Annotated in this window: 219 protein-coding genes, 4 tRNA genes, 1 other RNA gene and 6 pseudogenes (2 of these 230 cut by a window edge); 108 read left to right on the forward strand and 122 right to left on the reverse strand. The window is 67.1% G+C overall.

What is annotated here, in order from left to right; translation table 11 throughout:
- Positions 1–44 carry the 3' end of a hypothetical protein gene (locus RYH79_RS12905; RefSeq protein ID WP_370899763.1) on the forward strand. The gene continues 517 nt to the left of window position 1, outside the view, so the window shows 44 of its 561 coding nt (coding positions 518–561); the start codon falls outside the window, past its left edge; its stop codon occupies positions 42–44.
- Positions 45–81: 37 nt separating this feature from the next.
- Here the strand turns inward: RYH79_RS12905 and RYH79_RS12910 are convergent, their stop codons facing one another.
- The 4 genes and pseudogenes from RYH79_RS12910 to pyrB all read right to left on the reverse strand — a co-directional run bounded on the left by RYH79_RS12910 (position 82) and on the right by pyrB (position 3,832).
- Positions 82–1,089, reverse strand: a complete 1,008-nt coding sequence (locus RYH79_RS12910) for an NADP-dependent oxidoreductase (protein ID WP_370899765.1) — start codon at positions 1,087–1,089, stop codon at positions 82–84.
- A 243-nt stretch (positions 1,090–1,332) separates the two neighbouring features.
- Positions 1,333–2,220 (reverse strand): annotated as a pseudogene (locus tag RYH79_RS12915) (hypothetical protein); the annotation flags it as partial.
- A 227-nt stretch (positions 2,221–2,447) separates the two neighbouring features.
- Positions 2,448–2,912: an aspartate carbamoyltransferase regulatory subunit gene (pyrI, locus tag RYH79_RS12920; RefSeq protein WP_370899767.1), complete on the reverse strand. Its 465-nt coding sequence runs from the start codon at positions 2,910–2,912 to the stop codon at positions 2,448–2,450.
- Positions 2,909–3,832: an aspartate carbamoyltransferase gene (gene pyrB, locus RYH79_RS12925; RefSeq protein ID WP_370899769.1), complete on the reverse strand. Its 924-nt coding sequence runs from the start codon at positions 3,830–3,832 to the stop codon at positions 2,909–2,911. Before pyrB ends, pyrI begins: the two co-directional genes overlap by 4 nt.
- 96 nt (positions 3,833–3,928) lie before the next feature.
- Between pyrB and RYH79_RS12930 the strand changes: the two genes are divergently transcribed.
- The gene (locus RYH79_RS12930) at positions 3,929–4,216 is read left to right on the forward strand and encodes an acylphosphatase (protein ID WP_370899771.1); all 288 of its coding nucleotides are present in this window, start codon (positions 3,929–3,931) and stop codon (positions 4,214–4,216) included.
- Positions 4,217–4,241: 25 nt separating this feature from the next.
- Here the strand turns inward: RYH79_RS12930 and RYH79_RS12935 are convergent, their stop codons facing one another.
- A complete protein-coding gene (locus tag RYH79_RS12935) occupies positions 4,242–4,958 on the reverse strand; it encodes a DICT sensory domain-containing protein (protein WP_370899773.1) in 717 nt (238 codons plus the stop codon).
- Positions 4,959–5,076: 118 nt separating this feature from the next.
- Between RYH79_RS12935 and RYH79_RS12940 the strand changes: the two genes are divergently transcribed.
- A tRNA-Gly gene (locus RYH79_RS12940) sits at positions 5,077–5,147 on the forward strand.
- Positions 5,148–5,241: 94 nt separating this feature from the next.
- On the opposite strand, the pseudogene RYH79_RS12945 reads toward RYH79_RS12940, so the two are convergent.
- Positions 5,242–5,898 (reverse strand): annotated as a pseudogene (locus tag RYH79_RS12945) (DUF5615 family PIN-like protein); the annotation flags it as partial.
- Between the two features lie 106 nt (positions 5,899–6,004).
- Between RYH79_RS12945 and RYH79_RS12950 the strand changes: the two are divergent.
- Positions 6,005–8,092, forward strand: a complete 2,088-nt coding sequence (locus RYH79_RS12950; RefSeq protein ID WP_370900888.1) for a helix-hairpin-helix domain-containing protein — start codon at positions 6,005–6,007, stop codon at positions 8,090–8,092.
- 80 nt (positions 8,093–8,172) lie between these two features.
- Here RYH79_RS12950 and RYH79_RS12955 read toward each other — a convergent pair whose 3' ends face one another.
- Positions 8,173–9,144 carry a PQQ-dependent sugar dehydrogenase family protein gene (locus RYH79_RS12955; RefSeq protein ID WP_370899775.1) on the reverse strand — a complete coding sequence of 324 codons (972 nt, stop codon included), beginning with the start codon at positions 9,142–9,144 and terminating at the stop codon, positions 8,173–8,175.
- 111 nt (positions 9,145–9,255) lie between these two features.
- Here RYH79_RS12955 and RYH79_RS12960 point away from each other — a divergent pair, with 111 nt between their 5' ends.
- Both RYH79_RS12960 and RYH79_RS12965 read left to right on the forward strand, forming a co-directional pair.
- Positions 9,256–10,461 (forward strand): MFS transporter, encoded by a 1,206-nt coding sequence (locus tag RYH79_RS12960; protein WP_370899777.1) that lies wholly within the window; start codon positions 9,256–9,258, stop codon positions 10,459–10,461.
- Between the two features lie 160 nt (positions 10,462–10,621).
- Positions 10,622–11,767 carry an ORC1-type DNA replication protein gene (locus RYH79_RS12965; RefSeq protein WP_370899779.1) on the forward strand — a complete coding sequence of 382 codons (1,146 nt, stop codon included), beginning with the start codon at positions 10,622–10,624 and terminating at the stop codon, positions 11,765–11,767.
- Here RYH79_RS12965 and RYH79_RS12970 read toward each other — a convergent pair whose 3' ends face one another.
- The 3 genes from RYH79_RS12970 to RYH79_RS12980 form a co-directional block, all read right to left on the reverse strand.
- Entirely contained in the window at positions 11,768–12,868 is a 1,101-nt protein-coding gene (locus tag RYH79_RS12970) for an aminopeptidase (RefSeq protein ID WP_370899780.1), read from the reverse strand. It lies immediately after the preceding gene.
- 102 nt (positions 12,869–12,970) lie between these two features.
- Entirely contained in the window at positions 12,971–13,564 is a 594-nt protein-coding gene (locus tag RYH79_RS12975; protein WP_370899782.1) for a DUF7411 family protein, read from the reverse strand.
- A gap of 3 nt (positions 13,565–13,567) precedes the next feature.
- Positions 13,568–13,921 (reverse strand): DNA-binding protein, encoded by a 354-nt coding sequence (locus RYH79_RS12980; protein WP_370899784.1) that lies wholly within the window; start codon positions 13,919–13,921, stop codon positions 13,568–13,570.
- Between the two features lie 84 nt (positions 13,922–14,005).
- Here RYH79_RS12980 and RYH79_RS12985 point away from each other — a divergent pair, with 84 nt between their 5' ends.
- From RYH79_RS12985 to RYH79_RS13000, 4 genes are all read left to right on the forward strand, one after another.
- Positions 14,006–14,746: a RuvC family protein gene (locus tag RYH79_RS12985; RefSeq protein WP_370899786.1), complete on the forward strand. Its 741-nt coding sequence runs from the start codon at positions 14,006–14,008 to the stop codon at positions 14,744–14,746.
- A gap of 50 nt (positions 14,747–14,796) precedes the next feature.
- Positions 14,797–16,167 (forward strand): cytochrome P450, encoded by a 1,371-nt coding sequence (locus RYH79_RS12990; protein ID WP_370899788.1) that lies wholly within the window; start codon positions 14,797–14,799, stop codon positions 16,165–16,167.
- Between the two features lie 37 nt (positions 16,168–16,204).
- The gene (locus tag RYH79_RS12995) at positions 16,205–16,411 is read left to right on the forward strand and encodes a hypothetical protein (protein WP_370899790.1); all 207 of its coding nucleotides are present in this window, start codon (positions 16,205–16,207) and stop codon (positions 16,409–16,411) included.
- A gap of 70 nt (positions 16,412–16,481) precedes the next feature.
- Complete coding sequence (locus RYH79_RS13000) at positions 16,482–16,766, forward strand: translation initiation factor eIF-1A (RefSeq protein ID WP_370899792.1); 285 nt, start codon at positions 16,482–16,484, stop codon at positions 16,764–16,766.
- A 10-nt stretch (positions 16,767–16,776) separates the two neighbouring features.
- On the opposite strand, the gene RYH79_RS13005 is transcribed toward RYH79_RS13000, so the two are convergent.
- The gene (locus RYH79_RS13005; protein WP_370899794.1) at positions 16,777–17,235 is read right to left on the reverse strand and encodes a DUF4112 domain-containing protein; all 459 of its coding nucleotides are present in this window, start codon (positions 17,233–17,235) and stop codon (positions 16,777–16,779) included.
- A 116-nt stretch (positions 17,236–17,351) separates the two neighbouring features.
- Between RYH79_RS13005 and RYH79_RS13010 the strand changes: the two genes are divergently transcribed.
- Positions 17,352–17,531, forward strand: coding sequence for a DUF5786 family protein (locus RYH79_RS13010; RefSeq protein ID WP_370899796.1), 180 nt, complete (start codon positions 17,352–17,354; stop codon positions 17,529–17,531).
- Positions 17,532–17,536: 5 nt separating this feature from the next.
- Here RYH79_RS13010 and RYH79_RS13015 read toward each other — a convergent pair whose 3' ends face one another.
- The 6 genes from RYH79_RS13015 to RYH79_RS13040 form a co-directional block, all read right to left on the reverse strand.
- Positions 17,537–17,902: a DUF7268 family protein gene (locus tag RYH79_RS13015; protein ID WP_370899798.1), complete on the reverse strand. Its 366-nt coding sequence runs from the start codon at positions 17,900–17,902 to the stop codon at positions 17,537–17,539.
- Positions 17,903–17,905: 3 nt separating this feature from the next.
- Positions 17,906–18,847, reverse strand: a complete 942-nt coding sequence (locus RYH79_RS13020) for an ABC transporter permease (protein WP_370899800.1) — start codon at positions 18,845–18,847, stop codon at positions 17,906–17,908.
- On the reverse strand, positions 18,844–19,887 hold the full coding sequence (locus RYH79_RS13025; RefSeq protein ID WP_370899802.1) for an ABC transporter permease: 1,044 nt from the start codon (positions 19,885–19,887) through the stop codon (positions 18,844–18,846). The genes RYH79_RS13020 and RYH79_RS13025 overlap by 4 nt, the downstream gene beginning before the upstream one ends.
- Before the next feature lie 92 nt (positions 19,888–19,979).
- Complete coding sequence (locus RYH79_RS13030) at positions 19,980–21,668, reverse strand: ABC transporter substrate-binding protein (protein WP_370899804.1); 1,689 nt, start codon at positions 21,666–21,668, stop codon at positions 19,980–19,982.
- A 124-nt stretch (positions 21,669–21,792) separates the two neighbouring features.
- On the reverse strand, positions 21,793–24,558 hold the full coding sequence (locus RYH79_RS13035; protein ID WP_370899806.1) for an ABC transporter ATP-binding protein: 2,766 nt from the start codon (positions 24,556–24,558) through the stop codon (positions 21,793–21,795).
- A 322-nt stretch (positions 24,559–24,880) separates the two neighbouring features.
- Positions 24,881–26,014 carry a thiolase family protein gene (locus tag RYH79_RS13040; protein ID WP_370899808.1) on the reverse strand — a complete coding sequence of 378 codons (1,134 nt, stop codon included), beginning with the start codon at positions 26,012–26,014 and terminating at the stop codon, positions 24,881–24,883.
- A 251-nt stretch (positions 26,015–26,265) separates the two neighbouring features.
- Here RYH79_RS13040 and RYH79_RS13045 point away from each other — a divergent pair, with 251 nt between their 5' ends.
- Complete coding sequence (locus RYH79_RS13045) at positions 26,266–27,279, forward strand: hypothetical protein (protein WP_370899810.1); 1,014 nt, start codon at positions 26,266–26,268, stop codon at positions 27,277–27,279.
- Between the two features lie 387 nt (positions 27,280–27,666).
- Positions 27,667–28,005: a hypothetical protein gene (locus tag RYH79_RS13050; protein WP_370899812.1), complete on the forward strand. Its 339-nt coding sequence runs from the start codon at positions 27,667–27,669 to the stop codon at positions 28,003–28,005.
- A gap of 15 nt (positions 28,006–28,020) precedes the next feature.
- Here RYH79_RS13050 and RYH79_RS13055 read toward each other — a convergent pair whose 3' ends face one another.
- Positions 28,021–28,677 carry a hypothetical protein gene (locus tag RYH79_RS13055; RefSeq protein ID WP_370899814.1) on the reverse strand — a complete coding sequence of 219 codons (657 nt, stop codon included), beginning with the start codon at positions 28,675–28,677 and terminating at the stop codon, positions 28,021–28,023.
- A gap of 134 nt (positions 28,678–28,811) precedes the next feature.
- Between RYH79_RS13055 and RYH79_RS13060 the strand changes: the two genes are divergently transcribed.
- The 4 genes from RYH79_RS13060 to RYH79_RS13075 all read left to right on the forward strand — a co-directional run bounded on the left by RYH79_RS13060 (position 28,812) and on the right by RYH79_RS13075 (position 32,975).
- Positions 28,812–30,158: an ATP-binding protein gene (locus RYH79_RS13060; RefSeq protein ID WP_370899816.1), complete on the forward strand. Its 1,347-nt coding sequence runs from the start codon at positions 28,812–28,814 to the stop codon at positions 30,156–30,158.
- Positions 30,159–30,249: 91 nt separating this feature from the next.
- A complete protein-coding gene (locus RYH79_RS13065; RefSeq protein ID WP_370899818.1) occupies positions 30,250–31,545 on the forward strand; it encodes a M48 family metallopeptidase in 1,296 nt (431 codons plus the stop codon).
- Positions 31,546–31,631: 86 nt separating this feature from the next.
- The gene (locus tag RYH79_RS13070; RefSeq protein WP_370899819.1) at positions 31,632–32,504 is read left to right on the forward strand and encodes a hypothetical protein; all 873 of its coding nucleotides are present in this window, start codon (positions 31,632–31,634) and stop codon (positions 32,502–32,504) included.
- 276 nt (positions 32,505–32,780) lie between these two features.
- Positions 32,781–32,975, forward strand: a complete 195-nt coding sequence (locus RYH79_RS13075; protein WP_370899821.1) for a hypothetical protein — start codon at positions 32,781–32,783, stop codon at positions 32,973–32,975.
- Positions 32,976–33,506: 531 nt separating this feature from the next.
- Here RYH79_RS13075 and RYH79_RS13080 read toward each other — a convergent pair.
- Positions 33,507–33,611, reverse strand: a tRNA-Arg gene (locus tag RYH79_RS13080).
- 94 nt (positions 33,612–33,705) lie between these two features.
- On the opposite strand from RYH79_RS13080, the gene RYH79_RS13085 reads away from it, so the two are divergent.
- Together RYH79_RS13085 and RYH79_RS13090 are read left to right on the forward strand one after the other, a co-directional pair.
- Positions 33,706–34,269, forward strand: a complete 564-nt coding sequence (locus RYH79_RS13085) for an AAA family ATPase (RefSeq protein WP_370899823.1) — start codon at positions 33,706–33,708, stop codon at positions 34,267–34,269.
- Positions 34,266–34,688, forward strand: a complete 423-nt coding sequence (locus tag RYH79_RS13090; RefSeq protein WP_370899825.1) for an RNA-binding domain-containing protein — start codon at positions 34,266–34,268, stop codon at positions 34,686–34,688. The genes RYH79_RS13085 and RYH79_RS13090 overlap by 4 nt, the downstream gene beginning before the upstream one ends.
- Here RYH79_RS13090 and RYH79_RS13095 read toward each other — a convergent pair whose 3' ends face one another.
- Positions 34,689–35,162 (reverse strand): SRPBCC family protein, encoded by a 474-nt coding sequence (locus RYH79_RS13095; protein WP_370899827.1) that lies wholly within the window; start codon positions 35,160–35,162, stop codon positions 34,689–34,691.
- 85 nt (positions 35,163–35,247) lie between these two features.
- Here RYH79_RS13095 and RYH79_RS13100 point away from each other — a divergent pair, with 85 nt between their 5' ends.
- Positions 35,248–35,577: a 4Fe-4S dicluster domain-containing protein gene (locus RYH79_RS13100; RefSeq protein WP_370899829.1), complete on the forward strand. Its 330-nt coding sequence runs from the start codon at positions 35,248–35,250 to the stop codon at positions 35,575–35,577.
- A gap of 11 nt (positions 35,578–35,588) precedes the next feature.
- Here RYH79_RS13100 and RYH79_RS13105 read toward each other — a convergent pair whose 3' ends face one another.
- Positions 35,589–36,944 (reverse strand): aminotransferase class III-fold pyridoxal phosphate-dependent enzyme, encoded by a 1,356-nt coding sequence (locus RYH79_RS13105; protein ID WP_370899831.1) that lies wholly within the window; start codon positions 36,942–36,944, stop codon positions 35,589–35,591.
- An 80-nt stretch (positions 36,945–37,024) separates the two neighbouring features.
- The gene (locus RYH79_RS13110; protein WP_370899833.1) at positions 37,025–38,416 is read right to left on the reverse strand and encodes an NAD(P)/FAD-dependent oxidoreductase; all 1,392 of its coding nucleotides are present in this window, start codon (positions 38,414–38,416) and stop codon (positions 37,025–37,027) included.
- Positions 38,417–38,551: 135 nt separating this feature from the next.
- On the opposite strand from RYH79_RS13110, the gene RYH79_RS13115 reads away from it, so the two are divergent.
- Positions 38,552–39,517, forward strand: coding sequence for a zinc-dependent metalloprotease (locus RYH79_RS13115; protein WP_370899835.1), 966 nt, complete (start codon positions 38,552–38,554; stop codon positions 39,515–39,517).
- Positions 39,518–40,058: 541 nt separating this feature from the next.
- Here RYH79_RS13115 and RYH79_RS13120 read toward each other — a convergent pair.
- The gene (locus RYH79_RS13120) at positions 40,059–41,204 is read right to left on the reverse strand and encodes a M20 family metallopeptidase (RefSeq protein ID WP_370899837.1); all 1,146 of its coding nucleotides are present in this window, start codon (positions 41,202–41,204) and stop codon (positions 40,059–40,061) included.
- A gap of 131 nt (positions 41,205–41,335) precedes the next feature.
- On the opposite strand from RYH79_RS13120, the gene RYH79_RS13125 reads away from it, so the two are divergent.
- The gene (locus RYH79_RS13125) at positions 41,336–41,647 is read left to right on the forward strand and encodes a DUF8081 domain-containing protein (protein WP_370899839.1); all 312 of its coding nucleotides are present in this window, start codon (positions 41,336–41,338) and stop codon (positions 41,645–41,647) included.
- Between the two features lie 15 nt (positions 41,648–41,662).
- On the opposite strand, the gene RYH79_RS13130 is transcribed toward RYH79_RS13125, so the two are convergent.
- Positions 41,663–43,339, reverse strand: a complete 1,677-nt coding sequence (locus tag RYH79_RS13130) for a molybdopterin-dependent oxidoreductase (protein WP_370899841.1) — start codon at positions 43,337–43,339, stop codon at positions 41,663–41,665.
- Positions 43,340–43,751: 412 nt separating this feature from the next.
- Here RYH79_RS13130 and dapA point away from each other — a divergent pair, with 412 nt between their 5' ends.
- Genes dapA through lysA form a run of 4 tightly spaced genes read left to right on the forward strand, consistent with a single transcriptional unit; the run spans position 43,752 to position 47,618 of the window.
- The gene (gene dapA, locus RYH79_RS13135) at positions 43,752–44,708 is read left to right on the forward strand and encodes a 4-hydroxy-tetrahydrodipicolinate synthase (RefSeq protein WP_370899843.1); all 957 of its coding nucleotides are present in this window, start codon (positions 43,752–43,754) and stop codon (positions 44,706–44,708) included.
- On the forward strand, positions 44,705–45,523 hold the full coding sequence (gene dapB, locus RYH79_RS13140; protein WP_370899845.1) for a 4-hydroxy-tetrahydrodipicolinate reductase: 819 nt from the start codon (positions 44,705–44,707) through the stop codon (positions 45,521–45,523). Before dapA ends, dapB begins: the two co-directional genes overlap by 4 nt.
- The gene (locus RYH79_RS13145) at positions 45,520–46,362 is read left to right on the forward strand and encodes a 2,3,4,5-tetrahydropyridine-2,6-dicarboxylate N-succinyltransferase (protein WP_370899847.1); all 843 of its coding nucleotides are present in this window, start codon (positions 45,520–45,522) and stop codon (positions 46,360–46,362) included. Before dapB ends, RYH79_RS13145 begins: the two co-directional genes overlap by 4 nt.
- Complete coding sequence (gene lysA, locus RYH79_RS13150) at positions 46,359–47,618, forward strand: diaminopimelate decarboxylase (RefSeq protein WP_370899849.1); 1,260 nt, start codon at positions 46,359–46,361, stop codon at positions 47,616–47,618. Before RYH79_RS13145 ends, lysA begins: the two co-directional genes overlap by 4 nt.
- Before the next feature lie 10 nt (positions 47,619–47,628).
- Here lysA and RYH79_RS13155 read toward each other — a convergent pair whose 3' ends face one another.
- Positions 47,629–47,907 carry a DUF8015 family protein gene (locus RYH79_RS13155; protein ID WP_370899851.1) on the reverse strand — a complete coding sequence of 93 codons (279 nt, stop codon included), beginning with the start codon at positions 47,905–47,907 and terminating at the stop codon, positions 47,629–47,631.
- Between the two features lie 291 nt (positions 47,908–48,198).
- Positions 48,199–49,533 (reverse strand): MFS transporter, encoded by a 1,335-nt coding sequence (locus RYH79_RS13160; protein ID WP_370899853.1) that lies wholly within the window; start codon positions 49,531–49,533, stop codon positions 48,199–48,201.
- Positions 49,534–49,625: 92 nt separating this feature from the next.
- Here RYH79_RS13160 and RYH79_RS13165 point away from each other — a divergent pair, with 92 nt between their 5' ends.
- The 4 genes from RYH79_RS13165 to dph5 all read left to right on the forward strand — a co-directional run bounded on the left by RYH79_RS13165 (position 49,626) and on the right by dph5 (position 52,053).
- Positions 49,626–50,033 (forward strand): DUF7548 family protein, encoded by a 408-nt coding sequence (locus RYH79_RS13165; protein WP_370899855.1) that lies wholly within the window; start codon positions 49,626–49,628, stop codon positions 50,031–50,033.
- A 79-nt stretch (positions 50,034–50,112) separates the two neighbouring features.
- An RNA gene (gene ffs / locus RYH79_RS13170) (signal recognition particle sRNA) lies at positions 50,113–50,426 on the forward strand.
- Positions 50,427–50,484: 58 nt separating this feature from the next.
- Positions 50,485–50,766 carry a DUF7111 family protein gene (locus tag RYH79_RS13175; protein WP_370899857.1) on the forward strand — a complete coding sequence of 94 codons (282 nt, stop codon included), beginning with the start codon at positions 50,485–50,487 and terminating at the stop codon, positions 50,764–50,766.
- A 480-nt stretch (positions 50,767–51,246) separates the two neighbouring features.
- Positions 51,247–52,053, forward strand: a complete 807-nt coding sequence (dph5, locus tag RYH79_RS13180) for a diphthine synthase (protein WP_370899859.1) — start codon at positions 51,247–51,249, stop codon at positions 52,051–52,053.
- Between the two features lie 18 nt (positions 52,054–52,071).
- Here the strand turns inward: dph5 and artA are convergent, their stop codons facing one another.
- Positions 52,072–53,040, reverse strand: coding sequence for an archaeosortase A (artA, locus tag RYH79_RS13185; RefSeq protein ID WP_370899861.1), 969 nt, complete (start codon positions 53,038–53,040; stop codon positions 52,072–52,074).
- 134 nt (positions 53,041–53,174) lie between these two features.
- The gene (locus RYH79_RS13190; RefSeq protein WP_370899863.1) at positions 53,175–55,676 is read right to left on the reverse strand and encodes a DUF7827 domain-containing protein; all 2,502 of its coding nucleotides are present in this window, start codon (positions 55,674–55,676) and stop codon (positions 53,175–53,177) included.
- A 307-nt stretch (positions 55,677–55,983) separates the two neighbouring features.
- Between RYH79_RS13190 and RYH79_RS13195 the strand changes: the two genes are divergently transcribed.
- The 3 genes from RYH79_RS13195 to RYH79_RS13205 all read left to right on the forward strand — a co-directional run bounded on the left by RYH79_RS13195 (position 55,984) and on the right by RYH79_RS13205 (position 58,662).
- The gene (locus RYH79_RS13195) at positions 55,984–56,904 is read left to right on the forward strand and encodes a hypothetical protein (RefSeq protein ID WP_370899865.1); all 921 of its coding nucleotides are present in this window, start codon (positions 55,984–55,986) and stop codon (positions 56,902–56,904) included.
- A 75-nt stretch (positions 56,905–56,979) separates the two neighbouring features.
- Positions 56,980–57,561, forward strand: a complete 582-nt coding sequence (locus tag RYH79_RS13200) for a glycosyltransferase family 2 protein (RefSeq protein WP_370899867.1) — start codon at positions 56,980–56,982, stop codon at positions 57,559–57,561.
- Between the two features lie 57 nt (positions 57,562–57,618).
- Positions 57,619–58,662, forward strand: coding sequence for a glycosyltransferase family 4 protein (locus RYH79_RS13205; RefSeq protein ID WP_370899869.1), 1,044 nt, complete (start codon positions 57,619–57,621; stop codon positions 58,660–58,662).
- On the opposite strand, the gene RYH79_RS13210 is transcribed toward RYH79_RS13205, so the two are convergent.
- From RYH79_RS13210 to RYH79_RS13220, 3 genes are read right to left on the reverse strand one after another with little or no spacing between them, the layout of a single operon-like run.
- Positions 58,604–59,476, reverse strand: coding sequence for an NHL repeat-containing protein (locus RYH79_RS13210; RefSeq protein ID WP_370899871.1), 873 nt, complete (start codon positions 59,474–59,476; stop codon positions 58,604–58,606). The two genes, RYH79_RS13205 and RYH79_RS13210, sit on opposite strands and share 59 nt — an antisense overlap.
- Before the next feature lie 53 nt (positions 59,477–59,529).
- Positions 59,530–59,997: a hypothetical protein gene (locus tag RYH79_RS13215; protein ID WP_370899873.1), complete on the reverse strand. Its 468-nt coding sequence runs from the start codon at positions 59,995–59,997 to the stop codon at positions 59,530–59,532.
- 45 nt (positions 59,998–60,042) lie between these two features.
- Entirely contained in the window at positions 60,043–61,488 is a 1,446-nt protein-coding gene (locus RYH79_RS13220; RefSeq protein WP_370899875.1) for a sulfatase, read from the reverse strand.
- 154 nt (positions 61,489–61,642) lie between these two features.
- Between RYH79_RS13220 and RYH79_RS13225 the strand changes: the two genes are divergently transcribed.
- The 5 genes from RYH79_RS13225 to RYH79_RS13245 all read left to right on the forward strand — a co-directional run bounded on the left by RYH79_RS13225 (position 61,643) and on the right by RYH79_RS13245 (position 66,978).
- Positions 61,643–62,563, forward strand: coding sequence for an alkaline phosphatase family protein (locus RYH79_RS13225; protein ID WP_370899877.1), 921 nt, complete (start codon positions 61,643–61,645; stop codon positions 62,561–62,563).
- The gene (locus tag RYH79_RS13230) at positions 62,563–63,999 is read left to right on the forward strand and encodes an oligosaccharide flippase family protein (protein ID WP_370899879.1); all 1,437 of its coding nucleotides are present in this window, start codon (positions 62,563–62,565) and stop codon (positions 63,997–63,999) included. Before RYH79_RS13225 ends, RYH79_RS13230 begins: the two co-directional genes overlap by 1 nt.
- A 68-nt stretch (positions 64,000–64,067) precedes the next feature.
- Entirely contained in the window at positions 64,068–65,423 is a 1,356-nt protein-coding gene (gene glmM, locus RYH79_RS13235; RefSeq protein ID WP_370899881.1) for a phosphoglucosamine mutase, read from the forward strand.
- A 64-nt stretch (positions 65,424–65,487) separates the two neighbouring features.
- Complete coding sequence (locus RYH79_RS13240; RefSeq protein WP_370899883.1) at positions 65,488–66,294, forward strand: undecaprenyl-diphosphate phosphatase; 807 nt, start codon at positions 65,488–65,490, stop codon at positions 66,292–66,294.
- A gap of 240 nt (positions 66,295–66,534) precedes the next feature.
- Positions 66,535–66,978 carry a hypothetical protein gene (locus RYH79_RS13245; protein WP_370899885.1) on the forward strand — a complete coding sequence of 148 codons (444 nt, stop codon included), beginning with the start codon at positions 66,535–66,537 and terminating at the stop codon, positions 66,976–66,978.
- Here RYH79_RS13245 and RYH79_RS13250 read toward each other — a convergent pair.
- Positions 66,961–68,568 carry a hypothetical protein gene (locus tag RYH79_RS13250; RefSeq protein WP_370899887.1) on the reverse strand — a complete coding sequence of 536 codons (1,608 nt, stop codon included), beginning with the start codon at positions 68,566–68,568 and terminating at the stop codon, positions 66,961–66,963. The genes RYH79_RS13245 and RYH79_RS13250 overlap by 18 nt on opposite strands.
- 113 nt (positions 68,569–68,681) lie before the next feature.
- On the opposite strand from RYH79_RS13250, the gene RYH79_RS13255 reads away from it, so the two are divergent.
- Positions 68,682–70,082 carry a sulfatase-like hydrolase/transferase gene (locus RYH79_RS13255; protein ID WP_370899889.1) on the forward strand — a complete coding sequence of 467 codons (1,401 nt, stop codon included), beginning with the start codon at positions 68,682–68,684 and terminating at the stop codon, positions 70,080–70,082.
- Positions 70,083–70,129: 47 nt separating this feature from the next.
- Here RYH79_RS13255 and RYH79_RS13260 read toward each other — a convergent pair whose 3' ends face one another.
- From RYH79_RS13260 to RYH79_RS13275, 4 genes are all read right to left on the reverse strand, one after another.
- Complete coding sequence (locus RYH79_RS13260; RefSeq protein WP_370899891.1) at positions 70,130–71,281, reverse strand: hypothetical protein; 1,152 nt, start codon at positions 71,279–71,281, stop codon at positions 70,130–70,132.
- 533 nt (positions 71,282–71,814) lie between these two features.
- Positions 71,815–72,681, reverse strand: coding sequence for a DUF2206 domain-containing protein (locus RYH79_RS13265; RefSeq protein ID WP_370900890.1), 867 nt, complete (start codon positions 72,679–72,681; stop codon positions 71,815–71,817).
- On the reverse strand, positions 72,612–73,025 hold the full coding sequence (locus RYH79_RS13270) for a histone H1-like repetitive region-containing protein (RefSeq protein WP_370900892.1): 414 nt from the start codon (positions 73,023–73,025) through the stop codon (positions 72,612–72,614). The genes RYH79_RS13265 and RYH79_RS13270 overlap by 70 nt, the downstream gene beginning before the upstream one ends.
- Before the next feature lie 1,301 nt (positions 73,026–74,326).
- Positions 74,327–74,788 (reverse strand): DUF1616 domain-containing protein, encoded by a 462-nt coding sequence (locus RYH79_RS13275; RefSeq protein ID WP_370899893.1) that lies wholly within the window; start codon positions 74,786–74,788, stop codon positions 74,327–74,329.
- Between the two features lie 151 nt (positions 74,789–74,939).
- On the opposite strand from RYH79_RS13275, the gene RYH79_RS13280 reads away from it, so the two are divergent.
- The 4 genes from RYH79_RS13280 to RYH79_RS13295 all read left to right on the forward strand — a co-directional run bounded on the left by RYH79_RS13280 (position 74,940) and on the right by RYH79_RS13295 (position 81,388).
- The gene (locus RYH79_RS13280; RefSeq protein ID WP_370899895.1) at positions 74,940–77,474 is read left to right on the forward strand and encodes an STT3 domain-containing protein; all 2,535 of its coding nucleotides are present in this window, start codon (positions 74,940–74,942) and stop codon (positions 77,472–77,474) included.
- Positions 77,471–78,661, forward strand: coding sequence for a glycosyltransferase family 4 protein (locus tag RYH79_RS13285; RefSeq protein WP_370899897.1), 1,191 nt, complete (start codon positions 77,471–77,473; stop codon positions 78,659–78,661). The genes RYH79_RS13280 and RYH79_RS13285 overlap by 4 nt, the downstream gene beginning before the upstream one ends.
- 168 nt (positions 78,662–78,829) lie before the next feature.
- Complete coding sequence (locus tag RYH79_RS13290; protein ID WP_370899899.1) at positions 78,830–80,272, forward strand: oligosaccharide flippase family protein; 1,443 nt, start codon at positions 78,830–78,832, stop codon at positions 80,270–80,272.
- A gap of 3 nt (positions 80,273–80,275) precedes the next feature.
- The gene (locus tag RYH79_RS13295) at positions 80,276–81,388 is read left to right on the forward strand and encodes a glycosyltransferase family 4 protein (RefSeq protein WP_370899901.1); all 1,113 of its coding nucleotides are present in this window, start codon (positions 80,276–80,278) and stop codon (positions 81,386–81,388) included.
- A gap of 5 nt (positions 81,389–81,393) precedes the next feature.
- Here the strand turns inward: RYH79_RS13295 and RYH79_RS13300 are convergent, their stop codons facing one another.
- A complete protein-coding gene (locus RYH79_RS13300; protein WP_370899903.1) occupies positions 81,394–82,611 on the reverse strand; it encodes a glycosyltransferase family 2 protein in 1,218 nt (405 codons plus the stop codon).
- Positions 82,612–82,860: 249 nt separating this feature from the next.
- Between RYH79_RS13300 and RYH79_RS13305 the strand changes: the two genes are divergently transcribed.
- Both RYH79_RS13305 and RYH79_RS13310 read left to right on the forward strand, forming a co-directional pair.
- Positions 82,861–83,781: an NAD-dependent epimerase/dehydratase family protein gene (locus RYH79_RS13305; protein WP_370899905.1), complete on the forward strand. Its 921-nt coding sequence runs from the start codon at positions 82,861–82,863 to the stop codon at positions 83,779–83,781.
- A 106-nt stretch (positions 83,782–83,887) separates the two neighbouring features.
- Positions 83,888–84,514, forward strand: coding sequence for a DUF4352 domain-containing protein (locus RYH79_RS13310; RefSeq protein WP_370899907.1), 627 nt, complete (start codon positions 83,888–83,890; stop codon positions 84,512–84,514).
- 1,902 nt (positions 84,515–86,416) lie between these two features.
- On the opposite strand, the gene RYH79_RS13315 is transcribed toward RYH79_RS13310, so the two are convergent.
- Entirely contained in the window at positions 86,417–86,980 is a 564-nt protein-coding gene (locus RYH79_RS13315; protein WP_370899909.1) for a CARDB domain-containing protein, read from the reverse strand.
- Between the two features lie 254 nt (positions 86,981–87,234).
- Here RYH79_RS13315 and RYH79_RS13320 point away from each other — a divergent pair, with 254 nt between their 5' ends.
- From RYH79_RS13320 to rnz, 7 genes are all read left to right on the forward strand, one after another.
- Entirely contained in the window at positions 87,235–87,855 is a 621-nt protein-coding gene (locus RYH79_RS13320; RefSeq protein WP_370899911.1) for an archaellin/type IV pilin N-terminal domain-containing protein, read from the forward strand.
- Between the two features lie 873 nt (positions 87,856–88,728).
- Positions 88,729–90,480, forward strand: a complete 1,752-nt coding sequence (locus tag RYH79_RS13325; protein ID WP_370900894.1) for a cbb3-type cytochrome c oxidase subunit I — start codon at positions 88,729–88,731, stop codon at positions 90,478–90,480.
- A 538-nt stretch (positions 90,481–91,018) separates the two neighbouring features.
- The gene (locus RYH79_RS13330) at positions 91,019–91,294 is read left to right on the forward strand and encodes a DUF7520 family protein (RefSeq protein WP_370899913.1); all 276 of its coding nucleotides are present in this window, start codon (positions 91,019–91,021) and stop codon (positions 91,292–91,294) included.
- 153 nt (positions 91,295–91,447) lie between these two features.
- A complete protein-coding gene (locus tag RYH79_RS13335; protein ID WP_370899915.1) occupies positions 91,448–91,732 on the forward strand; it encodes a DUF5789 family protein in 285 nt (94 codons plus the stop codon).
- Between the two features lie 99 nt (positions 91,733–91,831).
- Entirely contained in the window at positions 91,832–92,353 is a 522-nt protein-coding gene (gene hjc, locus RYH79_RS13340) for a Holliday junction resolvase Hjc (RefSeq protein ID WP_370899917.1), read from the forward strand.
- Positions 92,354–92,404: 51 nt separating this feature from the next.
- A complete protein-coding gene (locus tag RYH79_RS13345; RefSeq protein ID WP_370899919.1) occupies positions 92,405–92,638 on the forward strand; it encodes a DUF7472 family protein in 234 nt (77 codons plus the stop codon).
- A 170-nt stretch (positions 92,639–92,808) separates the two neighbouring features.
- The gene (rnz, locus tag RYH79_RS13350; protein ID WP_370899921.1) at positions 92,809–93,732 is read left to right on the forward strand and encodes a ribonuclease Z; all 924 of its coding nucleotides are present in this window, start codon (positions 92,809–92,811) and stop codon (positions 93,730–93,732) included.
- Here rnz and RYH79_RS13355 read toward each other — a convergent pair whose 3' ends face one another.
- The gene (locus RYH79_RS13355) at positions 93,733–94,533 is read right to left on the reverse strand and encodes a PHP domain-containing protein (RefSeq protein WP_370899923.1); all 801 of its coding nucleotides are present in this window, start codon (positions 94,531–94,533) and stop codon (positions 93,733–93,735) included. It abuts the gene before it with no gap.
- Positions 94,534–94,707: 174 nt separating this feature from the next.
- On the opposite strand from RYH79_RS13355, the gene RYH79_RS13360 reads away from it, so the two are divergent.
- Positions 94,708–96,054: a P-loop NTPase gene (locus tag RYH79_RS13360; protein WP_370899925.1), complete on the forward strand. Its 1,347-nt coding sequence runs from the start codon at positions 94,708–94,710 to the stop codon at positions 96,052–96,054.
- Positions 96,055–96,103: 49 nt separating this feature from the next.
- Positions 96,104–96,241, forward strand: a complete 138-nt coding sequence (locus tag RYH79_RS13365; RefSeq protein WP_370899927.1) for a hypothetical protein — start codon at positions 96,104–96,106, stop codon at positions 96,239–96,241.
- A gap of 9 nt (positions 96,242–96,250) precedes the next feature.
- Here RYH79_RS13365 and argS read toward each other — a convergent pair whose 3' ends face one another.
- Positions 96,251–98,035, reverse strand: coding sequence for an arginine--tRNA ligase (gene argS, locus RYH79_RS13370; protein ID WP_370899929.1), 1,785 nt, complete (start codon positions 98,033–98,035; stop codon positions 96,251–96,253).
- Positions 98,036–98,177: 142 nt separating this feature from the next.
- On the opposite strand from argS, the gene RYH79_RS13375 reads away from it, so the two are divergent.
- Both RYH79_RS13375 and RYH79_RS13380 read left to right on the forward strand, forming a co-directional pair.
- Entirely contained in the window at positions 98,178–98,903 is a 726-nt protein-coding gene (locus tag RYH79_RS13375) for a lycopene cyclase domain-containing protein (RefSeq protein WP_370899931.1), read from the forward strand.
- A 52-nt stretch (positions 98,904–98,955) separates the two neighbouring features.
- Entirely contained in the window at positions 98,956–100,044 is a 1,089-nt protein-coding gene (locus tag RYH79_RS13380) for a Brp/Blh family beta-carotene 15,15'-dioxygenase (protein ID WP_370899933.1), read from the forward strand.
- A gap of 34 nt (positions 100,045–100,078) precedes the next feature.
- On the opposite strand, the gene lanM is transcribed toward RYH79_RS13380, so the two are convergent.
- Positions 100,079–103,003 (reverse strand): type 2 lanthipeptide synthetase LanM, encoded by a 2,925-nt coding sequence (lanM, locus tag RYH79_RS13385; RefSeq protein ID WP_370899935.1) that lies wholly within the window; start codon positions 103,001–103,003, stop codon positions 100,079–100,081.
- 472 nt (positions 103,004–103,475) lie between these two features.
- Here lanM and RYH79_RS13390 point away from each other — a divergent pair, with 472 nt between their 5' ends.
- The 6 genes from RYH79_RS13390 to RYH79_RS13415 all read left to right on the forward strand — a co-directional run bounded on the left by RYH79_RS13390 (position 103,476) and on the right by RYH79_RS13415 (position 110,783).
- Positions 103,476–104,723, forward strand: coding sequence for an MFS transporter (locus tag RYH79_RS13390; protein ID WP_370899937.1), 1,248 nt, complete (start codon positions 103,476–103,478; stop codon positions 104,721–104,723).
- A gap of 161 nt (positions 104,724–104,884) precedes the next feature.
- Complete coding sequence (locus tag RYH79_RS13395; protein ID WP_370899938.1) at positions 104,885–105,019, forward strand: hypothetical protein; 135 nt, start codon at positions 104,885–104,887, stop codon at positions 105,017–105,019.
- Between the two features lie 118 nt (positions 105,020–105,137).
- A complete protein-coding gene (locus tag RYH79_RS13400; protein ID WP_370899940.1) occupies positions 105,138–107,696 on the forward strand; it encodes a DEAD/DEAH box helicase in 2,559 nt (852 codons plus the stop codon).
- A 37-nt stretch (positions 107,697–107,733) separates the two neighbouring features.
- Positions 107,734–108,012, forward strand: coding sequence for a 4a-hydroxytetrahydrobiopterin dehydratase (locus RYH79_RS13405; protein WP_370899941.1), 279 nt, complete (start codon positions 107,734–107,736; stop codon positions 108,010–108,012).
- A 340-nt stretch (positions 108,013–108,352) separates the two neighbouring features.
- The gene (locus RYH79_RS13410; protein WP_370899943.1) at positions 108,353–109,114 is read left to right on the forward strand and encodes a hypothetical protein; all 762 of its coding nucleotides are present in this window, start codon (positions 108,353–108,355) and stop codon (positions 109,112–109,114) included.
- Positions 109,115–109,457: 343 nt separating this feature from the next.
- Positions 109,458–110,783, forward strand: a complete 1,326-nt coding sequence (locus RYH79_RS13415) for a hypothetical protein (RefSeq protein WP_370899945.1) — start codon at positions 109,458–109,460, stop codon at positions 110,781–110,783.
- 1 nt (position 110,784) lies between these two features.
- Here RYH79_RS13415 and RYH79_RS13420 read toward each other — a convergent pair whose 3' ends face one another.
- Entirely contained in the window at positions 110,785–111,276 is a 492-nt protein-coding gene (locus RYH79_RS13420; protein ID WP_370899947.1) for a DUF302 domain-containing protein, read from the reverse strand.
- 245 nt (positions 111,277–111,521) lie between these two features.
- Between RYH79_RS13420 and RYH79_RS13425 the strand changes: the two genes are divergently transcribed.
- Positions 111,522–112,640: a tRNA (guanine(26)-N(2))-dimethyltransferase gene (locus RYH79_RS13425; RefSeq protein WP_370899949.1), complete on the forward strand. Its 1,119-nt coding sequence runs from the start codon at positions 111,522–111,524 to the stop codon at positions 112,638–112,640.
- 14 nt (positions 112,641–112,654) lie between these two features.
- Here RYH79_RS13425 and RYH79_RS13430 read toward each other — a convergent pair whose 3' ends face one another.
- Positions 112,655–113,065, reverse strand: coding sequence for a VanZ family protein (locus RYH79_RS13430; RefSeq protein ID WP_370899951.1), 411 nt, complete (start codon positions 113,063–113,065; stop codon positions 112,655–112,657).
- Positions 113,066–113,185: 120 nt separating this feature from the next.
- Here RYH79_RS13430 and RYH79_RS13435 point away from each other — a divergent pair, with 120 nt between their 5' ends.
- Positions 113,186–114,610 (forward strand): right-handed parallel beta-helix repeat-containing protein, encoded by a 1,425-nt coding sequence (locus RYH79_RS13435; RefSeq protein WP_370899953.1) that lies wholly within the window; start codon positions 113,186–113,188, stop codon positions 114,608–114,610.
- Here RYH79_RS13435 and RYH79_RS13440 read toward each other — a convergent pair.
- From RYH79_RS13440 to RYH79_RS13450, 3 genes are read right to left on the reverse strand one after another with little or no spacing between them, the layout of a single operon-like run.
- A complete protein-coding gene (locus tag RYH79_RS13440) occupies positions 114,607–115,404 on the reverse strand; it encodes a DUF5803 family protein (protein ID WP_370899955.1) in 798 nt (265 codons plus the stop codon). The genes RYH79_RS13435 and RYH79_RS13440 overlap by 4 nt on opposite strands.
- 20 nt (positions 115,405–115,424) lie before the next feature.
- Entirely contained in the window at positions 115,425–116,096 is a 672-nt protein-coding gene (locus RYH79_RS13445) for a DUF2110 family protein (RefSeq protein ID WP_370899957.1), read from the reverse strand.
- 3 nt (positions 116,097–116,099) lie between these two features.
- Complete coding sequence (locus RYH79_RS13450) at positions 116,100–116,639, reverse strand: transcription factor (RefSeq protein WP_370899959.1); 540 nt, start codon at positions 116,637–116,639, stop codon at positions 116,100–116,102.
- 109 nt (positions 116,640–116,748) lie between these two features.
- Here RYH79_RS13450 and RYH79_RS13455 point away from each other — a divergent pair, with 109 nt between their 5' ends.
- The gene (locus RYH79_RS13455; RefSeq protein ID WP_370899961.1) at positions 116,749–117,069 is read left to right on the forward strand and encodes a hypothetical protein; all 321 of its coding nucleotides are present in this window, start codon (positions 116,749–116,751) and stop codon (positions 117,067–117,069) included.
- 44 nt (positions 117,070–117,113) lie between these two features.
- On the forward strand, positions 117,114–117,614 hold the full coding sequence (locus RYH79_RS13460) for a universal stress protein (protein ID WP_370899963.1): 501 nt from the start codon (positions 117,114–117,116) through the stop codon (positions 117,612–117,614).
- On the opposite strand, the gene RYH79_RS13465 is transcribed toward RYH79_RS13460, so the two are convergent.
- From RYH79_RS13465 to RYH79_RS13480, 4 genes are read right to left on the reverse strand one after another with little or no spacing between them, the layout of a single operon-like run.
- A complete protein-coding gene (locus RYH79_RS13465; protein ID WP_370899964.1) occupies positions 117,611–118,363 on the reverse strand; it encodes a VOC family protein in 753 nt (250 codons plus the stop codon). The two genes, RYH79_RS13460 and RYH79_RS13465, sit on opposite strands and share 4 nt — an antisense overlap.
- Positions 118,364–118,423: 60 nt before the next feature.
- Positions 118,424–118,774, reverse strand: a complete 351-nt coding sequence (locus tag RYH79_RS13470) for a fluoride efflux transporter FluC (RefSeq protein ID WP_370899966.1) — start codon at positions 118,772–118,774, stop codon at positions 118,424–118,426.
- Positions 118,771–119,106 (reverse strand): fluoride efflux transporter FluC, encoded by a 336-nt coding sequence (locus RYH79_RS13475; protein WP_370899968.1) that lies wholly within the window; start codon positions 119,104–119,106, stop codon positions 118,771–118,773. The genes RYH79_RS13470 and RYH79_RS13475 overlap by 4 nt, the downstream gene beginning before the upstream one ends.
- A 20-nt stretch (positions 119,107–119,126) precedes the next feature.
- Complete coding sequence (locus RYH79_RS13480) at positions 119,127–120,173, reverse strand: ATP-binding protein (RefSeq protein ID WP_370899970.1); 1,047 nt, start codon at positions 120,171–120,173, stop codon at positions 119,127–119,129.
- Between the two features lie 75 nt (positions 120,174–120,248).
- On the opposite strand from RYH79_RS13480, the gene RYH79_RS13485 reads away from it, so the two are divergent.
- Entirely contained in the window at positions 120,249–120,731 is a 483-nt protein-coding gene (locus RYH79_RS13485) for a DUF7382 domain-containing protein (RefSeq protein ID WP_370899972.1), read from the forward strand.
- A 5-nt stretch (positions 120,732–120,736) separates the two neighbouring features.
- Here RYH79_RS13485 and RYH79_RS13490 read toward each other — a convergent pair whose 3' ends face one another.
- The gene (locus RYH79_RS13490) at positions 120,737–121,693 is read right to left on the reverse strand and encodes a DUF3179 domain-containing (seleno)protein (RefSeq protein WP_370899974.1); all 957 of its coding nucleotides are present in this window, start codon (positions 121,691–121,693) and stop codon (positions 120,737–120,739) included.
- Positions 121,690–122,412: an alanyl-tRNA editing protein gene (locus tag RYH79_RS13495; RefSeq protein ID WP_370899976.1), complete on the reverse strand. Its 723-nt coding sequence runs from the start codon at positions 122,410–122,412 to the stop codon at positions 121,690–121,692. The genes RYH79_RS13490 and RYH79_RS13495 overlap by 4 nt, the downstream gene beginning before the upstream one ends.
- 168 nt (positions 122,413–122,580) lie before the next feature.
- On the opposite strand from RYH79_RS13495, the gene RYH79_RS13500 reads away from it, so the two are divergent.
- On the forward strand, positions 122,581–123,279 hold the full coding sequence (locus RYH79_RS13500; RefSeq protein ID WP_370899978.1) for an HD domain-containing protein: 699 nt from the start codon (positions 122,581–122,583) through the stop codon (positions 123,277–123,279).
- Positions 123,280–123,887: 608 nt separating this feature from the next.
- Positions 123,888–124,934, forward strand: a complete 1,047-nt coding sequence (locus RYH79_RS13505; protein WP_370899980.1) for an NAD(P)-dependent glycerol-1-phosphate dehydrogenase — start codon at positions 123,888–123,890, stop codon at positions 124,932–124,934.
- A gap of 72 nt (positions 124,935–125,006) precedes the next feature.
- On the opposite strand, the gene RYH79_RS13510 is transcribed toward RYH79_RS13505, so the two are convergent.
- From RYH79_RS13510 to RYH79_RS13520, 3 genes are all read right to left on the reverse strand, one after another.
- Positions 125,007–125,666 (reverse strand): M48 family metallopeptidase, encoded by a 660-nt coding sequence (locus tag RYH79_RS13510; RefSeq protein ID WP_370899982.1) that lies wholly within the window; start codon positions 125,664–125,666, stop codon positions 125,007–125,009.
- Positions 125,667–125,706: 40 nt separating this feature from the next.
- Positions 125,707–126,273, reverse strand: coding sequence for an NUDIX domain-containing protein (locus tag RYH79_RS13515; protein ID WP_370899984.1), 567 nt, complete (start codon positions 126,271–126,273; stop codon positions 125,707–125,709).
- Positions 126,274–126,497: 224 nt separating this feature from the next.
- Positions 126,498–127,184 carry a DUF3800 domain-containing protein gene (locus RYH79_RS13520; RefSeq protein ID WP_370899986.1) on the reverse strand — a complete coding sequence of 229 codons (687 nt, stop codon included), beginning with the start codon at positions 127,182–127,184 and terminating at the stop codon, positions 126,498–126,500.
- 111 nt (positions 127,185–127,295) lie between these two features.
- Here RYH79_RS13520 and RYH79_RS13525 point away from each other — a divergent pair, with 111 nt between their 5' ends.
- Together RYH79_RS13525 and RYH79_RS13530 are read left to right on the forward strand one after the other, a co-directional pair.
- The gene (locus tag RYH79_RS13525; RefSeq protein ID WP_370899988.1) at positions 127,296–127,931 is read left to right on the forward strand and encodes a DUF420 domain-containing protein; all 636 of its coding nucleotides are present in this window, start codon (positions 127,296–127,298) and stop codon (positions 127,929–127,931) included.
- Between the two features lie 1,068 nt (positions 127,932–128,999).
- Positions 129,000–130,292 (forward strand): M28 family peptidase, encoded by a 1,293-nt coding sequence (locus tag RYH79_RS13530; protein WP_370900896.1) that lies wholly within the window; start codon positions 129,000–129,002, stop codon positions 130,290–130,292.
- Positions 130,293–130,848: 556 nt separating this feature from the next.
- Here RYH79_RS13530 and purQ read toward each other — a convergent pair.
- Positions 130,849–131,547, reverse strand: a complete 699-nt coding sequence (purQ, locus tag RYH79_RS13535; RefSeq protein WP_370899989.1) for a phosphoribosylformylglycinamidine synthase I — start codon at positions 131,545–131,547, stop codon at positions 130,849–130,851.
- A complete protein-coding gene (gene purS, locus RYH79_RS13540; RefSeq protein WP_370899990.1) occupies positions 131,544–131,849 on the reverse strand; it encodes a phosphoribosylformylglycinamidine synthase subunit PurS in 306 nt (101 codons plus the stop codon). Before purS ends, purQ begins: the two co-directional genes overlap by 4 nt.
- A gap of 222 nt (positions 131,850–132,071) precedes the next feature.
- Between purS and RYH79_RS13545 the strand changes: the two genes are divergently transcribed.
- Positions 132,072–133,325 (forward strand): digeranylgeranylglycerophospholipid reductase, encoded by a 1,254-nt coding sequence (locus tag RYH79_RS13545; RefSeq protein ID WP_370899992.1) that lies wholly within the window; start codon positions 132,072–132,074, stop codon positions 133,323–133,325.
- Positions 133,326–133,404: 79 nt separating this feature from the next.
- Complete coding sequence (locus tag RYH79_RS13550; protein WP_370899994.1) at positions 133,405–133,947, forward strand: CDP-2,3-bis-(O-geranylgeranyl)-sn-glycerol synthase; 543 nt, start codon at positions 133,405–133,407, stop codon at positions 133,945–133,947.
- Here RYH79_RS13550 and RYH79_RS13555 read toward each other — a convergent pair whose 3' ends face one another.
- Positions 133,948–135,417 (reverse strand): BGTF surface domain-containing protein, encoded by a 1,470-nt coding sequence (locus RYH79_RS13555; RefSeq protein ID WP_370899996.1) that lies wholly within the window; start codon positions 135,415–135,417, stop codon positions 133,948–133,950. It lies immediately after the preceding gene.
- A 164-nt stretch (positions 135,418–135,581) separates the two neighbouring features.
- On the opposite strand from RYH79_RS13555, the gene RYH79_RS13560 reads away from it, so the two are divergent.
- Positions 135,582–136,115 carry a hypothetical protein gene (locus RYH79_RS13560; RefSeq protein WP_370899998.1) on the forward strand — a complete coding sequence of 178 codons (534 nt, stop codon included), beginning with the start codon at positions 135,582–135,584 and terminating at the stop codon, positions 136,113–136,115.
- A 47-nt stretch (positions 136,116–136,162) separates the two neighbouring features.
- Positions 136,163–136,681 (forward strand): orotate phosphoribosyltransferase, encoded by a 519-nt coding sequence (gene pyrE, locus RYH79_RS13565; RefSeq protein WP_370900000.1) that lies wholly within the window; start codon positions 136,163–136,165, stop codon positions 136,679–136,681.
- A 6-nt stretch (positions 136,682–136,687) separates the two neighbouring features.
- Here pyrE and citZ read toward each other — a convergent pair whose 3' ends face one another.
- From citZ to RYH79_RS13580, 3 genes are all read right to left on the reverse strand, one after another.
- On the reverse strand, positions 136,688–137,824 hold the full coding sequence (gene citZ, locus RYH79_RS13570) for a citrate synthase (RefSeq protein ID WP_370900002.1): 1,137 nt from the start codon (positions 137,822–137,824) through the stop codon (positions 136,688–136,690).
- Positions 137,825–138,003: 179 nt separating this feature from the next.
- Positions 138,004–138,177: a hypothetical protein gene (locus RYH79_RS13575; RefSeq protein WP_370900004.1), complete on the reverse strand. Its 174-nt coding sequence runs from the start codon at positions 138,175–138,177 to the stop codon at positions 138,004–138,006.
- 149 nt (positions 138,178–138,326) lie between these two features.
- The gene (locus RYH79_RS13580; RefSeq protein WP_370900006.1) at positions 138,327–139,445 is read right to left on the reverse strand and encodes a transcription initiation factor IIB; all 1,119 of its coding nucleotides are present in this window, start codon (positions 139,443–139,445) and stop codon (positions 138,327–138,329) included.
- Between the two features lie 429 nt (positions 139,446–139,874).
- On the opposite strand from RYH79_RS13580, the gene RYH79_RS13585 reads away from it, so the two are divergent.
- The 3 genes from RYH79_RS13585 (at position 139,875) to RYH79_RS13595 (ending at position 142,172) form a co-directional block, all read left to right on the forward strand.
- Positions 139,875–140,975 (forward strand): hypothetical protein, encoded by a 1,101-nt coding sequence (locus RYH79_RS13585; RefSeq protein WP_370900008.1) that lies wholly within the window; start codon positions 139,875–139,877, stop codon positions 140,973–140,975.
- Positions 140,976–141,052: 77 nt separating this feature from the next.
- Positions 141,053–141,580: a hypothetical protein gene (locus RYH79_RS13590; RefSeq protein WP_370900010.1), complete on the forward strand. Its 528-nt coding sequence runs from the start codon at positions 141,053–141,055 to the stop codon at positions 141,578–141,580.
- Positions 141,581–141,641: 61 nt separating this feature from the next.
- Positions 141,642–142,172: a hypothetical protein gene (locus tag RYH79_RS13595; RefSeq protein WP_370900012.1), complete on the forward strand. Its 531-nt coding sequence runs from the start codon at positions 141,642–141,644 to the stop codon at positions 142,170–142,172.
- A gap of 3 nt (positions 142,173–142,175) precedes the next feature.
- Here RYH79_RS13595 and RYH79_RS13600 read toward each other — a convergent pair whose 3' ends face one another.
- The 3 genes from RYH79_RS13600 to RYH79_RS13610 all read right to left on the reverse strand — a co-directional run bounded on the left by RYH79_RS13600 (position 142,176) and on the right by RYH79_RS13610 (position 144,991).
- Positions 142,176–143,447, reverse strand: a complete 1,272-nt coding sequence (locus tag RYH79_RS13600) for a cytochrome P450 (protein ID WP_370900014.1) — start codon at positions 143,445–143,447, stop codon at positions 142,176–142,178.
- An 89-nt stretch (positions 143,448–143,536) separates the two neighbouring features.
- A complete protein-coding gene (ubaA, locus tag RYH79_RS13605; protein ID WP_370900016.1) occupies positions 143,537–144,355 on the reverse strand; it encodes an SAMP-activating enzyme E1 in 819 nt (272 codons plus the stop codon).
- A gap of 120 nt (positions 144,356–144,475) precedes the next feature.
- The gene (locus RYH79_RS13610) at positions 144,476–144,991 is read right to left on the reverse strand and encodes a nicotinamide-nucleotide adenylyltransferase (RefSeq protein WP_370900018.1); all 516 of its coding nucleotides are present in this window, start codon (positions 144,989–144,991) and stop codon (positions 144,476–144,478) included.
- Positions 144,992–145,159: 168 nt separating this feature from the next.
- On the opposite strand from RYH79_RS13610, the gene lonB reads away from it, so the two are divergent.
- On the forward strand, positions 145,160–147,235 hold the full coding sequence (gene lonB / locus RYH79_RS13615) for an ATP-dependent protease LonB (RefSeq protein ID WP_370900020.1): 2,076 nt from the start codon (positions 145,160–145,162) through the stop codon (positions 147,233–147,235).
- A gap of 32 nt (positions 147,236–147,267) precedes the next feature.
- Positions 147,268–148,596 carry a CPBP family glutamic-type intramembrane protease gene (locus tag RYH79_RS13620; protein WP_370900022.1) on the forward strand — a complete coding sequence of 443 codons (1,329 nt, stop codon included), beginning with the start codon at positions 147,268–147,270 and terminating at the stop codon, positions 148,594–148,596.
- 49 nt (positions 148,597–148,645) lie between these two features.
- On the opposite strand, the gene RYH79_RS13625 is transcribed toward RYH79_RS13620, so the two are convergent.
- Complete coding sequence (locus RYH79_RS13625) at positions 148,646–150,871, reverse strand: M3 family metallopeptidase (protein WP_370900024.1); 2,226 nt, start codon at positions 150,869–150,871, stop codon at positions 148,646–148,648.
- 290 nt (positions 150,872–151,161) lie between these two features.
- Here RYH79_RS13625 and RYH79_RS13630 point away from each other — a divergent pair, with 290 nt between their 5' ends.
- A complete protein-coding gene (locus RYH79_RS13630; protein WP_370900026.1) occupies positions 151,162–151,419 on the forward strand; it encodes a glutathione S-transferase N-terminal domain-containing protein in 258 nt (85 codons plus the stop codon).
- A gap of 71 nt (positions 151,420–151,490) precedes the next feature.
- Positions 151,491–153,512, forward strand: coding sequence for an ATP-dependent nuclease (locus RYH79_RS13635; protein WP_370900028.1), 2,022 nt, complete (start codon positions 151,491–151,493; stop codon positions 153,510–153,512).
- 9 nt (positions 153,513–153,521) lie between these two features.
- Here RYH79_RS13635 and RYH79_RS13640 read toward each other — a convergent pair whose 3' ends face one another.
- The 7 genes and pseudogenes from RYH79_RS13640 to RYH79_RS13670 form a co-directional block, all read right to left on the reverse strand.
- Positions 153,522–155,555, reverse strand: coding sequence for an ABC transporter ATP-binding protein (locus tag RYH79_RS13640; protein WP_370900030.1), 2,034 nt, complete (start codon positions 155,553–155,555; stop codon positions 153,522–153,524).
- A gap of 482 nt (positions 155,556–156,037) precedes the next feature.
- A pseudogene (gene pheT, locus RYH79_RS13645) lies at positions 156,038–157,333 on the reverse strand (phenylalanine--tRNA ligase subunit beta); the annotation flags it as partial.
- A 153-nt stretch (positions 157,334–157,486) separates the two neighbouring features.
- Positions 157,487–157,936, reverse strand: a pseudogene (locus RYH79_RS13650) (phenylalanine--tRNA ligase subunit beta); the annotation flags it as partial.
- Between the two features lie 64 nt (positions 157,937–158,000).
- The gene (gene pheS, locus RYH79_RS13655; protein ID WP_370900032.1) at positions 158,001–159,521 is read right to left on the reverse strand and encodes a phenylalanine--tRNA ligase subunit alpha; all 1,521 of its coding nucleotides are present in this window, start codon (positions 159,519–159,521) and stop codon (positions 158,001–158,003) included.
- A gap of 25 nt (positions 159,522–159,546) precedes the next feature.
- Entirely contained in the window at positions 159,547–160,071 is a 525-nt protein-coding gene (locus RYH79_RS13660) for a phenylalanine--tRNA ligase subunit alpha (protein ID WP_370900034.1), read from the reverse strand.
- A gap of 261 nt (positions 160,072–160,332) precedes the next feature.
- Positions 160,333–160,695, reverse strand: coding sequence for an STAS/SEC14 domain-containing protein (locus RYH79_RS13665; RefSeq protein WP_370900036.1), 363 nt, complete (start codon positions 160,693–160,695; stop codon positions 160,333–160,335).
- Between the two features lie 577 nt (positions 160,696–161,272).
- On the reverse strand, positions 161,273–161,677 hold the full coding sequence (locus tag RYH79_RS13670) for a helix-turn-helix domain-containing protein (protein ID WP_370900038.1): 405 nt from the start codon (positions 161,675–161,677) through the stop codon (positions 161,273–161,275).
- A gap of 304 nt (positions 161,678–161,981) precedes the next feature.
- Here RYH79_RS13670 and RYH79_RS13675 point away from each other — a divergent pair, with 304 nt between their 5' ends.
- Positions 161,982–162,551 carry a DUF8170 family protein gene (locus RYH79_RS13675; RefSeq protein ID WP_370900040.1) on the forward strand — a complete coding sequence of 190 codons (570 nt, stop codon included), beginning with the start codon at positions 161,982–161,984 and terminating at the stop codon, positions 162,549–162,551.
- A gap of 21 nt (positions 162,552–162,572) precedes the next feature.
- Here the strand turns inward: RYH79_RS13675 and RYH79_RS13680 are convergent, their stop codons facing one another.
- Positions 162,573–163,478, reverse strand: a complete 906-nt coding sequence (locus tag RYH79_RS13680) for a serine/threonine-protein kinase RIO2 (protein WP_370900042.1) — start codon at positions 163,476–163,478, stop codon at positions 162,573–162,575.
- A gap of 101 nt (positions 163,479–163,579) precedes the next feature.
- On the opposite strand from RYH79_RS13680, the gene RYH79_RS13685 reads away from it, so the two are divergent.
- The 4 genes from RYH79_RS13685 to RYH79_RS13700 all read left to right on the forward strand — a co-directional run bounded on the left by RYH79_RS13685 (position 163,580) and on the right by RYH79_RS13700 (position 167,009).
- Entirely contained in the window at positions 163,580–165,235 is a 1,656-nt protein-coding gene (locus RYH79_RS13685) for a histidine kinase N-terminal 7TM domain-containing protein (RefSeq protein ID WP_370900044.1), read from the forward strand.
- Positions 165,236–165,449: 214 nt separating this feature from the next.
- Entirely contained in the window at positions 165,450–165,833 is a 384-nt protein-coding gene (locus tag RYH79_RS13690; RefSeq protein WP_370900046.1) for a hypothetical protein, read from the forward strand.
- A gap of 27 nt (positions 165,834–165,860) precedes the next feature.
- Positions 165,861–166,721 (forward strand): lipoate--protein ligase family protein, encoded by an 861-nt coding sequence (locus RYH79_RS13695; RefSeq protein ID WP_370900048.1) that lies wholly within the window; start codon positions 165,861–165,863, stop codon positions 166,719–166,721.
- Positions 166,722–166,826: 105 nt separating this feature from the next.
- Positions 166,827–167,009 carry a hypothetical protein gene (locus RYH79_RS13700; protein WP_370900050.1) on the forward strand — a complete coding sequence of 61 codons (183 nt, stop codon included), beginning with the start codon at positions 166,827–166,829 and terminating at the stop codon, positions 167,007–167,009.
- Positions 167,010–167,084: 75 nt separating this feature from the next.
- Here the strand turns inward: RYH79_RS13700 and RYH79_RS13705 are convergent, their stop codons facing one another.
- Complete coding sequence (locus RYH79_RS13705; RefSeq protein ID WP_370900052.1) at positions 167,085–167,357, reverse strand: amphi-Trp domain-containing protein; 273 nt, start codon at positions 167,355–167,357, stop codon at positions 167,085–167,087.
- A 190-nt stretch (positions 167,358–167,547) separates the two neighbouring features.
- Here RYH79_RS13705 and RYH79_RS13710 point away from each other — a divergent pair, with 190 nt between their 5' ends.
- A complete protein-coding gene (locus RYH79_RS13710; protein WP_370900054.1) occupies positions 167,548–168,381 on the forward strand; it encodes a deoxyribonuclease IV in 834 nt (277 codons plus the stop codon).
- A gap of 40 nt (positions 168,382–168,421) precedes the next feature.
- Positions 168,422–169,141, forward strand: a complete 720-nt coding sequence (locus tag RYH79_RS13715; protein WP_370900056.1) for a CPBP family intramembrane glutamic endopeptidase — start codon at positions 168,422–168,424, stop codon at positions 169,139–169,141.
- On the opposite strand, the gene RYH79_RS13720 is transcribed toward RYH79_RS13715, so the two are convergent.
- The 7 genes from RYH79_RS13720 to RYH79_RS13750 are packed head-to-tail and all read right to left on the reverse strand — an operon-like array spanning position 169,119 to position 176,204.
- Complete coding sequence (locus RYH79_RS13720) at positions 169,119–169,688, reverse strand: DUF7261 family protein (RefSeq protein WP_370900058.1); 570 nt, start codon at positions 169,686–169,688, stop codon at positions 169,119–169,121. The genes RYH79_RS13715 and RYH79_RS13720 overlap by 23 nt on opposite strands.
- Positions 169,676–170,083 (reverse strand): DUF7262 family protein, encoded by a 408-nt coding sequence (locus tag RYH79_RS13725; protein ID WP_370900060.1) that lies wholly within the window; start codon positions 170,081–170,083, stop codon positions 169,676–169,678. Before RYH79_RS13725 ends, RYH79_RS13720 begins: the two co-directional genes overlap by 13 nt.
- Positions 170,076–170,729, reverse strand: coding sequence for a DUF7263 family protein (locus RYH79_RS13730; protein WP_370900062.1), 654 nt, complete (start codon positions 170,727–170,729; stop codon positions 170,076–170,078). The genes RYH79_RS13725 and RYH79_RS13730 overlap by 8 nt, the downstream gene beginning before the upstream one ends.
- The gene (locus tag RYH79_RS13735; RefSeq protein WP_370900064.1) at positions 170,726–171,193 is read right to left on the reverse strand and encodes a DUF7266 family protein; all 468 of its coding nucleotides are present in this window, start codon (positions 171,191–171,193) and stop codon (positions 170,726–170,728) included. The genes RYH79_RS13730 and RYH79_RS13735 overlap by 4 nt, the downstream gene beginning before the upstream one ends.
- Complete coding sequence (locus RYH79_RS13740; protein WP_370900066.1) at positions 171,186–171,986, reverse strand: DUF7289 family protein; 801 nt, start codon at positions 171,984–171,986, stop codon at positions 171,186–171,188. The genes RYH79_RS13735 and RYH79_RS13740 overlap by 8 nt, the downstream gene beginning before the upstream one ends.
- Positions 171,983–173,824: a type II secretion system F family protein gene (locus RYH79_RS13745; protein ID WP_370900068.1), complete on the reverse strand. Its 1,842-nt coding sequence runs from the start codon at positions 173,822–173,824 to the stop codon at positions 171,983–171,985. The genes RYH79_RS13740 and RYH79_RS13745 overlap by 4 nt, the downstream gene beginning before the upstream one ends.
- On the reverse strand, positions 173,817–176,204 hold the full coding sequence (locus RYH79_RS13750) for a type II/IV secretion system ATPase subunit (RefSeq protein WP_370900070.1): 2,388 nt from the start codon (positions 176,202–176,204) through the stop codon (positions 173,817–173,819). Before RYH79_RS13750 ends, RYH79_RS13745 begins: the two co-directional genes overlap by 8 nt.
- A gap of 676 nt (positions 176,205–176,880) precedes the next feature.
- Between RYH79_RS13750 and thiD the strand changes: the two genes are divergently transcribed.
- Positions 176,881–178,083 carry a bifunctional hydroxymethylpyrimidine kinase/phosphomethylpyrimidine kinase gene (thiD, locus tag RYH79_RS13755; protein WP_370900071.1) on the forward strand — a complete coding sequence of 401 codons (1,203 nt, stop codon included), beginning with the start codon at positions 176,881–176,883 and terminating at the stop codon, positions 178,081–178,083.
- Here the strand turns inward: thiD and RYH79_RS13760 are convergent.
- The 11 genes and pseudogenes from RYH79_RS13760 to RYH79_RS13810 all read right to left on the reverse strand — a co-directional run bounded on the left by RYH79_RS13760 (position 178,080) and on the right by RYH79_RS13810 (position 188,502).
- Positions 178,080–178,622 (reverse strand): CBS domain-containing protein, encoded by a 543-nt coding sequence (locus tag RYH79_RS13760; RefSeq protein ID WP_370900073.1) that lies wholly within the window; start codon positions 178,620–178,622, stop codon positions 178,080–178,082. The genes thiD and RYH79_RS13760 overlap by 4 nt on opposite strands.
- Before the next feature lie 79 nt (positions 178,623–178,701).
- Positions 178,702–179,727 carry a DUF5784 family protein gene (locus RYH79_RS13765; protein WP_370900075.1) on the reverse strand — a complete coding sequence of 342 codons (1,026 nt, stop codon included), beginning with the start codon at positions 179,725–179,727 and terminating at the stop codon, positions 178,702–178,704.
- 422 nt (positions 179,728–180,149) lie between these two features.
- The gene (locus tag RYH79_RS13770) at positions 180,150–180,863 is read right to left on the reverse strand and encodes an endonuclease V (RefSeq protein ID WP_370900898.1); all 714 of its coding nucleotides are present in this window, start codon (positions 180,861–180,863) and stop codon (positions 180,150–180,152) included.
- A gap of 58 nt (positions 180,864–180,921) precedes the next feature.
- Complete coding sequence (locus RYH79_RS13775) at positions 180,922–181,887, reverse strand: rhomboid family intramembrane serine protease (protein ID WP_370900077.1); 966 nt, start codon at positions 181,885–181,887, stop codon at positions 180,922–180,924.
- A gap of 288 nt (positions 181,888–182,175) precedes the next feature.
- Positions 182,176–182,709, reverse strand: coding sequence for an inorganic diphosphatase (locus RYH79_RS13780; RefSeq protein WP_370900079.1), 534 nt, complete (start codon positions 182,707–182,709; stop codon positions 182,176–182,178).
- A 38-nt stretch (positions 182,710–182,747) separates the two neighbouring features.
- The gene (locus RYH79_RS13785) at positions 182,748–183,815 is read right to left on the reverse strand and encodes a hypothetical protein (protein WP_370900081.1); all 1,068 of its coding nucleotides are present in this window, start codon (positions 183,813–183,815) and stop codon (positions 182,748–182,750) included.
- A 26-nt stretch (positions 183,816–183,841) separates the two neighbouring features.
- On the reverse strand, positions 183,842–184,726 hold the full coding sequence (locus tag RYH79_RS13790; protein WP_489753354.1) for a DUF7530 family protein: 885 nt from the start codon (positions 184,724–184,726) through the stop codon (positions 183,842–183,844).
- Entirely contained in the window at positions 184,723–185,715 is a 993-nt protein-coding gene (locus tag RYH79_RS13795) for an NAD(P)H-binding protein (protein WP_370900083.1), read from the reverse strand. The genes RYH79_RS13790 and RYH79_RS13795 overlap by 4 nt, the downstream gene beginning before the upstream one ends.
- Before the next feature lie 181 nt (positions 185,716–185,896).
- Positions 185,897–186,028: a hypothetical protein gene (locus RYH79_RS13800; RefSeq protein WP_370900925.1), complete on the reverse strand. Its 132-nt coding sequence runs from the start codon at positions 186,026–186,028 to the stop codon at positions 185,897–185,899.
- Positions 186,029–186,105: 77 nt separating this feature from the next.
- Positions 186,106–186,996 (reverse strand): annotated as a pseudogene (locus RYH79_RS13805) (outer membrane protein assembly factor BamB family protein); the annotation flags it as partial.
- Positions 186,997–187,734: 738 nt separating this feature from the next.
- Positions 187,735–188,502, reverse strand: a complete 768-nt coding sequence (locus tag RYH79_RS13810) for a sulfurtransferase (RefSeq protein ID WP_370900085.1) — start codon at positions 188,500–188,502, stop codon at positions 187,735–187,737.
- A 278-nt stretch (positions 188,503–188,780) separates the two neighbouring features.
- Between RYH79_RS13810 and RYH79_RS13815 the strand changes: the two genes are divergently transcribed.
- Positions 188,781–189,644, forward strand: a complete 864-nt coding sequence (locus RYH79_RS13815) for a sulfurtransferase (protein ID WP_370900087.1) — start codon at positions 188,781–188,783, stop codon at positions 189,642–189,644.
- A gap of 64 nt (positions 189,645–189,708) precedes the next feature.
- On the opposite strand, the gene RYH79_RS13820 is transcribed toward RYH79_RS13815, so the two are convergent.
- Positions 189,709–190,758, reverse strand: a complete 1,050-nt coding sequence (locus RYH79_RS13820; protein ID WP_370900089.1) for an AI-2E family transporter — start codon at positions 190,756–190,758, stop codon at positions 189,709–189,711.
- Positions 190,759–190,853: 95 nt separating this feature from the next.
- Between RYH79_RS13820 and RYH79_RS13825 the strand changes: the two genes are divergently transcribed.
- The 3 genes from RYH79_RS13825 to RYH79_RS13835 are packed head-to-tail and all read left to right on the forward strand — an operon-like array spanning position 190,854 to position 193,554.
- Complete coding sequence (locus RYH79_RS13825) at positions 190,854–191,294, forward strand: DUF5788 family protein (RefSeq protein ID WP_370900091.1); 441 nt, start codon at positions 190,854–190,856, stop codon at positions 191,292–191,294.
- A 2-nt stretch (positions 191,295–191,296) separates the two neighbouring features.
- Positions 191,297–193,057 carry a DNA polymerase/3'-5' exonuclease PolX gene (gene polX, locus RYH79_RS13830; protein ID WP_370900093.1) on the forward strand — a complete coding sequence of 587 codons (1,761 nt, stop codon included), beginning with the start codon at positions 191,297–191,299 and terminating at the stop codon, positions 193,055–193,057.
- A 2-nt stretch (positions 193,058–193,059) separates the two neighbouring features.
- Complete coding sequence (locus RYH79_RS13835; protein WP_370900095.1) at positions 193,060–193,554, forward strand: Mut7-C RNAse domain-containing protein; 495 nt, start codon at positions 193,060–193,062, stop codon at positions 193,552–193,554.
- Here RYH79_RS13835 and RYH79_RS13840 read toward each other — a convergent pair.
- Positions 193,529–193,741, reverse strand: a complete 213-nt coding sequence (locus RYH79_RS13840; RefSeq protein ID WP_370900097.1) for a ribbon-helix-helix domain-containing protein — start codon at positions 193,739–193,741, stop codon at positions 193,529–193,531. The two genes, RYH79_RS13835 and RYH79_RS13840, sit on opposite strands and share 26 nt — an antisense overlap.
- A gap of 98 nt (positions 193,742–193,839) precedes the next feature.
- Here RYH79_RS13840 and RYH79_RS13845 point away from each other — a divergent pair, with 98 nt between their 5' ends.
- Entirely contained in the window at positions 193,840–194,166 is a 327-nt protein-coding gene (locus RYH79_RS13845; protein WP_370900099.1) for a DUF5789 family protein, read from the forward strand.
- Here RYH79_RS13845 and aglJ read toward each other — a convergent pair.
- The 3 genes from aglJ to RYH79_RS13860 all read right to left on the reverse strand — a co-directional run bounded on the left by aglJ (position 194,163) and on the right by RYH79_RS13860 (position 198,502).
- Positions 194,163–195,116, reverse strand: coding sequence for an S-layer glycoprotein N-glycosyltransferase AglJ (gene aglJ, locus RYH79_RS13850; protein ID WP_370900101.1), 954 nt, complete (start codon positions 195,114–195,116; stop codon positions 194,163–194,165). The genes RYH79_RS13845 and aglJ overlap by 4 nt on opposite strands.
- A gap of 229 nt (positions 195,117–195,345) precedes the next feature.
- Positions 195,346–196,542 (reverse strand): M24 family metallopeptidase, encoded by a 1,197-nt coding sequence (locus RYH79_RS13855; protein ID WP_489753361.1) that lies wholly within the window; start codon positions 196,540–196,542, stop codon positions 195,346–195,348.
- Positions 196,543–196,648: 106 nt separating this feature from the next.
- Positions 196,649–198,502 carry a UvrD-helicase domain-containing protein gene (locus RYH79_RS13860; protein WP_370900105.1) on the reverse strand — a complete coding sequence of 618 codons (1,854 nt, stop codon included), beginning with the start codon at positions 198,500–198,502 and terminating at the stop codon, positions 196,649–196,651.
- Positions 198,503–198,792: 290 nt separating this feature from the next.
- Here RYH79_RS13860 and RYH79_RS13865 point away from each other — a divergent pair, with 290 nt between their 5' ends.
- A complete protein-coding gene (locus RYH79_RS13865) occupies positions 198,793–199,383 on the forward strand; it encodes a 50S ribosomal protein L15e (RefSeq protein ID WP_370900107.1) in 591 nt (196 codons plus the stop codon).
- A 293-nt stretch (positions 199,384–199,676) separates the two neighbouring features.
- On the opposite strand, the gene RYH79_RS13870 is transcribed toward RYH79_RS13865, so the two are convergent.
- The 9 genes from RYH79_RS13870 to RYH79_RS13910 form a co-directional block, all read right to left on the reverse strand.
- Positions 199,677–200,276 (reverse strand): hypothetical protein, encoded by a 600-nt coding sequence (locus tag RYH79_RS13870; protein ID WP_370900109.1) that lies wholly within the window; start codon positions 200,274–200,276, stop codon positions 199,677–199,679.
- A 104-nt stretch (positions 200,277–200,380) separates the two neighbouring features.
- Positions 200,381–200,722, reverse strand: coding sequence for a hypothetical protein (locus tag RYH79_RS13875; RefSeq protein ID WP_370900111.1), 342 nt, complete (start codon positions 200,720–200,722; stop codon positions 200,381–200,383).
- Between the two features lie 103 nt (positions 200,723–200,825).
- Positions 200,826–200,907: transfer RNA gene (locus RYH79_RS13880), tRNA-Ser, on the reverse strand.
- A gap of 29 nt (positions 200,908–200,936) precedes the next feature.
- Complete coding sequence (locus RYH79_RS13885) at positions 200,937–201,143, reverse strand: DUF7981 family protein (protein WP_370900113.1); 207 nt, start codon at positions 201,141–201,143, stop codon at positions 200,937–200,939.
- Entirely contained in the window at positions 201,140–201,520 is a 381-nt protein-coding gene (locus RYH79_RS13890; protein WP_370900115.1) for a Rid family detoxifying hydrolase, read from the reverse strand. Before RYH79_RS13890 ends, RYH79_RS13885 begins: the two co-directional genes overlap by 4 nt.
- A gap of 89 nt (positions 201,521–201,609) precedes the next feature.
- Complete coding sequence (gene ilvA, locus RYH79_RS13895) at positions 201,610–202,821, reverse strand: threonine ammonia-lyase (RefSeq protein WP_370900117.1); 1,212 nt, start codon at positions 202,819–202,821, stop codon at positions 201,610–201,612.
- Positions 202,822–203,344: 523 nt separating this feature from the next.
- A complete protein-coding gene (locus RYH79_RS13900; protein WP_370900119.1) occupies positions 203,345–203,743 on the reverse strand; it encodes a gamma-glutamylcyclotransferase family protein in 399 nt (132 codons plus the stop codon).
- Between the two features lie 3 nt (positions 203,744–203,746).
- The gene (locus RYH79_RS13905; RefSeq protein ID WP_370900121.1) at positions 203,747–204,172 is read right to left on the reverse strand and encodes a universal stress protein; all 426 of its coding nucleotides are present in this window, start codon (positions 204,170–204,172) and stop codon (positions 203,747–203,749) included.
- A 78-nt stretch (positions 204,173–204,250) separates the two neighbouring features.
- Entirely contained in the window at positions 204,251–204,862 is a 612-nt protein-coding gene (locus tag RYH79_RS13910) for a metal-dependent hydrolase (protein ID WP_370900123.1), read from the reverse strand.
- Between the two features lie 113 nt (positions 204,863–204,975).
- Between RYH79_RS13910 and RYH79_RS13915 the strand changes: the two genes are divergently transcribed.
- Positions 204,976–205,046, forward strand: a tRNA-Pro gene (locus tag RYH79_RS13915).
- Between the two features lie 180 nt (positions 205,047–205,226).
- Here the strand turns inward: RYH79_RS13915 and RYH79_RS13920 are convergent.
- From RYH79_RS13920 to RYH79_RS13935, 4 genes are all read right to left on the reverse strand, one after another.
- Positions 205,227–206,354, reverse strand: coding sequence for a hypothetical protein (locus RYH79_RS13920; RefSeq protein WP_370900125.1), 1,128 nt, complete (start codon positions 206,352–206,354; stop codon positions 205,227–205,229).
- Positions 206,354–207,454: a hypothetical protein gene (locus RYH79_RS13925; protein WP_370900127.1), complete on the reverse strand. Its 1,101-nt coding sequence runs from the start codon at positions 207,452–207,454 to the stop codon at positions 206,354–206,356. Before RYH79_RS13925 ends, RYH79_RS13920 begins: the two co-directional genes overlap by 1 nt.
- Before the next feature lie 33 nt (positions 207,455–207,487).
- The gene (locus tag RYH79_RS13930) at positions 207,488–208,009 is read right to left on the reverse strand and encodes a hypothetical protein (protein WP_370900129.1); all 522 of its coding nucleotides are present in this window, start codon (positions 208,007–208,009) and stop codon (positions 207,488–207,490) included.
- A gap of 301 nt (positions 208,010–208,310) precedes the next feature.
- Complete coding sequence (locus tag RYH79_RS13935) at positions 208,311–208,583, reverse strand: antitoxin VapB family protein (protein ID WP_370900131.1); 273 nt, start codon at positions 208,581–208,583, stop codon at positions 208,311–208,313.
- 128 nt (positions 208,584–208,711) lie between these two features.
- Here RYH79_RS13935 and RYH79_RS13940 point away from each other — a divergent pair, with 128 nt between their 5' ends.
- From RYH79_RS13940 to RYH79_RS13950, 3 genes are read left to right on the forward strand one after another with little or no spacing between them, the layout of a single operon-like run.
- The gene (locus RYH79_RS13940; protein ID WP_370900133.1) at positions 208,712–212,395 is read left to right on the forward strand and encodes an LAGLIDADG family homing endonuclease; all 3,684 of its coding nucleotides are present in this window, start codon (positions 208,712–208,714) and stop codon (positions 212,393–212,395) included.
- Positions 212,396–212,443: 48 nt separating this feature from the next.
- Positions 212,444–213,334 (forward strand): DUF7857 domain-containing protein, encoded by an 891-nt coding sequence (locus RYH79_RS13945; protein WP_370900135.1) that lies wholly within the window; start codon positions 212,444–212,446, stop codon positions 213,332–213,334.
- Positions 213,331–214,011, forward strand: coding sequence for a MinD/ParA family ATP-binding protein (locus RYH79_RS13950; RefSeq protein ID WP_370900137.1), 681 nt, complete (start codon positions 213,331–213,333; stop codon positions 214,009–214,011). Before RYH79_RS13945 ends, RYH79_RS13950 begins: the two co-directional genes overlap by 4 nt.
- A gap of 10 nt (positions 214,012–214,021) precedes the next feature.
- Here the strand turns inward: RYH79_RS13950 and RYH79_RS13955 are convergent, their stop codons facing one another.
- From RYH79_RS13955 to RYH79_RS13965, 3 genes are all read right to left on the reverse strand, one after another.
- Entirely contained in the window at positions 214,022–214,876 is an 855-nt protein-coding gene (locus RYH79_RS13955) for a transcription initiation factor IIB (protein ID WP_370900139.1), read from the reverse strand.
- A 97-nt stretch (positions 214,877–214,973) separates the two neighbouring features.
- The gene (locus RYH79_RS13960; RefSeq protein ID WP_370900141.1) at positions 214,974–215,717 is read right to left on the reverse strand and encodes an AAA family ATPase; all 744 of its coding nucleotides are present in this window, start codon (positions 215,715–215,717) and stop codon (positions 214,974–214,976) included.
- Between the two features lie 92 nt (positions 215,718–215,809).
- Positions 215,810–216,241, reverse strand: a complete 432-nt coding sequence (locus tag RYH79_RS13965; RefSeq protein WP_370900143.1) for an HIT family protein — start codon at positions 216,239–216,241, stop codon at positions 215,810–215,812.
- A gap of 249 nt (positions 216,242–216,490) precedes the next feature.
- Here RYH79_RS13965 and RYH79_RS13970 point away from each other — a divergent pair, with 249 nt between their 5' ends.
- Together RYH79_RS13970 and RYH79_RS13975 are read left to right on the forward strand one after the other, a co-directional pair.
- Positions 216,491–216,994 (forward strand): hypothetical protein, encoded by a 504-nt coding sequence (locus RYH79_RS13970; protein WP_370900145.1) that lies wholly within the window; start codon positions 216,491–216,493, stop codon positions 216,992–216,994.
- A gap of 89 nt (positions 216,995–217,083) precedes the next feature.
- Positions 217,084–218,052, forward strand: coding sequence for a hypothetical protein (locus RYH79_RS13975; protein ID WP_370900147.1), 969 nt, complete (start codon positions 217,084–217,086; stop codon positions 218,050–218,052).
- Here RYH79_RS13975 and prs read toward each other — a convergent pair.
- The gene (prs, locus tag RYH79_RS13980; RefSeq protein WP_370900149.1) at positions 218,041–218,907 is read right to left on the reverse strand and encodes a ribose-phosphate diphosphokinase; all 867 of its coding nucleotides are present in this window, start codon (positions 218,905–218,907) and stop codon (positions 218,041–218,043) included. The two genes, RYH79_RS13975 and prs, sit on opposite strands and share 12 nt — an antisense overlap.
- Before the next feature lie 36 nt (positions 218,908–218,943).
- On the reverse strand, positions 218,944–219,735 hold the full coding sequence (locus tag RYH79_RS13985; RefSeq protein ID WP_370900151.1) for an HVO_0234 family beta-propeller protein: 792 nt from the start codon (positions 219,733–219,735) through the stop codon (positions 218,944–218,946).
- Between the two features lie 169 nt (positions 219,736–219,904).
- On the opposite strand from RYH79_RS13985, the gene RYH79_RS13990 reads away from it, so the two are divergent.
- Positions 219,905–220,333, forward strand: a complete 429-nt coding sequence (locus RYH79_RS13990; protein WP_370900153.1) for a hypothetical protein — start codon at positions 219,905–219,907, stop codon at positions 220,331–220,333.
- 135 nt (positions 220,334–220,468) lie between these two features.
- Positions 220,469–220,798: a hypothetical protein gene (locus RYH79_RS13995; RefSeq protein ID WP_370900155.1), complete on the forward strand. Its 330-nt coding sequence runs from the start codon at positions 220,469–220,471 to the stop codon at positions 220,796–220,798.
- Between the two features lie 53 nt (positions 220,799–220,851).
- On the opposite strand, the gene RYH79_RS14000 is transcribed toward RYH79_RS13995, so the two are convergent.
- Entirely contained in the window at positions 220,852–222,249 is a 1,398-nt protein-coding gene (locus RYH79_RS14000; RefSeq protein WP_370900157.1) for an ATP-grasp domain-containing protein, read from the reverse strand.
- A gap of 160 nt (positions 222,250–222,409) precedes the next feature.
- Between RYH79_RS14000 and RYH79_RS14005 the strand changes: the two genes are divergently transcribed.
- The gene (locus tag RYH79_RS14005) at positions 222,410–222,895 is read left to right on the forward strand and encodes a DUF456 domain-containing protein (RefSeq protein WP_370900159.1); all 486 of its coding nucleotides are present in this window, start codon (positions 222,410–222,412) and stop codon (positions 222,893–222,895) included.
- Here RYH79_RS14005 and RYH79_RS14010 read toward each other — a convergent pair.
- Positions 222,890–223,621 (reverse strand): GNAT family N-acetyltransferase, encoded by a 732-nt coding sequence (locus tag RYH79_RS14010; protein WP_370900902.1) that lies wholly within the window; start codon positions 223,619–223,621, stop codon positions 222,890–222,892. The two genes, RYH79_RS14005 and RYH79_RS14010, sit on opposite strands and share 6 nt — an antisense overlap.
- Before the next feature lie 88 nt (positions 223,622–223,709).
- On the opposite strand from RYH79_RS14010, the gene RYH79_RS14015 reads away from it, so the two are divergent.
- Entirely contained in the window at positions 223,710–223,880 is a 171-nt protein-coding gene (locus RYH79_RS14015) for a hypothetical protein (protein WP_370900161.1), read from the forward strand.
- An 11-nt stretch (positions 223,881–223,891) separates the two neighbouring features.
- Here RYH79_RS14015 and RYH79_RS14020 read toward each other — a convergent pair whose 3' ends face one another.
- Positions 223,892–224,095 (reverse strand): DUF7569 family protein, encoded by a 204-nt coding sequence (locus tag RYH79_RS14020; RefSeq protein WP_370900163.1) that lies wholly within the window; start codon positions 224,093–224,095, stop codon positions 223,892–223,894.
- 89 nt (positions 224,096–224,184) lie between these two features.
- On the opposite strand from RYH79_RS14020, the gene RYH79_RS14025 reads away from it, so the two are divergent.
- On the forward strand, positions 224,185–224,778 hold the full coding sequence (locus RYH79_RS14025; protein WP_370900165.1) for an IMP cyclohydrolase: 594 nt from the start codon (positions 224,185–224,187) through the stop codon (positions 224,776–224,778).
- A gap of 6 nt (positions 224,779–224,784) precedes the next feature.
- On the opposite strand, the gene RYH79_RS14030 is transcribed toward RYH79_RS14025, so the two are convergent.
- The gene (locus tag RYH79_RS14030; protein WP_370900167.1) at positions 224,785–225,672 is read right to left on the reverse strand and encodes a DUF7351 domain-containing protein; all 888 of its coding nucleotides are present in this window, start codon (positions 225,670–225,672) and stop codon (positions 224,785–224,787) included.
- Between the two features lie 173 nt (positions 225,673–225,845).
- Between RYH79_RS14030 and RYH79_RS14035 the strand changes: the two genes are divergently transcribed.
- The gene (locus RYH79_RS14035) at positions 225,846–226,151 is read left to right on the forward strand and encodes a helix-turn-helix transcriptional regulator (RefSeq protein WP_370900904.1); all 306 of its coding nucleotides are present in this window, start codon (positions 225,846–225,848) and stop codon (positions 226,149–226,151) included.
- Here RYH79_RS14035 and RYH79_RS14040 read toward each other — a convergent pair.
- The 3 genes and pseudogenes from RYH79_RS14040 to RYH79_RS14050 all read right to left on the reverse strand — a co-directional run.
- Positions 226,148–227,275 (reverse strand): DUF7118 family protein, encoded by a 1,128-nt coding sequence (locus RYH79_RS14040; RefSeq protein ID WP_370900169.1) that lies wholly within the window; start codon positions 227,273–227,275, stop codon positions 226,148–226,150. The genes RYH79_RS14035 and RYH79_RS14040 overlap by 4 nt on opposite strands.
- A gap of 110 nt (positions 227,276–227,385) precedes the next feature.
- A pseudogene (gene hisI, locus RYH79_RS14045) lies at positions 227,386–227,754 on the reverse strand (phosphoribosyl-AMP cyclohydrolase); the annotation flags it as partial.
- A gap of 724 nt (positions 227,755–228,478) precedes the next feature.
- Positions 228,479–229,116, reverse strand: partial view of an ABC transporter substrate-binding protein gene (locus tag RYH79_RS14050; RefSeq protein ID WP_370900171.1) — the final stretch only. 724 nt of this gene lie beyond the right edge of the window; only the last 638 of its 1,362 coding nucleotides appear in the window; its start codon lies beyond the right edge, outside the window; the stop codon is at positions 228,479–228,481.

The raw sequence follows: 229,116 nt of genomic DNA on the forward strand, positions 1-229,116 counted from the left end.
CCGTCGAGATCAGGCGCGGTCAGGTCACCGAAGTGGGCGAGTGATCGCCGCCGGCGGTGCGGCGACGTTCCCGCCGCCCTGTCACTCCTCGCCGACCTTCACCAACTGCTTGCCGATGTTGTCGCCGTCGAACAGCCCGAGGAAGGCGTCGGGGGCGTTCGCCAGCCCCTCCGTGATCGTCTCGCGGTACTGGAGGTCGCCGGCGGCGACGAGTTCCGCGAGGTGTTCTGTCGCCTCGCGGAACCGTGGCGCGAAGTCGCGGACGAGGAACCCCTCCACGGTCGCGCGGCTCTCGATCAACGACGGGAGCTTCCGGGGGCCGGTCGGGACCGCCTCGTCGTTGTACAGTGCGATCTGGCCGCAGACGGCGACCCGGGCGTCGACGTTCAGTCGGGCGAACACGGCGTCCGTGATCGGGCCGCCGACGTTGTCGAAGTAGACGTCGATCCCGTCGGGCGCGAGTTCGTCCAACCGCTCCGGCACGGTCTCGTGTTCGTAGTCGATCGCGCCGTCGAAGCCGAGGTCGTCGGTGAGCCAGTTCGTCTTCTCCTGGCTGCCGGCGACACCGATCACGTCGGCACCCTGGAGCGCGGCCAGTTGGCCGACGACGGAGCCGACGGCCCCGGCCGCGCCGGAGACGACGACCGTGTCGCCGGCGCGGGGCTGTGCCACCTCGCGGGTACCGAAGTACGCCGTCCGGCCGGGCATTCCGAGCACGGACAGCGCAGCCGAGGTCGGCAGCCCGCCGGTGTCAACCGGGGTGAGATCGTCGCCGGCGGCGACGGCGTACTCCGCCCACGGGAGGTTGCCGACGACGGTCTGGCCCGGCTCCACGCCGGCACCGCCGGCGACCACCTCGCCGACGACACCGCCGCGCAGCGGGTCGCCCACGTCCCACGGCTCCGAGTACGACTCGCCGGCACGCATCCGGTCGCGCATGTACGGGTCGACGGAGAGGTACTGTGTACGGACGAGCGCCTCGCCCGGGTCGGGCTCTACTTCGACGGTACGGAGCTCGAAGGCGTCGTGATCCGGTCGCCCCTCGGGTCTGTGTTCGAGGTGGAACCGGCGTGTCTCGGTCGGTGACACGCTCGAACGGTGGGCACACGGTCCGATAAGTTCTCTACAACGAGACGGAACCCGTCTGCAGTTGCGTCAGTTCGGGCTCTCGACGGAGTCGCCAGGATCGCTGGAGTCGTCGGGATCGCTGGGATCGTCGGGATCACTGGAGTCGTCGGGATCGCTGGGATCGTCGGGATCACTGGAGTCGCCGAGCTCGCTGGGATCGTCGGGATCACTGGAGTCGCCGAGCTCGCTGGGATCGTCGGGATCACTGGAGTCGTCGGGGTCGCCGTGTTCTACCCCCTCGCGGCGGTCCGCGCGCTTCCGGCGGATCGCGGCGGCGCCGACGCTGGCGTCGTAGCCGAAGAACACCTCGCGGGCCGACGCCTCCGCCACCTCCGTCGCGTGGATCAGGTCGTCCACGTCGACGTTCACGGCGTACAGCTCCACGGAGAAGTCGACGGGCAGTTGTGCGAGTCGGTCCGCGAACCCGCGGGCGATGGTCTCCAGCCAGTAGGTCGTCCCGTAGGCGGTGTCGTACAACGGGACGACGAACTCGTCGACGTACTCCGACAGCGCTTCCAGGTCCAGCCCCGCCCGTTCGTGGAGGTGACCCGAGTACGGGTCCGGGTACAGGGTGAGGTACACTCGGCCGGGGATCCGGTCCGTCGCCTCGCGCACGAACTTCGTGATCACGGACGCTCGCCAGTCGTACCACGCCGCTCCGCCCGGCTCCGGCGACTCCTCTTCGGTCTCCGTGGCCGCCCACTCGCGGAACTGCTCGGTACACCGGTCACAGTAGCAGTACTCCGGGCGTGGGAACCCGACATCGTCCAGCCGCACGTCCGGGGAGACGGCGGCAGCGTCCTCCACCATCTCCAGAACCCCGGCGCGGTAGTCCTCGCGGGTGGGACAGACGTACGCCCAGTCGAAGTACGTCCGGTCGCGGGTCGCCCGCTCGCCCTCGTCGGAGACGGGCGCGAGATCCGGGCTGTCTGCGACGGCCGCGTTGTCGCCGAAACAGGAGATCATGTTGACCGCGTCCGCGAGCGGCTCCGCCGCACGGCCGGTCACGTCTTTCACCTCGTAGAACGCGCGGTCGAAGGCGTCCCACTCCGTCTCCTCCTCGTTGCGCGTGACGACGCCGTAGTCGGTCATACCGCTCGTTGGCCACGGCTGGGCGTAAGTCGTTCGACGGAGAGCGAGCCGCGGGAGCTACTCTTCGGTGTCGACCTCGACCTCGACGGAGTCGTCACCGGAGGTGAGGACGACGTACAGCAGTACGATGATGCCGAACAGGAGGACGAGCTTCGATTTTCCGGACATGCCTCTGCGTTCGCGGGGTGGCTACAAATCGTTTCCGGGACACCGACGGGCGACGGGGCTCACCGCGACAGCTGCTCCCCGAACCCCTCCCGCAGGATCGTGTCACAGTACTCACACCGGACGCCCTCCTCGACGACGGCGAAGCTGGCGTCGACTGGCTCGTCGGCGTTCGTGATGCAGTTGCGATTCGGACACTCCAGGACCCCGGTCACGCGCTCGGGCCGAGAGACCCGGTTCTTCTCGACCACGTCGAACTCGCGGACGATGTTGACGGTCGCGGCGGGCGCGAACAACGACAACACGTCCACCTCCGACTGGCTGAGTTCCCGTCCCTCGACTTTCACGACGTCCTTCTGGCCGAGTCGGTCCGACGGGACGTTCATGACGACGGAGACCCCGAGCCCCTCGGAGCCGTCGATCTCCAGGAGCGAGAGCACGTTCAGCGCCTGGCCGGCCGCGACGTGGTCGATGACGGTGCCGTCGCGGATCTTCGACACCCGGAGCTTCTGGTCGTCGTCTGTCACGCCGACTCACCTCCGTCGCCGAGGAGAGCGTCCAGCAACGCCATCCGCACGGGGACACCGTTGTGTGCCTGCTCGAAGTACTTCGCGTGGCTCGTCTCGTCGATCTCCGGTGCGATCTCGTCGACGCGGGGCAACGGGTGCATGATCGTCAGGTCGTCGCGTGCAGCGTCGAGTGTCGTCTCGTCGACCCGGTACTCCCCGGCGACGGCGCGGTACTCGTCTTCGTCCGGGAACCGCTCGCGCTGGATCCGAGTGACGTACAACACGTCCAGTTCGGGGATCACGTCGTCTAAGCGCTCGTGTTCCCGGAGCCTGGCGCCGGCGTCGTGGAGGTCGTACTGGACGCTTCGTGGGAGTTGGAGCGACGGCGGGGAGACGAAGTGCATCCGAGCGTCGAACTCCGTCAGCGCCGCCGCCAGCGAGTGGACCGTCCGGCCGTACTTCAGGTCGCCGACGATCCCCACCGTGAGGTCGTCCAGCCCGGCCGCCTCCCGCATCGTGTACAGGTCCAGGAGGGTCTGGCTCGGGTGTTGGCCGGCACCGTCGCCGGCGTTGAGCACCGGCACGGAGACGTGTTCCGAGGCGAGCCGCGCGGCCCCCTCGCTGGGGTGTCTGAGCACGATCCCGTCCGCGTACCCCTCGATCACCCGGACGGTGTCGGCGAGCGACTCACCCTTCGTCACCGAGGACGTGTCGACGGAGCCCATGTCGAGCACGTCCCCACCGAGGCGTTTCGCCGCCGCCTCGAACGACAGCTTCGTCCGGGTGCTCGGCTCGAAGAAACACAGAGCCAACAGACTGTCGGCGAGCCGGTCGCGGACTGCAGACGGGTCCGCGGCGATCCGCGCCGCCCGGTCCAACAGCCCCTCGATGTCGGCACGGTCCAGTTGCCCGGCCGACAGCAGGTGGTCGTGTCGCATCGTCTCCCTCGGAGTGTGGCTGGCTCTTGAAACCACCGAGACCGGGACGCCGGGGTAGCCACGCGAGTTTTCACCGCCGAGGTCGTACGGCGTGGTGTGCCAGACGACAGCGACCGGGTCCGGGCGCACGTCTTCGTGAGCGGCCGGGTCCAAGGGGTGTACTTCCGGGCGACGACACGCGACACCGCCCGCGAGCACGGCGTCGACGGCTGGGTACGGAACTTGGACGACGGTCGCGTCGAGGCCGTCTTCGAGGGGTCACGCGACACGGTCGAGTCGCTCGTCGCGTTCTGTGAGGAGGGGAGTCCCGCGGCGTCCGTCGAAGACGTGACAGTCGACTACGAGACGCCACGCGGTGCCGACGGGTTCCGGGTGCGACGGTAGCCGGGAGTCACTCCGGGGGTGACGGCTACACCGTGGCGGCGTACCGGTGTTTCAGGTGGCCGAGAATGTCGTTGACGATCTCCGGGTCGTACGTCCAGAACCCGTAGAACAGTCGCTCGTCCGTGTCGCCACGCTCCTCGGCCAGGAGCGCACAGGCGTCCAACGGGTCGCCGGCGCCGTCGAACACGACGAACCAGGACTCGGCGATCTCCTGGCTGTCCTCCTGGTGGAGGGTGACGCCCTCGATCTCCGGCACCCCCGGCGCCGGGGTGCTGTAGGCGTGAATGTCGAGGTTCTTCCCCGCCAGGTCGGCGTACACGTCCGCCTGCTGGCGGATGGCGGCCGTGCGTTGGAACCCGGTGTGGAGCGTCCCCTCGCCTTTGCGCCAGGCGCGGTCCTCGACCTCGCGTGTCGCCGCCATCATCTGCTGGAGGTCGTAGGACGTGAACGTCGCGTCGTCGAGGTGCTCGATGATCGGCGCGAACGGCGAGGTCTCCCGTTCGTCCGTCGGGTCACCGAGGTGTCGGAGGTCGACCGCGGCCAACACCTCGTCTTCGGCGTCGCTGTCCGAGAGAACGGCGTAGCCGGACAGTTGGCTGTCCGTCGTGCCGACCTCGATCCGGACGGTCTGTGACTCGAAGTACTCTCGGAGCTGCCTGACGATATCCCGTGAGGGAGGGTCGAACACGGTCAGCCGCTTCTCGCGGCTCTCGACCCTCTCGATTATCTCCCGGAGTGACATCTGGTCGCGCCAGCTATGCACTACACGAATTTAAAGCTGTGTCTCACCCGGAGACGGGCGACGGCGGGGCTCTGGGAAGCGCTACGGTTAAGTGGCGCGACCCGGAATTCCAGGGTGAGCGCCAGTGGTCCAGTGGTAGGACAGTGGCTTCCCAAGCCACTAGCCCGGGTTCAATTCCCGGCTGGCGCAGTTCTCGGGCCCAGTCGGAGACGTAAGCGACGAACCCGCCGGCCGGGGAGACGGACACAACCCGCTGGACGGCCGTGACGACGGCTTCCCCCGACGGATCCTGTCGGTCGCTGACGACGATCACGCCAGCGTGGTCCGTCGGAGGTGGGTCGGTGAAGTCGGCGTTGTCTGCTGTGAGCAACGGTCGGCCGTGCCTCGCCGCGTACGCCAGAACCGCCTCGTCGTCTGTCCCCTCTCCGAGTTCGTCCACTGCCTTCACCCGGAGCACGTCGTGGCCCGCGTCTTCGAGTGCAGTTCGCCACTGCGGCTCGACACACTCGTCGGTCGGGACGGGGACGGGCGTCACTCCGGCGTGACGACCTGCTCTGCTCCCCGTCTCGTCTGCTCCAGTCGGTCCGCGATGGCCTCCATCTGGTCGCGGTCGGCTTTCGCGTACGCCAGTGCCGAGTGGACCTCCGCGACCGCGAGTTCGTAGCTGTCGGCCAGGTCTCCACCGTCCGGTCGTGATCCTCGTGCCGACGGTAGAGGCGGTGGAGGCCCACCCGACGGCCCTCGATCCGTGGCTGGCCGCCGAGCACGTCGTCCGTCTGGACGATCCGTGGGGTGGGGTCGTCTTTCGTCCGTGGCTCGCCGCTGCTCGTCGTTCGTCCGTTCGTGCTCCAGTCGTATCACTCCGGCAGCGCTGCGGCTGTCGGTCGGTCGACGCCACTCGCTCGCCGTCGGTGACTCGGTGTGCTGTTCGCGCCCACATCTACGACTATCTAGTTACCCCTCAGTTGTGGTTCGGCGAATCGAACGTCCGCCCGACGGTCGGTCACGAGGAATTATTACACGCGCCGGCGAACGCCGGGACACGGATGGACCTCACGGAGATTCCGGGTGTCGGCGAGAAGACCGCCGACGCGCTCGCCGAGTTGGACGACCCCGAGGCGGCGCTCCGGGAGGGTGACGTGGCGACCATCGCGGGCGTATCCGGGGTGTCCGAGGGTCGAGCGGTCGTGATCGCTCGTGGCGCGATCAGACACCGTCACGACGACCCTGGGGGGTGGGCGGCGACGGACCGAGCCAAAGAGGTACACGACCAGGTGTTGTCGTTGCTGCGAGACCGGGCCGTGACGGAGTACGCCCGCAAGCGGCTGGCGACGCTGTACCCCAGCACCGTCCCGGAGCGGATCGCGGAGGTGCGGGCGTGGGCCGCCGACGCCGTCCAGCGAGAGCCGGATCCGGACGTGTTGTCGGCGCTGGAGGGGGTGGCACCGCCGACGGAGCCGTCGGATCTCCGAGTGCGAGAGCGGGCGCTGGCGACCGCCGACGCCGAGCGGTACGCCGAAGTGGAGGCGGCGTTCCCGGAGCTCCCCGTAGAAGTCGTGGAGGGGCCGGAGGACTTGGCGGAGCTGGGACGGTCGTACGCCACCGTGTTCGTGTTGGACGAGACGTTCGCGGGCGTGGACGTGGACGGCGACGTGCGGGTCCTCCCAGAGCCGGAGACGGAGCCGGAGACGGTCGTCCCCGAGCGACTGTTGGCGTTCGTCGCCGACAACCGCGACAGTCTGTCTGCGGCCGCGACCGTCCACGAGCGCGCCGGGCTGGAGCCGGCGTGTGATCTCGGGACGCTCCGCGACGTGCTCGCCCGCGTCGACGACGACGGCGGGATCGTCGGTGACGAGGAGTTGGACCGACTGGCCGACGCCGTCGACGACGTGGGCGCCGCCGCGAGCACGGCCGCGAGCGCCGCCAACGACCACCTCCGGAGCGTGATCCAGGAACGCGACGTGACCATCGAGGGCCAGGACTTCCTCTCGCTCGTCGAGCAGGGTGCCCGCGTCGACTCGTTGCTGGCCCGCGAGCTCGCAGACGAGTACGACGAGGCGATCCGGAAGGCCCGCGAACGGTTCGCCGACGCGCTCCGCCTGGAGCCCGGCGAAGAGGAGATGGCAGAACGGGTGTTCGGCGGCGAGCCGACGTTCCCGGTCGAACACAACGAAGAGCCGCTGGCACGGCTCCGGACGGAGCTGAAGACCGCCCGGGACCGCCGGGCTGCCCGGCTGAAGGCGGACTTAGCCGAGGAGATCGCGGCGCTGCGGCCGGACGCCGAGCAGTTGCTCGCCGACGCGCTGGAGTTCGACGTGGAGCTTGCGGTGGCCCGCTTCGCGGCGGACTTCGACTGTGTGATGCCGACGTTCGTCGGCGACGAGATTCCGGACGATCCAGCGGGGCGCGCGCTCGCGGCCGACGGCGACGGCGGGACGGAGACGGAAGCCGGAGGCGTCACTCGACTCCCCTCCGGCGACGCCGGCGCCGAGATCGAGATCGAAGGCGGGCGGTCGCCGATCCTGGACGAGGCGTTCACGGACGTGGAGCCGGTGGACTACGGCGTCTCCGGGGTGACGATCCTCTCCGGTGTCAACTCCGGCGGGAAGACGTCGACGTTGGATCTGGTCGCGCTGATCGCCACGCTGGCACACGTCGGGCTCCCCGTGCCGGCGGCGGCGGTGCGGCTCCGCCGCGTCTCCGGGCTCCACTACTACGCCAAGTCACAGGGGACGCTCGACGCCGGGGCGTTCGAGTCGACGCTCCGGGAGTTCGGCGACCTGGCGACCGGGGCCGACGGTCGACTCGTCCTGGTGGACGAACTGGAGTCGATCACGGAGCCGGGGGCGTCCGCGAAGATCATCGCCGGCATCCTCGAACGGCTCCACGACCAGGGAGCGACGGCGGTGTTCGTCTCACACATGGCCCGGGAGATCCGCGAGACCGCCGGCTTCGACGTGGCCGTCGACGGAATCGAGGCGCTGGGGTTGGAAGACGGGGAGTTGGTCGTCGACCGCTCGCCCAAGAAGAACCACCTCGCGCGGTCGACACCGGAGCTGATCGTCGAGAAGCTGTCGGACGCCACCCCCGGCGAGGAGGGGTCGTTCTACGAGTCGTTGCTGGAGAAGTTCTGAATCAGAGGCGGACCAGTACGGGCGAGCACACACCAAAAAAGCGAGGCTTGAGCACGATACGTCAGAGATGGACCCCGCTGTTACGGACGGAAGTTCTCGATCTTGTAGACGACGCCTTCTCCGCGTCCGCAGACGAACATTGCGTCGTTGTCCGGCCCACATCGGACGCAGGTGGGCAGCGTAAACCCGTTAGCGACCCGTGGTGTGAACCGATACTGTTGGCTGTCGTGTGGATCGATCGCTGCGACGCTTCCCTTGAACGGCTCTGCGACGTAGACGAGTCCATCCTTCCGGTTGTAGACGGAGCCACCGACTCGCCCAAGCCCTTCTGCTACGAGCCTGTCGTCGTTGACGTGATCGATATGTGTCACCGTCTCCGACTCCGGGTCCATGTCGGCACGAGCGACGTGCCCCAGCGGACCGACGCTGTACAGCAGCGCCTCCCCGGCAGGCGTGACCCACTCGCCACAGTCGATCTGGTACGGTTCCCAGTTGTCCGGCCAAGCGCGCCGAGGAGTCATGCCGGGGAACTTGTCGCGTACTGGGATCTGATCGACAATTGTCGGGTGGTCATCTGCGTCGTCTCCGCTAGTCACGTCGATGACGCGGCTACTCCGGCCTTCGCCGGGGTTCACTGTAGTGTACACCGCGTCCGTGGCGTCGTGGTAGACGATACTGTAGGGACCGGCGAGTTCAGATGCGAACACCGTCTCGTTGTCCACTGAGGAGAACTCGCCGCCGCCGGTGATGTCGCGGATTCGTCCTTCCCAGCACTCGTTGGCGAGGATCCGACCGTCGGGCAGCATCGCCATGCTGGACGGTCCTTCGAGTCCAGAGGCGAACACCCGCTCGTCGTCCGCAGTGAGGCCGCCGAAGTCTCCCCCGTCGGTCACATCAACGATGCGACCATTCGTGCGTTCGGTTGCCAGGAGGCGCCCGTCATGTGTCCACTCCATGTGCGAGGGATTGCTCAGATTGGTAGCATGGAGTGTCACGTCAACCTCTCGTTGCTTGGTCTGCACCATCTCGTCTGTTGCTGTCCCAGTTGACATAGCGCAACCAACTTTTGTTCAGCTATAAAAATAAGTTTCTAAATATCCCCTACACTACTCTGGGCGTACAATACATCAGAGGTAACATTGCTCTCGCTGATAAAGGCAAGTATGTTGCCGAAGGACAGTCTGCCACCGCGGCCAATTTTCAAGTATTACATATACGTCGCAACCGCGTGGGGCGGCTTCCACGTCCCAGTAAACGTGCTCATGTTCCGATCCCGGGGCTTGAGCTTCACCGAAATTGGGCTCGTAGTGGCCGCTGGAAGCGCCGTGACCCTCCTCGCGGAGATTCCAAGCGGTTACGCCGCCGACAGGCTCGGACGGCGAAACAGTCTTTTGTTGTCGGCGGGACTAATGACATCTGGATCACTCGTCTTTGCTCTCGCTGGAACGTTTCCAGCGTTCGTTCTCGCACAGGCGACATTCGTCCTCGGAATCTCGTTTCGGTCGGGAACGTCCGGCGCGTGGTTGTACGACACGCTCTCGGAGATGGATCGTGAAGACGACTACGCACACGTCTCTGGTCGAGGGCAGACGGCACTCCTGGTGGTGATGGGCGTGACTTCCGTCGCCGGCGGCTATCTTGGTCAAATCGACTACGGACTCGCCTACCTTGCAACTGCTGCAACGACAGCGATTAGCTTCCTCGCCGCGCTGACGTTCCGCGAACCGTCACCGACGGATGACGACAACGACAACCTCGACATAGAGACGATTCGATCGGTCATTACCGAAGAGCTAACCCAGCCACGCCTCCGTGACGCGGTGATCGGGTTGGCACTGTTCTTCGGAGTTGCAACGACAGCGAACAGCGTGCTGGTACAGCCACTGAGTGTCGGTGCTGGCGTTCCGGAGGCACAGATTGGGTGGCTGTACGCGACGTTCACCGGTGTCGGTGCAGCAGTTAGCTACGTGACTGGCTGGGTTGAGGAGCAGCTTGGGACAGAACACACGCTGGTCGTGGCACCGTTCCTCGTCGCGGTCGCGTTGGGTGCCGGCGGCGTAGTCACGCTGGCCGTCGTCCCGGGGTTCGTGGTCATGCGTGGTCTCCAACGGCTGGTGAAGCCGCTGTCTGGACAGTTGATCAACGACGAACTCTCGTCGGTCGGGCGGGCGACCGCGCTGAGCGTCATCGCATTAGTGTACTCGGTCGTCGGAATCCCACTCCGCGTTGCAGTTGGACGAGCGACCGACGTGTTCGCGTCCGAGACCATTCTGTTCGGTCTGGCTGGACTCCTGATTGTTGCTGGCGCGTATCTCGGTGTCAGAATGTCGACTACACGGGGCGATCCACAAGCACAACCGTCCGACTGACTCTCTCTGTCCGACAGCCGCCTGTTGCCATTCGTAAGATATATTTTCATCCATACAGGGACGAGAGTATTTTGGGGAGACGGCTGTCTCGAAATGTCAGATTCTACTCCTACCACACTGTCGCCGAACGATTAAGTGGTGGGGCGCGTAGACTCCGGCAATGCCCGGGGACCCCGAGGAGGGGATGTTGGCGTGGGACGAGTCCGTGTTCAGGGACGAACACGTCTTCGAGATCGACTACGTCCCGGAGACGTTCCGCCACCGCGAGAGCCAGGTAGACTCGCTGAAGTACGCCCTGCGGCCGGCCGTCCGGGGGTCGCGCCCGCTCAACAGCGTCGTGCGCGGGCCGCCCGGCACCGGCAAGACCACCGCCGTCCAGAAGCTGTTCGGCGAACTCGGCGGGGAGACAGACGTGTGGACCGTTCGGGTGAACTGTCAGGTGGACGCCACCCGGTACGCAGTCTTCTCGCGGATCTTCGAGGGCGTGTTCGACTACGAGCCCCCCTCCTCGGGCGTCTCCTTCAAGAAGCTGTTCGGCCAGATCACCGACCGACTCGCCGACGAGGGGGCAGTGTTGGTGGTCGCCTTGGACGACGTGAACTACCTCTTCTACGAGAACGAGGCGTCGGACACGCTGTACTCGCTCCTGCGCGCCCACGAGGCGGACGGTCACGCGGAGGCGAGCGCGAAGATCGGCGTCATCTGCGTCTCCTCGGACCTCTCTCTGGGCGTGATCGACGAACTGGACACCCGAGTCCAGTCCGTGTTCCGGCCGGAGGAGGTGTACTTCCCCGTGTACGACGCCGACGAGATCGTCGACATCCTGCGCGAACGCGCCGACCGCGGGTTCCACGACGGGGTCTTGGGTGCGCCGGAGCTGGACCGCGTGGCCGAACTGACCGCGGAGTCGGGCGACCTCCGTGTCGGGATCGATCTCCTGCGGCGGGCGGGGCTCAACGCCGAGATGCGAGCCTCCCGCACCGTCTCCGTCGACGACGTGGAGGAGGCGTACGAGAAGTCGAAGTTCGTCCACCTCTCCCGGAGTCTCCGGGGGCTCTCGGAGTCGGAACGCGCGCTCGTGGCCGTCCTCGCCGACCACGGCGGCGACCAGGCCGGCAACGTGTACGAAGTGTTCCACGACCGCACCGACCTGGGGTACACTCGGTACTCGGAGATCGTGAAGAAGCTGGAACAGTTGGGGCTCGTCGAGACGGAGTACGCCGACGTGGAGGGCCGCGGCCGGTCGCGGGAGATCGAACTGGCGTACGACCCCGACGCGGTTGCGGAGCGGTTGGAGCGGGAGTAGCTACGCCGACTCGAACCCTTCCTCCCACCGGAACTTCCCGTTCTGCTGGATCACTTCCCCGTCCACGAGAATTCGGGAGTCCTCGCTCACGTCACAGATCAGGTCGGTGTGGACGGCCGACTCGTTGCCGGTCTCCCCGTCGGGCAGACAGGCGCCGTACGACCGACCGACCGCGAGGTGGACCGTGTCGCCCATCTTCTCGTCGAACAGGATGTTGTCGGTGACGCGGTCGATGCCACGATTCATGCCGATCCCGAGTTCGCCGAGTCGGCGGGCGCCCGGGTCCGTGTCGAGTACGTCTCGGAGGGCCTGCTCGCCTTGTGCCGCGGAGACGTCCACGACCTCGCCGTCCTCGAAGGTGAGCGTGGCGTCGCGGACGCGCCGGGAGTTGACCGTCATCGGCACGTCGAAGGTGATCTCCCCCTCCGTCGCGTACGGCGCCGTGAACACCTCGCCGCTGGGGAGGTTGTGGGAGTCGTACGCCACGCTGGCGGCGGAGTTGACGGCCGTCCGGCCGTCGATCCGCATCTCGACGGCCTGCTCGCCGGTCTCGATCCGGACCTCGCTGCCCTCGTCCAGCAGTTCCTTCGTCTTCGCCATCTCGTCGGCCAACGACTCCCAGTCCCGGAGGACGGCGTCGTAGACGAACTCGCGGTAGGCCTCGACCGACATCCCGGCCTGTTGGGCCAACGACCGCGTCGGGTGGACGGTCGACACCCAGTCCGTGTCCATCCGCGCCTCGCGGATCCCCGTCCGGGCCGTGCGGTGAGCCTGTCGTGTCTCGCCGGCCACGTCCGCCTGGGCGGCGGTGTTGCGACCGCGGCCGAGCCGGAGCACGGCGTCGGCTTCCTCGTACAGCGACAGTTCGAACCCGGGGTCCTCGTCGAACTCGCCGTCGTGTGCCCGGCGGTACGCCCGCTCGATCTCGTCGCTGTCGTAGACGGCGACGTAGTTGGCGCCCCGTTCCCCGAGCGCCTCGCAGACGGCGACCGCGAGGTCGTGGCTCCCCTCCGACACCGCCACGACCACGTCGTCGCCGGCGTCGATCCGTGCGCTCCAGTCGACGAGCACGTCGGCGTGCTCACGAACGCGCTGGTCCATACACACGACACGGGAGCGACGGGCAAAACGACGGTGGTCTTCGCGCTGTGAGCCCGGTGGTGGGCGATACCGCGGGACGGCGACGCCGTCGGCCGGGCTTCGCTACTCTGTCGGCCCGCGGACGTACGTCTGTTCGTGGTCCGGGAACACCTCGCCGACGGCCTCGGGACCGTGGTCGTCTGCGAGGATGGCCCGGAGCTCCCCCTCGTAGTCGGCTCGAGTGATCTCCTCGCTGGGGCCCGTCTCCACCTCTAGGCTCTCGGCGACCAGCCGGTCGACGGCGCTGCGGCCGAACCCCGCGAGCGGAGAGAGGTAGTCGACGTCGTGGCGGTCCTCCAGCGACTGGGCGAACGCCCGAGAGACGCTGGGTACTCGGTCGTCGCGTCTGGAGCCGTCCGCGACGGCGTCGACGTCTCGCTCGGCGACGGACTCCAGGGCGTGTTCGTGGACGCGTTGGATCCCGTTTCGGGGGTAGCCGTCCGCTCGCATCCGTTCGACCGCCTCGTCGGCCACCGCGCGGTCCAACGCGTGGGTGTCGAACGGGAACCCCAGCGCGTCCGCCGCCCGAGCGGCGTGCTCCCAGTCGTCCGTCACGCCGAACGTGGCCGTCACCAGCTCCACGTCGTAGAAGCGGTCCAACACGAGTGCCGCCAGCGAGGAGTCTTTCCCGCCGCTGTAGAGGAGCGCGAGCTCCACGGCCTACCGACGCCGGACGTTGAAGCCGGAGTCGTCGGGCTTCAGCTCCTTCAACAGGCTCTTCATCTGGTCTTCGTCGATCCGACCGTCGATCCGGCCCGACTGAGCGACCGCGAGGACCTGTTTCTTCGCCTGCTCGGCGAACTGCGGCTTGCTCATCTCGACGGCGTTGAGCCGTTGGCGAGCGCCGTCCGTGAGGTACTGCTTGAGCATCGCCTCCTGTTGGGCCTCCGCCTGTTCCTGTGCGGCCTGGCGTGCCTCCTCGTCGCCACCCTGGTCGCTCTGCTGGCGGAGCTGTTCACGCTTCTTCTCTCGGAGTTCCTGCAGCCGCTCGTCGTCCTCCGGGTTCTGGCTCATACCGTCGGATTCGGTCGTGAGACGCAAAACGATTTCGGAGGGTGTTCCCACAGAGATTTGACGCCGCGACACGGACCTCCGGGTGTGATCGTCGTTGCCACCGACGACTTCGCGCTGTACCACGCCGCAGTCGACGAACTGCGGGAGCGGGCGGCCACGTTCACCACGGTCGAGCCCGGAGCCGAACTCCCGGAGCGGGCGGACGTGGTGCTGTCTGCCGCCGAAGACGGGGTGTCGTACCCCGACGCCGGCGTCGGCCACGTCACGACGACCGCCGAGGACGCCCGCGGGGGGGTCGACGAGGCGCTCGGACTGCTCCGCGGGACGGACGGCCGGACCGTGGTCGGTGTCGACCCGGGCGAGCGCCCGGGGGTCGCCGTCCTCTCCGGAGAGACGGTGGTCACGGCCTACCACGTCCCGGCGTCGGCAGCCGTCGAGACCGTGCGGTCGGCGGTGGCAGACGAGCCGGACCCGCTCGTCCGTGTCGGTGACGGCGCCCGTCTCCACGGCGCCCGGCTCGTAGAGGAGCTAGACGAGGTGGCCGTCGAGCTCGTCGACGAGAGCGGGACCACCCCGTCGCTGGGGCGTGGGGCGAGCGGGCGGGCGCTGGCGGACGTGCTCGCGGCGGTCAACATCGCCCGGATGGAGGGTGAGCCGGTCGAGACCCGGGACGTGGAGCCGACGCCGGGGGAGATCCAACGGGTGAAGAACCGGTCGCGGGAGCGGTCGGACGGCGACCGGACGCTGGACACGGAGCTTGCCAGACGTGTCGCGTTGGGTGAACTGTCGCTGTCGGAGGCGTTGAGGCGTCACCGCGAGCGGTGAGGACGGGGCGGGTCGGCGACTTTTTCATCGTCGCGCCCCAGTAATCCTCTATGAGTACGACCCCACCGGGGCCGAAAGGTGTCCCCGTGTTCGGCAACGGGCGACAGTACGCCCGCGACCCGTTCCAGTTCATCACTGCCTGTACCGAGGCGTACGGCGACGTGGTGCGGCTGGATCTCGGGCCACGGGAGACGTACATGCTGACGAACCCCCGGGACGTGGAGCGGGTGCTCGTCTCCGAGTGTGCGAAGTTCCGCAAGCCCGACTTGGACGCCGGTATCGACGACTTACTCGGTGACGGACTCCTGCTGTCGGAGGGTGACACCTGGGAGAAACAACGCGACCTCGCCAACCCGGCGTTTCACGCCCGCCGGGTCGGGGCCTTGGACGACGTGATGGTCGACCACGCCGAGGAGACGGTCGCCGACTGGGCCGTCGGCGACCGCGTGGACCTCCAACTGGAGATGGCCCGGTTGACGGTGAAGATCATCGTCTCGGCCATGTTCGGGACGAACGTGAGCGAGGCGAAGATCCGGCGGGTCCAGGAGAACTTGGAGCCGCTGGGGCAACGGTTCGAGCCGAGCCCGATGCGCGCCATCGTCCCCGACTGGGCGCCGACGGCGGAGAATCGGAAGTTCGACGCCGCCGTCGCCGCCTTAGAGGAGGTTCTGGACGACATCCTCGCGGAGCGGCGCGGGACCCAGGAGACGGCTCCGGACCCCGCGGGCGACGCCACCGGCCGCGGCGTGCCGATGGACCTGCTGTCGATCCTGCTGCGGGCCCGCGACCGTGGGGAACAGTCCGACCGCCAGCTCCGCGACGAGCTGATGACGATGCTCTTGGCGGGCCACGACACGACGGCGCTGACGCTCACCTACACCTACTACCTCCTGTCGGAGCACCCGGAGGTGCGCGACCGCGTCCACGCGGAGATCGACGAGATCGACGGCACACCGACCGCGAGCGACGTGCGGAACCTGGAGTACGTCGACCGCGTGCTCTCGGAGGCGATGCGGCTGTACCCCCCGGTGTACACGGTGTTCCGGGAGCCGAAGACGGACGTACGGATCGCCGGCTACCGGATTCCGCAGGGGTCGATCGTCATGATCCCCCAGTGGGGAGTCCACCGCTCGGACCGGTGGTACGACGACCCGCTGACGTTCGACCCGGACCGGTGGGCGCCCGAGCGCCGCGCCGACCGGCCGCGGTTCTCCTACTTCCCGTTCGGCGGCGGCCCGCGCCACTGTATCGGCAAGCAGCTGTCGCTGTTGGAGGCGAAGCTGATCCTCGCCACGGTGGGCAGCGAGTACACCCTCGACTACGAGGGGCCGGACCTGGATCTCCGCGGGTCGCTGACGATGCACCCGGACCACCCGATGCCGATGCGGATTCGGCCGCGGTCGGAGTCCCCCGAGCGGTGAACTGAACTGTCCGGGCGACCGTCGCCCTGTCGACCGGATGCTCGAACGACGAGGCAGACTGGAAGCCCCCTCGATCCGACAGAGCCTCGTCGCCGTGCTGTTCTGTGCGGGGTGTTCGCTCGTGGTGTCGTTCCTCGCGATCGAACTGTACGGCGTCGACTGGCACCCGTTGTGGCTTCCTGTCGGCAACACGACTGGCGTCGTAATCGCCCTGGCCGTCGCACAGATCTGGGGGAGACAGTAGCGGCCACTACCACGCCCCACGTTATCACGCCTTTCGCGGGGCTTATCCCACCCCAGCGCCTCTATCCGATATGAGTGGTGAAAGTGGGCGCAAGAACCTCCGGATGCCGAGCGGCGACGAGCAGTTCGCCGTCGTCACGCGGCACGACGGGGGGAACCACGTCCAACTCCGGTGTCAGGACGGCACGGAACGACTCGGCCGGATCCCCGGTCGCATGAAGTACCGCGTCTGGATCGAAGAGGGCGACGTGGTCCTCGCCGACCCGTGGGACTGGCAAGACGAGAAGGCGGACATCGAGTGGCGGTACTCCGACCAGGACGCAGACCAGCTGCGCGAAGAAGGCCACATCGAGTAGTCTCCTCTCTTCACTCTCTCGGCGCGACCTCGATAGCGACGGCGTCGGAGTCGGGCTCGTCGGCCCCCCCGTCCGACCCCGACTCCGACTCTTCGACCGCCAGATCGTCCAGCAACAGCTCCACGTTCCGCCGGTTCGTCTTCCAGAGGGCGTCGAACAGGACTCCGACGACGGGGACGGCGCCGCCGGCGGTGTCGACGGCGACGTTGCCGAGCATTCGGACGACCGTCGTGTACGACACGCCGAGGTAGGCGGCCTCCAACACCACGTACAGCGACAGCCCGGTCGTCAGGGCGTCGCCGACGACCGGTACGGACCCGAGCAACGGGTCGAGCCCGACAGAGAACCCGCCCGGCAGTCGCACACACTCGTCTAAGAGGTGTGCCACCGTCGACAGTCGGTCGACGGCCGCCTCGTCGACGCTGTCGGGCAGTTCCGTCGTCTCGAACCGGTCTGCGAGCTCCGTCATCGTCTCTCCACACGCCCCGCTGGGACAAAAACACGGCGGCGGTCGCGGCGCGTGAGTCTCGCACCCGTGGTAACCGTCGACAGGGTTATGACTCCCGATTGCCAAGACGAGGTGCCATGTCGATGGGAGCTTACGACGAGGCGGAACACGAGCGCCGCGAGCGGAAGGCGCGCGTCGACGCCGACTTCGACGACGAGCGTCCCGAGTACAGCGGTGAGGTGACGTTCGACGGCGAGGAGGACACGGAGGCGATGCTCGAACAGTTCCACGCCCTCGCGGACGACGACGGGAGGTAGGACGGCTACACGACGGGCTCCAGCAGGCTCGCCGCGACCATCGCGCCGAGCCCGACGCCGACGATCCGCGTCATCGCCCGGCGGCTGTCGGCCTCCGTCCAGTCACCGCCGACCGCGAGGTGGTCGCGTGCCGCCTCGATCCCCGGGCCGGCGAGGATCGACCCGCTCCACCCCAACACGCCGAACCCCAACGCGACAGTGCCGAGCGCGAACCCCGCCGCGACCGCGTCCGGCGGGGTCCGCCCGGTCGCCACCGACAGCGCGACGGACGCCGGACCGGCCGGCAGTCCGACGGCGACACCACTGGCTAGCAGTCGGAGCCGTCGAGCGACCGCCGTCTGGATCGGCGGCAGCTCCCCACCGTCGGACACGGCTCAGTCGACCGCGTCCCGCATCCGCGGGTCAAGGGCGTCGCGCATCCCGTCGCCCAACAGGTTGAATCCGAGCACCGTCAGCGCCAGCAACAGCCCCGGGAAGAACGACATCCACCACTTCCCGGTGAGCAGACCGTTGTCGACGCCCTGCGACAGCATCAGCCCCCAGGAGGGAGCGGCACCGCTCGCGCCGAACCCCAGGAACGACAGCGCCGCCAGGTCGATGATGGCGAGTCCGAAGTTCAGCGTCGACTGGACGGTGATCGGCGCCAGCGTGTTCGGCAGGACGTGCCGGACGAGCACTCGTGGGTCCGAGGCCCCCAGCGCCTGTGTCGCCTCGATGTACTCGTCTTCCAACACGGTCAGCGCCGCCCCGCGGACGACACGCGCGAACCGGGGGGTGTACACCATGATGAGCGCGATCGTCGCCTTCCACAGCCCGGTGCCGAAGACGGCGACGATCGCCAGCGCCAGCAGTAACGACGGGAACGCCAACAACACGTCCATCGTCCGCATCACGACGTTGTCGGCCACGTCGCCGTAGTAGGCCGCGAGCACGCCCAAGGTGACGCCCGCGACCGTCGACACTCCGACGGCGACGGTACCGAACTTCATCGCCAGCCACGCCCCGTAGGCGGAGCGTCTGAAGATGTCCCGGGCGCTGGCGTCCGTCCCGAACAGGTACTGATCCGCTGGCGCGGGGCCGACCCAGCCCGGCGGCGCGCGGTCCGGGATCGTCGTCCCGAGCCGTGAGGCGGTGAGCGCGTCGTAGCTCAGCGTCGTCCGGGCGACGACGGCGAGGACGACGATCCCGAAGATGATCGTCAACCCGGTCAACGCGAGACGGTTCGACAGCAGTTCGGAGACTAACGGGGACGCACGCAGTCGGGCGACGGGCCCCCGTGTTCGCGTCTCCGTCTCGGTGGTGTCGTCGGTGCTCACTGTTCGATCCGTGGGTCGAGGTAGCTGTACGTCACGTCGACGCCGAGGTTCACCAGCGTGAACAGTAACGCGAACGTGAGAACGGTGCCCTGCACGAGCGGGTAGTCCGTCGCGCCGATGGCCGACACGAGCATCGTGCCGATGCCGGCGATCCCGAACACGGTCTCCGTCAGCACGGCACCGCCCAGCAACGAGCCGAACTGAATGCCGACGACCGTGACGACCGGGATCAGCGCGTTCCGGAGCCCGTGTTTGAGGACGGTGATCTTCGCCCCTTGGCCCTTCGCCCGGGCGGTCCGCATGTAGTCCTGTCTCACCACCTCCAGCATCGACGACCGCATCATCCGGGAGATCAGCGCCATCGAGTAGATACCGATCACGAGCGACGGCAACAACAGGTGTCGCACGGCGGAGACGAACGCGTCGAGGTTCCCCAGCAACAACGTGTCGACCGTGACGAGTCCCGTCAGCGGGAGTTCCGTCCCGAGCAGTCGCCAGGACTCGTCCAAGAAGATCGTCGAGCCGATCCGGCCACTGGCCGGGAACAGCCCGAGCTGCGTCGACAGGAACAGGATCAACAACGGCCCAGACCAGTAGATCGGGACGGAGATTCCCGTCAGCGCCCCGATTCGAGTGGCGTGATCCGTCAGCGTGTCCTGTTTCACCGCCGACAACACCCCGAGAGGGATACCCAGACCGATGCCGAAGAACTGGCCGTACAAGGCGAGTTCGATCGTCACCGGGAGGGTGTTGGCGACGACCTCGCGCACGGGCGTCCCCTTGGAGATCTGGTAGGACTCGCCGAACTGGAACGTCGCCGCGTCGCCCAGGAACCGGAGGTACTGAACCCACAACGGGTCGTTCAGGCCGAGCTCGGCTCGGACCCGTTGTATCTGTTCGGCGCTGGCCCGTTGGCCCACGATGATCCGAGCCGGGTCGCCCGGCGCGAAGTGGAGGATGCCGAACACGAACGTCGCCACCCCGAACAACACCGGAACGAGCAAGAGGAGTCGTTTCGCCAGGAAGCGTTTCGAGACCATACTATGGTGTGTCGTCGTGTCGTCTGATTGTAGCTGCCGATCACTTCAACGTCGCGCTCGCGGCACGAACGAGCGGGGAGCGCCCCCCGTCGTCACTCGATCTCGACGGACTCCAGGTACGGGCCGCCGACGGACGACACCGTGTAGCTGTCCTGGTTCACACTGCTGTGGATCCCGCGCAGCGTCTGGGCGTAGTCGAGGAACACCCACGGCGCCTCCTCGTGGGCGATCTCGCTCGCCTGCTTGTACAGTTCTCTCCGTTTCGCGGTGTCGTACGTCTGTTGTCCCTCGCGGATCGTCTCGACGAACTCCCTGTTGGCCCACGCGGCGGCGTTCAGCGTGTTGAACCCCTCGGTGTCGTAGCCGACCCAGTCTTGCCCGTCCGGGATCTCGTCTACCGGGACCCCAGGGTCGAGGAGGAACGACATGAAGTTGTCCGGGTCGGCGTTGTCCGTGTACCAGCCTAGGAAACAGGCGTCGTGTTTCCCCTGGTCCGTGTAGTCCAGGAACGACGAGAACGTCGAGAACTGGTTGACCTCTACGGTGAAGCCGATCTCCTCCAAGTCGGACTTCACCTGGTTGGCCGTCTGGACCGGGCTCGGGTTGTACCCCCGCGGGTTCGAGAACGTCGCCAGTTCGAACTCGAACGGCTCGACGCCCGCCTCCTCCAGCAGTGACTGTGCCTCCTCTTTGTCCGTCTCGTACGGACTCAGGTCCTCGTTGTGACCGATCACGTCCGGCGGGAGCGGTTGGTCGGCCTCGGCGGCGAACCCCTGGTAGATCTGGTCGACGATGGCCTGTGTGTCGACGGCGTAGCTGACGGCCTGGCGCACGGCCTTCTCCCGGAACTCCTCCTTGCGGGCCATGTTGAACGCCATGTAACCGACGTTGATCCCGTTCTTCGAGAGGAGACTCGCGGAGTCGGCGTTCTGGAGCTGTTTGAACGACTGTGAGTCCAGGTTGTCCGTGATGTGGGAGTCGCCGTTGATGACGTCCGCCGCCCGCGTGGAGTTCTCCGTGATCTCCTTGAACACGACCTCGGCGACCTTCGGGCCGTCACCCCAGTAGTCCGTGTTCGCCTCCATCCGGACGCGGTTGTTCTCGTTGTCCAACTCCGCGAACTCGAACGGACCGGTGCCGACCGGTTCCTCGCCGAGCGCGACCTGTGGGTCGCCGCCGCTCTCGTACCCTTCGATCTGCGTCTTCGAGAGGATCACGGCCGCGAACATCGCCAGGTTCCGCAGGAACGGGGCGTACTGCTGTTCGAGTTCGATGGTCAGCTCGTAGTCCCCGTCCGTCTCGATGGTCTTCACCCAGTCGCCGAAGGTGAACGGGCCGTACCCCGACCGGTTCGCGTCCCCGAGGTAGTACTCGTACTCCGCGTCACTGAACCGGTCGACGGTCGCCTTCACGTCGGCGGCGGTGAACTCCTCGCCGTTGTGGAACGTCACGCCCTCGCGGAGCGTGAGCGAGGCTGTCGTCCCCTCCAGCGAGTAGTCCGTCGCCAGCCCGGCGCCGAGTTCGCCGCCCGTCCCGGGCTCGAACTTCACCAGCGGGTCGAACACCTGGTTCGACACCTTCGCCACCTCGCCGTTCGTGGTCTGTTGTGGATCGTAGTTGCCCGGGTGGTCGCCGCGTGCGTACACCAGCGTCCCGCTCACCTCGCTGCCGCCGCCGGTAGTGCCGCCCGTGCAGCCCGCCGTCGCCGCCAGCGCTCCCGTCGCAGCCGCCCCGCCGACGGCCGTCAGGAAGCTGCGTCTGCTCGTCTCGTCCTGTGACATACGTTCTCACTGGCGAGCATCGGGGCATAAAAATTCCGGAATATATCGTGTGCCTGTAAGAGACAGTTCGATTGAAGCTTCCTACGAACTTGGGAACCAACTCGGGTTGGAGAGGAACCGCCGCTCACTCGGTGCGGTGACACGCAGACGGGTGGTCACCCTCACCCAACGACGGGTCGTCGCGTTCACAGACGGACTCGAAGACGGACAGCGCCTCGGTGGCGCCGGCGAAGTCGCCGTCCGCGAGCCGGGCGACGCTGTCGGTCACTGCCTCGTCGGCCCGCGGCGGGAGGTCGTCGATTCCGAACCGTTCGCGGACGGCCCACTCCAGTTCGACGGTGCCGCCGTCGGTGGCGACCTCGGCTGCCGCGGCCGCCTCCTCTCGGATCCCCGCCGGGTCGATCGCCTCGCGTTCCACCCGTTGGCGGTAGTCCGTCACCGCGCGGAACTGCGACTGGTCGATCTCCATCCCCTCCGGTGGGATCACCTGCGGACACCGCGTCCGGAAGTGACACCCAGACGGCGGGTTGACCGGCGACGGTACGTCTCCCTCCAGAATCACTCGGTCGTCCGTGTCGGCCGTCGGGTCCGGGACGGGGATCGCCGACAGCAACGCCTGCGTGTACGGGTGTCTGGGGTCGTTGAACAACGCCGTCGTCTCGGCCACCTCCACCACCTCGCCGAGGTACATGACGGCGACCCGGTCGCAGATGTGTCGCACCACGCCCAGGTCGTGGGCGATGAACAGGTACGTCAGCCCGAACTCCTCCTGGAGATCCTCCATCAGGTTGAGGATCTGCGCCTGGACGGAGACGTCCAGCGCCGACACCGGCTCGTCGGCGACGACGAAGTCCGGATCCACCGCCAGCGCCCGGGCGATTCCGATCCGCTGGCGCTGGCCGCCCGACAGTTCGTGCGGGTACCGACCGCGCTGACTGGGGTCGAGCCCGACCGCCTCCAGCAGTTCGTCTACCCGGCGGCGACGTTGTTCGCGGCGACTCACGTCCGCGGGCGGTTCCTCGGCTGGGAGGTCGTGGATCTGGAGCGGCTCGGCGACGATCTGACCGACGGTCATCCGCGGGTCCAGGCTGGACATCGGGTCCTGGAAGATCATCTGGAGGTCCGTCCGGCGGGCCCGCATCTCCGAGTCGGACAGCGTCGTCAGGTCCTCGCCCGCGAACACGACGGTGCCGTCCGTCGGCTCCAGGAGTCGGAGCAACGACCGCCCGGTCGTCGACTTCCCGCAGCCGGACTCACCGACGAGCCCCAGCGTCTCCTCCTCGTGGACGCTCAGGTCCACGCCGTCGACCGCCTTCACGCTCTCCACCTCCGAGGACAGCAGTCGGTCCAGGTAGCCGTCCGCCCGCGAGAAGTGCTTCTGGAGCCCGTCGAGGGACAACAGCTCCTCGCCGACCGCCGTCTCCGTGCCGCCGAGGTCGCCCGTGGCACCGTACGCCGACTCGTCGAAGTCGTCCAACACACACTTGGCTCGGTGGGTCGTCTCCGCGTCGCCGTGCTCCCGGAACGGAATCGCCGCCCCCGTACACTCCGGCTGCTCCCACGGACACCGGTCGGCGAAGTGACACCCCTCCGGCATGTCGATCAGGTCCGGGACGTTCCCCTCGATCGGGGTGAGTCGGTCGGCGTCTTCCGTCGGGATCGACTCCAACAGCGTGTACGTGTACGGGTGTGCGGGGTCGTGGAAGATCTCCTCCACCGGCCCCTCCTCGACGATCTCGCCGGCGTACATCACGGCGACCCGGTCGCAGGTCTCCGCGATCACGCCCAGGTCGTGGGTGATCATGAGCACGGACATCCCCAGCTCCGCCTGGAGATCGTTGACGAGATCCAGAATCTGCGCCTGGATCGTCACGTCCAGTGCAGTCGTCGGCTCGTCGGCGATCAGCAGCTGTGGGCGACACGCCAGCGCGATAGCGATCAACACCCGTTGACGCATCCCGCCGGAGAACTCGTGTGGGTAGTCGTCGATCCGCTCGGTGGGCTCCGGGATACCAACCTCCGACAGCACCTCCACCGTGCGGTCGATCACCTCGTCGTCGGCGTCGTCGAGGCCGAGCGACGGCAGCACCTCCCGGATCGCGTTGCGCCAGGAGTCCTCCCGTCGGCCGTCGAACTGGTGGAGACGGAGGCTCTCGGCCACCTGTTCGCCGACGGTGAGCGCCGGGTTCAGCGAGGTCATCGGGTCCTGGAAGATCATGCTGGCGGCACCGCCCCGCACGTCCCGCATCGCCTCCTCGGGTGCGGCCGTCAGGTCGATCACCGCGTCTTCGATCGTCACCTCGTCGATCCGGTCGGGCGACGAGCGTAGCACCGTCCGTGGGTCTGTCTCCGGCTCTCCGTCGACACTCCCCGACTCCAGGAAGACGAACCCGTCGCGACTGCGTTCGGCGAGCGCGTCCAGGTCGTCGGCGACGGCCCGCGCGTCGCCGCCGTCGCCGATTCGCGCCGCCAGCGCCGACAGTTCGTCGGCCAGCCCCGCGGGGTCGTCCAACGCCGCACAGTCCGCCGCCATCCCCTCGAGTTCTGCCGCGACGCCGCCGAGGTCGCCCGCCCGGCAGTCGTCCGCGAGCACCCGTGTCGCCTCGCTCAGCGCGTTCGGGTAGCTCGCAACTCCGTCGGCGTGGCGTGGTAGCATCGCCGGCACCGTCTCCGGGCTCCGGAACGTCACTCGCCCGCCGACGATCTCGCCCGGGTCGTCGACGAGGTCCAGCGCCGACAACGCCGTCACCGACTTGCCGGACCCGGACTCACCGACGAGCCCGACCGTCTCCCCCTCGCGGATCGTCAGGTCGACCCCGTCGACAGCCCTCACGTCGCCCCTTTCCGTCGCAAACTGCGTCTGGAGATTCGACACGGAGAGGAGATCCATGTCACCCGGTGACGCCCCGGGGAAGGTGTAGTTTTCGATGCGGGCGCCAACGTTCAACGACGAGGGAAGTCGGTCGTACGTCCACGTCGATCGGTTCCGAAGTTCCACAGTCGGATCGAGCGTAGGTGTTCCAACGCCGTTGGCGGCCCGTGGGGGTCTAAGTCACCGCCAGCCGTGGCTCGGGTGTGAAACTGACGTGTCCCGTCTGTGGCGTGACGTTCGGCCCGGAAGACGGCGTGTGGCAGTGTCCAGACTGCGGGCACGCGCCGCCACACGGTGCCGACTGAGCTCGCGCGAAGACGCGACCCACGCGAAGACGCGGCTACCGCAGGAACTCGATCGCCGCCCCCTGCCCGAAGCCGACGCACAGTGTCGCCAGCCCGCGGTCGTCGCCCCGCTTCTCCAGCTCGTGGAGCAGCGTCACCGGCAGGCGTGCCCCGGAGGCACCCAGCGGGTGGCCCAGCGCGATGGCGCCGCCGTTGACGTTGTACTGCGCTTCCGGAATCCCGAGTTCGCGGCGGGCGTACACACACTGTGAGGCGAACGCCTCGTTCAACTCGACGAGATCGTAGTCGTCGATCTCCGTGCCGGCCCGCTCCAACAGGCCGCGGGTCGCCGGCACCGGACCGATCCCCATCACCGTCGGGTCGACGCCGGCGACCGCGTTCGTCCCGACCTCCGCGATCACGTCCAGGCCGTGGTCCTCCGCGAACGACCGGCTCGTGACGAGAGTGCTCGCCGCGCCGTCCGTCAGCTGCGAGGAGTTGCCGGCGGTGACCGTGCCGTCGCCGGTGAACGCCGGCGACAGCTCCGACAGCGTCTCCACGTCCGTGTCCGGGCGGATCCCCTCGTCTTCCGTGACGACGCCGTCGTCCGTCTCCACCGGGACGATCTCGTCGTCGAACCGGCCCGACTCCGCCGCCTCGGCGGCGCGGTGGTGGCTCCGGACGGCGTACTCGTCTTGCGCCTCGCGGGTCACGTCGTACTCGCTGGCCACTTTCTCGGCGGTCATCCCCATCTGGAGCTGGAACACGTTGTACTGTTCGGACAGCTCCGGGTGGAGGTGTTGGTACGTGTCCTCCCCCATCGGCACGCGGGACATGTTCTCGACGCCGCCCGCGAGGATACACTCGCGGTTGCCGGCCGCGACGGCGTCGGCCGCCGAGATGATCGCCTGCATCGAGGAGGCACACCAGCGGTTGATCGTCGTCGCCGGCGTCCCCTCGCCCAGTTCCGACAGCAGCGCGATCACGCGGGCGACGTTGTTGTCCTGCTCCTCGCGCTGCTGGGCGACCCCCCACATCAGGTCGTCGACGTGGTCGCTCGTCAGCCCCGTCTCCGAGAGGGTGTGGTCGATCAGCGTGCGCGAGAGATCCTCGCTCCGCGTGTCGGCGAAGACGCCGTCTGCCTTGCCGAAGGGAGTCCGGTGCGCGGCCGCGATGACGGGTGTTGCCATGTGTGCGCCTGTGTGACGGACCGGTATAAAACCGCGAGAACGGACCGCGGGTTTCGGGGTGTTTCACCTGTGGTCTGGAATCGATCGTCCTCACAGAATATAATCAGTAGAGATGAATTTTCAGTATGCTATAATTCTTATATGTATATATAATTTGAGTGTCACTTCTAATTCATTCAGAAAGAAATTTATTTGTTAGCTTCTGCTATTGGGGTATGAGCGGTCAAACGTCGTCTGCGAACAGGCGAAGCGTGCTGAGAGCAGTCGGTGCAACCGGTGTCGGTCTCACCACCATCGGGGAAGCAACGGCAACTGACGATGGAGTTCGAATTGATACTATCAAACACCGTGGTGAGACACTCAAATCGAAACTCGTGCCGAAGGAGTGGTACCAGCACGAGACACGCGTTGACGCAGTCGCTGGGGCCCTCAGACAACAGTACGAAGACATCAAGACTGTCGACGGTGTCGGGCTGACGGGGACGGATCGAACAGTCGCAGGCAAACGGGTCACTCGGCCTATAATCTACACCTCCGAATCTGCGAGTGCTGTGTCTGTGCCTTCCAAGCGAGACGGAATCTCCATCGAACAACGTGAGACACCGGATCTACGGCTGGATACGTGCTACGATCAAGATTACGACAACGTCCCCGGTGGTGTTCAGGTGGAGACCGGTGTTCCGTTCTCTGTCGCCTGTCGTGTTATCAACTCCGACGGTGAGCCCCGGCTTATGACCTGTGCGCACGGGTTCAAGCAGTGCGAGGGAAGTATCAAAGGCGATGAACTCACGCAGAGTGATCGCCTCATCGGGGGAGTCGAAGACTGGTCAGTCGGACAAGACTGGGCGACGGTCTCTCTCAGTGCATCGTCACCCATCAACGGGTTTGACCCAGGAGTTGTCGATACACAGAGAGATGTTTTGGGCTACGTAACGGAAAACGGAATTAAAGATCTGATCTCAACTGGAGAGACTGTCTACCACCGGGGAAGAAAGACCTGTGCGCAGAGTGGACAGGTCAAGGAAACCGGATTCGTATTTTCAAATTGTGAAGGAACTCCCCAAGAAGATTACGGTAAGTACATACGTATGTCTACATACACAGAAAGTGGCGACTCCGGAGGGATTCACTATAAAAGATATAAAGTAGATGGTAAAGAGTACGCCAGTGTCATTGCTCCACATCATGGTAGTAGTAATTACGGTTCATACGGCTGTCCAGCATACCGAATCCACAATAACCACGGGTTCGACTTTGGACAATAGACCGTGACTCGCCTCTCCCGACGAAGACTGCTGACAACAGCTGCAGTCGCTCTCAGCACGGGCTGTCTGGGCCGTCTGTCTGGCGACTCCACGGCAGTGCAGCAGACCAGTTCGAGCGAACCGACAGCGACGGAGACCACGTCGGCGGACAGACCGACGAGCGAGACAGCATCACCGACACCGACACACGAGTCGACGGCTCGGACGACGCCACCCAGTGGGTCCGCGACCGAGACACCACCGACTCCCTCGGGCGAGTCGCCCACACGGACGATCGAGCGGTGTGGAGAGCTGTACGAGGCCTCGGTTCCGGTCACGGTCACCACCTCGGAGATCTTCGAACTGTCGACCACCACAGAGGTCGTACCGTACGGCGGTCAGCTGACCGTGACGTTGGAAAACACCACAGAGACCGACCAACTTAGTGGGACGAAGAGTAGGTGCGACATTCAGAAGAGAGAGAAAGGGTCGTGGGATTCGGTTCTCTACACGGACGAGTACCCGGTCTGGAGAGATATTCCGGTACGACACGCCCCCGGCGAGGGGTTCGAGTGGAACGTCGACATCGGGCCGGGAATCGACTTCGCCGACCGGATCGACCCGTCGTTTCAGGAGTGCGAGCGCATCGAGCCGGGAACGTACCGCTTCGTCTACTGGGGGATCACCCGCCAACCACAGGGAACTAATTACGCGCTCGCCGTCCAGTTCCGTCTCGGAGAGCGCTGATCCGTTCGTCGCCGCTCACTCACACGAGGCCGCGCTCGACGCGACCGTCTCCCGCGACAACACGGGCGAGCAGACGAGCAGCGCCCGGGCGTCGTCGTCGGTCCCTGGGTGTGGTGTGCCGGACATCCACGGCGCGAAGTCCGGCGTCTGCCGCTTCTGTTTCGTCCCCGAGCTGGCGGCGACGACGAACTCCCGGACGGCGACCGCGACACTCCACCGGCCGACACAGTGCCAGTTCCTGGCAATCTGTGCCGGGCTGGTCCGGTCGGCCCGCATCACGACCACCTGGAACGCGACGCCGTCGGGACTCGTGTAGTAGCCCCTGATCCCGTCCGTGCCGCCGAGGTACCGCCAGTCAGCCCCGTCCGTCCGGTCGCGCGTCCAGCCGTCTCCCGGCGGCGAGAGGATCGTCTCCGGAGTCAGTTCTGCCGTCTGTGTCGCGGTGTCGGACGGTGTCGCCGGCGTCGTGGTCGTCGTCGCCGCCGACGCTGTCGTCGTCGCCCCCGCCGTCTCGTTTGGTGCCGCTGCCGCCGCCGTCTCGCTCGGTGCCGCTGCCGCCGCCGTCTCGCTCGGTGCCGTCGCCCCCGCCGTCTCTCGCCTCGGGCGATCGGACAGACAGCCGGGGACAGCCAGCGACAGGATCGAACCGGAGAGGAACGCCCGTCGTTGCATCGCGTTCGTGTCCGACGGCTCTCCCGGTGAGTCTTGTGGCGAATCGAGCTGGCGCGCATGACTGATCTGTATCGGCCGGGCCCGTCTCTGTCGCTCCGACGGGCTTAACAGAATCCCGCCCCAAGGCGTTGTAGATGAACGACCCGGCAGTCGACGTTGTCGAACTCCTGGTGACGGCGAGTCGGTTCAACGACGACCGGTCGCTGGACGCCGACGACCTCCCGCCGCGGTACCGTCGCGTGTTCTGGACGGAGCACGACGACGACGGCGACGAGCCGGGCGGCGTCCAACGGCCGCTGACCGTGACGGAGTCGACGGCGAAGACGGCGACCGGGATCGAACGCCCCTGGGAGGCTGTCTCCGACGAGCTGTTCACCGACCGAGACGACTTCGACGGCACGCTGTCGCTCACGGAGTCGTCGATGGGGGTCTCCTGGCTGTTAGACCGCGTTGAAGACGACCGCCTCCTGTCGAACCCGGTGTTGGCGAAGATCGCCGAGGAGGCGACGGACGACCCTCCCGTCACCTACGAGGCGGCCCGCGACGAGACGCGGCCGATCCAGGCGGACCGTGTCTGGATCGACGCGCTGTTGGAGGAGTACTTCGACGAGGAGGAGGACGCGGAGATGCTGGACCTCGTCACCGTCCGTGCCCCCGAGGAGATCGAGACCACGCTGGACGATCTCGTGCTCACGGGCGACCAGGAGGGTGAGATCCAGAAGCTCGTCACCGCGATCGAACACCGCGACTACCTCGCCGAGATCGGTCTCCGCGAGATCGGGAAGCTCCTGTTCGTCGGCCCGCCGGGCACTGGGAAGACCAGCGTCGCCCGCGGGATCGCCCACGACCTGGGGCTCCCGGTCGTCGAGGTGAAGCTGTCGATGGTGACGAGCCAGTACCTCGGCGAGACCGCCAAGAACGTCGAGAAGACGTTCGAGGTGGCGAAGCGACTGGCGCCGTGTATCCTCTTCATCGACGAGTTCGACTCCGTCGCCAAGACCCGTCGGAGCGACGAACACGCCGCGCTCAAACGCGCCGTCAACACCCTGCTGAAGTCCATCGACGACATCTCGCTCATCAACGACGAGGTGTTGCTCGTGTCGGCGACGAACCACCCGGACCAGCTGGACGCCGCCGCCTGGCGCCGCTTCGACGAGATCGTCAACTTCCCGAAGCCGGACCGGCAGATGCGCGCGGACATCCTCCGGGTGATCACCAGAGAGATGGAGATCGGCGACTTCGACCCGGAGATCGTCGCCGACAAGACGGAGGGGCTCACCGGGAGCGACCTCCGGATGGTGTTGCGGGAGGCCGTCTTGGAGGCGCTGACGGACGACCGTCGGACGATCACCCAGGCGGACGTGATGGACGCCGTGGAAGACTTCGAGGAACGGGACAACCTCAAGACGATGGACATGATCGACGGCGAGGGCGCGACCGTCGCCGGCGACGGTGGGCACGACCACACACACGACCACTGAGCGGTCGAACGACAGAGCGGGCGTCCAGAGTCGACTCCCTGCCGGAGACCTGTCGGTACTTTTTACACTGACAGCCGATATCACACTACACATGGACTCCACAGTCGTCGCTGCCGGGATCGTGGTGTTGCTCGTCGGCACGGAGGCGTTCTTCACGGTGTTGGACGTGCTCAACCTGCGACACCAGGAGGCGACCGTGGCCGAGGAACGAGCGTGGGTCGTCTCGGAGCTCGGAATCGACGATCCGGAGGAGGCGCTGGCGTACGATCGGGTGAAGACCGGCGTCGGCGCGTTGCGGTCGTGGATGGGACTCGTGGCCGTGCTCGGGGTGTTGTTCTCGGGGTTGTTCGCGGACGCCGTCGCCCTCGTGGACGGGCTGGGCGTGTCTACGCTGGTGGAGGGGATCGTGTTCGTCGCCGGCGGCGTGCTCGCCTTGCAGGTGTGGTCTGCCCCGTTCGATCTCGTCGAGACGTTCGTCGTGGAGGAGGTGTTCGGCTTCAACAACCAGACGCTCCGGCTGTGGCTCCGTGACACCGTCGTCGGGACCGTGGTGTCGCTCCTCCTGACCGTCCCGCTGGCGGCGGTGTTGTTGTGGGCCGTCGAGAGCATCGGCCTGTGGCCCGTCGCCGGCTGGCTGTTGGCCGTCGGGTTCGTCGTCGGCTTCACCGTCGTGAAGCCACGCCTGATCGATCCGTTGTTCAACGAGTTCACCCCGATCGAGGGGGGTGATCTCCGGGCGGCCGTCGACGACGTGTTCGAGCGAGCCGGCTACCGCACGGACGAGGTGTACGAGATGGACGCCAGCCGGCGCTCGTCACACTCGAACGCCTACTTCACCGGGTTCGGTCCGGCGAAGCGTGTCGTCCTGTTCGACACTCTCGTCGAAGGGATGGAGCCGGAGGAGGTCCAGAGCGTCCTCGCGCACGAACTCGCTCACTGGCGCGAGGGGCACATCTGGAAGTTCGTCGGGCTCGCGGCCGTCCAGTTCGCCGTGATCTTCGCCCTCCTGGGGGTGATCGTCGAGGCACCGGCGTTGTACGCCGCCGTCGGCACACCACAGACCCCGTACGTCGGGCTCGCCGTCGGCCTGCTCGTCGTCGGGCCGGTGACCCGGCTGACCAGTCCGCTCCAGAACTACTTCTCGCTCGCGTACGAACGAGAGGCGGACGCCTACGCCGTCGAGATCGTCGGCGGCGAGGCGATGGCGGGTGCGCTCGCACAGCTGACGGCCGACAACCTCTCGACCCCGTTCCCGCACCCGTGGTACGAGACGTTCCACTACGACCACCCGCCGGTGCCGGAGCGGATCCGTCGCGTCCGGGAGTTGGACGCCGAGGCGGACGCCGAACGGGCCGCCGACGAGCGACGGCCGGGCGCCGCCGACTGACCGCTCCAGTTCGTCGAGTTCACTCGGACGAGCCGACCGGAGGGTGAAACGTAACCTACAAACGGGGCCACACCCGACTCGCGGGTATGCAACGACGCGCAGCGGCGTTGTACGCCGTTCTCCTCCTCGTGGTCGGCGTGAGTGCGTTCTCGCTCATCACAGTCGCCACACCGCCGGAGCTCGCCTTCGACAGCCCCGAGCACGAACTCGGGGAGACGGAGGAGTTCCAGGTCGGAGACACGACGTACACCGTCGACGCCATCGACGCAGAGATGCAGGGTGGCGGCGGCGGTGGCCACGGTGGGGGCGGCGGCCCCGAACTCGTCCGTTCGGGCACGCTCGTGTACACCAATGAGTCCGCCCTCGACACTGCGACGTGGGGTAACGGCTCCGACGTGACGTTCCGCAACGAGACGTACACCGTCCTCGTCGACGGACCGAACGCGACGAGTGTCACGTTGGAGGGGACGATCAACCGCACCGCGATCCTCCAGAACGACACCACCGTCCAGAACGACGTCCAGACCGTCGACGGCACGGAGTACGTCGTCCGCGAGGGAGCCGACGGCAACCGGACGCTGCTCCCCGCAGCCGACTACTTCCCCGAGCCCGAGCGGCTGACAGTGGAGCAGGGCCAGGCGGTCCAGTTCGACGGCAACGAGTACACCGTCGCCGCAGTCGGCGGTGACGGCGCCCGGCTCTCCCGGCCGATCACCGAGGAGATCGAGGTGTCCGTCTCCAACCACGCGAACGTCACCGTCGGGGACCAGACGTACTTCGCCCACTTCCCCGACAACGAGACGCTCGTGTTGACGACGAACTACGAGCAGTACCAGGCCCACCAGGATCGGATGGATCAGTTCACGGAACACGAGAACGGGCTGTGGGGTGTCAGCATCGTGACCGGGATCGGCGCGGTGTTCCTGATCGCGCTGGCGTACCTGCCGAGTCGGTACTGAACCGCGGGACCGGGCACCCACCGAACCCACCGTAGCCGCCGTCGTCGACCTCTGTCGCACGCTTCGTCTGGTCACGGTCGGCTCCACACCTGGAGTTACCCGTGACACCCCGTTCGATGTGCTTCGGGCGAGCCTGTTCGCCGAACTGAACCCTCCGCCTACAGACGGGCCGGTCTGGGGCTCTAACTGACGTTCGGGAGGCGTGCGAAAGGTCTACCATCACTGGACAGCAGCCCGAAGTGTGGACAGCGCACCGTACTCGGAGAGGGGTGGATCGTGAACGGGGGCTCTCTACTGAATCAGATCACGACCGGCGTCGTGGTCACGGTGTTCGTCGTCGCGGTCGCCGCCGCCAGCGACTGGCTCGCCGGGCGGCCGTTGCTGTTCGAGCCGGTCGTCGCTGTCGCCGTCGGGTTCGTGTTCGCCGCCGTCGGTCCGCCCCTGCGAACTGTCGTCCGTCGTCGAAGCTGATCGCCCAGGCCACTGTCGGCTGGCGGCGTTCGCCGTTGTGCGGTTCAGCTCTCTCGATCTCTCCGCTGACGACTCCCTCCCCAGACCACGGTCACTCCGTTCCCGGACCACGGTCACTCCGCTCCCTGCTCCGGTCACTCCGTTCCCGGACCACGGTCACTCCGCTCCCTGCTCCGGTCACTCCGCTCCCGGACCACGGTCACTCCGCTCCCGGACCACGGTCACTCCGCTCCCGGACCACGGTCACTCCGCTCCCTGCTCCGGTCACTCCGCTCCCGGACCACGGTCACTCCGCTCCCGGACCACGGTCACTCCGCTCCCGGACCACGGTCACTCCGCTCCCGGACCACGGTCACTCCGCTCCCGGACCACGGTCACACGCTAGACTCGATCCCCTACCCCGTGGTCGGCACTACGATGCAGTACGCGAGCGAGGGAGCGAAGCGACCGAGCGAGCGCTTTTTGATCGAGCTTTTTTCCTTGGGTGCGCGCCTGCGGCGCGCACCCAAGGAGTGAAAAAGGTCGGTGTACCGAGCGCGGTGGGATTCGAACCCACGGCCATCGGATGTCTCCCCCCACCGGCGGAGCCGGCGGAGTTAGAAGTCCGACGCTCTATCCTGGCTGAGCTACGCGCCCTCACTCCATACGACAGAACGAACGACAAAAAGCGCCCCGGTCCGGACGGGCGGACCCGCAGCGCTTAACAGCGCCAGCGGAGTAGTAGGCGCCGATGCGAATTTTCGGGACCGTCGGACTGCCCGGCAGCGGGAAAGGCGAGGCCGCGACCGTCGCCGAGTCCGCGGGGATTCCGGTCGTGACGATGGGCGACGTGATCCGGGACGCCTGCCGCCGACGGGGGCTGGACCCGGCGGAGAACCACGGGACCGTCGCCGAGCGACTCCGCGAGGAGGACGGCCCGGCCGCAGTCGCCGACCGCACCGTCGACCGACTGCGGCGCGTCGACGACGACGTAGTCTTAGTCGACGGGCTCCGCGCCCCGGCCGAGCTCGACCGGTTCCGCGAGGCGTTCGGCGACGACTTCCGACTCGTGGCCGTCGAGGCCCCGTTCGAGGTGCGGGCGGAACGCGCCGCCGACCGCGGCCGCGACGACTCCGACGGCGACACGACCGCATTCCGCGAACGGGAGGAGCGTGAACGCGCGTTCGGTCTGGTCGACGTGATGGAGCGTGCAGACGTGACGGTCGACAACACTGGATCGGTGGCGACGTTCCACGACCGTATCGCCGACCTGCTGGGCGTCGAGACGCCGGAGGCGGCGGGAGGTGGCGCGTGACGACGATCTACAGCGTCGACGCCCGGATCGAGACCCCCGTGAACGACACGGAGGTGACCGACCGCGTGATCGACGCCGTCGAGGCGTTGTTCCCGGACGTCGACGTGCGCTCGGAGCCCGGTCGGGTCGTCGCCGAGACCCACTCGTTGGAGGGGTTCTCCGACCGGCTCCACGATCAGGAGATTCTCGACACCGCCCGCCGGGAGTTCTTCGACAGCGCCGACGAGGAGGGGTTCTCCTTCGCGTTGAAGAAACAGGCCGCCTACGAGGGGGTGATCAACTTCGCCGTCGGCGAGCCGGACGAACTCGGCGACATCGAGGTGGACGTGGCCGTCCGGGACCCGTCCGTCGAGGAGTACATCGACCACGTCGCTCCGCCGACGGAGGGCGGCACGCCGGTCGACCCCGACGGACAGTAGCTACGCCGGCGGCTGCGCCAGTTCGGCCCGTCGTCGTTCGCCGTCCGACTCGACCAGTCGACGAGTCGTCTCTACGGTCTCGCGCAGCTCTCGTCGGTTGAACCACCGGACGAACGGGCGGGCGAGCCAGGCGAACGGGAGCTGCGAGAGGTCGTACGTCGCGGCGTAGGTGAACCGCGTCCGGTCGCCGTCCACCGCCTCGAACGTCCACCGGATCTCCCCGTCCAGGTCGCCGGTCATCTCGAAGACGACCCGGTCGGGCGGGTCGTACGTGGTCGTCTCCAGGGCACCCGTGAACACGAGCCCGAACACGCGGTAGCCGTACAGCATCCGGCGCCCACCGTCGGGCTGCTGCTGTACGTCCGCGATTCCGGTGATCGCGGGCGTCACGCGGGCCTGGGCGTTCGGGTCGTCGACGAACGCGACGACCGTCTCTCGGGGGGCGTCGATCACGGTGGCGGCGGCGACGTCCATGCCCGGACAGAGGTACCCCACGGTCAAGGCCGTGCCGTTCGCCGTCGAAGCTTTGACACCCGCCGCGCCCCGAGATATCTCACGAATGGCAATCGACCCGGAGTTCGAACGGACGCGCGAACGGGCGGACGACCACGACGGCCACGCGGTGTGGGGCCCGGTCGACGAACCGGAGCAGCTCGGCATTCACGGCGCCCACGTCGCCGTCGACTTCGACATCTGTATCGGCGACGGAGCGTGTCTGGAAGACTGTCCCGTCGACGTGTTCGACTGGGTCGACACGCCCGACCACCCCGAGAGCGAGAAGAAGGCCGACCCCGTGCGCGAAGGGCAGTGTATCGACTGTATGCTGTGTGTCGACGTCTGTCCGGTCGACGCCGTCGACGTCGACCCCGGCCGAGAGAACCGGATCTGACCGAGTTCGAGTCAGCGACCGGCGACGGCCCGGACGGTGTCGACGAACATACTCGCACCCATCTCGATCTCTCGTTCCGTCACGTCAAGGGGCGGCAACACCCGGATCACGTCGTCTCCACACGAGAGGGTGAGCAGTCCCCGTCGCATCGCCGCCTCGTTCACCTCGTTTCGTAGGTCGCTCGACGCGAACTCGACGGCCAGCATCAGCCCCTTGCCACGTACGTCCGTGACACCCTCTAAGTCGGCGTCGTGGAGGAGCTCTTGGAACTGTCGGCCCCGTTCGACCGCGTTCGACAACAGGTCGTAGTCCCGGATCGCCCGGAGCGTGAACACGCCCTGCATCGCCGAGACGATGTCGCCGGCACCCCACGTCGAGGAGAGCCGGAGCCGTTCGTCCGGGAACGTCTCCTCGCTCCCGATCGTGGCGCCCACCCGGAGCGCCTTCGCCGACGTGATCACGTCCGGCTCGTACGGGTAGTGGTTCGACGCCCACATCTCGCCGGTGCGGCCGACGCCCGACTGGATCTCGTCGGCGACGAGGTTGATGTCGTGTTCCTCCGTCAGGAAGGCGAGTTCGTCCACGAAGGCGTCCGACGGGAACCGGTAGCCACCCTCGCCTTGGATCGGCTCGACGACGACGTACGACACCTCGTCGGGGTCGACCCACCCCGTCTTCGGGTCCAACGCCTCTCGGAGCACACTCGTGTCGCCGCCGTTGGTGAAGAAGCCACAGGAACACGTCTCCGGCGTACACGTCCGGTCGTCACAGTACGGCGCGTCGTGGACGCCGGAGATCTCCGGGAACTCCCGGCGGTAGACGGACTTCGAGCGGTTGAGCGACAGCGCACCCAGCGTCCGGCCGTGGAACGCCCCGTGGAAGGTGACCCCGTAGCGACCGCCGTTCGTGTCGTCGTAACAGATCTTGATCGCGTTCTCCACCGCTTCCGCACCGGAGTTCGACAGGAACACCGTGTCGAGCCCGTACTGTTCGGTCGTGTCCGTCAGCTCGTCCATCAGCTCCGTCGGGCCGGGGAGGTTCGAGTCGCCCGGCGTCGACCCGTCCGAGAGGTAGAAGTCCTGGCCGGCGATTTTCGACGGATCCGGGAGGTCGAACTCGCTCATCGGCTCCGTCAGCTTCGGGTTGTTGTAACCCAACGGCGCCGCCGCGACGTGGGAAGTGAAGTCCAAGAGAACGTTGCCGTCCACGTCGGTGACGAACGGGCCCTCTGCCTCGTCGGTGATGTCCCAGACGAAGTCGTAGACGTAGGTGCTCGTCGCCGCCTGCTCGCGGTGGTACGACGCCCACTCGCGGGCTCGCTCACCGGGCATCTCCGTCACCTGCGGTTCCGCACGGTGTCGGTCCATACCACCGGGACGAGAGCCCCGATCATAAATCCGGTGAGAATCTTTCGACAGACGCGAAAGTTACCTGTCAGGTCGGGGGTTCAGTACACGTACTCGTCGGCGGTCAACTGGAGGTAGTCCCCGTCGCCGAGTCGCCACTTCCGGAGCTTGTACCCCAGGTACAGCCGAGCGGCGTCCAGCCCGCCCGTCAGCTTCCGTTCGAACAGCTCGTAGGCGCCGGAGTCGCCGTCCGACAGCATCTTGCGGGCGGTCCGGAAGTCCGCGTCCCAGTCGTCCGGGTCGTAGTCGCGAACCATCTCCGCCATCGTCACGCTGCGGGTCACCTCGTCGCCGATGGCCGTCCGCCACTTCCGGTTGTACTCCGTCAGGTCACCCTCTGCCGCGAGTCTGCCCGCGATGGCGCCCGTCCGGACCGCGGTGTGGTCGCCGCCCTCGTGGAACGCCGAGGTGGCACCCATCGCCCCGCCGGCGACGGCGACGTCCGCCTGCACGGGCGACTCGATCGGTCGGGTCGACGAGATCGGGTACGTCTCCGTTCCGGTGGACTTGCCGGCCTCCTCCACGACCGGGAAGTCCGTCTCCACGTCGTACTCGTCGCCGTACTCTCGCTCCAAGAGCCGCCGGACGTACTCTCGTCCGGTCGGCACCCGTTCGTCGTCCGGCTCCAACAACGCGTACCGATCACGGTTCGGCACCTCGTCTAAGTCGAGGTCGATCGGCATCGTCAGCCCGACGCGACACACCTGGTCGCTGTTCGGGAACACCCAGGGGTAGGCGGTGTGGCCCGGCATCAGCCCCCACCAGAACCGGATCGCGCCAGCAACGTCCTCGTAGGCCGCCTCCGGGAATCGGCGGTACTCCTGGTAGGCGATGTGGTTCACCTCCGGCGCCGCGAGCCGTTGGCTGGCCGCCCGTTCCTCGGGGAGGAACTCGTCTAACACCCCGTTGGTGACGGTCCGTTGTGGTCCGTCTGCCAGGATCAGGTGGTCGGTTCCGACCTGTTCTCCGTCCGCGACGTGGAGGACGTGTCGCGGACGGTCCCGGCGCGACTGGTGTGTGTCGACCGACTTCACTGCCGTCCCGGTCCGGTAGGCTGCGCCGGCGGACTCCGCCCGCTCGCGCAGGAAGTCGTCGAAGCGGGCCCGGTGCATCGTGAACCCGAACTGGTCGTACGACGACTCGATCCCGGTGGTGTGCATCGTCACCGACTCCGTCGGGCCGACGAACTCCGCGCGGTCCAGCGTCGTCTCGACGACGCCCTCGGGGAACTCGTCCGGGTGAATCCCCATGACGTCCACCCAGTAGTCGAGGATCCCGGCGGCGTCGGTGGAGTCGGGGCCTAACCCTTCACGATCCGCGCGCGGGACTCCCTTCTCCAGGACGAGTGTGTCTGCGCCGCGGCTCGCGGCTGCGTGGGCGGCCGACGCCCCCGCGGGGCCGCCGCCGACGACCGCCACGTCCACTCGTTGCATACTACACTGCCAACTCGTGTCAGTATTAAACGTCCCGAACCGCCACCGAGTGGTCGCTCTCGACGGGGGGAGCCGTTCTCGCCGACGGTCGGTGGCCCGCACAAGACGTATGTCGCTGCGCCACCCAGTTCGGCTATGAGCACGGACTTCACCCGGAGCGTTCGCGCGGTCGCGGACGCTGCCGACGGAACCGGCGTCGTCGACTGGGACGGCGTCCGAGAGGCCGCGAAAGGGGCCACCGACCCCGGTGACCTCGCGTTGTCGTCCGAGGAACGGGCCGGCTTCGCCGACGACGTGCGTGCGGCCCGCGAGGGTCTGCGTTCGACCAGCGGCGTCTCCTTCCCGCTGCCGGACCGTATCGAGGTACAGAACCGCCACCACTGGATCGACGCCAACGTCGACACCTTCGCCCGGCTGATGGGGCCGCTGGAGAACGCCGGCACCGGCCTGTTCCCCGGCGTCGCACGGTCGGTCAACACCGGGACGATGGCCGTCACGCTCGCGTTCCTCGCCCGCAACGTCCTCGGGCAGTACGACCCCCTCCTGATGGCCGAGTCCGACGACCCCGACCACGGACTGTACTTCGTCCGGCCCAACGTCCGCCGGGTCGCCGAGGAACTCGACGTGGCGTACCCCCGCTTCCGCCGGTGGATCGCCTTCCACGAGGTCGCCCACGCCGCCGAGTTCGGCTCCGCGCCGTGGCTCTCCGACTACCTCGAGGCCCGGATGGACACCGTCGTCGAGTCGCTGGCCGACGGCCGCTTCGACCGCTCGCAGCTGTCGGAGCTCAACACCGCCATGACCGCCGTCGAGGGGTACGCCGAGCTGCTGATGGACCGTGCGTTCGACGACGAGTACGCCGACCTCCGGCAGAAGCTCGACGACCGCCGCGGCGGCGGGAGCCCCGTCTCCCAGCTGTTCGAGCGTCTGCTCGGCCTCGGTGCCAAGCGCCAACAGTACGAACGCGGCGCCGAGTTCTTCTCTGCCGTGGCCGACGAGACGGACGTGGCGACCGCCTCGCTCGTCTGGGAGGACGCCGACAATCTGCCGTCCGAGACGGAGTTGGACGACCCGAGCGCCTGGGTCGCTCGGGTCGTCTGAGTTTGGACTGTCTTCGGTGGGTGGTCGCCGACGGTCGGGGGCCGACTCGACGAGCGTGAGACTGCGAACGGTCCGAGAGCACGGCTGTCGTGCTCGCTCGCTGCCCAACCTGTCTGTCGCGGCACCACGGACGGGCCGAAACCCCCGCGCCGCAGCCCTCCACGACCGACTGCGCTGCTCGCCTCGCTCCGCTCGGCTGTGCTGCCCGTCTCGCCTCGGAGCGAGTCCCGACGAACTCTCGTTCGCTCCGCTCGCTCGTCGTACGTCGGAGCGAGCTCCGACCGGGTCTCGCTGTGTTCGCGGTGTCACCGCGAACCGGCGAGCGGAGCGAGCCGCGAGCAGTGAGCGACCGACCGAGGAGCACGAGCGCCCACTACGCGAGCGCCAGAGGGCGTGGTATCGGGATCACAGCCCGTGAGCAGGGCAAGCGAGCGAGAACGTCTCCCGTCGGCACCGAGACGAGGCTCGCCGGGCTTCCAACCCGTTCGGACACCCCACGGAGGAGTAGAGTCCACACGCGGGATCGGAGACGGGCGAGAGCTCAGACAGCAGTCATCTCGTCGATCGTCCGATCGTAGATCCGACGGAGACGACGCAACACTCCCAACGACACGCTCTCGGTGTCGGTGTGGGCCTCGCCCGGCTCGGAGGCGCCACAGACCACACAGGTCGTCCCGGCGTCGGCGAGCCAGCCCGCGTCGGTCGCGTGGGGCTTGACGACGTGCTGGGGACGGGCACCGGTCTCGTAGTCGTCCACGCCGGCGACACTCTCCTCGTCCGCCTGAGCCTCACGGGCGGCCGACAGGACGGCGCCGGCGAACGCCGGGTCGTCACACGCCATCGGCGGGAGGTCCTGCTCCACCGACCAAGAGACGCCGGGGAGGTCGCTCACGCCGGCCAGATCCGCCCGGGCGCCGGGGACGGTGCGCTCGTCGACGGTGATCGAACACGACTCCGGGACGACGTTCCAGGCGCTGCCGCCGTCGACCTCCGTGACGGAGACGGTCCCGGCGACGCGCTCGCCCTGGACGGTCGTCGTCGGGGGCGTCAGGTCGCGCACGGCAGAGACGGCGTCGGCGGCGCGGTAGACGGCGTTGACCCCGGCCTCGGGCTCGCTGGCGTGGGCGGCCTCTCCCGCGACGGTCAGCGTGCTGGCGCGGCGCCCGCGGTGGGCGATCGCCACGTCCGTCACCCCCGGCGCGGAGTACCCCGTCGACCCCTCGCCGACGACGGCGTAGTCGGGGGCGAAGCCGTCCGCGAGGGCGGCGCGGCAGCCGACGCCGCCCCGTTCCTCGCCGGCGAAGGAGACGAACAGGAGCTCCAGATCCGCCGCGGCGAGCGCGTCGGCGTCCGCCTCTGCGACGGCCAGCATCGCTGCCGCCACCGACCCCTTCATGTCGGCGGTGCCGCGGCCGTACACCCGGCCGTCGCGCGTCTCGACGACGTAGTCGCCGTTCGTCCCCTCGCCGGTCGTCTGGCTCGGCGCCGGCGGCACCACGTCGTGGTGGCCGACGAACGCCAGAGACCGGTCGCCCTCCGGGTTGCGGCGCGCGAACACGTTACCGTGCTCGTCGCGTCGGGTCTGCGCCCGCCCGTCGAACCACGTCGCCACCGTCTCGCCCGCGGCCGTCTCGTCCTCGTGGCTCGCCACCCCGACGAGCTGCTCCGTGAGTCGCTGGAGAGTCACGTCCGAGCGTGACGCCCGGCGGACAAAGCGCTGACGACGACCCGCGGCGCGAGGCGGGCAACGCTCCACAGTGCCCGGCGGCCGACGACGCGACAGTTCAGCCTTTTGTGCGAGGGCGCCCGAGAACACCCGTGAGCTACGTCGTCGAGGTGAAACAGTCCGCTCGGAAGGCCAACGGCGCGGTCGGGCGACTCGTCAACCGCGAGGGCTCCCGGCGGACGTTCCCGGACCGTCGGGCCGCGGAGGCGTGGGCCGACGGGCTCTCGGAGGGGAGCCGCCCGGTGTGGATCCGTGCGGCTCACCCGGCAGACCGGAGCGAGGTTGACGGCTACCTCGTCTCTCGACGACGGCAGGCGCTGGCGTTAGACGGCGCCTACGACAAGCGTCGTCGTCGGCTGCGCGACACGACGCCGCCGCCGGACACGCTGGGCCAGTTCCGCTGACGGCCGCCGAGCCGGTCAGGGGCTGATCGTCCTCGACACCCAGCCGCTGGCGCCGCTGGGGAACGGGCCAGTCCGTTCTTCCGACTGGGTCGTCCCGTCGGACTCGATCGCCCGCACGACCACCTCGTGTTCCTCGCCCGGCGCGTCGTACTCGTAGACCCACTGGCGCCACACGTCGTCGCCGGGTAACGGGTCGCTCACCCGGGCCGCCGTCCACGTCTCGCCGCCGTCCGTCGACACCTCGACCCCACTGACGCCCCTGACGCCGGCGTAGGCGTGGCCCGCCACCTCGATCCGGCCGTCGCCGCGGTTCACCGTCTTCAGCTTGGCGACCGTGTTCACCTCACCGGTGCCCTGCCAGTTGCGTTTCTCCCAGTAGCCCGGCTTCGACGACTCCAGGAACTGGATCTCGTCGATCCACTTCACGTTCACCTCCCCCCAGTGGCCGGGGACGAGCAGTCGGACGGGGTAGCCGTGGCGCCGCGGCAACACCTCGCCGTTCATGCCGAAGGCGAGCAGACCCCCTCGGAGCTCCTCGATCCCGAGCTCCTCGAAGAAGCCGTCCGTCGCACGGAGCATCACACAGTCACACGCGCCGTCCGGCGAGGCGCGCTCCAACAAGGGGTCGATCGGCACCCCCGTCCACAGCGCCGTGTCCATCTTCCGGCCGTTGCGCGCCTCGCCGACACACCGCAGCGTGACGAACCGGTTGTCCGCCGGCATCGACGTGAGTTCGTCGTACGACAGCGTCAGCTCCTCGTCCACCCGGCCGGTGAGCGACAGCGACCAGTCGCCGGCCGCCACGTCCGGGTTGACCGCGTTGATGTCCACCTCGTAGTGTTTCTTCGACACGAGCGGCTGGATCCCGTCGACGCCCAGCGACTTCCGGTCGGCCTCCGCCAGGAGTCGGTCGATCTCCGACTGTGGCGCCGGCGTCGGTGTCGCGGTGGCGACGGGGGTCCGAGTCGCGTCCGCGTCGCCACCCGCGCCGCCGTCGCCTCCGGAACCGCCTGCGGCCGCCTCCGTGCTGGCCGTGGCTGTCCCCGGGGCCTCCGGCCGCGGTGTCGGCGTCGGCGTGTGGGTCGCAGTGGCCGTCGTGTCTTCCTCACCGCCGCCGAGGGCGTCCGGGGTCGCGGGCTCGCTGCGCTCGCCGCCCGCCCGGCTCCGGAGCGCCGCCGCCGCGGCACCGACGGCGACGAGCCCCGGGAGCCCGCCCAACACCCGGCGTCGGTCGCCGCTGACCGCGGGCGCGCCGCCGTCGAACCGGTCGGCCGCCAGCCCGCCGCCGAGGACGACTGCGACGCCCGCGCCCGTGGCGAGGCTGCTCGTCGGCGCACCGGTGGCCAGCAGCGCGACGGCCGCCGCCGCCGGCGCGGCCAGCAGTTCGACGCCCGGTGTCTCGACTCGACGGGCGACGACCAGACCGACCGCAGCGAGGCCGGCCAGCCCGACGGTCGCGGCGACGATGGCCGTCAGGAGGTTGAGCTTCTGTCCCAGGTCACCGAGCACGAGGATGGCGAACGTGATGAACGCACCGGGCAGCGTCTTCGCGGCGAACGCCGACACCGGCGCGGCGACGAACGACGGCGTGACGCCGGCGACGGCGTAGGAGGCGAGGAGACCGGCGACACCGGCAGACGACGCGAGGGCGATGTCCGTCCGTGTGAACGGGATCGACTGGCGGAACGGCATGGAACGAACACACCAGCCCGACCCGTTAACCGTTCGGCAGCTTGTCGCACACTGCGCCAGACCGTTGCGGCGTCCGTTGCCGCAACGGATATTAAGACCGTTACGACGCTCGTTGCCGCAACGGACAGCAGGACCGTTGCGGCGTCCGTTGTCACGACGGACACGGACGCCGTCGCGGACGACTCCCTCGCCCCGCCCGTTGCCGTCGGCGGAACGTTCATCAACCCACACGGTCACCCTGCAGACGTGACACACGACGGGACCACCACGGCCGCCACGGTGCCGTCGCTCTCCGTTCTGAAACGTCGGTAGCGGTGTCGCTCGTGGCGGGGGTGGCGACCCCGTCCCGGGCGAGGGTCGACGACGCGCAGTGACGACGCGACAGACCAGACCGACACACGACCGGACACAGATGACGACACCCACACTCAGCTCGATTCCACGGGACGACCAGTACACAGACTACGACACCTTCGCCGGCGTCTACCCGGCGATGCCGACGCCGTTCGACGACGACGGCGAGGTGGACCACGACCACCTCGCCGCTCGCGCCCAGCAGTTGGCGGCTGCAGGCGTCGACGGCATCGTCCCGGTCGGCTCCACCGGGGAGTCGGCGACGCTCACTCACGACGAACACGTCGCCGTCGTGGAGACGGTGGTCGAAGCCGTCGACTGCCCGGTGATCGCCGGCAGCGGCTCGAACGCCACCCACGAGGCGATCTCGCTGTCGGAGCGTTCTGTCGCGGCCGGCGCCGACGCTCTCCTCCTCATCTCGCCGTACTACAACCGCCCGGAGATGCGCGGCGTCCGTCGCCACTACACCCGGGTCGCCGACGCCGTCGACGTGCCCTGCGTCGTCTACAACGTCCCCTCCCGAACGGGGTCGAACCTCGAACCGGAGACGGTCGCCGAACTCGCTGACCACCCCGGGATCGCCGGCTACAAGGCCGCCTCCGGCGACGCCAACCAGATCTCCGAGGTGGTAGAGCGCACCCGCGAGGCGGCGTTCGACGTGTTGTCCGGCGACGACGCGATGACACACCCCGTCGTCTCACTCGGGGGCACCGGGACGATCAGCGTGATCGGCAACGTCCTCCCGGAGCGCACCCGCAGAGTCGTGGAGCGCGGGCTGGCGGGCGACCTCGCGGCCGCCCGAGCGACCCACCACGAGCTCGGGCCGACCGCACGGGCGTTGTTCCGCGAGACCAACCCCATCCCGGTGAAGGAGGCGCTGTCGATCCGCGAGAACCGCGAGCCGCGGCTGCGCGACCCGCTCACCCGGGCGACCGAGCAGACCCGCGACCGGCTGACGGAACTGCTCGCCGACCTGGACGCGACCGGACCGCTCGGGGGGGTGACCGAGGCGTGACGACGCTCGTCGTCACCGGCGCCGGCGGCCGGATGGGCCGCGAGGTGCTGTCGGTCGCGGCCGACCGCGGGCTGGCCGTCGCGGGCGCCGTCAACCGCTCGGCCGTCGACGACCCCGTCGCCGGCGTCGCCGTCTCGGAGCCGGAGACGCTCCCGGAGTTGCTCGCGGACGTCGACGGTCGCCCCGTGGTCGTGGACTTCACCGCGCCCGCGGCGACGACGACGTACGCGGAGACCGCCGCCGACCACGACGCCGCCTTCCTCACCGGGACCACCGGACTGTCGGAGACGGACCGCGAGACGCTGACGCGGGCGGGCGACCGGGTGCCGGTGTTGTGGGCCAGCAACTTCTCGCGCGGCGTCGCGGCGCTGCGCCGGGCGGTCGCGGCCGCCGTCCGGGCGGTCCCGGGCTACGACGTGGAGGTGACGGAGACCCACCACAACGGCAAGCGCGACGCCCCCAGCGGGACCGCCGAGACGCTGGTGTCGGAGGTGGAGGCCGCCCGCCCCGGCCTGGAGGAACGAACCCACGGCCGCGAGGGGGTCGCTCCGCGGTCACCGACGGAGGTCGGCGTCCACGCCCGTCGGGCCGGCGACGTGAGCGGCGAACACGAGGTGTTGTTGGCCGGCGACGACAACGTCTTGGAGCTGACACACCGCGCCGGGAGTCGGCGTGTGTTCGCCGCCGGCGCCGTCGACGCTGCCGTCTGGCTGGCCGACCGCGACCCAGGGGTGTACGCGTTCGACGACGTGTTGGACGACCGAACGGAGTCGGCAGAGGCAACTACCTCCGACCCCGTGAGTGACACACAGTGAGCTTAGAGTCAGAGATCGGGGCGCTGTGGGACCGCTACCAGGCGGGGTTAGACGCGGGCGACGCGACCGCGGAGGACGTGGCGACCGTCGAGACGTTCCTCGACGCGCTGGAGGCCGGCGAGGTACGGGCCGCCGAGAAGACCGGCGCGGACGTGACGACCTGGACGGCCAACGAGTGGGTCAAGCGCGGGGTCCTGTTGGCGTTCGGCCTCAACGAGACCCGGCGACGAGAACACGGCGGCGTGGGGTACTACGACGTGTTGCCGCTGCGGGAGACGGAGGACCTCGGCGAACGGGGCACCCGGAACACACCGGACGGCACCGTGATCCGTCGTGGGGCGTACCTGGGGGCAGACTGTATCGCCATGTCGCCGTCGTTCGTCAACGTCGGGGCGTACGTCGACGACGGTACGCTCGTCGACTCCTGTGACACGGTCGGCTCCTGTGCCCAGATCGGCGCGGACGTGAAGCTGGGCGCGAACACGCTGATCGGCGGCGTGTTGGAGCCGGTAGAGGAGGCGCCGGTCGTGATCGAGGACGGCGTCGCGCTGGGCGCCGGCTGTCGGGTCACCTCCGGGTTCCGGGTGGGCGAGAACTGTGTCGTCGGCGAGAACACGCTGCTCACGCCGAACGTGCCCGTCTACGACCTGGTCGACGAGGAGGTGTACTACGGCCACCTCCCGGCCGAGCGCCGGGCGTTCGCCCGCTACGTCCCGTCGTCGTTGGGCGAACACGACCTGTTCGGCGACGCCGGCGCGTTCAAGCCGGCCGTCGTCGCCACGGACTTGGAGCGTGAGACGCTGGACGCCACCCAACGGGAGGAGGTGCTACGAGAGTGAGCGCCGACGACGACTACGGCCGGATCCACGGCCCGTTGGTCCGCCGACTGTCCGACTGGGACGAGGAGCTGTTGGAACGAACCGCCGAGGAACACGGGACGCCGTTGTACGTCGTGGACTTGGACCGAGTTCGGGAGAACTACCGCCGGTTCGACGACGCGTTCCCGGAGGCGCGAGTGATGTACGCCGCCAAGGCCAACACCGGCCGGGCGGTGCTCTCGGCCGTGATGGACGCCGGCGCCGAGATCGAGTGTGCCGCTCGAGGGGAGCTCCAACGCGCGATCGACGCCGGCGCCGACCCGAACAGCCTGCGGTACACCGCGGTCAACCCTCCGGCGGTCGACCTGGAGTACGCGGCCGGGCTGGCGGCCGAACACCCCGGGCTCACCGTCACCGCCGGCGCGCGCGACACGTTCGACCGGTTGGCCGAGCTCGGGTTCGACGGCCGGGTGTCGATCCGTGTCAACCCCGGGATCGGCACCGGCCACCACGAGAAGGTCGCCACCGGGAAGGACGCCAAGTTCGGTGTGCCCGCGGCGGAGGTGCCGGCGGTCGCCCGCGAGGTGGCCGCGGAGTTCGACCTCGTCGGACTCCACGCCCACGTCGGCAGCGGGGTCCTCCGGGACGACTTAGACGACCACTGCCGGGCGCTGTCGACGGTGGCGGACGTCGCCCGCGAGGTCGGCGACGCGGTGGGCGGGCTGGAGTTCGTCGACTTCGGCGGCGGCTTCGGCGTCCCCTACCGCCCGGAGACGGAGCCGTTGGACCTGTCCGTCGTCGCCGACCGCGTGCGGGCGGCCGTCGGCGAGCTGGACGCTCGGGTGGAGTTGGAGCCCGGGCGGTACGTCGCCGCCGACGCCGCGACCATCCTCACCCGGGTGAACACGGTCAAGCGGACCCCAGAGGCGACCGTCGTCGGCGTGGACGCCTCGCTGGCGACGCTCGTCCGGCCGGCGATGTTCGACGCCTACCACGCGATCCGGAACCTCTCGGGGTCCGACCGCGAAGCGGAGCCGGTGTCCGTCGGTGGCCCCTGCTGTACCTCCGCGGACGTGTTCTGTACCGACCGTCCGCTCGCACAGCCGGAGCGGGGGGACCTGTTGGCGGTCGGCAACGCCGGCGCGTACGGCTACGAGCTGGCGAGCCGATTCCACTCACAGCCGTTGCCGGGTGAGGTGGCGGTCGAAGACGGTGACACCCGCGTCACTCGAGAGGCGGAGACGCTCGGAGACGTGACGCGGCTGGAGAAGACGTAGTTCTGCGCGGTCAGTCGCCGCCCGGCGCGACGGCACTGTTGTTCTGCGCGGTCGTCTGCGCCGGCTGGTCGGTCGTGTCGGCGGTGACGCCGTCTGCGGCGGTGACGGTCGTCGTCTGGGACGGCACCGGGCCGCGGACGAACATCGCGTGAGCCACGACCAACGCGGCGGCAGCCCCACCGACCGCCACGGCGATGCGCACGGACAGCCCCACGAGCGAGGCGGCGGCGATCGGTCCGAGGACGAAGGTGGGAATGAGGCCGAGTACGTAGTCGTGGTAACCGGTCATAGTACGTACTACGGTATGCGTCGGGGGCATATAATACTTCCCCATAGTCTGCGAGTTGCCACGGGCGGGGCGACGCAGTGGTTCTTCGTAAGTTATGCAGATACGTCTACTAGGAGCGACGCTGACGGGTTCAGACGGGTGTTTTCCGGCATCAAGTATTCGAGATAGGGAAAACTCGAAACTACGGTCGTCGTAGTGAGGCAGGCTGCCGGCGGGCTACGGGGGGCCGAGGGAGTCCGGTGGCGCCGACGGCGGCGGTCGGCCGCGTCGCCGGCGTGGCCGCGACCCGTCTCAGGCGTACGCGGCGAACTCCTCGCCGCGCACGAGGAAGTAACCCGTCCCGACGAGCCCGACGACCGTCGCCAGCCCGAACGCGGCCCGCGGGTCCGCGCCGTACAGCCAGCCGCCGACGACCGCGCTCGGGATCGTCACCGCGTTCCGGACGAGGTAGTACGACCCCGTCACCCGGCCGCCGGCCTCCCGTTCTGCCGGGCCGACGATCAACGCCTTGTGTGCCGGCAGCCCGGCGAACCGGAGCCCGGAGACGGCGAACAGGACGGCGTACACGAGCGGGGTCGCCGGCGCCGCGACGATCAGCGCCGGGAACACGGCGTAGACGGCGAAGCCGCCCGCGACCACCGGGACGAGTCCGACCGACTCCGCCAGCCGCGCCACCGGCGCCATCGTCACGAGCGCCACCGCCATCTCGATCGCCAGCAACACGCCGAAGAACGCCTCCGGCGACAGTCGGCCGACCACGGGCAGCGTCGCCCCGACCGCCCGGAGATCCACCACCACGCGGACGAAGAACACGTACACCATCCCGTTTGCGAACCGGACGAGCGTGTCACCGACGAGCAACGGCCGCAGCGGCGCCGGCAGCGACGCGAGATCCGCTCGGATCGTCGCCAGTCCGTCGAACGTGTCCCCCAGCGAGTCGTTGCTGGCGTCGTACAGCAGGTGTTGCGCGACCGTGGCGAGCAGCCCCACGCCGGCGGCGACCAACAGGATCACCCGGAACCCCTCGCGGAAGGCGAACACGGTGAGAATCGCGGCCGCCAGCAACGGCCCCAGTAGGAACGCCGTCCGGCGGAACGTCTCCGTGGCCGCGAACCCCGCTGCCAGCCGGTCCGGCTCCACGGACTGTTTCACGACCGCGAACGTCGCCCCCAGCCCGAACGACTTCCACCCCTGTGAGAGCAACAGCCCGAGGAACAACGACACGATCGCGGCGTTCGTCGACAGTGTCACGCCCGCGACCTCCGCAACGACCGACACGTCCGCGAACGCCCCGGCCGCCCACCACACCAGGAACCCCGCCGTGGACGCCACCCCGAACAGCGTCAGCGCCAGCCGCGAGCCGATCCGGTCGGAGAGTGCGCCGCCTGGGTACGGGAACACCGCCGAGATCAGGTTCCCCAGGCTGCCGAACAGCCCGATGGTGACGCTGCCGGCCCCCAACACCGCGAGATACTGTGGAACGTACCGTCCCGTCATCTGGAACCCCAGGCTGAACGCGAACATCGCCGCCGAGAGGACGAACAGGTCCGTCGGCAGCGCGAACACCTGTCTGAACGGGGCCAGCGGGTCCAACGGCTCCGACTCCGCCGGCGTGCCGTCTGCCATCGTGTGTGTCTGGAACGGCCCTCTGATAACTCCGTGGGTGGCTGCCGGTCGAACTGAAACGCTTGAAGTGTCGGGCGGGCCACCGACCGCGTATGGACACGACCGACGCCGCCCCGACGGCCGGGATCGCCGTCTGCCTGCTCGTCCTCGGACTGCTGGCCGCGCCGTACCTCCTGTTGTCGGAGCCCGGCACCGGGCTCGGAGTGTACTACAGCGGCGGGCCGCTGGGCGCCGGCGCCGTCGCCTTCCTCGCCGTGTTGCTCGTCGTCGTCTTCTTGTCGGGGCGTCAGCGCCGCACGCCGCCGGACACGGTCGCCGGGATCGCGCTCGTCGGCGGCGTCGCCGCCCTCCTGTTCGCCGTGCTGTGGGCCGTCTCCGTCGACGCCGACAACGTCTACTCGTTCACCGCCCAGTGGATGGAGTACCACCGCTGGCTCGTCGTCGTCGCCAGTGCGCTCGTCCCCACGGCGGGCGCCGTCTACGCCCGAGCCGTGTTGTAGCCAGTCGAAACCCACAGACGGGACCGCGGTCGGGACGCGACTCGTCCGAAAGGCACTTACGCGGCTCCGGAGTAGTTGGGCACGGACTAGGTCGGGCAGTTAGGCCCTGCCCACTACCCGCGAGGTAGTCTTCAGCGGGGACCGAACACCGGCGGCGTGCGGGACGCCTCTCGTGGGCCCCGGGAGCCGACGTGGAAACCTCGTCCGACGGGGACAGCGGACCGCGGTGGCACACCCGCAGGGGTGTGTGCCCGTGGTTCGTCGGAGCCACCGGGTCAGGCGCGGAAGCGAGCAGCCCACCTCCGGACGCCGGTCGCTCGTTGGGTCGCGGGGCGGAGGAGGCAACCGGGACTCCCCCCGGGGGAACTCCCGGGCAACGCCGGTCGTCCACACTCATCGACGTTCACTCCGGAGCGGAAGCTTCGACTGTGTCGCCGCCGTAGACGTTCTCGTGACAGACGAACCCGTCACCGCCGAGTCCGACGGCATCACCGCCCACTACGAGGAGACCGACGCCGAGCGACTGCTCACCTTCGAGCGCGACGGCCGCACCGCCGCCGTCGCCCAGAACCGCGAAGGGTACGCCATGCTCAAAGTCCGCCCGGCCGCCAACGGCGACGAACTCGAACGCTACTACGGCTTCGACATGGCGTTAGACCACGCCGCCGAACTGCTTGCCGTCTCGCCCAAACAGCTGCCCGTTCCCGAAGCAGCAGAAGACATGGGGATGTAAACCGACCTTTTTCACTCCTCGGGGTGGGCGCCTGCGGCGCCCACCCGAGGAAAAAAGCTCGATCAAAAAGGCGCTCGCTCGGTCGCTTCGCTCCCTCGCTCGCGTCCCGATTCTAGTGCCCCTCCGCGGCCGCGCCGCTCCACCTCCGCTCTGCGACCGCACTGCTCCGCCCCGCCTCCGACTAGTTTAATCGGAGGTCGCGTCCCTCCGCGGCCGCGCCGCTCCACCTCCGCTCCGCGACCGCACTGCTCCACCCCGCCTCCGACTAGTTTAATCGGAGGTCGCGTCCCTCCGCCTCCGCGCCGCTCCACCTCCGCTCCGCGACCGCACTGCTCCGCCCCGCCTCCGACTAGTTTCAATCTTGGGTCGTCCCTCCGACTCCGCGCCGCCTCCGACTACTCTCGGCCGAGCGCCGTGTCCGCCCGCCTCCACACCGTCCCACACCGACACCGCTAACTCTCCGCTCGGCCCACGCTCGGTGTGCTCACTTTCGTCGGACTCGGACTGTACGACGACCGATCCGTCACCGTCGCCGGCCGCGACGCGCTCCAGGCCGCCGACCGGGTGTTCGCCGAGACGTACACGAGCCGCCTCGTCGGTGCCGAACTCGACGACGTCGCCGACGCGCTCGGCGTCGAGATCGAGCTCCGCGACCGCGCCGGCGTCGAACGCGACCCGGAACCCATCCTCGACGCCGCCGCCGACGGCGACGTCGTGTTCTGCACGCCGGGGGACCCGCTGATCGCTACCACGCACACTGATCTCCGGCTCCGGGCTGCCGACCGCGGTGTCGACACCCGCGTCCACCACGGCGTCAGCGCCGAGTCCGCCGTCGCGTCGCTCACCGGGCTCCAGAACTACCGTTTCGGCCGCGCCGTCACCCTCCCGTTCCCGTACGCCCACGGCGGCGACGGCGTCCCCGAGAGCGTCCGCGAGGGGATCGAGGCGAACCGCGAACGCGGGCTCCACACCCTCGTGTTCCTCGACGTGAAGGCCGCCGGCTCCTCCCCCGTCGGCCCGGACGGTGACCAGTTCATGACCGCCGACTACGCCGCCGAGCTGCTGGCCGACGACTGGCGTCCCGACGCGCTCGCCGTCGCCGTCGCTCGCGCCGGCGGGCCCGACCCGACACTCGCTGCCGACCGACTCGCCGAACTCGCCGACGACGACTTCGGTCCGCCGCTGCACGCGCTCGTCGTCCCGGGCGAGCTCCACGAGATCGAAGCCGACGCGCTCACGACGTTCGCCGACGCCCCCGCGGCCGTCGTCGACGACGCCCGACGGTAGTGGTGACGGCCGGGACAGTCAGTCGGCACCGCGCTCGGAGCCACTCGCCGGCTCCCGCGGGAGGTCCAGTTCCCGGGCGAGGTCGTACTCCTCGTCGGTCACCATGTACAACACGTCCTCGATCACCGTCAGCACCTCCGGCAGCTCCCGGAGCACGAGGTAGGTGACACCGATCAGCGCCACCACCGCCAACACCTGGCTGATGACCCGGTCCGACAGGAAGAAGCTCACCTTGTACGGGTCCGAGGCGCCGAACAGCGTCAACACCACCTCCGGGAACACCTGGAGGTACTGCTTGCCGAACGCGATCCCGATGAACGTCGTCCGGACGATGTTGAGCGCCCAGATGATCGGCACGGCGACTGCGATGGCACGCAGCTTCCGACCCAACGGCGCCCGCACCGCCGCCGCCAGCCCGACGAAGATCGCCATGCTCCCCAGCCCCGTACACGCCAGGAGGACAGTGAACGTCAGTCGGTGGCCCGTCGGCGTCACGAACAGGTACGTACTCCAGTAGCCGTTCGGGCCGCGCAACAGCTCCGGCGTGTACCCCAGCAGCGATATCGCCGTCCCGGTCTGAGCCGCGACCGTCTCGATCAGGAGCCGCTTCGGCGCCGGCAGCTCCAGCCCGAACGCCGAAATCGCCGGGATCGTCTCGAACGGGAGGTAGACGAACCCCATCGCCGCGATCGCCCGCCCGAGAACGAACAACGTGTCTCGACCGCCGTACAACAGCCAGGCCGCGTACACGCTGGCCGGCACGGCCGCCAGCGACAGAACTCCCTCGACGTAGCTCTTCTGGGTGAACGCGAAGTGGGGGAACAAGACGAGCCAGAAGCCGCCGAACGCGAGGAACGCCCCCGCGCCGAGCAGTCTGGCGAGACGGGTCGATCCTCCCGTCGCTCTCGCTCGCCACTCCGCGGCGGCCGCGACGGCGAACGACGCGACGACGGCCCACGCGAACAGGTCGGTGAGGGCGCTCGGCATACTCGTCGTGTGGCCGTCTGTGAGTAAAGCCCTTGTCGTCTGGACGGCGCCGCCGCTGACAGGGTGGCGTCGAAAGAAAGCCGCGAACCGCGAATCGCGTGATCGGTTCCGCCGATCAGTCGTCGTTAGCTAGTTCAGTTCCGACGGCGGAGCGCGACGAGTGCGGCACCGAGCAGAGCGACAACACCGAGCACGGCCGTGAAGCCGGGCGTGCTGGCGCTGGTCTCAGTCGGCGTCGCGGTCGGCTCTTCCGTCGCCGTCGCGGTCGGCGTCGGCGAGTCCGTCGGCGTCGGCGTCGCGGTCGGCGTCGGCGTCGGCGTCGCGGTCGGCGTCGGCGTCGGCGTCGCGGTCGGCGTCGGCGTCGGCGTCGCGGTCGGCGTCGGCGTTGCCGTGGTCATGTTGCCCATGGTCGGCGTCGCCGTGGTCATGTTGCCCATGGTCGGCGTCGCCGTCGCGGTCGGCGTGGACTGTGCCGCCTCGACGGTGCCGTCGAACGAGGTCGCCGGCAGGTCGCCGATGTTGGCGTCCGTGTTGCCGATGGTGATGTCGTACTCGTCACCCGGGGCCGCATCGGCGAGCTCGTACGTGCCCGTGAACGTGCCGTCCGGCTGGACGGTCACGATCGAGGACTCGATGAAGCGCTCGCTCGGGTTCCCGGTGGTCTGGAGGCGCACGCGGAACTCCGTGCCCGGTGCGAAGTTGGTCTCACCTTCGACCGTCGCCTCGTCGCTGGCGGTCACGTTCGACTTCGTGATCTCCAGCGACGGGTCGACCTTGTCGACGGTGTTGTTGATCTCCTCGTCCTCGTCACCGGCGACGAGACCACGGTTGGTCTCGGCCTCGATGCCGAAGACGACCTCGGACTCACCGTCCGCGATCTCGCTCTTGCTGGAGTCCAGCACGACGTAGTAGGTGTCGTTGGCCGAGTCCGAGACGACACCGGTCACGTTGGAGTTGTTCGTGATGTCGAACGTGCTGGCCACGTCGTTCGGATCGACGTCCTGCTCCGTCAGGGTCAGGGAGATGTTCCCCGTGCTCGTCCCCTTCGTCGCGTTCGTGAACGCAGAGGTGTCGCCGCTCTCAGCCTGGGCGTCGAGCAGGCCCTCGATGCCCTCGACGTCCGCGAGCTGGAGGACGATCAGGTCACCCGACGCGACCTGGCCGTCTTCCGTGATCGAACTGCCGATGGCGTCGTTCACAGCCTCGAGGTCGGCAGGCGCACCGCCGGCCGGCGCGATCCAGGTGTTCAGCGTCCCCTGGGTCCGCGGCTCGACGACTGCTGCTGCCAGTGCCGGGTCCTCTGCGGCTGCGGACTCGACACGGATGTCGTAGGTGGTCGCCGCGACGATGTCCGAGACGCCGTTCGTCTCGTTCGGCGTTTCACCACTGGTGAACGTGTCCGGATCGTCGTCGTCACCGTCCGTGACGATGCTGAACGCGTCACCAGCGTTACCGGTCGTAGACTCGTACGTGTTGAACGCGACCGTAACCTCACCGTCGCCGTCGTTGTCCTCGACACCGAAGGTGACGTTGTAACCGTCACTGTCGGAGCCGAACTGGACATCGGCGTTGTCGGTCTGGTCGAGCGTGACGGTGAACTCGATCACGTCACCGCGCTGGTCACTGAACTCGCTCTGCGTGAAGCCGACGTCCGCGTCCGGCCGCTGGGACACGACGACGGTATCGGTCTCGATGGACACGCCAGAGTTGACGTCCGTCACGCGGATCGTGTAGTTACCTGTGTCCGGCGTAGCGAGGCCAGCCTTATCGAACACGCTGTCCACGTTGGCCAGACCCTGGTTGTTGATGGCGGCGGCGCCGTACGTTCCGACGACGTCGTCATCGCTGTCCAGCACCTCGACCGTCAGCGGACGATCGACGGTGTCGGTCGTAACTTCGATGTCGACATCCTCGTCCTGGAAGATGTCCGTCGAAGTTACGTCCTGGAGCTCCAGACCGAGGTCACTCAGCTGGAGTTGTGCGTCGCCGTCAGCGTCGTCCGTGCCGCTGGTGTCGTTGAATTGGTACTCGCCTGACGAGAGGTCGTCCGTGTCGAGCACGAAGACCTGGCTAGGCGAGGACGGACCACGCGTCCGGGAGGTTTCTGGGCCTGTGAGGTCGAACGTCTGACCGGAACTAGTGAGGACGGCGATGTTCGTCCCGGAGAACGCTTCGAGAGAGTCGTCCGCACCCTCACTGGCGTTGATTCCGACCGGAGCCACCTGGATGGAGTCCGTCGTGTCGCTGCGTGCGACACTGTCACCGGTCGTCAGGTTGTTCACCGACACCTCGGAGATGTTGGTGTACGTCTGACTAGTGTCAGTGACGGTGAACCGCGCACCGTCACTGTTGGAGAAGTTCGCCACCTCCGAGCCGGAGAAGGTCACATTGCTGCCGTCGTCGAAGTCGACGACGATCTCCGAACTGGAGTTGAACGTTGCGTCACTGTTGTTTACCACCACTTCGAGCTGTGGGGTTCCCGTTTCGTCTTGATAGTGTGTCACCTTGTCGATGGTGACCGGCGCGTTCGCCGCCGCAGCCGCTGCTCCAGAGAACGCGACGGTACCAGCGAAGACGCTGAATACCATCAGCGCTGTCATGAACAGCGCGCGGATCTTCTTCTGTGTACCTGTCATAGTTCGTATTGGGTTGTTGGGCGGCAGACAACACACGTCTCCCCCGTCACGGTCGACCGCGACGAGAGACCCAGACGTAGTGCTGTTGCCATGGGTAGGGGTACGATGTTGTGCGAACGTCTGTTATAAGTGTTTTGTGATATGCGACCGGTGCGTCAGGCGACATGTCACCTGAGACGAACGGCCGGAGACGAGAGTCGCACGCTAGCGAGGTAGGGCTGCCGAACCCGTCGCAGGCGGCCCGTGGCGGTCGTGCGAGACGACTCGTTCCGGGTCAGTTATCACCGTTCGCGCGCACGAAGGCGGTGTGAGCCTGCGAGACTGGATCGCGGAGACGGTCGACCGGATTGCGACCGACGGCGCCTCCGGGGCACGCGAGAGTCTGTACGAACTGTACCTGGGGGCACTCAGGCGGGGTGCTCCGCTCACGCCGGCCGGATCGTCGGTGTACGACCGCGACTGGGACGTGCTGGTCGTTCTCGACGCTTGTCGGGTCGACGTGCTCCGGTCGGTCGCCGAGAAGTACGACTGGATCGGCGAAGTGGGAGTCCACCGGTCGCCGGCGAGCTGTTCGCCCGAGTGGCTCGCGGCGACGTTCCACGGTGACCACGAGCGGGCGGTCGGTGAGACGGTGTACGTCACCGGGAACCCGTTCAGTGACCGACGGCTCGACCACACGCGACTCCGACGGGTCGACGAGCTGTGGCGAACGGCGTGGGACGAAGGGGCCGGGACGATTCCGCCCGGGGCGCTGACCGACCGGGCTATCGAGACGATGCGGCGAGACAACCCCGACCGACTGGTCGTCCACTACATGCAGCCGCACTTCCCGTCTCCACCCGATCCGGTCGGTGAGGGAATCTCACTCCAGGCGTTCGACGAGACCTGGCACTCCCCGTTGGATGGGCTTCGACGGGGTGAACTCGACTTCGACCGCGTGTGGGCGTCGTACGAGGCGAACCTAGAGTACGTCCTCGACGATGTCGAACTACTCCTGTCGAACGTGGACGCAGAGACAGTCGTCCTCACCGCAGACCACGGTGAGGCGTTCGGGGAGTACGGAGTGTACGCCCACCCGTGTGGCGTTCCGGTCCCGGCGCTCCGGGAGGTGCCCTGGGCCGAGGTCTCGGCGACCGACACTGGGGAGTACCATCCGGAGGAGACGGAGTCGATCGCCGAGCCGACGACCGACACCGAGGAACGCCTGGAGAGTCTCGGCTACGTCTGACCGCGTTCGAGCGCCAGCTACCGACGCGACGACAGAGTGAACCGTCGCCGCTGGCCACAGAGTGTTGAACACACGATGTCCGACCGAACGCTCGAAGACGTGACCGTCGTCGTCCCGACGGCTCGGGAGGAGCTGACTACTCCCGACACAATCCCCGAGGAGGCGGAGTTGCTCGTCAGGCGCGACGACGGCCTCAACGTGGCACGCAACGCCGGAGTCGCGGCCGCCGAGCGCGACTGGATCGTGATCGCCGACGACGACATCGAGTTCCCCACCGAGACGGTCCGCCGTGTCGTCGACGAGGGAGACCGGTCGACGCTGGCTGGGCTGGCGGACTTCGAGCCGCTCAGATGGATCATCGGACGGCTCATGATCTTCCACCGGTCTCTCTGGGAGCGGGTCGGCGGGTTCGACGAGCACCGTCACCACGGGGGAGACACGGACTTCGCAATTCGTGTCGAACGGGCCGGCGGGACGGTACGACAGCTCGATCGAGATGCCGTTCCACACTACGACGAGGACACTGGAGAGGGGATGACGACGACAGAACACGCAGAGTGGCTGTGGTACCTCACGAGGAGACACCCACGACAGTTCGGTCCGGTGGCTGTGAGGCTCGTCGCCCGTGCACTCCGACGTGTCCCCGGCGGGGCATGACCCCGCTGCGGCACCAGAACAACAGTCATATGCCCGCTGACTCACCTCCGTCCAGGTATGAGGGTGTGTCTCGTCGGGACACTGCCGGACGCCGGCCGTGAGATCCACACTGGTCCCGAGCGAACCACTATCGGCCTGGCGGAGGCGCTCGCAGTCCGTGGACACGACGTCGAGGTGCTCGCCGACGAAGGGACATCACAGGCAGTCGCCACCAGTGCCACGGTACTCCCAGTCACTGCCCCGCCGGGCGTCACTCGGCTGGCTCAGTTCGGGTACCAGACACACCGGGTTCTCACGGCCCACGACTACGATATCGTCCACGCGTGGCGACCCGTTCCGGGGCTCGACGTCTTGAGTCTTCACAGCGTCGGGATGGTGGCACAAGTCGAGGGGAGGCTCCCGGGAACGTTCTCCTGGCGGTTCCGCCAGGGGGCACGCGTCGAACGTCTGGCGAAGCGGCTCGCGTCGCGGCGGGCGTCACAGACGATCACGACGGCGCCGTCAAACGCGGCGGACGCACGACGGTTCGGCTTCGACACTGACGGTGTGATCCCCGTCGGTGTCTCCGAAGCCTTCCTGACGCCGGACCGTTGCGTCGACGAGCAACAGGTGTTGTGTGTCGGTCGAATCGAACCGCGAAAACAACAGCAGTTCGTGGCCGAGAACACCCCTGACGACTACTCGCTTCGGCTCGCTGGACCGTCCGGTGACCGGGCGTACACGGAGCGTGTCACCGACCTCACGGACGGCTGGGAGGGGGCGCTCTCCCCAGACGCGCTGGTGGACGCGTACAGTGAGGCAAGTGTGTTCGTGATACCGTCCGTCTTCGAGGGGTTCGGCCTGACGGCTGTCGAGGCGATGGCGGCCGGGACCCCAGTCGTCGCCGCAGACACGTGTGGGGTTGCCGACATCGTCGCTGAAGAAGACGTCGGCGCGGTCTTCGAGTTCGGTGACGCCGACGACTACCGCCGCGCGCTCGAAGCGGTCGTCCGGCGACGAGACGAACTCGCCGAGCGTGCTCGGCGTCTCGTCCGTCGCCAACTCACCTGGAATGAGATTGCACAGTCCTACGAGCGGGTATACCAGTCCGTGTCGGAGTGACCCGGTTGGTCGCCGACGGTGCCCGGGACCGGTAGCCGGCACAGTACAGCTCCGCCGTCGCCCACGATCCGACGGAGGCGGTGGCCAGTGCTGCGACGAGTAGTTCAGTCGACCACATCCACCCGGGTAACACGAACAACAGTCCGTCGACGAGGAGCGACGGAAGGAGCGACTTGATCCAGATCACGACCCGTGAGGTCACGGGAGCGTCGGCGCCGCGGTCGAGAGCGGCGCCACTGGTCGCGTCGGCCGACGAGCCGCGCAGTCCAGCCCGTGACGCCGCCGGACCGCCCGCACTCTCCTCGCCGGTTCCGAGTCGCTCCGCCTCGTAGGGAGTGTCGACCGGAGTCGACCACACCACCTCGCCGTCCGTGTTCAGTTCGAGAACCCGGGTCCCGTTGGAGTCCGTCACCAGCGTGTGGCCGTTCGGCAGTCGGTCTGCGTCCCGCGGCCAGCTCGGCTGGCTGTCGCGCCACGACCACGTCCGGGTCCACTCACCGCCGCGGCGTTCGTACTCGACGACACGGTTGTTCTCGGAGTCCGCGACGATCACTGCGGGGCCGCCACGGGACGGAAGGATGTAGTCCGGATTGTGTTGCTCGCACAGTCGAGTGTGATTGCCGTCTGTCCCGAGGCTCCACGGCTCGTCGAGCCCGCTGTCCCTGTCGAGGACCACGACCTGATCTACGTTCCGTGGACTCGCCACGATCCGGCTGTCGCCGAGCCACTCCACGTCGTTCAGGTGCGTCCAGTCGCGGAGGAACGTGCCACCGTCTCGTCGGTCGTAGTCCGCACGGGACTTGTACGACCACACGGTCAGTTCCCGTTCCGTGTCGTAGATTCGGATACGGTTGTTGATGTCGGCGATCAGAACGTGGGTGTCGTCGATGCGGTCGAAGTCGTGTCAGTCGGCCCGTCGTTGTGCGGCGAACCGCTCGAACACTGTTCGCTCCCCGGTCGAGGTGTTAACCCGAACGAAGACGGCGTCGGCACACGGCCCGGTCCCTGTCGGACGGTCGACGCTCCTGTCCTGGCGACGAACTCGATAGTCGCCGTCGTTCTGGGGACGGGGTCGACATCGAAGTACTGTCGGTACCGTTCCTCGTAGTAGCCGACTTCTCCGTCGCTGCCGACGACGAACAGGGAGGCGTCCGCCCCCTCTCGTGGCGATGTCGAGACAACAGTCGGGTTCGGTGCCGTCTCCGCCACCACCGACCCGTTCGCCCCCTGGTATCGGTCGACGATGTTCGGCGACGAGAGCGAGGCGACGCTCAACTGGACCGCCGCCGCGACCAGCACGACCACGAACAGCCCACGCAGGAGTGACCGTCTCATCGTCCGGTTACGATGACCTTCGGTGCGTCACTGTTTCGGGTTAGATCAGGCGTAACCGAGCTCTTCCAGGCGGCGCTGGGTCGCTCGGTCGACGGAGCCGGTGTCCGACAGCCGGACACCCCGAGACTGGCGACTCTCGAAGGCGGTCGCAACGCGGTCGGCGGCGTCGTCGACTCTCGTCGCCCGACTCGTCTTCGCGTCCCAACATCGCACCGTCGCCGCCTCCGAACGCCAGGTCACGTCCTTCTGTACGGCGTCACCGTCGTCACGGTAGACGGCACGTGCGTCACCGTTGAACCGCCACAGGTCCTCGCAGTACCGGCTGGCGCGTTCCTCCATCGGCTCTTCGAGTCCGTGTGAGGAGGCGACGACCGGACCGTCGGGACAGAACGTCTCCGCCGTCCAGTCGCCGTCCAGCGACCGTTCGACGGCAGTCGGGAACCGAGTGAGCGTGGCCGGGGACGCAATCCGTCGCCCGTCGGCACCCCCCGGTGGCCGGACGACGAGCGGAACGTGCAGCAACGCCTCGTGGATGCCCGCGCCGTGGGCGGCGACCCGTGCGCCGGGACGGACGCGACTCTGCTCGCCGAACCCCTCACCGTGGTCGGCAGTGACGACCACGAGCGTGTCGTCCAGTTCACCACGCTCCGAGAGCGCCCCGATCAGCCGTCGAAGCTGCGCGTCCATCTGGTGAATCGTCCCGTCGTACAGCCCTTCTAAGGCGCGTCGTTGCCACCAGGGCCGTCGACCGCCGTTGAACTCCCACACCTGGTCACCCATGCTGTCCTGGAGGTCACGCAGTCGGTCACCGCCCCACTGGTCGTCGGGTGCCGCCGGCTCGTACGGGAGGTGGGCGTCCATGAAGTTGACACAGGCGGCCCACGGACCACTCGTCCCGTCGACCCAGTCCAACAACAGATCGGTGTAGACCGACGCCGGCGTGCTGGCGCTCAGAGCGTCCGGGAGGTACTGCGGGTAGTCCCACGCGAGTTTCGTTACGACACCGTTCGCCAGCGACTGGACGGGGTGATCGTCCTCGAGGCACCGGCGGAGGTACGCCGCGTACTGCCCTTGTCCTTCGGAGAGAACGAAGTTACTCGGGTCGATGGCGTCCGGGTACGGGAGGTTACGGGCGCCTTCCACCGTGTCGAAGGCGTCCTTCAGCCCGACTGCCATGTCGGTGATCCAGGTGTTCTCGGAGAAGACGCCGGTGCGGTACCCCTCCTCGTCCGCGAGCCGCTCGAAGACCGTGTGCCCAGGCTCGATGGCGTACTCCGCACGGGTCAGCCCGTGTTCGACTACGTCGTACCCAGTGAACATACTGGTGTGACTCGGGAGGCTCCACGTCCCCGGAGAGCGTGCCTGGTCGTAGACGACTCCCGTCTCGGCGAACGACTCCAGAAACGGGGTCGTCTCGTGCTCGTGGCCGTAGAGGCTCGTGTTGCCGGCACGGACACTGTCGAGCACGACCAAGAGGACGTTCGGTTTCACACGAGCCCGGACGGCAGACACGTACATACACCTTGTGTCTGTCGCGTCGACGACAGAGCGGCCCCGACTCCGCCTGGCGACGACGACCGAGCGGTCGAGACGGTGGAGTGGCCATCCAGAGACACTAAGAGGGACCCTCGGCTACGAGCAGCCGATGACACTCGTGGTCCTCGCGTTGGACGCGCTCGACACCGAACTCGCGGCCGACTTCGGCGGCGGGTCGTTCTCGCTCACGTCACACGGCCACATGGAGTCTGTCGCCCACATGTTCGACGACCGGCCACACACCGGAGAGGTGTGGCCGACAGTTGCGACCGGTCTCCACCCACGAGAACACGGGATCACCGGCGGCGGCGAGAGCGAGTGGAGCAACCCCGTCGTGGAGCTCGGATCACGCCTGATCAACAAGTTCGACACCCAGATGAGCACCCGCAACCGACTGGGAGACATCGTCGAGGAGGTGACGAACGCGACCTGGGAGATGGCGACCGTCACCGACCCGACGTTCTTCGACGGGCCCGGGCGGGTCGTCCACAACTGGCCGGGAGTCCACCGAAACGAGGAACTTCACCGAATCTGGGACGTGATCGAGGAGGGAATCCGGAGCGGCGAGGACAACATGCCACGCGAGGAGTACGAGCGCCGGGTGCGGGGCATCGCCGCAGAACAGTTCGGCTGGGTCAGAGAGATGCTGAACCACGACACCTCGTTGGTGGCCGCACACATCCACGTCCTCGACGCGCTCGGACACGCGTACTCCGACGACAGAGAGGGGATGCGGCGCGCCTACGAGTGGTGTGGCGCCGAGGTCGACGCCGTCCGTGAGGCGATGGCAGAAGACGACGAACTGCTCGTTCTCAGCGACCACGGGATGGAGACGACCTGGACGGACGGCCAGAACCCACACGGGACACACTCCTGGCGGTCGTTCTCCGCGAGCACGTTCGAGACGCGCCCCGAGGACGTCCACGACGTGCGAGCGTGGGTAGAAGACCACGTCGACGACACCGAACGGACGGAGTCGGAACTCGACCTCCCCGAAGAACAGCTTCGTCAACTCGGCTACGTGGAGTGATGGGTCGAGCGAGCGAGATGGACTTCGGCCTGGAGAGCGTGAAGGCGTTCTCCGGGAAGATGACACAGGCTGTCCTCGGGTTCGTCGGCACGATCGTGTTCGCAAGAGTGCTCGGGCCCGACGGCTTCGGCGGGTTCTACTCGCTCCTGGCGGTGGTCCTGATCGCCGACCGACCCGCCAGAGGGGTGGCCCAGGCCGTCGAGAAACGCCGGTCAGAGTCGGGTGCGGCCGGAGCGGAGGTGGTCGGAGCGGGCGTCGTCGGGGTGGCGGTGGTCGTCACCGTTCTCGCCGCCGGCAGCTACGCGGTCCGCGGTCGGCTGCGGTCAGTCGCCGGCTTCGAGGGCGCCTGGGTCGTGTTCGTGCTCCTGTTGGCCGCACTGAGCGGGTTCGCACTGGTGCAGAAGCTTCTCGGGTCGGAGGGACTGATCGGACTGCAGACGTGGAACGACACGCTTCGGTCGGTGCTCACGCTGCCGGCACAGATCGGGTTCGTCCTGCTCGGGACGGGCGCCGCCGGTCTGGGGTACGGGCTCGCGGGCGCGACCCTGGCCGCGGTCCCGGTCGGGCTGTGGTTCGTCCGGCCGAGCGTCAGTCTCCCCTCCGTCGACACGCTCCGTTCCGTGTGGGCGTTCGCACGGCACAGCGCCCTCGGGACACTGGTCGGAAAGGCGTACGACCAGTTCGACATCCTGTTGTTGAACCTCGTTCTCGGTCAGGCGGTGTCCGGCTACTACAAGGCCGCGTTCAGTCTCGCGGTCCCGGGCGTGTTCCTCGCGAACGTCGTCGGCGCCGGCCTGACACCGAAGCTGTCGAGTCAGTTGTCTGAGGGCGGAACGGCGGGCAGCGACGTGACAAACAGTGTCTCGTACGCCAGCCTGTTTGCCGTCCCCGTCTTCTTCGGCGCACTCGCGCTGCCAGACGCGCTGATGGTGACGGTGTTCGGCTCTGGTTTCGCCGAGACGGGCGTGTACCTGGTCGGGCTGGCACTGTACAACCTCCTCCACTCACAGGTCGTCATCTACCAGCACGCGCTCGGAGGGTTAGACAGACCGGACGTCGAGGCACGGGTGAGTACCGCGACCCTCCTGGGGAACGTAGTCGTCGGGGTCGCGCTGGTGTACACCGTCGGCGGTGTCGGCGTCGTCGCCGCGACCGTGCTCGCGGAGACGGGACGGCTCGTCGTGTTCGCGCGCCGGCTCCGGTCGCTCGTCCCCGACGCCGACCTCCTGTCGCGGCCGTTGGCCAAGCAGGTGACGGCCGGTCTGGTGATGTGTGTCGTGCTCGTCGGGCTGCGCAGGCTCGTGGCCGTCACCGGGTGGCCGGCACTGGTCGCACTCGTCGCGTGTGGCGCCGTCGTCTACCTCGGAACGCTGCTCGGGATCAGCCCGGAGCTCCGGCTCACACTCCGTTCCGTGTACGCCGACGCACGGGGGTGAGTCGGTGAGCGTGTCGTCGAGGACTCGGCTCCGAGGGATTTTACCTGGAGCCACCGGTAGCATCGACGGTGTTCGGAACAAGCGGCGTCCGCGGCCCGGTCGGCGACGAACTCACCGCAGCCACCGCCCTCTCCGTCGGGCGCGCCCTCCCGTCGTGTGGCCACGAGACCGTCGTCGTCGGCCGTGACCCCCGCGAGACCGGGCCGGCGCTCGTCGACGCGCTCGCGGCCGGCGTCCGGGAGTGTGGCGGTGACGTGATCGACCTCGGGCTGGCCGCGACACCGACCGTCGCGCGCGCCGTCGGGACCCGGGACGCCGACGCCGGCGTCGCCGTCACCGCCTCCCACAACCCGGCGCCGGACAACGGCCTGAAGCTGTGGCGGCCGGACGGCCGGGCGTTCGGCGAGTCGGAACGCGAGGCGGTCGCCGCCCGCGTCGCGGACGACGACTACGAGTTCGCCGCCTGGGACGAGTTCGGCGACCGCCGGCGCGACCGCGAGGCGACCGCCGACCACCGACGGGCACTCGTCGCGCACGCCCGGGAGCTGTTCGGCGGGGAGCCGGAGCCGTTGTCGGAGACGGTTGTCGTCGACATCGGCAACGGCACCGGGCAGGTCACGGCGGCAGCACTGGACGCGCTCGGATGTGCCGTCCAGACGCTGAACGGCCAGCCGGACGGTCGCTTCCCCGGGCGGCCCAGCGAGCCGACGGCAGAGAACTGTGAACTGCTCCAGACGGCCGTCGCGTCGTCGGACGCGACCGTCGGGGTCGCCCACGACGGCGACGCCGACCGGATGCGGGCCGTCGACGAGACCGGAGCGTTCCTCTCGGGTGACGACACGCTGGCCGTGTTCGCCCACGCGGCGGCGACGGCCGGCGACACGGTCGCCGTCCCGGTAGACACGAGTCTGGCGGTCGCCGACACGCTCGCCGAGCAGGACGCCGCCGTCACCCGGACGCCGGTCGGTGACGTGTACGTCGCCGCCGCGACAGCACGCGAGGGGGTCGTCTTCGGCGGTGAGCCGTCCGGCGCGTGGATCTGGCCCGACGAGACCCGGTGTCCGGACGGCCCGCTCGCCGCCTGCCGGCTGGTCGCGCTCGTCGCCCGTGAGGGGCCGTTGTCGGAGCTGGCCGCGACGGTCGACTCCTACCCCATCCGGCGGGAGAACGTCGAGACCGACCGGAAGACGGCCGTCGTCGACGCGGTCGCCGACCGGGTCACCGACCGGTACCCGGCCGACGACGTCGACCGACTGGACGGCGTCCGGGTGGGGACCGAGAACGGCTGGTTTCTCGTGCGGGCCAGCGGCACCCAGCCGCTCGTGCGTGTCACCGCCGAGGCGCGCACGGCCGCCGACGCCGACGCCCTCCTGGCGACCGCGACTGCCCTCGTGGACGACGCCAGGGAGACGGCCGCGGAGTGAGCCGTCGACGGCGGCGGTCGGATTCGACGGGCTTCAAGTGCCGGCGGCCGTCCGTCCGGGTGAGATGGACCGAGCGCTCCTCGTCGCGGTCGTCGTCGGCGTCGTCCAGGGGGTCTTCGAGTGGCTGCCGATCTCCAGCGAGGGGAACGTCGCGCTCGCGTTGTCGCTCCTCGGCCGGTCGCCCGAGGAGGCCGTCGCGTTCGCGTTGTTCCTCCACCTCGGGACCGCGTTGTCGGCGGCCGTCTACTACCGCGAGCGGATCGCCGGGCTGTTGGGAGCGCTGCCGTCGTGGCGCCCCGGCGGCGACGGCGACGACGCCACACTCGGCTTTCTCGCCGTCGCAACCGTCGCCTCCGGCGTCGTCGGGATCGGCGCCTACCAGACCGTGATCGGGCTGGTCTCCGAGACCGGCGGCGGGCTGTTCGTCGTCGCCGTCGGCGTGTTGCTCGTCGGGACCGGCCTGTTCCAACGGCTGTCGGCAGACCGCGCGGCCGAGACACGGACGACGCCCAGCCTCGCCGACGCCGTCCTGGTCGGTGCCGGCCAGGGGCTGGCGATCCTCCCGGGCGTGTCTCGCTCCGGGACGACGACCGGCCTCCTCCTGTTGCGCGGCTACGAGGAGTCACGCTCGTTCGAACTGTCGTTCCTGTTGTCGATCCCGGCCGCGCTCGGCGCGGGCGTGTTGGCGTACACGGACACCGGGCTCGCGGCGGCGCCGACGGCGGCCGTCGTCGCGTTGGGTGTCGCGGCCGTCGTCGGCTACGCGACCATCGACGCACTCCTGCGCGTGGTCGAGCGGGTGGCGTTCTGGGCGGTGTGTGTCGGGCTCGGTGGGTTGGCTGTGGTGGGGGGAGTGGTACTAGTCGTCTGAGAGGTGGCCAGGACGGGTTCGCCGCCACCAGTTATCAGCATCGGGCGTTTGAATACGCGGTAGTCGGACCGCGAACGTGAGGGTGTCTGACGCGAGTGAACAAAGGGGATCAGACCGGGTCGAGCGGACGGAGATCCCCGGGTCGTCGAGGCTGGCCGACGAGTTCCGTCTGCTGTCGGGCTGGGCCCGTGGTCGCGTCTGTACCGCCGGCTCACGGCTGAGCCGGAGGCGACCGTGCTCGTGATCGATCCCCGAGAGACGTACACAGTCGGGCCGTTCGTCCGGCTGTTGGACGTCGTCGTCGAGCGGAGCCAGCCGTACTGGGAGGAATCGACGCCGAAACGAGTGCCGGACGCAGCCGAACGTCTGGCGGTGCAGACCGCAGACACCCGCGCGGGGCGTGCGGTGATCCGTCTCTTCGAACCGCCAGAACCGTTGCGACAGGCTGGCGACGACGAGACGGCAGAAGCGGGGAACACCAACAGTGAGACCGCAACGGGGGGGAGCTCCGAGGACGCTGGCGCCGCTACGAGTGAGTCAGCCATCGCTCCGGACGAGCGTCAGCTCAACGGTTACGGTCCCGAGATCGAGCGTGACGGTGCCAAGCGTGTGGAGGTACCACGGATACCGGAGGAGAAAGTCTGGGCTACAGCGGTAAAAACAAATTTATTGATTAGAGTTTAGCACTGATATAGAAAGAGTCATGAGTAGCGTGGATATCCCCAGGTCGAGTAAGAGCGACCCAGGGAATACAACCCCAGTGTACAGTATCGCAAGTGAGGCGACCACCGCAGCAGATGATATCACTACGTTTCCAATCAGTGTAGTTGTTTCTGGTAAATTGAATTTCTTATTTGCTATTCTTATTCTGCCTCTAGTCCGCCGCCACCCATCAACAAGTAGTGCCATTCCTACACCGAGTTTGATTCCGGTTTGAGACCCGGACGTGATGCTGAACAGGACGATATAAATCCCAAGCAGTATCTCTCCAACCGTAGTCTGTGCTTCTAATACCTCAAGAATGGACTTACCACGGGCACGCAGTTCCACCGTGTGTCCTAAGAGAGGAGCTGAGAGCGGCTGCAGGAGCCTTTCGGTTCCCACAACCACCAATAATATACCAACGAGTACGGAGAATGACTGGATTTCACCTACCCAAAATGGCAATGGCAGGACTGGGCGCGACCACTCAACCAATCGGGTTAGAACCGGAACGTGGTCTATTTCCGATCCAGACGTTACAGATTGCTGTCGCATAGAGGGCCCGCCGAGGTTCTCGTCGCCAGGCAGCCTGTCGACTTCGTAGGGGAAGTTCCCAGTCGTATACGATGCTACGACATCTCCCTCGCGGGACACCTCAACTACCCGGTTGTTGTTGGTGTCCATAATCAGCGTATTTCCGTTTTCAAGCCGATCTGCATCTCTCGGCCAGTCAAGTGGTACACCGCCCGCAGATGTTAGGCTCCAAGACACGTTCCACTGTCCATCACTGTTCTTTAGTTCCACTATTCTATTATTTTCACTGTCTGCAACTAGTACAGTGTCGTTGTTGAGCCACTGTGGGTTGTGTTGCCTCCACAGAATAGAGTGATCTCTGTCTTTGTTTATTACTTCTACAACCGTTTTGTTCCTGTTTATCATGAGTATTTGATCCTTGTTTCTGACAGACACCATGTACCTGTCTGGTCCGACCCTATCAACATCGTTAATGTGGAGCCAATCAGTCCGTGTAGGGTTGGGAGGTCGGGTGTAGTAAGAACTTGCATTCCATCTCCAAACTACAGATTCACTTTTTGGATTTACAATGAGTATACGTTCATATTCCATGTCTGCAAGAATCACGTTGCCGGACGGGAGCAGGTCTGCATCGTGAACTTCACTGTTGAACTCATCTCGGACAGGATACGTCCATTGGTGGGTGATTTCACTTGATCCAGTATCGATAATCCTGAACCCAGTTCTCGTGCACGGGGCGTCAAAGTCGCCACACTTCTGTGACTTTTTAGTGAAAGCGGCCAAGACAGAAGATTCGTCAACTGAATCTACGTCGAAGTAGGCACTTGCATTTCCATAGCTCCAAATGCGTTCCCCCGACTGAGTCGTAATATGTATTTCTCCAGATTGTTGTACACCGACGATATTTCTTTGATCCGATTCCGCCACATTATTGGTTGAGATATTAGGGGCTGTTGCTAATCCGATGGCGAATCCAGCCGTCACAACCAATAGTGCCACCCCATACAGTTTTGCCGCTTGTTTCGTAGACTTTCTCATGCTAGACTAGTCCCCCGTCAGATTCTGGTTTTGCCTTGTACCCTGCGTTTAAAAACCGGTCGGTATGTCGCCACCCAAGTGATTTTTTTATACCCGAATACATCCGAACCACCATGGCCAGTCAGAACGTCGTGTTGGTCTGCATCGACACGGTGAGGCGAGACACTTTCGAAGCCGTCGCCGACCGACTCGGGACGCGTGCAGACACCAGGTTCACCAACGCGTGGGCAGCGAGTACCTGGAGCGTCCCGAGTCACGCGAGTATGTTCACTGGGGACTTGCCGAGCGAACACGGGAACTTCTCCCGGTCGATCAGGTTCGACGAACTCCCCGACTACGGAACGTTCCTCAACCGCATGGAGATGGAGAGCACCTGGGGCGTGAGTGCGAACGGCTACGCAAACTCGTCGTTCGGCTTCGACGATCTGTTCGACGAGTTCGTCGACGTGTACGACGGCGTACGGTACCCGAGCGCCATCGACCTCCGGAAGTTCGTCAGACAGTCTGACCGAGAGGGTGTGTCGCTGTACCTCTCGTTCCTTCGAGCAGCCGTGACCAGCAGCTCTCCCGTCGGGTCACTCACGAACGGAGTAGGTGCACTGACATCACAGATCCTCGAGAACTCTCGACTTCCGGTCCCGACCCCGTTCGACGGGGGTGCGAAAGCGGTCCTCTCGTCGGTTGAAGAGCTCGAGTTCCGAGAACCGTTCTTCGGCTTCGTCAACGTCATGGACGCACACTCCCCGCTCACCGACGCGCTACACTTCGATTCGGATCTTTACTCCGTCCCGAGAGGGTGGACTAGCGCGAACGTCGACTTCGTCGACGAGGGACCGCAAGCGGTCCCCGCCGCCGTCGACAACTACCGGTCGCTGTACCAGGCTGCCGTCGACTACGTCGACCGCATCGTGGACCGTGTGATCGACGTGTTGGACGAGCAGACGGATAGAGAGACGACGGTCGTCCTGACGGCCGACCACGGAGACAACCTCGGGTACGCCAGCGAGTGGCACCAGTGGGGGCACGTGTACTGCAATCGGTTCACCGACTCGCTGTTGAACGTCCCGATGGCTATCGTCAACGCCCCAGAGGGATACGACGACATCGAACAAGAGCTGTTCTCGCATCTGGACCTCGGGAGACTCCTCGTCGCCCTCTCTCGAGGGGAGACACCACACCTCTGGCGGGAACTGTCGCCGTTCGAGACGATGGGTGTCGGGACAATCCAGAGTAGCGATCTGAACGAGTCCGACATCGAGTCGAAGCTTGCCGAGTGGGACGTACAGATGCGAGGAGTCGTGACGGAGGAGGGGGAACTGATTCAGTGGCAGCAGGGCGGTGAAGCCGTCACCGGAGACGGTAGTGACTACCGAACGGGACTCCCCGAGTCCCACGATCGATCGGTGCTGGAGTCCGCATTCGAGGACGACTTCCCGTCCGTGTCGGGTGACGGTCGGGACGATATTGACCAAGCCACGCAAGAACGGTTGGAACGGCTCGGGTACCGAGAGTGAAGACATGAGAACACGGTACTATACGTGTTATACACACGTTTCTACCTCTACTTTAACATCCTCTTTTTGTTGAATATATATATTTTTCCTTCAGTGGTGTTATACTTGTTTATCATATCTAGTCTCGAAGTATTGATTTCTCCTCGCCACGGATATCCCCACCCCCCACTCAGACGCACTGTGGTGTTTTTGGGTAGCTTGGATCCAGAAAGAAGTACATCAAAAGTTGGATGCCCTTGTCTGGTCGCGGTATACTCTTGTCCTATTCTACCATAATATACAGATCTCATTGAGATCCCTCTCTTCATTATCTGGTATCCAATTTCGTGCTTATATGGGATCTGCTCGGCTCTGTTCTGATAGTTATGCATCTCCAACCAGACAGAATCGCATCCATGCTGTTTTATTGACTCTCCTATCGGAGGGGCTTCCTCAGGTTGAACGGCACTTCCATAGCTTGCAGGGCCAGCCCAGACAACCATGGCATGTGTAGCACCAAGTATCAAGAATACAGCGACTACTATTTTTGTGCTTCTTTTTTTATATCTATTAGAGGAAATTAAATTGAAAACTAGCAAGAGAATGGAAAGTGCGATGACTATTGTCGCGCGGGCTGCTACTCGAAATGAGTCAACAACCGGTAAGTGATATATTAATGATGATTCACCACTAGCGAGCTGGGTGCCGATAAAGATAGATACTAGCACACCAATCCCCCACTTCAGGCGGAAGCTATCGGACGAGGAGATTGCTATCCATAGTCCGAATGCAGCGAGTAAAGGAATAGTAAATCCCACACCTGCGTATGCTTCATAATAAATAGCATCAGACACTGGGATGAGATTTCCAACGATTTCTAGACCAGATATGCCACTACTAACCTGCGGGCGTTCAGCACCTCCAATCACAACGGGTAGTATACTTAGTATAATTTTAGGAAAAGAAATTATAGATGCTTTAGCAGCCCCAATAATAAATGGTTTATTTTTAGTAATTAGTATTATAGGAGCTGCCACACACAAAGAATAAAAGCTGTGATATATACCCCCAACAAATAGTACTACAGACATGCATAGTCCAAAGAGAACCCCACTCATGTGTGGGTAGTTACGCAGCCTTAGTGGAGTTACTTGATGGATTGCAAGCACAACCCATGGATAAGCGAGCGTTTTCTCGATGTGCCCATCGAACAGAGCCATGGGAGATGTCCAAATAATAGCGATTGGAAGCGCAAGGTACCATTCAGTCCGCTTTTTAGCGAAATAATAAGATACTACTCCTGGGACAATATAGTGTATGGAAAGCAAAACTTTTAGATAAGGGGCTATCGGGACATTTGGAATATAAAGTGGCCATATCGGTGGATCGAATCCTTTCCAAAGAGGATTAACAAATTGATACTGTCCACCGTACCAAAGATCTGTGTATATCGGGAGGTCCCCGTTAGCGAGTGAGTGGCGAGCATGTATTATCGGATACATATTACTAATTCCGTCTCCGCCAAATGGCAGACCAGGGTGAAAAAAGTGACCACGCATAAATATAATAGGAGAAAAAGGAAAAATAACAAAACAATGTACTCTTTTATGTTAAGTTCGTTTCTGGTTTTCATGTTTCCAATGGTTGGGCGTGCCGAGCATACTCATACGAAGCATTAAGTCTTTTTATTGACTTATATTAGAACTTTTTCTAACTCTATATATAATAAAGTTTGTTTTTTGTATGAGTTTCACTAGCTGCCCCTCGCCTCGCTCGTTGAATAGTCTATATAAATGCTGGAGCACCCGTTTGAGTAGACGCGGCTCCTGTTCAGGAGTGTCGACTGTATCTCTGTGGTCGGAACCTTACCCTGGAACTTGGTCGAGAGTTCACCCGTTCGCGTGTTGTCACACCGGAGATACACGTACCCTCGGATGTTCCTGTCGCTCGGGCCGTCGATCCCCAACCCATCTCGTGCGTCGGGGGAATCACACGCCGCGACGATGTGTTCGCCGTAGTAGTCCGCCCAGATCGGATCGTCGCCCCCGTTCGCGCACACCCACTGTGCGGCGGCGCGTTCCTCGGCTTGGGTCACACTCGTCTCGAACCGCTCTCCCTCGTCGTTCATCACTTCGCCGTACGGAACACCGAACAGCTGGAAGATCCCGTACGTCCCGGCGACGAGTTGGACGACGAGGAAGACGGCGACGAGAGTGTTAGCGCTCGGTACTGGGATACCGCCGAACTGGTGCCGAACTCGTTCGACACCACCGACCAGAGCACCGACACCCACGACGAACGCGGGTGCGAGGAACGCCAGTGTCTGGAAGTACGCCCGGAACGGACCGTAGCCGGTGTACACTCGCGTCACGACGAACGAGACGCCCAAGACGCCGACAGCGGCCAGCGTGTACGGCACTCTGTCGTCGACCGGCTGCGACCCGAGCGCGCTGCGAGCGACCGCGAGCGCACCGAGAAGCATCGTCCCGATAGTCGAGTAGTAGACGAGTCGCGTCGCCGTGTCCGCGGCTGCGCGTCCGAGTCCCGGGATCAGTCCCCGAAAGCCGTCGCCGCTACTCGCTGCTGTCCCGTCGAGTCCGAGGCCTGGTGCCTCGTCCACGACAGACGTACCGGCTCGGTCGTTCGATCCGTCGGTGCCGTCGTTGGACTTGCCACCACCCGTCTCGCCACCGCCCGTCTCGCCACCACCCGTCTCGCCACCGCCCGTCTCGCCACCACCCGTCTCGCCACCACCCGTCTCGCCACCGCCCGTCTCGCCACCACCCGTCTCGCCACCGCCCGTCTCGCCACCGCCCGTCTCGCCACCACCCGTCTCGCCACCGCCCGTCTCGCCACCACCCGTCTCGCCACCGCCCGTCTCGCCACTCGGTGTGCCCGGCGGTTGTGAGTCGGTTGGGGTCGGAGTCGCTCCCGCCTCTGGCTGGAAGTCACTCGCTGAGGCACTCTGGAACCCCTTCCCGAGTTGCTGGATTCCTTCCACGATGTCGAAGAAGATCGACGGGGAGACGACAACGTACCACGCGATTGTCACGATACCGATCGCCATCATACTCGTCCGAGCGGGTGTGATACGTCGGAGCTCTGTCACGAGTGACTCTCGGTCGCCGAGGAGGAGTTTCCAGACCTCGCCGAACCCGAGAATAGCGAGGAGGATCAGCGCCGAGGTGTAGTGACTCACCACCACGGCGGCGGCGAAAACGACGAACAGTCCCCACCGCTGTCGGTCGGTGAGTCCGTCGTCGAACAGACAGACGAAGGCAACAAACATGAACACGAACGCGAGGAGGGTCCGAACGACTGTCCCGAGGAGCGTGACGTACACGAACTGGAACGGGAGGAAGGCCGCCGCGAGGAAGGCTCGTCGGTCACCCAGCCGGTCCCGGAACAACAGGAACACCGAGAGCGGAATAGACGCCTCGAACACCCGGTACACGAGTTTGTACACGTACTCGTCCAGGCCGGAGACGAGATGCAACGAGGCTGGGATCACAGTGATACTGAGCAGCCCGTTGAACCGCTCCCAGAACTGTCCACTGGTGAACCGCACCGGATTCCACCCGCCCTGGTCGACTACCGTTCTGAACAGGTAGTACTCGAAGCCAAGATCACCGTTCGAACTGAGGAACGGAGAGCGCAGTCCGTGAAGGAGTGCCATCCCGACGCCGATCGCGAAGATCGCGAGCGGGTACGCCCCTGTCGGAACGTCGTCCGCGACCGCGAAGTAGATCACGTACAATGCGGCGACGGCGAGCGTCGCGTACACGCCGACGCGCTGGCCGGTCGTGTACAGGAGTCGACTCCCGGCGACCGCGAGGATCGGGACGGCGACGACGCCGTACGCGGTCGCACTCGACAGCGACACGTCCGGGAGCGGCGGCCGTGGGACCCGAGTCGGCGAAGAGGCGAACAGCGGGCGGATCGCACTCAGCGTCAGTGTCACCCCGGCGAGGAGTGACACGTGGGCGGTCGGTTCGAACACACCGAGGAGTCCGACACCGGCGACGACGAGCAGACTCAGTGTGGAGGCGTACAGTAGCGTCCGGCTCGGGGATCGGTTCCGCACACCGACGAGTGCGAGCACGTGGAGCCCAGGGACGGTACAGAAGTACGCCAGCCCGACCAGCGGTCTGAGAACCGGTACGTCACCGAGGACGAGCCCGACGACGGGCACGATCAGGACAGCCAGCGCCACTTCGTCGACCCCGTACGGCCCGAGAACCCGTCTCGAATCGTCGTCCTGCATCTCAGTTCACCCAGAAGTGAACGGTCACACGTGGACTCGTCGGCGGTTCGACGACGATCACGTACCGCGTCGTCTCGTCGGGGGCTGGCGGAGCGAGAGTGAACTCGACGATCCGGTCGTCCCCAGCCGTGACGGACGTGTTCTGTCGTGCGACCCGACGTGTCGACGCGATCAACGGCTCCGATCCCGATGTCTCGACAGTCTGGGCCAGTGCCGAGACGTCGTACGCCGTCTCGGTACCACGCTCGTTCGACACCCGGACACGTACCGTGGTCCGGTCGCCAGCCGAGAGCGACTGGTTGTACTGGGTCGGATCGTCTACGAGTGCTACCTCGGTGAACTGACCGGTCCCAGAAGAGGTGGTAGCTGCGTAGCCAGCTGTCACCGTCGTCGTGATCAGTACCGATACTAGTACGATCACCTGAATTCCCCGCCACAGTTCCCCGCTGACTGACCCTTTCACTACCGTTAATCGAAGAACAAACCCGAAAAGTAAGTTGCGGTCTCGAACCCGAGCCGTCGGCACCCGCTACACCGGAACGAAACGTCTGAACCGAGTGTAGCGGACAAGAGAAAGTACAGGTTTAATTCCGGGTCGTGACAAGGAGGTCACGATGACCGACCTCCGCGAACGAACTGCAGACCTCCTCGCGGACCACCCAGACGCCGAGGAGGCGCTCCGGCGACTCGTCGAACGCGACGCGGCGGGCCCGTGGTCGTTCGAGGACGTGGCGGTCGACTCGGGGACGTTCGGTGAGATCGTCGCTGCGGGGGTAGTCGAGGAGACCGACGAGGGGTACGAGTTGGTCGATCGGGCCGCCGTCCGAGCCGTGTTGGACGGCGAGGACGCTTTGCAGACGACGAGCGGGTCGGACCTGCAGACCCGCCTGCAACGACTCGTGCCGACCGTGAGCGGAGAGCAGATCGCCGTCGTGCTCGGCGCACTCGTGTTCGTCGCGCTCGTCCGTGTCGGACCGTTGTTCGGGTCCGTCTTCCGAGACGGGGCCGTCGTGTTGCCCGGGAACGACCCGTACTACTACCGGTACTGGGTGACGACCCTGATCGAGCGTGGCGGGAGTCCACTCGATCCGGCCGTCTTGGCGTCACTCCCGGGAGACGTACCGACACGGGACACGCTGACCACCGTCGGCCTGTGGCTCGTCGCTGCGCCGTTCGGCGCCGGAGCGGCTCCGGCGGTCGTCGCGTGGTACCCACCGATCGCGGGGGTCGTCAGTGCCGCCCTGGTGTACGCCACCGTGGTGCGACTCACCGGCGACCGGCGAGCGGGCGTGGGAGCGATCGGTCTACTCGCCGTCGTCCCGGCACACGCCTTCCGGACCGCGATCGGGTTCGGCGACCACCACGCGCTCGACTACGTCTGGGTGGCCGCGATGGCGTACCTGACGGTCCGACTGGCGACGGGCGAGGACGGCGGCACCTCGCTGCGCCGGTGGGGACTCGGTGGCGCACTGGGACTGTGTGTCGCCGGACAGAGCCTGTCGTGGCGTGGTGCACCGCTCGATCTGGCACCGCTCGCGGCGGTCGTGCTCGTACTCGTCACACTCGACGTCGCGGCGGACCGTGATCCACTCCGCGAACGGGCGCCGACCGTGGTCGGGCTGGGTCTCGCCGGCGGGCTGACGGCCGGTGTCCACGCCACGCTGGGGTGGATGTCGGTGTACGTCGCCGCCGCGCCCGGCCTCCTGGCCGCGGGGACGGTAGTCGTCGTCGCCGTCGGCGCCCTCGCACACCGTCTGGAGCTCCCGGCAGTGTGGGTACTGAGCGGCGAGGTCGCGGTCGGGATCGGGAGTGTCGCGGTCGCCTGGGTCACGCTCCCGTTCGTCCGTGCCGGCGGCGAGGCGTTCCTCCGGTACATGCAGCTGACGACCGGCGGTACCATCGCGGAGACGAAGTCGTTGGTCGCGTCGGCCAACGGGAGCGTGATCGGACCGATACTGTTCCTCGGGGTCGCGCTCGTGTTGGCACTCCCGATACTCGTCGTCGAGACCGCCCGCGTCGTCCGTGCCGCGGACCGGCGCACCGTCGGACCGGTCGTGTTCGGCTGGTACTTCCTCCTGTTGTCGTTGGTACAGGTACGGTTCGCCGGGCAACTCGGGTTGTTCGTCGCCCTGTTCGGTGGGATCGGGTTCCTCCGGCTGGCACAGTGGATCGGAATCGCGGGGTCGGCAGACGACGCCGAACGGACGACGAGGCCCGCCGCCGACGGTGGCGTGAGACCGATCCGCCGCCCCGACCGACGGACCCTCGGATCGCTGGTCGTGTTGGTCCTCCTCGTGTGCAGCGTCGGGGCAGTACAGTCGTCGGTGAAGATGGCACAGATCGACACGAGCGACGCGGCGTTCGAGACTGCACGAACGATCGCGGACGACGCCGAGCGCCGCGGTCTGACCTACCCCGAGAACTACGTGTGGGTGACCTGGGGGGACAGTCGGATGTTCAACACGTTCGTCAACGGACGAGCGAGTTCGGTAGAGTTCGCACACGCGAACGACGAGTTCCTCAGGTCCCCCCGCCCGCGCGACTGGTACCCACGGATGGACGAGCGTGTCGGCTACGTCGTCGTGGAGGCGGCCGGTACCGTCGACCCGTCCGACCGATCCACGTACGCGCGCCTCTACGGGCGCCACGGGAGCCGTAGTGCCGACGTCGAGGGGTTGGGTCGGTTCAGGTTGCTCGACGTCTCGAAGGGAGACCGGTTCAAGACGTTCGTCTACGTTCCCGGAGCGGTCGTCACCGGGACGGCGAACCAGACCGGACGGATCACCGTCGAGACCGACACCACCGTCGACGGCCAGTCGTTCGTGTACAGACGAACGGCCGAAGTGGGTGAAGACGGACGGTTCGAGGTCCGAGTCGCGTATCCGGGGGAGTACCGTGTCGGTGACCGGACAGTGACGGTGACACCGGCAGACGTCGAGGAGGGTCGAGAGGTGCTGGTCGACGAGACGGAGGTGAACTCCCTCGAACCGAGTCGACAGCGGCGGCCGAGCGTGGAGACGGTCACCCGGCCGTCGACACACGACTCGGTCCGCGACGACATCGCGAGGACCTTCACCCGAGGAACTGGCACGTGGCGCACGGTCGAGAGCGGCTCCCGGACGGACGACCGACTGGAGGGAGGTCGATGACTCCCGAGGAGACGACTCGGCGACGAACCTCGCAGACCGGAGCCGAGACACGAGGCACAGCCGAGACGTTGGACGTCGACCTCGCCTTCCAGACGACCATCGACTACGGTGGCCTCGGGCGGTACAGCGTCGCCCTCCTGTCGGAGTTGGCCGATCGGTGTCGGAGTATCACGGTGTATCCGACGCACCTGTCCGTCCCCGACCCGGCCGGACACGAGTGGTGGGACCGTGTTCCTGAGTCGGTAGAGTTGGCTGACAGACGTGGGCTCGTCGCCAGCTACCTCCGGGACGCACGCGCCTTCCGTGACCACGACGTCGTCCACGTCAACTACGCGAGCCTCGGCCTCCCGGCGTTGTACAGGTCGCTGGCCGGTGACACACCGTTCGTGTACACGCTCCACCACTACGACGACCCCGAGGAGATCGCCGAGTCGACGTCGCTGAGACTCAAGTACGCCCTCGACCTCGGGGTCTGCCTGCCGGCGATGGGTCGCAGCGGCCGGCTCGTGACCGTCTCGGAGCACAACCGTCGGGAGGTACGCGAGTCACTCGGACTGTCACCAGACGTCGTTCCGCACGGTATCGATCCGGCCCCGTACCGTCGTGTCGACGCCGACGGCGTCCGTGCGGAGTACGGACTCGCCGAGGAGAGTCGGCTGCTGCTGTTCGTCGGGAAGTTCCACGGGTACAAAGACGCGACGACCGTCGTAGAGACGTTCGACCGGCTCCGGTCCGAGGGCCGTGACGTCGAACTCGTCATGCTGTCTGGCGGGGGAAAACGCGACGAAGCGGTCCGGCGACGACTCGCCGACTCCCCGTGGCGTGACCACACCAGACTCGTGACGGAGGTGACCGACCGGCGGTTGTACAGGTTCTACGACGCCGCCGACGTGTTCACGCTCCCCTCTCGCAACGAGGCGTTCGGACTCGTGTTCCTCGAAGCGATGGCGTCCGGGACACCCGTCGTCGCCGTCAACGCCGGTGCTGCCCCGGAGGTGGTAGGTGACGCCGGACGGCTGGTCCCGCCGGGCGACACAGAGGCGTTCGTCGGAGGAGTCAGAGACGTACTGGACGACGACGACATGGCAGCAGAGATGTGTCGGCGAGGACGAGAGCGTGTCGAACGGTTCAGTTGGCGACGGGCGGCAGAGGCGTACGTCGAGATCTACAGAGAGGTACTACGGTGACGCGTCGTCCACGTCGTGGGTCCGGGCGCCAGAGGGACTCCCGAGGTGCTCGTCGGACACGCCGAGTGACTCCGGGTTCACCCGTCGTTCGGGCTGGCGGTCAACCGCGGTGTCACCCGACGACGGCCACCACGGGAGTCGCCGGCAACCGTGGACGGAGGGGGACTCGTGAGTAGCCTCGCCCGTCTCGTCTCCGTCGAGGCAGGCGGACGAGCGATCGGGAAGATCGCGGAGTACGGACTCATCCTCGGTGTCGCGCGGTTACTCGGAAGCGACGGGCTCGGCGTCGTCGCGTTCGGGCTCGTGTTGCTCAGAATCTCCGGCGCGTTCGGGAGACTCGGGATGGACGTGATGGTACAGAAGTTCGTTCCCGCGGATCGGTCGGCTCCTGACCGTCTCGCCGGCACTGTCGTTCTTGGAGTCGTCAGCGCTGCCGTTGCCGGGACGGTGTTCGGGCTCGCCGGCTACGCCGTAGTCCCGGTAGTCCGCCCTCTCGGATACGAAATCTCGGAACCGGCGCGATTGTTCTTGCTTGGTGTCCCACTGTACACCGTGTTGCGGGTCGCCGAGGCGACCACCCGAGGGTACAAACAGACACGGTACGCCGTCTACGCACGAGAGTTCGCCCAGCGTGTGGCGGCACTCCCGCTCGCCGTGTGCGGTGTCTTCCTCGTCGGGAACGTTCTCGGTGCCGTGTACGCGTATCTCGCCTCCCTGGCGCTCGGTGCCGGTGTCGGGCTGTTCTACGTCTGGCGGATCGGTGCACTGGACGGGATCGCGAGCGCGTCGTACACGCCGCGTCGTGTCTTCGGGTACGCGCTCCCGGCGATGCTGTTCTCCGTCGCACACCCGCTGATCCTGTGGGTCGACGTCCTCGTCCTCGGACTGCTCGTACCACCGAGTGACGTCGGACTGTACGAGGCCGCCTACCAGACTGCGATACTCCCGACGTTCGCACTCGTCGCGGTCAGTGCCGTCTTCCCGGCGATGGCAGCCGACTACCACGAGGCCGGGGCGCACGATCGACTCCGTCGAACACTGCAGACCGTCACCAAGTGGGTGTGTGTCGCGGCGGGGTTCGCGGGGCTGTTCCTCCTCGTGTTCGCCGACCCGGTGTTGCGGCTGTTCGGGAAGGAGTTCGCCGCAGTCGGGGTGACGTTCACCGTGCTACTCGGATCGCAGGTTATGAGTGTCGCCACGGGACCGGTGAACTACGTCCTGTCGATGACCGAGTACGAGCGGCTCGAGATGGTGAACACGAGCGTGGTGGCGGTCGGGAACGCCGTCGGAAACGTGCTCTTGGTCTCGGAGTACGGGATCGTCGGTGCCGCCGTCTCGACGTCGCTCGCCGTCGTTCTCCTCGACGTACTGCGACTGGTTCAAGTCCGTCACCTCCTCGGGTTCTGGCCGTACGAACGGTCGTTCTTGTTGATCCTTCCCGTGCTCGCGGCGACCGGATGTGGCATGTGGGTGGTACGGACGGTTGTCTCCCGCCCGTACATCGGACTGATCGGGGGTGGTGTCGTCGGCACGGGGCTCCTGATCGCAGGAGCGTACGCACTGTACTCTCCGTCGGATCGAATGCTTTTCGAGTCGGTCCAGGAGTTGTGACACATGGACGTTGCACTGGTCAACAGTGTCGACGCGACCGGCGGTGTCGGACTGTACGCCCGACAGGTCGCCGAGCACGCCGACACCGACATCTCGGTGACACACTACTTTCTGAATAAAGAGACGAGAGAACTCGTCAGACGAGGGCCGTCGGACGATCGAGAGGTCGTCGCCGAGGCGAACCTGACCAGATCGATCGGAGGGAGAGTGGGAACGATGGCGTCGTTCTTCGAGCTCGCACGGTCGATTCCGGAGACGTACGACCTCTACCACGTAGCCGATCAGAATCTCGCACCGCTGTGTCTCCTCCCGAGACTCACACCGACAGTGGTGACTGTACACGATCTCGTCTACCGTGTCCGAGGGGCCAGTGAAGTTGATTCTCGGGTCGGTCGAGTCCTGTACGCGGGGCTGCACACGGCAGATCGTATCGTGACTGTCTCACAGTCGACTGCCGACGACGTCGTACGGTTCGGATACGCAACCGACCCGAGTGTCGTGTACAACGGTGTCGGCTCGGCGTTCGAACCGGCGTCGGACACCGAAGTGACGGAGTTCGCCGCCGAACACGACTTGGACGCAGATCGCTACGTACTGAGTATCGACGCCGACAAGCCCCGAAAGAACGTCGCAGCGACGATACGAGTCTTCGAAGAGATCAGACGGCGCGTCCCGGGAGACGTTCGACTGTTACGGACGAAACCACTCGAAGAGGCAGGAACGGTCGCGGCGGAGTTGGGTGTCGAGGGAGACATCGACGTTGTCGGACCCGTACGGTGGGACCGACTGCCAACGGTGTACTCGCTAGGTGACGTACTGATCTCGACGTCCATGTACGAGGGATTCGGCCTCCCGGCACTCGAGGCGATGGCCTGTGGGTCCCCGGTCGTCGTTTCGGATGTCGGCTCGTACCCGGAAGTCGTCGGTGACGCCGGGTTCGTAGAGCCGGTGGGTCAAGAGGATGCGTTTGTGACCGACGGTGTTGAGCTCCTGACTAATCCTGAGACACGAAGGCGGTACGAGCGACGCGGTCGCAAACGTGCAGACGAGTTCTCCTGGCGACAGTGTGGTGAGGCGACCAGCCGGGTGTACCGACAGTGTGTCGCTGACGGATGACGGCGTCACTTTCGGAGAATATCGACAAAGAACGACGAGAAAAACGCCTGAACCCCGATCAGAATGAGCGTATACGCGACAATCGTGCTAGCGATTGCCGGTAACTCGTTGAAACCGCTGTCGGCCCACCTGTAGAGGAGGTAACCGGCGATCGACACACCGGAGGTCATAAGCATCGCTCCGACCAAGAGCCCCCGTTCGAGCGAGAACACGCTACGCACGATGTCGCTGATCGGGCCAGACGGGTCCTGAATCGGCGACGAGGCGAGTCCCGTGTAGTAACCAAATGCTCCGACCTGTGTGCCGACGAGCAACAGCAGGCTCCCGAGGATCGTCGAGTGCAAACCGAACAGGTGACCGAACAGCTGGGTTTCGGCGTACCCGAGGGCCATGATAGTTGTCCCAAGCAGAGACATCACCAGTCCCGGGACAGAGAACAGACCTCTCGGGGCGTTGGCGAGCATGAACTTCACATGACGCCATCCGTCACTGAAACTGTCGAGCGTCGCTTCACCTTCTCGCTCGTGATACGTGATTGGGACTTCGTCGACCTCTAACCCTTCCGACACTGCCGACATCAACATCTCACTCGCGAACTCCATTCCTGTGGACTCCATCGACATCTGGTCGAGTGCCTCGGCGGTGAACACTCTGAACCCACTGTGTGCGTCCGAGATGTCGGAACCGTAGAACACGTTCAAGAAGGCGGTGAGTGCTGGATTCCCGAGATACTGGTGAAGTGGTGGCATTGCACCACTCTTAATCTCACCCTCGAATCGACTTCCAAGTACGAGGTCGGCGTCGCCGTCGGCGACCTCCCGGTACAGCTGTGGGAGCTGTTCGAAGTCGTAGGTCGTGTCCGCGTCGCCCATGGCGATGTACTCGCCACGGGCGTGTTCGAAGCCGTACTGGTAGGCGTACCCGTAGCCGTCACGGTCCGGCTCCACGACACGAGCACCCATCTCGCGGGCAATCTCGGGCGTGCGGTCGGTGGAGCTGTCGCTGACCACGATCTCGGTGGGGACACCGAGTTCGACGACCGCGTTCTTCACCCGGGTGATACACTCCTCGATGCCGGCCTCCTCGTTAAGTGTCGGCATCACCACCGTCAGGACCGGTTCAGTGTCGGAGTCCTCGTCGACGAGCATCGCGGTCTGCTCGGGAGTTCCCCGCACTCCTGTGGTCACAGACTGGTCACTGTGGTGTGGCTCGTCGACGGACATCGTTCGATACCCTATACGCTGTGTATTCTGCGTGTATTTGTAAAACCGTTTCTGTTCGTGCGCGCCGCACACCGGCCGTCAGACAGATCAAGTCGGGAGCCCCGGAGCTGCTACACGCCACACAACGACCGCTCACTGCTGTCTGTGGAAACATCCCTGTGGCAGGGGGCGGTGTGTCTGCTTAGACCCGGGCGGGGCGGTGCGGGACACTCCGGTACGCATAACACGCCGGCCCCCGCTCACCAGACCGTGCAAGACAAACGCGTCCTCGTCACAGGAGGAGCCGGCTTCATCGGCTCGAACCTCGCCAACAGCCTCGCGGAAGCCAACGACGTGACCGTCGTCGACGACGGCTACCTCGGCACCCCGGAGAACCTCCACGACGACGTCGAGTACGTCGAGGCCAGCGTCACCGACGACGACCTCCCGACGGACGTCGACGTGGTGTTCCACCTCGCGGCGCTGTCCTCGTACGCGATGCACGAGGAGGACCCCGCCCGCGGCGCGCGGGTCAACGTCGAGGGGTTCGTCAACACGGTCGAACAGGCCCGCCGTGACGGCTGTGACACGGTCGTGTACGCGACCACCTCCTCCATCTACGGCGACCGGACGGAGCCGTCCCCGGAGACGATGGCCGTCGAGGCGAACACGGGCTACGAGGCGTCGAAGCTCGCCCGCGAGCGGTACGCGGAGTACTTCCACAACTTCCACGACATGACGCTTGCGGGCCTCCGGTACTTCTCCGTCTACCAGGGCTACGGCGGCAGTGAGGAACACAAGGGTGAGTACGCCAACGTGATCGCGCAGTTCGCCGAGGACATCGCGGCCGGCGAGCAGCCGGAACTGTACGGCGACGGGGAGCAGACCCGGGACTTCACCCACGTCGACGACGTGGTGCGGGCGACCACGCTCGCGGCCGACGAGGAGCTTCAGGGGATCTACAACGTCGGCACCGGCGAGCAGCACGACTTCCTCCACGTCGTCGACCTGATCAACGAGGAGCTGGGAACGGACGTGGCGCCGACGTTCGTCGAGAACCCCATCCCGGACGACGTGTACGTCCACGACACGCTCGCGGACTACTCGAAGTTCGAGCAGGCGACGGGCTGGGAGCCGGAGATCGACCTGGAGACCGGGATCGAGATGGTGTGTTCACAGTACACGGACTGAGAGGCGACACGCGGGACGCGGAGTGACGCTGCGCGGTGCCAGTTCCGCCCCCCGCCACCCTGGCACCGGCGAAAGGTGTGTAGTCCCCCGGGGCGAACGGGCGACTATGAACCGACGGACGGCGGTCGGTCGACTGGGCGCGGCAGCCGTCGCCGGGCTCGCGGGCTGTGGCGCGCTCCCGGGTCGAGACGAGCCCAACCGGGTCGGCGAGGCGTTTCTCGTCGGCGGCGACCGCAGGCGGATGGAGTACGTCGTCCGACGGGTCCAGACGTTCACCAGGCTCGGCAACGGCCCGACGGCGACGACCGCGGGCGTCTGGGTCGTCCTGACGATCCGGCTCGTCAACCGGGCGCCGCGGCCGTTGGAGCTGACGAGCAGGCCGTTCACGCTCGTCCGCGACGACGGGCGGGAGTTCTCCCCGGTGAACGGGATCGGACCGTACGTCTCGAACGACGCACGGGTGCAACCGCGGTCGTTCGCCTTCCTCACCCTCGCGCCGGACTCGCCGACGGACGTGGCGGTCGTGTTCGAGGTGTCACCGGAGGACCGTTACACGCTCCGGATCAGGCCGCTGGGGACGTTCACGCTGGAGAGCGCCGGCGAGGTCGCTCTCGGCGAGGTCGCCGACCCCGCAGACGGCCGCGAGACGGCGGGTGACGACACCGCCACCGACGGCGGTGAGTCGACGGAGACGCCGACACCCGAGACGGAGACGGCGTCGACGGACGGCTGACTCTCCGCGGATCGGACACCGTCGTCGTTGGCCGGCCGACTGCCCGGCGACCGGACCGCGCCCGTCGTCTCGGGCGTCGCCGTCGCGTTGCGGGCGTTCGGGAGCGAGACGCCGACGCGACCACCCGCGGGGACGGTGACGTTCCGGCGGTCGACGACCGCGCCGGTGGCGTTCCGGACGACGATCCCGACGGTGACGCTGCCGGCCGCGGGTGCCGACGCCCGGTCGCCGTCCCGGCCTGCGGCGCCGCCCGTCCGCCGGTTGTCGGCCGCCAAGCTCCCGTTGGTGGCGATCTCGGCCGCGACGGAGGCGTTGGCGACGGTCGTCCGCCCCGTCTCGGCGTCGACGAAGCCGGTCTGTGCGTCGACCGCAGAGCCCGAGCCCGACCCCGAGCCGGACGCCGCAATCTGCCAGTGGAGACTCCCCTCCACCGTCACCGGAACGGGGTCGCCGGTCGTCCGGGCACCGAACCCGCCGACCCGACTCGTCTGGGCGACGAGCTTTGCCGCGCGGTCGGCGCCGATCCGGGCCGTCCGGAACTGGACGACCCCGGCCGAGCCCGTGCGGGCGTCCACCGCCCACATCCGGGAGACCCCCTCGCCGTCCGTGCTCGTCGGCGCGAAGTAGGTCAGCGACGGGACGGAGTCGTTGCCGGTCGGGGCCGCGACGGGCCACTGGCCGTCGCCGGGGAACCCACCCAACTGCGGTGTGTCGCCGTCGCCGCCTAGCGCCGCCGCGACGGCGCCGTCACGGTACGCCAGCGCCGCGATCCGTCGGCGGACGAGCGACGGCGGATACACCGCCTGGCCGGCCAGGCGGTCGTCGCCAGCGACGGCGTCGGCGGCCACGAACTCCGTCGCGCCGTCTTGGTCCATCACCTGGACGCCGGCGAACTTCGGCACGGCGTACGGCTGTGGCAGCGGGAACAGCCGGAACCGCCACTCGTGACGCACCGCCGACTCCGCGATGTAGGCCGCGCCCTCGTGTTCGAACACGGTGCGTGTCGCCGGCTGGCGGTCCAGCGTCGGCTGGGCCAGGAGTGTCTGGTACTCGTAGGCGTCCAGCCAGAACTGACCCATCCCGTTGCGGAACGACGTCTCCCGGACGACCGGGCCGCCGGAGCCGTCGGCGGCGACGTAGACGGCACCGCGCTGACGCTCCGTCAGCCGCGAGAGCAGTTCGTCCGGCACGACCGGGTACGACCAGGTGTACGAGCCGTTGCGGTAGGCCAGCCGGCCGTCGCGCGTGCCGAATCCGGGCGACTCGACGGCCGCCGTCGCCGCCGTCTTCGCCGCCGACTCCGGTCGCGTCCGGGCGTGGCTGCGGGAGGTGTCAGGCAGCGACCGCAGCGCCGTCGCCTCCCGGGTCGTCTGCTCTGCGAGGTCTTCGGCCGCGTAGGCGTCGCCCACCCCCGGGCCGATGACGACCGCGAACAGGACGGTGACACCCACGAGCGCGATCAGTACGTCACGCCGGCGTGGGAGCCCCTCGGTGCGGTACAGCGCGACCGTCGCGGCGGCGCCGACGGCCCCCCACCACAGCAGACTCGGCGTCTCCACGAGCGCGTGGTAGAAGAGCGCCTGCACCTGCGGGAGCAGGACGACCACGACGACGAGCAGCCCGACCGCCGAGACCAGCCCCGCGAGGTAGACGCCCGAGACGAGCAGACCACGAGCGCGCGTGCCGTCGGTCATCGAGGTGGGCCCCTCCAGTCGTCGTCGGTTGGCGCTGTCTCCCGGCCGTCGTCGTTCGGTCTCTCTCCCCGGTCGTCACTACCACTGTCCGAACCGTCGTCCCCCGTCGCCCCCCAGCGACGTGACTGCGCCGGTCGGCGCTGTCGTGTCACGGCCGGGGGTTCGGCCGAGACGGGCTTGAATCCACGGCACACCCCGCCGTCGCTCCTCACTCCGTCTCGTCGGGGTCCGTCTTCGGCCCGAAGTACCGGTAGCCCGTCGCGCCCGCGCCGACGAGCGCGAGCAACAACACACCCAGTGACAGTTCCGTCCGGTCGATCCGGCCGCCCAACTCCGTCGGCGGCTCCGCCAACACCTCGACGTACTTGATCTCGGAGATGTCGAAGCGGTGGGTGCCGTCGGAACTCACGACCAACACCTGGACGCCGTGTGTGCCGGGTGTCTCGCCCGACACCGGCTGTGTGATCGTCGTCGACTCCCCGGGCTGGAGCTGTGGCCGCCCGATCGGGACGATGCGTGTCGTGTTGTTCGGCCCCGCCGTGTTCATCGTCACGCGGGACGTGGTGACCTGCTCGCCTCGATTCTCCAGAGTCACCTTCACCGTCGCCGTCTGGTTCACGACGAGTTCGTCCGTCGTGACGGTCACGTCCGTCAGACACACCTTCTGGCCGCCGACGGCGCGGCACCGCTCCGTCGCGCCGACGGCCGGCGCCACCGCGGCCAGCCCGACGAGACAACAGAGACAGACCATCACCCAGAGCCGTCGTGTCATGCGCGGCCGTTCTCCGCTGGCGTACTAAAAGCTGTCTGCGACCTGCGGCTCTGGCCCCCCTGTTGTCGCCCGAATCCCGCCCGCGGTCCGCCGCAGGCCCGCCCGAGTGGTGGCCGGCGTGCGACGGGCTCGGCTCAGTCCCACCCAGTGTGCGCTGCGTGCTCGCCCGAGTGGTGCCCGGCGTGCGACGGGCTCGCCAAGACGCCGGTCGCGGCCCGTAGCACTCTTGTCCGGACGCCGAGAACCACGACGCGATGGACCCGTCGACGACCGGTCGCGGCCGCTCCGGCCGAGCGCAGGCCGGCGTCGGCACGCTGATCCTCCTGGTCGCGCTCCTGTTGATCGCCGCCGTCGCCGCCGGTGTGTTTCTGGAGGTGTCGCAGGTGTTCCAGAGTCAGTCGAGCGAGACCGGCGAGGACGTTCGTCAACAGCTCACCGGCGAACTGTCCGTCGTCGCCGCCACCGGGGACGTGACCACCGTCGGCGGCACCACCGGGGTCTCCCGCGTCCGACTCATCGTCACCGCCGGCGGCTCCGGGCAACGCCTCGCCGTCGACGAGTCACTGCTCGTCTGGGCCGGGCCGGACGGCACCTACCAACTCACCGCCGCCGACGACGCCGACAACCCCGCCACCATCGACGGCGAACAGTTCGCCTACACCGCCGTGCGCGACGAGGACGACTCCGCGCCGATCGTCAACTCTCGGGCCGACCGGATCGCTCTCGTCGTCGACCCCGGGACGTTCGGCGGCAGCGCCGTGCTCGAAGCCGGGGAGTCCGTGACCGTCACGATCGTCTCGACGACCGGGAGTCGGACCGTGGTTCGGCTGTCCGTGCCGACTTCGATATCTGACGGTGAATCTGTGGCGCTTTGAGTGGTTTATTTGTCTACTTTTGGTTTGTGAGTAGCCTGAAAGCCCCGCTATTGACTGTTAATTCGGCCAGACGTGGGACCACGGACAGGCTGAAAGCCCCGCCGCGTTGCGGGCCGCTGACTCGCTGCGCTCCTCGGTCGCTCCGCTCCCTGCGGTGCTTGCGTCGTCGGAGGCCCGCAACGCGACGCCCCTTTCACTCCCACCCCGCACCGCAGCCTCAATCCTCCCCAGCCTCCTCGCTCTGCTCCCTCACTTCGTTCGGTCGCTTCGCTCGTCCCTCGCGCGTGCTTGCGCTCGCAGAACCGCGAGCGCTGCGCGCGCCCCCAGGGACGACTGTCTGCTGGAGCGCACGCTCGCCGACAGTCCACAGGACGCGCGCGGCGGGCCTCGTGGCCCGCCGTGCGGGGAGGTGTGGGGATGTACTGAGCCCTGACTGTCGAACGTGATGTCGTCAGTCGACAGTCAAGCCCGCAGACGCCCGTGGGAACCGTCAACGGGGTGGGACTGGAAGGGGCGCGGGTCTCGCCGACGGCGCGAAGCGGCAAGCACCGCAGCGAGGGAACGAACGGAGTGAGTGACCGAGCGAGGAGCGCAGCGCTCGCACCGAGGCGAGACCCGCGGGGCTTCCACCCTGTTCGCACACACCGCGCAAACGCAGATTCGAACGAATCACGGGGATTCCACCGCGACGAGAGCACACACGAGAGATACAGAGAAGCAAACGACATCAGAGAAACGAACGACAGCAGAGAATCGAACAAATCACCCGGAGACGGACGACGAAACTCCTCCCGGGGACTCGAATCATTCTTGTGCCTCCCTTCCTCATAGGCGCGTATGCAGGTCACCTCGCAGCTGATCCTCACGGTGTTGATGGGGGTGTTCCTCCTCGCCGTCGCGGGCTTCCTGACGCGCGTGGAGCGATTCAACTCCTACACGCCGTTGGGCTCGGGCGGTGCCACGCTGGGCGACACCGCCGAGCAGTACGTCGAAGAGGAGAAGCCGTCTGGTATCGTCCGGTGGCTCACCACGGTCGACCACAAGGACATCGGGATGCTGTACGGCACGTACGCCATCATCGCGTTCGTCGTCGGCGGGCTGATGGTGATGGCGATGCGGGTCGAGCTCATCACCCCGGAGCTGGACGTGCTCGGGAGTGCGACGCTGTACAACTCCCTGTTGACCAGCCACGGGATCACGATGCTGTTCCTGTTCGGGACGCCGATCATCGCGGCGTTCGCCAACTACCTCGTCCCGTTGATGATCGGCGCCGACGACATGGCGTTCCCGCGGATCAACGCCATCGCGTTCTGGCTGCTGCCGCCGGCGGCGGTCCTGATCTGGGCGGGGTTCCTGCCGATCCAGGGCGTGATCCCGGCTCAGACCGCCTGGACGATGTACACCCCACTGTCCTCGGGGGTCGGCGCGGGCACACAGGCGAACGTCGGCGTGGACCTGATGCTGCTCGGGCTGCACCTCTCTGGCGTCTCCGCCACGATGGGGGCGATCAACTTCATCGCCACCATCGTCACCGAGCGCGACGAGAAGGTGACGTGGGCGAACCTGGACATCTTCTCGTGGACGATCCTCACCCAGTCCGGGCTGATCCTGTTCGCGTTCCCGCTCCTGGGTAGTGCGCTGCTGATGCTCCTCCTGGACCGGAACTTCGGCACGCAGTTCTTCGCGGTCGGCGGTGGTGACCCGATCCTCTGGCAGCACCTGTTCTGGTTCTTCGGTCACCCCGAGGTGTACATTCTCGTGCTCCCGCCGATGGGGATCGTCAGCTACGTCCTGCCGCGGTTCGCGGGCCGGAAGCTGTTCGGCTTCAAGTTCGTCGTCTACTCCACGCTCGCAATCGGCGTGCTCTCCTTCGGGGTGTGGGCTCACCACATGTTCACGACCGGGATAGACCCACGCCTGCGGGCCAGCTTCATGGCAGTGTCGTTGGCGATTGCGATCCCGAGCGCCGTCAAGACGTTCAACTGGATCACGACGATGTGGAACGGTCGGCTCAGGCTGACCACGCCGATGCTGTTCTGTATCGGCTTCGTCTCCAACTTCATCATCGGTGGCGTGACCGGCGTGTTCCTCGCGTCGATTCCCGTCGACCTCGTGCTCCACGACACCTACTACGTCGTCGGTCACTTCCACTACATCGTGATGGGCGCCATCACGTTCGCCGGCATGGCTGGGCTGTACTACTGGTTCCCCCTGTTCGCCGGGCGGTGGTACCAAGAGCGGCTGGCCAAGGTCCACTTCTGGCTGTGGATGGTCGGCACTAACGTGACGTTCTTCGCCATGGTGCTGCTGGGCTACGGCGGCATGCCGCGGCGGTACGCAACCTACCTCCCGCAGTTCATCACTCTCCACCAGATCGCCACGTTCGGCGCCTTCCTGCTGCTGATCGGTGGCTTCCTGTGGGTGTACAACTTCGTCGTCTCCTGGCTGGAGGGGCCGAAGATCGAGGACGGTGACCCGTGGAACCTCGCGGACCGTGACCTCAACACCGCGGAGTGGGACTGGTTCGAGACGCAGCTGAAGACCGCCATCCCGGACGGCGGCGACGACGAGGACGGCGAGACCGTCCTGCCGGACGGCGGCGAGGCGGGCGAGACGGACGACTGACGGACGGCGCCGTCGTCTCTCCGGCGCTGTCGTTCTCGGACTCCGACGTCGACGCCGATACTTCCGTTCTCGACTTCGACGCCGTTGCTCCTGGCTTTCGACTTCGACACCGTTGCTCCTGGCTTTCGACTTCGACACCGTTGCTCCTGGCTTTCGACTCCGACACCGTTGCTCCTGGCTTTCGACTTCGACACCGTTGCTCTCGGGTTTCGACTCCGACGCTGTCGGCGACGAGTCTCGAATTCGACGCTGTCGGTGACGAGTCTCCCGACAACTGTCGGCGGGGCGCTCGTCGTCACTGGCGGCGCTGCCGGCACCGGAACACTCCCGAGCGCGTGGCCGGCGCGGCCGGCGCCGGCTCGCGGGGTGACTACTGGAAGACGAGGATCAGGCCGGTTGCGAACATGAGGACCGCCACCGCGCCCAACACCAGTCCGAGTACGTCCGTCTCGTCCATACCCCCGGTGGGGGCCACACGAACGAAAAGCCGTCGGGCCGAAGGGAGCCACTTAGGCGTCTCCCGGTCGTCCGTCCGGGCGTGACAGACGACACCGGCTCGGGCACGCGCGGACGGCGGTTCGTGGTCGGCCTGTACGTCGCCTTGGTGAGCGTCGGCGCGGTCGCGGGCGTGCTCACGGCGACGTTCGTGGACGAACTCTCCCGTCCGGAGCTGTTCGGGGTCGTCCCGTTGCCGGCGACGCCGGTCGGCTTCGCCGTCTTCGGCGGGGTGACGATGGCGTTCGTGCTCGGCGTGCCGCTGTCGCTCGTGGTCTACGTCTCCCGGCGGATCGACGACGACCCGCCCGCGGGGTGACTCGGGCGAGCCGGACGCTCCGGGCGACCGAGACGACCCGAGACCCGAGCGACGAGACCACCTCGAACGTGGTTGAGGAGTCTAAGGATCACTGCCCGCTCAAAGGTTCTGCATGGACAATCATTAAGAACTCGCCGCGTGTCCGTCCCGTCGATGCGCTTGGAAGAGGCCGCAGCCCTGTTCGAGTCCGAGGAGTTCCCGACCACACGCGAACGGCTCTGTTCGCGCCACGGCGACCTCGCGATCGAGCTCGCAGACGGGGAGGCGGTGGTGACGACCGTGTTGGAGCGGGCGGGCGACGAACGGTACGGCAGCTACGAGGAGCTGCGCGCGTCGTTGTTCTGCGGGCTGCCGGCGGGCGCGGTCGGCCGACGGTTCTACAGCGACCGCAACACACCGGCAGTCGGCGAGGACCGTCCGACGCCCGTCTCCTTCTGAGCCCACCTCACGGCTAGCGACACCGCCGTCGCGGCTGCGACGGCGTCCGCCCGCCCGGGAGCCCCGGGTTTATGAACGACAGCGTCGAAGCGACAGTTCGTGTCGAGCAACTCGAAGGGCGACCGTCGGGAGCGTGAACTCGTCAACCGGCTGGACGAGGCCGGGTTCGCGGTGATGCGTGCGCCCGCCAGCGGCTCGTCGACGGACCGCGACCTGCCGGACGTGCTCGCGGGCGACGGAGAGCGGTTCTTCGCCGTGGAGGCGAAGTCCTCCTCCGGACGGCCGATCTACCTGGACGCCGAGGAGGTGGAGTCGCTGATCTACTTCGCGCGCAACTTCGGAGCGAAAGCGCGCATCGGCGTCCGGTTCGACCGCGAGGACTGGGCGTTCTTCCACCCGGCGGATCTCCACACGACGGACAGCGGCAACAAGCGGGTGAAGAAGGAACGCGCGCTGTCCGACGGCGAGGACATCCCGGCGCTGGCCGGCGAGTCCGAGCAGACTCGGCTGGGCGCAGACGGGGTCGACGAGCCGGACGACCCGACGGAGGGGGTCAGGGGTGTGCTCACCGCCGTCGAACAGGGAACGATGTCCGTCGACGAGGCCGCGGAGATCCTGTAGTCCGACGGACGCTTCGAAGCGCTTTTGCGGCGGCCACGGGAAGCGGGTCGCATGGAGATCGACGCGGATATGCGTCGGAAGATCGCCGTCTCGCTGGCGGCCGCGGGGTCGTTCGTCGTCCTCCTCGTCGTCGTCGGCTCGCGGTACACGACGGACCCGACGCCGGACGAGGCGGGTGGGGTGATCCTCCAGCCGCCCGGAGGGATCGTGGTCGTCGGACTGTTCGCGCTGTTCGTGTTCACGATGGCTGGCGTCGGGTTCTACCTCGACCGCACCGGCGAGTAGTCCGGTTCCCGTCCGCACCGGCGAGTGGTCTGGTCCCCGTCCGCGCAGGCGAACAGTCTGGTCCCCGTCCGCACCGGCGAGTAGTCCGGTCCCCGTCCGCGCCACGAGCGTCGGTCTGTGCGAGACGCCAACTCCGACAGTGTTTCACCGCTCGCCCCCGACCACTCTGCATGACGCTGCGGGTCACCTTCCTCGGAACGAGCGGGGCCGTGCCGACTGTCGAGCGCGCACCCAGCGCCGTCCACGTCAACCGCGAGGGTGAGTCACTCCTGTTCGACTGCGGCGAGGGCACACAACGCCAGATGATGCGGTTCGACACGGGGTTCGACATCTCACACGTCTTCGTCACCCACCTCCACGGCGACCACGTCCTCGGGCTGCCGGGGCTGATCCAGTCGATGGACTTCAACGGCCGCGACGCGCCGCTGGCGATCCACGGCCCACCCGGCTCCCGCCGCGAGCTCCGGTCGCTGGTCCACGCCGTCGGCAACGACCCTACGTTCCCCGTCAGGATCGTGGAGAACACCGCCGACTCGGTCGCGCTGTCGGCCGAGGAGTTCGAGGTGCGGACGTTCGAGACGGAACACCGCACGACATCCGTGGGCTACGCCATCGTCGAAGACGACCGCAAGGGGCGGTTCGACCGCCAGACGGCCGAAGAGGAGCTGGGTATCCCCCCGGGACCGAAGTACGGTCGCCTCCACGACGGTCAAGCGGTGGAACACGACGGCCGGACGGTCCAGCCGGAGGAGGTCGTCGGCGATCCCCGACCCGGCCGGACGGTGGTGTACACCGGCGACACGCGTCCGGTGCCGGCGACGGAACGGGCCGCCGAGTCCGCGGACCTGTTGATCCACGACAGCACGTTCGCCCACGAGGCCGTCGACCGCGCCCGCTCGACCGGCCACGCGAGCGCACGGGAGGCCGCCGAGCTGGCCGAACGCGCCGGCGTCCGGCGGCTCGCGCTCACACACATCTCCTCGCGGTACGCGCGTGACGCGGACCGGCTCGTCGACGAGGCGGAGGCCGTCTTCGACGGCGAGGTCGTGCTCCCGGACGACGGCGACCGGATCGAGGTGTCGTTCCCGGAGTAGCTACGCGAGCGCCGTCGTGTCCAGTCGCTCGCGGAGCCGCCGCCAGTCCCGTTCGCCGAGGCCCGTGACGCCGAGCGTCCGGTCGTGAGCGTCGCTCCCGCCGGTAGCGAGCCGATCGGCTCCAGCCAACAGTTCCTCCACCGGCGTCGGGTCCGGGTCGAAGCCGGCGTAGTCGTAGTACCGCTCGACTCCGTCGAGGTCGTGTGTCTCGACCAGCGACAGCGCCGCCGACGGGTCGTCGTAGCGGAACGGGTGCGCCAGCGACACCACGTCACACGCCCTCGACAGCAGTTCGACCGCGCGGTCGATCCCGGTCACGTCCCGCGGAACGTAACACGGCCCACCGTTGCCGATCAGCTCGTCGAACGTCTCCCCGTAGTCGTACGGGGCGTCGCTGCGCTCGACTGCTCGCGCCACGTCCGGACGGCCGAGCCCGGGTTCGATGTCGACGTCCAACTCGACGCCCGTCTCCGCCTCCACGAGTTCGACGATCCGTCGACCGCGTGACTGACGGTCGCGTTGGATCCGGTCACACTCCGCCGCGAGCGCGTCGGTCTCGTGGAGCCCGTAGCCGAGTAGGTCCACCCGCTCGTCGCCCGTCTCCGCGCGGAGCTCGATTCCGCGGACGAGTGTCACGCCGTCCCGGTGCGTGACGGGCGCGTCCAGGTCGGGGTGGTAACGGTCGTGGTCCGTGACGGCGACGGCCGACAGCCCCGCCTCCCGAGCGAGCGCCGGTAGTTCGTCGAGTTCGAGCGTCCCGTCGGAGACGGTCGTGTGGACGTGGAGGTCTGCGACTGGCACTGTCGGAGTGTCGGCCGTCGTCGGATTTCACCCTTCGGGTGTGTCGGTGGAGCCGACGCCGATCCGAGCGAGCGTCCGTCGGTTGGAGCGTCCAGCCCGCAGACGGCCACGCCGGAGCGCGACGCGGCGAGACGGGACCCAGATTTATAACCGCGTGTCACGCAACCACGCACGATGCCGGACATCTACGCAATCTCCAGCGCGAAGGGGGGGGTCGGGAAGACGACGACCGCCGCCAACCTCGCCGCGACGCTGGCGGCCGCGGGCCACAGTGTGGTGGCGGTCGACGGCGACATCGGTACGCCGAACCTCGGTCCGGCGCTCGGCGTCACCCCCGGTCCGGACGACCTGACGGTCCACGACGTGCTCGCGGGCGAGGCCGCGCTCCCGGCAGCCGCCTACGAGGGTCCACACGGGGTGTACGTCGTCCCGGGGCGTGACGACTTGGACTCCTTCCGCCGAGCGGACCCCTCCCGGCTCGGCGCCGTCCTCTCGACCGTCTCCGGAATCGACTACGTGATCGTCGACACCAGCGCCGGGCTCACACACGAGAGCGCGCTCCCCCTGTCGCTGGCGGACGGCGTCTTACTCGTCACGACGCCGGACCGAGACGCGCTGGCGGCCACCCAGAAGTCGTTAGAGCTCACCCGGGAGCTGGGCGGCACCGTCGCCGGCGTCGCGGTCAACCGCGTCCGGGACGGGAGCGCCGACCCGAACGTGGAGGCGCCGATCCTCGGCCGGATTCCGGAGGCACAGGTGCTCGCGACCGGCTCCGCCGCCGGGGAGCCGATCACCGTCCGCGACCCTGGCGGCGACGTTGCCCTGGCGTTCCGCCGGCTCGCCTCCCGACTCGCCGTCGAACGCGTCCCGCCGCCGCCAGACGCCGACTCGGCCCAGTCCGGCGAGGCCGGCGGCGCGACCGCAGACGACGTGTCCCGCGGCAGTGGCGTCACTCCCGGCGAAACGGAGGCCAGCGACGCCTCCCGCGGAGAGTCGCCCGAGCGCGACGCCACCGACGGCGGGCCGGTGGGGCAGTCGACGGAGCGGCAGTCGACGGAACGGACTGACGCACGCACCGGACGAGAGAGCGAGCGTACCCGGAACGCCGGGTCGACACCAGAGAGGGGTGAGGAGTCGACACCGGAGAGAGACCCGGAGCCGACACCCGAACCCGAGCACCCCCGGGACACCGAGTCGACACCCGAACCCGAGCACCCCCGAGACACCGAGTCGACGCCGGGGAGCGACGACGAGCCGGCGCCAGACGAGCGTGTCGACGACGACGGTCTCATCATCCGCGAGGACGACGACGAGGAGGACCCGGCGGCCGCGGAGGCCCGCCGGACGGTCCTGGGGGAGACGGTTCCGGAGTCGGCGATCTCCCGCGAGGAGACGGAACGGGGTGACGCCGTCGAGTACGACATCGACAGGGACGCGATCCCGTTCGCAGACGACGACGAAGACGACGACGAAGACGACGACGAGGGCGGTGGGTTCCTGGGGCGGCTGTTCCGGTCGTGACCCGTGTCGAATCGAGAGCTTCTTACACGCGGCAGCATCTCCACCGAGTATGAGTGACGCAGACGACGGTGTGCCGCTGTGGTGGATCCTCGTCTTCCTCCTGTTGACGCTCGGCGGCGGTGCGTACGCGGTCACCGCCGTCGGGGGGTCGTTGGTGTCGTCGCCCGCACTGTTACTGCCGGTCTGACGGGGGCGACTACATCGACTCCGGCGCGGAGACACCCAACACGTCGAGTGCGTTGGCGACCGTGTGACGCGCCGCGGCGACGAGCGCGAGTCGGGCGGCCGCACGCTCCGGCTCCGCCGACAACACCGGGCACTCCCGGTAGAAGGCGTTGAACCGCTCGGCCAGTCGTCTGACGTACGACGCGAGACGGTGTGGTTCTAAGTCCGCCGCCGCCTCTTCGATCACCGCCGGGAGCCTGGCGATCTCGGCCGCCAAGGCCGTCTCTTCGGGCGCCGACAACAGGCCCGGGTCGACCGTCGCCGCCGGCTCGACGCCCGCGTCGGCCGCCTCCGCCTCGATCCCACAACACCGGGCGTGGACGTACTGGACGTATGGCGCCGACTGCGCCTCGAAGTCCAGCGCGCGGTCCCAGTCGAACGTGATCGCCTTCGACGGCTGCTTGGCCACCACGTCGAACCGCACCGCACCGACGCCGACCTGGCGTGCGATCCGGTCGACGTCCGCCTCGGTGAGGTCGTCGTCGCGGCTGCGGTCGTCGAGTCGGCGCTCCACCTCCTCGCGGGCCCGGTCGACCGCCTCGTCCAACAGTTCGTCCACGTCGACCCCGGTTCCCTCGCGGGTGCTCATCCCGTCGCCGCCCGCGAGGTTGACCCACGAGTAGAACAGTTGATCGAGGCGGTCCGTGTCGTTGCCCAACAGCTCCAAGGTCGCGTCCAGCTGCTCGAACGTGAGCTTGTGGTCCTCGCCGATCACCGTCACCGCGCGGTCGAAGTTGTCGAACTTCCACTCGTGGTGGGCCACGTCGCGGGTGGTGTAAAGCGAGGTGCCGTTGGCCCGCAGGAACACGAACTGCTTGTCGATGTCGAACTCCGAGAGGTCCAACTGCCAGGCGTCCTCCTCGTAGACGGCCTGTGGGAGGTCGCGCAGCCGTTCGGCCGTCTCGTCGACGGAGCCGTCGCGGATGAACCGCGTCTCCTCGACGAACTCGTCGAACGCGACCGAGAGGCGTTCCAGGCTCTCCTGCATCCCCGACAGCACCTCGTCGACCACCTCGCGGACCCGGTCGTAGGCGTCCGAGTCACCCTCGGGGTGACCCTCCAGCCCGCGCATGATCGACTCAATCTCCGCCTCGGCGGTCTCTCGTTCTGCCTCCGTCGAGGGCCACGACTCGTCGTCCGGGTCGAGGAAGGCGTTGCCCGCCCGGTAGTACCGCACCATCTCGTAGTCCGACTTGGGGCGTTCTGGCTCCGGGAGTTCCGACTCGTCGAACCGCTCGTACGCCCAGGTGAACACCGCGACCTGGCGGCCGGCGTCGTTGACGTAGTAGTGGCGCTCGACGTCGTAGCCGGCGTACGACAGCGCGTTGGCGACGGCGTCGCCGACGATCGGGTTGCGTGCCCGGCCGACGTGAACCGGCCCGGTGGGGTTGGCCGAGGTGTGCTCGACGACGACCGACTCGTCGCGGTCCGGCAGCCGACCCCAGTCGTCGTCGACGGCCGCGACCGTGTCGGCGTAGTACGACTCGTCCGTGTGGAAGTTGACGTACGGTCCCCGGGTCTCCACGCGGTCGAGGTGTGTCACCGTGTCGCCGTCGAACTCGGCGGCGATCTCGGCGGCGACGGCCGGCGGCGGCGCGCCGGCCTCGGCGGCCAGCCGGAACGCGACGCTGGACGCGAGCGTGGCGTCCACGTCGTCCGGCGGCTCCTCGATCCCGAGGTCGTCCGTTGGGTAGCCGGCCGCGGCACACGCCTCGCCCAGCGCGTCCGCGACGGCCGCCCGGAACTGTCTGAACACGTCACCCGGTTCAGCGTCGGCCGTAATGTCGGTTCCGGACCAGTCCGACGGATTTCCCCAGCCTTAACCCCGTGCCAATCGGGAGACCCTGTATGCACCACCCGGGGGGGCGACCGACCGACGGCAGCGGGGGTGACCGGCGGTGACGCTGCCGTACCTCCTGTTTCACGTCCTGTTCGTCCTCCCGCCGTTGGCGCTCGTGATCGCTCGCAGACCGCAGTTGACCGCTCGCCGTCGGCTGCTGTCGACCGTCGGGATCTCGCTGATGGCGACCGTGGCGTTCCTGTACACGACCCCGTGGGACAACCTCCTGATCGAGCGTGGCGTCTGGTGGTACGGCGACGGCGCCGTGTTCGTCCGGTTCTGGGCGGCACCGCTGGGCGAGTACCTCTTCTTCGTCCTCCAGACCGTGCTCATGGGGGTGTGGCTCTACCACGTCGACTTCGACCCCACGCCCGAGGACGCCGACTTCAGGGCTTGGCCCCGGGTGGTCGGCGCGCTGGCGTGGCTCGGGCTCGCCGGCGTCGGCGCCGTTCTCCTGTTGGCCTTCGGCGAGCGGTGGACCTACCTCGGCGCGATTCTCGTGTGGGCTGCGCCCATCGTCGCGCTCCAGTGGGCCGTCGGCGGCGGCTACCTCCTGCGGATCTGGCGCACCTGGGGGGTCGCCGTCGGTGTCCCGACGCTGTACCTCTGGGCGGTCGACCGCGTCGCGATCGGGATCGGAATCTGGGTCATCTCCGACGAGTTCTCCTCGGGGTTCGAGCTGTTCGGCCTGCCCGTCGAGGAGGCCGTGTTCTTCCTCGTCACGAACCTCCTCGTCGTCTACGGGCTCGTCCTGTTCGAGTGGGTGATGGCACGATGGAACTGAGCTGTCACAGACGCGCACACACACGTCGACACGGACGCGGAGGTGGATCGTCGTGGCCGTAGACGCGAGTCGCCCGCCGACGCTGTCGGCCGCGCTGCGGCGCTGGGGGATCCAGTTCTCCTGGGTCGCGGTCGGCGCGCTCCTGCTCGTCTCCCCGGTCGCCACCCAGCTCCCGACGGCCGTCCAGTACGCCCCGTTCCTGGCGAGTGTCGTCGTGTTCGGCTTCCCGCACGGCGCCGTCGACCACCTCGTCCCCGACCGGCTGGGCGAGGTCTCGCTGCGCCGGTCGCTGGCGGTCGTCGGCGTGTTGTACGCCGTCCTGGGCGGGCTGTACGCCGGATGGTGGTTCCTCGCGCCCGTCTCGGCGTTCGCGTTCTTCATCCTGTTGACGCTGGCCCACTGGGGCCAGGGTGACCTGTACGCGCTGTTGGCGTTCGCGGGCGTCGACCACGTTCCAACCCGGGCGGAACGGGCGCTGGCGGTCGTCGTCCGCGGCGGGCTCCCGATGCTCGTCCCGCTGATCGCGTTCCCGGCGGAGTACCGGGCGGTGGCGGCGGCGCTCGTCGAACTGTTCGCGCCGTCGGCGGGCCTGCTGGCCCCCTTCTTCGGCGAGACCGCGCGGCTGGCCGTCGCCGCCGGGTTCGGCGGCGTCACCCTGCTCGCGCTCGCGGCCGGTGCCGTCCGCGTCTGGCAGGGTGCCGCCCGCCGGCCGTGGCTCGTCGACGCCGGCGAGGTGACGCTGTTGTGGCTCTACTTCCTGCTCGTCCCGCCGGTGCTCGCCATCGGGCTGTACTTCTGTTTCTGGCACGCCACCCGCCACCTCGCCCGGCTCGCGCTCGTGGACGACGCCGAGGGGCCGCCGCCGACGGACGACCGTCTCGCCCGGCTCGTCGGCGGTCGCGGCGCCGGCACGGCGCTGGCCGAGGGCGACCTCGCGGGCGCACTCCGGAAGCTGGCGCGCGACGCCGCGCCGATGACCGTCGGCGGGCTCGTGATCGTCGGGCTGCTGCTGCTCGTCGTTCCCCGCGGCGCCGCCGGCGCCGAAGGCCTGCTCGCGGTGTACCTCGTCGGCATCGCCGTGTTGACGCTCCCGCACGTCGCCGTCGTGACGTGGATGGATCTGCGGCAGGGGGTTTGGTGACAGCTATTGTGGCTGCCGCTTCCGGTGGGTCTGGCTACTCCCAGGCGAGAAGCGACGGCAACTCTGGGTCCAAAACCCGTAACAGGGTGTAGCCTACGCCAGCGAGTCCGTGTCGAACAGTCGGGTTCGTCCACTCGGGGACGTTCCACGGGAGCGCGTACGTTTCGTCCCGCCCAGAGGCGAGTCGAGACGCCAGCCCGGTCGCTCGCTCGAAGTGACTCGACTCTCCGAGGGCGTTCCCAGCGTAGACCAGGCTGTCGATCCGTCGACAGTTTCCCACGGCGAGAGCATCGACCGGTCCGAGTGGCCGCCGACGCAGTTCGGCGGCGGTACTCTGGACGTGACTGTCATTCTCCGTGGCAGTGAGCAGCGCGAGTCGTGATACAGGACTGTGGTTGGGGTCTGGAATCTGCGGAACAGTGCCGACAACAGGGTAGCCAGGCGAGCCGGCGAGAGGACGGGATTCCCGCACGGCACCCCCGAAGGACTGCTCGGTCGTCCCATCGAGACGAGCGAGTGCGTAGGAGACACCGACATCGCTTCCGAGTGACGGTGTCTGTGGTCGGTAGACCGGGGCGGACCAGGTGTAACTGCCAGTCGCCGTCTGACGGCCTCGTCGGAGTAGCTCCTCGCCCGCAGCGACTGCCTCGGACGGAGTCTGTCGGTCGCCGACCTGTGAGAGTTTCAGACCGCCGAGAACCCGTCCGGAGAGTCTACCGATCGGCAGACCCCTGTCGGGCGTGGTCTGCAACGCCTTCTGGGCGGCCTGGAGGTACCGGTCAACGCCGGTGAGTTCGCCAACAGTAGAGAGGTAGTACGCAGTCACCCCGGGCGGCGGGGCTGCTGTCGTCGGCTCGTCCACGACTGAGGATAACAGTGTGTGCGTGAACTCCCCGAACCGTCTTTCGTCTGTCAGTTGTGCGAGACCGGCGGTGAACACTCCGACTCCGAGCCGACCGACTCCGGTGTCAGAGACTCGCTCGATCTCGACTCCGTCGCCACGGTTTCGCCTGAGTGCCCAGTCCGGCCCGTCGTCGAAGATGTCCAGTGCAGTGTCGAGACACCGGTCTCCGAGGCGGACACACTCCCGGCGAAGAGAGACAGTGTCGTCGGTCGTCTGCTTGTCGACCGATCGCGTCGTCGAGACCCCGTCTGGAACCAGTGGCTGGCCGTGACCGTCTGTAGGTGAGTCGTACGCCAGTGAGAGGTACCGGAGCTGACGGTCAAGATCGGACACAGAGAGTGACTCGATCCGCTCGCTCACCTGTTCTAACGGACTTCGGTCGAAGAAGTCCTCGAGAACGACCGTCTCGTGGGCGAGATCGGTGCCGTCGGCCTGAACGTCGAACCGTGGGAGGTCGAAGTTCCACAGTGACCACCGTTCTCCACGGTACAGTTGCCACAGCGACTTGTCGATCTCTCCGTACTGTCGCACGAACAGTTTGGCGAGAATCTCGACTCTACTCCCGAAGGTCGCCCCGTTCCGGAGAAACGTCGAGTTGCGCAGCGGCAGGCGGACCTTGTCGTACAGTTCACTCGACCGTACGATCAGTCTGATAGTGACGCCCGAGAGCGTGTCTGAGACCAGTTCGCCGAACGACTCTCGACTGTCGAGCAGGAACCGGTACATCTGTGTGAACCCGTCTCGAATCTCGTCGCCGTACGCCGCTGGCTGCTGCTCTCGTCCATCGAGACGGGGAAGGTTCTGTCTGTCGAGTGGCTGGAACTCCTCGAAGTGGAGACTCATGTCGTCGGTGTTCCGGTCGGTGAAGACCGGTTGTTCGATTCCGGTGATACGGGTCGCGTCCCCTTCGAATCCACCCGTGTTGTCGATGTCTGAGTCCGGTGTGTGTGTCGGGAGCGCCCCCGTCCGGATACAGGAGTCGAGGTAGATTTCGCTCTTTAGATCCGTCAGAGGGAACTCCTCCGGCGTCGGGTCTGGCTTCCCGACGGTCTCCAAGTCGACGACGACTGGAGAGTCGCCAGCCGCGATCAGGTTCTCGTAGTGGCAGTCGGTGAAGTTGAGTGCGTACATCAGACACACCAGCGCTCCGGCACGGCGGTAGTACCGGCTGACGCCGCTCTGTTCGGAACACGGCTCGCTGTCTACCCACTCGACCCATCCCCTGTCGTCGGCTGTCACGCACCTCAATGTTGGGAGATTCGGGGCCGACGAGTTGTCGTTCACCCACTCGACAATCTCGAAGAACGCCGCTTCGGCGCGGACCGGTCGTGGCTTGTAGACGACGGTCGTCCCGGAGTCGAACGTCACGCTGTGGACCATCTTCCCCCGTCTGTGTGGATCACCGAGCATCTCGACGGACACGACCTCTCCCAGCTCGCCGAACGCAGCCTCAAGGCGGTCGTAGTCGGCGTCAAGTGATCCGAAGAACGCCTCAGTCATCTCGACCCACTGAGTCACGAACTTCGACACGAACCGCGCCAGAACCGGGTACTCCGAGAACACGGCGGCGACTCTACCGTCGAACAGTCGGTCGATAAATCGGTCGTATGCCCCCTTTCGGCCGGTTTCTCGTCGGAAGACTGCGAACTCAAGATGGAGTGGCTGTGCACAGATCATCTCCAGTCGCCCGAGCAGGTGACGCTCGAAGCTCTCGATCGTCTTCGGTGTCACATGTGTCGAGTTGATCGAAAGCCGTTGTCTAGCGAACGAGACAATCTGTCCTAGGAGGGGGGCGAATGGAACGTTGGCACCCTCGTGACGGCCGCCCTCGGGAGGCTGACCGACGAGATGCTCAAGCAGTTCGTCTACCGTCTCGATCCACTCCGGGACCGGCTCGTCGTGCGGCCATTGATCGTCCGTGATTCGCCGTTCTGCCTCTTCGTGTGTGACCGAGGCGATCTCGAGACGCGTACTGAACGTCTCCGGGTCCCCGTTGGCCACGTTGTTCTTCCACCGCTCGAACGTCTCTCTGTCGGCGACTCCACCCGAATCCACACCCCCACTCTCGGTTCGCCTCTCCCCAGGGCCGGGACTGCCGTCTGTTCTCGCCGGATTCGCTTCCAATCGTTCGGAGACTGTACGTGCTCGACCCGCTAACCGTCGCTTCTCCTCTGTCGTGAGCATAAAAATGGTGGTCTCTTCGGCTAGTTCGAAACGTTACAGCTGAGCAGGGTGCACGACCCACTCTGGAAATCGCTGTCGTCGATCTCCGGGGCTGCGGGCGTCAGTTCGCTCTCGAGCTGTTCCATCTCGGTGGCCTCAGATGTCGTTGTGACGGACATCAATCTATATATGAGGTGTACTATTATAATACTACCTTATACAGAGTGGTATCTAGCCGGCTGGACGAAGAGGTACATCTGTTTCAAGCATAGAGTATTTCATCCGATATCAATATAATGTCTGTCAGATAAGACATGCATTAGTACCGAAAACGATATTAACTCGCCCGGACGTGTTGTTCTCTGTGTCACTGCTGAGAACAAATCGGAACTTTCTACTCTTGTTTTCGGGTAGAGTGCTGACCAACGTCGGGGACAGCGTGTACGTGATCGCGTCGATGTGGTTCGTCCACGACCTGACTGGCTCGACTGCACTGACTGGACTGGCCGGATTCATCATCCGTGGACCGAAGTTCTTCAGGGCGTTCGTCGGGCCACTGGTGGACCGGTGGCCGTTGAAACGGACGATCACCGGCACGGAGCTCGTACAGGCCTGTTTCGTGGCGACCCTGCCGCTCGCGTACGTACAGGGTCTCTTCTCCGTCTGGCTGTTACTGGGTGTGACCTTCGTGGTGAACACGGTCGCCCAGTTCGGCTACCCGGCTCACAAGAAAGCCATCCCGCGGATCGTCGCCGACGACGACATCGTGGAGGGAAACTCGCTGATCACGTCGTCCACGAAGGGTCTGAACGTCGTGTTCAACGCTGCGAGTGGGGTCCTGGTCGGTGTTCTCGGAATTGCGGCCATCTTCGCGTTAGACTTTCTGACGTTCCTGCTGTCGTTCACCGCGTTCAGTCTCATCTCCCTCTCGGACAGCCGACCGGAGACGAGCGGCGACGAGGAGGCGACGACGTACGTCGACCAGCTCCGGAGAGGGTTCGAGTACGTCGTCGGCTCCCGGCTCCGGACGATTCTCCTGGCGGCAGTAGTTGCGAACTTCACCTACGGACTGATGTACGCCGTACTCCCACAGTTTGCTGACAGTTTCAGTGGACTCGTCCTCGGGGGTGTCGGGATGTACGGACTGCTGATGGCGGCGATGTCGGCGGGCACACTGATCGGAACCGCCAGTGTGCAGTTCGTCGACCACCTCCCGTTCGGCCGACTCGTGATCGTTACCTACTCGACTGCAGCAGTGACGTGGGGCCTGGGGATCGTCTCCGGACTACCACTCGTCACGCTCGCGTCGTTCGTCGTGTCCTTCTCTGCGGTCGGAGTGAACAACGTCATGTTGCTCTCCGTGATCCAGTCGACCGTCGAAGACCGGATGCTCTCTCGCGTCTCCGCTATCACGTCGACCGCCTCGACGTCGATGCTGCCCGTCGGCTCACTGCTCGGTGGGGCGCTCGCCGAGTTCGTCGGTGTCACACCGATCCTGCTACTCCAGTCGGTCGGGCTCATGTTCATCGCCGTGGTGTTTCTCGTCCGCCCACAGATCCGCTCACTCCCGTCTGCCGACAGCATCTCTCCGGACGAACTGGGGCTCGCGTAGTCCGGGTGTGCCCGGTGGTGGCGTGACGGCGGTGGGTGTTACCACAGTCGGGTGAGTCGTGTCGGAGCCAAGTCTGCCACTCATAGGCGGCCTCGTGCCGACTCCCGCCGACTCGGAACCGAGGCGAACTATTAATTAGGTAGTTCGCGTCGGTACTCGCCGTGACCCACAACACAGAGTGTCACATCCCGGAGTGGGCGGAGCTGATGGACGCCTCCGTGCCGGACGCCGCGTGCGACCGCCAACTGCGGACGTTCCGGGACGCGTACGAGATCGAGCCGGCAGAGGGGTCTTGACCGGCCGGCGCGAGCGCCGTCCGGCGGCGGGCGAGGACTCCCAGCCACCAGAGGGTCTCTTCCACTTCCACCCCGCCCACAGCGAAGCTTTACCCGGAACAACGACTAACGACCGCCGATGGCAGAGGCCGCCGACACGCCGGACCAGCAGTACGTCGAACACCCGCTCTTGACCCCCGGAGTCGTCGAGGACCGCCGGTACCAGGGGTTGCTCGCGGACGCCGCGAGCGACGCGGACACGCTCGTCTGTCTCCCGACGGGGCTGGGGAAGACGACGGTGTCGCTGCGGGTCACCGCCCGGCGGCTGTACGAGATCGGCGGGAAGGCGTTGTTCTTAGCGCCGACGAAGCCGCTCGTCCAGCAGCACGCCGACTTCTACCGGGAGGCGCTGAAGGTGCCCGACGAGGAGATCGTCGTGTTCACCGGCGAGGTGAAGCCCGCGGATCGGGCGGCCGTCTGGGACGACGCGACGGTCGTGATCGCCACGCCGCAGGTGGTGGAGAACGACCTGATCGGCAACCGGATCTCGCTGTCGCGGGTGACACACCTCACGTTCGACGAGTGTCACCGCGCGACGGGCGACTACTCGTACGTCTACATCGCCGAGCGGTACCACGCCGACGCCCAGCGGCCGCTCGTGACGGCGATGTCCGCCTCCCCCGGCGGCGACGAGGAGGAGATCCGGATCGTCTGTGAGAACCTCGGCGTCGACGAGGTGGAGGTGATGACGGAGGCGGACGCGGACGTGGCGGAGTACACCCACGAGACGGACGTGGAGTGGGAGGAGATCGAACTCCCGGAGGAGGTGATCGAGATCCGCGACGCGCTCAACGAGGTGATCCGCGACCGGCTCCGCAAGCTGAAGTCGCTGGGCGTGAGCGACACGACACAGCCGGACGTGTCCCAGAAGGAGTTGAACGCGATGCGGCGGGAGCTACAGCAGATGATGGACGCCGGCCAGTCGGACGCCTACGAGGGGATGTCCACCCACGCGGAGGTGATGAAGCTCCGCCGGGCGGTGGAGTTGGTGGAGACCCAGAGCGTGGAGGCGCTGGACCGCTACTTCGAGCGCCAGCGGGAGGCCGCCCGGTCGTCGGGGGCGTCGAAGGCGAGCCAGCGGATGGTGGCCGAGCCGAAGGTGCGGGAGGCGATGCGGATGGCGGACCAGTTCGACGATCTCCACCCGAAGTTCCGCCGGACGCGGGTGTTGCTCGCCCAGACGCTGGGGATCGGCGGCGGGGAGCGCGTGATCGTGTTCACGGAGTCGCGCGACACGGCGGAGGCGCTGACTGAGTTCCTGTCGGCGTCGTTCGACACCCGGCGGTTCGTCGGTCAGGGTGACAAGGACGGCTCCGACGGGATGACCCAGACGGAACAACAGGAGACGCTGGAACAGTTCCGCGCCGGGGAGTTCGAGGTGCTCGTGTCGACGAGCGTCGCCGAGGAGGGGTTGGACGTGCCGGAGGTGGATCTCGTCTTGTTCTTCGAGCCGGTGCCGACGGCGATCCGGTCGATCCAACGGAAGGGCCGGACCGGCCGCCAGGAGGAGGGGAGCGTCGTGGTCTTGATGGCCGAAGACACCCGCGACGAGGCGTACTTCTGGATCTCCCGCCGGAAGGAGAAGAAGATGGAAGAGGAGCTCCGGTCGCTCAAGAGCGTCGCCGACGAGATGTCCGAGGAGCTGAGCGGCCAGTCCGCGTTGGACCAGTTCGAGGACGCGGGCGGCGAGACCCCGGACACACCCGAGCCCGTCGAGGACGCGGGCGACGACGCGAGCGAGACCGACACGGACGACACCGGCGGTGGCGACTCCGTAGACGACACGGACGAGGCCGTCGGCGACGACACCGACGCGGTCACCGGCGACGTCGACGGCACGGTCGGCGACGACACCGTCGGCATGACCGACGACGATGTCGGCGACACCGCCGACGTACCCGGGCCGGACACCGACGAGACGCCGGCGTTGGGCGACGAGCTCGACGAAGACGGCGTGGTAGCGACGGCCGGGGAGTCGGCGGAGGCGGTGGAGGTGGTGGTGGACCAGCGCGAACTCGACACCACCATCGCGCGGGACCTCTCCACCCGCGAGGGGGTCGAGACCCGGCTGGAGACGCTCGCGGTCGGCGACTACGTGCTCTCCGACCGGGTCGCGGTCGAACGGAAGTCCGTCGCGGACTTCCTCGACACGCTCGTCGGCGGCGACCGGTCGTTGTTCGAGCAGGTCGGCGACCTCGCTCGGGCGTACGCTCGGCCGGTCGTGATCGTGGAAGGCGAGGACCTGTACGGGGAACGCAACGTGGAGCCGAACGCGATCCGGGGGGCGTTGGCGTCGTTGTCCGTCGACTTCGGCGCGTCGGTCCTCCGGACGGACGACCCCACGGGCACTCGTGACCTCCTAGCGGTGATCGCCGAACGGGAACAGACCGGCAACGACCGGGCGGTGTCGGCACACGGGGAGAAGGCGGACAAGACCCTGCCGGAGCAACAGGAGTACGTCGTCAGCTCCATCGCCGACGTGGGGCCGGTGACGGCCCGCGCGCTGCTGGCGGAATTCGGCAGCGTGGAGGGGGTGATGATCGCCCGCGAGGAGGATCTGCTCGAAGTGGACGGCGTCGGCGAGGTGACGGCCGGTCGAATCCGCGAGGTGGTCGGCAGTGACTACGCCGGGCGGTGACACACACGCTTTTGCCTCCGCCGACCGTCTGATCGGTATGGCAGACACACTGTCCGACGACGAGATCGCAGAGCGACTGCCCGACGGCTGGGAGCGAGACGGCGACGAGATCGTCCGCGTGTACGAGTTCGACTCCTACCTCGCGGGCGTCGGGTTCGCCGGCGGTGCCGGCGGGCTCGCAGAGGAGGCGTTCCACCACCCGGAGATCACGATCCGGTACGCGGAAGTCGAGGTGCGGCTGACGACCCACGACGCCGGCGGCATCACGGAGAAGGACACGGAGTTGGCGGCGCGGTTCGACGAGCTGGCCGACTAAGCCCGTCGGACAAACGCTCGTTTCAGTCACCGTCCGGTTGAAGTAGCTGCCGGCCGCAGCCGTGAGTGCCCGCCGCGACGATCTGCCCCGTCGTCGCGCTGGGTGGACTGCCCATCCGCCGTGGCTCCCCCTGTCGGCCACGCAGTCCCCTTTCCTGGCCTGGAAACGTTGATACGGGCGCTAGCCACACACTTTCCAGATACAATTCTTCTATTTAACATTATTATCTGAAGTTTGTATCTATTTACAATTTTCTATCGGAAAGGAAGTAAAAGAAGAAAAGCTTATATTATCTCGGCTTTACCTAATACACATAGACGAGAGTTCCAGGCTGTCAGATGTGACAGGCTCAAAAAGAGAGTTCCTCAAGATGTTGTGCGCAGGGGGCAGTGCAGCCTCCTTGTCAGGAGTGGCGTCTGCCGGAGACAGTGCGTACAGACCAGACGTTGAAGTTAAGCAACTGTCTAAACAAAGAGCCGAATCACTGTACGAGGCGGTGTCAGCGGACGAGACGGTGAGGAGCACGCAGGAGTACGCTCGGACAATTGGCGGTGAATTCGACCTGACAAGCATCACTGGGTACACGCTGACGGAGGGCGGGAGGAGTTTACACAACCTCAAAGTCGGTCTACAGGACAGAGAGGGCTCTGTAGACATCCGAGTCGGGGAGAACAACACTGCTACATTACTGACAGTGGACAACGAGGTCGGTGTTGATGCGTACGTGTCCACTGACGGTACAGTCTCGGCTAACTCTCTGTCAAGTGTGCAGGAGTACACTGAATGGCAGAGTAGCGCAGTGACGGCACAGGGTGATTTCGACTGTAAGAACGTCAATATCGGGTTCGTGTGCGACTTCTTCCAGGTCCTGGCCGCAGGAGCGACTATCGTGATAACAATCATACAGCCAGAGACGGCACCGATTACGATCAAGGCCAGTCAGCTTATTGCTGCTGGATGCACTCTCGGTGATTTTCTACCAGGGAACTCAAGCTGCGATATAAGTACCGTGGACTTTTGCACCAAGTTCAATTGCTTCGACGAAGTAGGAGTCATATACTGTGGGTTTATCCCAGACGTAAAGCTGAAGATATGTGAGTAGATGTTGAGACTATTAGCGGTCGTACTGCTCGTCTTAGTAGTTTCTTTACTATCCTATTATTTTTCTAGACTTCAGTACAGTGAAAATCTGAGAAGTTACACTACTACAGCTGGAGGTATTGTCTCTGCACTTTTTTTATTAATATGTTTACAGATTATATAAATATTGTAGATAGAACCTTTGGGACGGACTTTGCCACGGGCATACCCCTGTTGGCTGCTCTGCTGTGGATTTCTATAGTTATCCAGAATGTTAGCATGAGTACAGAATTAGAATAACTACGGGTCATAAAGCACCCTATTTCTTTCAGAGTTCTTAAATCGACTCGTATCGTCTCGTGCGTGTGCGACTAGACGACTTCGTGGAGTACGAGGCGGACACGGACGCCCGGCGTCGGCGCCTCGCCGAGGAGAAGTCGTACGAGCTCCTCGACCACCTGGAGTCGTTCGAACACCGGTTCGCGGAGGCGACCGGCGGGAGCGACCGCTTCGGCTCCGTCTCGCCGGCGATCTTCGTCGGCCGGGCGAACTACCCCAACGTCTCGACGGGCATCCTCTCGCCGGTCGGTCACGAGGACGACGCCGCGCGCTTCGAGACCTCCGGCGAGTGGTACGAGGAAGGGGTGTCGATCTCCGACGTGTTCCGCCGCCGGACCTCGCTCCTGAACGCCACCCGCTCCGTCGACCGAGACGTGCACGACGCCGCTCGGACGGCCGGGGCCGCCCGCGACGACGGACTGCCGAACGTCCACGACGCCTGGACGGGCTTCCTCGGCACGCAGCGCGAGGTGGCCATCGCCGACCGACCGGTGGACGTGGAGGTGGGGCTCGCGGAGGGCCCGAACGTGGACTTCGACCCGGGGCGCGACGACATCTCCACGCCGACCGGGCCGCGGGCGGAGGCGGCGACGGCGGAGCTGGGCGAGAACCCCCACGTCCCCCGGCCGGTGGAGAAGACGCTCGAAGACGACGACTGGCGCGCGGAGGAGGCGATCAACTACCTCTACAATCGCGGGTTCGACGTGTACGAGATCAACACGATCCTGTCGGCGGGCGCGCTCGGACAGACGGAGGAACGCCGGCTCGTCCCGACGCGGTGGTCGATCACCGCCGTCGACGACACCGTCGGGGGGTTCCTCCGCGGGTCGATCCGGTCGAACTCCTCCGTCGACGGCGTCCGGGTGTACCACGACAGCTACCTCGGCAACGAGTTCTGGGTCGTGCTCGCGCCCGGCAGTTGGGAGTACGAACTCGTGGAGGCGAAGGCGGCCGGCAGCATCTGGAACCCGACGGCGACGGAGCCGTGGTACGCCAGCGACCGGGAGGGCCGCGAGGGTCGGACGGGCTACCCGGAGGAGACCGCCGGGGCGTACCACGCCGCCCGGCTGGGCGTGCTCGAACACTTAGACGAGATCGGCCGCACCGGGAAGGCGCTCGTCGTCCGGTACGTCTCCCCGGACTACTGGGGCCCGGCGGGGGTGTGGCAGGTGCGCGAGTCCGTCCGGCACGCCTTCGAGGGGACGGTCGGCGAGGCGGAGACGCTGGGCGACGCCGTCGCGGCCGTCGCCGACGAACTGCCGATCCCGCTCGCGGCGCTGCGTCGGAAGTCGACGATGGTCGACGGGCTCCAGTCGACGTTGTCGTCGTGGGGCGAACGCGGGAGCGACTGAGTCAGTCGTCCAACCGTTCGAACGCCTCGTCGACGAGTTCACCCGTGTCGGCGATGATCGCGTCCATCTCCTCCGTGTCCGTCGGCAGCCCGAGCAGTCGCGCGATCCGCATGATCGAGACGTGGTACACCTCCTGGCGGCCGGGCTCTAGTTCGTGGACGACGACGTTACACGGGAACAACGCGCCGATCTGGCCGTCCGTGGCGTCCAGCGCCCGGTCGGCCATCTGCGGGTTGCACGCCCCCAGGACGTAGTAGGGGTCGCGGTCTGCATCGTCGGACTGCGTCCGACTGCTTGAGGCGCTTCGCGCCTCTCTGTCGACCTTCTCGTTGAGCATCTCCGACGGGGAGAACTCCGTCGCCATCCCGAAGCCGGCGTCCGAGAACGTCTCGCGGACGTGGTCGACGGCCGTCTCGTGGTCCATCGCCAGTTCCGTGCGGGCTTCGCCGAACTGTTCCGGGTCGACTTCTGCGGGGTCGAACGGGAGGTTCACGGTCGTAGGTGGGTCGGGCGCTACTAAACGCTGCCGCGGTGCCGTACCGTGGTCGGCCTCCCACCCGCTAGCCCGACTTCGACGCCGGACGAGGCAGTTTTCCCGCCCTTGCGAGGTCATCGCCCTCCCACGGCTCTATCGGCAGTCGTGGGATGTTGCCGACCAGAGGTACTTCTTTCGACTATCGTGACACCCCCCGAGACTGCGAGACAAGCGTTTTCGGTCGGCCCCGCGGACGGAGTGACGTGACAGAGATCACGGAGGGTGGCGTCACCGTCACCGTGGAGGAGGCCCGCGACGGGGCCAGCGACGGGACGAGCGACGCGGTGTTCTTCAACCCGGAGATGGAGCTGAACCGCGACCTGACGGTAGCGGTGCTGCGGGCACACGCCGACCGGGCGGGCGCGGGGACGTACTTGGACGCGACGGCCGCGTCGGGCGTCCGAGCGACGCGGGCGGCCGCGGAGGGGTACACCGTCACCGCGGCGGACGTAGACCCGGACGCCGTCGCGCTGGCGAGAGAGAACCTCGCAGACCACGACGACGCGACGGCCGTCCACGAGGACGCCAACGTCCTCATGCACGAGTCGCGCTTCGACGTGGTGGACCTGGACCCGTACGGCTCCCCGGTGCCGTTCGCGGACGCGGCCCTCCGGAGCGCGACGGAGTTGGTGTGCGTGACGGCGACGGACACCGCCCCGCTGTGTGGCGCACACTTCGAGAGCGGGCGACGGCGCTACGAGACGACACCGCGCAACACGGAGTACCACCCGGAGATGGGGCTGCGGGTGTTGCTGTCGTCCCTCGTCCGGACGGCGGCGAAACACGACGTGGCCGCGCGACCGATCTGTTCGCACGTCTCGCGCCACTACGCCCGGACGTACCTCCGTGTCGACCGGTCCGCGACGGCCGCCAACGAGGCGGTCGGGGATCTGGGCCACGTCTACCACTGTCAGGACTGTCTCTACCGGGAACACGAGCGGGGGCTGCTGGCGGACGCGCCGGGTGACTGCCCGAACTGCGAGTCGAACCGGCTCGTCACCGCCGGGCCGCTGTGGCTGGGGGAGATCGCGGATCCGACGTTCGTCACGGACGTGCGGAGCGCCTTAGACGACGAGATGGGGGAGGCAGACCGCGCCGACCGCCTGTTGGAGACGGTCGGGAACGAACTCGGGACGCCGACCCACTACGACCAACACCGGCTGTGTGAGCTGTGGGGGCGGCCGGCGTCGGCGATGGACGACTTCGTCGGGGCGCTGCGTGCGGCCGGCCACGAGGCCGCTCGCGCCCACTACTCCGGGACGGCCTTCGAGACGGACGCGACCGTCGCGGAGATCCGCGCCGCGACGGAACACCTCGGGTGAGAGACCCGCCGGGACTACGGCGCGACGCGACGGTACCGCACCCGTCGCTCGATCAGCAGCCACACGACGACCGTGAGCGCGCCGAGGGTGTTGGCGACCTGGTCGTACAGGCTGAACTGGCGGCCGGGCAGCGGGGCCTGGAGCAGTTCCACGACGAAGCCGTACGCCGCGACGCCGACGACGACCGCCACTGCCCGGGTGATCGGGCGGTCGCGCAGCGTCGCGGTGGCGTACGCCGCGAGCAGCGCCAGGACGGTGTAGCCCGCGAAGTGGACGTACTTGTCGAAGAACGGCCCGGCGCTTGGGGGCGACGCCTCCGTGACCAGCGAGAAGTACGCGATCGTGCCGGCGACGACCAGAACGGCGGCGACGCGCAGACCCCGAGGGATCAACGGCACTCGGACGACCGGCGAGCGGTCAGCCATGGTCACAGGCTCCCCCCGCCGGCGGCGTAACTCCACCGACTTCGGTGGGTCGTCTCTGAGAATCAGAATCGGTAGCGACCCGGCCACATTTATGTGTGGCAAGCGGTTCTCTCCCGACGAATGCCGTCAGGAGAGACCGCGTCCGGCCGTCGCCTGGTGGTCGTCGCCGCGTTCCTCCTGCTCGTCGCCGGGGTCGCCGTTCCGGCGCTCGCCCAGGAGGGGACCACGACGCCGACCGGGACGCCGACCGGAACCGCCCAGGGGGCGTCCGGCGGGAGTGGGCCCGCCGGAATCGTCGTCGACGCGGACGGGGGCGGCGAGTACACGAACGTCACCGCGGCCGTTCGCGCCGCGGGACCGGGTGACACCGTCCGGGTGACCCCGGGCACGTACACGGGCCCCGTTCGGATCGACGAGTCGATCACGCTCGTCGCCCCCCAGGGTGCCGTGCTCGACGGCCGCGACGGCGAGGGGAACGCCGGAGTCGTCGTCGTCGGCGACGCCGCCCCGACCGTCCGCGGGTTCACGCTCGTCGGCTACACGGTCGGCGTCGAGGCCTACGCCACCACTGGCGACTGGACCGTCCGCAACGTGACGATTGCCGACAGCGGCCGTGTCGGGGTGTACGCCGCCCGTTCGACGGGCGACTGGACGGTCGCCGAGACGACCGTCTCGGGGACGGACGGCGTCGCCGTCGGCGCGTTCGCCGCCCGCGGCGACTGGCAGCTCGAACGCGTGACGATCACTGGGACGGAGGGTGTCGGGATCAACGCGCGGGCCTCCGCCGGCGACTGGACGGTGGCGTCGACGGAGATCAACGGGACGACTGCCGGCTCGACGCTCTCGACGTCGTGGGCCGGCACGGCCGTCTACGCCGCCGGCACGCGTGGGAAGTGGGTGGTAGACGGCTCCGCGTTCGCCGACAACGCCGCGCCGGTCGTGAACGGGACCGGCGCCGCGCCGTCGGGGGACGCGACGAAGAACTACTGGAGCAGCGCGGCGAGCAACGGCTCCGGCGCCGCAGACGGCACCTGTGTCGGCGCCGTCGACTGCGGTAGCACACTCCCGGTGCGGCCGACCGGCGCCGTCGGCGACCCGTCGGCACAGTTGCGTGCGGGCGCCGGGGGCGGCGGGCTCCCGCTCGTCGGGATCGCCGTCGCGGTGGTGGCGGTGCTCGGCGTGGTCGGCGGAGGGTTCCTCGTCGTCCAGTACGTCGGTCCCGACGCGGTGTTGGGCCCGCTGGAGGGGGTGATCGGGGGTGTTCTCTCGAACGGTGGGGGCGGTGCCCGTCAGATCGCGATCGAGAACGTCGGCGACGAGTCCGTCACCTGCCGGGTGGAGTGTCTCACGGACGACGGCGTGGAGTTCCAGTACGACCTGACACTCGACAGCGGGGAGAGCCGCGAGGCACGAGAACTGCCCGGGAACAGCCGTTTCGCGGTGAAGGTACAGGTGGACGCCGCGGACGCCGCCGCGGAGTTCGACAGCCCGACGGACGTGATCGTCCAGGTGGTGCCGGGCGACTGCGAGGTCGCAGCCGTCTAGCCCATTCCGGGCGGCGGGTCCTGACCGAAGTCGTCGTCTTCGGTGTCCACGTCCAACCCCATCTCCTCGCGGCGGGCTCGGAGCTCGCGGATCTGCCGGAGGTAGTACACCACGCCGCCGGCGGCGACGAGGCCGCCGACCGCGAGCACCACCGCCAGGATGCGGAGGTCACGCGGCATGTAGAACTGGACGACGACGGAGTCCGTCGTCACGTCCGAGACCGTGATGTGGACCCGGTCCCGTTCGTCCGGCGACGAGATCCGGTCCGCCGGCGGGGAGACGCGCCCGAACACCGGCAGCGACGCCCGTCGCCCGGGCGGGAGGACGACCTCGTAGTCACCCTCTACGTACGTCGGGATGGCGAACCGCTTGGGCGAGCCGCCGGAGGTGACACCCAGTTTGTCGCCGGTGACGTTGCCCGCGGGGAAGGTGACGGTGACGCTCTCGCGCGACTGGTCCACCTCGCCGCGCTCGGCGAGCGTGGTGCCGTCGATCACGGTTCCGTTGGGGTACTGGTACCGAATCGCACTCACCGACAGCGGGTTGCGACCGCCGAAGCCGTCGCGCCGGAACAGCTCGACCTCCTCGCCTTCTGCGTCGTACACCGCCTCGAAGGTCGTGTTCTGGTGGATCGTCACGTGAGCGTCGGCGCTGGCGTTCCACTCGTAGCTCCCGCCGGGGGGAGTCTCGTCCAACTCAGAGTCGTCCAAGCCGCCGAAGCCGCCGAGACAACCGGACAGCGCGATCAGGAGGACGAGCGCGATCAGCCCGCGGGTCCGTCGTGTTCCGAGCATGAGAGCGTAGACGAACGGAGTTAGGGCACCACACACTTCAGTTCCGCGGGGAGCCGGTCGCCGACGGCGGCCAGCAGCCCCGGCGGGTCCGTGTCCTCCCGGCAGACGACGCTCTGCTCTAACAGCCCCAGCCGCTCGACCGTCACCACGTCGCGGGCGTGGCCGGCCCGGTTGACCGTCGCCCGCACCTCCGCCCGGGTGGCGTTGTTGACGTTCACCCGGCCGTCGCCCCGCTGCCAGCCGTACAGCGTGTCGCGGGTCTCCTCGGTGAGTTCGTGGTCGCCGTCCGCGTCGTAGACGAACGACAGCGGGGTGTGTTGGACCAGTCCGAACCGGTCACGGATCTGGTCTGCGCCCCCGACGCCGAGCCCGAGCCCGTCCGTGTCGATCTCGACCTCCGTGCCGGTGTCCAGGACGAACGTCTCCTCGTCCCACGACTCCAGGGTGCCCGTGTACGTCTCACCGTCGTCGAAGTGGTCCGTGATCGTGCCCCACTGCTCGCGCAGGAGGTTGCGGGCGACCTCGGCGTCGTCGCCCGTGAGGGTGACGGCGACGAACTCGTCGCCACGCACGCCGACGTCGTAGTCGACCGTCAGTTCCCCGACCGCGTCGGCGACCAGCGACCCCATCCCGTCTGTGGCGCGGTCGCGGGCGTCGCCGGCGACGTAACACTTCGTTGCGAGAACGACCATCGATCAGGCCTCTGCGGGCTCCCGGTCCCGGTCGACGCCGAGCTCGTCGCGTAGCTCCGCGATCCGGTCTTCCACCGACTCCAACAGCCGCGAGTTCTCCATCGACTCCAACGGGGAACCACACTCCGGACACTCGAAGCCGAACTCCATCGCCTCCTCGAACTCGAAGCGGATGGAGTCCACCTCACAGAGGTAGAACTGGTGGTCGCGCTCGTAGTCGCGGCGCTCCTCCATCCCCTCCAACAGGCGGTGGAGCTCCTCTTCCAGGTTCTCCGGGATGTTGTCGTACTGGAACGTCCAGAGGTACGTGAGCCAGCCGGAGTCCTCGTCGCGGACGCGGCGGTACGACGCCAGGTCGTTCTCGTAGAGGATGAACAACGCCCGCCGCACGTCGTTCAGCTCCAAGCCGAGCTCCTCGGCCAACTCCTCGTCGGTCACCTCGCCGTCCGGCGGGGCTGCCGCGACCGGCATCCCCGTCGGACCCACGAGTTCGTGGAGGTACTTCTGGATCACTGGGTCCTCTAGGAGGTCCTCAAAAGCCATTACAGGAACTTGTGGTGTGCGCCGGTTTCAACGTTCCGGTGGGGGCGGCCTCGTCTCGCCCACGAGAACGAGGGCACGACTTATACCGCTCGGCGTGGTACCGTTTAGCATGGCACGCACGGCGCGAGACGACGACGACGGCGACCGTCTCGGGACAGCCTCGGCGGCGGAGACGGCCCTGGCGGCGGCCGTCGACGGGACGGTGACCGATGTGGAGTGGTGGGCACACCGGCTGCTCGGGCCGGAGGAGCGAGCGGTAGAGGTGTACCGCGGGACCGTCCTCGACGGGGAACACGACGACTACTTCGTCGTCGTCCACGGGCGGGACGGCCACAGCGAGGGCACCGTCTACCCGGCCGACGCCGTCGACTCCGTCGCCGACCTGTTCGCCACCTACCGGGCCGACACGGACGCCGACGTACCCGGGTGACCCCACGAGCAAGCTACTTGAGTGGCGGCTCCGTCTCTCCGGCCGTGACACTTCTCGTTCCGTACGACGGGTCGGAGCTCGCAGACACCGCGACCGTCCGTGCGGCGTCGTTCGGCGAGATCTTGGACGAACGTGTCCTCGCGGTCACGGTCGTCCCACGCGACAACGCGCGGTACGCCCGTAGCCACGAGTGGCTCGCCGACGGCGAGGCGTTCCACCTCGACACGGTCGCCGAACGGCTCCGCCGGCGTGTCGCCGAGATCGCGCCGACGGCGGAGTTTCGGTACGACCTCGTCGACCGAAACGCACCGCCCGGGACGATCTCGAAGCGACTCCGTCGGATCGCGGCGGACGAAGACACCTCGATGTTGTTCGTCGGCAGCGAGAACGCCGGGCGACTCACCCGTTCTGTCGCGTCCGTCGGCTCCGGCGTCGCCGCCGACGCCGGCTACGACGTGGTGATCGTCAGACAGGCGCGCCCGGCCGCCTCGACGGCCGTCAGGGCGGTCGAAGGAGAGTTGGAAGACGGCGTCGACGCGGGCTAGCGTTCGATCAGTTCGACCTCGTGGCCGTCCTGGTCTCGGGTGAACGCGTAGCTGTAGCCGCACGACTCGGGGTCGCGGTACGCCTCGCTCTCCCGGTCGACGACCGTCTGCCAGTCGTCCTCCAGGTCGTCGACCCGGACACAGAGGTGACCCCAGGCGTCACCCATCGTGTACTCTCGGCCGTCGTAGTTGTACGTCAGCTCCACCGACATCGCCTCCTGGGCGGCGCCCTGCGGCTCCAGGAAGTAGTTGGCGAACGTGTCCGCCTCCCAGCGCCCGGCCGGGAGGTACTCGAACGTCCGGGCCCAGTAGCCCAGCGCCTCTGTCGCGTCTTCCACGCGCATCATCGTGTGGTCGATGGACCACCGGGCGCCGTGGTCGCGCTCGACGATCTCGATCTCGTGGCCGTCCGGGTCCGTCACGAACGCGTACCCGGGGTTCTCCTCCGGCGGACGGTAGTCCTCGACGCCTTCGTCCATCAGCTCCGCGTACGCCGCCTCGACGTCCTCGACGCGGACAGCGATGTGCCCCCAGGCGTCGCCCATCTCGTAGCTCCGACCGTCGTGGTTGTGCGTCAGCTCCAAGATGGCAGCGTCCTCGTGCATGTCTTCGGGCCCGAGGAAGTAGTTCGTGAACGTCTCTGCCTCCATCTCACCTTTCAGCTCGTAGTCCAGATGTGTCGTGTACCAGTCGAGTGCCTCCTCGTCGTCCTCCACGCGCATCATCACGTGGTCGAGCGTGTACGCCATGTCCGTGTGGTCGGGTCGCGCGTTCGATAAGACTACCGACAGCCGACACGACTGTCCGCTTCACGCGAGCAGACCGCCGACGGCCGCCCCGACGACCGCCGCGAGCAGGGTTCCGCCGCCGAATCGGACGGCCGTCCACACGTCGCCGTCGGCGAGCAACGACTCCGTCTCCACCGCGAGCGAGGAGTACGTCGTGAACGCGCCACACAGTCCGGTCCCCAGCAGTGTCGCCACTGTCGGCGACAGGCGCCCGGCTGCGACGGCGCCCGTCACGACCCCCAACAACAGGCTCCCGACGACGTTCACGAGGGCCGTCGCCCGGCGTCCCTCCAGTAGCCGGCCGACGATTGCCCGCGCTGTCGCCCCCACGGCGCCGCCGGCCGCGACCGCCGTCGCTTCGACGGGCGTCACAGTCGTCCCCCCAGTCTGACCCCGACCGCCGCGGCGACGATCCCCAGCCCGTACGTTCCGGCGACGTACGCGGCCGCGACCGGCGGCGGCAGCGTCAGCGTCTCGAGCGCGAACGTCGAGTACGTCGTGAACGACGAGCAGAAGCCCGTCGTGGCGAACGACGCGACCCGGTCCGGCAGCGACCGCGCGATCAACAGCCCCAGCAGGAGGCTCCCGGCGACGTTCGCGGCGAGCGTCCCCGGCGGCGTCCCGACGGCGACACCGACGGCGTGTCGGGTCACCGCACCGACCGCGCCGCCGGCCGCGACGAGCAGGAGGCGTGTTCGATCCACGCTCGGACTCGGACGGGGGGCTACTCCTCGGTTTCGGAGCCGTCGCGTCTCTCGGCGACGGTCGTGGCTCGCGGGCTCGTGCCGCCGTGTGGGGTCCACCGTTCCCGGACGGTGACCGTGTGTGCCGCCTCGCGCGTGTCGTCGACGACCAACGCCACCCCCCGTTCTTCGGGCAGCCGCTCGCCGACCCCGCCGGCGAGGTAGCTGGGTCGCGTCGCCGCCAGCCGCTCGCGGTCCGACGAGCCCGTCAGGGCGTGTGCGACGAGCAGGTCCGCCTGCGTCACCGCCGTCTCCGGGAGCGCCGACGGCCGCTGGGTGGCACAGACGACGGAGACGCCCGGCGTCCGTCCCCGCGTGTACAGCCTGTCGAGCGCCGGCCCCGCGACGCCGTCGAACCGGACGTGGGCCTCGTCCACCAGGAGCCACGGGAGCCGGTCCGGTTCGTCGGCGAGACACGCCTCGTAACACCCCCGTGCGAGCACGCGACAGACGGCGTCGGTCGCCGGATCCGGCAGCCCCGCACAGTCGACGACGACCGGGTCGCCGTCGGTCAGCAGGTCTGCCGGTCTGAGCCCGCCGTCGCCGAACACCCCCCAACGGGTCGCCCGTCGGAGGTGGACCGCGGCCACCCGACGGACCCCGGGGTCGACGGCCCCTTCCGCCGCCGACAGCGACGCGACGGCCGCGGCGAGCCCGTCCGCGTCGGCGACGGTCTCCCAGACGACCGCGCCCGCGGGTGTCGTCGGGTCCAGTCCGACGAGCGTCGGCCACGCCCGTGCCGGGAGGTCACCGGCTCGGACCCGAGGCGCGACGGGGTCGGACAGCCCGCCGAACTCCCCCAGCGTGTCGACGACGACTGGCGTCACCCCTGGCGCCTCCGCCAGCCCCTCCGCGAGCACCCCCAGCGTGTGTGACTTCCCCGAGCCGCGCTTGCCGACGACGACCGCCGCGTGTGGTCGATCGGTGTCGAGCCGCACCGCACCGCCGGTCGTCCCGTCGCGCGCACGGTGGTGACCGAGCGGGAGGCTCGCCGCGTCGCCGTCTGCGTCGCGCCCGAGTGTCGTCACGGGGGGTTCTGGCCCCGGGTTAGTACTTCAACCTACGGACGAGGGTTGAAAGGTGGTGCCGGGACCAGACGCCCCGTGTTCGACTCCGACAGCGGAGGCGACGACGGGGAACAGAGCGAGACCAGAGGGCTCTGGCGGGACCGCCGTGGGATCGAGGGGCTACCGATCAGGCTCGTGATCGCGCTGGTCGTCGGCGTCGCCAGCCTGGGCGTGATGATGAGTATGGTCGACGGGATCGGCGGGATCCAGACGACAGAACTGGACGCCCGTCCGACGCCGGAGGTGACGACGGTCGGCGAGCAGTCACTGACCGTCGGTGTCGTCGGCGGGGGTGAGCCGGTGACGGGCGCGACCGTCGTCGTGACCGCCGGCTCCGCCGGGTTGGACGGCCCAGTGACGGCCGAGACCGGTCCGGACGGCAACGCCACCGTCACCGTCGCGCCGACGCTGGGCCCGAACCAAGCGGAGGGAACGCTCGTAATCGAGATCAAACCACCAGCCGGCGGGCCGTACACCGACCGCCGTGCGAACACGGAGGTGTTGGTCCTCGCGGAGTGACCGGACTACTCCCGGTAGAACGCCGCCGTGCCGTGGTTGTCGACCCAGCCGTAGGCGAACAGCCTGACGGCGGGGAACCGGGAGAGCCGTCGGTCCGTGCCGTCGGCGACGCCCGTCGTCGGGTCCCAGCGGAGGCCGTCGCCGCGAGCGACCCCGTCCGCGAGTCGCCAGTCGAAGCCGGGGTCGTGGTAGGCGTGCGTGCCGTCCGGGGCTGCGAACACGACCACGCTCGCGCCGCCGACGGTCACGCGAACGACGCCACCGGCAGCCTCGACCGTCGGTCGTGGGACGCCGACGGCCTCACCGTCGTGTTCCAGGCCGACGACGACGGCCTTGGGATCGATCCAGTCCAACGGGAACGACCGCTGTGGCACGTCCGAGCGCCGGCCGCCGAGCCCGAACCCGTCGCCGTCGAAGTAGTCGTCGAAGGCGGCCTCGTCGTAGTCGATCTCGGCGGGCTCGTCGGTCTCGCTGGCGGTCTCGCTGGCGCCGCCCGGCGGCGCGAGTAGGTCGGCGTCCGGGTAGCCGTCGCAGAGTCGCTCGTAGGTCGTCACCGTCGACGGGAGCAGGTCCAGTTCCGTTCCCTCGTGGGGTCCGGCGATGGCCCGGCCCAGCGACTGTTTCCACTCGCTGTCCGTCTCGTGGTCGTACAGGACGAGCGTATCGTCCGCGAGCTTACCGGAGACGCCGAAGGTGAGCGTCTCCCCGTCGACACGGCGGTCGAAGACGAGCACACTCCCACACAGCGGACACCAGGTGACCGCAATCGGCGTCCCGCCTAGTTCGTCGTCGACCACCTCGTGGTAGCTCAGGTACCGGATCGGGTAGCCGCGGACGGCGCCGTCGCGCTCCACGACGACCACGTCGTCGCCGGCGTCGCCGTCGTACCGCTCGGGCGCGGAGTACGTCGGCTCGTACACCGGGGGGATGGCGTCCCGCGGCAACACGTCGACGACGTTCACGAGTCGGCGAGTTCGAACTCGACGCGCTCCGTCTCGGACCCCTGGGTGGTCCGGCCGGTGACGGTCACCTGGCCGAGGTCACCCGTGTCCGTCGCGTGCGTGCCGGCGCAGGCAGTCCGGTCGAACGGGTCCTCGCTGTCGCCGATCTCGACGATCCGGAGCTCCTGGATAGAGTCCGGCAGGAGGTCGATCCGCGTTCGCTCCGTGTCCAACTCCGCTTCCGCTCGCTCGCGGGCCATCGTGTAGCTCCGCACCGGGAGCGCGTCGTCGACGATCTCGTTCAGCGACGCCTCCAGATCCGCCAGCTCCGTCTCGGAGAACCGCTCGTACGAACAGTCCAGTCGGGCGCGGTCGTCGTACAGTTGGTTGCCGACGGTCGGGGCGTCGAACTCCGACAGCAACACCGCAGACAGGAGGTGTTGTGCAGTGTGGTAGCGACTGTGGGCCTGGCGTCGCTCCCAGTCGATCTCCCCCGTGACCGTCGTGCCGACGGCCGGTGTCTCCTCCGCGAGGGTGTGGTACACCGTGTCCTGTTTCTGTACGTCGACGACCTGGAACTTCGTCCCGTCGGCGACGAGCCGTCCGGTGTCGTTCGGCTGGCCGCCCCCTGTCGGGTAGAAGTGTGTCGCGTCCAACACGACGCGGTCGGGGAGCGACCGCTCGACGGTCGCCTGGAACGAACGGACGGTGCTGTCCTCTAGGTAGCGTTGGTCTGTCACGCGAAGGGGTACGGCGGCGAGGCACAAATCCGTTGTCCGGGACCGAGACCGGCCGCAAGACGCGCCGAGACGGACGGTGCGAAGCTTATAAGGACGCATCCCGTCTGAGATATGATTAATGAGTAACGATCACGTCTCTTCGACCGACTCCGAGCGGAGGTGTACACCGTGGGTGTCGAGATAAGAGAGTCTGCGGTCTCGGCGGAGGAGTTCGCCGACATGGAACAGTTCGTCCGGGAGTACCTGATCGCGTCCGTCGAGAGCGAGGAGGACGGCGGGCGGATGCGGTGGTACCCCTGGCACTCCGCGGAGTACCGGTTCAACCACATCCAGAACGTCGTCGACATCAGCGAGCAGATCGCCCACGAAGAGGGAGCAGACGTGGACGTGGTGCGGGTCGCCGCCCTGTTCCACGACGTGGCGAAGCTGGAGGCCGACCAGGACGTTCACGCCGAGGAGGGTGCCCGTGTCGCCCGCGAGTTCCTGGAGAGTCGTGGAGAGTTCGCCCCCTCGTTCGTCCAGGCAGTGACGACTGCGGTCGAGGACCACTCCTACCAGGGGTCGGTGTCGGATCTCTCGCTGGAGACTCAGTGTCTCGTGGAGGCGGACCTGCTCGACAAGGTGGGTGCCAACGGGACGGCGTTGATGCTGTTGCGGATGGGCTACGAGTCCCGGACGCACATGGACGCCGCGACGATGGTCGAACGGGTGTACCAGCGGGGCAAGCAACACGCCGCCCGGGTGGAGTCGGAGACGGGCACCTCCATCGCACACCGCCGACTGAAGCGAGTGCAGTGGTTCCGCGAGTGGCTGGAAGACGAAGTGACCGGGATGGAGGCGGAGGAGACTGAGGTGGAGACGCGCTGAGACGAGAGCAGACCGGTTGAGTCGGCTCCACGTCTCGTCGGTAGTCGTACAGCGTAACACGGGCTCTCTCCGTCGTCCAGTCGACTCCACTGCCTGTGTCAGCGAGGGACTCGTTCGGTAGTGTTGGGACCCCACAGAACGGCGACATCGGTGGCTCTGTGGCTGCGAGGGCGTCTGTAACAGTGTCGCCGACTCCAGCCGGAACTGCTGACGCGAACCCGAGCGGATTCACTGCCGTCCGTCTGCCGTGTCCTCTCGGGGCTGCGACGTCCAACCTCCATCCCAGCCTACGTGACAGCCTCACTCGTCTACAATTCTAGTAGATACTACGAGAGCAACGAGCGTCCCGACGGTGGTTCCGATTACTTCTGCTTGTCCGATATCTAACACTGACCCTACAGACTGAAACAGAGCGAAGAGTGCTACCGATACAGCACCAACAGACAGTAGTTTCGACGACGAGACTTCCACGTTCACTAGTCGTCTTCCCGACACAGAGTCCTTCTGATTCGACTACCGTCGACTGTAGCTACTACACCCCCGACTCTCAGCTGACAGACACAACGCGGACGGACAACCATTTCAACGGAGCCGGCCCACAGGCGGGTATGACAGACAAGTCGCGGTGGATCAAGCTGCCGCGGAACGTCCTCGTCGGCCACGGGATGCTCGACGAGGTCGGCGACGCGGTCGGCGAACTCGGACTCGGCGGAGAGGCGTTGCTCGTCACCAGTCCCACGCCCGACGAACTGGCGGGCGACCGGCTCCGGGCCCAGTTCGACGACGCGACCACTGTCGTCGTCGAGACGGCCGGCTACGACGCGATCGAGCGCGTCACCCGGACGGCCGAGGAAGTCGAGCCCGCGTACCTCGTCGCGCTCGGCGGGGGGAAGGCGATCGACGTTGCGAAGATGGCCGCCGAGGAGGTGGGCCGCGGGTTCGTCTCCGTCCCGACCGCCGCGAGCCACGACGGCATCGTCTCCGGGCGGTCGTCGATTCCCGAGGGGAAGACCCGCCACTCCGTCGCCGCCGACCCGCCGTTGGCGGTCGTCGCCGACACGGAACTCATGGCACAGGCGCCCTGGCGGCTCACGACCGCCGGCTGTGCCGACATCATCTCCAACTACACCGCGGTGAAAGACTGGCGGCTCGCCCACCGGTTGAAGGGCGCCCGCTACAGCGAGTACGCCGGCGCGCTCTCGGAGATGACCGCCGAGATGCTGGTCGGCAACGCCGACTCCATCAAGGAGGGGCTGGTGGAGTCCGCCTGGCTCGTCTCGAAGGCGCTCGTCTCCTCGGGCGTCGCCATGTCCATCGCCGGCTCCTCGCGCCCGGCTTCGGGCGCCGAACACCTCTTCTCGCACCAACTCGACCGGATCGCCCCGGAGCCCGCGCTCCACGGCCACCAGGTCGGCGTCGGTGCGATCGTGATCGAGTACCTCCACACCGGCGAGGACGGCGGCTGGCAGCTGATCCGGGACGCACTGGAGGAGATCGGCGCACCGACGACTGCCGACGAGCTCGGCGTGTCGACGGAGGTGGTCGTGGAGGCGCTGGCGACCGCCCACGAGATCCGGGACCGCTACACGATCCTCGGCGACGGGATGGAGCCGAGCGCGGTCCGGGAGGTGGCGACGTACACCGGCGTGATCTGACGCCGTCGGCGTCGGCGAAGGGGGCTGGTCCGCCCGGCCGGGGTCGTTCCCGACAGACTCGGCCGGGCGCGATCACTCCCGCCGGAGTCGCCCGATTCGACCGTCCAGCGACGGGTGTCTGGACAGCCGGCCGCCGTCGGCGAGGTGGCCGGCGGCGGCGAGCCGAGAGAGCGCGCTCGCCAAGCACTCCCCGCTGGCACGAGTACGAGCGAAGGCGTCGGCGTCGAACTCCGTCCAGCGAGCGGCCGCGAGCGACAGCGCCACCGTCGGGACGAGCAGACCGACGCCGACGAGAAACTCCGAGCCGGGGGCCAGCCGCGCGCCGGCGACCCACGCGAGCGCGAATCCCACGGGCACACCCAGTCGAACGGGGACGTGACGACGCGCGAGGTGGCCGTACTCGTGGCAGGCGACAGCAGCCACCTCTTCGGGGTCGAGCTCCCGGCACAGTGCCGTCGTGACGAACACACGACCCACCCGTGGGGAGAGTCCGGCCGCGAACGCGCCGACGGTGTCGCCGGCCGCGAGCAGCCGGACCCGCTCCGGGGGCACTCCGGCGGCGGCGAGCTGTCGACGCTGGGGCGGCGTCGGCGCCCGAGTCCGGTTCGTTCGGGCGACGACCGCCGGCGCGAGTGCGGCGCCGGCGACCCCGCAGACGACGACGAGCCACAGCTCCCACCAGGTCTCGATCACCGCGGCGGCGGCCGCGAACTCCGCCGGGGGTAATGTCACGGAGCGTCGTACGACCGACCCCCGTGTAGTTCTTTTGCCGTCACCGCTCGGGCGGTTCGATCGGGAACGACGCAACCGCGTCGTACCGCAACGGCGACGGGTGCTCGCGGACCCACCGAGCGTCGTCGATCTCCGTCTCCGCCGGGTCAAGCGCCGTCGCGTCCGCTGGGTCGAACGCCGTGTCGTCGCCTGCCGGCACCGCGTCGAAGACGACGACGAGCCGGTCGATCGGCGGCCGGTCGCCGTGGACGTGTCGCGCCCGTGTCGCCAGCCTGACGCCCGTGAGTTCGGGGTCGACGCCGGTCTCCTCGCGGGTCTCGCGGCGAGCCGTCGCCTCCAAGCGCTCGCCCGGCTCCTGTTTGCCCGCCGGCTCCGACCAGCCGTCGGCGTCGCGCTCGCGGACGACCAACGCCTCCGTGACGCCGTCGACGACCCGTCGGACCCACACGCCTGCGCCGCCGACAGTACCCGCCGCGGCCCGCTCGCGCGTCTGTTCGTACGTCTCGCGGTCGACGCACCACTCCGTGCGGCGGATTGGAACCTCGTCGTAGTCGTCTCGGAGGCGATCGAGGGTATTCTCGACTACCGCGCAGTACTGATCGGTCATATGCGATAACGGCGAAGATAGTAGTCATTAATTGACTCATTCAACTTCCCAGTCTGGCTTACAGCGAAGGATTTAATATGGTGTAAGCTCTAAGCTGAATTACGAGCCGGGAAAGAGAGTCAATGATCCCGCTAGACGGGGAATGAGCCTCTCGGCACTGGCCCTGCGGGAACGGCAGACGATGATCCCGCCAGACGGGGAATGAGACTGCCCGCACCGCAGCTTTACTGTAAACACAGATTTTCTAGTTTCTTGTGTGTCCCGTCGAACGTTTCACCGCTGTGTCTCTTGAACCGCGCGTTGGCTGCTACGTCCGCAAACTGTATCCCAGCGACTTTTTCGCTGTCCCAGATCTCGAACTCTATCTGTCGGTCAGAGACCTTCTCGGTGTTCTCAATCCGTTCTTTTGCGGTCTCCCACACCGATGCATCAAGTAACACTCGGACACGGTCTCTATCGACGTTCTGAAATTGACCGTGGTACAGGAGTGGATTCAACGCTGAAAGTAGAAGCATCGTGCGTATCGACTCCTCAACTGATGTGTTCCGACTGTTACTGTCAAGAACAGATCTAGCAAGGTCCGTATCTGTCCCACTAAAAGAGTACGCAACGGGCGAGTCAAGCGGGAGTCTGGCGTCCGCAACCGTGCCACCGTTGTACACAGTGTGGCGTAGACACTCGAAAAGATAATCTAGACCATCTGGTGATAGGTCCTTTCCCTTGATTTCTTTTCTTCCTTCTGGTATGTACCCCATGGCTTCCAACTGTTCCTGAAGCGAGACTCGTGCCTCGCTCAGAGCTGCCCGTGGACCCTTTTCCGAGACGTACCAGCAAGCAGCAACTTCGAAGTGTTCATCACTGGTTATAGTACCGCTCTCGTCAACCGCAGCATAAAGATAATCAGTCGTCATGCTGTATCACTGTGTTCTTCTATGTGGTGAACGCGGGTGAGCATGAATAGACTTCCGGTACAACAGTAGAATATCCGAAGACGCAATACCGTCGACACACAAACCGTTCGTATGGCAACAGCAGACGCGAGCGGCGCGCTCGCCAGGGTGAGACGGCACCCGAAGGCGACCGTCGCCGTCGTCTCCGTGATCGGCTACGTAGCCGTCATCGGCACGTTCGCGGGCGTGTTCCCGATTTTCCCGGAACTGACGAAGGGGCAGGTGAACCTCCTCAGCCACGCTATCGCCGTCGTCAACACCGTCGCCACGGCCTCGCTGGCGCTGGGGTGGTACTGGATCAGACAGAACGAGGTGCGGCGTCACGCCGCCGCGATGGTCACCTCCTTCGCCCTGATCCTCGTGTTCCTCGTGCTCTACCTCCTGAAGGTGGGCGGTGGGCCGGGCGAAAAACAGATCCTCATCGAGTCGACGATGTTCCTCGGTGCGTACGCCGGGACCGTGAAGGCCGCCTACCTCGGGATGCTGGCGATCCACATCTTCCTGTCCGTGGTGTCCGTCCCCGTCGTCCTGTACGCGATCACGCTCGCGGCGACCCACTCCGTCGAGGAACTCCGGTCGGAGACCCCACACCGGAAGGTCGGCCGTATCGCCGCCGGCTCCTGGCTCCTGTCGCTGTCGCTGGGCGTCGTGACGTACGTCCTGCTGAACTGGGTGTACACCTACGAGTTCGTCCAGGTGAGCTACTGAGCAGCTACCCTATCGACGATACAATCGACACAGCTGGTCAGCGTGCCAATCCTGGAAACGGATTCAGCAAGCTCGACGACTCGGCGGCCGAGGTCAGCCTGAGTTTCGAGACCACACAGAGACGAGTCTACCAATTCCTGTTGTCGAACGCGGACCAGGCGTTCAGCTAATGCGAGATCACTGACGGCATCAGCACGTCGACCGGCAGTGTCGGACCGACACTTTCGAAGCTCGTCGACTGCGTGCTCGTCACCAACCGCAGTCACTACTGGACCGTTCCCGACACTGTCCGTGCCCCCCCGGCGGTCTGTCGTGTCGATCACGCCGTCTAGTATTGAGCTGAGTAGAATTGGCCCCTCTAGCGTGCAAGCGGGGGACCTGAATCGGTGGAGCTCACTGTAGCAGATTGGATCGTTCAGGACTGTGACCCCTACGCCACGTGCGACGGATAGCCGTTCCACTACACAAGGTTTATCAATCATTACGCACTACACTAAACTGGTTCCAATCATCTACGGGAGGTGGCTTCGTTTCACTTCCCGGTTCAAATGTCACTAGATCCATCTACATCGTTGCCTTTTTTACAAAGTAGGATAATAATCTGTCAGGTGACGAGAGTCACCTAACCCGTCGGATGATTGGAACCATCTCGGCAGGTTGCGTCACAGCAGACATGGTGATGTGGGCGGTGACAACCGTCCTTCGGCTAGCGCTCATCGCCGTGGGGATGATGCAACTGAAGCGGGAGTAGTAGGTAACGAACCTTCCTATGGTAAACGGGGGTGGTAATGTGCCACCCTCCGTGAGAGGGATGGAGTTGGGATTCGGTTTCCCTGCGTCCGACGGGTCTACTCATTTACCATCATTAGAGACACAGTCTGCTCGCTCCTCAGTCGTCCACGAGCGAGTGAACCGGAGTCATCGGGGGGATCGTCGACCCCGCCTTCCCCCTCCCGAACGACTTTCTCCCGCGCGGCACACGGTGTGGGCGTGACAGACGACACCGACACGGCGGCCGACGGCGACGCGGTCGACGGCACAGCGGCGGTCGACGCGGACGCCCAGTGGATCGGCGAGACGTTCACCAGCGACGCCGGCTGGGATCACCTGGAGACGCTGGTCGACATCGGCAATCGGATGGCCGGCCAGTCGGGCGAACGCGAGGCGCTGGAGGCGACACGCGACGCGCTCGCGGACGCGGGCTGCCGCGACGCTCGGATCGAGGCGTTCGACGTGCAGGGCTGGGTGCGCGGCGACGCGAGCGTCGAGACGCCGAACGGCCCGCAGGAGTGTATCGCGCTGCCGCGCTCCCCCGCCGGGGAGGCGACGGGCGAACTCGTCGACGTGGGCGCCGGACTGCCGTCGGCGTTCGCGGAGACGGACCTGACCGGGAAGGTCGCGCTCGTGTCCACGACCGTGCCGGACTGGTACGACCGGTTCCTCCACCGACGGGAGAAGTACTACCACGCGGTCGAGGCCGGCGCGGCGGCGTTCGTGTTCCGCAACCACGTCGAGGGCTGTCTCCCGCCGACGGGCTCCGTCGGGACGAGCGAGGCACCGATCGGCGAGATCCCCGCCGTCGGCGTGTCGAAAGAGGTCGGTGCCAGACTCGCCCGTCGCGCGACCGGCGACGACGTGACCGTCTCTGTCGACTGCGAGACACCGACGGCCACGAGCGGCAACGCGACGGCCGTCCTCGGTCCCGACACGGACGAAGAGCTGCTCGTCACCTCTCACGCCGACGCCCACGACATCGCCGAGGGGGCGATGGACAACGGCGCCGGCACCGCGACGATCGTCGAGATCGCGAACGCGCTGACGCGCCGCGACGCCGACCTCGACACCCGCGTCCGGTTCGTCGCCTTCGGCGCCGAGGAGGTCGGGCTCGTCGGCTCCACCGTCGAGAGCCAGCGTGTCGACCGTGACCGGATCAAAGCCGTCGTCAACGCCGACTCCAACGTGTTCGGTCGCACGCTCCAGCTGACGACCCACGGGTTCGACGAACTGGGAGCCGCGGCCGAGCGGGTCGCCGACCGGTTCGACCACCCGATCGAGGTCGTCCCCGAACACGTCCCCCACAGCGACCACTGGCCGTTCGTCCGCCACGGCGTCCCGGGGTACATGATCAACGGCAGGACCGAGGGCCGCGGCCGCGGCTACGGCCACACGTTCGCCGACACGTTCGAGAAGCTGGAGGCGCGCAACCTCCGCGAACAGGCGATTCTGCTGACTGCGCTCGTGGCCGATCTGGCGCGGTCGGAAGTGGAGATCGAGCGACGAGAAGAGTCCGCGATTGCGAGTGAACTGGAGGCGGCCGGGCAGGCCGAGGGGATGAAGATCACCGGCGACTGGCCGTACTGATCGGTTTTATTACTCGCTTTCGAGTGGTGCGTTGTCGAGCGTTTTCGGATCACGAACGTCCCGAAAGCCCCGTTGTCAGTCGTTGGCTCTGCTGGATACGGGGACGCGAACAGCCTGAAAGCCCCGGCGGGCTCCGCTCGCGCGGCTCGCTGCGCTCCTCGCTTCGCTGCGGTGCTTGCGTCGCCGTGCTTCGCGGAGCCCGCCGCCCCTTTCAGCCCCACCCCGCACCGCAACCTCAATCCTCCCCAGCCTCCTGCGCTGCTCACTCCCTCACTCCGTTCGGTCGTTGCGCTGCTCGTCCCTCGCGCGTGCTTGCGCTCGCAGAACCGCGAGCGCTGCGCGCGCCCGGGGACACTGTCGATCCGAGCGTCTGCTCGTCGACAGTCCACGGGACGCGCGCGGCGGGCCTCGTGGCCCGCCGTGCGGGGAGGTGAGGGGGCACCTGCGGCGCTGACTGTCCACCCGAAGTCGCCCCCGTGAGCTCGCACCGAGCGCGACCCTTCGAGAAGTCTCGTCTCTGCGCCGATCCCGAGAGCCACCGAACCGAACGCCAACCCTACGCGAACGCCCGGAGCACACCCTGCCCGTCCGTGCCGCCGATATCGGGCAGCGTCGCCCGCTCTGGGTGCGGCATCGTCACCGCGACGGTGTCCCGCTCGCCCAGCACGCCCGCGACGTTGTCTCGCGAGCCGTTGGGGTTCGCGGCGTCCGTGACGCTCCCGTCCGGCTCGCAGTACCGGAACAGGACCCGGTTCTCCTCGGCGAGCCGCGCGGCGGTCTCGTCGTCGGCGACGAACCGCCCTTCCGCGTGAGCGATGGGCACCTCGATCACCTCGCCCGCGTCGTACGCGGCCGTCCACGGGGTGTCCGCCCGCTCCACCCGGAGGTGGACGTGCTCACACTGGAACCGGGCGGAGGCGTTCGTCGTGAACGCGCCGGCGACGAGCCCGGACTCCGCACCGACCTGCGCGCCGTTACACACCCCGAGGACGGGCACCCCGGCGGTCGCGGCCTCCTGCACCTCCGCGAGGATCGGCGTCCGGGCCGCGATGGCGCCCGCCCGGAGGTAGTCGCCGTAGGAGAACCCTCCCGGGAGCACGACCCCGTCCAGATCCGTCGGTTCGTCGACGCCCGCGCCGGCCGCGAGCCCGTCGTCGTGCCAGACGAGCCGCGCGTCGACGCCCAGGTGCGACAGCGCCCGGACGGCGTCCCTGTCGCAGTTCGACCCGCCGAACTGGACGACCGCGACCGTCACTGGCCCGCCTCCGTGTCGGGAGTCTCCGCGTCGACGATCTCCTCTGCCGACTCCCGCTCGGTCACCTCGACCTCGTAGTCGTGGATCGTCGGGTTGGCCAGCAGTCGCTCGGCCATCTCCGCGGCGCGGTCGGCCGCGGCGTCGGCCGACGCCGCCTCTACGTCCACCTCGTAGCGGTCGGCCGACCGCAGCGTCTCCAGCTCGAAGCCGAGCCGTTCGAGCGCCTGCTGTGTCGTCTCCGCCTCCGGGTCCAACACGCCGGTCTTCGGCGCGACGGTGACAGTCGCCGTGTACGCGGTCATCGCCCGAGATTGCGTGGTCGTGTGTGAAGTCGGTTACGGCTCGCCCCCGTCTGGACACGTTCGTGTATCTCCGTGTCGGGGGTGTCCCGGTCGCCGGTGGCACGACGGCTGGCGCCGTGGTCGTCGTCCGAGTCTGTGGACGACGTGGCTCGGGCGGAACCAGAAGTAACAACTGGAACCGGCCCGTGGACGGATACAGCGATAGATTCGCCTCCTCTCACCATGTCCGAACAATACGATGTCGTGGTCGCCGGTGCCGGGCCAGCGGGTGGCCAGTGTGCCCGCGATCTCGCGGCGCGAAACTACGACGTACTGCTCCTCGAGGCCGAAGGCGAAGACGAGTTCCCGGCCGGCAGCAACAAGTCCACCGCCGGAACGTTCCCGTCCACCATGTCGTCGTTCGGCATCCCCGACGACGTCGTGATGAACTACACCGACGACGTCGTCTTGGAGTCGCCGAACGACCACTACGTCCGTGAGCAGACGGGTGCGGTGCTGGAGTTCGCCGAGTACAAACAGTGGCTCGTCGCCGACGCCCGCGCAGACGGCGCCGACGTGCGGTTCGACGCCCGGGCGACGGAGCCGATCCGCGACAACGGTCGCGCGGTCGGTGTCCGGTACAACGGCAACGAGGAGGTGTTCGCGGACGTGGTGATCGACGCCACCGGTCCCGCGGCGCCGCTGGCCCGCAAGCTCGACGTGTGCGACCTGGAACGCGAGCGCCAGGCGATCGGCGTGGAGTACGAGCTCCGCGGCATCGACGTGGACCACCCGGGGTACGCCGATCTGACGGACGCGATGATGCTCCGGCTGGACCACGACCTCGCCCCCGGCGGCTACTCGTGGGTGTTCCACACCGGCGGCGACGAGGCGAAGGTCGGCGTCTGTTACATCCAGAACCAGAGCCACCGCGAGAACGCCCGCGACGACTTCCGGATCGACGACTACCTCCAGTACTGGATCGACGAGGACCCCCGTTTCGCGGACGCCGAACGGATCGAGGGGAAGCAACACCGCGGCTCCGCCCACATCCAACGCCCCGACAAGCTGTCGACGGGCGGGTTCATGGCCATCGGCGACACCGTCCCGACCATCGACCCGCTGTGGGGCGAGGGGATCGCCAAGTGCATGCGGTCGGCGCGCGCCGCGGCCGCGACCGTCGACAGCGCGCTCACCGGGGAGCCGGACACGTCCGCCGACAGAATGAGCGTCTACGACGACCTCTGGCACTCCGACGTGGCGCCCAACGCCCGCAAGCGGCTCCTGATGACGGAACTACTGTATCGTGGCTCCAACGACCGGTACGACCGGCTGATGCGGGACCTGAACCGCGCCGCGACCGACACCCTCCAGCGCGCGAACGAGGGGAGTGTCCGCGCCATGCTGAACCTACTCACGTTCGACGACGTGCCGCTCGTCGCTGGGCTGGCGCGTGACCTCCTGGACGACGCGATTCCGGGCGTCTCGTTGTCCTGATCGGCCGGTCGGTGGCCCGACGCGTCGCCCGTCGGCCGGAATCGCCGGAGATTCAAACGCCGGCGCGAACGGCCTGTGTATGCTGCTCTCGGTCGTCGCCGGCGCCCTGTGGGCGATGCTGCCCGCGTACGTCCCGAACAACGCCGCCGTGCTCGCCGGCGGCGGTCGCCCCATCGACGGCGGCCGAACGCTCGGTGACCGACGGCTGCTGGGCGACGGGAAGACGTGGCGCGGCACCGCCGCCGGAACGCTCGCGGGCGTCACACTGGCCGTCGGGCTGAACGCCGTCGCCGGCCTCGTCGGCGACGCCACGGGCGTCCGACTCCCGACGTTTCCGCTCGTCGCCGCGTTCGGGCTCTCCGTCGGCGCGATGGTCGGCGACGTGGCCGCCTCGTTCCTGAAGCGACGCAGCGGGCGACAGCGCGGGGCCGCCTTCCCCGGGCTCGACCAGTTGGACTTCGTCGTCGGTGCGCTCGTCTGCGGGTTCCTGTTGGCCCCGACGTGGTTCCGAGTGACGTTCACGCTCCCGCGGCTGGCTGTCGTCGCCGTCGCCACGCCCGCGCTCCACGTCGGGACGAACGTGGTCGCCTACCGACTCGGTCTGAAAGACGAGCCGTGGTAGCTACCGCCGTCGTGCCAGTCCGACCGCCGCCAGGAGCGCCAGGAGCGCGACGACCGCGCCGAGCCCCGGCGTCGGCACGTCCGTCACCGTAGTCGGTTCGGGTGTCTGGGTCGGTGTCCGCGTCGCCACCGGCGTCGGCGTCGGTGTCGGTGTCGGAGTTGGCGTTGCCGTCGGCGTCGGTGTCGGTGTCGGTGTCGTCGACTGGACGACTACCTCGGTGTCGAACAGGTCGTCCGCGACCGGCGGCCGGATCGGACGGACGGTGAACCGGTCGCCCGGCTCGGACTCGGAGAGGTCGACGTCGAGCGTCCCCCGGACGCGGCCGTCGGGCCCGGTCGTCACCTCCTCCGACTTGATGAACAGCCGACTCGCGTCGTCCCTCGTCCGGACCAGCAGACGCAGGTCCGTCCCCGGCGCGAGGTTGGTCGTGGCGGTGAGCGTCGGCTCGTCCACCGACGGAACGGTCTCCGTGACCAGACGCGCCGACGGGGGCACGAGCGTCACGTTCCCCGTCGCCGTCGCGTTGCCCATTCGGTCCGGAGCCGCTCCCGCCCGCATCGTCAGCGTCGTGTCGGCCGTCGGCTCCGCGAGCAGACGGGTCGTGTTCACGACGAGGTAGTGAGTGCCGTTCGCGCGGTCGGGGACGACGCGTGTGTTGTTCGTCCCGAGACGAGACTCGAGCGCCGTCTCGTCGTCGCCGGTCGCTCGGAGGTCGAACGTCAGACCCCCGGTCTCGACGGCCGCGAGGAACTGTGTCGTCGCGTTCTCCGTCGAGAACCCGGCCACGGTCGTGTTCTGAGTCGCCAGCACCCTGCCGACGACGGGGTCGTCGTACGCGACCACGAGCTGGTCGCCGTGTGCGACCGTCGTCGTCCGAGTCACCGCCGGGTCACACGACACTGGGGCTCGACAGTCGCTCGCGTTCGTCTGGAGCCCCGTCTGGATCGCCTCGCGGGTCGTCAGGTCGTCCGCGGCCGGGGCCGTCAGCGTCCGTAGTTCCGGGCTGCGTTCCTCGACGATGAACGCCGAGATCGTCGGGTCGCCGTCTCCCCGGACGACCACGTCGTATGTGGCCGAGGTGAGAACGCGGGAGACCCCGTCCACCACCTTGAACGAGACCGCTTCGTCGTCGCCGACGACGGTGTAGGCGGCGGCGCCGTCCGGGCTCCGGTAGGTGTCGAACCGAACGGCCACCCGGCCGTCCCCGTCCGTGTCGTTCGCAACGAGGACGACACGGTAGCCGGTGTTCGCGTCGCCAATCTCGAACCTGGCGGTGCCGTCGATGCCGGTCGCGGTGAACGTGGAGACGCCCCCGCGCTCCGTCACGTACATCTCCTGTGTGAGGTCGATGTCGCTCGCCGTCGAGTCGTCGTGGTCGCCGTGGGTGCCGACCGCGGGCGGGGCGACGAGAGCGAGCGAGAGCAGTACCACTACCGCTGTCGAGACGAGTGCTCGTCGGGTGGAGGGCACGAGGGCAGTACAGAAGTGGAGAGGATAAATCTTCTGTAGTCTGCCCTGGAGTTGGAGCCGTCTCGCCGACGGCGGGGACCGACGCTCGGGGGTCCGTCGGCGGCAGTCTCTCGTCTGATAACGGAACCGGCGCGTTTAACGCCACCGACGGTGGAGCGTGCGGTATGGGGTCAGAAGAGCCGTTCGGCGACCGCGGGGACGAAGAGGAGCCGGACAACCTGTTCCAACGGTTCCGGACGACGTTCTCCCTCGTCGCGGTGGCGGCGTTGTTGGTCGCGGCCGCCGGCGCCGCGACGGTCGGTGGACTCGTCGCCTCCGGTGTCGGCGGCGAACCGCTCCAACGGCCGGCCGGCGACGCCTTCTCGTTTCGGGTGAACACCACACAGGAGGTCACGAGCCTGGAGATCGGCTACGCCGAGGGGTCGGTTCCGAACGTGGAACGGGTGTACGTCGTCAGCGGGACGGGTGAACGGATCGCCTGGACGGCCGCCAGCGCCGGAACGGGCGACGTCGCTCTGATCTCCGGCACCGAGAGCCCGATGCCGTGTCTCCGCGCCGGCAACACCTACCGAATCGTCTTCGAGGGCCGAGCCACCTCCGGTACGATCGCGGCCTACCAGCTGACAGAGGCGATCTCCTCGTCGAGCGGAGAGGCCTGCCGAGAGGCGAAGGCGGAGACGGAGACGCCGGGGTTCTGACGCCGCGGACCAGTAGCTTTTCGCCGTCGCACACACCGACTGTCCGTATGGACACCACGCGACTCGTGGGGGCGTTGACCGACGCGGACGCCGTCCGTTTCGGGGAGTTCGAACTCTCACACGGCGGGACGAGCGACTACTACGTCGACAAGTACCGGTTCGAGACGGATCCGACGGCGCTGTCGCTGATCGCCGAGGCGTTCGCCGAGCGACTGTCGGGTGAACACCTCGCGGGCGTTGCGCTGGGTGCGGTGCCGCTCGTCGCCGCGACCGCAGTCGAGACGGACACCCCGTACGTCGTCGTCCGCAAGTCCGCCAAGGAGTACGGCACCGGCAACCGGATCGAGGGCGAGCTCCCGGACGGAGAGGTGGTGGTGCTGGAGGACGTTGCGACGACCGGCCAGTCGGCGTCGGACGCCGTCGAGGCGCTGCGAGCGGCCGGCGCGACCGTCGAGCGCGTCCTGGTCGTCGTCGACAGACAGGAGGGGGCGACGGAACGACTGGACGAGGCAGACGTGCGGCTGGAGTCGTTGCTCACCGCAGAGGAACTGCTGGCAGAGCGGTAGCCGCCGTCAGCGCTCCTCGATCGGTACCCACTCGCGGTCCGTCTCGCCGACGTACCGTGCCCGCGGCCGGATCAGCCGATTGTCGTCGTACTGCTCCAACACGTGGGCGATCCACCCGCCGACCCGCGACAGCGCGAAGATCGGGGTGTAGATGTCGATGGGGATACCCATCTTGTAGTACGTCGAGGCGGAGTAGAAGTCGACGTTCGGGGCGAGCCCCTTCTCCTCGCGGATGTACTCCTCGATCTGGTGGGACATCTCGTACCACCGGGTGTCGCCGGCGGCCTCGCCCAGTTCCTGTGAGCGCTGGCCGAGGATCTTCGCCCGGGGGTCCTTCACGTCGTACACGCGGTGGCCGAAGCCGGCGACCCGACGGCCGTCCGCGAGCGCCTGTTCGACCCACTCGAGCGGGTCGCTGTCGGACTCGTCGATCTCCTTGAGCATCCGCATCACGTTGGCGTTGGCGCCGCCGTGGAGGCTGCCCGAGAGCGCGCCGATGGCGCCCGTCACGGACGCGTGGAGGTCCGCCAGCGTCGAGGCCGTCACCATCCCGCCGAACGTGGAGGCGTTGAGGCCGTGATCGGCGTGGAGCACGAGCGCCTGGTCGAACACGTCGGCGGCCACGTCGTCCGGCTCCTCGCCGTTGAGCATGTACAGGAAGTTGGCGGCGTGGTCCAAGTCCTCACGGGGCGCGACCGGATCGTCGCCGTCACGGGCGCGGGCGAACGTCGCCAGCGCCGTCGGGAGCTTGGCCGTGATCCGCCGACCCCGGGCGACGTTCGCCTCGGCGTCCGTCGGCTCCGCCTCGTGGTCGTCGTCGTACGCCGACAGCATCGACACGGTCGTCTGGAGCGCCGCCATCGGGTCGCCGTCCTGCTGGCCCAGTGTCGTGACTGCACTCGTCACTTCCGGCGGGAGGTCGCGGTCGGCCGCCATCGCGTTCCGGAACGACGACAGTTCGTCTGCCGTCGGAAGTTCGCCGTTCCACAGGAGGTACAGCGTCTCCTCGTAGGAGGCGTGCTCCGCGAGGTCTTCGATGGGGTAGCCCCGGTAGACGAGTCGGCCCTCTGCACCGTCGATGTGACTCAGGCTCGACTCGGCCACCAGAACACCCTCCAGTCCCCGCTTGAGTTCGTCGGACATTGTCGACTCGTTCCCGAGGGCCGTCAAAAAGCGTTACCGTTCTCCGAGTCCGTTCCCGACACGCGTCGAATCGCAAGACGGCATCGTGACTGGACGGCTGCGACGGACTGCTATCGACCGGCGTACACAGCGAGAGTCGACGACTGTCGAATCCTCCACCGTCCGCCGAGCCCCGCCGTTCACTGAACTTCGTACACCGCCGGCCGACCGCCACACACCCCACACTGGTCCACATCCGCGGAGAGGTTCTGCCCGCAGTGGCGACACTCCCTGTGGACCGGGCCGACCGTCGTTCCCTCGTGGTCGGGCTGAGTCCCCGAGTCGCGTCCGAACGGTCCGAGTGACACACCCATACGTCGACGTGTGTGACGATATGTCATGAAAGTTCGCACAGTACTGATTTCCGACAGGAACGGAGTCGGCGTCGACACGGTCACCGGACCCCGGCCGGTCGAGTCACCGTAGCGATCACACCACCCGACGGCGGGAGTTTCGCGGCCGCTCAGCCGTCGACGCTCACCGGGACCTCGCCGCCGCCGTTGCGCGGGGTGGTCTCCTCGTTGGCTGCCGCCGTCTCCAACAGCTCCTGGTAGCGGTTGCGGATCGTCACCTCGGAGATATCCGTCACCTCGCTGACCTCCCGCTGAGTGAGGTCGGCGTTGGTGAGGACGCCGGCGGCGTACAGTGCCGCCGCGGCCAACCCGACCGGGGACTTCCCGGAGTGGACGGCCGCTTCCTTGCCGACGGTCAACAGCTCGCGGGCCCGGCGTTCCGTCTCGTCGGAGATGTCCAGCCTCGAGGCGAACCGCGGGAGGTACTCCGCCGGGTCGGCGGGCTGGACCTCGAGCTCCAGCTCCTTCACGATGTAGCGGTACGCCCGTTGGAACGTCTCCTCGTCCACGCGCGAGACGCGCGCCACCTCGTCGATGGAACGCGGGACGCCCGCCATCCGGGCGGCAGCGTGCAGCGACGCGGTGGCGATCCCCTCGATGGAACGGCCGGGGAGCAGATCGTCCTCCAGTGCCCGGCGGTAGATGACGGAGGCCGTCTCCCGGACGTTCTCCGGCAGCCCCAGCGCCGAGGCCATCCGCTCGATCTCGCCGAGCGCCTGCTTCAGGTTGCGTTCGCTGTGGTCGGAGGTGCGCAGCCGCTCGTTCCAGGTTCGCAGCCGTTGCATCTTCTGGCGCTGGCTCGACGACAGCGCGTTGCCGTAGGCGTCCTTGTCCTGCCAGCCGATGTTGGTGGACAGCCCCTGGTCGTGGAGCATCTTCGTCGTCGGAGCGCCGACACGCGACTTCTGGTCGCGCTCTGCGGAGTCGAACGCACGCCACTCCGGCCCGCGGTCGATCTCGTCTTCCTCCACGACGAGCCCGCAGTCGGCACACACCGTCTCGCCGTGGCGTTCGTCGTCGACGAGGCTCCCATCACACTCCGGACAGACCTCCGTTTCCTCGGACTCGTGTCGCTCCTCGCGTTCTCGGTCGCGGACGCGTTCTCCACCGTCGGTCAGTGTCTCCCCTCCGGGGACGCCACCACCACCCTCCTCGGGCCCGATGTCGTCCATCTCGTCGTCGCTGCGGTACGTGCTATCCGTGTCTTTGGGTCGGGTGTGTCGTGTCATGATTGAGTCGAACTGTACACGAACGAGAACGGTCTCGCGTGTACTGTCTTCACCTGTTATTAGTCTTCAAAGTAAAAGAATGTGTCGTCGTACTCCCGATACCGTCTGTATCTCGTTACTCGATAGAGGACACAACAGATCGAACGAACTCTTATGAATATAGCGGAACGAGTCCAGAGCCTCGATCTCCCCCGAGTGGCGTCGTCGCGCCGGAGGCGCGCGACATCCGCTCCGAGAAGCTCCGACAGGTGGCCCTCCCTTGAAAACAATCGAAATAGTATTATTTCTACATTAAAGTATAAAATTCCTTGCCAGACACATTGCTCAGTTGGGTTGGCCAGCGTTTATTACTTTAAAATTTGAATCTTAGATACGTTTCTCTGTTTTTGTCACGATAATATTAAGACAGAAGAGTCCGTCCGGGTTGGTATGGCACAAGAGACCCCGCACACACAGAATCGTGGCGGTGATCCGGAGCCCATCGCGGAGGGAGCGACCATTCAGGTACCGGCGATGACGTCCATCGAGCGGCAGGCAGAGATGTCGGACCTCGGCCTCGATCTCGACGAGGCGACACAGGCAGAACGGCTCGAACGAGTTCGTGAGACGGAACTGTCCGACGAGATGCGCGAGATCGTTCAGGACGACGGTGTCCTGGGCGACCGCGACCTCCTCCTCTGGAAGTGGATCTACCACATCTTCGGCGAGCCGCTGACACTGGAGACAGTTTCCGAAGAACACTTCCAAGAGGCGCGGGAGGCTGCTTCGCTCGTCGCTATCTACATCACTCTCATCGACGACATCGGGGAGAAGCTGGGAGACCGAGAGACGTTCTGGGAGCTGTCGAAGGCAGCCTACCCGGGGGTCGAGCCCGACTGGGAGCGCGAGGACATCAACCGTGACTACGCGATCAGCACGAAGCGGGTGTGGGAGGCGTTGATGAACCGTATCGAGAACGCCCCCCGATCAGAGGAGTTCATGGAACCGTTGATGTTCAGTCTCAGACAGTCGATCCAGGGGATGGACTACGCGCGGCTGTCCGCAGACTACGCCTCGTTCATGAACCCGGAGGAGACGTGGTACTTCGAGACGCAGGCCATCGGGCTGTACCTCTTCTGGAACGTCGACCTGATGTTCTCGCCGGAGTTCGATCACGACGACTACCAGGCGTTCCGGAGGGTCGCTTTCGAACTCCAGCACATGTGGCGGCTGGGCAACTGGATCATCACCTGGCACCGTGAGGTGTTCGAGCGAGACTACAGTGCCGGGATCATCGTCGAAGCGCTCCACCAGGGGATCATCGACGAGTCGGACCTCGACGCACTCGACGAGGGAGAGCTAGAGCCGGAAGAAGTCATCGAGAAGGTGGAGTCGGCGGGGTTCGTCGAACAGTTCATCTGGAACTGGAAACAACGCCGTGACCGAGTCAGAAGCCAGGACTTCGGGATGTCGTCGCTCGATAGCACGGAGATGGTGTCGAAGATGGAGTGGCTGATGCAGAGCCACTTCGCCACCGAAGGCCACCGTTGAGTCGTTCTCATAACCCTCACATTCATATTTGAATTCCTCGAAAAGCTTATAAACAGCTATGGACACTGTGCCAGTGTATGCCCGATCCAAGAATCAGTGGCGCGTACGTCGCCGCGTTCGTTCAGAGTGCGGGGGAGGTCTCTCCGGTGTTCGAAAAGAAGGCGAAAGAGACGCTGGCCGACAGGAACATCACTAATCCGGACCCAGAGTCGTGGTACGATAACGAGAAGTTCGGCGAAGCGTTGTTCGAAATCGTCGACAAGGCGGGCGAGAAGACCGTCGCGCAGGCTGGCAAGGAGATGGTGGCGATCACCGAGGAAATCCTCGAACAGGACGAGATCGAGGCCGGGCTGGAGGTTCTTACCGCCCAACACGAGGAGATCCACGAGAGTCACACGGTGGCCGACGCTGGGATTCTCACGTACGAACAGCTCTCGCCGACGAGCTACCGCGTCGCCTCTGAAGGAGGATACGAGTACCCAGCGTCGCTGGTGAAAGGAGCCGCCGAGGAGACCGTCCGTCGAACCGGCGGCCCGAGTAGAGTCGACGTGTCGGACGTAGAGACGGAGTCGAACGAACCGTTCGCGTTCGAAGTCTCCTGGTAACCAGGCATCGAATATTCTCTCCTGGCCAAGATATATATACTGTCTACATAGATAGGACACTATGCCCGATGCTCAATTGAACGGGTTGTACGTCGCAGCATTTGTCGAGAGCGCGGGAGAAGTCTCCGCGGTCTTCGAGAAGCGTGCGATGCAAATGCTGACCGAAAACAACATCGACGACCTCGACGAGGACTCTTGGTACTACGCCGAGGACTTTGAGGAGGCGATGGTGGAGATCGAAGAACAGGTCGGCTCGATGACCACTCAGCAGGCAGGCGAGAAGATGATCGAGGTGAACGAGCAGATCCCCGCGCAAGACTCCGCTCGTGACGGCTTCGACGTACTGAAAGAACAACACGAGTCGAGCTACCGAGGGTACTCCGTCGACGAGGTCGGCCAGTATCGAGTCGACCGACTGAGCGAAGACCACTTCTGCGTTGCGACATACGGCGGGTGGGGCTATCCAGAGGCGTTCACGAAGGGGCTGCTCAAGGGTGTGATCCAGGAGACGGAGGCGGGCGTCACGAACCCGGACTTGGATCCGACAGACACGGAAGGTGAGGAGGTCTTCGCGTACGAAGTTAGCTGGTGAGACTCATCGCTGGGTGAACGACAGCTCAACGGGGCCGTCCGGTACTGCGGTCAGGCTGGCACGGAGGCCGAACGACTCCGTCACTCTGTCGAGGTCGTACGCTCGCAGAAGTGCGGCGACGACCAGTTTCGCTTCGGCCCGAGCGAACGTCTCGCCGAGACACCGTCGCGGACCCGCCCCGAACGGGAAGAAGGCGAACGACGGGCGGCCGGCTTCCTCACCGAACCGTTCCGGTCGGAACGCCTCTGGCTCGTCCCACCACCGTTCGTCACGGTGGACGACCCACTGAGGCAGGTACAGCAGCGCCCCCTCCGGAAGCGACCAACTACGGATCGTCACGGGCTGTCTCGTCCGCCTGAAGATCGTGTGAGACGGCGGGTACAGCCGGAGGGCCTCGTCGATCACCTGTTCCGTGTAGTCCAACGCTTCGAGGTGTTCGGGACCTGGCTTCGCGTCGCCGACAACTGCCGTCACCTCCTCTCGGATCGCACGCGCAACGCGGCCGTGGTCCGCGAGCAGGAACAGCGTGTACGTAAGCGTCAGCGCTGTCGTCTCGTGGGCCGCGAACAGCATCGTAATCATCTCGTCGCGGATCCGTTCGTCCGTGTACCCCGCCTCGCTGTCCGGCCCCGCCGCGAGCAACGCCGACAGCATGTCGTCTCCCTCGCCGGTCTCTCGCTCCGCGATCATCTCCTCGATCCGATTGACGAGTTGTTCGCGTCCGGTCTCGTACCGTTGCTGGACGTCGTCCGACACTGGCCCCGCCGTCGACTCCTCGAGGAACCAATCGGTGATTGCGTCCGCGCCGGCCGCAATTCGACCGTCGTCGTCCTGCTCGTCGAACAGCGTCTCCAGCATCACCCGCAGTGTGAGGTCTGTCATCTTGTCGCGCACATCGACGACCCCTGTCTCCGGCAGTTCGGCCACTGCATCAGCCGTCAGATCACGGATCGTCTCCGCGTACGCCCGTACCCGGTCGGGTCGAAACGAAGACTGAAGTGTCCCGCGCTGTGCTCGCCACTGGTCGCCGGACGCAGAGACCACGCCGCCACCGAACACCTCGTCGAACCCCTCGAACTTCGTGTACTTGTCCTCTTCTCCGAACAGGACTGTCTCGATATCGTCCGGGTGAAACAGCATGAACTGCTTCGTGTCTGGTGCGGAGACCTGGACCACATCACCCTCTTGTGCCCACTCCAGACGGCGCTCGAACGGATTCTCACTGTACTGCTGGAGCGTGCCGACCGTGGGGGGGAGTTCCGAATCCGATGACATTCATGCGTAATTTGTTCTCAGAAGATATATATCTGTCTAATTCACGTACATTTATTACCAGACATCTCGGCGAGTGCATGGCCGTGTTCTCACCGGGGGTCGGCTTCGATCCGACAGTCACCCTCGTAGTCGACGGCCGCCACACTCTCGATTCCGTCGTCGCCACAGACCGGACAGTCCGGGTCGCGCTCGTACGGCACTGTCTCCGTCTCCAGGGTCGCCGCGTCGTAGAACAGCAGTCGCCCGACGAGCGGCTCGCCTTCGTCGATCAGGAGCTTCAACGCTTCCGTCGCCTGGATCGACCCGATCGTCCCGGGCAACACGCCTAGCACCCCCGTCTCCGCACAGTTGGGCACCTCGCCCGGGTTCGGCGCTGACGGAAACAGACACCGGTAACACGGGCCGTCGGGGACGAGCGTGGTCGCCTGGCCTTCGAACTCGTAGATCGCGCCGTGAACGACCGGCAGCCCACGGAGCCGAGCGGCGTCGTTGAGGAGGTACCGGCTCCGGAAGTTGTCCGTCGCGTCGACGACCACGTCGTAGTCGTCCAACAGATCGACCGTCTCCGGCCCGATGCGGGTCTCGTGTGGCTCGACGGCTACGTCCGGATTGAGCTCACGGACCGTCTCGGCGGCCGACTCGGCTTTCGGTCGGCCTACGTCGTCGTCTCCGTGGACGATCTGACGCTGGAGGTTCGACCGTTCGACCGTGTCGTCGTCCGCGATCCCCAGTCGGCCGACGCCGGCGGCCGCGAGGTACTGGAGCGCCGGCGAGCCGAGCCCGCCGGCGCCGACGACGAGCACGGCGGCGTCTAAGAGTGCCGCCTGACCCGCCGGACCGACACGCTCCATCACGACGTGGCGGCTGTACCGGTCGAGCTGTGTGGCGTCGAGCGAGAGATCCGTCACGGCCCTGGCTCCGTGGTCGAGCCACCTAAGCCGTGCGGGCCGGGGTCACGGGGTCGTGCGAGCACGACTCGTCCATCCTCGTGCAGGCACGACTCACCCATCCAGTCGTGCAAGCACGACTCATCCCCCGTTGGCGTCCGTGTCGGCGACGGCCCGCATCCGGGCGACGCCGTCCACCTCTTCGATCACGTCCACGACCGGATCCGGGACGTGCGCTCGCCAGTCGTCGCCCGCGAGTATCCGGGAGCGCAGCTCCGTCCCCTCCAACACGTCGCGGTCGAACATCGGGGTGGTCCGGACCTCCACACCCGCCTCCCGGAACAGTTGGACGACGAGCGGGTTGTTGGAGTAGGCCACCTCGAACTCCGGACACATCGACTGGACGTGACTCACCCACACGGCGTTGCGGTCCAGATCCTCGATGGGGACGACGTAGGTCGCCACGTCGAACGCGGCGACGGCCTTGTTCACCATCATCACCCGTTCGCCGGCCGTGAACGGGTTGCGCGGGGTGTGTGAGTCGCCGGCCGAGCCGACCGCGAGGACGAGTTCGTCGACCTCCTCGGCGATCTCGGCGACCATCTGGTGGTGGCCGTCGTGGTACGGCTGGAAGCGACCGATGTAGAACCCCCGCATCCTACCCTCGGGTTCTCGACCGTGATTTATAAGCCCGGCGAGACGCGCGCTGCGCGTCGTGATCGGGTGAGAGCGGCTCTCGCCGCCGTTTTTCGTCGGCGCCCGGGTGTTCGCCTCGGGAGAAAGTATATCAGTTCCTGGCCCCTCTCTCGGTGTACGGAACGTTCTATGAGCAACGACAACGACGACGGCCGGGAGGATCCCTACATCGTCGACGACCCCGCCGAGAACGGGGGCGGTGACTCGACTGTGGGCACCTCCAACACGCCCGCAGACGAGGACGCGGACATCGAGGACCTCGGCAGCGACGTCGAGATCGACGCCGAGATCGACGAGGACGCGGAAGACGGGCTCCTCGGCGGTCTCCAGATCGACTCGACGGACGACATCCGAGTCCCCGACAGACTGGTCGATCAGGTGATCGGCCAGGAACACGCTCGCGACGTGGTGATGAAGGCGGCCAAGCAGCGCCGTCACGTCATGATGATCGGCTCGCCCGGAACCGGGAAGTCGATGCTCGCGAAGGCGATGTCGGAGCTCCTCCCTCCCGAGGAGCTGCAGGACGTGCTCGTGTACCACAACCCCGACGACGGCAACAACCCCAAGGTGCGGACGGTGCCGTCGGGCAAGGGTGAACAGATCGTCGAGGCCCACAAAGAGGAGGCCCGCAAGCGCAACCAGATGCGGAGCTTCCTGATGTGGATCATCATCGCGGTCGTGCTCGGCTACGCGCTGATCGCGGTGGGCAACATCCTGCTGGGGATTCTCGCAGCCGGGATCATCTACCTCGCCTTCCGTTACGGCTCTCGCGGTAGCGACTCCATGATCCCGAACCTGTTGGTCAACACCGCAGACACCACCACCGCTCCGTTCGAGGACGCCACGGGCGCCCACGCCGGTGCGCTGCTGGGCGACGTGCGTCACGACCCGTTCCAGTCCGGTGGGATGGAGACGCCGAGCCACGACCGTGTCGAGGCCGGCGCCATCCACAAGGCCAACAAGGGCGTGTTGTTCGTCGACGAGATCAACACCCTCGACATCCGGTCCCAGCAGAAGCTGATGACCGCGATCCAGGAGGGTGAGTTCCAGATCACCGGTCAGTCCGAGCGGTCTTCGGGCGCGATGGTCCAGACGGAGCCCGTCCCGACGGACTTCGTGATGGTCGCGGCCGGGAACCTGGACGCGATGGAGAACATGCACCCGGCGCTCCGCTCCCGGATCAAGGGGTACGGCTACGAGGTGTACATGGACGACACCATCGAGGACACCCCGGACATGCGCCGGAAGTACGCCCGGTTCGTCGCCCAGGAGGCCGACAAGGACGGCCGCCTGCCGGAGTTCGACCGCGGCGCCATCGAGGAGATCATCCTCGAGGCGCGCCGCCGCGCCGGGCGGAAGGGGCACCTCACGCTGGAGCTGCGGAACCTCGGCGGGCTCGTCCGTGTGGCGGGCGACATCGCCCGGTCCGAGGGTGCCGCGTTCGTCGGCCGCGAACACGTCCTGGAGGCGAAGGGGCGCTCGCGGTCGATCGAGCAACAGCTCGCAGACGACTACATCGAGCGTCGGAAGGACTACGAGCTCCAGGTCTCGGACGGCTACGAGGTCGGCCGAGTCAACGGGCTGGCCGTCATGGGTGAAGACTCCGGGATCATGCTGCCGGTGATGGGGGAGGTCACTCCCTCTCACGGGCCGGGCGAAGTGATCGCCACCGGGAAGCTCCAGGAGATGGCCGAGGAGGCCGTGACGAACGTCTCCGCGATCATCAAGAAGTTCTCCGACGAGGACCTCTCGGAGAAGGACGTCCACATCCAGTTCGTCCAGACGGGCCAACAGGGTGTCGACGGTGACTCCGCGTCGATCACGGTTGCGACGGCCGTGATCTCGGCACTGGAGGACGTCGGCGTCGACCAGAACCTGGCGATGACGGGCTCGCTGTCCGTCCGCGGCGACGTGCTCCCGGTCGGTGGGGTGACCCACAAGATCGAGGCCGCCGCCAAGTCCGGCTGCGACACGGTCATCATCCCGCAGGCGAACGAGCAGGACGTGATGATCGAGGAGGAGTACGAGGAGATGGTCGACATCGTCCCCGTCTCCCACATCTCCGAGGTGCTCGACGTGGCCTTAGAGGGCGAAGCGGAGAAGGACTCCCTCGTCGACCGCCTCAAGAACATCACCGGCTCCGCGCTGGAGGCCGCCGGCGACACGGGCGACGTGTCCGGTCCGTCCAGTCCGAGCCCGCAGTAGTCTCTCCGTCTCTCTTTCTCGTGAGGTGACGCGTGGTACGCTGGACCGCCTTCGTCGGTGTCGTCTCCGTGCTCGTCGTGTTGCTGTTGGCGCTCACCCGCATGTCTGCGACGGCGGTGCGCGACACCGGCCCGGCGGCCGACCCGGCCGGCGACGGTGAGAACGGGCTCCTCGACCCGTTGCCGTGGCGTGGAGGAGGAGACGACGGTCCGGCAGACCCCTTGTCCGGTCCGGGCGGGACTGAACGCACCACGCTCGACGAGTCGGACTACCCCTCGCCGCCGCCCGGTCGAGGGCCGACCGACGACGCCTCGAAGACGGCGGCGGACGATCGGGACCCTGCCTCGGAGTTTCCTATCTCCGGGACGGGCGAGGCCGTGCCGGGGGCCTCGGGCGACGACGAGACGGAGACACCGTCAGACCCGTCGGAGTCGTCGGAACCGAGTGTGCCGAGTCGGCCGCGAGAGCCGCTAGACCGGACGGACGAGCGGGACCGCTGGCAGGACGACGGGAACTCCGGCACGGATCGCTGGCAGGCACCGGAGGAGACGCCGGACGATCGCTGGGCACAGGGTCGCGGAGCGGAGCCGGACGCAGAGCAGGATTCGGCGGCCCCCGACGAGTCGGGCGAGACGGACAGTGCGCGCACTGCGGCACCCACGAGCGCGACCGGCGGTGTCGTCCCCGGCGGATTCGACACGGAACGCGTCGCGGACGGCGACGCGGTCGGCTTCGACCCGCCGTTGCCCTCGGAACGAGTCGACGAGGAGCTGTCGACCGGACTGTTGTTGGCGAACGTCGTCGGGTCACAGCTCCTGTTCGCCGGGCTGCTCGTCGCCGTCACGCTGTGGGCCGGCGTCCCGGCGGCACCGCTCGGGCTGTCGCCGGTCGCGACGCCCGGGGCCGTGGCCGTCGGCGTCGTGTTCGGCCTGGCGCTGTGGGCCGCGAGCGAGTCCGGCGGCCGGATCGGCGCCCGATTCGGGGTCGACCCCGCCGAGGCGCTCCGGGGAGCGCTCGCGCCGACGAACCGTCGGGAGTGGTGGCTGTTGCTCGGCGGGGTGCTCCCGATCGTCGCCGCCTTCGAGGAGTTCCTCTTTCGAGCGGTCCTCGTCGGTGCCTTCGCCGCCGGCTTGGACGTGCCCGTGGCGGTCTTCGTCGTCGTCTCCTCCGTCGCCTTCGGGCTGGCTCACTCCGCACAGGGGACGGCCGGGATGGTCGTCTCCGGACTCTTGGGTGTCGTGCTGGCGACCGGGTTCGTCCTCACGGAGTCGTTCGCGGTCGTCGTGATCGCCCACTACCTCGTCAACGCCGTCGAGTTCGTCGTCCACGAGGGACCGGTGTCGTTGTTGCCCGCGGAGTGAGCGACGAGTCGAGCGCGACCGCGTCGAGGCGAGCCCCGCGGGCGACGGCTCACTCCGCGGTCGCCCGTTCGAGGTCGTCGACGGCCCGGCCGAACACCGTCGCGGCGCGGCGGTACGCCGACGCCGCGGTCGGATCGACACCGAGCCTGTCGAACGCCGCGAGCGCGTCGTCGTGGCCGGTGTGGCGGAGGAACGCCCGGTAGTCGGCCGGCGAGAGGTCGCCGTCCGCGAGCCCCTCGACGGCTGCGGTCGCGCCGAGGACACCCAGAACGTACTGGTGACCCGCGTAGGCGTCGCGGAGCCCGCCGCCGAGCCAGTCGCGGCCGTCGCGGTCCACGGGCGGTTCGACGACCGGGTCGAACCGCGCTGCGGCGCGGCGGTTCGCCTCGCGGGCCCGCTCCGGCGTGAGTTCGGTCCCGTCGGCGACGATCTCCGCGAGACGGTGGCCGAAGGCGGTGCTGCGGGCGTTCCGGTAGAGGTTGCCGCCCAGCAGTTCGACGCGTCGTTCGCGGGCGGCGTCGGCCAGCGACCCCTCGGTCTCCGTCAGGTGGTCCGCGAGCAGGAGTTCGTGGACGAGCGAGGGGACCTCCGAGACGGGGACGCGGTTACACGCGTACCGCGTCGGGCCGTCGGTGTGGTACGAGACGTTCAGGGCGTGGCCGAGCTCGTGTGCGAGGAAGAACGTCGTCCGAACGTTCTCGCGAAAGTTCGCCAGCACGTACGGGCCGTCGTCCGGTGCGGCGGGACACACCGCCGGAATGTCCGTCCGTTTGTTCGCGGTCGGGAACGCGTCGACGCGCCGTTCGTCCAGCAGCCGTCTGACCCGAGCGACGTAGTCGTCGCCGAGCGGTTCCAGCGCGGCCAGGATGTGGTCGGTCGCCGTCTCGTACGACACTGTCGGGTCGGCGTCGACCAACGGGACACGGGTGTCCCACGGGCGGAGCGTGTCGACGCCGAGTCGGTCTCGCCGGAGTCGCCGGGCACGGTCGTACGGGTCTCGCTCGGCGACGACGGTCTCGACGAGCGTGTCATGGACCGACTCGGGGAGCCGGCTCCGGATCCCCGTCGGCGGGTACGACGCCGCGGCCAGCGAGTGCTCCCGGTGGGAGTCGTAGCCGCGGACGGTCGCGGTCGCACGGGCGGCTTTCAGCTTCTCGCCGACGGCCCGAGTGAGCGTGTGTTCGAACCGATCGAGTTCCGACCGGATCGTCTCGTACACCCGTCGTCGGTAGTCCCGGTCGGGGTTGCGGAGCTCGGTCTGGACGTTCCCGATCCGGAGCTCGACGTCGGTGCCGTCCGGTCGTTCGACGATCCCGGGATCGAGATCCTCGGTCGTCACCGCTCGGATCGTCCGTTTCGCCCCGCCGAGCGGCTCGTCGACGGTCGCCATCGTCTCCTCGACGGCCGACTCGGGGGTGTGACGGCCCCGGCGGCGGAGACTCTCGGCGTACGGACGGTAGTCGGTGGGGATCGAGGCGGTCGTGTCGTTGGGCTCTGTACCGTCCGTGTCAGTACGCCGTTCGGCGTCGACTGCGTCGGCGAGCGTATCGAACCGCTCGTCGTCGACTGCGTCGGCGAGCGCGTCGAACTGCTCGTCGTCGACTGCGTCGGCGAGCGTATCGAACCGCTCGTCGTCGACTGCGTCGGCGAGCGCGTCGAACTGCTCGTCGTCGACTGCGTCGGCGAGCGTATCGAACCGCTCGTCGTCGACTGCGTCGGCGAGCGTATCGAACCGCTCGTCGTCGACTGCGTCGGCGAGCGTATCGAACCGCTCGTCGTCGACTGCGTCGGCGAGCGTATCGAACCGCTCGTCGTCGACTGCGTCGGCGAGCGTATCGAACCGCTCGTCGTCGACTGCGTCGGCGAGCGTATCGAACCGCTCGTCGTCGACTGCGTCGGCGAGCGCGTCGAACCGCTCGTCGTCGAGAGAAGCGAGACGGCGGCAGGCCGCGGCGACGGCCGGGTCGAAGGCGGCGTCGAGGTCGCGGTTCGCGCGCCGGAGGTCGGTGGCCGCGTCCTCGTCCGTGTGGACGTAGCCGTACAGCGCGGCGTACAGTTGGAGGCTGGCCCGCTCGCGGTGGCAGGCGGCGGTGGCGTCGAGCAGTTCGCGCAGCGCGTCGGGTGACGCCGGGTCACGGCTCGCCGTCGTCTCGAGGTCCGCGACGCGCTCACGGAACGCCCCGGCGGCGCGGTGCCACGCCGCCGGGTCGTCGTAGAGGCGTGTCAGGTCGAAGCGGTACTCCGGGTCGATCTCGGCTCTGGCTGGGAGACTCACGTGTGTCTGTGGTGGGTGGCGGTCGGCGACTGTGCGGGTGCTCGTCGGCGTGGAGTCCGGCACACCGCGGTCTGCCCGGGGTGGGACGGCGACGAGCGGGTCGTGGACGGGAGTCGTCCGGAGAAGTCAGCGGGTCATCGGTCGCCTGCCGTTACTCCCGTTCGCATGGGCAGACTACGTGAAACCACCGGCCGCGTGCACCACCTTCACACACTAGCAGCGCGTCGCCGCGTCGCCCTCGCCGCACACCTCCGCACCACTTTAGCCTCCGCGGCCCGTCTGTCCCGTCGATGGCGAATCTCACGCTGTACGAACTGGAGGGCTGTCCGTACTGTGAAAAGGTGAAGAACAAGCTGTCGGCGTTGGAGTTGGAGTACGACTCCGAGATGGTGCCGCGCTCGCACGGCGAACGCACCGAGGTAGAGGAGATCAGCGGTCAGACCGGCGTCCCCGTGCTCGTCGATCCCGAACACGACGTCGACGGCATGCCGGAGTCGGACGACATCGTTGCGTATCTGGAAGAGACGTACGGCAGCGGCGCGGCCTGATAGCAGACCGGAAGGCGTTCGGTTATAGCTACTGGCAATATTTTTAATACTGTGGCAAGCACCGGCTAGCTGTGCAACTGGAGGAAGTTCGCGTCAGGGGGTTCCGGAACATCGAGGACTCGGGCTGGGTCGACGTTCACGAGGACGTGACGACGCTGGTCGGAAAGAACGAGAGCGGGAAGACGTCGTTTCTGGAGGCGGTCGGGCGGCTGTCTGACACCGACGAGATCGAGGACGACGACATCAACAACCAGATGGAGGATGTCGGCGACTCGTTTCCTGTCGTCCAAGCGAAGTTCTCGGGGAGTGCAGACGGGGTCCCTGAGAGTGTCGGGACCCACGAAGGCATGGTCTACAAACGGAAGGACGGACGCATCCGAGTGACAGATAACCTCGGTATCGACGGGAACAGAGTCGTCCTGTTGGAGGATCCGATTCGGTACGTCGAAGACCGTTTCGGCGCATCTCACAGTGACGTGCAAGAGGAGTCGCAGATCGTCGGTGTCAACGAGTCGGACCTTCCCTCACGGTATGACGATTTCAGTAACGATCCTGACTCAAAAGATATTTTTGATACTATAGAATCAATCGTAGACTCAACTACGATCTCAGGGGTCGAAGAGGCCCTCAGCAGCATCCGAGGGTTTCTCGACGACAACGAACCGACGATCATCTCGATCAGAGACGTTCTGCCCGACCTCGTCTACTCAACAGATATCGACACGATCTCTAACAGCTGTGGCCGAAAATCTCTCAGCGAGGAACAAAACGCCCCGTTTCGACGGCTGCTCACACTCGGAGGAGTCGACCATCGAAGCTACCACCAACTGGACAAGACAACACGGCTCAGCCAGCGAGAGAACGCGCAAGAAGAGATCAGAGAGCGGTTCAACAGCTTCTGGAATCAGAAGTCAATTGGAATTGGCATACAGTACTCCGAGAAAGACGACGAGTTCCTGCTGATGATTAAGGACACCGAGCTTCTGGACCGCGATTCTGGAGAGCTCCGTGAGTTGGATCGCTCACTCACCGAGCCCTCGAAACGGAGTCGTGGATTTCGGTGGTTTCTCTCGTTCTTCGTCGATCAGGTCACTCGGGAGAACGGTGTCGACGAGACCGACGACACAGTGTACCTGATCGACGACCCGGCGGTCTACCTCCACCCCGAAGGGAAGAAGAACTGGCTCGACACCATCGAGGACCTGACTGACGACGCGCAGTTCCTCTACTCGTCACACTCCCCGTTCCTGATCGACGAGACACGTCCCGACCGGATCAGGATCGTCGAGGATCGTCCTGGAGACCGAACGCAGGTCACCGACGAGATCTTCCAGGGGGACAGTGAGACGTTGGAGCCACTCCGGCACACGCTCGGGATCGGTCTCGGTGACTCGCCGTTCGTCAACCGGCGGAAGATCCTGGTCGAGGGACCGTCAGACTACTTCATTCTCACCGGTGTCCTGAACTATCTTGACGAACACGAAGATGACACACCGCTCTCGGCCGAGGAAGTGACGTTGTACCCGGTCGGTGGTGCCGACGAGATGCCAGACGCCGGGGACTGGATGCGCTCGGAGGAGTTCGCGTTCGTGTTCCTCCTCGACAAAGATCAAAAAGGTAAGGATGTCGAAGATGACATCGAAGAGCACGGTTTACTCGACGAGAGACGGGTGTTCTTTCTGGAACACGAGCGGGCCAAGAACTCGTTCAACGTCGAGATCGAGGACATGTTCCACCCGAAGTTCTACGTCGACTGTGTCAACGAGGTGTACGGTCGAGAGGAGGTCCGTGAGACGATAGAGGACTCCAACGACGGTCCCGACGATCTCTCTAATCTCGAATCGATCAGCGTCACCGAAGCAGACGAAGAAGGGTGGCTCCTCGACGGCGAACAGGAGTACAAGGGGATGAAGATCGTCACGAAGATCGAAGATGCGTTCGCCGAGCAGGGGTACAGTGATCTCGATCTCGACAAGGTCCGTGTGGCGAAGAACGTTCAAACCAAGCTTCAGAACGGCGACGGCTTCCGTGAGGAGAACGTGAGTGCGTTCAAAGGCATCCTCGGTCGGATGCACGGCGTCCTGTACGACTGAACGGCCCTCTCAGTCGTCGTCGGACAGCGTCTCCGCCCGGCGTTCCCGTGCCTGTTCCAAGAACGCCGACGGCAGCGACTCGATCTCGCCGGCCTGGACGCCCCACAGCTTCGCGTACAGCCCGTCCGCGGTCAGTAGTTCCTCGTGACCGCCGCGCTCGACGATCCGGCCGTCCTCCAACACGAGGATGCGGTCGGCGTCCTTGATCGTGGACAGTCGGTGAGCGATCACGAACGTCGTGCGGTCGGCCGCGAGGCGGTCGAGCGACCGTTGGATCAGCAGTTCCGTCTCCGTGTCGACGGCGGAGGTGGCCTCGTCTAAGATCAGGATCTCGGGGTCCTGGAGCACCGTCCGAGCGATAGAGAGGCGCTGCCGTTGGCCGCCGGAGAGCTTCACGCCGCGCTCGCCGATTCGGGTGTCGTAGCCGTCCGGGAGGTTCCGGACGAACTCGTCGGCCTCGGCCGCCTCACACGCCGCGACGACGGCCTCGCGGTCGGCGTCGAACCGGCCGTACCGGACGTTGTCCGCGACGGAGCCGTCGAACAGGAACGTGTCCTGCGAGACGTACCCCAGCGAGGACCGGAGCGACGCCGTCTCGATCTCCCGCACGTCGTGGCCGTCGATCCGGATCGCCCCCTCGTCCACGTCGTACAGCCGGAGCAGCAGCTTGACCAGCGTCGACTTTCCGGCGCCGGTCGGGCCGACGAACGCCACCGTCTCCCCGGGCTCGGCGACGAAGTCGACCCCGTCGATCACGGGGTCCTCTTCGGCGGACTCGTCGGGGCCGGCCGCGTCTCCCGCGGCGGCCGCCACGCCGCCGTCGGCCCACGCCGCGTCTCCGTCGTCGGCGGTCGTCGGCGCGCCGGGGTCGCCGTCCTCGTAGCCGAACGTCACGTCGTCGTACGAGACGCGGCCCACGGGGTCCGTCAGCGTCACGTCGCCGTCGCCGTCCGTGATCCGGCGGGGCACGTCCTGGAGCCCGAACACGCGCTCGCTGGAGGCCTTGGCGTTCTGGTAGGAGTCGACGATGTTCGACACCTCCGCCAGCGGCGCGGTGAACCGCTGGGTCAAGAAGAGGAAGGTGACGAACTGGCCGGCCGACAGCGTCCCGGTGAGCGGGCCGGGCGCGGTGCCGGTGGTGAGCCACAGCCCGCCGACCAGGAACGTCGTGGCGAAGGCGAGCCCGGCGAACAGCTCCATCCCCGGACGGTAGACGTAGTTGAGCTTCAACACCGCCATCGTGTCCCGGAAGTACGAGAAGGAGGCGTCCCGGACCCGGTCCGTCTCGTACGACTCCGTCCCGGAGGTCTTCACGAGCTGCATCCCGCCGAGCGCGTTCTCCAGCCGAGTGTTGAGGTTGCCGACGGACTCCCGTTGGTCCGTGTACCGCGGCTCGACGGCCCGCATGAACCACCAGGTGAACCCCACCATCAACGGGACGGCGACGAGCGTCAGCGCCGCCAACTGCGGGTTCTCCGTGAACAGGACGAGCGCGATCCCGAGCACCATCACGCCCAGCCGGACGCTGTTCTGGAGCGCGTTGTCGAGGAACCGCTCCAGGTTGGTGGCGTCGTTGTTGAGGACGGACATCACCTCTCCCGTCTGTTTCCCGTCGAAGAACCACATGTCGAGTGACTGCATCTTCTCGAACGACTCCACCCGGACGGCGTGCATCACTCGGTGTGCGAAGTTGTTGGCGGCGACGCCGTAGATCCAGGTGAACACCGCCGTCGCCAGGAACGACCCGACGATCAGCGTCACCGACAGCCAGAACTGCGCTGCGTCCGTCCCGGGGACGAACCGATCCGGGAGAAACAACAGGTCGTACCCCGCCCGGTCCAAGAAGACCGCGTCGATCGCGACCCCGAGGACGATCGGCGGGACGAGACTCGTCGCCCGCGCGAACACGTTCGCGATCATCCCCCCGACGAGCCAGTGGAGCTCGGGGGTGCCGTACTCTCGAAACAGTCGTCGCAACGGGGCGTCGACTCGGTCGCGGTACTCTTCGAAGACACTCTCCTCGTCGTCCGCTGCCGTTCCCATCGACTGTATCTGGCTCCGCTGCCGTTTCACCGTTCGGGTCGGACACAGCCGTGCCTCTTCTGACCGCCCGTGGCGTCGCGGTCGGCGGCGCTCCCCACGCGGCCCGGCCACTGCCGAGGCCGACTCCACCCGAAACGAGCGGCAGCCTCGTTCCACCAGAAACGGAGAGTCGAGTCGGTCCACTCGAAACGGACGTGGCGTGCGGTCCACCCGAAACGACCCCCAGAAGTTTGACACGTTCCGGAGACGGCAGAGAGTGCTGTCCGGGGGGCTGACCGCCGTCTGCGGGCGGCTACAGCAGCGTGACGGCGTACGCCAGCGACGACCCCAACATCAGTAACACGAGGACGATGGAGATGATCTTCTGTCGGTCCACAGGCGCAGGCAACGGCCACACACTGAAATGTGTCCGGGTCGCCGGCCGTCACCGAACCGTGTCCGGGTCGCCGGCCGTCACCGAACCGTGTCCGGGTCGCCGGCCGTCACTCCGACAGCGCGGCGAGGTCGAACTCGAAGCCGGCGACGGGCAGTTCCAGGTCGTGGTTCACGAGTACCTCCGGGTGGAGCTCGCCGATCACGCCCGCCTGCTGGCCGTCGACTACGACCCGTGCAGTCCGGCCGTCGATGAACGACGGGTGGTCCGTCGCGGGCGTCGCCAGGTCCGCGTCGACGGCGTCACACAGCGCCTGGAGCCGTGCTTTGGCGTCCTCGTAGCTGGCGTCCGTCCGGGCGAGCACGGCCGCGACGTGACGCGTCTCCGCGACGTTCGTCGGCTCCGTCTCGTCCTCGTGGGCGACGAACCCGACCTCTGCCACGTCTTGGGGGTACGCCCGGTGGGTGTTGTTCTCCAGCAGCTGGAGCAACGACGGCAGCGCCCAGGTCCGTAGCTGGGTGTACGCTTCGCTGTACGGCGACGTGATCTCCGCGGCCGGCTCCGCGCCGAAGGCGTCGACGTCCGGACTCGGGTCCAGGCCGAACAGTTCGTAGTTCCGTTCCGGCGCCGTCATGTGGAAGTTCAGCGCCTCCTCGAATCCGAGCCCGACGAGCGTCGTCCGGACGGCGTTCTCCAGCCGCGACCGCTCGTGACGGCCGCCGACCGTGCCCACGTCCGGCAGCGTCGGCTCCAGTTCGCCGAAGCCGTACGCCCGCCCGACGTCGTCGACGAGGTCCATCGGGTGGAGCACGTCCACTCGGTACGGCGGCACGGTCACGTCGTACACCGTCTCCTCGCCCAGCGAGTAGGCGGCGTCCAGCCCGGATCGCTCGAACAGGTCGACGACCTCGTCTGGCTCCAGGTCGACACCGAGGGTGGACTCGATCTGTTCGTGTGAGACGGACTTCTCGTCGGTCGAGAGGTTCGGCCGGAGCAGTTCCGGCCCGTACTCCTCCGGGTGGGTCGCCCCGTCGGCGTACTCCACGCGCACGTCCTCCAGCTGCCCGCCCCGGGCGACGAGGGCGTAACAGATCACGGTACACATCCGGTCGATGGTCCACTGGTCCGTCCCGGTCAGCTCGACGAACAGGTCACGGGAGTTCGTCGTCACCTCCGTCCGTTGGCCGTTGATCACCGGCGGGAACGAGAACAGCCCACGGTCGTCGTAGATCGCGGGGTACCGGTCGTAGTCGGCGACCAACTCCGCGTACGTCTCGCCGGTCGGGTGGTCCGCGAGCACGTCCGCCGGCGTCGCGCCGGTGTCGCCGACCGCCATCGCCTCGTGGTCCAACGGGACGAACCGGTCGCCGTCCGGCTCGATCCCGCGGTAGGTGATCGACTTCTGGGGCGCGCGAGCGGTCGTCTCCTCGGTCTGCTTGGGCTCTACGTCCCGTGTCGTCACCGTCGGCGCCTCGATTGGGTCCTCGTCGGCCGGGTCCCGTTCCCCGTCGTCCGTCGAGGTCGGCTCCGTGTCGTCGACGCCGGCGCCGACGGGCTGTTCACCCTTCAGCATCGTCAGATCGTGGATCCCGATCGCGCCCTTCGCGCGTTCGCGGCCCATCGTTGCGTGGAGCTTCTCCTGGAGCTGGATCAGCGACTCCAGGGCCGCGTCGTCCAGGTCCACCCCGCGGACGACCGCGCCGGTGACGTACGGCCGCTCGTCCGGGACGGTCGCCTCCACCTCGATCACCCAGTCGGCGTCGTTCGTCTCCGGGACGTGCACGCCGCGGGCGTCGCCGTACTGGTAGCGGAGCGACCGCGCGACTCCTTCCACCGAGAGACGGTCGAGTCGGTCGGGAGCGAACTCGAACTGGAGGGCCCCCTCGTCCGTCTCCCCCTCGTACTCCAGGCCGAGTTCGAACAGGTCCTCGCGGAACTCCTCGTCCGTCTTCTCCTCGTGGCCGGTCAGCGCTCGCAGTTCGTCCGTGTCGATGTCTACGACTGGCATTCTGTGACCTCCATCTCCATCTCCGTCTCCGTCGGTCGGGTCGCGTCGGTCGTCGCTCGATCCATCAGTACGGCACCTCCGCGTTCCGCAGGAACTCCAGGTCCGCGAGCGTCCCGTGGAGGTCGCGGATGTCCTCGGCGCCCGTGGCCAGCATCGCCAGCCGTTCCAGAGCGAGCCCCCAGGCCATCACGTCGCCGTCGACACCCAACGGCGACAACACCTCCTCGCGGAAGATCCCGGAGTTGCCGATCTCGATCAGTTCGCCCGTCTCCGGGTGTTCGCCGAACAGCTCGAAGCTCGGTTCCGTGTACGGGTTGTAGTGGGGCTTGAACTGCACGTCCGTGATGCCGAACTGGCGGTAGAACTCCTCGAAGGTGCCCATCAGATCCCGGACGGACAGCTCGTCGGCCAACACCCACCCCTCGATCTGGAAGAACTCCAGGAGGTGGGTGGCGTCTAAGGTGTCGTTGCGGTACACCTTCTCGACGGAGAAGTAACGCTGTGGCGGGTCGACGTCCTCGCCGGCCACCCCCGAGAGGTACCGCATCGACAGCGACGTCGTGTGTCCTCGCAGCGCGACGGACCGCGCGAACGACTCACTCCACGGGGAGTGGTAGCCGTCGCCGTCCTCGCCGACACCGTCGCGGTGGGCCGACCCCACCCGGTCGATCAGCTCCTGTGGAATCTCTTCGGCCGGCCCCACGTCCAGCGCGAACCGATCCCAGTGGGTCCGAGCCGGGTGGTCCTGGGGCATGAACAGGCAGTCGTTGATCCAGAAGTCCGCGTCCGCGTGTGGGCCGTCCATCTCCTGGAACCCCATCCCGACGAGCACGTCCTTCACGCGGTCGGCGTACGACCGCAGAACGTGTCTCCGGCCGCCCTGTGTCTCCGGGGCGTCCGCCTCTACGTCGTACTCCGTGAACTCGACGTCCTCCCACTCGCCGGAGGTGAGCAGTTCCGGCGTGAGCCGATCCACCGTCTCGGCCGCCTCGACGCCCGTCATCAGCGCGTCGACACCGTCGTCGGTGAGCCGAATCTCTCGGGTCGTGCTGCTGTCGACTTCGGCGAGTCCGCGGGACTCCAGTCGGTCGTAGACGTTGTCGATCTTTTCGGGTTCGACTCTCGTCACTGGCTTCTCTGCGAGTTCTGCGAGCCGTTCGGTCTCACGGCCCATGTCGTCTGGATCGTACTCTGCGGCAGCAGTGATCTGACCGTCCTCGATTTCACCACAGCCCTTGCGGCTGTAGTTGGCGAGCGCAATGTCGACCTCCGGGCCACCGAGGTCCGCCTCGCCGATTGCTCGACCCATCTCAACCGGCTCACCGTCACTCAGTCGGGCGACAGCCCTGTAGAGTCGAATCTCTGGAAGCCCATCTTCCACGTACTGGCGTCCCTCGTCGGTGATGCTGACGTGCTGTACCCTCCGTTCGTTGATCTCGACCAGACCGTGGTCGCGGAGTTCGAACGCCGCCTGTGTGATCGACTGTCCATCGAAGCCTGTCTCCTCTGCGAGATCCTCGACAGACTGCCAGTCGTTCGCACTGACTGTGTTCAGCAGTTCGACCTGTTTTTCTGGAAGTTTCATCTCTTGGAGTCTCTCTGTTGTCTCGTCAGTTAGCAGTTCGGTGACGGTGCGTTCGTCGAGCGTTGTCGAGCCAAAGGGTTGGTGACTGACCCACCGCCGCGTTCGCATCCGTGTAGTCTAAATAGCTACAGGCACCAGCACGGTACGAGGGCGAGCGGTCAAGTGGACGACATTGCGCCAACCTTCCAGACGAACTCTGTCGAGGTTGAAGTGCCAGGCTGATGTCCACCTCGTCGCCCTCCAGTCCGGACGCGCCGACGACCTGTCCCATCGGCGCGGACTCGTCGGCCGCGCCGGCGTCGACGGCGGCGTGGTACAGTTGTACTTCCGGAAGCGTGCCGTCGGCGTAGTCGCGCCCCTCGGCGGTGAGCGCCACCGTCTCCGTCGTCGTCTCGCTGACGGCGACGAACCCCTCGTCTCCGAGTTCGAACGCCGCCTGCGTCACCGTCTCTGGTTTCTCGCCGAGCTCTGCGGCGAGGTCGTCGATTCCCCTCGCTTCCGTCGCGCTTGCCGTCTCCAACAGCGCGACCTGTCTCTCCGGTAGTTGCATCTGAGTGTCGTGGTGTGTGTCGCGTCGTCAGTTAGCGGTTCCGGGACGGAGCCGTCTGTCCGCCCGTCGCGTCGGTCGGTTTCCCGCGGGCCGTCGCGTCGGCGGCGGCGCCGCGGTCCACCGGCCTCAGACGCGACCGAAGAAGAACCCGGCGTCGCCGCTGGCCTGCTCGCGGGCGGTGCCGTCGGTGGCGAGTCCGGGTGCCATGTGTGGCTGTGACGCCGGCCGCGGCAAAAAACTGTCGTGGGCTCGCCACCGACTCTACCGTGCCGCGAGCCACGCCTCCGCCTCGTCGCGGCTGTCGGTGACGGTGCGCTCGATGTCGTCGCCTTCGGTCGCCTCCATGACGTTGTCGACGGACATCGCCGCGACGACGGACTCCGGGTAGACGACCGCGAGGTGTTCTAGCCCCACCTCCTCCGCCCGCGGCGCCCAGTCGGTGAACGACCACTCCTGGTCCTCCTGGTCGAGTGTCCCCATCTCGCGGGAGTCGCCGAGCATCTTGATCGCGTTCCGCTCTCGAGCCAACTCGATAGCCGCGTCCATCGCCTCGCGGAACGGATCGTCGGAGACGAATCCCTCCCACTCCAGCACTACACTGTCCAACGTCTCGTCGTAGTACACCTCGACCGCGTCCCCCTGGTAGTACGGTATGCACGTGAGACAACGTCTAGCAAGAAAAAGGAGTAACGGATTTGCCAATCTGACGCTTCGGTCACGAGAGTCGGCGGTCCGTCCGCCGGCCCCGAGTCCGTCGGGCAGTCACGACGCAGTGGGCCGTGGTGCGCACGGGAGTGCCGTCACGCGAACTCGCGGACGGACTCGAGCTTCCCCTCGCGGGTCGCCCTCCCGCGTCACCGTCGCCGGTTTCTTGTCGAGCCCCGCCGCGAGGTTATCGGTTCGGTTCGTCTCGGTTGCGTTATCCGTCCCCAAGGACGCAACCCGTCTCTCCGGTAGCTGCATGTGACTGTCGGGTGTCTGTCGCGTCGTCGGTTAGCGGGTCCGGGACGGAACCGTCCGTCGTGTGTGAGGCCAGCGGACCGCTGTGGGTCGCCGCCGCGACCCCCGGCGAGAGATCGACCGACGCGACGAGAGAAAGACCCGGTCTCGGCGCTGGCCTGCTCGCGGGTGGTGCCGTCAGTGGGGCGTCCGAGCGCCATGTGTGTCCGTGGCGGCCGATTCAGGACGCAGTCGCAGGCGTTCACTCTCGGTCCGGGCGTGGCGCGTCCGCGTACCGCTCAATCTCCGGTGTTGTCTCTAGTCGCTCGTACATCTCCCCTAGCGTTCCCTCCGCGCCGAGGAGGTCGAACCGCTCTAGCAGCTCCCGTCCCGTGTCCGTGAGCCCGTAGAAGCGGTACGGGAGGTCCCGGGTTCGTTCGCTCTCTGGGAGCGTGACTGTCTCGACGAGATCGTTCTCGATCAGGGTGTCGAGGTGCTCGCGGATCGTGCTACGGCTCTTAGTTGGGTTGACGTAGTCGAACTCCCGGAGCGTCGGTAGCTGCTCGGGGTGCGAGAGGATGTTCTGGACGAGGACGAATCTCGTCTCCTGAGTGAGGACGTTGACTCGTACTCTCGTCGATTGTATGTCCTCGTCTCTTCCATCCATCGAAACGGGTTCGTTTGGTTTCGTGCTGTGTGACATCTTAGACTCTTACTACGATCTTGCTTGTCAGTGAGTACAACCGGCGGAGTTCGATCCAGCCCCGTCGTACACACGTCAGTCTGTTCGCGTTGCTTCTCTGCCTCTGTAGTTCACGAGTGGCCGGTCGACCGGCCACCCGTGAACTGGCAGGTCCTCTGCTGTATACAGATACGTATCCAAGCAAGTATAGTCTTTTCGGCCTGAACCACATCGGTTCACACCGATGTGGTCGTAAGCCACTTAAATCCGACTCTCCTATCACTGCGACATGACGGACACAAACTCTTTAGACGTGAAAGAACGAGCGCGAGAGCACTCGACGGGCGAACTGACTCCGAGCGAGTACGAGGCGCTCAATCACTACCGGGCGGATTGGGCGGACGTAGCTGCCACGGCCGAACACCGAGTGTTCGTTCTCGGGAGCTTCGCAGAAGATGATGTCCGCCGTGTAAACGAGGTGAAAGAGTACGTGAACCAGCGAGCTGGCGATGGGCTGGTCGCGTACAGAATGGACGACTTCGTTCAGACCGAACAACAGCAGCTGAACGCCCTATTGAAGTTCAAACTGCTGGCGGACGACTCCGACCAGATTGTCCTCGTCTGTGAACACGACAGAGGAGGTCAAGTGGTAGAGCAGGTGCTGCTGGTGGAGTCGAGCGCCTACCGAAACAAGACTCACATCTTGAAGCGACGTTATCCCGACGAAGAGGAGAAAGAGCACTACAGTTGGATGCAGTCGAACGGAGTGTTCGAGGTTTTTTCTCGCCACGGTCACGTCCACGAGTGGCGGTCTCCAGAGGCGTTCTCTGAGACAGTCGAGCTACTCTTCGATAGCTAACCTCCGACGGGAGCCTCAGTGTCACGCGAACTCGCGGACGGACTCGAACGCACCGTCCCGAATCGCCTGCGCGACCGCCCGCTCGTCGACCGCGGGCGTCTCGTTGGGGTACTTCCGGGCGAAGTACCCGATCAGGTTCTCCACGTCCCGATCCAGCAGTTCGCCGGCGTTCTCGTGGTCGGTGTCGACGGACTGTGGCCAGTCGAAGATCACGACGCCGTCCTCGCCGACGGCGACGTTGTACTCCGAGAGGTCGGCGTGGACGTAGCCGGCGCGGTAGGCGGTGGCGACCTCGCGGAGGATCAGATCCAACACGCCGACGACCTGTTGTGACTCCAGACGGGCGTCCGCCAGCTCCGGCCCGGGCAGCTTCTCCATGACGATGGCGTGGCGGTTGTGGTCGATCGGCCGCGGGACGGACACGTCCGGGTACAGCGTCTCCAGCGTCTCGTGTTCTCGTTCGGCCGCCTTCCGGGCGGTGTACAGCCAGGAGACGTGGTCGCGGTCGGCGGTGTAGTCGCGGGACTCCATCACCTCCCGGAAGTTGGTGTACCCCTCGCGGTGGAACTTCAGCGCGAACGAACGGTACGACGACACCTCGTACACGTCCGACTCCTTGCCGACGCCGAGCGGGGCGCCGACCCCCTCGACAGTGTCGCGCTCGGCGAACGTGTGGAGCGCGAGCGCGTCGTACCCCTCGAAGGCGAGTCGGTAGCCGTCGTACTGGATCGTCTTCCCCTCGACGAGGTCGCGGTCGCTACAACGGTCGAGCCTGTACGCCGTCTCCTCGTCCGTGAGACCGGCGAACTCCGGCAGCTTCTCGCGGGCGACCCACTCCGAGAACCGCATCCCCTGCTCGACGCCCGAGAGGAGGTAGAAGTCCTCCGTCTCGAGTTCGCGGACGACGCCGGCGACGTTCTCGACCATACCGACGGTCGGCGGTCGAGCGGGAAAAGCGTCGCGTCGTCGGAGCGTAGCAGCGTTCTTCGATTGAAATAAGTTGCTCCAGTCGTACTGTATGTGTACTCATGCTGTCCCCGTCGGGAGCGTACACGACGGCGACGTTTCTGGCCGCGGGGGTGTCGTTGGCGGTCGCGGCGCGCGTGTACGGTCGTCGGGAGCCGTACGCGGAGTCGTTCGTCGGGCTGATGATCGCTATCGCCGCCTGGTCCGGGCTGTACGGCGTCCAGCTGCTCGTGTCCGGGTTGGCGACGCGGCTCTCCGTGTTCCGAGTGATCGCGGTCGTCGGGGCGACGGTCCCGACGCTGTGGCTGTGGTTCACCGTCCAGTACACTGGCGCCGACTGGCTCGCCGACGCTCGTGAGGTGTTGCTCCTGGAGCCGGCTGTGTTCGTCGTGGCCGTCGTGACCAACCCCGCCCACGGGCTCGTCTGGGGGAGTCCGCGACTCGCCGTCGACACCGGCGTCACGTCGCTCATCGTCACGTTCGGGCCGGGGTTCCTCCTGCACGCGACGTACTCGTACCTCCTCGTCGCCGTCGGGCTCGTTCTCGTCGCTCGTGTCGCCGTCACCGGCCCGGTCGTCTCCGCTCGACAGTCCGCGCTCCTGATGCTCGGAGCGGTTCCGCCGTTCGTCGTCAACGTCGTCGAACTGCTCGTCGGTGGGCCGATTCCGGTCGACACGACGCCGTTCGCGTTCGTCGTCACCGGCGTCGTCTGGGGGCTGGCGTTGTTCCAGTTCGACCTCCTGCGCCGGACCGCCCCGGCACGGCGCCAGGCACTCGAGGGTGTCGACAGCGGGTTGATCGTCACGGACGAGACGGGGGAGGTGGTCGAGATCGACGAACTCGCTCGCCGGGTGTTCGACGGGGAGCCGACGGTCGGCGACAGTCTCCGACCGACGGTGGCAGACGGGGGCGACGGCGGCCTGCGGGGGCTCGACGGCGGCGACCGGACGGCAGTGATCGACGACCGTCGGCGCGTGTTCGACACGACCGTCGAACCGTTGTCGGATCACCGCGGTCGGACGACTGGCTACGCCGTCGTCGTCCACGACGTGACGGCGCGGCACGCCTCGCGGAAGCGCTTGGAGGTAGCGAACAGGGTGTTGCGGCACAACCTCTCGAACGACCTCAACGTCGTCGTCGGCTACGCCAACCACGTCACCACACGGAGTGACGACTCGGAGGTACGAGAGGCAGCGACGAAGATCCACGCCGCCGCGACGGGTCTGTTGGAGACGAGTGAGAAGGCCCGGGTGCTCGTGAACTCCGAGACGAGCACCACCGACCCGGTCGCGGTCGAGCTGACGGAGCCGACCCGTCGTGTCGTCGAACAGTTCGAGTCGGTCGCCGACGTGCGTCTCTCCGTCACGGACGCGACCGCGACGGTCGAGAGCCGTCGAGACTACCGTACCGCGCTGTCGAATCTCGTCGAGAACGCGGTCGAACACCACGACGGCGACCCGACCGTGTGGGTCGAGGTGACGACCGACACGGACGCCGACGAGGTGGTCGTGGCCGTCGCCGACGACGGGCCGGGCGTCCCGGACACGGACCGGCTCGCCGTCGTGCGCGGCACCGAGACCCCGTTGGAACACGCCAGCGGGCTCGGACTCTGGATCGCTCGGTGGACGGCGACGGCCGTCGGCGGCGAACTGTCGATCTCGGACCGCGAGCCGCGGGGAACGCGGGTGGAACTCCGGCTGCCGAGCGCAGAGTCGTGACGCGACACGTCGAGTGGGCCACTGCCACACTCTGTTCGAAGTTCGGTGGCTGCCGAGTACTCCGATTCGGTGGAACGGTGACTGTGCGAACGCCGGCGGCTGCGGATGCGTTCGCGGCCACTCTCACTGAGTACTGAGCGTTCAGTGTTCCCCGCTGACCCCCTCACTGAGAGACTAGAGAAGAAATTTACCACAGAGCGTTCGTGTCGAGCGTATGAGGTACGATCTGCCGGGTGTACTCGGAGCACTCGTCTGCACCGGACTTCTGTGTGTGGCTAGTGTTGTGTTCTCCCCTCTGGCGTACACATTACAGACAGCTCTGGTGCTCGTTACGGTTGCTTTTTTCAGTACGCTCTCTTTCGGGAGGGGCGGGGTCGAGCTGCTATCGACAGCGACGGCTGTCGTGTACGCCACGTTACTCTGCCTCTCCGTCGGTGCCGGCATCGCAGAGCAGGTGACGGCGGTGGACGTGAGTTCGTTCCTCGGGGGACCGCTGAGTGCGGGGGCGTTTTTGTTGTACCTCGCGTGTGTGTACGCGGTCGTGGCCCGGCGGCTCAACCCCGACGACGGAGCCGGCTCGGTCGCCGGCCGCAGTTGACTTGTGTGGCGCCGTCCGAGACCGGTCGTGACGACCGACACGGACACCGACCGAGCGGCCCCCGGCCCGTTGGCCGACCGCGACTGGCGGCTGATCCGCGAGGAGGCCCGCGACGGCCCGACACAGATGGCCTTAGACGAGGTCGCCGCCGAGACCGCCGCCGCGGGTGGCCCCCGCACCGTCAGGCTGTACCGCTGGGAGCCCTCCTGTCTCTCCTTGGGGCGCCACCAAGACCCCGGCAGCGTCGACTGGGACGCCTGTCGCGCGGCCGGCGTCGACGTGACCCGGCGGCCGACCGGCGGCGGCGGCATCTACCACGACAACTTCGGCGACGTGTCCTACTCGGTGATCGCACCCGCGGACGAGCTGCCGGGCGACCTGATGGAGTCGTACCACCTCCTGTGTGAGCCAGTGCTGGCTGCGCTGCGGGCGCTCGGTGTCGACGCCGACTACGCCGGAAGCGAACGGCCGACGATCCACCAGCCCGCCTGTTACCTCCGCGGGCTGAACCCCGCCCACGACGTTGTGAGCGACGGCGGCGCCGGTCGAAAGATCGCCGGCAACGCTCAACACCGTCAGCGCGAGGCGGTCGTCCAGCACGGGTCGATCTCCTTCGCGGTCGACGCCTCGGCGCACCTCGCTTGTTTCGCCGCGCCGGAGACGACGGCGACGGCGTTCCGCGACCGCGTCGCCGGCCTCGACGAACTCACCGACGCCGACCGGGCGACCGTCGTCGAACGGCTGGAGACGACACTCGCGGACTGGGCAGGAGGCGCCCCGGCAGGCGAGTGGACGGACGCAGAACTCGACCGCGCGGCGACGTTGGTCGACGAGAAGTACGGCCACGACGACTGGGTGCGGGCGGACCCGCGGGAGCTGCGAGGGTAGCGACGCCGGCGCGTCTCGCCGGTCGTCGGACTCTGTCCGTGCGAGCGGCGAGACGGTCGGGCGTGCGACGCTACGAACCGACTCACCGAGATACCGAGTGACACGATGGAGACACGCGCTCGACTCGCACTGATCGGACTCTGTCTCGTCACGCTCGTCGTGATGGGGACCGCGTACGCGCTCGGAGAGACCGGCGCGTACTGGTGGCCGCGGCTGGCCGTGACAGTCGGATCGCTCGGCTTACTGTCGGGTGACTCCCTCTGGCGACGCTGGACCGGGGTCGAGTGACGACAGACGGCAGTCACCGTGTCGTGGCCGTGCTCACGGCCTGCGTGTGGCCGAGCGGCAGGATCGTGGAGACGACTACTCGACTTCCAGCTCCTCGTTGGACCCCTCCTCCGACCAGCCGAGTTCGAGCCCGACGTTCAGTTCCTTCGATCCGTCCTGTGGGCCGTCGCGTTCCACCGCCACGCCGAACCGCGGGCGGACGGGCGGCTCCAGCGTGACGGCGTCCTCGCCGGCCTGTAGCGTGATCGGCGTCCCGTTCTCCAGGTTGTCGGCGATGGTCCGGAGGATGGTCGCCACGTCTGCACGTCGTCGCTCGTTCTCGACCTCGAACACGACTTCTTCTGACATACACGGACGCTACGCGCTCCAGGGAAGTAAATTCGTGTGTCGCTACAGTTTGTAACGAGACCGTGAGACGACGGGAACACGGACGTCGCCGCCGCTGGACGGGCAGACTCGTCACGTCGGCGTCGGCCGGCCACCGCCCCGGACCGCCGACACCGACGCGACTTTAGCACGCGCGACCCCACTGTCGTCCGTGACAGTCAACATCGGCGCACACACCTCCATCGCCGGCGGCGCGGACAACGCCGTCGACGAGCAGGCGGAGATCGGCGGCAACTGCGGACAGATCTTCAGCCACAGCCCGCAGGTGTGGCAGGACCCGAACATCGAGGACGACGAGGCAGAGCGGTTCCGGGCCGCCTCCACGGACCACGACATCGGGCCGTGGGTGATCCACTCCTCGTACCTCGTCAACCTCTGTACGCCGAAAGACGATCTCCGGGCCAAGAGCATCGACTCCATGCAGAAGGAGGTCGACGCCGCAGCCAAGCTGGGAGTCGACTACGTCAACGTCCACCTCGGCGCCCACACCGGTGCCGGCGTCGAGCAGGGGCTGGACAACGCCGCGAGCGCGCTGGACGAACTGGACGTGCCCGACGAGGTGACGGTGCTCGTCGAGTCCGACGCCGGCTCCGGCACGAAGCTGGGCGGCGAGTTCGACCACCTCGCGGCCGTCCACGACCGGACGGACCTGGAGATCGGCTTCTGTCTCGACACCGCTCACGTATTCGCGGCCGGCTACGACCTGTCGACGCCGGCCGCCGTCGACGAGACGGTCGCCGCCTTCGACGAGACCGTCGGGCTCGAACACCTCCACTGTCTCCACCTCAACGACTCCAAACACGAGTGCGGGACGAACAAGGACGAACACGCCCACCTCGGCGACGGTCACATCGGCGACGCCGGCGTCGATCGGATCGTCAACCACCCAGACCTCCGAGAACTGCCGTTCGTGTTGGAGACCCCCACCGAGGACGGGCGTAGCTTCGCGTGGAACGTAGAGCGCGTCCGGGAGCTGCGGGCGTAGACCGCCGGAGCTTTGCCGTACGGCCGGTCACGGTCTTCTCGTGTCACTCGCCACCACGGTGTACGCGGCACTGGCGCTGCTCGGGACCGTCGCGGTCGTGTTCGTCGTCCAGACCGCAGACGAGGGAGAGATAACCGCCAGCGACCTCGGTCCGCCGCGGGCGGTCGCTCGTGGGTTCCTCGAGACCTCGCTCCCGCCGCTCTCGGTGCTCGCCGCCGTCACGGCCGTCGGGGTCGTCGTCGGCGACCTGGACCTGGGGACGCTCGGACTCGGGCCGGCGGCGCGCACCCCCGCCGCGGTCGCCGCCGGGCTCGGGCTCGGCGCCGGGATGTCGGTGCTGGCGATCGTCCAGGTCTGGCTGCTCGGCCGGCTAGGTGTCTCGGTCGAAGACACCGCCGCGAGCGTGTACCCCGACAGCTACGCCGGGCTGGGGTGGTACACCGTCGGCTACGCCGGCCAGTCGACGATGGAGGAGGCGCTCTTCCGCGCCGGGCTCGTCGGCGCCGTCCCGGCCGTGATCCCCGTTTCGCCGCCGCTCGCGGTCGTACTCGGGGCCGTCGCCTTCGGGCTGGCACACGCCGACCGCGCCCCGGGCGGGGTCGTGGTCACGGCGACGACCGGACTCGTCTACGGCGTCGGCTTCCTCCTCTTCGGGCTCCCGGCGGTCGCCGTCGGCCACACTTTCCAGAACCTCGTCGACGCCACGAACAAGCGATTCCGCGCCGACAGCGACCGCTTCACGACGCCGGGCGAGGAGTGACCGTCGTCCCGGCCGCTGTCTCGAACACTCGCACGACGGTCGTCCGCCCGCTCGGACCGACGACGCGCACCTCGAGCGCGACCGCGACGACGTACGCCTCTCCGGCGCGCTCCTGGAGCACGACCCCGTCACGGGCGACACAGTCGCCGAACTGTCGGTTCGGGCCGCCGGGACAGGAGGCGTCGGCCCACGACGCGGCGACGGTCGCGTTGCGTCGCACGCGCACGGAGACGCCTCGATCCAGCCGTGCGGTCTCGATCCCGCGGCGGTCCGGGCGGAGCGTCCGGTCGAACGCGGAGCGCGTCGCCGTCCGGTTCGTCCAGTCGTCGCCCGCGACGGCCCGGGAGGCGTTGCCGACGGCACGCGCCAGCGCGCGGACGACGCGATCCGTCTCGTGGCCCGGCTCCGTTCGAGCGGCGACGTCCGGGTGGGCACCCAACTGGAGGTACGCGAACACGACCGGGAGCAACGCTAACGCCGCCAGCGCTGCCGCGAGTACGACGAGCTGGCCACGGTCGGCTCCGGCGTGACGAGTCACGCGTACCACACCTGGATCACCACCGGTCCGTGTCGGGTCGGTACCGTCGCCCGACCGGTCGCCGTCGCCCGCGGGATCGGGTCGCCGACGACGCCGTGCGGTGTTCGGAGTCGAAACTGGAGGTTGTCACCGAGGGTGGCCGCGACGCGCCGGCGGAGCGCTCCCCGTTCCCGCTCGAACGCCGCCCGCGAGGCAGCGACCTCGGTCAGCCGGCTGCGGTCGGCGTGTCGCGGCGGCGCCCCGGTCAACACCGTCGCGGCGTCGCCGGCGTAGGCGTCGAGCTGTGTCTCGTCCGTCGACGGCGTCGGGAGACTCGCGCCGAACCCGCCCGCGACGGCGAGCAACAGCAACACGCCGACCCCGGCCTCGACGACCGACAGCGACAGCTGCCCGCGGTCAGGCACCGACGGTCACCTCCAGGCGTGCCTTCCGAGTCCGAGTCGGGAACGTCGTCACGGTGACGGTACCGGTGCCGGCGAAGTTCACGCGCAGCGTCGCCCGTCGGCTGACGGCGACGGTCGCCGTCCCCCGGAGTCCGTCGGGGCGTGCCAACACGAGCCGGCCGTCGACGCGCACCCGGGTGACGGACGCGTTCCGGAAGTCGAATCGGATTCGATCCGTCCGCCGGGGGAAGACGAGCCCGGCCGCCGCCGGCACCGACCGCGTCCGGGGAGTGGTCGTCGCCACCGTGACGATCCGGCGGTGTGTCGGGCCGACGGGGTCGCCCCGGACCGCGAGCACGGTGTCGTCCAGTTCGACCCGGACGGCGCGGTCGCGCAGCGCCGGGACGCTCGCCGTGACGGCAGCGGTGTCCAGGTCGGCGACCGCGTCGGCGTCGAGGACGTTCGGCCGGACGGCGAGCGGGCCGTCGGCGGCGACGAGTCGCCCGGCCGTGGCGACGGCGGCGTGGCGCGCCCCGGCAGGTCGGTCGGCGCCGGCGAAGGCGGCGTCCGCGAGCGCGAGCGTCCCCGTGACGGCGGCGACGACGAGCAGGACGGCCACCCCGAGCGCGAGGAGGTTCGCCTGGCCGCGGGCACGAGACGGAGTCACGCCACACCCCCGGACTGGAGTCGGACGACGACGCCGTCGTCGTGTGTTTCGACGACGACGACGGTGTGATCGGTGCTGTGCCAGGTCCCCGTCACGCGGTGGACCCGGTCGGGGACGACCACGGTCACTCCGACGGTTACTGCCGGGTTCGGGTGGACGAGCCGGAGTCGCCCGTCGTCGGCGACGACGCGGTACGGCTTGCCGCGGAGCCGCGACGGCAGCGGCACCCGTCGGCGAACCGACACCCAACGGCCCGGCGGCGGCACCGCGCGCTCGACACGCGTCGCCGCCGCCGTCAGGTGTCGCTGTGCGAGCTCCCGGCCGGCCCGGTCGCGGTACTCCGGCACCGCGCTGCCACCGAGTGTCGCCGTCAGCCCGCCGACGAGTAAGACGACGATTCCGACCTCCAGCAGCTTGCCGACTGTCGGCGTCACGGCCCGCGTCCGCCCCTCTCCGTCAGACACGTTCCACCTCCAGCCCGAGCCGGTGGACGACGAACACGACGCGACGGTCGGCGACGTGGACGACCACGCTCGGGACGCCGTCGTCGTCGAAGTCACGTCGCGACACGGAGCCGACGCGAGCGAGGGCGTCGGCGACGGCCGCCGGCGTCGCGGTCTCGACGGCGACACGCCAGTCTCCGGTCGGGTGTCGTGTCGCCTCGTGTGAGACGTTCGTCCGGAGTCGGAGCCGCGTTCGCGGTGCGTCGGGAACGCCGCCGACGGCGAGCGAGACGCCGGCGGAGTCTGCGGGGGCACCCAGCGCCGCGACGCCGACGACGAGACTGCCGGCCGCGCGCCGCAGCCGTGGCGGCCGGACGACCGTCGCCACACCCGGCGGCCCACGGACGACCCCGCCGGCGACGGCGGCGACCCGGGTGTCCCCGTTCCGGTACACGAACGCGTCCGTCCGTAGCCGTCGGACCGTCCCGGTGTCGTTCAACAGTCTGACCGTCCGCGGGACGGTCTCCAGACGGCCAGCGGCGAGTTCGACGGTTGCCGTGTGGCTGCCGGTGACCCGCCTGGGTTGGATCGCGTCCACGACCGCACCGGCGACGCGGCGTTCTCGGACCTCCGCCGTGCCAGCGTCGACGGTGGTGGCGACGGCGGCCGTCAGTCCGCCGAGGCTGACGACCGTCACGGCCACGAGGAGCGCCACGCCGACGACGTGTGACTGTCCGCGGCCGTGTCGGGGCTGTCGGCGGCCGGGAGGGCAGTGACGTGTCGTGCGGCCGTCGGGGCGACGCCGTCGGGTCACGCGACCACCTCGAAGGCGACGGCGGCGATCCCGACGAGCAACCCGGAGTGGAGCAGCGCGGCGAACGGTCCTCGGTCGGCGGCGCCGGCGAACCACCCGGACGCGAGCACGGTGGCCTGCGTGACGAGGTAGAACCGCCGCCGGGCGCGCGCCGGATCGACGGCGTTCGGGTCGAGCGTGACGCTGCCGGCGTCCGAGGCCGCAGACAACTGTGTGAAGCTGTCCAACACCTGTGTCGTGATCGCCAGGACGATCCCGACGACCAACAGCGCCGTCGTCCAGCCGACGACGACGTACACGAGCATACTCGACCGTAGCGCGCGTTTCTCGTGGTACAGCCGGCTCACCTCCGTCTGGAGCGTCTCGAAAACGGCTTCGGAGTCGCTGCCGGCGTCCAGCGCACCGGTGACGAGTCCGACGCTCCGGGCCGCGAGCGGTGTCCCGACGCGGTCGACGAACCGATCCAACGCCGCCGTCCGGAGGTCCGTCTCTCGGCGACCGCCGTGGACGAGGTTGAACGCGAGGTCGTCGACGTCGGGAGCGAGTGGGCCCAGTTCCACCTCGCGGGCGACTCGTTCGACCGCCTCCGGCAGCGGTCGCCCGAGACCGACGTGTCCGGAGACGGCGTGGACGAAGTCTTTGATCTCTCGGTCCTTGGCGTCGTCCAGTCGGGCGCGGCGGAGTCCGACGAGCCCGACCGGGACGGCGAACGCGACGTACCACGCCAACGCCGTGTCCAGCGGCGTGAGCCCGACCGACCACGCGAGACCGGCGACCGCGAGGCTGGGTGTCGTCCAGACGGCCGCGGCGCTGGCCGGATTGGTCGTCGCCGTCGCCAGGACGGTCCGCGGACGGTCCGGGAGACCGTGGGAGACACGGCTGTCTGTCGGCCGGAGTCGCTCGACGGCTACGGCGGCCGCGACGCCGACCGCGACGACGAACCCGGCTGCGCCGACGGTGACGAGTGTCCGTCGTGTCACCGGACCCACGGGGGTGGTGACCGGCTCCGACAGCGACGGCGCGAGCACGCTCACCACTGTCAGGACGACGACGAGCAACGCCGGCAACACGAGCGTGACGACGAACAGCTCCGCCAGCAGTTCCATCAGGTCGGCGTTGCGCTCGCTGGCCCGCTCGCGGCGCCGGCCCAGCACTCGGCTCTCCAGCCGGAGGTAGTTGGAGAGGGCGTCGTCACCCTGTGTCGCGTGTTCACGGAACTTCAGCAGGAACGGGGACAACGCCTCCCGGGAGGGGGTGTCGCGAGCGACGCGACCGAGCCCGCGCCGGAGGCTCCCGGTGAGCTCGGCCGTGTTGAGCGCTCGCCGGATGGAGCGGCCGGTCTCGCCGTAGGCGTCGCTCTCGGCGACGCGGCGGAGCATCGCCCGTGGGCCGTCGCTCCCGGACGAGAGTGCGTCGAGGTACCGCGCGACGCCGGGGAGCGAGCGTCTGATCCGAGTGCGTCTGGCCGTCGCCCGGGCACGGAGGTAGCCTCCGGCCGCGACGACCGTGAGTCGTTTGCTCCCGGTGGCGGCGGCCGCGACACCGACGGCCGCCGGCCAGCCGTCCGGCAGGGGGACCGCCGGCCAGCCGGGCGGAGCGACGGCAGTGACGACGGGCAGACAGCCGACCGCGACGGCGACGGCGACGACCCACGAGAGGCCGTACACCCGGGCGAGGAACACGTCGAAGCTGACGCCGGCGACGAGTCCGCGGTAGCGCGCTCGGTCGCCCGCGTGGCGGCTACCGTCCGCGTGACGGGCGAACAGCGCGTACAACGCTCGGTCGACCGCACGGAGCCGTGTCGGCGTCGGCCGTGCCTCGCGGGGCGTGTCAGTCATCGCCGACCCCCAGCCGTCCGGCGTGGCCCGCCCGGTGACCCCCGGGTCCCGTCGTCGGCTCGTCGGCACCGAACTCCGCCAGGAGGTCGAAGGTCGTCTGGAAGTCGGTCACACCCTCCTCGCGGAGGAACGTCACGTAACGGTGACGCCGGTGGAAGTCGGCCTCGACTTCGTCCAGCGTCCGGTCGGTCGCGTCGGCGAGCCGGTGGAACACCCGGTGGCGGAGTCGACGACGCGTGTCACCCAGCCGCGGGTGGTCGTAGGCGAACTCGAACTCGCCGTCCGGGGTGCGGCCGCCGACGCGGTTCCAGGCGACTCGCTCGTCACCCTTCTCCACGACGCCGCCGGCACCGCCACAGTCCGCGAACGCCCCGGGGTCGGCCGCCAACTCGACCGCCTCGCCGACGTACCGCTCCCCGTCGACACGCCGCGGGAACACGACCAAGTCGATCTCGCCGAGGAGGTACGCCGGCAGCCCACGCTCGATCACCCGGTTGACCAGCGTCGCCGGGTCCTCGGCGTGAGTCGTCCCGAGGACGCCGTGGCCGGTGTTAAGCGTCTCGCCGAACGTTTGGAAGGAGGCGTCGCTGTTGATCTCGGCGATCACTTCCACGTCGGGGTTGAGGTAGTTCGCCTCCGTCGTCAGATCCGCCATCGACACCCGTTTGTACGACCGTTCGTGGTCGCGGGTGCTCAGCGACACCCCCGTCTCGTGTGGCAGTTCCACCTCGCGTGACCCCTCGTCGATGGAGATCGGACGGTCGTCGAACGGGATGAACGGGACGTGAGCGTTGAGCAGCGTCGTCTTGCCGACGCCGGTCGGACCGGAGAACAACACGACTCCCCGGTGTTCGTACAACAGCCACAGCAGCGTCACGAGCTCCGTCGAGATCGTCCCGTCCTCGATCAGTTCGACCGGGGTCATCGGCTCTGCCGCCTGTTTCCGGACGGAGAGGTGTGGGCCGTCCTCCGAGACGACCGGGAGTGCGACCGCACACCGGACCGTCCCGTCGACGCCACGGAGATCCAGGTTCACCTTCGCGCTGGGAGTGGAGGCGTCCAGTTCCGTCCCGTCGCGGGCCGCCAGCTGTGTGACGACGTTGACGAACTGCGACTCCTCGTCGAACTGGAGGTTCGTCGGGACTCGTTCCGGCGTCGACCGCTCGGAGCGGGCGACCCCGCCGTCGCCGGCCGCTCTGTGTCCGGGGTCGGTGGCTGCGTCCGTCGTCACCGCGTCGTCACCGACCGTCGGCGGGTCGGGCGGCGACAGCACGGACGCCCGCGGGACGACCTTGACGCGTTCGCCGACACGATTGGCCTCCACGTCCTCCAACCGCTCGTCGCGCAGTGGAACGGTGAGGATCCCCTCGCCGACGAAGTCCCGGAGGACGTAGTACACCAGGTCGTCCAGTCGGTCGCGTGCGTACCGGGAGTCGACGGGCGGGACGGCCAGGTCGTACTCCGACAGCGCCGTCCGGAGACGGTGGGCAGCCGTGTCCAGCCAGGCGCGGGTGTTGCGGGCGGTGAGTCGGCGAGAGAGGAACTGTCTGGCCCGACGGGCGACGAACTCGTAGCGGTCGTCGACGACGCCGGAGACGTCCGTCTCCCAGATTCGGTCCGTACACTCCTCGATCAGCGCCTCGTCACCCGGGAGCAACGGCGGCTCGCGGACTGCGTACCGCGTCGTGAAGCTGTCGTCCCCCAGGAGGTGGTCCCGGTACACTACCACCGGCACGTCGAAGCCCGCGAACGACACCTCGTAGGCGGCCAGCCGCTCGGCGGCGACCCGGCCGGCGAACGCCGAGTGAGGCGAGAGCCCGGTCGCGGCCGGGGCGAACCGGTCCGTGTGGACGACGAGCTCGCCGTCCGGGTCGGCGGCGTCGGCCACCCGGATCGAGTCGTCCAGCGCCAACGGCGTCGCGTCGCCCAACAACCGGAACTCCCGGAGCGCGTGGTAGTCGAGTCGTCGCCGCAGCGCCGGGCCGGCGTCGACGAGTCGGTCGATGGCCCGTTCGTACTTCGGCTCGAAGCCGGCGTCGGCCCGCTCGACCACGCCGGCGCGCGTGAGCGGCCGACGGTGGGTGCCGCCGTCGAACCGTTCGGCGATCCGTTCGAACGCCGCCCGCCCGTCCGCACACAGCGCCGGCTCGCGGGTCTCGTACCGGAACGGCGCCCGACCGGTCGCCTCCGCCCGGCCGTCGGCGTCCGCCTCGTCGCGCACGTCCCTGACGGTCGCCACGACACCCGGCCGGACGGCGTACTGTGCAACCACGTTCGGCGCGTACCACGCGCTCTGGTCGCCCGGCGGGGGCGGCGGCGGCACAGTCGGTCCCCCGTCCGTCGGCGGTGCGTCCGCGTCGCGCTGGCTCGTCTGTGACACGGGGCGTCTGCCTCGGTTCCCGATTTAAATCTTCGTGCGCCGGGGTGGGTCGTCTAGCCACCGAGCAGTACCTGTCTGGTGGTTCTCCTCCGGCCGCGTGCAGTGAGTCGTGACACCGAGCACGGCCCCGGTGGACGCACTGACGATTCTCGTCGCAGTCGTCGCGCTGACGGCGGTGCGGCGCAGTTCGTCGAAGGCGTCTCGTCGTCTCGGAGACTTTCGATCTCCGGAGACCCCGAGGCTTCCCGTGGGTCGATCGGACACTCCCACTCGACCATCGGCTCGATGTCCTCGAACGGTCGGGTGGGTCTGCTCGGCTCTCGGGACGCCGACCACTCGCGGACGACACGGAGACCCAAGCCGCAACCGTGTCCAACCTCCCGAGACGGGTGCTCGCGGTCCAAGGGCCCGTCGTAGGATGTCGTCTGTGGTCTCTGCTGCCGGGGCTGTAAATTGCTTACCGCGATACAGAACTGCCGTCGTCGGCTCGGATCGTCCCGAGCGACCCGTCGTGCCCCCCGCTCGTCGTTCACCGCTGGCTGGCGGGCCAACGAGGTGAAGTGAGCGAACTCCTCGTCGGGCTCGACGCGGCAGTCGATCGAGCGGGTCCCGAACGGAGTAGCGGCCGACCACACGATCCGAAAGAGGTTACGACACGGTTGTACTACGTGGTCGTATGCGAGAGACCGCACCAGACGACAGGCCGGTGGTGCTGACAGTCGCGGGCAGCGACTCCGGCGGCGGCGCCGGGGTCCAGGCGGACGTCGTCACCGCGACGGCGTGTGGCGCGTTCGCCACGAGCGTCGTCACCAGCGTCACGGCCCAGAACACCCGTGGGGTGGCGTCGACACACGTTCTCCCGGTCGCGGAGGTCCGGGCGCAGCTCGACGCCGTCTTCGACGACTTCGACGTGGCGGCCGTCAAGACCGGGATGCTCGCCACTGCCGAGATGGTGGAGCTCGTGACGGAGTACGCCCGGGAGCGGGACGTGCCGTTCGTCGTCGACCCGGTGATGGTGGCCGCGTCGGGCGACCGCTTGTTGGACCCGGCCGCGGAGTCCGCCTACGAGACCCTGCTCGCCGAGTCGGCGGTCGTGACGCCGAACGCCGGCGAGGCGACGGTACTCACCGGCGTCAAGCCGGAGTCGGCCGACGACCTCCGACAGGTGGGTGAGGAGTTGGTGGCGTCCGGTGCCGACGCAGCGCTCGTCAAGGGCGGCCACGTCGAGACCGATCCCGTCCGAGACGTGCTCGTCCGGCGTGGCGACGACGACACCGAGACGGACACGTTCACCCACCCACGGGTGGACACGGACGCGACACACGGCTCCGGGTGCACCCTGTCGAGTGCGATCGCGGCGGAACTCGCGGGCGGCGCGACGACGACCGCGGCCGTCGACGCCGCGACCGACCGCCTCGCGCGGGCGGTGCGGTACCCCCTCGCGGTCGGTGACGGCCCCGGCGCGGTCAACCACGCCGTCGAACTCCGGGACGAGGCGGCACGCGAGGCCACCCGGGAGACACTGACCGCCGTCCGCGAGTCGTCGGCGTTCCAGGCTGTCGGCGACCGAGTCGCCGCCGCGACGCCGTACGCGGAGACTGTCGACGACGTGGCGACAGTGACGGAGTCGGGCGTCGCGTTCGGCCGCGAGGAGTCGCTGTCGGAGACGCTGCTCGCGGTTCGTGAGGGCACACCGGCGACCCGCGTCGCCGTCGGGGTCACACCGGACGTCGACACGGGACAGTTGCGCGTCGCCGACGGTGTCGCCACGGTCGGGGCGGAGACGGAAGTCGTCGCGGTCTCGGACGGAGCCGGACCGGTCGTCCTGGCGCCCGACGGCGAGACGGCCCGCGAACGACTCGAACGGCTCGGGGACTAGCGGTCGTCCGTCGCGTTCGCGGAGTCGGCGTCGGGCCGCTCGGCGGTGTCGACCGCCTCCTCGGCGTCGGTGTGTTCGCTCGCCAACGGTTCGTCCGGGTCGAAGTCGACAGTGCCGGCTACCTCGCCGATCTCCTCGGCCAGGAGGACCACGATGTCCGACGGCGTGACGACACCGCGGAGTTCGCCGTCGGCGACGACCGGGAGACACCGCGCGCCGGTCTCGTCCAGTCGTCGGACCGCCTCGAACACCCCGGCGTCGGCCGAGATCGTCTCCACCCGGCAGTCGATCGCCGTCGCGGCCGTCGTCGCCGGGTCGCCCCCGGCCCGGACGAGCCGCACCACGTCCCGATCATCGACCACGCCCGCGACCCGGCGGTCGTCGGGGGAGTCGGGGGAGCCACCGGAGCCGCCGGAGCCGGCGCTCACGACGACGACGCTGTCGACGCCCGCCTCTGCCATTCGCCGTGAGGCAACCTGGACGGTGTCGGTCGTCGTCACCGTCGGCGTATCCGCCCGTGCGAACGCCAGTACTGTCACGACTGCTCGTTTCGACTCCAAGAGTGTGTAGGTACCGGCTACCGTCGGCCACACGTCGAGCCACTGCACCGTCGATCCCCTACGGCTCTACGTCCAACGGCACACTCCCGACCGTGTACCCTTGGACCCAACCGGACGGACGCACACGGAAGACGACCGCCGGCCGGTGGCCGACGGCGGGCTGCTCGCCGTACAGCCGGTTCCAGTCGTCGTCGTGGAACGACGAGCAGTCGACGAACAGGGTGATGCCGCCGCCGTGGGCCGCCAGCTGGCCGTCCGTCTTCGTCCCGACGGTGTCGCGCAGCGCACGCAACGGGGAGTCTGCGCGGCGACGACTCGTCGGCACCGGGCGCGTCACCTCCACGAGCGCGGTCGTTCCCCCCTCGCGGTTCGCGCGGTAGTCGATGACGTGGTCCGTCGACACCTCGATCTCCGGCGTCAGGTCGTAGCCTGCCCGGGTCAACAGCCACGCGGCGTCGAACTCCCCCATCGTCGCCGTCATCCGCGTGCGGTCGAACTGCTGTGAGGTGCCCAGCTTCGCCGCCATCTCCTCGCGGTACGGGTCCAACACGCCCTCGGCGAGGAACGACTCGTAGAACGACAGCGCCTCCTCCCGGCTCGCGTCCGGGAACCCGGCCGCCGTCTCCCGGAAGAACCGTCGTGTCGTCTCGGCGCCGTCCTTCGAACACAACACCGGCAGGAAGAACCACGACAGCGTCGGGTACGCCTCCAGCCACGGCTCCGCCTCGTGTAACACCGCCATCAGTTCCCGGTGGCCCCAGTCCGACACCGGCTCCGGCACCTCGGCGAAGCCGTACTTCTCCGTCCGCCACAGTTCGGGCGGGGTCTCCGTGTTCCCCAGCCAGTAGCCGCCCGGCCCGCCGCCCGTTCCCGTCGGCCCCGCGTCACCGTCCGTCCAACAGAACAACGCCATACTCCCGTCGTCCATGTCGAACCGCCTGGCCTCGTAGCCGTCCGGGGGCGCGAACCACGGGTCTCCCGCCGTCGCGCCGAGGTTCTCGTCTAAGTTCGCGTACAGATCACGACGCACACGGTCGTGTGTCCAGTTGCCCGGTCTGTACCGGAATCGCAGGGGCGTCGCCACTGGGCTCCACTCGGGCGGCCTGCCGCTTGAACCCGTCGGCTGTTGTCAGTCGAGTCGTGGGCTCCGGTTCGGTGATCCGTCGGTCCGAGGTTCGTGTTCGGTGCAGGGAGTGACCGGTGGTGCGAGGACCCGGATATCGGGCCTGGCTCGGCGGGTGCGGGACCACAGCCGGCCCGAGAGCCCGGCGCCCGTTTCAGTTCTACCCCCCACGGCACCGCGACGCAGCCTCCGCTCGCAGCTCACCCCGTTCGCCGCTCGCAGTCGGTGCCTCCCCTCGGTCGGGCTCGGACCCCTCCCCAGCCGTCTCGTTCACGGCGCTCACTGTGCCCGTAGAACCGCGAGCACCGCGAACCCCCCGGGACGAGCGTTCGCCCGAGCGCAGTCGTACACGCCGTGTAGCTACAGAGTCGAAGGGAGAACCCTCAAAACGACGACTTCACGTCGTCGGCGAGAGCGTCGGCACGACGAGTCGGCTCGGGGAGCTTGTAGCCGTCACAGAGTCGTTCGACGAGGTCGGCGGCAGTCTCGGCCCCCACTCGGTGTCCGGGGCTGACGTACAGGGGGTTGACCACCGGACGGGCGTCGAACTGCCGGGTCTGGACGGCGTAGCCCAGCGTCGTCCCCTCGGGCGCGTCCACGTCGCCGTCGGCGGAGATGGGTGTGCGCCAGCCCGCCGGCTGGCCGTCGGGGTCGGCGCCGAGACTGCCACAGAGGAGGCTCTTGGCGACGCCGACGGCGGGCGCGTCGACGGCGACGCCGACGTGGGTCGCCAGCCCGGCCTGGCGGTAGTGGACGCGTCCGCTGCCGTCGAAGAGGTACAGATCCGGCTCGGTGTCGAGTTCGGACAACGCCGCGACGATCGGGCCGCCCTCCCGGAACGCCAACAGGCCAGGGACGTAGGGGATAGAGACGGGCGTGACGGCGTGGGTGCGTTCGACCACCTCCCGGCCGCGGGAGACGACGATCGCCGAGATCGCCCGGTCGTCGTGGAACGCCTGGTCGACGCCGGCGACGAGCGGGGGCTCCACGTCGCCAGCGACCGCGGGGTCGGAGCCGTCGACGACCGTCTCGGGGTCGAAGGCGAGGTGGTCGTCGAACAGCGCGGTCGCGGCGATCTCCGACTGGAGTCGCTCCATCGCCTCGCGGGAGGCGTCCGGGTCCGGCCGGAACCGGGGGCGCGTGACGTCGACCACGCTAGAAGCGGCCGCCGGGGCCGCCGGGACCACCGGGGCCACCGGGACCGCCGCCGCCGCTACCGAGCCGGAGTTCCTCGGGGGCACGCTGCTCGCCACGGATGCGGGAGCCGTACGCGAGCCCGATGGCGAGCCCGGCCAGGTGCGCGAGGTGGGCGACGTTGCCGCCGCCGGCGAGACTGGAGAAGCCGGAGATCACGGAGAAGCCGGCGAAGCCGAAGGTGAGCAGCCACAGCGGGACGGGGAGGATGAAGTAGAGGTACACCTTCAGGTTCGGCCGGAGGACGGTCAACACGCCCATCACGGCCATGATCGCGCCGGAGGCACCGAGCACGCCCGCCGTGGTGCCCTGGAACGCACCCACGCCGATCTGGGCGAGCCCGGCGACGACGCCCGCGGCGACGAACAGGGCGGCGAACCGCTTGGAACCCAGCCGTCGCTCCACGACGGGCCCGAAGAAGTACAGCGCGATGCTGTTGAACGCGATGTGGGTGAAGCCGCCGTGTGAGAGAATCGACGTGAACCACGTCCAGACGAACTCCGGGTGCTGGGCCGTGAGGACGAACGACGCCCGCCACAACGGGTCACCGGGGAAGGGGCCCGAGGGGGCCGCAATGCCGACGAGCGGGTAGAGGACGTACTGGAAGACAAACACCACCCACATCAGCCCGAGCACACTGTAGGTGACGTTGCCGCGGAAGTACCCCATGAGACCGCCGGTGTCGGTCGCGCCACGGATCGACGACCGGACGGAGTCGACCAGCCCGCCCGAGCTCGGCTGTGAGGACTCGGACAACGAGTCGTCGAACCCGGAGTCGAACACACCGTCCGGGTCGTCCCACTGGTCGTTCACGCCCGGACAGTCGTGATTCTCCGGGAGCCTGTGTTCCGCACAGAACGTCTGTCCGCAACGGTGACACTGGTACGGCAAGTTCTCGTACTCGCCGCACTCGTCACACTGAGCCATTGTCCGAGTTAGTCGGGCGCGCCCTATAGCCCTTCGGCCTGCGTGCGCTCCCGAGAGGGACGGTCGTCGCCACGACGCCTACGTCTCGTCGTCTTCGTCCCCGTCGACCGTCGGCTCGAAGTTCGTCGGAACCACCGTCGGGTGGTCGACCCCCACCGCCGGACGCCCGGTGTCTCTGGTTGCCATGGCCGAACCTAACGCCTCCACCCGTAAGACATTACCCATGTGCATAACTCATCCGGCGAGGGGGTCGCTATGCGCCGTGAGAATACCGAGGGGTCGCCGGGCTCAGGCGAACTCCTCGTCGTACAGCTCCTGGGCGTGCTCGATGGCGTCGAGGGCGGCCTCGCGGTCCTCGAACCCCAGGGTCTCGACCTCTTTGCCCTCCTCTAAGTTCTTGTAGGTGCCGAAGAACTCCTCGATCTCGTCGAGCGTCTGCTGGGGCACGTCGTCGAGATCCTCGATGTGGTCGTACCGTGGGTCCTCGCTCGGGACGGCGATCACCTTGTCGTCCTTCTCGCCGTCGTCGTCCATCCCCATCAGCGCGACCGGGCGGGCCTCGATCACGCAACCGGGGAACGTCTGGTCTTCCACGAGCACGAGCACGTCGAACGGGTCGCCGTCGTCGTAGTACGACTGCGGGATGAACCCGTAGTCGGCGGGGTAGTGGACGTTCGAGTGGAGCACCCGGTCCAGCACCACGCCGGGCACGTCCTTGTCGTACTCGTACTTGTTCCGCTCACCCTTGAGACACTCCACGACCGCGTAGATCTGTTCGGGCGCGTCCGGACCGGTCTCCAAGTCCTCCCAGAGGTTCGTCATGCGACCCTCACCTTCGGCGAATTCCGTCAAAGTCCTTTCTATCCGCCGTCGTCGTCGCCGGCCGAACGCGTCCGGCCGTAGCGACGCCCGAGGTAGACGACCGCCGTCGGCACGGCGAACACCCAGCCGGTGACGGCGTACCACAGCGCCAACGGCTCCCAGGCCGCCTCCGACCGACGCACCGCCGTCGCGTCCGCGTACAGTGCCACCGGGAGCGCGACGAGCCGGAGGAACGCCGCGAGCGCCCCGGCCGCCAGCGCCGGCCCGCCGACGGCCACATCCACCGGGCGTGGGAGCGACATCGAGGCGGTCACGAACGCCTCTGCGCCCGCGAGCGACAGCAACGGCCCGCCGAGCGCCGTCCGGACGAGTCGCACCGGGACGGGCAGCCCCGCGGCCCTCGTCGCGGCGCCGCCGGCGAGCGTGCCGGCAGCGACGGCGACCGCGACCACCGCCCACCAGTTCGAGGCGACACGCTGGCCCTCGTAGCGGAGTAGTCGCTCCCCGACCGGGAGCCGTGGGTTGCCGACGTGGCGGCTCCGTTGATAGAGGTAGTACAGGCAGGTGCCGGTGGTGAACACCACGGCCCCGAGGAGGTACCGACGGCGGTCAGGCGACCACCGGACGGCGTCCGTCTCGGCGACGAGTCGGGCGTCTCGCGACAGCGCCAACGGCACCACGACGAACCGGGTCACGGCCGCGGCGGCCGCGAGCCCGACGAGTCCGGCCGCGACCGGGAACGACACGGCCGCGGGGGCGAACCGAGCGGTCGCGTCCAGTGCCGCCACCGGCAGCGACCACGCCACGAGGAGCGCGACCGACACCAGAGTCGCTCGGGTCAACAGTCGCCACCAGTCTGCCCCCGTCGGGTCGCCGTCGCGCCAGGCCCGTGGCGGCGCCGGGACGGCGACCCCGTCGTCGTCGTGGGCAGACGCTGTCGGCGGCGGGTCGTCCGGCACGGCGTCCCACCCGCCCAACGGCTCCGACTCTACGCGCGACAGTCCGACGCGCACCGACGACTCCGCCGTCTCGCTCGCGTCCGGCGTGTCGCCGTCCGCGAACCGCGTGACCCACTGGAAGTCCGTCTCGTCGTCGGGCGCGTCCACGGGTACAGAGAGGGCCGACTCGTACTTCAACCCCCGGCCGCAGCGGCGTTACGCAGCGACAGCGTCAGCGCCGCGCCGGAGACGACCGCCACCGCCAGGACGTGTCCGGTGACCGCGAGGAACAACACCGGGCGGTCCAACAGGAACGGCACGAGGAGCACCTGTGTGCCGGCGAACCCGACGTTCAACACGTCCAGCCGCCGGAACGTCGAGGCCGACTCCGCCGACCGCGCCAGCCGGATCTCCCGGTACAACGACACGACGGCCGCCCACCAGGAGGTGCCGATCCGGTAACAGAGGTCCCACAGGACGAGCAACGTGAGGTACACCGCGACGATGGGCGGCTCCCGGCCGAACAACGCCTGCATAAGCGGTTCGTCGGCTGTCGTCACGGCCGCGGGCAGCAGGGTCGCGAGCGGCGACGGCTGGCCGACGAACTGCGGCTCGTACACGAACAGGTGTGTCAACAACGCGATGAACGCCAGCACCGCGAGCACGACCTCGATGCTGGAGCCGTACAGCAGCCGATAGTAACGCGGCGGCGCCTCCGCCGTCCGGCTGGCGTCCCCGAACTGGAGCATCAGGTAGCTCCCGACCGCGGCGACGCCGATGGCCGCCAGCCCCGGGACGACCGCGGTCCAGAGGTCGTACGCGACCGCGACGACGAACACCGCGACCGTGAACACGCCCAACTGGAGCGCGATCGCCGGGCCGCCGGCCAGGTTCGCCGCCGGCAGTGCGCTCACGATGCTCTCGTACACCCAGGCGTCGCCGAACGACGGCTCGTCGGTCGGGTCCCGCGCCGGCTCCCCTCGTGCCGGGCGACTGTCTACCCGGGCGTGGCCGGGGCCACCGTCGGCCGACGCCGGCTGCTCCCCGTCCGGCTCCGCCGCGACGGTGTCCTCGTTCACGCCTCCGCTCCCTCCTGACCGGGCTCGCTCGCCCGTTCCTCGACGCCGTCGGCCGTCGACCCCCCGTCCGTCGGCGACGGTGCGTCGACGCGTCGTGTCCGGCCGGCCCGCGCCGCCAGCGCCCGCCGAACGGACTCGTCGAACGGCGTGAGCTCCGGGGCGACGTGGTCGCGGATGGAGTCGTCACGGACGACGACCGGGTTGCGCAGCCCGTCCACGAGCGGTCGGACGATGGTCGACGGCACGTCCGTGACGAGGCTCACCCACCCCGAGGAGAGCTTCGGCGTCAACACGGGCACGGGGAAGACCAACAGGTGCCCGCCGATCGTCTCGCGGGTGCGTCGCAGCATCTCTCGGTAGGTGAGCACGTCCGGGCCGCCGATCTCGTACGTCTCGCCCGCGGTCTCGGGCTCTCCCAACACCCCGACGAGGTAGTCGACGGCGTCGTCGACGTAGATCGGCTGACACTCCGTGTCCACCCACCGCGGTGTCACCATCACCGGCAGCCGAGAGGCCAACTGTCGCACCATACGCCAGGAGACGCCGCCCTCGCCGACCAGAATGCCGGCGCGCAACACCGTCACGGACGGCTCCCCGTCCGCGAGGAGGTACTCCACCTCGCGACGCGACTGGAGGTGTTCCGAGAGGTCGTCGTCGTCGTCGCCCAACCCACCGAGGTAGATCACTCGGTCGATTCCGGCGTCGCCGGCCGCCTGGGTGAAGTACCGGGCGGCCCGGCGGTCCCGTTCGGCGAAGTCGTCGCCCGCGTCCATCGAGTGGACGAGGTAGTACGCTGCGTCCTGGCCGGCGAGCGCGTCGTCGAACGATCCAGGCTCCAACAGGTCACCCTCGGCGACCGACACCCCGTCGGGGGCGTCGTAGCTCGCCGCGTCCCGCGTCAGCGCCGTCACGTCGTGGCCCGCGTCACGGAGCGCCGGCACGAGCCGACTCCCGACGAACCCCGTCGCTCCTGTGACGAGTACGTCCATACGCGCCGTTGGCGTGCCACGGGGATAACGATTGGCCACGGAATCTCACACACGAGAGGGCGGGACCGGAAGTTCGGCGAACGACCTCGACTGGGGGAGAACGGCTCCCCCCGAGAACGGGCACCCGTGTAGCGAGAGTGGGCTTCGAACGGCGAGGAGACGAGCACGACGGGCCACGACCTCACCGCACCGCGTACACTCCCCCTCGCTCGTCGTCTGCCGGAGCCGTCGACTCACAGACGACGATTGCGTCCGTCGACGCGACGAGCGGCGACACGGTGTCCGAGGGCAACCGTTCGGGCGTGATCGGCACCGCTGGCTGCGACGGACCGACCGCGACGCCCGGTCGACTGCGAGCAGGCGTGTCTCTGTTCCGGACTCGGAGGCGAGAACGTACGCACACGACGGGGTGAGCAGTGGACGCGACGGTCTCGCGTCCCCGACCGTCGTCCGCCACTGCTCGCGTCCGGTCGCCGCGTCGCGGACGAGGACCGTTCTTCCGGGCGTCGCACTCCACAGTCGTCCGTCGTCGACGGCGGGCAGCGACTCCCCGGTCGCGTCCCGCGTCCACAGACGCTCGCCGCGGCGAGTGAACGACGCGAGTGTCCCCTCGGTCGACAGCGTGTACACCCGTTCGTCGCCGACGACCGGCGGCTGTCGGCAGGGGCCGGTGTTCCCGCGCCACCGGACCGTCCCGTTCGTCGGGTCGAACGCGACGAGCGAGTCGGTGTCGTACTCGACCGTCCGGACGCCACACAGGAGTCGCTCGTCTCCCGCGAGCTTCGAGACGGTGTACTCGAACTGGCTCCCGTCGGCGAAGTTCTCCGTCTTCCAACGGCGTCGGCCGTCGCGCGGGTCGAGGCCGAACAACGTGTGACCGGAGGTGGTACAGACGAGTCCACCCGCGAGCGTCGGGTACTCCCCGTCCGTGTACCGCCAGCAGAGACCGCCGTCGCGGGCTCGAACGCGGCGACGCCGTCGCCCAGCGAGCAGATCACGCTGTCGCCGACCGCTAGCAACGGACTCTCTCCGTTCTCGACGACCCAGCTCTCGTCTCCGAGTGTCGTCCCGACGATACCGCGGACCGAGCCCGCCGGCGCATCGGAGACGTCGAGCCGACCGCCGGCCACCGAGTAGACGACTCGGTCGCCCGACGCGATGACCTCCCACCGGCCTCGTCGACCGGTCGGGCCCACCCGCGCGACGGTCACGTCCAGCTCGAGGTCGAGCTCCCGGTCTGTCGAGCCCCTGCGGTCGGATCGGCCGTGTCGCGTCGGCCACGTCGCCGTCGCGTCGGTCGGTGCGTCGGTGGAGTGAACCCTCCGTCCGAGTGTCCGCTGCGCTCCGCGACGGATCGACTGACGCCCGGTGACCGTCCCGACGGCCCCACAGATTGCCGCGGTAATCTTTCGTCTACTGGGTATCTATCAACACACATATTGTGATGGTAATAGGTTTGTCTCTACACCCGCTCGACTGTGGGGCCCCGGCCGGCAGCCGCCACAACCGGACGGGCGGCCACAACGCTGGCTCTCGTCCGTCGGCCACACTCGTGCCCCGGCGTAATCGACCCCCCGGTTTCCGGTGGAGCCGCGACGACCGGGTCGCGGCGGTGGTGACCCGTGCGAGAGAGTCACGTACGGAGCCGTACCGAGCCGTCGCTCGAGAGCGGAGGAACGAATGGCGCCCACGGGGCGCCAGCGAACCGCACAGCTAGCACACGGCCCCACCTGGTAGGGGGCGGTCGGTCTTCGACGGAGCACGGCACGGTCCCCGGACGCGCGCCTCGGTCCGTCGCTCCACACCCGCTCACCGTCGCGGGTCGCCCGGCCGTAACCGGGTGTACTGCCTCTGGGCCGACAGAGTGATAAAACCGCACGACTCTTCACCGCGATTCGTCGACCGCGTGACGCTTCCCAATCGGTGAAAACTCGCCGGGCCGGGGAGCCGAGAACCGCAAGACGGCACCCACTCGATAGATTCGTTTCGTTATCGAAGATCTGGAACGTCTCGACACCCTCACTCGACGGGGCCACCGCGGCGTTCCCACTCCGTGAGGCTCCCCTCGTAGAACGCCACCCGGTCGTACGAGAGGTGTCGTAAGACGAGGTAGGTGTGGCTGATCCGGCGGGCGGTGTTGCAGTACAACACGATCCGACGGTCGCGGTCGATCCCGTGGTCCGCCAGGGTCGTCTCCAGTCGGTCGCGGGGGTACAGCCCGCGGGAGCCGTCCGTGTCGACCAGCTCCCGCCAGTCGAGCTGGACCGCGCCGGGAAGGTGGCCGGCGTCGTACTCCTCGGGCTCGCGGGTGTCCACGAGCAGCGCGTCGCCGTCGACGGCCGCGCGGACGGTCTCGTAGTCGACGAACGGGTCCGTCTCGGGCTCGCGCGGCTCGTAGTCCGTCGTCGTCGGCTCGGTGGCCGTCCGGGAGACGGGGCGTTCCCGGCTCCAGGCGGAGTAGTCACCGTCCAACAGGAACAACTGCTCCGGGTCGTGACCGTACGCCAGCGCCGTGACGAGGAACCGGGCGGCGAACACGCCGTGGGTGTCGTCGTACGCGAGGATGGAGTCGTCCGCGGCGACGCCGGCCGCCGACAGCAGTCCGGCCCACCGCTCGGCGCCCGGGAGCATCCCCTCGTCGCCGTCTTCGGCGCGAAACTCGTCGAACGGGACGGACACCGCGCCCGGGATGTGGCCGATGCCGTCGAACTCCCAGCCGTCGCGCGCGTCCACGACCCGGAGGTCGTCCCGGGCCGCGACGCGCTCGTGGTCCAGAAACACGTCCATACCGAGCGTTGGACCGCCCGGCATTTCACCCCTTCCGAACCGGAGCCGCGTCCGAACAACGAGCAATTACTACTGGTTTTCTGCGAGAGCGGGTGGGAACGGGCGGGGGGGGGTAGACGGGGGTCGAGCGGGACGGGGCCGCCGTCGGGGGCGGCCGGACGACACACCGGCCAGAGTGCAGCGAGAAACCGGAAACAATTGTCGGTGGTCGGGACGGACGGCCGCTCTCTCCGGCGTGTGTGGTGTTTATGACGGAGGCGGTCGTACTGTGGACTACGATGTCAGACTACGATTCGGACGTGCTCGTGAGTGCAGACTGGGTCGCGGAGCGACTGGACGAGTTCCAGTCGGACGACCCCGCCCACCGTCTGGTGGAGGTGGACGTAGACACGGAGGCGTACGACGAGAGTCACGCCCCCGGTGCCATCGGCTTCAACTGGGAGACGGACCTCCAGGACCAGACCCGACGCGACGTGCTCTCCCAGGAGGACTTCGAGGCGCTGAACGCGGAACACGGGATCTCCGACGACACCACCCTGGTGCTGTACGGGGACAACTCCAACTGGTTCGCCGCCTACACCTACTGGCAGTACAAGTACTACGGCCACGACGACGTCCGGCTGCTGGACGGTGGCCGAGAGTACTGGCTGGATCACGACTACGAGGTGACCGACGAGGTGCCCGAGTTCTCCGCGACGGAGTACGAGGCCGACGAGCCGGACGAGTCGATCCGGGCGTACCGCTCGGACGTCGAAGACGCCGTCGACGAGGACGTCCCGCTCGTGGACGTTCGTTCGCCCGAGGAGTTCTCCGGCGAGATCCTCGCCCCGCCGGGCCTCCAGGAGACCGCCCAGCGCGGCGGCCACATCCCCGGGGCGAGCAACATCTCGTGGGCGTCCGTCACGAACGACGACGGGACGTTCAAGACGCAAGGGGAGCTCGAGGAGCTGTACGAGGACGTGCTGGCGGAGGGTGACGAGGAGATCGTCGCCTACTGCCGGATCGGCGAGCGCTCGTCGGTGGCGTGGTTCGCGCTCCACGAGCTCGTCGGCGCCGACCAGACCGTCAACTACGACGGCTCCTGGACGGAGTGGGGCAACCTCGTGGACGCTCCCATCGAGACCGGCCCGGCCGACGACTGATCGGGTCCGCTGATCGCTCGCGATCCGCCTCCGAGTTCTCTTAGTACGGCTCGACAGCGACGCTTCACGCCTCCTCGTTCGGACCGTCGTCGTCCGTGCTGCGGTCGGCCGCGACCTGTCGTCTGGCACGGGCGCGGGCCACGCCGTCCGAGAGCAGGACGACGGTCTCCACCAGTAAGGCGACGACGAGCGGTCCGAGGACGAACCCGACGGCGCCGACCGTGAGGACGCCGCCGACGAAGCCGACGAAGTACAGCGACACCGGGAGCTCCGTCGTGTACTCCGCGAGCCGGGTGCGGATCACCGCGTCCGGGAGGAAGCCGACGACGACCAACCCGACGACCGAGACGACGACCGCGCCGGTCACGTCGCCCGCGAGCAGGTCCAGCACCGCCAACACGCCGATCACGACGGACGGGCCCAGGATCGGGACGAACTGCAACAACCCGGAGAACACCCCGAGCACGACCGGGGAGTCGTACCCCAGCAGCCAGAACGTCACCGTCCCGAGGAGGAACGTGCCGGCGGCGGTGGCGGCCTGGAGCACGTAGATCGCCCGGAGCGTCTCGGCCGCGCGCCGGTCTAGCGCGAACAACACGTCGTGGTAGCGATCCGGCAGCGCCCGGGTGGCGGCCGTCCGGATCGCCGCCGGGCGGTAGAGGAGCCCGTACACCAGGAGGACGAGCACGACCGCCTTCAGGACGATCACCGGGGCGGCGGCCGCGACGGTCAGCGCCAGCCCGGTGACGGCCTCGCGGCCGGTGTCGATCAACGGCGCGACGGCGACACGAACCGTGGTCTCGCCGACGGTGATCGGGATCACCGACGGCAGCGACTCGAACACCGCGACGACCGCGCGGCGGCGCTGGTAGAGGACGAACGCCGGCGGGAGTACGAACGCGACGGCGACGAGCGAGGCGAGCGTCGTCGCGGCGCCGGCCGCGACCCGTGCCGAAGAGCCCCGGCGCGCCACGGCGCCCCGGAGCGGCAGGAGGACGTACGCCAGCGTCACCGCGAACACGACGGTGGCCAACACCTCGGCGAGCACCGCCGCCGTGACCGCGGCCAGCCCCAGGAACGTGGCCGCGACGGCGGTCTGACGACTCGGTGGCACGCTCCGACGGGGGACAGCGGCGATCATGAAGCTTTGGCCGTCGCGTCGTCGCCGCGCCCGAAGGAGAGAAGACGCCGGCGACCCAACGGGGAGTCGTGAGGGAGTACGAGCGCAAGCAACTGTTGGAACGGGTCGAGCGCGACTCGGCGACGGTCGGCGTCTCGCTCCCGGAGGAGACGGAGGTCCAAGGCGAACGGATCGACCTCCAGGAGTTCGTCTTCGAGATCAAGCGCCGAGAGACGATTCCGTCGGGCGAGCGCGACCGGGTCGACCGCGCGAAACGGAACCTCAGACGCGAACGCCGCGAACGGCTCGAACGGATCGAGGAGGGAGAGATCTCCTTCGAGGAGGGCGAACGGCTCGTCGAGGGGATCGTCGGGATCGACCGAGCGCTGAACGCGCTCGAACAGCTCCAGCCGGTCGACCTGGAGGCGGAAGAACGGCGTCAGGAGGCGGCCGACCACCAGCGCTGGGTGTCGTTCCTCCAGCAGGCGCTCGGGCGAGACGACACGGACGGCACGACACGAGGAATCTGAGTATGCGTAACGACGAGATCGCGGCACTGCTCGAAGAGTTCGCCGACCGGCTGGAGGCGACGGGCGTCGAGTACAAGCCCAGCGCCTACCGGCGAGCGGCCGAGAACGTCCGGGAGTACCCCGGTGCCGTCGAGGGGTTGGCCGCAGACGGCCCGGAGGCGGTCGCCGAGATCGACCGCGTGGGCGACGCCATCGCCTCGAAGATCGTCGAGTACGTCGACACCGGCGAGATCGAGGAGCTGGCGGAGCTGCGGGCGGAACTACCGGCGGATATCGAGGCGCTGACTCGCGTCGAAGGGGTGGGACCGAAGACGGTCGGGACACTGTACGAGGAACTAGGGGTGGAGACGCTGGCGGACCTGGAGGCGGCCGCCGAGGCCGAGGAGATCCGCGAGGTGCGCGGGTTCGGCGCGAAGACGGAACAGAACATCCGCGAGAACGTCCAGTTCGCCCGCGAGGCGGCAGAACGCACCCGACTGGGTGACGCTCGGCCGGTCGCGGAGTCGTTGCTCGCACACCTCGAAGCCCACGACGCGGTCGTCGAGGCGGAGACGGCCGGGTCGATCCGGCGGTGGCGGGACACGGTCGGCGACGTGGACGTGCTCGTCGCCGCCGACGGCGTCGCCGGCGACGACACCGCGAGCGGCGAGGCCGTGATCGACCGGTTCCTGTCGTGGCCGGCCGCAGACGACGTGATCGAGGCGGGCGACCAGAAGGCGAGCGTCCGAGCCGACGGCGTCCGCGTGGACGTGCGCGTGGTCGTTCCCGAGGAGTTCGGCGCCGCGCTCCAGTACTTCACCGGGTCGATGGACCACAACGTCGTCGTCCGCAACCGGGCGATCGACCGCGGGCTGAAGCTCAACGAGTACGGGGTGTTCGACGTGTCCGACGTGGACGATCCCGAGGCCGGCCAACGGGTCGGCGAGCGAGTCGCCGGCCGGACGGAGGAGGGCGTGTACGACGCCCTGGGCCTGCCCGCCTTCCCGCCGGAGCTCCGCGAAGGCACCGGCGAGGTGGTGGCCGCGGACGCAGACGAACTGCCGACGCTCGTGACCGTCGACGACGTGCGGGGCGACCTCCACACCCACACGGACTGGTCGGACGGGGCCAACACCGTCCGAGAGATGGTCACCGCCGCCGGGGAGGCGGGCCACGAGTTCCACTGTGTCACCGACCACGCCGCCGGACCGGGGGTGTTCGGCAACGTCGGGCTGACGGACGACGAGCTCCGGGAACAGGCAGAGACGGTGGCCGAGGTCGCGGCCGACGCCGACGTCGACGTCTACCACGGCGTAGAGGCGAACGTGGACGCCGACGGCGACGTGACCACCGACGACGACCTGCTCGCCGAACTGGATCTGGTCGTCGCGTCGCCGCACGCCGCGCTCCAGGGAGCGGCGACCGACCGGTTGATCCGCGCCGTCGAACACCCGGCGGTGGACGTGCTGGGCCACCCGACCGGACGGCTGATCAACGAACGGGCGGGGCTGGAGGTGGACTTCCAACGGCTGGCGGCGGCCGCGGCGGACGCCGACACGGCGTTGGAGGTGAACGCCAACCCGGCACGGCTCGACCTCCACGGCGAGGCGGTGCGGGCGGCGGTGGAGGCCGGCGCGCCAGTGGCGATCGACACGGACGCCCACTCGCCGGCGGGGTTCGACAACGTCCGGTACGGCGTCCGGACGGCACGCCGGGGGTGGGCGGAGCCGGACGACGTGGTCAACGCCTGGTCGGACGACCGACTGCGGTCGTTCCTGGGGTAGCCGTGGCCGTCGACCGATTCCTGTTGGACGCGATGGTCGGGAAGCTGGCGTCGTACCTCCGGATGTGTGGCTACGACGCCGCCTACGCACTCGACAGAGGAGTAGAGGCCGACGACCGACTCCGGGAGATCGCGGTCGCGGAGAGTCGCCGGCTCGTCACCCGAGACGTGGCGTTGGCGCGACGAGCAGAGGGTGACGACGGGCCGGAGCCGTTACTGCTGGGGTCACGCGACGTGACCGACCAGCTCGTGGCGGTCGCGGGCGAGGGGTACGACCTGACGCCGGCGGCGCGGCCGGCGCGGTGTGGCAACTGCAACGGGCGACTCCAGCGCGGCGACGAGACGGACGCCACGCGAGCGGGGTACGTTCCGGACGACCGGGACCGCGAACGGCTGTGGCGGTGTGTCGACTGCGGGCAGTGGTTCTGGAAAGGGAGTCACTGGGATCGGGTGACGGAGACGCTGGCGGAGATCACTCCAGGTAGCCCAGATCTCTGAGTTGGTCGGTGATCTCGTCGAAGTCGGACTCCGTCAGCGTCTCTTCTGACTGCTGGTGTTGGATGACGATGCTGCGCAGCAGGAACCGGACGAGGTCGCTCGTGGACGAGAAACTGGTCCCCTCGATCGTCTGGTCGACGCGGTCTGCGAGATCCTTCGGGATCGAGACCGTGGTGTAGTCTGTCACGCCTGCACCTGGCCGACCGGCACCGATAAACGCGGTGGTCGCCGGAGTCTCGCCGCGTCCCGCACCGCTTTTGCGGGGCGACGCCCAATCGACTGGCGATGGCAGTCAGACCGCCGCAAGGGGGCGACGACGAGCCGGAGGCGATCGCGTTCGGAATCGCCGCACTCGACGCACGACTGGACGAGGCCAATCTCACCTTCCCGGCGACGAGCCGAGAGGTCGTCGAGGCGCTGGGGGAGCCGTCGATTCCGTACGACGCCGGCGGCAACACGCTCGCGTTGTCGGCCGCCTTAGAGGAGGTGCCGGGCGACCGGTTCGAGCGCGAAGGGGAACTACTGGACGCGCTCCACCCGGTGTTCGAGGCGCACCGCCAGCGCACTGCCAACTCCATCGTCGCGCGGCTGCGGGGGTTGTTACCCTTCTAGTCTCGGAGTCCGCCGTCGTCGTGCTCTTCGCTGCGGTCGCGCGTCTCCAGTTGTTCGATCCGGTCCAGCAGTTCGTCGTGGAGAGTGACGACCAGGTCCGACAGCGTCGCGAACACGAGAAACTGGATCCCGAGGATGATGAGCGTGCCGCCGGCGAACGCCAACACCTCGTGTGAGATCCGGCGGAACAGCCACTCGTAGGCGACGTACACCTCGATCAGCCCGCCGAGCAGCCCCGAGACGACTCCGACGCTCCCGAAGTAGAACAGTGGGTTGGAGGTCTTGGCCTTCCGGTAGAGCGCGGCGAGGATGATCCAGCCGTCCTTGATCGGGTGGAGGTTGGTGCTGGAGCCGTCCGGGCGCGGGAGGTAGGTGATCGGGACGACCGCGACGGACTGGCCGCGGCGGGCACACTCCACGGACATCTCCGTCTCGATCCCGAAGCCGTCCGCGCGGAGTCGGAGCCGTCGGAACGACTCGACGGTGAACGCCCGGTAGCCGGAGAGGATGTCGGCGTAGTCTTCGCCGTGGATCAGCCGGAACAGCCGGTTGAACACGGAGTTGCCGACGTCGTTGAACCGGGTCATGGCGTCCTCGTGGATGTCGCCGTAGCGGTCGCCGACGACGTGGTCGGCGCCCTCGAACAACGGCTGCAACATCGCGTCGGCGTCGGACGGCTGGTACGTGCAGTCGGCGTCCGCCAGGAGCACGTACGGTCGGTCGACGTGTTCGGCGACCGCCTCCCGGACGGCTTGGCCCTTGCCGCTGCCGGACTGGATCTCGACGCGGGCGCCGGCCTCCCGGGCGAGTTCGCGGGTGTCGTCGGCGGAGCCGCCGTCGATCACGAGAACGTCGTCGAACCCCGCGTCGCGGAAACCGGTCACGATCTGCTCGACCGTCTCGGCCTCCTCGTACGTGGGCAACAACACGGTGACGGCCTCGTGGTCCATCACCGGAGGGTGTGGGGGGAGTTGCAAAACCGTTCCGGAGTGCGAGGCGCGCGGCGAACGGAGTGAGCCGCGTGCCTCGAAAACGCGAGCGGGGAGTGAGGCGGGACCGAAGGTCCCGCTGACTCGGGCGGCGCAGCCGCCCGACCGCAGCGACCCGCGAGCGCGTCGGCGCGAGCGAAGCGACCCCCGCGCCTCGAAGACGCGAGCGAGGCCTGTGTTCGAACCGCGCTCACTCCAACTCCCGCACGCGAGGAGTCGAGCCGAACGGGTACGGCTGGAGGAGCTCGTAGCCGTCCTCGCGGACGACGACGAGGTCCTCGAGCCGGACACCACCCTCTTCGGGGTCGTACACCCCGGGTTCGACGGTGATCACGTCGCCGGCGGCGAGCACCGCGTCGCCGGACAGCGACGGCGGCTCGTGGAGCGAGAGTCCGACGCCGTGGCCCGTCGAGTGGGTGAACCCGACCGTGTCGGAGTCGATTCGGAAGCCGTGGGCGGCCAGCTCCGCGGCGGCTTCCTCGTGGACGGTCGCGGCGGCGACGCCGGCGCCGTCGGCCAGTTCGGCCAGTGCGGCCTCGCGGGCAGCCTCACAGGCGACGTACGCGCGGCGGTCCCAGCCGCCGTCGGAGCTGACGACGAACGTCCGCGTGATGTCGGCGTAGTAGCCCGCCGGACCGCGCGGCGAGAGGTCGATCAGGACGGTCTCGCTTGGACGAATCCGGTCGTCACCGACGTAGTGGAGGTCGGCGGCCGTCTCGCCGGCGCCGATCACGCTGTTGCCGGCCGGCGCGACCCCGGCGGCCGCGAGGACGGACTCCGCCTGGCGGCGGAGCCGTTCCGTCGTCAGCGGTCGGCCGTCCCAGCGGAGCTCGTCGCCGTCCGCGACCGCCTCCGCGAGCACGGTCTCGGCGCGGGCGAGCCCGAGTGCGGCCGCCCGTTGGACGCGGCGGTGACAGTCGATCTCCGTCTCCGTCTTCCGACAGCGGGCCTCGCCGACGGCGGTCGTGGCCGTCACCTCGAACCCGGCGCGCTGGAGGTACGCGACCGCCTCGTGGGGAATCTGAGACGGGACGTGGAGTTCGATGTCGGAGACATCGCCTTCGATGTCAGAGACATCGCCTTCGATGTCAGAGACATCGCCCTCGACGTCGGAGAGCCTGTCCCCGACGCCCGCGTCCGTCAACACCGCCGCGGCGCGTTCGCCCGCGGGGCGACCGGTCGTCGCCGTCTCCACCTGGTCGCCGGGGAACTCTCGGCGAGCCTGGTCGGCGAACAACGACGGCGCACACAGTGTCGTCCGAGGGCCGTCGACACCCGGAACGGCGACGAAGGCGTACGGGCGGTCCGGGCCGCGAAACCGCGTGAGGTACCGCAGGTCGTCGTCCGTCCGGTCGCCGACGTGGACGAACGGGAGGTGGTCGGTCAGTGGGTCGTAGGCCGTCGTCGGGGCAGGCGTCGCGGGGGCGTCGTGCCCGTCGGTCACGCTCGTGACCCGGGACGCGACGGTAAAAAGGGAGTCGTTCGAGCGGGCGTCACTCCGCCTCGGGCTCGACGGTCTCGCCGTCGTCGGCGATCTCGCCGAGGACCTCGGTCGGGGGCTCCTCGCGGAGTTCGTTCTCCAGGACGACACTGATCGGCAGTGTCGGCGCGCCGTCGATCAGGTTCTCCAACATGACGAGCCGTTCGCGGGCGCGCGACATCCCGACGTAGAACACACGGCGTTCGTTGTCCGTCAGGACGGGAACCGGGTCGGTCGTCTTGGTGAACTCGTCGACACCCTCCACCTCGACGTCGTTCTGGGCGGCCTGGGCGGCCATCTGCTCGACCACCTTCTCCGTGAGGTCCGTGGTGACGAACACGTGGTCGGCCTCACGACCCTTCGCGGAGTGGATCGTTCCCAGACGGACGCGGTCGGGGTCCATCCCGTCGTAGTCACCCGGGAAGTACGCCTTCAGCGACTTCCGTTGGAAGGAGGTGATCTTGCGGGCCATGTCCGCGGCGCTGGCGGGGCCGGGCATGAACGGGATGCGCTCGGATACGTCCTCGGGCGACAGGGGAATCTCCGCGAGGTCGTCCTCTTCGGAGGTCTCCTCCACCTCGTCCAAGAAGTCGTACAGCTCCTCGCGGTCGGCCGTCCCGAACGCGGACTCCTGGAGGATGTCGGCCAGCCGGCGGGCCTCCAGCGCGGTCAGTGCCTCGTCGCGGTCCACCTTCTCGATGGCCCGGACGTAGTCCGTGAGTCGGTCCGTCCACATCCGTTGGTCCGTGAGACAGGAGAACGGGATCCCCTCGGTGATGAACTGGTCGATGAACTGGAACATCTGGTAGCGGGCGCGGAACAACACCATCAGGGTGTCGTCGTCCGTCTCGCGGACGGTGCCACGGACGTTCCGCACCAGATCGAGGATGGACGGAGACTCGACGGCCTCGACGCGGCCGCCCTCCTTGCGCGGTTCGAGGTCCTTCTCCTGGCGCTTGTCGATGTGACGGACCTCGCGGTTGACCACGTTGAGGATCTTCGAGGGGAGTCGGTAGGAGTTGGGGAGCACCTCGTCGTCGTCGACACGGGTGTCCAACAGGAGGTCCGGGTCTGCACCCTGCCAGGCGTACACGACCTGGTCGTCGTCGCCGGCGATGAGACACTGCTCCATGTGGGGCCGCCACTCCTCGTACACCTTGTACTGGAGCGTGGTGATGTCCTGGAACTCGTCGATCACGAGGTAGTCGACGTTCGGGAGCAGCGAGCGCTGGTGCACTCGTTCCAGCATATCGGCGAAGCCGACCACGTCGTCTTCACCCTTGTAGTTGCGCCAGCCGCGAATCGCCTCCGGGACACTCACGCGGTCGTCGTCGAACGGCCAGGTCGGGGTGTACTTGTTCCCGTCCTGTGCCTCCGGGTCGATGTCCGGCGGCAGCCGCACCTCCTCTTCGTCCCACTGGAACGGCACGTCGTACCAGTCGGCCACGTCGCGGTTCGTCCGCTGGAGCCACTGGGAGGTGGCGATGATCTTGTTGCCGAGCGTAGTCGAGCGGGCCGTCCGCCGACCGGCCCCGGAGTACTCGTCTTCGAACTCCAGGCCGAACTCGTCGCAGAACTCCTCTTTCTCGTCTTCTCCCACCACGTCGCCCCGAGAGAGGTCGAGGAGTTCGTACGCCTTCGCGTGCATCGTGCAGACGTTGCCCTGGAGGTGTCGCGGTGTCGTGTCGAGCCGCTCGGCGAGGCGTTCGCGCACCTCGGCGGCCGCCGCTCGCGTGTACGAGACGACGAGTACGTCTCGCACCTCCACGTCGTCCTGCTCGAGGAGACCCTCGACCCGGTCCAGCAGCGCGGTCGTCTTCCCGCTGCCGGGGCCTCCGAACAGGCGTGTCACCGTTGGGTCGCTCATCAGGGACACACACGGTGTGGTGAAATATAAGCCCCGTGGCTCCAGCCGGCCCTCACCCGGGTGAAACGCCCGTTCAGCCGGGGCTGAGAAACGGCCGTCTCCGGGGCGCTCGCACCGGCGAACGGGCCGTTCGTCGGACGAGGGCGCTTCGAAGTGTTCAAGACGGGGCGTGAAGAAGGGGAAGCAACTCGCCGGCCAGTGGGCCGCCGGCGGGCACCCGGTACGCCGGGACGAGATGTGGCCCGCGGTGACCCCGCGGACTGAATCGCAAGCGCCCGCAGGAGACACACATGGCACGAAGCTTCTACTCCCACATCAAGGAGGCGTGGCGAGACCCGAGCGACGGGAAACTCGCCGAACTGCAGTGGCAACGGAAACAGGAGTGGCGCGACCAGGGCGCGATCGTCCGCGTCGACCGCCCGACTCGGCTGGACAAGGCCCGCGAACTGGGCTACAAGGCCAAGCAGGGGATCGTCGTCACTCGGGTGTCCGTCCGGAAGGGCAACGCCCGCAAGCAACGACACAAGGCCGGTCGTCGGTCGAAGCGCCAGGGTGTCAACCGGATCGGTCGCCGGAAGTCCACCCAGCGCATCGGCGAGGAACGGGTCTCTCGAAAGTACCCGAACCTGCGCGTGCTCGCCAGCTACTGGGTCGGTGAGGACGGCTCCCAGAAGTGGTTCGAGACGATCCTCGTGGACCCGGAGCACGCGGCCATCGAGAACGACGACGACCTCAACTGGATCTGTAGCGACGACCACAAGGGGCGTGCGTTCCGCGGACTGACGAACGCGGGCCGGAAGGGTCGCGGCCAGACGGAACGCGGCAGCGGCACGGAACACACCCGACCGTCGGTCTCGGGCGACAGTCGCCGCGGGAAATAGAAGCAGGAAGCAGAAGTATTCACTTTACGGCCATATGAGATTTTTCTGTCTCTAACTTATAGAGTAGTCATTACACTCCCACTCTGGTCCCACTTTCCCATCGCAACTGACGTGCTCTTCCGAATCGGGAACGTAACCCGCTCCGCCGGATGGTTCGGTGAACTTTGGGGCACAAACGACATCACAGTTTTTGACAAAGCAACCAGCAAAGACAGACGAGGCATGACCGAGAGCACAGGCCAGGCATGCGGGAATATTACCGGTGATACACGAGGCACACCCGATACTAGTTCCTAACAGCCCAAGTATACAGGAGGTTCTTGGGAATTCGTAACAATAGAGCTTGAAATTCCAGTTCCACATGTAGAATCAGTTGTAGCGCCGTTGCTTTCTCTAGTTATAGATCCAGTACTAAGAACTTCAACATTTTGCCGTTTTACTCGGTAAGACCGGAACTCCGCCGCCTCCCCTTGTATTGATAGCTCCGAGATGAATGTTGTATCCTTGGAGTCCGATTTTGAAGCCTTTACCTCTGTATCACTCCACACTAGTTCTATTCGTTCGACACTTTCATGTTTTCTGATTTTCTCTGCTCTCTCAAAGGGAACAACAGCAGTGGTCATTTGTCCACTGTTCTGCCTGAGTTCTTCCGAAGCTCCTAGATTGTTCACATCGAACTCAAACACTGATGTCGATGCGAACTGTGGGTCCCACCCGCGAGAGCGAGCAAATTCAACGAGACGATTCACCTCTGAGTCTTCTCGAAGATGTCTGATAACCTCAGCCTGTTTGCCATCGCTGACTCGGTTTGAATCAGCAGACGCAGCTGACGAAAGTCCGCCAGTACCTACGATACCAGCTCCAACAGCACGCAGTGCTTCTCGTCTGCTCACATCACTGCCAGTTTTTTTCCGTCATAATACGACCTATGCTTCTCTGTCTTGGTAAACTTTTCTCTGGTTCTCACACTATGCTGCTGCTACTGTCCTATTTTATGTTAGTTATTTATTGACTTCTTTATCAAAGCATATTTATCTGCACAGACAATGTTAGTACCCATGGTCAAAGCGTTCAACAGCATCATTTCTACTACCACCACTTTTTTTCTGCTCGTTATCTCTGCTGCGTATATTCCAGATTCGATTTCAGCAGTTTTTAATTTGGGGCCAGCACTAGTTGCGTTCTTTATTCTCTTTTCAGCATTTGTATTTTTTATATCCCTTTTATCCGGGAGTTCAGTAGTGGCACTTTTGCTATCAGCAGCAATTATTGTAGCTATAGCTGCTCTCACTAGCTCCAAAAGCAGTGCTATCGCTTCCATCTCTATTGCACTTGCCACTGTTGGTATTTGTCAACTATATGTGCTATTCACGAGTCGTTAGTCACTAGAAGCCGGCCAAACTACGAATGATCATAAGTCCTGTAGCTTCAGACTGCTAAAACGCCGGGAGAGGGATTTGAACCCCCGATCCCGTGAAGGAACACGCTTTCCAGGCGTGCGCCTTACCACTCGGCCATCCCGGCTCCGTTCCGAACTACTCGCCTTCTGCGTCTTAACGCTGTTCCTTCCGTGCGAACCGTCCCGACAGCCGGTAGGTGACGGCTGTCGTCGTCCCGCCGACGAGCAGGCCGATTCCCAGGAGGCCGAGGGTGCCGACGGGAAGCCGGGCGACCAACAGCACGTACCCCTGGGCGGCTACGAGGAACGACAGCGCGCCGATTGCGCCCCACAGGAGGGCGGCTCTCCGACGCGGCGTCACTCCAGCGAAGCGACCGCCTCGATCTCGACGGCGACCCCCTTCGGGAGCGCTCCCGCTTCGACGGCCGACCGCGCCGGCGGCTCCTCGTCGAAGTAGGTCGCGTACGTCTCGTTCATCTCGTCGAAGTCGGTGATGTCGTCGAGAAACACGGTCACCTTCAGCACGTCCGTCGGCTCCGCGCCGGCCTCCGCGAGCACCGCGGTGAGGTTGTCCAAGGCGAGCTCCGTCTGCTCGGCGACGGGTGCGTCCGCCCGGAGCTCGTCGTCGGGCGTCAGCGGAATCTGTCCCGCCGTGAACAGGAGGTCGCCGTTCGTCGTCGCCTGACTGTACGCGCCCACCGCCGCGGGGGCGTCGTCGGTGGATACGACTCGCTTCACGGCGCAGGCCACGCCCGCGGTGAACATAAATCGCGGTGGAACGGGACGAGGGTGCGATTCTATATAGCGAAATGAGATTTACGCCAGCGTCAGACGAGCACTTCCACGTCGTAGCCGTGTTCTTCGAGTGCAGCCACTAAGGCCGCGCCGTGGTCTTCGTCGCGGGTCTCCAAGTCTAAGACCACGTCGGCGGCGTTGACCGCGATGTCGCGGGAGGTGCGGTCGTGGCGGATCGCGTAGATGTTCACGTCGTTGGTAGAGATGAGTTCGATCAGTCCCTCTAGGGCACCCGGTCGGTCCTTCAGCTCCGTTCGGATGCGGAGGTACCGACCCATCTGGACGAGTCCGCGCATCACGACCGTGGTGAGCTGGTTGAGGTCGATGTTGCCCCCACACAGCGTCGGGACGATCACCTCGCCGTCGTCGTAGTCGAAGGCGCGTTCGCGGACGGCCGCCAACGCCACCGCCCCGGCGCCCTCCACGAGCGTCTTCGACCGTTCCAACAGGAGCGTGAGCGCGAGCGCGATCTCCTCGTCGGAGACGGTGACGACCTCGTCGACCCGTTCCCGAATCACCGGGAACGTGCGTTCGCCGACCTCCGAGACGGCGATTCCGTCGGCGATCGTGTCGACGCCGGTCGTCGCCGTCCGTCGTCCCTTCGACAGCGACCGGGCCGCCGAGTCTGCGCCGCTGGCCTGGACACCGACGACACGCACGTCGTCCAGTTCACCCTTCAGCGCCGTGGCGACACCGGAGATCAGGCCGCCGCCGCCGATGGGGACGACGACCGTGTCGACGCGCGGGATCGCTTCGGCGATCTCTAGGCCGATCGTGCCCTGACCCGCCATCACGAACTCGTCGTCGAAAGCGTGGACGTACGTGCGGCTCTCCTCGCGTTCGATCTCGTGGGCACGGGTCTGGGCCGCGTCGTAGTCGGCGCCGTGGAGGACGACCCGAGCGCCGTAGCTCTTGGTCGCGTCCACCTTCGACACCGGCGCGTACTGTGGCATGACGATCTTCGCGTCCACGCCGGCCCGTTCGGCCGCGAGCGCCACTCCCTGTGCGTGGTTGCCGGCACTCGCAGTTACCACACCGGCCTCTGTCTCGGCGTCGGTGAGCTGTGCGATCCGGTTGGCCGCGCCACGGATCTTGAACGACCCCGTCCGTTGGAGGTTCTCCAGCTTCAGGTGGATCTCGGCGTTCGTCTGTTCCGAGAAGGTGTTGGAGTGTTCCAGCGGGGTCTGCCTGGCAACCTCGTCGACGGCCTCTCTGGCCGCGTGGACGTCCGAGAGAGTGAGCACACTTCACCCGACCCGACGGCCGGTGTTAGTGGTTTTCCTCCGGCCGCACGCTCGGGAGACTGCGTCAGTCTGTTCTATTAGACACCCTCAGTCTGGTCGATCTAAGTTGTTAGCGTCTACTTCCAATACGGATACGCACAACTGTAGAAGTATGCCAACACGGTTCCCTATCACGGAGGAGGTCCAGTCTGCACTCGAACACGACGACGCCACGGAGCACGGGACGAGCCAGACGAGTGACTGACGACGGTCGGGCCCGCTCCGTTCGACACAGTCGACAGTAGTCGGTTTTCCGGACAGTCACGAACCTCACCGGGGGAGGTGAGGCGTGATCGGGGATACACGCGTGTGACGTGCACTACATCGACTTGGCCGGAGTTACCTAAACCTCACCCCCGTAGGGTGAAAGTGAAATCGCACGACTGCGACGGGGTAGTCTGATTGTCTGACGGCTGTGTGCCGTCCGTCGGCGGCCGTAGACTGAGTACCACACTCCGAAGCGGTCTGTCGACTGTCGACACACTCAGGCGCGTGTGATCTCGACTGGTCGACCGGCGACGTACCGAGCGACTCGCTCGGGGAACTCTCCGTCGCCGGGCCACGTCGCGTCGGCACCGAGTCGGTCGGGGTCGCCGACGTAGACCGCGACAGACTCCGTCTCGCCGTCGAACTCCTCGACAGTCGGGACAGACACTCGGGTGTAGAGTCCGTCGTCGACACGCTCGTAGGCGTCGAGCGCGGCGTAGCCGTCCGTTCGGAGGAGTCGTCCACCGACCGACCCACCAGGTGCCAGCGTCGGGTACTCACCTTCGACCGCGTGGAGACCGGTCAACACCGCCGGGCCGACGAACACGAACGAGTCGACGACCTCGGCGACCCGGTCCGGCTCCGTCAGCGTCCCGTAGACGAAGACGACAGCCACGGCTCAGTCGTCCCTGACGACCGTGACGGGAATATCCGTCCGGCCGACGAGCCCCTTGGCCACGCTACCGAGGACCCGCTCGTAACGGTCCGACAGCCCGCGGTGGCCGACCACGATCCCGTCGTACGACTCCTCGGCCGCCAGTGCCGGAATCTCTTCCGTCGGCTCACCGTACAGGAGGTGGGTGTCGGCCACGTCGACGCCGCGGTCCGTGACGCGCCGTTCCCCCTCGGTCAGCAGTCGCTCGCCGCGCTCCTCGGCGTCGGCGACGCTCTGGACCAGTCGATCCCCGTCCCGTCGTGATCCGCCCTCGGCGGAGACGGTCGGGTTCACTGCGTGGACCAGCGAGACGCTCCCGCCCGTTCGCTCGACGAGTCGGCAGGCGTGATCCACGGCCGCCTCGCTCGCGTCGGATCCGTCCGTTGCCACGAGGTATCGCATACCTCGACGTAGGCGGGCCAGACTGATAGCTTCTCCCGTCGCTGCGGAGTCGGTAGAACACTCCCACTACCGGAGGTCGCCGACCAACGACTCCGGGAGCCGGCGGGCGATTCCCGGGGGGAGCCACCGCATCAGGCTCTCGCCGCCGTCGACCAGCGTCCGCCGGCCGACCGTGTAGACGACGGAGACGACGAGCAGTCCGAGGACGGCCAGTCGCCCGGTCGGTCCCAAGAGGGCGTACGCCGGCAGCGCGAGCGCGAGTCCGAGGAAGGCGTCTTCGGGGGCGCCGTCGTAGCGGACGACCCGTCGCGGGCGGTGCCACCGGCCTCGGAGGTGTTCGTACACCCCGCGGTCGGAGCTGGGCTCCCACGGGCGCAGAGAGAGCCCGCCGCCGAAGGCGTCGCTGACGGCGTGGAGGGCGAACGCGACGAGGAACGCCGCGAGCGCGACCGTCGCGGTCGTCGGGACGGCCCAGGCGAGCCCGGTCGCCAACGCCGCCGCGCCCGTCCCGTACGCCGGGAAGTGGAGGGTGCGGCGGTGCGCGCCGAGGAGGTCGAAGTCCGGGGTGAGCCCCCCGAGCGCGGCCGCGATCACGACCGGCGCGGCCTCGACCGGCGCGACCGCGACCGCCGCGAGTCCCACCAGCACGCCCGCGAGGACGTGTGTCGTCGCCATCATCGATCTGTAGTAGTGGTGGCTGTCGGATAACGTTCCCGGGAAGCGTGGTAGCGGGTGGCTCGGGGTCGTGGGGACGAAACGCTTTAACGGCTGCTGGGTGGAGTGTTGTCTGCGGGACCGTGGGTTAGTGGTATACTCCGGGCCTTGGGTGCCCGTGACCCCGGTTCGAATCCGGGCGGTCCCACTCTGCGACGAACGAAGTGAGGAGCAGATGGACCGTCCGGATTCGGAGCAGGGAACGAAGCGAACGGAGTGAGCGGAGTGACCGTGGTTCGAATCCGGGCGGTCCCACTCTATATACGAGTTCTTAGGAATTTTATAAAATCAATAGTTAAAAGTTTCGTACCAGTTTAAATTGCCAGAGCTATTTATAATCGTCCAAGCTGGGGTTGCCTGGATCGGAAGGAGAGAATTCACGTCGTGCCTTATCATACGCTATCTCTGCCTTCTTCATTGGAATCTTACTTTTAACTACTTTTTTGTTTATCATATCACTTATTGGACCAGGCCCATCTCCCTGGTACATTATCCGATAGCTTTTGTTTGACTTTAGTTTCGAGTCTTGGTCTGCAATAACCCCAAGATTCACACCTTTTTCCAGATGTTCCTTAGCTCTGTCCTTCAGCTTCTCTTTCTTTATTCCTTTTGATCCCCCAACCTCACACAGCGATACAAATTCGCTTATAAACTGAGCCTTGTCGAATTCTTTTGGTTCCTCTTGACCAGTCGACAAATTATTATACATAATAGATATTAGTATTTCTTTCAACACTACACGAGAGGAGGTGAAGAGAGAGACTACTATATCGTTGTTTTTTGCATTTCTATAATCAATTCCTGAGTTTAGAATAGACCTCAGTCTACTATCACCGACTTTGCCGTCTTCAATTTTAACTTGAGTCATTGCGCTAGTGCTGTCGGAGGGCTTGTAGTCATCATCAACGGACCAGACGGAGTAGTTACTGACATTAATCGCCCTTACAACCGGTGAAAGATCGATGTCTGCAATATCTTCTTTCGGTAGAACTGTCGCGTATTGGACTTCCGCCACAGATTTTGACTGGTGCCCCAACTGCTTTTTTATTTTATTTTTATTTTCTTCAAAGAGATTTTTTACTCTATTTATTTCTATCGCCCAATTTTCGTAGTTATCTGTGTTCGGCTTACAAAAGACAAAGCAAAGATTTATATACCTTTTTGCAGAAACGACAAGTAAGTCCGCTTTATTATTTTTCACTTCGTGAAGAGGGTTAGTAAAAGCCGCTTCATACGGTCTAGTATCGTTATTAGAGGGGATGAAAGCATCTTTAATAGCTGAAAATACCTCATGCTTTGGACCCTTAGCCCGGACCTCTGATCTTACAACCTTTCTGACTGACTCATCCGGCGTATTTTTGTACATTTTTTCATACAGCTCACAGAAGCTCTCCCAGTCAGATGGGCTCAGTTTCTTCTCTTTATTGTCGCAGTCGACTTTTTGGACAGATATCATCAGACCACCTCCGGACTACAGTCTGAATCAAAATGATCTTGTACAAGATTATACGTTCGTATTTGTGGATCAATATCATTTCCATCTATAGGGAATATCCGTATTCTTCCGCCGCTCCCAATCATCTCTGTTCTCCCGTATGATATTTTGTCCACAACTTCTGCCTCAAAGCTGTGTGTATTTGTTCTGTATTCGGATAGGTCAAATTCCCACTTTTCGTCTTCTACTCTGCTTTTAAATTCGTTTAGGTCACGATCTCCGATTTCGTTGTTTAATTTCACCGCCCATGGCTCACTAGCAGATACTTTCGTTTCTTCAAACACTCTACTACTCGATTGACCAGTACCTCCGGAGTTGATCACGCTTTTAACTTGCTGCTTTCTCTTTTTTTCTGATTCCAAGAGTTCCCAAATCTCGCCGACTGGTCCATCCATATGTGTGAAAACACCTTCAGACTTAACCCCGAATTTAAAGTGACCAGGGCGGCTAAATCTGATATTAGTTGGGCCAACCCCGTACTTTCCTCTCATTTCTTTGTACGACTCCTTTCCATCATCACCCCAGTAGGAGATAGTCCGGCTGATATCTGCCCGCCTCTGAGACTCTTGCCCTGAGTGTTGTGTGTACTTAGCAGTAAAGAAGGGTATAACGAGCCCAGAGTACTTGCGAGACATCTGAAGGCGTAGCTTGTCCATTTGCTCCATTGACATCCAGAATCGACCCAATTGTCTATCAGATCTTAGGAACCTCTCAATGGTTGGAGGCATTTCATCAGTGATATTAGCAGTGGTTAAAAACACAGGGAAGTGATCATCATAATAAACATAGTATGGGATCGTTTTCCCTGCAGTGTTTGCGACCATCAGGCGCAAGTCATCATTGGACCAAAGTATTTCAAACTGCGAGTCTAGCGAATTAAAGAACTGCGATCTGCCGCCGTAGTTATTAATCGACGCGACAATATTAGTGTTTCCGTTAAAGCTGTCAAGTGCTGAAACATCATCAATGTACGAAAAGAAGTCTCTAGCAGAGGAGAATCCTCTGTTTTTTGCCTCAATGAAATCAAGCTCGCTCATATTGTTCTGGGTATCCTCAACCATGCTCTGGTAGTCCTCGCTGCAACTTAACGTCTGCTATTCAACGTATTCTTCAACCCAGCCGTCGCCAAATAAGCCTTGCCTTTCGTCTTCCAGGGACCCAATGCGATCGTATAGATCCTCTTGATCTGCTTTCGGTACCTCCTCACCCTCCCTAACTCGCTTTATTATAGCCTTATATCTTAGCAATTCTGTGTAGAATGAAATCACCCGTTCAACATTAGACATCATCCCTATTTTGTCTGTATTACTTTCATATATGTTTGTTGGCATTGACTGCGGCGGCGGAAGTTCCGATGGTTCAAGATCAGTATCGGTGGGAGATCTGTCTCTCTCTTCCATCATACTCTTGCACCTTTTTACCCCTTCCATTTGTGCGATTTCCGATTTTATTCCTTTTTCTATTCTATACTTTTTTAGTCTGTATCTTGCGTAGACTGCAATGCCACCGGCGGCCAAGGTCGCAAGTACCGTAAGTACATCAATAATACTGCCGGAGGGACCGGTCGTAGCTGCTTCGGTTGGCACTGTCGTTGGTATTGGTGATCTCCCTGGCATTGTACGATTTGTTTCGGTCTAGGGTCTGAACTGTTTCTGGTATTTGTCTTGCGGCTCCAAGGTTAGTTTGTAGGAATACGCAGTTCTTTGGCACACCAGTGTACCAACTGTTACACTCATGCAGTTCGGACTCTCATTCTCACAGGTCTTTTTATGATCCGTAGTATCCAAGCCGATGAACAGCTCAACAGCGACTATCGTCAGTGTCCTCAGCGGTCTTAGACCCTCCCAAACTCTTTGCCGGTCTCGAACACAGCGCAGTCGCTGTCAACTAAATCGAACACGTACGAGGTGTCGACGATCATCCGTCACTCCGAGCGCGGTCGCGGAGTTCGTCGACGCGCTCTCGGTTCTGCTCACTCGCACCGTCGATCGCTTCCCGGAGTTCGTCCGTGCCGCGGTCGGCGCGCTCGCCGTAGAGGTCGAGGATGCTCCCAGCGTCAAGATCGAGAGAGTCCCCGTCGCCGAGGAGCCGGTCGACAGTCTCCGAGAACGACTCGTCGTCGCGGCGTTCGGCCGCCAACCGCTCGTACACGTCGTCGTCGAGCTGGATCGCTCTGGAGTTCGTCGTCACGTCCGAAGGGAGGATACCGAGCCGCAAGAGCGTTCGGGCCAGCGACTCTCTCGCGCCTCGGAGAGCCTCGTCGGCCCACCCCGTTTCGACCCGTTCCTTTTAGCCCGACGCGCACCAGAGTGTGTACGATGAGTCAGGTGGAGCGTCAGGAACTGGAGCAGTTCCGAGGATTCTACAGGCGGTACTACGAGTCGGAGATCGCGGAGCTGGCCCAGCGGTACCCCAACGAGCAACGGTCGTTGTACGTCGCGTACGACGATCTCTACCGGTTCGACGCGGAGTTGGCCGAGCGCTACCTCAACAAGCCCGAAGACATGCGGGAGATCGCCGAGGAGGCGCTGCGGACGTACGACCTCCCGGCGGACGTGTCGCTGGGGCAGGCACACGTCAGGGTCCACGGGCTCCCGGCGGCCAGCACGATCGACATCCGGAACATCCGGGTCGTCGACGACCACATCGGGTCGATGGTGGCGGTCCAGGGGATCGTCCGGAAGGCGACAGACGTGCGCCCGAAGATCGTGGAGGCGGCCTTCGAGTGCCAGCGCTGTGGGACGATGACGTACATCCCGCAGTCGGATTCGGGGTTCCAGGAGCCACACGAGTGTCAGGGGTGTGAGCGACAGGGGCCGTTCCGGATCAACCACGACCAGTCGGAGTTCGTCGACTCCCAGACGATCCGGGTGCAGGAGTCGCCGGAGGGGCTGCGGGGCGGCGAGACCCCACAGTCGATCGACGTCTACCTGGAAGACGACGTGTGTGGCCAGGTGACGCCAGGTGACCACGTCAGCGTCGGCGGCGTCCTCCACATCGAACAACAGACCTCCGGCAACGAGAAGACCGCCCTGTTCGACCTGTACATGGACGGCGTGGCTGTCACCATCGAAGACGAGGAGTTCGAGGACATGGAGATCTCCGACGAGGACGTGACGGAGATCCTCGAACTCGCGGACAGCCCCAACATCTACGAACGGATGGTCGACTCCGTCGCGCCGTCGATCTACGGCTACGAGCAGGAGAAGCTCGCCATCATCCTCCAACTGTTCGGCGGGGTGACGAAACACCTCCCGGACGAGTCTAGAATTCGTGGCGATCTTCACATGTTATTAATAGGTGATCCTGGTACAGGAAAGTCCCAACTGCTCTCGTACACGCAGAACATCGCGCCGCGGTCCGTCTACACCTCGGGGAAGGGGTCGTCCGCGGCGGGGCTGTGTGTCACTGGGGACACGCTCGTCCACACCGCAGACGGGATCAGACGAATCGACGATCTCGTCGCTCCAGAGATTCCGGAGTCGGTCGAGACAGAGACAGCGGTCGAGCGGGAGTACGACCTCTACACGTACGACGAGGCGGCCGGCGAGACGACAGTCGCTTCGACATCACACGTCTGGCGGATGCCGCCGAAGCCGTGTCGGCGGATCGAGACGGCGGCCGGAGCAGAGCTAGAGACATCACGAAACACGCCGGTCCTGACGTGTGGCGACGACGGTCCCGAGTGGAAGCCGATTTCGGAGGTCGACGCCGGAGACCACGTTGCGACGCCGAAGTTCGACGAGATCGAGCGATCTTCTCCACCGGTCGACGAGTACGTGGAGTACACGAACGAGAAGCTCGATCTAACCGACGACTCTGTGGAACGCCTCCGAGACGCACTGACCGAGCAGTTCGGGACGCTCCGAGACGCAGCCGCCGGACTGGAACTGTCTGAAGACTTCGTCTACGATACGTTGTCTAACAGACACGTCCCAGTCGAGTACCTCGATCGAATCGTCACAGAGACGAGCGCAGACTGGGACGACATCGACGCCGATCGGGCGATGCCCCGTCACGGGGACAGTGTCGAAATTCCGACGGAGTTCGATTCCGATCTGATGTACCTTATCGGGTTGACGTACGGAGACGGAGACATCGCCCTGTCCCGGCGAGGGGGCAACAGGGGGATGATTCGTATCTCGAACGGTGACGAAGCGTTGCTACGACGTGCCATCGAGCTGATAGAGTCCGTCTTCGGCAAGCGCGTCGAGATCGAGCGGCAAGGCGAAAGGGTTCCGTCTGTTCGGCTTCACAGTGCCACGGTCGCCCGGCTGTTCGACAGTATCGGGATGACGACACCGAAGGTCAACCTGTCGCTCGACAGCCAGTTGACGACGGCCGAGCACACCGACGCATTCCTCCGTGGACTGATGGACGCCGATGGCTCGATCTCCGAGCGAGACAACGGTGGATCGAGTATCCACTTCTCGACGATTAGCGAGAAACTCGCGCGTCAGGTCCGCACGATGTTACAGACGTACGGGGTGCAGGCGCGGGTTCGTGAGCGAGACCGTCGCGGGAAGTCGACGCTGGCAGACGGTCGGACGATCGAGTCGAATCACGTCCAGTACCACGTCGAGGTGTACGGCAGTGACATCGAGCGGTACGCAGAGGCTATCGGGTTCGGCTCGGACGCAAAGCGTGCTGCACTCAGTCGGATCGCCGCCCAGACGACAGACCGAGACGATCGTCTCCCGATTGGAAGCCAGCTTGCGGCGGCCGACGTTCCAGTCGCAGGATCGTATCACAACGTCGTCGTCGGAGGAGACGACCCCGACCGTGGGCGTGCCATTTCGATGCGCCAGGATCTCGATCTCGGCGAGGCAGCGCCGCTCGTCGAGTCCGTGGCCGAGTCCGACCTGCGGTGGCAGGAGGTCGTCGCGGCCGTCGACACTGGCGAAAAGGAGCTGTACGACCTGACGGTGCCCGAGACGAACAACTTCGTCGCCAACGGTGTCGTGACACACAACACCGCGGCGGCGGTCCGCGACGACTTCGGCGACGGCCAACAGTGGACGCTGGAGGCGGGGGCGCTCGTGCTCGCCGACAAAGGAATTGCAGCCGTCGACGAGCTAGATAAAATGGCTGCGGACGATAGATCAGCAATGCACGAAGCATTGGAACAACAATCTATTAGCATCAGTAAGGCCGGAATAAACGCCACACTCAAGTCTCGGTGTTCGTTGCTCGGCGCGGCGAACCCGAAGTACGGGCGGTTCGACCAGTACGAGCCGATCGGCGAGCAGATCGACCTGGAGCCGGCGTTGATCTCGCGGTTCGACCTGATCTTCACGGTGACAGACCAGCCGGACCCGGACCACGACGCGAAGCTGGCCGACCACATCCTGAAGACGAACTACGCGGGGGAGCTGAGCACCCAGCAGACGGAGATGACGAACAGCGAGGTGACCAGCGAGGAGGTGGAGAACGTGACCGAAGACGTCGCGCCGGACGTGGACGCGGAGCTGCTCCGGAAGTACGTCGCGTACGCCAAGCGGAACTGCTACCCGCGGATGACGGACGCAGCCAGGGACGCGATCCAGGAGTTCTACGTCGACCTCCGGGCGAAGGGGGCAGACGAGGACGCCCCGGTGCCGGTGACGGCCCGGAAGCTGGAGGCGACAGTCAGGCTGGCGGAGGCGTCGGCGCGCGTACGGCTGGCCGACGAGGTGTCCGAAGACGACGCCGAGCGGGTGATCGACATCGTCCGGTCGTGTCTCCAGGACATCGGCGTCGATCCGGAGACCGGGGAGTTCGACGCCGACGTGGTGGAGACGGGCACCTCGAAGACACAGCGCGACCGGATCAAGAACCTCAAAGATCTCCTCCGCGAGGTGGACGACGAGTACGAAGACGAGCCGGGTGCCCCCCGGGACCGGGTGATGGAACGGGCCGACGAGGTGGGGATGGAGGAGTCGAAGGTAGAAAAAGAGTTGGAGAAGCTGAAGACTCGGGGCGACGTGTACCTCCCGGACGGCGACCACATCAAACTGGTGTGAGCCAGACGCGCCCGGCAACTTATCACCGGTGACGCGGCCACACGCGGCGTGCGACACAGCGACGACAGCACGAACTGGCGTACAGCAGCCGACGACAGCACGGGCGGACACACAGCAGCCGACGACAGCACGGGCGGACGTACAACAGCCGACGACACGACGGTAGGAGAGAGGGCGGTCGAACTGGAAGCCGACGCGACGGTTCTCCGCGGGATGGCGCTCGTCACCTGTCGTCTCCACAACCGGACGGGGACGGTACGGGCAGTCAGACTCCGGGACAGGCTCCCGGGCGCGACACTGCCGCCGCGGCGCGACGGTGTCCCGGAGCGGGGGTGGACGGACGGCAGCTACACGACGGTGTTGCCGGCGTACGCCAGCCGCGCGGTCGGCTACGCCAGCCCGGTGGGCGACGAACGGCCGACGGAGCCGGCCGAGGTGGCGGCGGTCGGCGACCCGGCGACGCTGTCGGGCGACGGCGACCGGGTGCGACACGCCCGCCGGGAGTTGGACGACTGGGCGCCGCCGCGGGCGGTCGTCGACGGTGCGACGGCGTCCGTCGCGGTCGGCGAGTCGACGGGACCCGCCGCAGTCGACGCGGCGGCGGCCTCGGTCGCAGTGGACGGCGGCACGGCGGCAGACGACGGCCGAGCGCCGCCGGTGCCCGCCGAGGAGCCGTTCGCGGACGGGGCGGTACCGACGGCGGTCGCGGCGTACCTGGAGGCGGCAGCCGAACGGGTCGAGCGTGCGGCGGCGACCGAGGCGGGCGTCCCCGAGGCGACGGCGGCGCTGCGGGACACCCACCACACGCCGGCGACGCTGGAACAGGCCGTCGCGCGCGACGAGACCGCGCTGCGGATACTCGCCCGGCGGGCCGAGGAGTTGGCCGACCGTGCGGCGGAGGCGACGGTACCGGTCGACAGTCTTCGGCGCCTGTCGTGATCGTCGCCGTCTGCGGCGGGAAGGGTGGCGTCGGGAAGTCGACGCTGGCGTACGAACTCGCCGGGGCACTGGACGCACTCGCAGTCGACGCCGACCTGGCAGTCGGCGACCTGCCCCGCGGTCGCGGGCCGGACCTCCACGACGTGTTGGCCGGGCGGGCGGCGCCGCGGGAGGCGGTGCGTGGCGGCCCGGTGTCGGTGTTGGCGTGTGGTCGGTCGCTCGCCGGGGCGCGAGCGGCCGACCTCGGGCGGCTCGAAGACGCCGTTCGACGGGCCGCCGGCGACCGAGACGCCGTCGTCGACTGTCCGACCGGGTTGCGGGCCGACACCGGCGTCCCGTTGGCGTTGGCGGACGTCTGTCTGCTCGTCGCCTCGCCGCGGCGGTGGGCGCTGGCGGACGCCGTCCGGACCCGAGCGGTCGCGCGCGACCTGGCGGCAGAACTGGTCGCCGTCGCGCTCGCTCGGGTGGGTGAGGACCCGCCGACGGCCGTCGTCCGGGCGACACTCGCCGCCCCGGTGACGCCAGTCCCGGAGACACCGGCGCTGGCGACGACGCTCGACGGGGAGTCGTCACGGCCGGTCACAGAGCGGGCGCCCGAGACGGACGCCGCCGCCGCGGTGCGAGAACTGGCGACGAGTCTCCGGGCGTGTCGGCCGTACTACGACGGGGTCGAGTGACCCCGGCGGCTCACTCCAGCTTCGAGTAGGTGTTTCTGATCGTCACGGCGGTCACGTCCGCGATCGCGGCGGCGTCACGCTGCGTGCAGTCGGCGCCAGTCTCCAGGCCGGCAGCGTACACGCAGGCCGCGGCGACGCCGGCCGGGTTGCGGCCGGCGACCAGTCCACGGTCGTGTGCCTGTTCGACGTACTCGCGAGCGCGACGTTCTGTCGCCGTCGACAGCCCGAGTTGGGAGACGAACCGGGGAACGTACTCGGCCGGGTCTACCGGCCCGACCGGCAGCCCCAGTTCGCGGTTCATCGCGTCGAAGGCGGCCGTCAGCTCCGCTCGGGTCGCCTTCGCCGCGGCGACGATCTCCGAGCGAGTTCGGGCGACGCCGGCGACGCGACAGGCGACGTAGACGGTCGCGGCCGCGAACCCCTCCAACGACCGCCCCTGGATCAGGTTGGCGTCCTGTGCCTCTCTGAACAGCGTGCAGGCGTGATCGCGGACCCGGTCGCCGAGCGACTCCTGGCCGGCGAGCCGTCTGATCTCCGTGAAGGCGTACACCTGGTTGCGCTCGCGCTTCGTCGGGATCCGCGCGCGAGTGTGCTGTCGACGGAGCCGAGCCCACTGCCGGCGTTTACGGCCGGTCTGGCGGGTCGAGCCGATCTCCGTCGACAGTCCGCGGTCGTGGCGCGACCGGGTGAGCGGCGCCCCCGTCCGTCTGGGGTCCGTCCCGTCGTCGTCGAAGTGTCGCCACTCCGGACCGTGGTCGATCCGATCGGCACGGACGACCAGTCCACACTCGCTGCAGACGGTCTCGTCGCCTGTTGCTGTCAGTCGTGCGTCACACTCCGGGCAAGCCTCTGATACCGTACTCACGCCTCAAACTGCGCCTCGTTATCTTACTTGAATTCCTGGTGTGCGGAAGCTACAGCCGTCCGACAGATCGGACCGTTTGCGGGGAGTAACTGGGTGGTCACGACGACGACAGCGTCGGCTCGCCGTCTCGCAGTCGGTTCCGGAGGCGGTCCAGCGGGCCCGCCTCCGGCGGTTGGACGTCGAGCTCCGCCTCCAGAACGGTCTCGGTCGCTGCGAGGACGGCCGCGGCGTCGTGGTCGTCACCCAGTGCCGCCGGGGGTTCGTCCGGCGCCGGCGCCGGCGGATGGGGGGCGTCGGCCGCGGCCAGTTCACCTCGGGTGGAGACGACCGCGTCGACCCCGGCGTCGAGGTCCGCGAGGGTGTCGACGGTTCGACGGAGCGCGTCGCCGCCGTCGGCCGTGGCGACGGCGACGATTCGGTCTGCCGCCCGGACGGCGGCGACGTGTTGGTTGGCCGCGACGGGCGGCACGTCGACGAGGACGTGGTCGGCGCTCGCGGCGGCCTCGGAACAGAGGTCGCCGAGCCGTCTTGCCGGCTCCGTCGCCTTCGCGCGGGCCACCCGCTCGAACGGCGCCCGAGCGGGCGTGACGACGGCCTCGCCGGCCGTGCCGAAGTCGAGCCGGTGGCTCGCGGCCGGCAGCGAGCCCTCGTCCAGACAGACGGCCGTCACGTCCGGGTCGATCCGACCGTCGACGTACTCCGAGAGCCCCTGGGTGGCGTAGGCGGCGTCGAGAACGTGGACCCGACGGCCGTCTCGCGCCAGCGCCGCCGCCGTCTCGACTACGGTGCGTGTCGTCCCGACGCCGCCGGCGGTGCCGACGAACGCGACGTGTTCTGTCACGGGTCGTCTGGCTCGGCTCCGTACAAGAGGGTTCGCCCGGTCGGTCGGTCGCCCGGGCACTCGGGTGGGCGCGGCGTCTCGAGATCGTGAGTTCAGTCGCCGCCGTCGGCTGTGACCTCGTCTGCAATCTCGTCTAGCTCCGCGTCCGACAGGTCCGCCGGGGAGCCAGCGGCGACGTGGATCGACCCGCCGCCGTCGCCGTCGAACCGCGGGATGACGTGCGCGTGGGTGTGGGGCACCTCCTGGCCGGCCGTCGACCCGTCGTTGAGGCCGACCGTGGCGCCGTCCGCGTCGACGGTCGTCTCGATCTCCGGCGCGAGCTCGTGCAGCAGCGAGAACACCGCCGTCACCTCCGTCTCCGTCGCGTCCGCCAGCCGCTCGCGGTGCTCGCGGGGGACGACGAGCGTGTGCCCGGGTGCCATCGGATTGGCGTCCAGAAACGCGACCGCGTGGTCGTTCTCGCCGACGATCCGACCGGGAATCTCCCCGGCGACGATCCCACAGAAGGGGCAGTCCGTGCTCATGCGTGGTCGGTGTGCGGGCGTGGGCTTGAATCTACGGCTGTGGTAGGAACTGCTCTTCGACGCTCACTCGGTAGGCGGGGTCGTAGTTGATCGAACCGAACCACCGAACGACTTCGACCCAACGGCGACACCTCGCATTCAGACCGTCTGGTGTAGCCGAAACAAACAAGTTCTGGCACTCGGCTAGCGGTGACTAGAGATCTAAATTTGACTATCGGATCAGAGGACACTCGGTCGTATCAGTCGCGGGTGAGCGAGTTCGCGCCTCGGCAGTCAGAGAACACCTGCCTCACGCGGGCGATTCAGAACGTTTTGGCCGACTTGGCGCGTAGACACGAGGTACCGGACCTGGCGCTCGACCACGAGACGATCAAAGACATCTGCGACTATCAACCGGGGGTAGGGGCCATCGCAGAGCCACTCCCAGATGCACTCGACACCGAAATTGAGGACTACGGGTACCGGGGTCACGTCGAAACTGAGATCGGAAAGTCGAGGTTGAACGACATCATCGAGGCCGAAGACTGCTCGCTCCCGATCGCCGAACTCTCCGAGTCGTACCTTCACCACGTCGAAGAGTACGACGTTCAAGCAGGGATGTACGGCAGGGCGATTCCACACACAGTCGTCGTGTTCACCGTCAACCACGACGAGGTCCAGTTCTTCGATCCGTACGAAGACTTCTACACGACGCCCGAGAACGGTGGTGCACCTCCGTCGCGGCTCCAGAAGTCACAGTTCTTCCAGTGGTGAACGGAGGCGGAGCCGCAGTGGACCATGTGGGTACAGCGAGAGCCGCAACGCACTTTGGGCCAGGTGGCGGAGTCGGAGAGTGAGAACCGATGATCGACGACTCCGTGGCTGTCCGGAACGAACACTTGGTGTTCGAGGGCACGGACGACTCGGTGCTCGACGCCGTCGAGCGACGGCTCCGCCGGCGGTACGGACGTGGTCTGTTTGTCCACAACCACGGGGAGACCGCAGACGGGACCGTCCTGCTCCACCTCGGGGTGGCGTACCCGCGGGACGTGAGCGACAGCCGCGACGGCGACAGGGTTATGAAGTTCGTCAATGTCGGCGAAGTGACGACACTTCGCGCGAACCCGACCGGGCAGGGTTACTACTCCGTGCGGCTTCCCGACCGTGAGGAGTTCACCGGCGAGTTCGAGCAGCGACGGGCAGAGCTGCTCGATCGGCTCAACTGGTCGACTGCACGGGCGATCTTCGAGCAGGTGTACCGGCTCCAGCCCGTCAGGAACCAACTCAACTCCATCGTCCAGATCGTGCGGTTCCTGCGGCGAGAATCTTCGATCACGGTCGACCGGCTCGACGACATCCAGGGAGAGGCCAATACGGAGGCGTACCTCGGTGTCCTGTCGGACTTCGATTTCGTCAGACTCGACGACGGCGTCGTCTACCCCGGTGAGAAGATGGAGGCGGTCGACGCGGTCGGACTGGACCGTGACACGTACGAGCGCCAGATCGTCGGTCAGATCATCGCCGACGCCTACCACGTTCTCCGGGAGGAGTTGGACCTCCGGATGTTGAGTCACTTCCCGAAGTACGCGAACGCCTACTACTTCACCGCGCTCCAGCGGGACGATCCGGGGCTCCGGCTCGACACGGACGCCGTCCGACAGAATCTGGCGACGGAGTGGGGAGACGACGTCGATCCACTCGTGGTGAGAGAGAAGCTGGACGCGCTGACCGACGTGGAGGTGCTGCGGCGGGACGGCGAGTTCGTCACCGGCGACGCCGCCGTCTACGACGAGATCACCGCCGGGAGCGACGCCGTGCCGTTAGCGGACTGATCGTAGCCCCTCTGCGATCGCCGGCGCAGCACTGACCGTCGTCGTCGCACACTCGATGGTGTCGGTGGCGACGACGCGGTCGACGCCGGCGGCGGCCAGTTTCGTCCGGGCGTTGCCGACGAGCATCGGGTGGACGCAGGCGGCGACGACCCGACCGGGCCCGGGGTCGCTCGCGGTGAGCGCCCGGACGGCCTCGGCGACGGTGGAGCCGGTGGCGACGATGTCGTCGACGATCACCACGTCGCGGCCGGCGGGGTCGGTCTCGCCCGGCTCCACCGTCACCTCGCCGGTGTCGTAGTCGCGTTGTTTCCGGCAGAAGTCCGTCGTCCCGTGGCCGTGGGCGTCTCGGACGCACGCCGCTAAGTCGACGGCGCTCTCGTCGGGCGCGAGGAAGACGGGCTCCGTCAGGTCTCCCAACGGTTCGGCCAGCCGCGGGGCGGCGGAGACGGTGGTCGTCGCCACGTCGTAGAAGTCGGTGACGGCGGGCTCGTGAGGGTCGACGAGGACGACTCGGTCCGTGCCGGCAGAGACGGCCCGCGCGACCGCTCGGGCGGAGACCGGCTGGCCGTCGCCGAACGACTCGTCCTGACGGGCGTACCCCATGTACGGGACGACGGTCGTCACCTGCGTCGCGCCCGCCTCGCGGACGGCGTCCTGGAGCTGGAGCAGTTCGACGAAGGCGTCGTTCGAAGTGGTAGCGGCGACGACGGTCGCGGTCTCGGCGTCGAATCCCGGGACGGCGGCGCACGTCTCCCCGTCCGGGAAGCGGTCGAACGTCGGCGTCGCCAGCGGCTGGCCCGTCTCCGCGGCGAGCGCGGCCGCGAGCGACTGTGACGCGGACCCTGGAACGATCATACGCGGGGGTATTCACACGCACCGGAAAACCTCTTGCTACTCCGGGCGGACGGCCCGGCCCGTGACGGCGACCGCGGCCGGCTCCGGCACGCCCAGCGTCCGGCCGCGCCAGCCGTCGCCGACGGTGACCCGGAGCCGGCCGTCGCCGGTCAGCCCGAACAGACTGTCGTCGAACGCCGCCAGCGCGACCACACTCGACTCCCGGTGTTCCCGCCAGTCGTCGCCCCACGGCCCGCCGCGGGTGACGACGCCCTCGGCGGTCGCGGCCGCGACCGTCTCCTCGGTCGCCGTGACCGCGCGGAACGACCCCTCGCGGACCCGCCGCCAGCCGTTGCCGAGTCGGTAGAGCCCGTCGTCCGTCGCAGCGTACGGCACCGGCGTCGCCGCCAGGTCGCGTACGTCGGCGAGGCCGACCGGCGAGAGGCCGTCGTCGTCGACGCGGACGACGCCGTCTTCGCCGCCGACGAACGGGCCGTCTGCGACGGCCGGCGACGCGACCGTCCCCAGCGGCTCCCAGCCGTCGTCTGCGAGCCGGGAGACGGTGCCGTCCGGCGCGACCGCGGTCACCGTGTCGCCGACGGCGACGGTCGTCGCCGGGCCGTGGTCCGTCGACTCGTAGTCGCCGACGAGCACGTCGTCGTCCGTCGCAACCGCGAGCACGTCGCCCGAGACCGCCAGATCGCGGGCGACACAACCCCCGTCGATCCCGAACTCCCCGACGATGTCGTCGGAGACGCCGACGCTCACGACGCCGACCGTCGAGGCGACCAACGCCCGGGTCGCCCCCGCGGCGGCGCCGTACACGCGCTTCTCGTCGATGGATGGCATCTATCAGTCACGTACACCGTTGGGAGTGATAATTGGTGTGGAGCCATCACCCCGGACTTCGACACCTCAACTTCACTCGAGGAGACGACTGTCGGGGACTTCCGTTATCAGATGTGTCATAGTGCAGATTAGGTGAAGACTTATACGGTATCAAACGGTCTTGCTGACGATGAGGAAAACGAGACGGAGGGTTCTATCTACCGGTTTCACAGTCGTAGCATGCGGTTGTCTCGGGTCGGAGATTCGAGAGAGCGGAGCGCCGACGGTAGGGTCCGCGATCGTCGCCAATTACCACGATCAGTCGCACGAGGTGGACGTGCGGCTCGTCACGCGGGACCAGAAGGTTGTGAGAGAGCAGACGATCACAGTCGGGGCGGGCGAGGCGAGAGACGCGACACGAGCAGTGATCGGGCGCGACATCGACGCCCCGAGTGGCGGGACGTTCGAGTGTTCGCTACGTGGTCAGTCGAGCACACAGTCTTACGACCTTCCCAGCCGCGACGAGTGTGAGAGCCTCGTCGTCAAGATAGGCCGGTTTGGCTCACCCGACAGAGGGGTGGCGATATACTCCGGCCGGTGTACAGACCGTTCACCCTAGACGTCGGCAGATTGGCCATCGGTCTCGACGCGAGATTGGTACTTCGTCTCTGTTTCTGTCTCTGATACGGACACGTACACCAGACGAGGATCGAATCTCCGACGAAGTGAGTAGAAGGTCAGCACCACGAAGGGGGTGAACGGCAACGAGACAGCAAACGTTACCTTCAGAGACGAGACGAGCTACGACCGTTACGGGGGCACCAGGAACGAGTTCAACGTGGCTGTCGACGCGGTACCAGACGGACTCACGACCACCACCAGCGGGACCTCGTCAAGCCAGTCACGACCCCAGCCGGGCGACGCAGGGTACACTAGATGGCTCGTCGAGAACGGATTCGCAGAGAAGATCGGTAACGACGAAATCGAGCGAGAAGAAGTAGCAGAGATTGCGAAGGGTGGTCGTGTCTTCCGTGCGACGGCGCCGGCAGTTCGGACCACAAAGACGAGTTCCGAGATAGAGTGATAGAGCCAGTCGGTCGAGTCGACGATCACTGACTACGAAGTCGCCCCGTCTCTTCACTCCTCGTCGTACCGGTCTTTCCCGTCGACGTACCCCTCGAAGTCGTCGCCGTCGTCGTCGTGGCGGCGGGACACCCGGACGCTGTAGTCGTCCAACACGTCGCGGCCGAGCAACACCTCGTGTGAGAGGTGCGACCGGTCGCGGACGTTCGCCTGGATCTCGTGGGTGTAGTCGCCCAGCCGAATCCCGACCGGGACGACCGGGCGGTTGCTGCCGTCGCCTTTCACGTTCGCGGTGTCGTCGATGGGGCCGGCGCCGATCTGGCTCGCCAGGCCCAGATCGATGCTCGTCCGCGTCGCCCCGGTGTCGGCCTTGGCGACCACCGTCTCGGCACCGTGCTGGCCGGTGACTCGCACCTCCGTCGTGTAGCCGAGGGTGGAGTCGTCGGGCTCTGGACTGGACTGCAACTGGGGCCGACACGCCGGCACGCTGTCGTCCAGCTCCGTCGACAGCTCCTGGACGGTGGTGGGGTCGACCGTCCCGTCGACCCGCCGGATGGCGTGGGCGGCGATGTGAGGCGCCGGGCTCGTCCCGGTCGCCTCGAAGAACCCCTTGAACCCCGCCGTGACGTTCACCTCCAGGACGTACCAGCCGTCGACCCCCTCGATCACGTCGACGCCGGCGTAGTCCAGATCCAACGCCTCGGCCGCGTCGACGGCGAGGTCCATCACCTCGCTGGGCACGTCGGGGGTGGCGTCCCGCACCCGCCCGCCGCGGGCGACGTTCGTCCGCCAGTCGTCGTCCGGGGCGTACCGCCGCATCGCGCCGACGGCTTCGCCGCCGACGACGTAGATCCGCACGTCCTCGTGGTCGTCCGTCGGGCTCTCGACCATCCCCTGGACGATCCCCTGTGACTCGTCGGCCAACTGCGGGGCGTAGCCGCCGGGCTCCAACAGCCGTGTCTCGTCGCCGTGGGTGCCGATGGGGCGTTTGAACACTCGGGTCCCCGGACCGGCCGTCTCCGACACCGGCGGGAGCCCGTCGTCTGCGGGGTCTTTCGGCGGGGTCTCTCGTTCGAGACGGTGGGCGCCGATCGCCAGCGTCGACGGCGGTACCGGCACCCCCTCGGCGGCCAGTCGTGCCATCGCCGCGAACTTGTGGACCGCGACCGCGGTCGCCGACGCCGTGTTACACACCGGGGCGTCGACGGCGTCGAACACACCCGCCAGCCCCAGTTCCGTCAGCGGCTGGTCCGCCGAGGGCAGTAGCAGTCGGTTGATCACGACGTCCGGCTCCGGCTCGACGGACACGGCGCCGTAGCCCGCCTCGATCCGGAGGTTCTCCGCCCGCAGCCACAGCGGCTCGTGACCCAGGTCCGCGACCGCGTTGCAGATCGCCTTCGTCTCCTTGCTGTTGTGGAGGCTCAAGACTCCGACACGAACCTCGTCGCTCATACGTTCGACTGGGTCGGCCGTCTTGAAACTCCATCGGAACAATCGTGAACGACGCGAGCGGGACCCGTCGCCGCCCCACCACCGGTCCGTAAACTACTATCTGCGATACAGAACCCACGCCAGCCCACAAGCTGAAATCCGTCCACGACGGAAGGGTGGTGTGTTCGGACTCGACCTCGTCGGACTGCTCGCGGTCGCGCTCGTCGCGGCCGGTGTCGTCGGCAGCTTGGTGCCGATGGCGCCCGGAGCGTTGCTGTCGCTGTCGGGCGTCTACCTCTACTGGTGGCACACGGGCTTCACCGAGCCGGGGACGATTGCGCTCGCGGCACTGACGCTCGTCGGACTCACCACGCTGGCGGTAGACTGGCTCGGGGGAGCGCTCGCGGCGGAGGTGAGCGGCGCCGCCCGGTCGACGACGCTCCTCGCGGGCGTCGCCGGCGTGGCGCTGTTGTTCGTCGCCGGCCCGGTCGGCGTGTTGGTCGGTGTCGCGGGCGTGGTGTTCCTGGCGGAGCTACGGGGCTCGGAGGACCCCGAGGAGAGCCTGCGGACGGCGCTGTACACGACCGCGGGGATGCTGGCGTCGAACCTCGTCCAGGCGCTCCTGACCGGCGGGATGCTCGTCGGATTCCTACTCGTCGTCTTATAAGGCGACGGCCATCATCACCTCGTCGACGGCGTCGCCGTCGATCCGGTAGTGGTCCGGGCGGCGGGCCTCCTCGCGCCAGCCGTGAGCGGAGAGAAACGAGATCGCCCGTTCGTTCGTCGCCGGGACGCTGTTGTACAGCTTCTCGTACCCCTGGTCGTAGCTCCAGGCGACGCCACGGTCCAGCAGAGCGGCGCCGATGCCGTGGCCGCGGTACCCCTCCAACACCCCGACGGTCAGCTCTGCGGTGTGAGCCAGCTTCTCCAGCTCCGGACTCGTGACGTGGACCCAGCCGACCACGTCGTCTTCCACGCAGGCGACGAAGAACACCCGCGACTCCAAGTCGTTGTTGCGGAGCAACACCTGTTCGTGGTCCAACACGTCCGCGACGCTCTCGGCGACGACGTAGTCCTCGTCGACGGCCGTCCGGATGAGCCCGACGAGTCCGGAGATGTCGGCCTGTCGGGCGCCGCGCACGGTGAACGACACCTCGCCGCCGTCGTGTGTCTCCTCGTCCACCTCGGCGTACGCCACCCGGAGGCGACCGTCGTCCGTCTCCGCCAACAGGCCGTCGCGTCGCAGCAGTTCGACGTGGTGGCCGAACTCCCGGCTCTCCATCCCGAGCGCGCGCCGAACGTCTCTGGGGCGTACCTGGCCGTTGCCCTCGACGTACTGGTAGATGTCCTTCCGCCCACGGTGGTCGAACTCGCGGCTCCCGGGTGGCTCCATGTGTATCGATACCACACCGCCAGTACTTAACGATTGTCCGTGAATGTTCACCGTCGGGCTCAACTGGGGCGCGCCCGTACCTCCGGACGTGACCGACTGCGCGTACTGCGGCTGTGAAGTCGAGGCGCACGACCCGGTGTACGTGTCCGAGGGAGAGCCCGAGGCGACGGCGACGCCGTACTGCAACTACGGCTGTCTCGCGGCCCACGTCGAGGCGGACGGGCTCGCCGTCGGGACGACCTGTTCGGTCGACCTCTGAGCCGCCGCTCGTCAGTCGACGATAATGTCCTCGTCGCCGTCGACAGTCGGCGGCTCGGCGGGCTTCATCTCCGTCTCGTAGCGGTCGATCCAGTCGGCGAAACAGCCCGGACACCGGCGTTGTTCGTCGACGGTCGTCCCGTCCACGGACAGGCGCACGGTGCGGGCCAGTGCGTTCTCGACCCCCTCGCCACAGTCGTCACAGGCGTCTGGCATACCCGCGAGTGGGACGGCCAACGGCTTAGTCGTTGTCGGCGGTGGAGCCGACCGACACCACTAACACCGCCGCCGGTGACCCACCGGGTATGTACGTTGGACGCCTGTTGGTCGCCGGCCCGGACATCGGCGCGTACCGCGTCTCCTCCCGGTCGTTCCCGAACCGAGAGGTCGTGCGTCGGGACGACGACACTCTCACCGTCGTCCCGACGGACGACGCCGAGCCCACGGACAACCCGTACGTGTCGTACAACTGCGCCCGGACCGTCGGCGACGGGCCGCGACGCGGCGCCGTGATCGGCAACGGCTCGCACGTCGACCCCGTCGTCGAGAAGTACGACCGGGGCTACCCCGCCCGGGACGCGCTCGTCGAGGCGCTCCACAGCCTGGACTACGAGAAAGACGACTACGACACCCCCCGGATCGCCGCGGTCGTCCGCGAGGACACCGCGACGCTGGGTGTCGTCCGTCGGGACGCGTTGCTCGTCCGCGAGGTGACGGAGCCACACCTCGTCGCCACCTACGAGCGGAACAGTCCCGAACCCCACGAGTTCACGCCGACGACCGCCAGCGCGGCCGCGAAGACGGCCTACCAGCTCTCGTTCGAGCACGAGGTGTGTGCCGCGGGCGTCCACGTCGGCGGCGACAGCGTCGGGCTGGCCGTCGAGAACGGCCGCGAGTGAGACGACTCACTCGACCCGGACGGACAGCGTGTCGTCGACGACGAGAGTCCGTCCGCCGAGACTGATCCGGACCGTCGGCTGCTCGGGGCGTGGGTCGTGTGACGCCGACGCTGCCGCCGCGAACTGGTCCCACGCAGTCTCACCGTCCAACGGTCGACCGGGAGTGTCGACCGCCGCCAGCGCCGGCGGCGCGAGTCTGCCGTAGCCACATCGCAGGCAGGTCGTGTCGGCGACGGCCGGCAGCGTCGTCCCGCAGGCTCGGCACAGCCCCTCTCCGTGGTCCGCACAGACAGACAGTCGTACCTCCGTCGCGCCGCCACACCGCGGGCAGACCCCGTCACGCATCGACAGGAGGTGACGACACAGCCGGCGGTGAGCCGCGTGGACGAGCGCCGTCGGCGAGTGGTCGGGCACACCCGCGGGCGGGAACGGGAGCCGCGAGACGGTCCCCGGCCGCAGCCCGTCGACGCCCAGCAGTCCGCTACACGCCCGACACCGAGTCGTGACGTGGCCGTCGGCGTACGCGGCGACGAGCCCGCTGCCACACCGGGGGCAGTCCTCGTCGACGCTCGTCTCGTCGAAACCGGGGTCGCCCAGGTCGAAGCTGCGCCAGACTGTCTCGGCGGCCGTCCGACCGACCTGCGTGAGCACGTACCCTCCCTCTCGCTTCTGGACGAAGTCGTCGGTCAACTCCGTCAGGTGGTAGTTGAACTTCCCGCTGTCCTCGACGCCGACCCGGCGGCGCAGCTCCGCGTACGGCACCGCCGGCTGGCCCGGACCCTCGTGGTCCCGGAGCGCGTCGTGGAGCGTCTCTAAGATCGCCAGCCGTGTCTCACTGGCCAGTGTGCCGAACGCCGCCGCGGCGTCGGGCCCAGGGGAGTCACCCTGTCCCATCGTCGGCAGTTGCTGGCTCCAGTGGTATAAAATCACGACCAGACTAAGCTATCTGTCACCGTCGAAAGTGATAAGTTACGTTCAATTTCAGTCCGGTTCGCGGAGGGACGACGCTGAAATTCGAGTTTCAGCTTTCGGTTCGTCTATAACGGTCGATGTACTGTGTCCGTCTGATGGACGACCTGAGCGCATTCCAGCGGGACGTTCTGTACACCGTAGCGTCGCTGGGTGAGCCGTACGGGCTGGCGATCCGGGACGAGCTCTCGGAGTACTACGGGACGGAGGTGAACCACGGTCGGCTGTACCCCAACTTGGACGACCTGGCAGACCGAGGGTTCCTGGACAAGCGCCCCCACGGCGAGCGGAAGAACACCTACGCGCTGACGGAGCGCGGCCGCGAGCTGATCGTGGAGCGACACGAGTGGGAGGCGGACTGTATTCTCCAGCGCTCTCAGCCGACGCCGGAGCCGACTGCCTAGTCCAGCAGTCGTCGTTCCAGCGCCGCCGACAGTCGTCTTCTGCCGTCTCGCAGTGCCGACAGCTCCCGGTCGATCTCGCCGGACGCCAGCCGGTCGCGTTGGTCGTCCGTCAGCTCCGTGGCCGCGCGAGCGGTCGTCCGGAGCCGGTCGTAGTCGTCGCGGCGCGCCAGCCGCGGGAGCTGTCTGGCCCGGGCGACGACGGACTCGTCGGCGAACTTCGCGGTGACGGAGACGAGTTCTTCGCCGCGGGCACGCAGCACGCCCGGGGCCGGCGGCGGCCAGCCCACGACCAACGGCTCCGGCCCGAGACGGTCGAGGTAGCCGCGGTGGACGCCGACCGCGCGCTGGAACGCGCTGGCGTCCGAGACGTAGTGGTCGAGCTTCGAGGCGGAGTACGACTCGTACTCCAGCAGCGTCGTCACGGACTCCTCGCCGACGGGGGTGTCTGCGAGGTACGACCGGAGGTCCGAGGGCGGCGACTGGAACTCCACGAGCGGGTAGTGGGTCGTGTCGGCGACGACGGAGAGGAGCTCGCGCGCCGGCGCCTCGCGCCGGAACGTCTCGAACGCCTCGCGGACGGCGTCGTCGTACGCGGAGACGGGTTCGCGCAGCTCCGCCGTCGGCGCCGACAGGTCGGCGTCGCCGAACCGTTGGAGCCGTTCGAGCTCCTCGATCCGGTCGTCGATCTCGTCCAGTCGACGATTGGCGTCCCGGCGGGCGTGTTCCAGCTCCGTCACGGCGTCGTCACGGGCGGACAGGCGGTCGGCGAGGTCGTCCAGCTCCGACAGCGTCTCGCGGGCGCGGTCGAAGTCGTCCTCGGAGAGCCGCCGTTGGTCGACGATCTCGTTGGCGCGCTCGAAGGCGTCGCGGCCGGGGACGTCGTCGGGTAGGTCCTCCACGAGCGTCTCGAACTCGCCTTGGAACTCGACGTACGCCTGGAAGTCGCCGGTGCCGGTGGCGTCGCCCTCGTACCGGTCGAGCAGTCGGCGGGCGTGTCGGAGGGCTTCGGCGACAGTCTCTAACCGAGCCCGCCCGTGCTCTTCGACGTCGGCGACGGCACCCTCGTACGTCTCGCGGGCGTCCTGGAGCACCGCGAGCTCCGTCTCGACTGGGTCGTCGACCATCAGTACACCTCGTCGGGGTCGAACACGCGGTCACCGTCGGCGGTCACCGCGAGTTCGAGTTCGTGCTCGTCGGTGTCGTCGTCCGTGTCGGTGTCGTCGTCCGTGTCGGTGGCGTCGTCCGTGTCGGTGTCGTCGTCCGTGTCGGTGGCGTCCGTGTCGACACGGCGGTAGAAACAGGACTCGTGGCCGGTGTGACAGGCGCCGCCGTCCTGGTGGACGCGGTAGAGCAGAGTGTCGCCGTCACAGTCCACGCGGACCGCGTCGACAGCTTGTGTGTTGCCGCTCGTGGCGCCCTTCTCCCAGAGCTCCTCGCGCGACCGGGAGTAGTAGTGTGCGCGCCCGGTCGCTACGGTCCGTTCGACGGCCTCGCGGGTGGCGTACGCCACCATCAGGACCGCGTCCGTCTCGGCGTCCTGTGCGACGACCGGGACGAGCCCGTCCGCGTCGAACTCCACCGTGACGGCGTCCGCGTCTGACATACGCCACCCTTCGAGCGACCGGCCCTTTTACCGTTCGGGTGCAGTACCGGCGGAGAGACAGACGCAGACTCGTCGGCGGAACTACGAGACCTGGGGAGGGTCGGCGGACTGCGGCACAGTGCGACCGCGGCACGGGACGGTTGCGGGGCGGCCGCGGTGCGGTCACAGACAACTGTTCGACAGAGTGGCCGTCGTGCGGGGCGGGAGGGTCACAGACGACTGCTCGATAGAGTGGCCGTCGTGCGGGGCGGCCGCGGTGCGGTCACAGACAACTGTTCGACAGAGTGGCCGTCGTGCGGGGCGGCCGCGGTGCGGTCACAGACAACTGTTCGACAGAGTGGCCGTCGTGCGGGGCGGCCACGGGGCGGTCACAGACAACTGTTCGACAGATTGTCCATCGTGCGGGGCGGGGCGGCCGCGGTGCGGTCGCAGACAACTGTTCGACAGAGTGGCCGTCGTGCGGGGCGGGGCGGCCGCGGGGCGGTCACAGACGATTGCTCGACGGAACTTCTCCGTGCGGTGCAATCGCTAGAGGTCAAATCGAACGTGGTCGCGGTGCGGTCGCGGTGCGGTGGCGGTGCCGTGCGGTCGCGGGGCGCTACAGCACTAGAATCCGGACGCGAGCGAGGGAGCGGAGCGACCGAGCGAGCGCCTTTTTGATCGACCTTTTTGCCCCGAGTGGTGAGCGCGCGCAGCGCGCTCACCCGAGGGGGAAAAAGGTCGGTTATTGGGGCGACAGCGCGTCCTGGACCACCGAGGTGTACGACGACGAGCCCTGGTTGTAGCCGACCTGGCGGAAGACTTCACCGTCGAACGTGTCTTCGAACACGCCGGAGAACCGCTCGGACAGCTGTTGGCCGTAGTCGTTGTTGACGTACAGCGTGGAGGCGGACGACGCGGACAGGCGGTCGGACGCCACCTTGGCCATCACGCGACCCTGGAGGCGGTCGGACGGCGCGGTCCGGAAGATGTAGTCGTCGTCTTCGAGGTTCGTGACCGACAGGGCCGTCGACGACGGCGAGCAGCCGACGACCTCGTTCGGGATGAACACGGACTCGGAGACGGGGACGTTCACGCCGGACGAGGCGCTACCACAGACGGACGGCACCCCGGCGTTGACGAGCCGGTTGGCGGCGGAGGTGCCGGCGTTGGGCGAGGTCTCGGTGTCCTCGACCTGGGCGTTGACCGACAGGTCCACGTCGGCGTTGTTGACCTCCTGGACCGGGAGCTCGGCGGCCTGGATCATCGGCTGGCCGACGGACGCCAGGTTGCCGGTCTCGGGCAGGAGGATACCGACGCTCATCTCGCGGCCGAGACCGCCGGGACCGCTGTCGGCCGACGGACCGTTCCCCTCGGGGTTGG

It is taken from the genome of Halobaculum sp. MBLA0143 (assembly GCF_041361465.1).
GTDB lineage: Archaea > Halobacteriota > Halobacteria > Halobacteriales > Haloferacaceae > JAHENP01.

Coding starts and splice junctions, on each gene's coding strand:
- RYH79_RS13580 (WP_370900006.1), bottom strand. CDS start 139,445: ATGACACGACACACCCGACCCAAAGACACGGATAGCACGTACCGCAGC.
- RYH79_RS13230 (WP_370899879.1), top strand. CDS start 62,563: ATGGGTCGAGCGAGCGAGATGGACTTCGGCCTGGAGAGCGTGAAGGCG.
- RYH79_RS13745 (WP_370900068.1), bottom strand. CDS start 173,824: ATGACTGACACGCCCCGCGAGGCACGGCCGACGCCGACACGGCTCCGT.
- RYH79_RS13200 (WP_370899867.1), top strand. CDS start 56,980: ATGTCCGACCGAACGCTCGAAGACGTGACCGTCGTCGTCCCGACGGCT.
- RYH79_RS13660 (WP_370900034.1), bottom strand. CDS start 160,071: ATGCAACTACCGGAGAGACAGGTCGCGCTGTTGGAGACGGCAAGCGCG.
- RYH79_RS14035 (WP_370900904.1), top strand. CDS start 225,846: ATGGACGACCTGAGCGCATTCCAGCGGGACGTTCTGTACACCGTAGCG.
- RYH79_RS13450 (WP_370899959.1), bottom strand. CDS start 116,639: ATGGCTTTTGAGGACCTCCTAGAGGACCCAGTGATCCAGAAGTACCTC.
- RYH79_RS13025 (WP_370899802.1), bottom strand. CDS start 19,887: ATGGTCTCGAAACGCTTCCTGGCGAAACGACTCCTCTTGCTCGTTCCG.
- RYH79_RS13250 (WP_370899887.1), bottom strand. CDS start 68,568: ATGAGAAAGTCTACGAAACAAGCGGCAAAACTGTATGGGGTGGCACTA.
- RYH79_RS14000 (WP_370900157.1), bottom strand. CDS start 222,249: ATGAGCGACGAGGTTCGTGTCGGAGTCTTGAGCCTCCACAACAGCAAG.
- thiD (WP_370900071.1), top strand. CDS start 176,881: ATGCGAGAGACCGCACCAGACGACAGGCCGGTGGTGCTGACAGTCGCG.
- RYH79_RS13590 (WP_370900010.1), top strand. CDS start 141,053: ATGCCCGATCCAAGAATCAGTGGCGCGTACGTCGCCGCGTTCGTTCAG.
- RYH79_RS13990 (WP_370900153.1), top strand. CDS start 219,905: ATGAGGAAAACGAGACGGAGGGTTCTATCTACCGGTTTCACAGTCGTA.
- RYH79_RS13365 (WP_370899927.1), top strand. CDS start 96,104: ATGAGTGACGCAGACGACGGTGTGCCGCTGTGGTGGATCCTCGTCTTC.
- RYH79_RS13160 (WP_370899853.1), bottom strand. CDS start 49,533: ATGGCAGACGGCACGCCGGCGGAGTCGGAGCCGTTGGACCCGCTGGCC.
- RYH79_RS13505 (WP_370899980.1), top strand. CDS start 123,888: ATGACAGACAAGTCGCGGTGGATCAAGCTGCCGCGGAACGTCCTCGTC.
- RYH79_RS13775 (WP_370900077.1), bottom strand. CDS start 181,887: ATGGCTCAGTGTGACGAGTGCGGCGAGTACGAGAACTTGCCGTACCAG.
- RYH79_RS13520 (WP_370899986.1), bottom strand. CDS start 127,184: ATGACGACTGATTATCTTTATGCTGCGGTTGACGAGAGCGGTACTATA.
- RYH79_RS13465 (WP_370899964.1), bottom strand. CDS start 118,363: ATGGCGTACACGCTCGACCACGTGATGATGCGCGTGGAGGACGACGAG.
- RYH79_RS13455 (WP_370899961.1), top strand. CDS start 116,749: ATGGCACGCACGGCGCGAGACGACGACGACGGCGACCGTCTCGGGACA.
- RYH79_RS12955 (WP_370899775.1), bottom strand. CDS start 9,144: ATGTCAACTGGGACAGCAACAGACGAGATGGTGCAGACCAAGCAACGA.
- RYH79_RS13700 (WP_370900050.1), top strand. CDS start 166,827: ATGGAGACACGCGCTCGACTCGCACTGATCGGACTCTGTCTCGTCACG.
- citZ (WP_370900002.1), bottom strand. CDS start 137,824: ATGTCCGACGAACTCAAGCGGGGACTGGAGGGTGTTCTGGTGGCCGAG.
- RYH79_RS14030 (WP_370900167.1), bottom strand. CDS start 225,672: ATGGGACAGGGTGACTCCCCTGGGCCCGACGCCGCGGCGGCGTTCGGC.
- RYH79_RS12990 (WP_370899788.1), top strand. CDS start 14,797: ATGAGTACGACCCCACCGGGGCCGAAAGGTGTCCCCGTGTTCGGCAAC.
- artA (WP_370899861.1), bottom strand. CDS start 53,040: ATGCCGAGCGCCCTCACCGACCTGTTCGCGTGGGCCGTCGTCGCGTCG.
- RYH79_RS13130 (WP_370899841.1), bottom strand. CDS start 43,339: ATGCCGTTCCGCCAGTCGATCCCGTTCACACGGACGGACATCGCCCTC.
- RYH79_RS13640 (WP_370900030.1), bottom strand. CDS start 155,555: ATGGGAACGGCAGCGGACGACGAGGAGAGTGTCTTCGAAGAGTACCGC.
- RYH79_RS13240 (WP_370899883.1), top strand. CDS start 65,488: ATGGACCGAGCGCTCCTCGTCGCGGTCGTCGTCGGCGTCGTCCAGGGG.
- RYH79_RS13085 (WP_370899823.1), top strand. CDS start 33,706: ATGCGAATTTTCGGGACCGTCGGACTGCCCGGCAGCGGGAAAGGCGAG.
- RYH79_RS13360 (WP_370899925.1), top strand. CDS start 94,708: ATGCCGGACATCTACGCAATCTCCAGCGCGAAGGGGGGGGTCGGGAAG.
- RYH79_RS13000 (WP_370899792.1), top strand. CDS start 16,482: ATGAGTGGTGAAAGTGGGCGCAAGAACCTCCGGATGCCGAGCGGCGAC.
- RYH79_RS13280 (WP_370899895.1), top strand. CDS start 74,940: ATGACCGACCTCCGCGAACGAACTGCAGACCTCCTCGCGGACCACCCA.
- RYH79_RS13165 (WP_370899855.1), top strand. CDS start 49,626: ATGGACACGACCGACGCCGCCCCGACGGCCGGGATCGCCGTCTGCCTG.
- RYH79_RS13515 (WP_370899984.1), bottom strand. CDS start 126,273: ATGACCGATCAGTACTGCGCGGTAGTCGAGAATACCCTCGATCGCCTC.
- RYH79_RS13115 (WP_370899835.1), top strand. CDS start 38,552: ATGAGCACGGACTTCACCCGGAGCGTTCGCGCGGTCGCGGACGCTGCC.
- RYH79_RS13100 (WP_370899829.1), top strand. CDS start 35,248: ATGGCAATCGACCCGGAGTTCGAACGGACGCGCGAACGGGCGGACGAC.
- RYH79_RS13285 (WP_370899897.1), top strand. CDS start 77,471: ATGACTCCCGAGGAGACGACTCGGCGACGAACCTCGCAGACCGGAGCC.
- RYH79_RS13310 (WP_370899907.1), top strand. CDS start 83,888: ATGAACCGACGGACGGCGGTCGGTCGACTGGGCGCGGCAGCCGTCGCC.
- RYH79_RS13295 (WP_370899901.1), top strand. CDS start 80,276: ATGGACGTTGCACTGGTCAACAGTGTCGACGCGACCGGCGGTGTCGGA.
- RYH79_RS13630 (WP_370900026.1), top strand. CDS start 151,162: ATGGCGAATCTCACGCTGTACGAACTGGAGGGCTGTCCGTACTGTGAA.
- RYH79_RS13055 (WP_370899814.1), bottom strand. CDS start 28,677: ATGCAACGACGGGCGTTCCTCTCCGGTTCGATCCTGTCGCTGGCTGTC.
- RYH79_RS13225 (WP_370899877.1), top strand. CDS start 61,643: ATGACACTCGTGGTCCTCGCGTTGGACGCGCTCGACACCGAACTCGCG.
- RYH79_RS13920 (WP_370900125.1), bottom strand. CDS start 206,354: ATGATATCTGTCCAAAAAGTCGACTGCGACAATAAAGAGAAGAAACTG.
- RYH79_RS13780 (WP_370900079.1), bottom strand. CDS start 182,709: ATGACGAACCTCTGGGAGGACTTGGAGACCGGTCCGGACGCGCCCGAA.
- RYH79_RS13795 (WP_370900083.1), bottom strand. CDS start 185,715: ATGGACGTACTCGTCACAGGAGCGACGGGGTTCGTCGGGAGTCGGCTC.
- RYH79_RS13435 (WP_370899953.1), top strand. CDS start 113,186: ATGCCGTCAGGAGAGACCGCGTCCGGCCGTCGCCTGGTGGTCGTCGCC.
- prs (WP_370900149.1), bottom strand. CDS start 218,907: ATGATCGTTCCAGGGTCCGCGTCACAGTCGCTCGCGGCCGCGCTCGCC.
- RYH79_RS14040 (WP_370900169.1), bottom strand. CDS start 227,275: ATGGTCGACGACCCAGTCGAGACGGAGCTCGCGGTGCTCCAGGACGCC.
- RYH79_RS13445 (WP_370899957.1), bottom strand. CDS start 116,096: ATGGTCGTTCTCGCAACGAAGTGTTACGTCGCCGGCGACGCCCGCGAC.
- RYH79_RS13215 (WP_370899873.1), bottom strand. CDS start 59,997: ATGAGACGGTCACTCCTGCGTGGGCTGTTCGTGGTCGTGCTGGTCGCG.
- RYH79_RS13005 (WP_370899794.1), bottom strand. CDS start 17,235: ATGACGGAGCTCGCAGACCGGTTCGAGACGACGGAACTGCCCGACAGC.
- RYH79_RS13040 (WP_370899808.1), bottom strand. CDS start 26,014: ATGGCAACACCCGTCATCGCGGCCGCGCACCGGACTCCCTTCGGCAAG.
- RYH79_RS13060 (WP_370899816.1), top strand. CDS start 28,812: ATGAACGACCCGGCAGTCGACGTTGTCGAACTCCTGGTGACGGCGAGT.
- RYH79_RS13545 (WP_370899992.1), top strand. CDS start 132,072: ATGTCCGAACAATACGATGTCGTGGTCGCCGGTGCCGGGCCAGCGGGT.
- RYH79_RS13255 (WP_370899889.1), top strand. CDS start 68,682: ATGGCCAGTCAGAACGTCGTGTTGGTCTGCATCGACACGGTGAGGCGA.
- RYH79_RS13815 (WP_370900087.1), top strand. CDS start 188,781: ATGTCAGACTACGATTCGGACGTGCTCGTGAGTGCAGACTGGGTCGCG.
- RYH79_RS14025 (WP_370900165.1), top strand. CDS start 224,185: ATGTACGTTGGACGCCTGTTGGTCGCCGGCCCGGACATCGGCGCGTAC.
- RYH79_RS13335 (WP_370899915.1), top strand. CDS start 91,448: ATGCGCTTGGAAGAGGCCGCAGCCCTGTTCGAGTCCGAGGAGTTCCCG.
- dapA (WP_370899843.1), top strand. CDS start 43,752: ATGACGACACCCACACTCAGCTCGATTCCACGGGACGACCAGTACACA.
- RYH79_RS13095 (WP_370899827.1), bottom strand. CDS start 35,162: ATGGACGTCGCCGCCGCCACCGTGATCGACGCCCCCCGAGAGACGGTC.
- RYH79_RS13430 (WP_370899951.1), bottom strand. CDS start 113,065: ATGGCTGACCGCTCGCCGGTCGTCCGAGTGCCGTTGATCCCTCGGGGT.
- RYH79_RS13930 (WP_370900129.1), bottom strand. CDS start 208,009: ATGCCAGGGAGATCACCAATACCAACGACAGTGCCAACCGAAGCAGCT.
- RYH79_RS12970 (WP_370899780.1), bottom strand. CDS start 12,868: ATGGACCAGCGCGTTCGTGAGCACGCCGACGTGCTCGTCGACTGGAGC.
- RYH79_RS13300 (WP_370899903.1), bottom strand. CDS start 82,611: ATGTCCGTCGACGAGCCACACCACAGTGACCAGTCTGTGACCACAGGA.
- lonB (WP_370900020.1), top strand. CDS start 145,160: ATGAGCAACGACAACGACGACGGCCGGGAGGATCCCTACATCGTCGAC.
- RYH79_RS13440 (WP_370899955.1), bottom strand. CDS start 115,404: ATGCTCGGAACACGACGGACCCGCGGGCTGATCGCGCTCGTCCTCCTG.
- RYH79_RS13940 (WP_370900133.1), top strand. CDS start 208,712: ATGAGTCAGGTGGAGCGTCAGGAACTGGAGCAGTTCCGAGGATTCTAC.
- RYH79_RS13030 (WP_370899804.1), bottom strand. CDS start 21,668: ATGTCACAGGACGAGACGAGCAGACGCAGCTTCCTGACGGCCGTCGGC.
- RYH79_RS13110 (WP_370899833.1), bottom strand. CDS start 38,416: ATGCAACGAGTGGACGTGGCGGTCGTCGGCGGCGGCCCCGCGGGGGCG.
- RYH79_RS13810 (WP_370900085.1), bottom strand. CDS start 188,502: ATGGACGTGTTTCTGGACCACGAGCGCGTCGCGGCCCGGGACGACCTC.
- RYH79_RS13560 (WP_370899998.1), top strand. CDS start 135,582: ATGGGGTCAGAAGAGCCGTTCGGCGACCGCGGGGACGAAGAGGAGCCG.
- RYH79_RS13035 (WP_370899806.1), bottom strand. CDS start 24,558: ATGGATCTCCTCTCCGTGTCGAATCTCCAGACGCAGTTTGCGACGGAA.
- RYH79_RS13405 (WP_370899941.1), top strand. CDS start 107,734: ATGGCAGACACACTGTCCGACGACGAGATCGCAGAGCGACTGCCCGAC.
- RYH79_RS13325 (WP_370900894.1), top strand. CDS start 88,729: ATGGGGGTGTTCCTCCTCGCCGTCGCGGGCTTCCTGACGCGCGTGGAG.
- RYH79_RS12935 (WP_370899773.1), bottom strand. CDS start 4,958: ATGTCACTCCGGGAGATAATCGAGAGGGTCGAGAGCCGCGAGAAGCGG.
- RYH79_RS13190 (WP_370899863.1), bottom strand. CDS start 55,676: ATGACAGGTACACAGAAGAAGATCCGCGCGCTGTTCATGACAGCGCTG.
- RYH79_RS13600 (WP_370900014.1), bottom strand. CDS start 143,447: ATGTCATCGGATTCGGAACTCCCCCCCACGGTCGGCACGCTCCAGCAG.
- RYH79_RS13315 (WP_370899909.1), bottom strand. CDS start 86,980: ATGACACGACGGCTCTGGGTGATGGTCTGTCTCTGTTGTCTCGTCGGG.
- RYH79_RS13585 (WP_370900008.1), top strand. CDS start 139,875: ATGGCACAAGAGACCCCGCACACACAGAATCGTGGCGGTGATCCGGAG.
- rnz (WP_370899921.1), top strand. CDS start 92,809: ATGACGCTGCGGGTCACCTTCCTCGGAACGAGCGGGGCCGTGCCGACT.
- RYH79_RS12950 (WP_370900888.1), top strand. CDS start 6,005: ATGGACCTCACGGAGATTCCGGGTGTCGGCGAGAAGACCGCCGACGCG.
- RYH79_RS12960 (WP_370899777.1), top strand. CDS start 9,256: ATGTTGCCGAAGGACAGTCTGCCACCGCGGCCAATTTTCAAGTATTAC.
- RYH79_RS13155 (WP_370899851.1), bottom strand. CDS start 47,907: ATGACCGGTTACCACGACTACGTACTCGGCCTCATTCCCACCTTCGTC.
- RYH79_RS13205 (WP_370899869.1), top strand. CDS start 57,619: ATGAGGGTGTGTCTCGTCGGGACACTGCCGGACGCCGGCCGTGAGATC.
- RYH79_RS13010 (WP_370899796.1), top strand. CDS start 17,352: ATGTCGATGGGAGCTTACGACGAGGCGGAACACGAGCGCCGCGAGCGG.
- pyrE (WP_370900000.1), top strand. CDS start 136,163: ATGGACACCACGCGACTCGTGGGGGCGTTGACCGACGCGGACGCCGTC.
- RYH79_RS14010 (WP_370900902.1), bottom strand. CDS start 223,621: ATGGAGCCACCCGGGAGCCGCGAGTTCGACCACCGTGGGCGGAAGGAC.
- RYH79_RS13965 (WP_370900143.1), bottom strand. CDS start 216,241: ATGAGCACGGACTGCCCCTTCTGTGGGATCGTCGCCGGGGAGATTCCC.
- aglJ (WP_370900101.1), bottom strand. CDS start 195,116: ATGGACCACGAGGCCGTCACCGTGTTGTTGCCCACGTACGAGGAGGCC.
- polX (WP_370900093.1), top strand. CDS start 191,297: ATGCGTAACGACGAGATCGCGGCACTGCTCGAAGAGTTCGCCGACCGG.
- RYH79_RS13925 (WP_370900127.1), bottom strand. CDS start 207,454: ATGGTTGAGGATACCCAGAACAATATGAGCGAGCTTGATTTCATTGAG.
- RYH79_RS13705 (WP_370900052.1), bottom strand. CDS start 167,357: ATGTCAGAAGAAGTCGTGTTCGAGGTCGAGAACGAGCGACGACGTGCA.
- RYH79_RS13525 (WP_370899988.1), top strand. CDS start 127,296: ATGGCAACAGCAGACGCGAGCGGCGCGCTCGCCAGGGTGAGACGGCAC.
- RYH79_RS13320 (WP_370899911.1), top strand. CDS start 87,235: ATGGACCCGTCGACGACCGGTCGCGGCCGCTCCGGCCGAGCGCAGGCC.
- RYH79_RS13975 (WP_370900147.1), top strand. CDS start 217,084: ATGATCGACGACTCCGTGGCTGTCCGGAACGAACACTTGGTGTTCGAG.
- RYH79_RS13260 (WP_370899891.1), bottom strand. CDS start 71,281: ATGGCTCTGTTCGATGGGCACATCGAGAAAACGCTCGCTTATCCATGG.
- RYH79_RS13105 (WP_370899831.1), bottom strand. CDS start 36,944: ATGGACCGACACCGTGCGGAACCGCAGGTGACGGAGATGCCCGGTGAG.
- RYH79_RS13070 (WP_370899819.1), top strand. CDS start 31,632: ATGCAACGACGCGCAGCGGCGTTGTACGCCGTTCTCCTCCTCGTGGTC.
- RYH79_RS13860 (WP_370900105.1), bottom strand. CDS start 198,502: ATGAGCGACCCAACGGTGACACGCCTGTTCGGAGGCCCCGGCAGCGGG.
- RYH79_RS13910 (WP_370900123.1), bottom strand. CDS start 204,862: ATGATGGCGACGACACACGTCCTCGCGGGCGTGCTGGTGGGACTCGCG.
- RYH79_RS13595 (WP_370900012.1), top strand. CDS start 141,642: ATGCCCGATGCTCAATTGAACGGGTTGTACGTCGCAGCATTTGTCGAG.
- RYH79_RS13550 (WP_370899994.1), top strand. CDS start 133,405: ATGCTGCTCTCGGTCGTCGCCGGCGCCCTGTGGGCGATGCTGCCCGCG.
- RYH79_RS13065 (WP_370899818.1), top strand. CDS start 30,250: ATGGACTCCACAGTCGTCGCTGCCGGGATCGTGGTGTTGCTCGTCGGC.
- RYH79_RS13610 (WP_370900018.1), bottom strand. CDS start 144,991: ATGCGGGGGTTCTACATCGGTCGCTTCCAGCCGTACCACGACGGCCAC.
- RYH79_RS13770 (WP_370900898.1), bottom strand. CDS start 180,863: ATGGAGCGACTCCAGTCGGAGATCGCCGCGACCGCGCTGTTCGACGAC.
- RYH79_RS13670 (WP_370900038.1), bottom strand. CDS start 161,677: ATGGATGGAAGAGACGAGGACATACAATCGACGAGAGTACGAGTCAAC.
- RYH79_RS12980 (WP_370899784.1), bottom strand. CDS start 13,921: ATGAGCCAGAACCCGGAGGACGACGAGCGGCTGCAGGAACTCCGAGAG.
- RYH79_RS13400 (WP_370899940.1), top strand. CDS start 105,138: ATGGCAGAGGCCGCCGACACGCCGGACCAGCAGTACGTCGAACACCCG.
- RYH79_RS12965 (WP_370899779.1), top strand. CDS start 10,622: ATGCCCGGGGACCCCGAGGAGGGGATGTTGGCGTGGGACGAGTCCGTG.
- RYH79_RS14020 (WP_370900163.1), bottom strand. CDS start 224,095: ATGCCAGACGCCTGTGACGACTGTGGCGAGGGGGTCGAGAACGCACTG.
- RYH79_RS13690 (WP_370900046.1), top strand. CDS start 165,450: ATGAGGTACGATCTGCCGGGTGTACTCGGAGCACTCGTCTGCACCGGA.
- RYH79_RS13685 (WP_370900044.1), top strand. CDS start 163,580: ATGCTGTCCCCGTCGGGAGCGTACACGACGGCGACGTTTCTGGCCGCG.
- RYH79_RS13865 (WP_370900107.1), top strand. CDS start 198,793: ATGGCACGAAGCTTCTACTCCCACATCAAGGAGGCGTGGCGAGACCCG.
- RYH79_RS13680 (WP_370900042.1), bottom strand. CDS start 163,478: ATGGTCGAGAACGTCGCCGGCGTCGTCCGCGAACTCGAGACGGAGGAC.
- RYH79_RS13845 (WP_370900099.1), top strand. CDS start 193,840: ATGGCAGTCAGACCGCCGCAAGGGGGCGACGACGAGCCGGAGGCGATC.
- RYH79_RS13985 (WP_370900151.1), bottom strand. CDS start 219,735: ATGCCATCCATCGACGAGAAGCGCGTGTACGGCGCCGCCGCGGGGGCG.
- RYH79_RS13345 (WP_370899919.1), top strand. CDS start 92,405: ATGGAGATCGACGCGGATATGCGTCGGAAGATCGCCGTCTCGCTGGCG.
- pheS (WP_370900032.1), bottom strand. CDS start 159,521: ATGAAACTTCCAGAAAAACAGGTCGAACTGCTGAACACAGTCAGTGCG.
- RYH79_RS12995 (WP_370899790.1), top strand. CDS start 16,205: ATGCTCGAACGACGAGGCAGACTGGAAGCCCCCTCGATCCGACAGAGC.
- RYH79_RS13675 (WP_370900040.1), top strand. CDS start 161,982: ATGACGGACACAAACTCTTTAGACGTGAAAGAACGAGCGCGAGAGCAC.
- purS (WP_370899990.1), bottom strand. CDS start 131,849: ATGACCGCGTACACGGCGACTGTCACCGTCGCGCCGAAGACCGGCGTG.
- RYH79_RS13575 (WP_370900004.1), bottom strand. CDS start 138,177: ATGGGTGTGTCACTCGGACCGTTCGGACGCGACTCGGGGACTCAGCCC.
- pyrB (WP_370899769.1), bottom strand. CDS start 3,832: ATGCGACACGACCACCTGCTGTCGGCCGGGCAACTGGACCGTGCCGAC.